The sequence below is a fragment of the Salipaludibacillus sp. HK11 genome (assembly GCF_047795645.1).
In the GTDB taxonomy this organism is placed as follows: Bacteria; Bacillota; Bacilli; order Bacillales; family Salisediminibacteriaceae; genus Salipaludibacillus.
Genome location: NZ_CP181045.1, coordinates 4,210,020 through 4,440,705, shown reverse-complemented (window position 1 = coordinate 4,440,705; position 230,686 = coordinate 4,210,020). Strand labels below are relative to the sequence as shown.

Below are 230,686 nucleotides of genomic sequence, written 5' to 3'. Positions count from 1 at the left end.
GCGCGGGGCAGCCATTCTCATGTCTACTCATGTTCTAGACACAGCAGAAAAAATATGTGATCGTTTTTTACTCGTCAATCATGGTCAACTCATTGCTCAAGGAACTTTAGCTGAAGTACAAGAACAGAGTGAGGTGGATGGCTCACTCATGGACTGCTTTTATGAGTTGATGGAGGATATGGAATGATGACTCCTACTCAGTTATTTTTTCGTCGATTAAAAACAGAATGGCAGTATAAATATAAAGTGTGGAAAACAGCGGTAGATTGGATCGTTTGGATGTACGTTCTTATTCCAATCTTAATCATTATCGGCTATCAATATTATTCGATTTGGTCAGAACAAGCGGAATGGATCGAATCATTCCCCGTCTCCGCAACATGGTTTGTGTTTTTCTTTCTTAGTTCGAAAGGTACGGTACGCCTGTTCATTGAAGAAGCTGACTTACTTTTTATAAGACAAAGTGACTCATGGATGAACAAGCTAATGAAATCAGGCATCATTTATTCTGCATTAGTTTCTGTTTTTATAGTTATCGTTGTCACGGTAATTTTTTTGCCAGTTTGGTATGTATACGAAAGTGTATCGTTCCTTGAGGTGATTATCTTCATGACCTTTGCGATTATTTTTCGATTAAACGTTCAGCTCATTAAACAAATGCTGTCTGTTCGATTCCAAAGTTGGAAGTTACTTTTCATTAATAATGCCTTCATGATATGTTCTTTCGCTATTTTTAGTATCTTTTTATTCAGTCAGCTATTTGTCCGTGGCTTTGTAGTTTTAATGTTTTTTATTTTGCTTAGTTTTCTTATTAAACGACGACTAAATATGAAATGGAGTTTCTTTGCCGATTGTTTGAGAGAACAACAGCAACAAATGAAATTAACCGCATTATTTATAGGAGCTTCAGGGTACAAGGTTGAGCGGAAATTTCGCAATCGGAAACAGCCACTTTTACTTTTTTCTGAGTCTGATAGATTATTTAAAGAGCGGTCGAACAGAAATATTATTAGTGAAATCTTCATCAAATTTGTCATACGTAACAAATCGAAACTATTGGTGATTATCCAACTGACAATCGTATTTATGTTCGCTCTTTCCATTGCACCTTTCTGGTTGAAGTGGCTCCTACTACCCATTTGCATATTTAGTGTCATTCATTACACTCGATTAAGTTGGCAAGAATTGAAAGATCATTCATTTTTTAAGTTATATCCGTTTGCCGATCAAGAGGAAACCGTAATCGGAGTGAAAAAAGCAATCGCGTGGCTTGCACTACCCAGCTGTTTTTTGTTCGGGTTAATGGTTGGCTGGGGCGCATATTCATTTTTAGTAGGCATCGGTGTTGCTTCTTGTTCTGTTCTCGTTGGCTATTATTACTTTATAAAAGATTTCTTTATTTAATTGGAATAGCAACAACTCTCTGTCACAATCAGAAAGGCGCAAATCAATAATTGATTTGCGCCTTTCTTCAAGTTCATCACTCTTCGATAAGCTTTCCTTCGAACACAATTCTTTGATAAGCGACCTCTACATCATTCTTCCCGCCGCCTTTTACTTCTTTTAAAACAGGCTCTTCCATTCTCCGTACCGGCATATACCCTTGTTTTTCCATCCGCAAAAGGCATTGCTCTACGGATTCATTTTCTTCTACGTCAAATCGCATTTTTTTCTTCTTAGCTGCCATAAAATTATCTTTTCACTCCTTTGAGCCAGAATCCACCAAAGAACGCTTTCGTTTCGTGAGAGATAATAAATGCGGAAGGATCCAAATCTTTCACCTGATGATAGAGTTTTCTTTCATATTTACGGGACGTTAAGATTTCCATCATTAATCGTTCCCCCTCTCGACCGTATGCAACCCAGTTCGTAACACCATAACCTAAATCACGAAGCCGATTTGGAATGTCTGGTTCGTACTCTTTCGTAATTACATTAACTGTAATATACCCTAATGCTAGTTTTTCTTCAATCTTCATTCCTACCATAACACCTATTCCATACCCGATAGCATAGGCAATTAAATTTTCCGTTCGATCTAGATTATCTAATACAATCCCTAACCCCACAATGTAAATGAGAATCTCTATCACACTTACACCAGCCGCTATATACCTTTGCCCCTTTAATGTTAAAATCATTCTCACAGTAAATAGGGTTACGTATGCTATATTTATTACTAAAATAATAATAATCATGCCTACAACTTGATCCATAATTGCCGAAAAAATAACAAATACCCCCATAAAACATTATTATTAATCAAAATATACATATTACCGAATATAACTCACCACAAAGACATATAAGTGCGATTTACTATATATAACATCTATTTTCAATAATAATAACCCAATTTATTTTAAAAAGATATAGTTATTTTTGCAAAATTCCCCCGAAATTATTTGGTGATTATTACATAAAATAATCTTGCAAAACAGACAATTTCCCATTAACATTACGTATATGGTTGAGTAGAGCAGAGTTTAGTTGAGAAAAGAAGAGGAGAGATGAGGAAATGAAGAAAACTGAGTTGTATTCGCAATTAGGAATTGCGATGACGTGTCGATCTTATCAAGAATATGAGAACATGTTTATGCTAGAGCGAGGTTTATTTAGTAGGGAAAAAACTCTTGATATTGCATCTGGAGCATCATCATTTTCCGCTGAATTAAACCATATGGGATACGAAGCGATTGCTATTGACCCTTTATACAGGCTCTCATGTGAAGAAATTGATCGCTTAGGAAGAGAGGAAATTAAAATAGCCTCGCAAAAATTAAGTAAAAATAAAGACCGTTTTGTATGGAACTATTACCATAATGTTGAGCATCACGATGAAATTAGAAATTTATCTTTAGATCAATTTCTAGATAGTTATCGAAGAGATACATTAAAGGAAAAGTATGTTGCAGCTAGTTTGCCATCATTACCTTTTGACAACGATACGTTTTCATTCGTTTTTTGTAATCACTTTTTATTTCTATATCAAGAGCAATTTGATTATGCCTTTCATTTAGAAGCCATTCTTGAAATGTTACGAGTTACAAAAAAGGGTGGTTCCATTTACATCTATCCATTAGTCGGTTTTAAAGATGAACTTTATCCTCAATTAAATCAACTCATAGAAAGTTTAATTGATAATGGATTCAACGCTACATTAACTGAGACAAATTTTCGATTTCTTCCATCAGCAACTCATTTTCTAAAAGTTAAAAAATAAACAAGCAAGCTACATTAGTAGCTTGCTTGTTTTTAAGCGACAACATTTATCATTTGTGTCGATGGTTTAAAGTAATTTCAATCTTTTTTCTCAGTCGTAACATTCATTTCGAAGCTTGAGCAGTTCGCACTTTCTTGACAATTTTTATTTAACTCGCATACTGCACATTTTCCTTGCTTGCTGCGAATAATAAATTTATATAAACTATATCCTGCATAGGCGAAAATTAGACTTGCAATGATCCAACTAATCATCTATCTTCCCTCCGTCCTTCTTAACCACCAAACCAAATTGTCCCTACTTGATATATCAGAAATGAAAGTCCATAAGCCAAGATAAATGCATATGCCATACTAAATAACGCCAGTTTCATAGAATCCGTTTCTTTTTTTACAACCGCAACCGTAGCTAAGCACGGAACGTAGATCAAGATAAACACCATAAAGCTGTATGCCGCTAAAGGACTGAATGCCTCCGATAAAGCCAAATGCATTGAGGCTTCTGGCACAACATATAATATCGCCATCGTAGCAACGACAATTTCCTTGGCTAAGAACCCAGTTATAAGCGCAGCTGAAGCTTGCCACGTCCCAAAACCTAATGGAGAAAATAGTGGACTAAACCACCCTCCTACCACAGCTAGAAAACTATCATTCATGTCAACACCGATACCACCGGGTCCTATATAAGTTAATAACCAAATAATGACTGACCCTGCAAAAATGTAAGTTCCAGCTTTTCGCAGAAAACCTTTGCCCTTTTCCCATGTACTCCTCCATAACGATAAAGGTTGAGGAACGCGATACGGGGGAAGTTCCATAAAGAAAAAAGATTCTTCTGACTTCAACATACTTTTTGATAATAGTTTAGCCATAAACAATGCTAGAACAACACCTAAAATATACAAAGATAAAACAACAACTGCTTGTTGTTGAGCAAAAAAAGCACCTGCAAACAATGCATAGACTGGAAGCCTTGCCGAACAAGACATAAGTGGGGACAACAAAATCGTAACGAGTCTTTCTCTCGGTTGCTCAATTGTCCTCGCTGCCATGACTCCTGGAACATTGCATCCAAATCCAATTATCAATGGTATAAATGCTTTACCATTCAATCCCATCACCTGCATCAGCCGGTCCATAACTGTTGCAACTCTAGCCATATACCCAGAATCTTCAAGCAGTGAAATAAAGAAGAATAATATAAATATTTGCGGAACAAATACAATTACCCCACCGACACCTGCAATAATACCGTCTAGAACCATTGATTCTAGAAAAGTAGTTGCACCAATAAAGGTTAAGCCCTTTCCAATCCCTGAAGCAATAGGTCCAGAAATTAACCCCTCTAGCAAATCTGATATCGGAAACCCTAGCCAATTAAATGTCAGCATAAACATTAAATACATGAGAGCAACAAAAATTGGTATTCCTAAAAAAGGGTGCGTGACAATATGATCTAGTTTCTCCGATAATGGCTTTTCCCCTGATTGCTCACCTGTTACAACCTCATCAATGATTTTCTTAATATAACGGTCTCGTCCGTTATGAATAAGCCTACGCATATGTTCTTCATTTATTTTTTCGTGAGCGACGTACTTGCTTATAATTGCCTCTATTTCACCTTCTTCAACAAATTGATCGAGTTCCATCTTCACTACTGAATTATCATCAATGTACTGAATTGCAGCCCACCGAGTATTTACCGCTAGATCATTTGGTAAAATTGCTTCAATTCTTTGAATGAGTTTTTCTAACTTTTTATCATACGAAATGATATTTCCATTTATTTTCTTGTATTTCTCCGCAACTAAGTCCTCTTCTAATTCTGCTATTCCTTGTTTTTTTCTTGCAACAATCGAACGAACGGGTACATGCAAAAGGTTCGCCAGTTCATCAACATCAATTGTTATACCCCGATTCTTAGCAACATCAGTCATGTTCAATCCAATTATAAATGGACACCCAAATTCAAGAAGTTGAACAGTCAAATGTAAACTTCGTTTTAACTGAGATGCATCAATGATGTTTATTAGTGATTCAAAATAACCTTCAAGTAGAAAGGATGAAACAACTGTTTCATCCTTTGACACTGGGTTTAAAGAATAAACACCTGGTAGATCTACTAGCTCTCCCCCATTCCTTAGTAAACCTACTTTTTTATCGACCGTGACACCACTCCAATTCCCTACATATTCATACGAATTTGTTAATGCATTAAATAGTGACGTTTTCCCTGTGTTTGGATTACCTAATAGCCCAATCATGTTGTTAGTTCCTGAAACACTTGAATGAACATGGCATCTTTTCTTCTAATACTTATACATTGATTTTGGCATTGTATGAAACATGGTCCTCCGAACGGTAATTTATTTTGAATACACACTTCGGAAAAATTGTCGATCCCCAATTGCATCAATCTCTTCTTGATCATAAGTGAACATCCTGACATATCAATAATTGTTGCTTTATCCCCTACCGATAGTTCAGTTAGCTTCATTATATTACCCCCTCAACATTCACATTAACTGATATTAATTCTCAATTAACTTCAGTATACAATGAGAAGCAATATCAATTAACAATTATGTGCAATTGTTCACAAAACCTCCATTTTTTAGGTCAAAATAACTAAATTAACGACTCAGCGCTCGCTCTTCTATCGGAATACGAACGAATAAAAGTAGCGCACCATTCAATATCGTAAAACAGATCGCAGTAATATACGCTTGAAAAATAAGTGGTAACAAAAGTATTTCTAAGCTGACAATCAAATAATTAGGGTGTCGTATCTTCCCTCCGTACACCCCAGTTGTGACAAGTACTTCTCCTGGAATCACCAATACTTTCGTATTCCAGAATCGCCCTAACGTCTGAAGTACCAAGATCCTCATACCTTGAACAATGATGAATCCGACTGTCATCGGGACCCAAAATGTATGGAGAGTTCGACTACCAACACTCCACTCCAATAAAAGCGAGACAAAAAAACCTATGTGCAACAAAACCATCCACTTGTAATGACTTTGTCCAAATTCGACTGCCCCTCTCTCTTTCATCCACCGCTCATTTCGTTTTGCATAAACCAATTCAACCAGTCTTTGAAGTATCGTTAAAAGCCACAACAGCCAGAACATCATCACCAACTTCTCCTCCATTCTAATAAGAGAAGCTCTGAGCAAAAGCCAGGTCCTAGTGCCGCCGCTAACCCAATATTTCCCTCATTCTGTTTGTTTATCATCATCTCTTTTAATACATAAAGTAGCGTTGGCGAAGACATGTTGCCGTGATTGAAGAGAATTTCTCTTGGAATTTGAGTCATTTTTTCAGAAAAACCTAATGCTTTTTCATAAGCATACAGTACTTTCTTTCCACCAGGATGCGCGACGAACGTCCGGATATCCGATAAATCTACCGTCATTTTTGTTAAAAATTTTTCAACATTCGGTTTCAACCACTTCTCAATGACAACAGGAATATCTCTTGAAAAGATGACGTGAAGCCCGTCTTCTTGTAGATCCCAGCCCATAATATCTTCTGATTCCGCCATAAACGTCGACTGTGTCCCTGTAATTTGTGGAAACGTCTGCTCATTCGCCGCTTTTATAGACACCTCATCTCCTAAGACTAAGGCACATGCGACACCATCCCCAAACAAGGAAGTGCCTACCAAATTACTTTTAGACATATCCCCTTTTGCAAACGTAAGACTGCAAAATTCTATACACAACACTAGTACTTTGGCTTTCGGATACGCCTTACAATAATCATAAGCTCTGCTTAAACCTGATGCTCCTCCAGCACAACCTAACCCCCAAAGAGGCATTCGTTTCAGATGTGATGAAAAAGGAAGTCTGTTCATAATTTTTGCATCAATTGTGGGTGTAGAGATACCCGAACTGGATACATAAATGAGTGCGTCAATATCTTCAGGTTCACACGTTACATGTTTATTGGCCAATTTTATACAAGAACGAATTGCATCAGCACCTAAATTCACAGCTGATTCAACATAGAGTTGGTTTTTTTCTGCAAATGTATGAGATTCAAGATACCAAGATTTCGGCGCCATAAACTGCCTTTGATGTATATCACTATGATCGAATACTTTAATCAATCGATCTATTTTTGGAAAGGAACTTGAAAACAAGGTATATATAAGGTCTTTAATTTCTGATTGAGTCATACGATATGGAGGCATTTCTGTACTTACTGAAATAATTGTTGGCAAAAGTTTGTCCTCCTTATGAAATATTGGCATATCCTTCCTATAGGATGTCTCGAAGCATCATTCTTTATGCTTATTTGACAAGTTTTTCAGTCCGCTAAAAAAATATAAGCCGAAACCTGAATTTAGGCTTCGGCTTATATTTTCGCTTTTTTCCTTTGACTTACGGCAAATCTTTTTTTCAAATTTACGCTTGCTTAACGTGAATCCATGGTCGCCCATTTTCCCAATGAAGGCTAAGTGGAACCTCGAATGTCCGCTCAAGATTCTCCTCCGTTAATACATGCTGTTTCGAGCCGGAATCAATTATTGCACCCGCACGAATAAACAAAAGGTCCGTGATCGAAGGGATAATTTCTTCAATGTGATGTGTTACAAAAATAATCGACGGTGCCCCTTCATCCCTATTCATTATTTCCAGTGTTTCAAGGAACTCTTCTCGCGAGTAAATATCGAGACCTGCGCATGGTTCATCTAAAATGAGAAGTTTCAACTCTGACATCCAAGCTCTTGCAAGCAAAACTTTTTTCCGCTCTCCTTGCGAAAAAATTTGCAAAGGTTCATCTATTAAATGCTGAATATTAAACTTTTCCAACAGCTCAATTGCTCTGTTTTTATCAGCTTCAGATACACTATCATACAAACCAATTGACGCATACTTTCCACTTAATACAATCTCTAGAGCGGTGATATTTGAATATGATTGTAACTGCTGATCTAACGAATTACTTACCCAGCCAATCGACTTTCTTACTTCATGTATATTTACTTCACCGTAACGATTTCCCAATACATCCGCAGTGCCGACTGTCGGCCATATGTAACAAGTAATAATTTTTAAAAGTGTTGTTTTCCCTGCACCATTTAGCCCGAGAATCGCCCAATTTTGTCCCTTATGTACGTCCCAAGTGATGTTCTTTAAAAGATGTTTTCCGCCTCTTCTTACGCTAACTTCATTTAACGAAATAACCTTATCTGCATTCACAACGTCACATCCTTCTATGTTAGTCATCTCTATAATGTCGGCCACTTACATGTTCCAATCTTGGATCCATTGTTTAGGTAAATCAATGCCCGCTTGTTTAAGAGCTACATAATATTGTCCTTGATGAATCCCTTCATGCTGTACTGCCGTATTCAGAAGCTCTATTATTGTTAAATATTGATTCCCCATTTTAATTTGATTAAACTTTGATTGTGTAAATGCACTAGCTAATTCATTCATACTTCGTTCCAATTCATCAACAAGACGATTATCTTTCGATGGTAAAAGACCAGGAAATTCTACTTCCCCAGTTATTAGTCCATCACGGTAAACATCTCTTAAACGTACAATATGAATAAAGAGTTTCCGCAAAGTACCTAACTCAGGTATTAACACCGTATCCCAACAATTCTTAGGGATTTCTAGTGCTAAAGCGTTGGTCATGGTGGCTGTATATTTAAAACCATTAGAATTTAACATCCAACCTTCCCCTTCGTTTAATCTATTAGCCGACTATATTTTACTGATGGTTGACATTCTGCTGAAGCATTGCCCCGCGGAAAGCGTTCGTCTAGAATGGATTCAGGTTCTATATATTTTAACATCATTACTCTACCATTTTAACGTATCAATCAAAAAACTGCCTCATTACCGGTTTCTACCGACTAATGAGACAGCTATCTATTTATGAGCTACCAATCTTCCGATATTAAATCAAAAGACTATTTCTTATAGATATATAAAATACAACACAAACACAACTAATAGTGCATACATAATTGGATTAACTTCTTTGTAGCGTCCTTTACAAACCATCGTGATCGGATACATGATAAACCCAAGTGCAATCCCTGTTGCAATACTGTAAGTTAAAGGCATTGCAAGGATTGTGAAAAACGCTGGAACAGCAATCTCGAATTTTTTCCAATCAATATTTGCTAAAGAACCAGCCATCAACACACCGACGACAATTAACGCTGGAGCTGTGACTGCTTCCGTCACAACAACTAGTAACGGTGATAGAAACAGAGCTAGTAAAAATAGCACACCGGTAACAATTGAAGCAAAACCTGTTCTTGCCCCTGCTGCAATTCCAGATGATGATTCAATATACGCAGTAGTTGTAGATGTCCCAAGAATTGCTCCTATCGACGTTGCTGAAGAATCAGCTAAAAGTGCACGTTGTGCGCGTGGTAATTTATTATCTTTGACGAAACCTGCTTGATTTGCAACAGCATATAATGTTCCCGCCGTATCAAAAAAGTCAACAAACAAAAAGGTTAAAATAACAATAAACAATTGTAAAGTAAATATTTCTCCAAGTCCCATTTCACCGAATGGACTAAATGCAGCACCAAATGTTGGAGCCAAACTCGGTATTGAACCAAATGGACTTCCATCGGGAGTCGGCACTACGCTGAAAATCATTCCGACAATCGCGGTAACAATCATCCCGTAGAAAATTCCACCGCGAAGACCAATACTCATAAACACAACAGTAATAATAATACCAAAAATAGCTAAGAGTGTTGGTCCTGCTCCCAAGTTTCCTATTTCAACGAGTGTTGCTTCTGAACCAATAACAATACCAGCATTTTGTAAACCAATAAAAGCAATAAAAAGTCCAATACCCGCTCCCGCAGCATACTTTAATTCTGCAGGAATCGCATTAATAATATATTCGCGAACCCCAACCAATGTAATAATAATAAATATAATACCTGATACAAAAACACCTAAAAGTGCTGTTTCCCAAGGAATTCCCATTCCCAATACTACAGAATACGTGAAGAATGCGTTCAATCCCATACCTGGTGCTAAAGCAATCGGATAACGTGCAATAATCCCCATGATGATCGTACCAATTGCAGCCGCTAGTCCCGTTGCCACGAAAACTGCATCAGAATCCATTCCTGCATCCGCAAGAATACTCGGATTTACAAATAGAATATACGCCATCGCAAGAAATGTCGTGATCCCACCCATAATTTCTCTTTTGTAATCTGTCTTAAGTTCATCAAATTGAAAGTAACGCTCCATTGTCCCATACTCCCTTTCATTTTCAAATCTACTGGTGTCTGTTTCCTTTCCTAACCAAAAAAACCCGATTCCTATTTTAGGAACCGGGGCACTCGTTTCAAAACTACCAATCATGAAAAAAGGTTAGTATATGAAAAAGAGACTACTCCTCTTTTCCACACTACACTAATCCAATCTTCATCATTCGTAGTCGAGCCTATTTTCGGTAGCTCGGTAGAAACTTTCGGGCCCTATCCCCGATATTATACGAACCTAAGATGTTTTACTTTTGTTAGTGTAGCAAGCAACATAATTATTGTCAATGAAAAACACGAATATTATTCATTAAAAACAATTTTTCATTCGTCTATTGTTAGGAAATCGTACAAAGAAACTTCCTATAAACGATTCGTTGCACAAAATTTTTAGTTCTGACTAAAAAAATTATTCCCACTCAATCGTGCTTGGCGGCTTAGATGTTATGTCATACACGACACGGTTAACATTCTTTACCTCGTTAACAATCCGAGTTGAAATTACTTCGAGAACGTCGTAAGGAATTCGTGCCCAATCGGACGTCATCCCATCAATCGACGTGACAGCACGGACTCCAACAGTGTAATCATACGTACGCTCATCACCCATTACGCCAACACTTCGCATATCAGGTAATGCCGTGAAATACTGCCAAATTTCTCGTTCAAGGCCTGCCTTTTTAATTTCATCACGTAAGATCGCATCAGATTCACGAACAATCTCCAATTTTTCATCTGTAATTTCACCGAGCACACGAATACCTAAACCAGGTCCTGGAAATGGTTGACGCCAATTAATTTCGTCCGGTAATCCAAGTTCCGATCCGACTTCACGAACCTCATCTTTAAACAATGTATTTAACGGTTCAATTAAATCTAACCTCATATTCGCAGGAAGTCCACCAACGTTATGATGTGACTTTATCGTTTTTGCTGTATCTGTTCCACTTTCAATGATATCTGTGTAAAGAGTTCCTTGCGCTAGGAAGTCCACATCCGTTAGTTTTCCCGCTTCCTCTTCAAAAACATAAATAAATTCGTTACCAATGATCTTACGCTTTTGCTCAGGGTCTTTCACGCCAGCAAGCTTAGATAAAAACCTTTCCTGCGCATCGATCTTCACTACGTTCATGTCAAACCGATCACCAAACGTATCCATTACACTTTTTGCTTCGTCTTTTCGCAGCAATCCATGATCGATAAACATACAGATTAGTTGGTCACCTATCGCTTTATGAAGCAATGCAGCGACTACAGAAGAATCTACGCCGCCACTTAACGCGCATAAAACTTTCTTGTCTCCTACACTCTCACGGATTTTTGCCACTTCGATATCAATAAAGTTCTCCATTGACCAGTTACCAACACATTGACAAACCGTATAGACAAAGTTGCTGAGCATTTCATTTCCATACTCAGAATTGCGAACTTCAGGGTGGAATTGAACACCATATAATTCACGGCTTTCATCACTCATTGCAGCAACTGGACAAGATACGTTCGTTGCATCGACTTGAAATCCTGTTGGAGGTGCTTTTACTAAATCACCATGACTCATCCAGACAGACTGCTCTTTTGGAAGATCACCAAATAATTTCGATTTATTTTCTATAGTAATATTAGCTTTCCCATATTCACGGTGGTTAGACGCTTCAACGCCACCTTCAAAATGGTGAGTCATCAATTGCATACCGTAGCAAATACCTAAAACAGGAACCCCTAAGTCAAATATTGCTTTATCGTATCCAGGAGCATCATCAGCATAAACACTTCCAGGACCTCCAGATAAAATAATGCCTTTTGGATTCATTTCTTTCAAAGCTTCAGCGGTAATTTTGTGAGTAACTAACTCACTAAACACGCCTAAATCACGAATCCGCCTAGTAATCAGTTGATTGTATTGACCACCGAAATCGAGCACAATTACTTTTTCATTGATTTCCTTCATTGTTTTTCCACCTCTTCATTTTGTCGCAAGCTAGTTACGTAAAATATATTTGATATTCATCGTTCTCCATTAATATTTTCTAGTCTAGATGTCATTTACTAGTGTTGCACAATTTTTATTATAACTCCTCGTATTCTTAACAAATAATTAGTTTAGATCCTATAAAAAAACTAGAAACTCCACACAGCGTATCAAAAAAAATACGAAGGCAGAATTTCCAGTTCATATAAATGGAGTTCCACCTTCATAGTCAGATTGTTTAGGGCAATCTGGTAGAGACTCTTGAGCCGTATTCTCAAGGATATATGAGGCAAAAAAATATATAATTGTAAGAGCTAGTAGCTATATGACCAGTTTATTTTATCAATTGAGTATGAGTTGGTCAAGAACTCAATAATTTTACGATTTCTTCCCAATCCTTTTGGTGCTCTTCCCAAACTTTTTCTGGTTGATATCCACCATAATATATTTTCTCGTATGTTTTGGTCAGATTCCCCATCGCTTTCGAATTTAGGACCATATCAATTCGTTTTCCATACTCCCGTAAAGTTTCACCATCATCACGTGGTAACCCATCATTCTTAAGCATCCACAGTAAACGGTGGTAAGCTTTCGTATAACGACTATCTTGACCAATCATACGATAGTGCCATAAGAAATAATATTTTTGAAATTTGCTCTGATTTAGATAAAAAACTATTACCATATACATCACAACGATAGATATGAAAAATACCTTTAGTGTAAAGTATTCCGTTAACTTTCCTGAACCATCTGCTCTTGCACTTGACTCAGCATCTACACCCTCATCTAAGCCATTATCACTATCAGGGGACATGTCATCATCTAAAGCCTCTTCCGCACTGTTGTTATCATCTTCATTTTCAGATTCCTCATCAATTTCACTATCTTCTTCTTGAAAATCGGCATAGTTTTCAAATCCCTGTGTCGGTTCAAATGGAACCCATCCTGCACCAGGGAAATACACCTCTACCCAAGAATGGGCATTTCCATTTGACACTTCATATTCCGAACGACCATCATCGGCTTCGCCTATTAATTCTCCTGCAGTAAAGCCTTTCACCCATCGCGTTGGGATATCCAATGCGCGGAGCATTACAGCCATTGACGTCGAATAATTATCACAATATCCAATTTGTGTTTCAAATAAAAACTGATCGACATAGTCTTCCCCTTCTTCAGGTACAGGAATATCTGTCGTTTGATATTGGAAGTCATTTTCAGAAAAATATTGCTCTACTGCTTTTGCTTTGTCGTAACGATTCTCCTCGTCCTCGACAATTTCCTCTGCCAAATCAATCACACGACTAGGTAAATCATCAGGTAACTGAAGATACAAATCTTTAATATCTTCAGAGTCATTTTCTTCATCGATATTCCGCAATGTTTCAATCGGAAAAGTTGGGTCATCATAAGTCAGCTCATAGCTCTTTAATGTTGGGTCAAACTCATCTGAACTCGCTTCAATACGTCCGCCTACCGTATCGGTATTGAATGTTAATTGATTGATTTCCCCGTCATCTCCATCCGCCAAAAATGACAGAGTATCAAGATTCACTTGTTTCAACTGACCAGGATAGAAGAAATGTGAGAAACCAATACCATCTTCCATTTCAATTGACACTTGACGCTCCACTAATTCAGCAAGCTCATCAAACATGTAATAATCTATTTCATCTTCAAAAATATATGTGGACTCAACAAATGACGGATCAGAAACCCATCCCTTACCTGTGTATTCGTGTTTTGACTCCCCACGCCAATAGGTCGATTCTTCCACTTCTGCTGTGAAAACAACGTCGTCATCTTGCCTGAAGCCTCCACCTAACTGTTCATCATTCTCTCCGTAACCAACTCGTCTTACTTGAGAACCAGTTCCTGAACCTTCTCCTAAAACAAAACTTCTTATTGTCGGAACCGGGTCACTCCACTTCGCTTCTGGCTTAGGTGCAACAACGCCAACAAACGTTGCAATGGCAATCATGATTATTAGCGTATACAACCAAGTAGGTGAAAAGAAGGTCGATGCCCGTTTTCCAATTGCCTGCTCATCTTCTTTAACTTTTAACATATGAAGTAGCGTTAACATGAAAAAACCAATAACCACAATTCTTATAATCGCCATTGATGCATCAATGGCAGTAAAAGTATCCAAGACAGTTATATAAATCACCGTTGATAATAAAAACATAAAAATACTTTTTGTCTGAAAAATCCAGAAATACAGTAAATAACAAATAAGTGCTAATAGTAAAAATAACAAAAATGTTCGAAATGGATCGGTCAAATTTGCAAATTCACCCGAAAATATAAGACTCGAGTTATACGTGAATTCATCCACGAAAAAGATGAAGGTTTGCCACCCGCCTTCGAAGCTAAGGAATCGTCCCTCATAATAGATTCTGTGCAACCCATACAAGCTTGCTACGAGAGTCGATGGGATTGTTCCCCAAAGCGGAACACGCAAATAAATAAGTACCGCACTAAAGAATGCAAACCAGACAAAAAGATGAATGTGTCCTGTATCTGTTACGACTGGGATTGGCCTTAACCATTCCCATAGTAATAATAATGTGAGCACATATATAAATAAATGTGTTAACGAATTGGTTGATTGACGTTTAAACTTTGCCATTTAATCACCTTCATAAGTTGTAACTTCCTCGTCCAAATTACCGCCTGATAAAAGGTACGCTTCTGCTCCAATTCGCCGAAGTTCTTCAAAACGTCTCTTTTCCCATGAATCGGTCTGACTCTTTTTATTCATCAAGCAAAAATATACTTTAATACGTCTAGAAATAAGAATCTTCATCCGGCTTAACAAGTCATCTGTCAATTCTATTGAAACAAAAATCATCGTTACCCCTGCTGGAATCTGTTCTTCCACTTCATAAAGATTCGTTGCAAAGTTCGTATTTAGATTTGGCCGAATTTTTGAAAAATGGGTAACCATCTTCTTTTGATGATCTCCTCCACTATCAAGATCAAACAAGTGCTTTTCTTTTCCCAACGTCCACAAACCAACTTGCAAGTCTTTTTTATACGCGTACATCACAATCGATGTCGCCAACTCGATACCCTTTTCGTAAGCATCCGTTGTAGAAAAACGATCATTTGGGATTTGATTGTTAAAAACAATTAAGAAGTTTTGTCCTATATATTCTTCAAATTCTTTCGTCATTAATTTATTTGTTCGGGCGGTAACTTTCCAATCTATACTCGTTAATTTATCTCCTGGAACATATTCCCTTGCTCCCGCAATAGACGTCATATCCTCGACAAATTCTTGTGATGATAGCACTGATTCAGATTCGTTTTTTTCATAAGCTGACCAACGCTCAATGTCATGATAATTCGGGTATACAAGAAGATCCGTTGTAATAGGAATAAATTTTCTTTTTCGAAAAAGTCCAAACATATCACTTGTAGACAGATGAACACCGAAAAGTGTATATTGACCTCGCTTCAATTCAGGAATCACATAGGTATACTGCAATTCCTTTTTCATTGTCGGATAAAATATCATTTTGGATGCGTGGGGAGGCATCTGCTTCCTTAATCCATCTTCCATATCATCTTCAACTGTTAAATATAAAAATGGAAACAGCCATTTTCTACGTATCGTCAACTCAACTTTAAGTTCTGTCCCTGCTGGCATCGCACCTTCCTGTGTATCTCTAGTGACAATAAAGCTACCTAAAGGAATGAGCGAATATAAAAGCATTAAAACGACCAGTGTGGTGATACTATAAAATAAAAACCAACTGACAAATTCACCTTGAAACATCGCATAACTAAAAACAGCAACGAATAACCCAATAACAAATAGTGATTTTAATAAAAATTTCACAGTTGACCAAATCGCATTCAGCCGTCTCCCTTTTAATTCAAACTTCATCGGGCTGTTTCTTTCCCAGTTGGAATATGAACTTGGTCTACGACATCGTAAATGACTTTTTCATTCGTTGCGTTTGATAGTTTTGCATCTGAATTTAAGATCATTCGATGTTGTAAAGCGTATGGCGCTAAATATTTTATGTCATCTGGTAAAACAAAATCGCGATCTTGCATATAAGCATAAGCTTGACCTGCTTTCATCAATGCAATCGACGCACGAGGACTAGCTCCAAGGAATACGGAATGATGCTGCCGTGTAGCTGTCACAATATTAATAATGTATTGCTTCACATTTTCATTAACAAAAACATTTTTCACTTCTTTTTTCATGTTTAATATATCTTCTAAAGATAAAACAGGCTGAAGTTCCTCAATTGGATGGCGTTTTTCCACCCGATTTAACACTTCTAACTCCTCTGATTTAGATGGATATCCAATTTTAAATTTAAAGAGAAAACGATCTAATTGCGCCTCTGGTAATGGATATGTCCCTCCATATTCAATCGGATTTTGCGTAGCCATAACAAGAAATGGGTCTTGAAGTTCTCTCGTTTCCCCATCCGTTGTCACACTTCCTTCTTCCAATGCCTCCAAAAGAGCAGCTTGCGTTTTTGGGGAAGTTCGATTAATTTCATCTGCTAAAACAATATTTGTCATAACTGGACCTTTTCGAAACTGAAATTCCATCGTCTTTTGATTAAAAACAGAAACACCGGTTACATCCGATGGCAACAAATCTGGTGTAAATTGAATTCTCTTAAAATCGGCGCCAACTGATTTAGCTATCGCTCGTACCATCATCGTTTTACCAACACCTGGAACATCTTCTAATAACACATGTCCCCCACTTAACAAGGCAATCAAACTAAGCTCAATCTCTCGTTTTTTTCCAACGACTACTTTTTCTACGTTCTCAATCAATCTATGAATATGTGGCTTTATCACCACAGTCGATTCTGTTCGATTATGCACTGATTGGTCCTCCTTGGTTTATGATCGGAATTGTAAATAATTCATAGTTTCTTTTGCATTTCTGCGCTAATAATATGAGTTAATGATATCATGAAAAACTAGAAAATTCGTTGTTTTTCTCCAGAAATCTACCAAATTGGTTACAATTTCCGATTTATATAATGCAAGAATCATTGTATATGATAAATATCAGCATCTGTTTGATTCCTTTTAGTGGAACGATTTCCTTTGAAGGGAAAGGAAATCCTCGGAACGTTCCCTTTATCTCTTTATACCCTCTTGAAAGGAACGCTACACCTCGTTTCGTTACCTTCAGCGTACCCACACCTCTTGAATGGCACGCACCCTCTCGTTTCGTTACCTGAAATGCTAAAAATCCCGTAAGCGCATTTTAGCTTACGGGATTAACATATTTAAAACGTATTTTTTACAACAACTTCATCAAGAGAAAAACGCTCAGACGGGTGAGCCGGCTTCGCTGCTTTGCCTACAGTTAAAAGCATAACAGGAACATAACGCTCCGGAACATGGAATTCTTCTTTAAATCGGGCACGTTCAAATCCACCCATTGGGCAAGTATCATAGCCTTTTGCTTTAGCTGCTAGCATGAGCTGCATCGCTGCTAAAGACGGATTTAACATCGCTTCATCACGTGGAAAAGGGGTAATCCCATCATAAGCGTCATTGATCTGTCCGACCAACGTATTTTTAATCTCCTCCGTCATAAATCCTTTATCGACAGCGCCCTGATAAACGGCGTCAGCATTTTTATTTGCTTCAAGATCACCTAGAACTGCAATGACAACAGAACTGTCTATAATTTGTTGCTGATTATATGCTATTGGCAAAAGTTGCTCTTTCTTACTAGGATCATCAATCACTAGAAATTTCCAAGGTTGCAAATTCCATGATGATGGTGCTTGTATCGCAGCTTCTAATATCTCTGTTAACTCCTCTTCTGGCATTTTAATACCAGGTTGATATTTTCTAACAGTATGACGTTCTTCGATCGTTTTATAGACTCCCATATCTTGAGAGTATGTTGTTGAACTCATTAAATAATCACTCCTAATCATTTTTCACATGTTCCATTATACCAATACACCTCGGTTCACTCAAAGAATCTGCTCTCGTCCATTTAAATTTGGTATTCAATTATCTCCTTTACAAATTTTACAAGTCATAATTAGTTCATAACAAATACACCCTATTTAACGAATGATTCTTCACACAAAAGTTTAGGAGGACTATTGATGACTGTAGGTGCAAAAATGAAACAAACTTTAGCTGGATTGAAAAGTGCACAAGCGAGTTTAGAAACGTTTGCACTCGAGACTGAAAATCAACAAGCGAAACAACTTTTTCAACAGATGGCTCAGCAAACACAAGGCGTTGTTTCAGGATTAGAGCCTCGAATGCAGGAAATTGAGCAAGAAGAACCTCAGTATAAACAACAATAATTTTTGTCACGGATCAGCGACTGATCCGTGTTTCTACATAGCAGACAGAAGTAAATATAAATGTGATGACACCACGTCTTTTGAGTTTAAAAATTGATAGTAAGTCTTGCTACATCAATCAGTACTACAACATTCAATTTGGAGAGGTGATTGTTCCATGCTAAAAGGACACCAAACGTGGGAATTTGAAAATCAGCCAGTAATCATATCTACGGGAATCGTTGGTGGTCCTTTTGAAGCAAAGGGACCATTAGCAAATGATTTTGACTTATTACATGAAGATTTATGGGTTGGACAAGATTCCTACGAAAAGGCACAAAAGGTTATGCTCGAAGAATCTATCACAAAAGCTGTTGAAAAAGCTGAATTACGAAATGAAGACATTCATTTTTTGCTTACGGGGGATTTAATTAATCAACTCACACCTTCTAGTTTTGCAAGTCGAACGCTAGCGATGCCCTTTTTAGGCTTATTCGGAGCCTGTTCTACATCCATGGAAGGTATGGCGCTCGCGGCTATGATTATCAATGCAAACGGAGCAGACCGAATCGTAACGGCAGCATCTAGTCACAATGCTGCGACCGAAAGACAATTTCGCTATCCCACAGAATACGGCTCACAAAAGCCACCAACTGCACAATGGACAGTGACCGCTTCAGGCGCAGTCGTGATGTCCAATATTGGCGTCGGGCCAGTCGTCACGTCAGCTACAATCGGTAAAGTTATCGACATGGGCTTGACGGATCCGTTTAATATGGGAGGGGCGATGGCTCCTGCTGCAGCCGATACATTAGTTGCTCATTTTAGAGATCTGGGGATTGATCATGATCATTACGACCTAATTGTAACGGGAGATCTTGGCAAAATTGGCTCACCTATTCTAAAGAAATTGCTTCAACAAAAAAAGCTGAACATTTCTGAAGATACCATCATCGATTGTGGTTTAATTATTTATCATGAAGATCAACCTGTTCAAGCAGGTGGAAGTGGAGCTGGTTGTTCCGCCGCTGTTACGTATGGCCATTTATTAAACAGAATGAAAAAAGGTGAAATTCAAAAAATGCTCATTGTTGCAACTGGAGCATTATTATCGCCATTATCATTCCAACAAAAAGAATCTATTCCTTGTATTGCCCATGCCGTATCAATAGAAGCTGCCCCAAGTCAGCCAAATTAAAATCATACGGAAAGGAGATTGACAATGACAGTAGGAAGCCTTGTCCACGGAACACTTGTGTCACTTCAATCCATTGAAGCAAACTTGTCCACTTTAGCAGCTAAAACAAACGATTTAGAGGCAAAAAAAGCGTTTCATCAAAGTGCACTGAATACTCAAGAAGTCATCCGAGAAATACAATCAAGAAAAGCGGAAATTGAAAACGAGGAACCACAATATCAACAACAATGATAAGGGGGATATATATGCCAAATTGGGTGGAAGTGGGCCTCAGAAGTTTAGCCGGATTTGTGATTTTATTTATTTTGGCTAGAGTTTTTGTTAGAAAGCCTCTTGGTGAATCATCACTGTTTGAATTCAGTATCATGGCGTCAATGGCTATCATTGTCGCCGTTGGATCTATTCAATTAACTACTCCCATTGTACTTCCAATAACTGCTCTAGCTGTTTTAGGTATTTTAATGTTTGGCGTATCATTACTAAGCCAAAAAAATAAAGCGTTCCGTTCCTTTTTCTCAGGCGACGGTGTTCCCATTATAAAAGATGGGAAAATTCTTGAAGACAATATGAAAAAGCAACGTATGACCACAGATGATTTATTATCAAGGCTACGTTCAAAAGATGTTTTTCAATATGCAGATGTTGAATTCGCAGTCTTGGAAGGAAGTGGAGAATTAAACATTCTCACCAAGCAAGACCAACAGCCAATTACACCTAAAATATTGAAACAAAAAGTGCCTCCAATAAAAGAACCTGAAACAGTAATTATGGACGGAAGAATCCTTCATGAACCTCTTACAACTAGAGGACTAAATCAGGAATGGCTTACAACAGAGTTACAAAAAATGAATGCAAATCTCGAAAATGTTTTTGTCGCACAAGTAGACGAATATGGTCAGCTCACATTTGATTTATATGACGATGCCATGCAGCTAACCACTCCAACTGAACTTCCATTACTCGAAGCTAACATAAAAAAAGTACAAGCTGACCTCGAATTGTTTGCGCTTGATACCGAAAACGAAGAAGCTAAAAAGAGCTACCAGAGATGCTCGAAACAAATGAAACAAATCTATCAAACCGTAACTCCTTATACAAAAGAATAATTAGAAAAATTTGGCTTGTTGCCAATTCCTCCATGGCGAAAGCCTTAGTTTACCTTATACTTTAATCCTTTAGCGAAGTTATTCTTAAAGCACAAAATAGATCTCCATAAATGAAAGTCATGGGGATCTTTTTTGTTGTAACTATCCATTTGATTTTTCAGGAAAAAGCGTATAAGACCAAACTATAACAGAATCCACGACAAATATAATAAACCATATTTGAAATACTTGATTGGCCATCGCTTCACTAAATGGCCCTTGTTCAGTATCGTTAAACCATCGTTCTAACCAGTCTAATGACATAAATAATTTTTGAATCTCACCTTCTCCTATGTAAAAAAATGAGATTATAAATGCACCAAGGAATAACGCAGCATGTAAATACCAACCTCTTCGCTCTTGCTTCGCTTTTTCTTCAGGCAACGAAGCCTTTTCAATGTCTCTTTTTTCCTGATCAGTGACGTATGTTTTTCCTGTGAAATGCTCGATTTTTGTTCGTAACCAACGATCAAGCCGTTTAAAATCACGATAACCGAATGTACAAGCATATAAAAGAAAAATTCCTACTATCATCTGGAACGCTTCAATTTCTCCAGTTAGTGTATACATATAGTATGCGACTACAGCATCAATCACATTCGAAATCAAAAATAGTCCGAGAAAAAATAAACTTCTGTTTTTTTGACCAAGGATATAGCGAAAAACGGTAAATAGTACTATACATAGGACTGCTATTACTTCTGTAAAGATAAATAATTCCCAATAATAGCTTTGAACAAAGTTTTCCAAACAATTCACCTAATTTCATTAAAGGATATTTGATATATAACGCGAACCTGTTTATTGAGTACAGTTTACCCCCTCACGTTACGTTAGGTGCAAGGAAAGGATGAAAAAAATGATTTATAAAATTGGTGAATTGGCAAAAAAGGCCGGTATATCCATTCGAACGCTACATCATTATGACCATATCGGATTGCTATCGCCAACTTTTAAAGATGAGCATGGTCACCGCCATTACGAAGATAATGATTTGTTCCTTCTCCACCAAATTACAACGTGGAAAGAATTAGGATTTAGCCTTAAAGAAATTCATCAGATACTAACTTCTCCATGTGAAAATGACATGCTAAAGTCTCAACTCGCATTCATTCAAGAAGAACAACAACGATTAACTCACATGAAAAATCAGCTAGTGTCGATTCAAAATATGAGAAAGATTGATGGGGAAATAAAATGGGAGCTATTACTTAAATCTAAATACATTTCTGAAAACGACTCAACAAAAAGAGAACTATTTATTTCTGAACAATTTTCAGAACAACAATTGCCTCTGTTGAATCACTTACCAAAGATGGAAAACAACGATTCAAAAACGCTGGAATGGTTCGACATAATCAATCAACTACAAGATCATATGAAAAACGAATCCCCTTCATCTGCAAATGTTCAACGTTTGATTAAGAGAATCGCCGAAAAGTCACAGGACATCTTCGCAGACGATGACGATGCTGCGGAACAATTCTGGAGCATTCGTAAATCAACGGAACAATCCAACCAAATGGGCCTTTACCCTTTGGATGAAAACTTGCTTTCGTTTACTGAGGAAGCGTGGGAATTCTTTATTGAAAAAGAGAAAAAAGTTAAAAGGTAACTAATAGGTTCAGTTTTCGGAGAGAAAAAGGAGTAGTTTTGTTCAATAAAGGGATACGATGGCTCAACAAACTTTCGCTACTCTTGTGTAACATACGGGAAGGTTGCTTCAATAAGTAGATACCATTTTCTTATTAAACTTACGAGTCAAGAGAAATTAGGTTAGGTGGGGGGCATGACATCGAAGCGTAATGTAGTACTTTTTTTCTGACCGGATAATGCTTCTTAACAATGGTCAGACTAACAAGGAAGACCACTGAAATATTAAGTGATATAAGGAGAGATTGATAATGCCTTCCGATAACCACTATAGAACTGAAAAAGACGCATTAGGTGATATCCTTGTACCTGCTTCAGCGTATTTTGGTTCTCAAACGCAACGAGCTGTTGGCAATTTCCAAATCAGTGGCAGGAAACTTCCTCGATCATTTATTCGCGCACAAGGAATTATTAAGGCTTCTGCCGCATCAATCAACATGCAATTAGGTCAATTACCTACCAATATTGGTCAAGCAATCATCGACGCTTCTGAAGAAATTATTTATGGAAAATGGGATGACCAGTTTGTTGTCGATATTTATCAAGCAGGAGCTGGAACGTCACAAAATATGAATGCAAATGAAGTCATCGGAAACAGGGCGACAGAATTTTTGCAACAATCATCTGAGCAGTCGATTGGTACATATCGCGTCCATCCAAATGACGATGTCAATAAATCACAGTCAACCAATGATACCTTCCCATCATCATTGCATATTGCAGCAGTCGAGAACATCGTGAACAGATTACTTCCTACTATTTTCGACTTACAGCAAGAGCTTGAAAAGAAAGCAAACGAGTTTATGCCGATTCTAAAAGCTAGCCGCACACATTTGCACGATGGTGTACCTATGAGATTGGGACAAGAATTTTCCGGATATGCAGGAACGATTGAATCTGCTTACTCTCATATTCAGGCAACATTGGATCCACTTTATGAATTGGGGATAGGTGGAAATGCAATCGGAACAATCATCAACACCCATCCCGATTATCCCGAAAAAGTTGTAGCTGAAATAAGTAGACGGACAAACCTTCCTTTCAAACAACCTGCTAACATGTTTAGTTTTATGCAAAACAGAAATGCTGCGATTCACGTAATGTCTGCTCTAAAAGAGTTAGCCGTACATTTAATTAAAATCACAAGCGATTTAAGGTTACTTAGCTCTGGCCCGCGAACAGGTTTAAATGAGATAAGCCTACCTCCTGTTCAACCTGGTTCAACGATCATGCCAGGAAAAGTCAATCCTGCGATCCTTGAGATGACGCATATGGTTTGTTTGCAAGTGATTGGTTATGAAGCGACAGTTTCCGCTGCTGGTACTTGGAGCGAATTAGAAATTAATATCTTAATGCCTCTGATCGCTCATACATTACTTGAATCGATAGAGATCATGTCAAACGCAGTCGAAACGCTTGTAGGCCAGTGTATTAGAGGCATTGAAGCCAATGAAGAGATATGCAATAACTGGATGCATGCCAGTCTATCATTGGTAACAGGGTTAAATCCTAAAATTGGTTATGATCTTGCTTCAGAAATCGGCTTGCAAGCGGATGATCAGAACAAAACTTTAAAGCAAGTTCTTCAAGAGCAAGGACTCCTCACTGATGAAGTTGAGAAGGCACTTGACCCTACTGAGTTTGTTTAGTAGGCGTCCATTTTGCATTCTCTTCTAGAGTATAATGGGAATCTGGCTCGTAAATTGCTAAAGACAACCCCTCTCAAGCAGTCCAAATCCAACTCTTTCTCGCTAACTGCTCAAATTACAGGGAGTAACCATGAAATTCCTTACTGTATTTTTGGGATAGCCTATTATTAAGTAACCCTCATCCCATGAATACATCAAAAGGTTTCTAACGCTTCAAATCTATAGCCCCAGTACTGATAATTTTGTTTCTTATACATATTTCTCGCTGTGTCCTCTCCATCAGCAATTAAAATAATCGTTTTATTAGGAAACGTGTCCATCACCTTTTTTTGCAGAGCGCTGCCTACGCCATTTTTTTGGAAGGATTCCTCCACGGTCAAATTGTCAATTTCAGCTGTTTCATCAGAAACAATTACATGGACCACACCTGCAGGTATTCCTTTATAATAAGCCAATAACTGTAAGTAACTAGGATCATTAAATTGCCGTTGAATAAGTTTTCTCTTTTGTTTAGCAAACTTTTTCCCGAAATCTAAACTCTGTTGATAATTTATCGTAAGAAATTCGTCAATGTTTTTTTCTGTAACGACCTCAACTTCAATATCTCGATGATGTTTTATTTCAGGAAATTCGCTCGCTTGTATACTATATAATTCCATAAAACCAATATCATAACCAGTTTTATTTAGATAGTTATCTAACTCTTCCGTAAGCTTTTCATTCTCCGGAAAATAAAACTTCACATGATTTTGCTCATATCTAGCATGAAAGTTCTGCAAATATGTTTCCGCTTCAATAAATTCTTTCAACGATGGAAGCCTCTTGAACTGAATATAATTACTATCATACATAACGAGCATTTCTGGGAAATGATGTTGTTTATACAAATCTGTTTCCGCAACAGTATCTCCAAGTATATGAATCTTTTCAAACGACATTGCTTTCACAACTAGTCCTCCTATAATCATCGGTGCTGATATCTATTATGCCTTATTTTATTACTAGATTGCTAGTGCATACTTCATCCATCTGTGAGGAGAAAATAGCAAACAAAAAACGCATAACTGTCACAATGAGAGTAACAGCATGCGATTCGTTTTTTAGAACTTGAACTCTATTAGCTACTTTTGGCTTCGACGAATTAAAAATGATACGCCTCCAATTAACAAGACCATCATCAAAATAAGAATGATAATAACCGGCCAGTTTACAGATGTTAACATACTATCACGCTCCTTTATTTATAAGATACTTTTGATAAAACTCAGTTTAATCAGTCTGTGACCAGTTCCAGTACGTGATATATCCTAACTGCTCGCCTCGGATGATTTTCTCTTCTTGCAACGTCAACAATTCTTTCGTTGGACCTGTCACAACAGCACCGTAGACTTTAAATCCATCTTCCTCCAAAAATTCAATCCGCTCCTCGAAATGAGGCATCTGAAACATTGCCTCCGCCAAAGTATCATCCTCTTCATAAAGAAGCTTCATATTTGCTATCATCTGTGATTCAACTTCGTCAATGTTTTCCAGAGAAAGAAAGCTCGTTGCATTATTACGCCATTTTTCATCAAAATATTGTCCACTCGATAGTCCCCACGGATCAACCGAAAGTGTATCTTCACTGCCACCCGAACCAGACTCAAAATTTTGCAACTCTCCCATAAATAACGGTAACCAGGATACCGTCAAATCATAATCATCGAGGAATTCCATTATTTCCTCCGGACGATAGTAGTCATCAAATGAAAAGGCCATTTCCGCTACAGTACCTTCATGAAGCGTCTCAAGTGTATCCCAAACGCCATCTTCCTTTGATGCAGAAAGACTGCGTTCATTTCGAGGATCATAAGGTAAGTAAAATTGATAATCTGCATATACATCTGGATCGGTAATATCATCATACAAATGAGTAAATGATTTAACTAGAGGCTTTACAATCTCTCTTGTTCCGATACGCTTATCGTCACTCCCGACTCTCTTTTTCAAATCGATCGACGTTCTTTCTGTAAAAAACGCAGAAATATCACCCAGTGTACCACCAAACCTGTCAACCCTGACTCCCGGCATTGTCCATTCAGCTGACAACTGAGCATACGTTTGTAGCTTTTCTTGATTGTCTGTTTCTGAATATGAAATTTGTAAAACCATTTGGTAGATCACGCCAGTAAATAAAATAATCAGTAGTATACGAATAATTTTCAGTGTTAATGTAAACCGATAACGTCTTAATGCCTTCATTCCCGTTTTATCTGTCCACTTCTCCGTCATCGTCACTCTCTCCCATCTTTATGTTCTCTGAAAAATACAATGGAACAAGCTCGTTAAATCGTTTTCTCGCCCTGTGTAATGTCACCTTCACCTGGTTATCTGAAAGCTCCAATGTCTCAGCTAGTTGTTTATAAGTAAATTCTTCTTCGTCTCTTAGAAACAAAATGGTTCGATAGTTTTCAGGCATTAAACCATATATTTTCTGTATATGTTCGCTACTTTCTTTTTCGATCACATATGATTCTGGTGTTTCGTATGGATGAAATACTTGCTCCTTGATATGAACTAATTCAACAAAAGGCACCCATTCCCAACGTTTCCGCTTTCGCCAGTAATCGAAATACGCGTGCCGCGCGACTTTAAATAACCAACTTTTTACTTCTTCATTTTTATAAAAATCCAATGATATCGTCGCTTTCACAAAGGTATCTTGTAGCAAATCTTCTGCTACTTCAGGAGATCCAGAGAGTTGCAACAAATAATAATATAAAGATTTCGCATGAGTTAAATAAATATCTTCTAGCTTTTTAGTCTGTTTCCCCACTCTCTGAACCTCCTCTCCTCTTTAGAACGAACCAATCTCAAAAATGTTACAGTCGATTCTAAAACTTTCTTAATTCTTCTATCGTAAGAGGTTTATTTGAAAAAGGATAGTTTTTAAGGGAATTGATGTAATTAGAGTCATAATTTCAACCGAGTGAATTTAATAATGATGGAAGCCAATATTCAAGTTCTGGAAGTTAATAATTGAGATAATAAGATTTAGAGAGGTTATAACTAGAAAGTGGAGGAGGGAAGCAGTTATTTAGCCATTGACTACGTTCATTATTTACAACGGCTAAATAAACAGTCATTCTATATATCTATCTGTTATATTAATAAAAACTTTCTATAGCAAGTACTTCTTCTCTGAGTTTCACAATAGCTTCTGTTTCTAATATCTCTACATCCGGCAAATAGGGTTGGGAAGAAGGAACATGGACCACTCGTGCTAGTTGTTTGTTGGAAAGTCGAACTGTGGAGTTTACAGGGAATATATGTAGCATTTCTAAAAACTTTTTCACACACTTCTGGTCAAATTGATTTTCAGACTCCAAGAGAAACGTCAATGCTTCGACACTACTTAATGCAGCTCGGTATGGCCTGTCTAACGTCATTGCTGAATAGACGTCAATAATCATTAATGCTTTAGCTTCCAACGTTAAATTTTCTTCTGTCACACCATGTGGATAGCCTGATCCATCTAACCTTTCATGATGATCACGAGCTAAAAAGGCGACTTCCATTGTATTAATAAATGTATTTAAGAGATCTTCTCCTGCCAATGTGTGCAGCTTAACTTCCTCAAATTGTTTCTTTTTTAGAGGCCCATTAAACTGAAGGAAGTCAGAAGGTATATTTAATTTTCCAATATCATGCATTAAACATCCTTTAACATACGCTAATTGATTTGGTAAATTAAGATGATTCGAAAACAACGTCCCTAATATGAACGTATCAACGACATGAATATACGTATAGTAATCTTTCTTTTTTAATTCATTTATTAACGTTTTAACTGGTTCCATATTGATTAATTCAAAGAAAGTTTCTGCAATTTTTTTAACTTCGTCCTCATTTTTAATCGCTAATCCGTAACGTTTATCAGACATAATATACAAGAAATCTTCTACTCTATTTTCAGCTTTAGTTAAATCAAATACCGTTTTAATATTTTTTGCTTTCATCATCTTTTTATCCCCTTCTTTAAAGTTAAATTTGAACTGCGATATTGTTGTAAATGAAAGATTTTGAATGTATCAAAAATGAATTGTATTACATTGAACAGTATATTAGTCTAAAAGACTATTTTTTATGTAAAAATTTCTTTTTATTTGCCATTATTTATATTATTTAGTAGAATTAAGCCGTAACTTTGTTCATAGTTTTTTCATTCATTGAAAAAAAACATAGTCAATTAGCGAATACATCAAAGTTCATTTATAATACATTAAGAATCCTATATAACTAGGATTTTTAATGTATTTTTGCTTCTTTTTCTCTTCTGTCATGTAATATATAAACCAAATATATTGTAATAAAAAGAAAGTAGGCGAATCACCATCATTTCCGTAGATCCCATTCGAGACCTAGAAACAATTAAAGCAATTAGAAAAGTATTAAAAAAACAGTCACTTAGAAATGAGTTTTTATTCATTTTTGGAATTAATGTTGGTTTACGGATAGGCGACATCTTAAAAATCCGTGTTCAGGATATTTGTTTAAACAATGAATCTATTAAAGAATATGTTAAGATAAAAGAACAAAAGACTGGGAAACATAAACGATTTTACTTAGGGGGAATCGTGAAAGAAACAGCTCAAATTTACATTAATCAAACAGCCCCAGCGATGGAAGATTTCTTGTTTAAAAGTCGAAAAGGAAAGAACCAACCTATTTCTAGAACCCAAGCCTATCGAATTTTAAATAATGCCGCTTTTAGCATTGGGTTAGTCCAGCGAAATGAAAATGGAAATATTATTTATGGAGAAATTGGTACGCACACACTGAGGAAAACCTTTGGATATCATGCTTATAAAAATGGGGTTGATATTGTTTTACTTCAAGATATTTTAAACCATTCATCTCCTTCCACAACTTTGAAATATATTGGTTTCACTGAAGAACAAAAACAGGCTGTGTATTTAAACTCAAATTTAGGTTAATCCATATAATTCTTTATTTAATTTGGAGCAGTTGTTAATGAAACTTATTACTACAATCATTTTCATTCACGGATGATTTTTGAGATCAGATACTGTTTTAGATCTAGCGGAGAAAATTCAATTAGATGATAAAAGGTTAAAAGCAACCATCGACACCTTTAATCGGTCGCTATTTCTCTTTTGTATGAAATAAATGAGGTAACAGCATCCGATTGTAAAATCGAATTAATAGACATATAACTAAAAAACAAACCTCCGATATGCTAAGAGGTTTGTTCATTATTTATTAGAGAATTTTATGCTTTTCACTGTTCCTTTGATGGATGTTTATTAAAAGGAATCTTCTTTATAGATAAAGTATTCAAAATCAGCTGCTTTTTTCATTCCGCTTAAGTCTTGTGTGCTCATACCAATGAAAGTTCCCGTGAACCGAATTTTCTCAGCAGAGTCATCGGACATGTGAGTTACATCAAGCGACGATCCAATTTGCTCCCACTGATCCTGTTCATCTTCCTTATAGAAAAGTGTCAATTTATCTTTATTGATTACACCTTTTAAATATATGCTGCCATCATTTCGAACCGAAATAGGCTCGGCAAGTATCTCATCATACTTACCATTCGTTGTTTCGATGATCTGAAGGCACTTTCCTTTATCTTCGTCGCGGGTCACATGAAGATAGACGTGATCTTCCGTATCGTAGTAAACGACTAGACCTGCCATGTGTTGGAAGTACTCTGGAGCATAATCTACTTTCGTTTCGAACTCGCAGTGAAATGACTGCTGCCTTCTAGCCACAAGACTTTGACTATGAACCGAAGAGAGAGATTCCATACCTCGCAACCGTAAAAATCCTCGACGCTCTTCCAAAGAACACCATGACGGATCCGCTGGAATTCTTAACGTGTTCCAATGATGGGAAAGTTCTTTACTGTCGAAACGATCTATTTCAGGCTCTGGTTCAAATGGATGCTCTGGCAAGTTCGGTCCTTCAACGATCAAGTCCGGAGAATTCCCACCATTCTTCAATCGTAACCAGTGATCGTCTGACCATTCACAAGGTTGAATCGCTGTTTCGCGTCCAAGAGTACAGTATTTTCCGTTTAACGGACGTCCCGTTAAGTATGCAATATACCATTCACCCTTCTGTGTTTCTACAAGGCTACCATGGCCAGCTTTTTGTAATTCTAGTTCCGGTTTACCTGCCGATGTAAGAAGTGGATAATCCGGATCCGTTTCATAAAGTCCATCAATTGTTTTAGATCGAGCCATCGTAGCGGCATGATCATATTGCGTTCCACCTTCTGCTACAAGAAGATAATAGTATCCATTTCTTTTATAAAGGTGAGGAGCTTCAGTAAGTTGAATATCACTACCTTTATAGATATTCTTCACAGGTCCGATAAGCTTCTTTTCCGCTTCCGAATATTCTTGCAGGACAACTCCTGCAAACGAATGGTTCTTTTTCCGATAATCCCAAATCATGTTTACAAACCATTTCCGCCCATCATCATCGTGAAATAGGGACGGATCAAATCCACTACTATTTAAATAAATTGGTTCTGACCAAGGTCCTTCAATATTTTCTGCAGTTACTAAATAGTTATGGGTATCTTTGTATGCTTCGTGCCACTGCTTCACATCAGTATAGATCAAGTAGAACGTTCCATTACTATAACTGAGACATGGAGCCCAAATGCCACCAGAATTCATATTTCCTTTCATATCAAGCTGTGATTTTCGAGTTAACGGACTAGAAATATTCCGCCAATTTTTCAAATCCCTTGAATGATGGATCCTCACGCCAGGAAACCACTCAAATGTAGATGTCGCAATATAATAATCTTCTCCGACTCTTAAGATGGAAGGGTCTGCATGAAACCCTGGTAAAATAGGATTTTGAATTTGTGTCATAATTATTGTCCTTTCTAAAATAATATTCTAGTTTCACTCACCTTTTAGTACTTCTTTTTGAACGCCAACACTTAATTCAGCCTCTTTGAATGCAGGCTCTAAAGACATCGCATTTTTAATAGATATACTCTTTATCCTTTTACAAACACTGTTTTTATTGATGTGAAGAACTCTTTCGCTGCTTCACCTTGTTCACGGGAATGCGAACTCGATTGTTTCATTCCTCCAAAAGGTGCTTGCAGTTCCACACCTGCTGTTTCAGCATTAATTCGTACGAGACCGGCATCGACGTCCTCAACAAACTTTAACATGCCACCGATTTTTTCCGTATAGATCGAAGCACTTAAACCATAATCCGTGTCATTGGCAAGTTCAAAAGCTTCCTCAATTTCACAAAATGTCATAATCGCAATTACAGGTCCAAAAATTTCTTCTTGAGCAATCTTCATGTTACTAGTTACTTCATCAAAAATCGTTGGTTCTACGAAATACCCTTGACCTAAGGCCCCGTCGGATAATCGATTACCACCATGAATCAGCTTTGCTCCTTCTTTTTTGCCTATGTCAATATAGTCTAAGACCGTATTCATCTGTCCTTCTGAAGCACATGGGCCCATCCAAATACCTTCTTGTAAGCCATCCCCGATTTTAATTTCCTCCATCGCAGATAGAAGCTTATCAACAAACTGATCTTTAATATCTTGATGAACAATAACGCGACTTGTCGCCGTACATTTTTGCCCAGTAGACTTGAATGCCCCACTTACGGTACCTGCCACGGCTTTATCAAGGTCCGCATCAGAAGCTACGATCGTTGGATTCTTTCCTCCCATTTCAAGCTGGTACTTCGCTCCTCTAGTCAATGCTGTTTGACCAATTCTTTTTCCAGTCTTATCAGAACCCGTAAAAGTAATCCCGGCAATGCTCGGATGCTCTACAATTCGTTCCCCAACAACGGATCCAGCTCCGGTAACCATGTTAATCACACCTTCTGGAATACCCGCTTCGTAAAAACATTCGACCACTTTTGTTCCTGTTATCGCCGTTTCAGTTGCTGGTTTGATAACAACGGTATTTCCGTAAATTAACGCAGGCGCCATTTTCCAAATTGGAATCGCAACTGGAAAATTCCACGGGGTGATAATACCCACAGTGCCTAATGGTGTGCGAGTCGTATACATAAGAGCTTCACTATCTGTCGCCGGAATCACATCCCCTGTTTTACGCATCCCTTCTCCTGCATAGTACCTTAGAATGGCTACGCCTCGAGCAGTTTCACCCTTGGCTTCTGGTAGAGTCTTTCCCATTTCCTCTGTCATTGTTTTTGCAATATCGTCGATTCGGCTTTCTAAAATATCAGCTGCCTTAAATAAATATTGTCCTCTTGCAGCTCCTGATAATTTGCGCCATGCACGTTTAGCTTCAGACGCTGCTGCTACCGCCTCATCCACATCTTCTTTTGATGATTGCTGAACTTTCCCTAGCACGGTGCCGTTCGTAGGGTTATAGATTTCCTTCACATCACCTGTTTGAGATTCTTTCCACTGTCCTTGAATATAATTTAAACACGTTGTCATAATTACTCCTCCTCAATTATCGTTTCATCGTTATTATTTGTTCTATTTGATCATTTCTGTTTTTGACACAATAGAAGCCGTGTTTTTCACATCGTTTATTAACACTCCGACACCGGATACCTCAATTTCGATTCGGTCACCCTCTTGCAATGTAAATTCATCCGGGGGAATAATACAAGTTCCAGTAAATAGCACTGTACCCGTAAAAATCGGGTTGTCTCTTCCTAAGAATTCAACAAGTTCTTCGTATTTTCTCTTTAATTGTGACGTATTTGCCTCCCCTTCAACCATTAACTCACCATTACGGAAAATGCGACATTGAATATCAAGGTTATAAGGATCCTGAACAGTGTCTGCTAAACGGATAGAAGGTCCAAATGAGCAGGAATTTCTCCATACTTTTGCTTGTGGTAAATATAACGGATTTTCTCCTTCGATATCACGGCTACTCATATCATTCCCTGCCGTATAACCTATGATCTCTCCCCTTTGACTTAACACTAACGCTACTTCTGGTTCAGGAATCTGCCAATTAGAATCGCTACGAATGCACACGGATTTATTCGGTGCCACGGTTCTAGCTGCTGTCGATTTAAAAAATATTTCCGGGCGGACCGCATCATAGACTTTGTCATAGAAGGAAATACTTCCTTCAGTTAACTCTTCCATCTCTGAATTCCTAGCCATACGACTATTTTCATAGGTTACTCCGCATGCCCAAACTTCAACAGCTTCAACGGGTGTTATTAGATTGATAGACTGATAGTCATAGACTTTCGAAGTTTCTTGATAAGGTAATTTAGAAATGAACGACGAAAGAGATTGCCCTTTTTCAGTTACCTTTTCATGAAGAACCATCACATCATTGGTTTTCTCTTTCAATATACTTGTTAAGTCATAGACTTTCTCATTTTCCCATATTCCTAGCGCGATGTTCTTGCTATCATTTATAAAACGGACAATATTCAACCTTCCCCCTCCTTCTACTTGATTAATTCTTTTTGCTCTTGGTCTATACCTTTTTTTAATAACTCGACAATTCGCTCTGAATCATAAATGCTCCCTTTCCATGTTCCACCGCTAGCAGCTTGAAGAGCTGCCCACAGTTTTGTATCATCTGGAAGGTCCGCATGGGGCGCTAGATCAGGGTGTGGCGACCTCTGCTTTAATAATTCTGCACCAGTTTCTCGGCCACACTCATGATCCTTTTCTCCAACGAAATTAACAGAAGCTTCGAGTTTGTGACAATCAATGATGACTTCAACAACGTCCCCATCACGTAGTTTTCCAACAGGTCCATCTGCAAGGGCTTCCGGTCCAACGTGACCAATACAAGCTCCCGTAGATACACCAGAAAATCTAGCATCTGTTATCAGCGTCACATATTTACCAAACGAAAGGTGTTTCAATGCAGATGTTAATTGATATGTTTCCTCCATCCCTGTACCAGAAGGGCCACAGCCAATCAATGCCATAATATCACCAGCAACGATGTCCCCTACTTTAATCGCTTTAATCGCCTGTTTTTCTGAAGTAAATATTTTCACCTTTCCCTTATGGCGATAGATACCATGTTCATCCAACATTGAAGCTTCGATCGATGTTGATTTTACAACAGCGCCTTCTGGGGCAATGTTCCCCGTTGGGAACGTGATCGTCGATGTCATTCCATATGACTTCGCTCTTTCTGGACCCATAATCACATCTTGAGGATCGACACCATCTTTTTCAACAAGCTGCTGCCTTACTAGTTGGCGACGTTCGGAATTCTCCCACCAGTCTAAAACATCTTTCAAACGTTCTCCGCTTATCGTCAGAACTTCTTCATCTAATAAGCCAAGATCACGTAAATGAAGCATCACTTCAGGAACCCCTCCAGCTAAAAATACACGAACGGTTGGATGATCCAACGGTCCATTAGGTAAAGCACTAACTAACCGAGGTACCTTCCGATTAATTTCAATCCAATCAGAAACGTCAGGTATACGAAGGCCTGCAGCATGAGCGATTGCTGGAATGTGTAGAAGTAAATTCGTCGATCCACCGAATGCCGCATGAACAACCATCGCGTTACGAATCGCCCCATCGGTTAAAATATCTTTCATGGTGATCCCATCAGCTGCCGCAGACATCACGGCACGCGCCGATTGTCTCGCCATTTCTTCCCATATCGGTTGCCCCGATGGAGATAAGGCAGCGTGAGGTAAAGACATCCCTAACGCTTCCGAAACGACTTGCGCACTTGCTGCCGTCCCCAGGAATTGACAACCGCCACCTGGCGTAGCACATGCTCGGCAACCAAGTTCGGCCGCTTCTTTTAAAGAGAGTTCTCCCGTTGAATATCTTGCACCAATCGTTTGAATTTTTCCTGCATCTTCTCCTACCGTTGGTGGCAAAGTCACGCCACCAGGAATAACCACACCAGGTAAGTCATGCATAGAAGCAACAGCCATCATCATTGCTGGTAGCCCTTTATCACACGTAGCAACACCAATCACCGCTTCACGCATTGGTAATGAACGAATTAATCGCCGATACACCATGGCCGCATCGTTACGATATGGCAACGAATCAAACATCCCTTTTGTCCCCTGCGTCCTACCATCACATGGATCACTGACGAAGCCAGCAAACGAAATATTTCCGAAATGATTGATCTCCTCCGCTGCCGCCTTCATTAAGTTACTAATCTCCCAATGTCCGGTATGGTAGCCTAGGGCAATCGGTTTTTCATTCTCATCTTTGATTCCACCTGATGTTCCAAGAATTAATATTTGCCTTCCTGTCAGTTTCGATGATTCCCAGCCCATCCCGACATTTTGCGATAGACCGAATAAATCCCCACTTGCCGAGTTCAGTAACATTTCTGATGTCAGTGGAAGTTCTCCTGAAGGACCAGCCGCTGTCGTCGCAATATTTCCCACGATTTTTTTCGTATCACCCATTATAGCGATTAATTTATCCATCATTTCCTCCCATTCTAAGTTTTACGTTCTTTTTACACTTTATCTGGATTGATGTACGCCAGGTCTTTAACAATATTTTGTCGTTTATCACCTGTGACAGCTTTGACTAAATTTTCAGCCGCAACTTTCACCATATCTTGCCTTGTTTTTGCTGTTGCTGAACCAATATGAGGAACTGTGACTACATTGGGTAGTCTTAAAATTGGATGATCTGGGTTAATCGGTTCTTGTTGATAAACATCAAGTCCTGCTCCAAGAATTTCTTTTGTCTGCAATGCCTCCAACAAAGCTCCTTCATCTACAGTCTGGCCACGTGATGTATTAATGAAAAATGCAGTCTTTTTCATGAGCTTAAATTCATTGGCTCCAATAAGGTTGGCCGTTTCTGAAGTGAGTGGCGTCATAAGTACAATAACATCTGATTTTTGTAATAATTCTTTGAAATGTGTATATGAAACGCCTAACTCTTTTTCCGCTTTCGGTTTAGGAGTGCGGTTATAATACAAGACATCCATGTCAAACCCGAATTTCCCACGTTTCGCAATGGCTTCTCCGATTCTCCCCATGCCGATTAAACCTAATGTACTGTGATGAATATCTGTACCATACAAATTTGTTTCATCACTTTTTTTCCACTTTCCTTGTTTTACATATTGATCTAATTCTGGAATTCTTCTTGCAGTACTTAAAATTAAGCCGAAAACGAGATCAGCCACCGTATCATCTAATACATAAGGTGTATGTGTGCCTATAACACCTCTGTCTCGCATCGCTTCAATATCAAAGTTATTGTAGCCAACTGATACATTACTGACAATCTTCAGATTTGGCGCATGATCAAGTAATTTTTTATCAATTTTTATTCCTTGTATTAAAAGCCCTTCAACATTTGAAACTTCCTTTAAAAGTTCATCTTGGGGAATCGTCCCTTCTCCCTCCCACTTTCGATAATCACAATGTTTCGCTATATATTTTTCAATTTCAGGTGGTACTGAAACTGCTATAAAGACTTTTGGTTTCAACGTTATCCACTCCTTTTTTTATCGAAAACTTCATCTTCTTGAATGGTGATAAATTAAACGAAACTACTCATATCTCACCTCCTTAGCATGACTTATCTCTACCCTACATTTTGTAAACGTTTACAAAAACATCCCAAGTTGAGTAGATGAAACTTTCAAAGTGAAGAGAATACTTTGAATCTATTTAGATTTGACATCGATTGGAAGATTTTTTTGATTGATAATATTAACCTTGTTTCGCTCCACAAGTTTTTCTAACGATCAACTTTGGTTGAAGTTTGATTTTCCAAGGCGTAGTATCTTCCTCTTCATTTTTTCTTGCTTCAATCTTTTGCATTAATCTGTCTACAGCTAATTGGGACATTTCTTCAACTCGTTGACTAACGGTAGTTAATCCTATTAACGAATGGCTTGATACATGAATATTATCAAATCCAACTAAAGCAATATCATCTGGTACCTTGAAACTTTTTTGTACTAAATTTTCCATGACCTCAAGAGCAATAAAATCAGCACTAGCTACTATTGCTGTCGGTTTAACTTTAGCTTCCAACAATTCATCAATCGCTTGCTTTACTTTTGGTTTAATTTTCCTAAATCCAACCTCCTGAACAAAATGGTCATAATTTTTTAATCCAGAAGCTTTCAAAGCGTCATAATATCCCTTTAAACGGTTTTCCACTACATCTGAGTGAATCGCAGCATGTAACATTGCAATTTTTGTATGTCCTAAGCTAATTAGATGACTAGTAGCGTCAAAACCACTTTTATGGTTATCTTGAATAATATAGTCTGTATTTTTATCTCTATTACGACGGTTGTAAAATACATAAGGAATTTTACTTTTATTCAAGAGATCCAACGTTGATTCCTTATACACAGATCCAATGATGACACCGTCTACCCTCTTTTGTACTAACAATTCAATATATCTATTCAATTTTTCTTCATCTTCTTCATTTGAATATAAAGTGACGTAACAATTATATTGCTCAGCTGCCTTAATAATAATTTCTGCACTTTCCGCAAAGAACGGGTTATCTAGTCCTCCTACAATGAGACCAATATTTGATGTGCTTTTCTTGATCATACTTCGTGCAATTAGATCAGGATAATAATTTAGCTCCTCAATCACATTGTTTACTTTCTGTTTCGTTGCTCCTTTAATAAATGGATAATTATTAATTACCCTTGATACTGTTGCGATTGAAACGCCAGCCTTTTTAGCAATATCTTTAATTGTTGGACTCATTAGGGAACCTCCATTTTAGAAAACGTTTACAAATATAAATATAATTTTCGTTCAAGATATGAGCTGAATGGTCAATATTTATGGTACTTTTTATGTATTGGGTTACGTTCTGTGAACTATATTTTAGAAAGCGTTTACAATTATGCGATTATTCTCATTATTCACTCCAATTTTATTATTAGATCAAAGTAATGTCAATGTTTTTCCTTTATCGTATTAGGATCATATAGAAAAGCATAGTTTTTAAGCAATGACTCTATTGAAGATTATGTTAAGATATAAGAACAAAAAACTTAGGATACATAAACGATTTTACTAAGGGAAGTCGTAATGGGAGAGTTGTTAATGAAACTTACTACTAGAATCATTTACTTCATTATTTTAAGCGCTATGATAGCCGGTGCAGGATATATCGGAGCGATTATCACTGCTTTCGCAGGGGGTTTGCAGTTTTATACACCTTTAGTTGGAGTGATCGCTGTTTTTTTAATCGTGCTCTTGTTTCTTATTTTATTCAGCAAACTTCGTAAAAAAACACTTAAAATCACGACGATTTCTTTTTTCAGTCTTGTTGTAGTCTCCGTAATTTCTTATTGGAGTTACAATGCATACATAGATAGCTTAAAGATGGTTACCGATCGTGGGATCGACTTGTATGACTATCAACCTTTTGAAGATGGCACTAATGTAGCTTCATTAGAAGAAGAAGCTAGTTATCATATAGCTGACAGCTTACCAACACTCGACGGAGCAACAGCTCTTTACCCTGTTTACTCCGCATTTGCACAAGCCGTATACCCTGAGAGGGAATATGATCCTCATACTATTCACAATAGTGAAGTCGTTTCAACACAAACCGACGTAGCATATAACCGTTTGATCGATGGTGAAGTAGATATCATTTTTGTTGCCGGACCTTCGACAGGACAAGAGGGGAAAGCCGATCGAGCCGGAGTGGAATTAGAGCTTACTCCAATCGGACGTGAGGCTTTTGTGTTTTTTGTGAATGCTCGTAATCCAGTAGACGAATTATCCATTGATGAGGTACGAGGGATATATTCAGGGGAGATCACTAATTGGACGGGAGTTGGTGGTGAGAATGAAGCGATTCGAGCTTTTCAACGACCAGCTGACAGTGGTAGTCAAACCGCCTTGGAAAACTTAATGGAGAATTATTCACTTACGGAACCTCCGACAGAAGACGTCGCCGGTGGCATGGGAGGAATCATTTCAGAGACGGCAGACTATCATAATCACCGTAATTCTTTAGGGTACTCTTTTCGTTATTTTTCAACAGAAATGGTCCAAAATGGGGACATTAAACATTTGGAAATAGAAGGTATTTACCCTGACAAAGAATCGATAGCTGATGATAGCTACCCAATATCTTCTGAGTTCTACATCGTGACAGCTGGGACCGAAAACTCTCATGTGGACGACTTCATCGAATGGATCCTTTCCGAGCAAGGTCAAAAGTTAGTCGAACGGTCTGGGTATGTACCTGTGAATTGATAATTAGTTGTATGTTAACGGATGAGCTTCCCATTGTGAAAGCTCATCCGTTTAGCATATGAATTTGCCTTTATTCTGCTTTTAATCCAAACCCGTATGGGAATAGTGGGTCATAGTCGCTGTCCCCATCGCGGATTGGAATTTGCTCCATCGAACGAGGCCACGTAAATGAAAGTTTTCCTGTGAATGGATGATCTCCAAACAAGACATCTGCTACTCCCTGCCCCTCTGTCCCCGGTAACCACGCAGCAACAAACGCATCCCAATCATCTATTTCATCGGTGATTATCATCGGCCGCCCCGAAAGCATGATCACAACCGTTGGAATGCCAGATCCTTGAACCGTTTCGAGTAACTCTAGATCCTCCTCACTTAACGTCAAGTCGTCTGTATCTCCTTCCATCTCAGCATATGGTTTTTCGCCAACGACAACAATAGCGACATCGTGCCCCTCTGCGCCTTCTCCATTTCTACTGTGCGTGACAGTGGTTGCATCTGAAACAATTGCTTCAATTCCTTCCATAATACTCGTACCTGGCGTGATGTCTCCTGGAGATCCTTGCCAATCTATTGTCCAACCTCCTGATTGGTAACCAATATCATCAGCTTTATTTCCTACCACAAAAATCTTATCTTCCTTAGATAAAGGGAGCAATTGATCATCATTCTTTAAAAGCACAAGACTTTTCCTTACAGCTTCCCTCGCTACTTCACGATGGGCTTCAGAACCAATACTATCCTCTTCTAATAAATTACGATCTGTGAATGGCGCTTCGAATATTCCAGCTTCAAACTTCACACGAAGAATCCGCGAAACTGCATCATCAACTCTCGACATTGGAATGTCTCCCGCTTCCACAAGCTCTGTTAATACAGGAATAAACTCCTCCCAACTGTCAGGAAGCATAAATAAATCAATACCAGCTAAAACACTTTGTTTTACAGCTTCGGTGTAGTCTTCGTGTACCTGTTCATGAGCATTCCAATCGGAAACTACAAGTCCGTCAAATGACAGTTGTTCCTTTAGCACTTCTGTTATTAAATAGTAATCTCCATGCGTCTTCAATCCGTTCCAGCTACTATATGAAACCATCACTGTTCTAGCTCCAGCTTCGATCGCTGCAATATAGGGTTCAATATGATACCTTAACTCTTCCTCAGAAAGCCGAATATCTCCTTGATCAATGCCATCCTGAGTTGCACCATCGCCTACCCAATGCTTTGCTGTTCCAATAACATTCGATCCTTGCATGAAATCGCTATCTGAAGGATTACCTTGAAACCCTTCAAGAGAAGCTATTGCAAGTTCTGTTACAATTTCCTTTGTTTCTGCAAAACCTTCATATGTGCGTCCCCACCGCTCGTTTTGTGGTATCGCAAGTACTGGTGCAAACGTCCAATTCATCCCAGTAGTTTTGACTTCTTTGGCGGTTACCTCGCCAATTCGTCGAACAAGCTCTGCATCATTTGCAGCTCCTAAACCAATATTATGCGGAAAAATCGTAGCACCGTAGAGATTATTGTGACCATGTACCGCATCAATTCCATAGAGAATTGGAATCTTCAATCTCGTTGATAAAGCCATATTTTGATACTCCTCAACCATGTAAGTCCATGCTTCCACAGTATTAGGTTCCGCGCTTGATGCACCTCCATTTAAGATTGATCCAAGAAAATACTGTTCCACATCCTCAGGAGTTGCTGTATTTATTTCTCCTTGAACCATTTGTCCAATTTTCTCTTCTAACGTCATTCGCCCGAGCAAGTCTTCCACCCGTTCTTCAACTAGCATTTCACTATTTTGGTATGACAGATTCTCTTGTTCATGTTCCTCTTCTGAAATTGTCTCTTCGTTTTCCCTTTGAAAAACTTCTTGCTCAGAGGGCAAATCCTCATCACTATTAGATTGAATAAGTATCGTAATTGACCTGCCTAATACTAAAACAACAATAAATCCAATAACAAAATAAATATATTTTTTCGACATGTTAACCCCCTCCTTAACCCATAAACGAAATCGGTTTCGTATTTAACGAAAATGTATCTTATCCATACTACTATCATAATCAATGTATTCCCTGTAGTCCACATATTCAAAAGAATTTCTTATTAAAAATAAACCACTACCAAAAGTGCTAGATCAACTCTAGCACTTTTCCTTAAGAGGTTTATAACCTCCGCCAAAACACTATATTAGCGATAAATAGAACTGCCCCGTAACCATATATAGCATATTCGAAAGTGGTCATCCAAAAATGCAAACCGAAGAAAATAGGGATCGGGATGAATAACAATAATACTTTCCCCGTTTCCTGTTGCGTCATCTCAAACGACTCGGAGAACGGTACCTTAACATCATTGATCAATTTAAAACAGATCAGTACAAACAAACTTGATACTAACCATACGACTATTAAATCAAACCAAATATTAATGGAAAAAATCATCGTCATAACTATACTAATCACTAAAAAAATCGGGAAATACAATTTCACCATGAATGCTTTCAGCGTCCCTTTGAAAAGGTTACTCATACTCGTAACCGGCAGTGCATGAAAGACCCATGATCCTTTGTAATTTTCTGAATACCTCAGCATTAGAATAATCGTCGGGATCATAAACGAAGTAAAGTACACAGATAAAAAATACCTACTATCAGCAAGTTCAGCAAATGAACTCATCCGTAATTCGTTGAAAATAAGGATAAACGGAATAATAAATGATAGTCCAAAAGAGGGGTACACTTTCAACTTAAATTGACGTTCGTTTTTCATCATCTTTTGTGCAAAGTTGTAAAACGTTCTTTCCTCTTTACTTGCACAAATCCACGAACCAATTCGATCCGACTTACTTTTCTTCGCTATGCCTCGATCCGACAATTTTTCTAAGTTTCGCTCAAACGATGGAATCGACTTGATATAGATATAAATTGAAATAATCGGAACAATCACGGCAAGCAATGAAAAAAGAATCAAATAGCCATCCCTAGCCTGTCCTAATAACACTTCAAACATTGCACCATACCAAATCGGCGGTAGAAACAGATGCCACCACTCGGCAGTAACCGAGAAATCCATATCGATAAATTCAAATGCTCGAATCACGAGTTGGTATCCTACAACAATCGTAAGGGATAGAGCAATTTGTACATAATTAATAATATCCTTTAATTTTTCTCCATCAAAAAATTTAAGAACTAGAATGTACATCAAAGCGGTCATAACTACGATTAATAGATCAATCAAAATAATTTGTGCGAGAAAGACGAGAAAAAACAGAATTCCACGCGTAAATAAACTAACAATCAATGGAATCGCGACGATCGTCCCAGTCAGGATAAACATATATATACTTACATGAACAACCTTTGCGGCATTAACTGTTCTTTTATCGACTGGTTTTGTATTTAAAATATTCTTATCCCTGATATCGAGCAACACTTGTGAGAAATCAGAAATCATCGACGTCATTAAGAGGAACATTAGGACGCCATAAACAAGACTCATTGGAAAAATATAGCTTTCCCTTATTAATACAAACGGAATCAATACCAAACCTAAAAAAGCATAAATCCATAATGATTTCAAAAACTGATTAGAGTCATCATCCTTATTTTTTCCACTGTTATTGGATATCGTCGGAATTCTTCGACGGTCCATTGTCAATTTAATTTGGAGGATTTTACGCATGACGGGATAATTCACACCCAAGAATTGGAATATCCCTTTAAATAAATCGATAAACTTCAAGGAAGGATAATTCTTCATCTCTGTCCTTCTTGAACAACGGAAACAAATTGCTCAGCAATCTGACTATGTTCATCAAATCCTGTTAGTTCGTTAAATATTTCCTCAAGCGTACCGTCTTTATTTTGTCCTTGTAATTCTTCGAAAGTCCCGTCAGCAATCAGCATCCCATCGGCCAGAAGCACAATTCGATGACTAATCTTCTCGACTACCTCCATAATGTGAGAAGAGTAAAAAATCGTTTTCCCCTCCGCTGCCAGTTTCGCGAGGATTTCTTTGACGACAATTACGCTATTTGCATCCAAACCACTTAACGGTTCATCAAGAAACAACAAATCAGGATTATGTAGCAAGCTAGAAATGATCAACACCTTTTGTTTCATCCCTTTGGAAAAAGATGAAATTCTCGTATGATACACTTCCTCAATTCCTAATAGGTTGACTAGTTGTTTCGCTTTTGTATCGACATCACTTGCTTCCATTCCATATAACTCACCGACAAATGTAAAATATTCAAAAGCGGTTAAATTTTCATATAAATCCGCCGTTTCAGGCACATAACCTATTTTTGCTTTATATGAGGAATCCCCTTTAGCAATATCCTCGCCAAAAATTCGAACCTCTCCATCATACTCATCAATAAGTCCAAGCATGATCTTCACTGTGGTACTTTTTCCGGCACCATTTGGTCCAATATACCCGACGATTTCTCCAGTTTCCACTGTTAAGTCAATCTCATTAAGTACTTTCTCATTAGCAAAACTTTTGGATAGTTGTTTTAGTTGTAAAATTGGTTGATCGATCACTCTCACCCACCATCTCTACTAGATTACCCACATTTTAACATGTTGAGAGTGGATTTTGTGCATAGAAACCTTAAATTTCAGCATAACTCTCACATCTTGTGCATAGAACGGCGGTGTTTCAGCATAAAACACAGAATTTGTGCATACCACCGCCATACCACGGCAAATCAAGCCAAAAAACCTGACCAGGCATACCGGTCAGGTCAAGCAATCTATAAATCTTCCTTCAAAACAGTGTAAACGACAAGTCGCTCGTCATGTGTTCCCGCTTCAGTATTAAATTCTCCAGTACATGTAATCAGGTTAAGCTGGCTGCGGTAGGAATAACCGAATATTTGCTGCAAAGGTGCATCATTTCGGTTATACGCTTCACTTTTTTGCACGACGAAGACTTTCTCTTCACCATCACCATCAGTGATAATAATTTCATCTCCCTGCTCGAGCTTATCTAAATCGAAAAAGATGGCTGGCCCTGTTCTGCTATCAACATGTCCTGCTAGAACAGAACTCCCTTGTTCACCAGGCATGTAACCACCTTCAAACCAGGCTACATCTTCCATTTCAGATGGTTCATCCATCTGTCCACTCGCAAGTAAACCGACATGTTCTATCGTCGCATCTACCTCAATTGCAGGAATCACAATTCGAAGAGGAACAATACCTGCTCGCTCATAACTCATGACGGAAGAGCGTTCTCTCTCTGCTAATTCGGACGGGCGTTTTAACGATGTAGTGGGGGAGGAAGCTGACACTTGACCAGCATCCTCACTCCCTTCGTCATCAACTGGAGTAGTTATATTATTTTCAGCCATGTTCGTAGAAATCTCCTCAACCACTTCTTCATCATTCTGAGTGGAACAAGCTGCTAACAGCAGGAACAAACCAAGCATCCATTGCTTCATTGTTATCACCTTTGCATTAAGCTAATTTTTTCTATCAAACTATTGTGTAACAACTTTTCTTCTTGCAATCATTACGATGAATGATGCTAGGAAAAGAGAAGCTACTGTATATAGAATCCAAGTTGAACTTTGGTTCGTTTCACTCATGCCACCAAGCCCTGTTTTAGGCATTTCAGTTGGCATGCCTGACTCAAAGTTTTCAGGGAACTGATCAACGATTGCTCCTGATAGTCCTTCACCTACGCCAAACATATGGGCATACGCTTCACGAATGTTCTCGTAAGCTACTTCATAGTCACCTTCCACATAACTATCAAAAGCGCCAACTAACTGATCAACGTGCATTTGCAATCCATCAGCTAACTCTGTTGCATCCAAACGCTCTTCCGTTGCTGTTTCAAGAAACTCTGCAAATGAGACACGGTATCCATCCAAGTTATCCAATGCTTCTTGTTGTCCCATTTCATCTTCTTCTGCAGTAGCTACGACATAGTTAACAAAGAAGTCAATATGTTCCGTCCACTGATCTTGGAACGCTTCTCCTGCATCATCACCGTAAACTGAAGCAATTGCTCCACTTAAGTCCTCAGTGTTTTGATTCAATGCACCAGCTGTTGCATTAAAGTCTTCTGCGCCATCAATTCCTTTTTGCATTGCAAGAGTTGCTAAAGCTGCATGCTCGGAAAGTAAATGGTTCAAGTCTGCACGTAAATCTGCTGCGGGTGTATCAGGATGAGACCCATCGAAATCATCAGAAAACTGATCGACGATTGCTGTTGATAATCCTTTACCTACACCGAACATATGGTGAATTCCTTCGCGAACATTATCGTACGCTGATTCGAATTCGCCATCATTATATTGGTCAAATGCCCAAACTAGTTGGTCTACGTGCATTTGAAGTCCTTCGGCTAATGCACCTGCTTCAAGTCTTTCGTCAGTTGCAGTTTCAAGAAATTCTGAAAAGTCTGTTCTGTAGTTATCTAATGCCTCTAAAGCTGCTTCACGACCTTCTTCATCATCTTCCGCTGTTGCCGTTACGTAATTAACGAAAAATCCGATGTGATCTTCCCACATTCCGCGGAACTGTTCACCAGCTTCATCACCATAAACACTTGCAATCGCTCCTGTTAGATCGTCAGTATTATTGGCCAAGGATGAAGCTGCTGCTTCAAAATCTTCTGATCCATCAATGCCCTTTTGCATCGCCACCACGGCTAGAAATGCATGCTCTGATAAGTACATATCCAATGTTGCTCTCAAATCTGATGCTGGCGTCGATACGTTCAGCTCATATTCATGACCATTATCCTCATTTCCTTCCTCTCCGTGATCTCCGTGATCTGCTCCGAGAACACCTGCTGGGAATAATAATGCTGCACTAAGCGGTACAATTGCTAATGATCTTTTCCAATTCATCTTAAAACACTCTCCTTGTTTGGTTTGTTTTTTGTTCTTACCCAAGATAACGAGAGGCAGACGAAAATGGATCACTTTTTGGATCAACTTTTTCTAAAAAAAAATTTAAATAGTGGACGAACGTTGTCATGAAAGGCTAAAACAGAAAAAATTTTTTAAAAATTTAGAGTCTGTCATGAACTTTCTTCTATCCAAAATAAAATACCGACGATAAAGTCAATTGACTTTATCGTCGGTATCGATTTTATTGAGAAGCTAAAACAACTTGCCCTTCTGGCTGTTCATTAGCGGGTTGTGGTTCTAACGTAATCGCAATTTGGTCAATTTGGAAATCTTCCATATCACTAATTCTAAATGTCACTGCACCATTGCCATTCTCGTCTATATTAAAGTTTCCTGCCGGATGAGGAGTTTCACCTTCTATGATCCAAGCTTGGAATACTTCCGTTCCAGTTACTCCTGGCATATCTTCTACTTGGATAACTAGATCTACATTTCCGTTTTCAGCAATGATCGTTGCTACCCCTTCGCCTTGAGCACCTTCGTCTTCTGTTGCAGAGAGATTAGAGGTCAACAATACATCTGATACCCCACCAGATTCCTCCTCCGCTTCTTCCAACAAAGCAAAGTAATCAGACTCAATCATATCTCGTTCCATCATTAACTCTTGCTTATTTTGACTCAAGTTTTGTTGCTCATTCCAAAGATATCCGTTACCAATTAGTGAAAGTAACAAAGCTGCTGCAATAGATCCAGAAACAAATGGTGAGATTCCTTTTCGTCGATTGACAACAATCTCATCATCTTTTTTGTTAGACGGTGTCATTCGTATCGTCTCTAATGTTTCGTTTTCTTTTTCATCTGCAAAAACGTTCGACAATACTCTTTCTTTCATACCATTGGGAGGTTCCACAGGCTCTGATATAAAAGGAAGGTCGTCAGTTAATTCTCGCAATTCATCTAACTCCTCCTGACAGGATTCACAACTTTGCACATGCTCTTCGAATGTTTTTGCTTCTTCATTAGATAACTGATCATTGAAGTAATCAATGATTTGATCGCATTTGCGCTTTGTCATTGTAAATCCCCCCTCTCCTCATATAATTCAGCCTTTAAATGTTTTAACGCTAAGCGAATACGCCCTTTTACCGTACCAAGAGGTATATCCACTTTTTCGGATATTTTCCTTTGTGAAAAGCCTTTAAAGTAAAATAACTCTATGATCACCTGTTGATCCTTTTTTAATGTTGTCATGGCTTCACGCAGTCGCTCACCTTGTTGTTTCCATTCTACCATTTGTTCTAATGGAGGTTGATTGTCGTGAAGTTCCACTTCCGTGTGCACTTCTTCTGTGCTGACTTTCTGTTGTTTCCGCAAATAATCAATTGAGGTATGCCTTGTGACCGTTAATAGCCACGATGAAAACTTCCCATATTTAGGTGAATAAGTTCCTGTTCCCTTCCATAGCTTGATCATCACTTCTTGAACAATCTCTTCTGCTACTTCAGGATCCTTCACCATTTTATACGAAAATGAATAAAGAAGACGCTCATATTTGTCGTAAAGAGCTTCCAGCGCGGACTTATCTTTTTCTTGAACGCGCTCATAAAGCTGAAGATCATCAAGTTTTCCCATCTTTATCTCCTCATTCTAGGTAGTCTCCTTACTAATCATAACGAAGGAGCGAACGTTTTGGATCATTTTATATAAAAAAAGATAACAGTACCTATTTCCCTGAAAGGAAAAGTTGAAACTATTTTGTTGCGTTGAAGGGGGGAAGGACATGATAATTATTCTAATCTCAGCATAGGTGGATGGAATTTGTGCATAGACACCTATAATTTCAGCATAACCCACAAATTTTGTGCATAGGACGACGATGTTTCAGCATAAAACACTGAATTTGTGCATACAGCGGCAATTTCATCATAACCCACTATTTTAGTGCATAGAACGACAACGTTTCAGCAAAACACAGTCCAACTATTTTACCATATTCGCTCATTTATGTTTTAGCGGATAAATAATGTGGAACAGTTATTATATAAGAACAATTAAAAACTCTAAAAGGAGAGATATATAATGAATCAAGATCAATTAAAAGGCAAATGGAAACAGCTAACAGGAGAAACGAAAAAGAAATGGGCAAAATTAACCGATGACGATTTAAAACACGTCGATGGAGACAAAGATAAGTTAGTAGGTAAGCTCCAAGAAAGATACGGCAAGTCCAAAGAAGAGGCTGAAAAAGAAGTGGATAGTTGGGAAGAGCAAGAGAAATAAGTATTACAGATAACGAAGAACCGTCATAAATATGACGGTTCTTCGTTTCATTTCCATTGTGCATTTTTATCATGGCCATCCGATGTAATACCAATACGTTTCTTTCACCAGTTCATTTTTCGCCTGGTTCAATATCTATTTCCTCAGAAGAAAAAAGTATTTCATACGCAAACACTCTCTCGTAATTTTCGGCCCATTGATAAAACTCATCTCGATCACCGGAAAAAGATTGCATTGCATTTGGTCCTTCAATCACACCAACACCATTCATAACTAATTCTCCATCGTTCACTGGGCCATCCTTCATCTCTACGTACCCTTTTAATTCTCCTTCATCTAACATATCCATTGTACTTCTTAAACTTCCTTCTTCTGCTTGGATGACATGCGTCCAATAATAACCTTCTTCATCTTCATCAGTATTCCTCATACCTCCCAGCGCAAAGTCAATAGCACCACTATAAAATGAAAACTCGTCATCATAATGCATACCACCGAGTCGGTATTCCGCGATATGTTCACCATACTCATATATATTAATAAAAGAAGTGATATTCTTAATTTTTTCAGGAGCAGTCACTTGCACTCGTATCTTGAAAGTGGTGTCAAATGCACGGTCAAACGGACTTGATCCCATTTCATCTTGATGAACTAAATACCCAATATCTCCTTCTTCTAATGATTGATAGGTTTGTTCACCTTTTCCTATTACAAAGGATAATCCTACTCCAATGACAATGCATACGATAAATCCAAATACTGTCATCTTTGTTAAACTACTCATTCAATCGCCTCCTTCTTTCTATTAGACTACCTGGGCATAGTTGAAATTTCAAGATTTCCCCCAATTTCTTTTTTCGCGACAAAAATCATGAATTCATGTTATGATTTTCAGAGGTTCGACCTGCATAGTGATGAGCAGGAAGGAGGAAATCCAATGTTGCCTTTTATTATTATCGTTGTCGTTGTGATCGCTTTACTTGCGATCTATTTTATAAATATCGGGCTTGTTCGTGTTCAATTAGAGGAGTTGGCACACCGCTATCAAAGAGGTGACAATCTCAGTGGTGACTTGGAAGAATGGGAGTACTATTTGAATAAACTATTCTTGAAACCTTTCGCGACAAAGAAACTTATCGACACGTACGGTGCTAAATTCGAACCATTCGTTCAAGATAATCATCCTACTTATGACTCTAAGGTTCTATCAAAATATAAAAAATACGTACAAAAACAGAATAAATAACTTGCTAGAGACCTTCACAGTGAAGGCCTCTTTTTTTATATTCATCGAAATTTCATTTGTATGAACTTTCACGGGATAGTCACAAGTTATCATTTAAATATATTTACATAGTGGTCAATCAAGGTTAATATACCCATATAGGTATTTATTCAATATTAAACGATTAAACAAATATTCATTAGGAGGTTATTTATTATGTCTAAAAAAATTATTATCGTTGGTGGAGTTGCCGGGGGCGCTACTGCTGCAGCCAGACTTCGACGAATCGATGAAAATTCTCATATCATTGTTTTTGAAAAAGGAGAGCATATTTCATTCGCCAATTGTGGGCTACCATATTATATCGGTGGAACGATCCAAGATAGAAATAAACTACTCGTACAAACGGCCGAAGGAATGTCGCATAAATTCAATCTCGATATTCGCAATTTAACGAAGGTTACTTCAATTAATCGAGAAGAAAAAACCGCCACAGTGCAAAAAGTTACTACAGGGGAAGAATACACAGAATCGTATGACGAGTTGGTTCTATCTCCCGGTGCAAGACCAATCGTTCCTCCTATTCCAGGATTGGATGATACGAGCAATGTGTTTACATTAAGAAACATTCCAGATACAGATAAAATCAAAACATGGGTAGACGACCAAATGCCAAAGAAAGCAGTTATTGTTGGTGGAGGATTCATTGGTTTAGAAATGGCCGAGAATCTTCATGAACGTGGAATTGACGTTACAATTGTGGAAATGGCTGATCAAGTCATGGCACCAATTGACTACGAAATGGCTTCCATCGTTCACGACCACCTTCGCAGCAAAGCGAGATTAATTTTGAATGATGGCGTAAAATCTTTTGCTGAAAACGGTAAAAAAATAGTTTTGAAAAGCGGTCAAGAATTAGAGAGTGACATGACGATTTTATCTATCGGTGTTCGCCCTCAAAATGAATTAGCTGTTTCTGCTAACTTGCCAGTCGGTGAACGTGGTGGCATAATCGTCGACGAGACATTGCGAACTTCGGACCCTAACATTTACGCGATTGGAGATGCGATTGAAGTCAAGGATTACAATCAGCAAACGCCAACGATGGTTCCGCTCGCATGGCCTGCAAATCGTCAAGGTAGAATTGTCGCCGATAATATTTATGGTAAAAATATTAAATACAAAGGCACATTAGGTACCGCCATCGCAAAAGTATTTGACTTAACTGTTGCGGCCACCGGTAATAACGAGAAAACGTTAAAAAAATTAGGCGTTCCATATCAAGCGATTCACGTCCATCCTGCATCAAATGCTGGTTATTACCCTGGAGGTTTCCCCGTGTCATTGAAACTCACTTTCAACCCTGAAAACGGTGCGATTTACGGAGCTCAAGGCGTAGGTATTAATGGAGTTGATAAGCGAATCGACGTGATTGCGACTGCCATCAAAGGCGGATTGACTGTATACGACTTGCCAGAGTTGGAATTAGCGTATGCACCACCGTATTCTTCGGCGAAAGATCCAGTTAATATGCTCGGATATGTCGCATCAAACGTAGCTGACGGAGAATTGGCAATCGTGCACTTCGATAAAATTGATGACATTATTTCCGATGGAGGTTGCCTTGTCGATGTACGAGATCCGATGGAAGTGGAGATGGGCTCTATACCTGGATCGGTCAATATTCCACTAGGCACATTACGTGATAGGTTGGGTGAACTACCATCGAAACAGCCTATTTATGTTACATGTCAAGTTGGTTTGCGAGGTTATTTGGCAACGCGAATTCTCGAACAAAACGGATTCAAGCCAATTAATTTAAGCGGAGGATACAAAACATATTCTTGTGTGAAAAACGTTTGTTCCGATTCCTATCAGGATGATTTAAAACGAGAGAAAAGTGAGAGTTTAAGTCATAATATAGACGTAACAATTGATGCAACTGGACTCTCTTGTCCTGGCCCGATTATGAACTTAAACAAAGCAATGAAAAATTTAGAGAATGGGCAAATCGTCAAGATATCAGTAACAGATCCTGGTTTTACTCGCGACATCGAAGCATGGTGTCAAAGTAACGGGAACACTTTAGTTGATCGAGTTGAAAGCAAAGATAAGATTGAAGCGATTATAGCTAAAGGAGTTTCTGCTGAAGTCAATTAACAACAAATCATGATAAAGCACGAATACCCGCCATGATTTTGGCGGGTATTTCCAGTCGTGTTAAAACGATAAAAATTCTCCTTCAAAAAATCGATCGAATAAAACTTATGATTAACCTCGGAAAAAATACTATTATATCCATTGTCAAATCTAACATAGTAATGAACTGGTCACCTTTGTCTCTACTCTTTTTACTTTTTCTCATAGAATTCTTCCTTCCACATATTTAGTAAGATTTATATATTACAACATTCCATTTATTAACATTTAATCCAGTCAATTCGATCGAATAATTAAAGTAATTATACCGTACCACAGTCATTGTTTGACCTAAACTCATTTCGTCTAAACTATCCACATCCTTATCGAATAAATGCCTTTTCAGATTCTGATAAAGCATCGTTCAACCAATATGGATGCATGTTTAATAGATCTGTCGGTAACTTCGTATGTTCAAAGAAGCTCACTTCTAATGATTCAGAAGAATGACATCTTAGTTTTCCACCGATCACTTCTGCAAGAAAACATGTCGTTATAAAGTGTACGACTTTGCCATTCGGATAAGAAAATACTTGTGATGAAGGTTCTGAATAAACACCAATCAGCTTTGTAATCTTCACATCTAAATTCGTTTCCTCCTTTACTTCTCTCACCGCCGCTTCCGTGACTGTTTCTCCTATTTCCACATGTCCCGATGGAATTCCCCACCTACTTACATCAGCTCTTTTTTGTAATAAAACACGATTGTCCTTATCCAAAATAACCATTGCCACACCTGCTCTTAATTCATCAATTTTCTTCATTTACTAACTCCCCCTTATAAAATTAAAAAGGCCCGAGAGAATAATAATCAGCGCATCACAAATACGCTGAACTTTTCCCCTCGGACCTTTTATGTCAATAGGTGCCTTCTACATTATTGTAAAAGATGTAGCCCTCGGTCACAGACCTATAAATAGCGGAACCCTAGCTACAGTTTTCCAGTTCATTAAATATATAAAATTATTGCTTTCTTCTACGGATTATAACCATAAAAGTTTCATGTCGCCCTATCTGCAATTAGATTCATTCCCGATTCTAACTATCCAATGGTGCTTACGCAAACCTATATTATCATCATGAATAAAACTATTACCACAACTATCAGAGGTAAGACAATCCCGATTAACAACATTCCAATGGAAACAATCCACATTAGTCTTGATGGATTTGTATCCATTAAATTACTTTTCCACAATTTATAAGAATAATGTAATATAATGATTGAAACCAAGGATGAAATAATAGATTTCAGAATAGAACGACCTGGGGTTAATACAGACATATAGTATGAAAACGTTAGTAGCAAAATATAAGTAACACAACCAAAAAATAAATGTCTTGTTTTTATTTTTCTTTTAATATTATCAAAGGTCCCTTGTATAATTGACATCTCACATATCTCCCAAAATTCATCATAAATAATTGGTTACCAAGGCGTTAACATGACTTTCCCTTTATTTTTGCTAGAGTCTTGCACAACACGAACCGCTTCTTTTACATCAACCAAGTTATAAAAAGAATCTGGTGTCGTTAAGTTTAATTTGCTCTCATGAATTAACTTCATCAATTTTATAAATGTTTCTTGCCAAGTTGCACAGAGATTTGTTGATTCCAATGCTTTAAGTGAAACATTTTAATCTTAACTTTCGTTTCACTAGAAATCTTAGACCATTTACAGGTATACCTTAAAGAAGTTCAATGGTTAGTAAAGTTCCTTCTGGACGAACACATAAAGCTAATGCTCTCCCATCTTTCTCGCCAATAGAATCGATTGTAAAAGTTGCACCGACACGCTCTGTTCGTTCAATTATTGATTTTTTTAATGAACTTTCAGTTGTATTAATGACTTCTGAAGCACCAAGTCGAAGTAATTCTTTCGTATGTCCATTGCTTCTAGTCACGGCAATTAGTTGGAAACCGAGAATAGTAGATAACTGAGAATAAATCCTTCCAATTGATGACCCACCTGCATTTACTATTATAGTATCATCAGGTCCTAACCGTAATACTTTGGTACAAGTTATCCAAGCTGTCATTGGATTAATATATAATTGTGTAGCAATATAATCATCCAATTTGGCACAGCAATCGCAAAATCAGCAGATGTTCTTACAAATTCTTGCCATGTTCCTTCCTCTCTTAACGGTAAAACTCGCCTACCTATTAGTTCTCTAGAAACTAAAGAACCGACATCTTCTATAATACCAACTCCTTCGTAACCCGGAACAGTCGGTAGAACAATGCGATGCGAATAAGAACCTCGCACAGGTATAAGATATGAAGGATTAATAGGACGCGCTATCATTCGAACTAGAATATCCCTATCCATCGGTGGTAGAATGTCTCTATATTCAACATTTATTACATCCTCTAGACTTCCACACTCATGAAAACGAATACATTTTGCTTCCAAAATGTAATTCTCCTTTTAGTAAAACTATACATTATTTCAAAAGTCACTTTCGAAATCCTACCTCCTGCCTTGTCCATAAAAATATATTAGCCCTCGCTTTAAACTATCAATCCATTGGATAAAATCATGCCCACCGTTGAACTCGTGATATTTCAGATTGTAACCTTTTGATTGTAATACGTTTCGAAGGTGTCGATTCGTTAGAAGATTACTCGTTCCACCATAATATCTCTGAAATTCATCATCATTCTCCATTTTTCCACACTCGATATAAATATTCGATTCTTGCTTTTCATGATTTGCTATAAACCATGAAAGATATTCTGATTCGTTAAAATCTACTGGACTCCAATATAGTGAACTCGATACCATTAACACATTTTTAAATACGCTAGAATGTAAGTAGGATGTATAAAAAGCACCAATACCAGCAAAGCTAAATCCACATATGCAATGATCGCCCTCTTCCAAAATATACCTTCTATTCTTCAAGTGAGACATAATCTCATAAGCTAAGAAATTAGAAAAACTGCTATTACACCCAAATTCAGCTTCTCTATTATCTCCGTCTCCAATTAATGCGATACTAATTGGCTTTATTTCTCCCATATCTATTAATTGATCGACCATTTTTATTACTGGTAATATACTGGGGTTTAATTCACCATCTAACATCACTAGTAGTGGCAAAGGTTCATTTTTATTTTTAACAACTGGTGTGTATAAGTTAATTTTCCTTTCATGTTCTAGTTCATCACTCCAAATAATAAACTCTTCTGTCTTACCCTTGAGATTCTGATCGAATATCTCTTTCATTTCACTACTCATTCCAACGGTCGAAACCATCGGATTTTCAAACGGATATGGATGTTTGTTCAATGGGTCTTTAATAAAATTCCCTTCTCTTTCTGCAAACTTTTTAAAATCCGGCAAAATATCTAATGGATAAATTAATGAATCGTTAGGTGAGAGAAGATATTGAAACTTTGCATCTTCACTAAGTAAGTATGAACGGTACCATACATTCGTATCAGCTAACTTCACCATTTTATTTCTTTTAAAATCAAGTCCAGCAGGCCCTAAAATAACAACGACATTTTCCAAGGAATCTTCTTCTTTGTATAAAAAGGTAACTAATTTCTTCTTCTCTTCATTCACTTCTTCAATCAATGGACTGCCTTTTTCATTAACTTCTTCCCAAAAATTAACTAACTTATTTTCAGTAATATCAGTTGATAATTCGATTAATCTTGGACTCAACATTTTCTAAACATCCCTTTTAAGATTTAATTTTTTATGAATTACTATTGTTTATAGGTACATGACGCTACTAGTTCATTTTTCAAATCATCAAGATCTTCGACAACTTCTATTTCCCCCATCGAATGCTAGTTAGTTCCTTTAATAGCTTTAAATTTATTTTAACATATTTAACCATTTATAATTTACTTCTTCCCAACTAACAAGGCCACTCGCAAAAACGAACGAACTCAAAAACAGACTTCCTATCTTAGAAAGTCTGCAAATTGATCGGTTATGCGGTAAAAACACTCTTTTCGATTTGTTTCAGTTCATAAAAGTAACCTTTTTGTTGCATCAATTCATTATATGTTCCTGTTTCCAAAATAGAACCTTGCTCCATAACTACGATACGGTCCATCCTCTCCAATCCTGTCAGTCGATGACTAACAAGTAGTAACGTATCATCTTCTGCCTGATCCAAAAGATGTTTATAAATCACTTTTTCGGTTAACACGTCTACAGATGATGTGGGCTCGTCCAATAACCACAGTCGACTCCCTTTTAATAACGACCTGGCTATCGATAAACGTTGCTTCTCACCACCTGAGAGGTTTTCACCTTTTTCTAGTACAGAATTATTTAACGAAAAACCTTCTAATTTCACTTTTGCAAGGGCATCGCCCATTTCCTCATCTGTTAATCCGTCTTTTGCGAGCTGTAAGTTCTCACGAATTGTACCATAGAAGAAATGGTGATCTTGCAGAAGCGTATTCGTGCCAGCCCAAATCGATTCTTCATCCAGTTTTACAACGTCTTTTCCGTTAATCTCTACTTTACCTTTATCAGCTTCATACACTTTCAGAATCAATTGTAGTAACGTTGATTTTCCTGATCCACTCGGGCCAACGATCGCTGTCTTTGAACCTGCTGGAATAGATAAATCGATGTTCTTCAAAGCGTCACGTTCTTCAAATGGATACGCAAATGTCACATTTTCCAGGCGAATTTCCCACGTATTCTGATTATCTATCGTATCTAGGTTACCCTTCTTAGCGCTGGATTCTTTAACCTCTTCGTTCTCAACAACCGAATGTAACCGTGTTGCAGCTAGCCGACTTTCTTCATAATAACTAGGAAAAGCAGCCATCGGAACGGCGTTTTCAAACACCGTCAGGGAAATCATCACGAGCATCGCCAGAAAGACGCCTTCCAATTCTCCAAGTGTGACTAAATACGCACCTATCGCAAGAACCAACCAAGAAATTATCATCGTAATACCACTATTCAAAGATTGACTAAACAATGCTCTCGTTCCATCTTTCTCTTGCTCGCCAATATAAGCATCAGATGCTTCAATTAATTGATTCTCTTGTTCCGTCAACTTTTGATGAATTTTTAAATCGCGGAAACCGTATAAAAACTCCGTTGCTGATATCGATAACTCACCACGTTGCTCTCTCACTTTTCTTTCTAAATTATTCTGCTTCATAGCAAACCACGCCGGAATAATGAACCCAGTTAATAGCACACCAACAATTAAGATCACACCTATTTGTAATGAGAAAAACATCGTAAACGCAATCGTCGCTAAGAACACCGTCACCATTACAATTGGTGGATAAAATACTCGTAAAAAGAAGTTTTGCAAACTTTCTACATCACCAACAATTCGAGACAATAAATCACCACTACGATATTTATGAAAAATCTGTGGTGCTAACGGAACTAATTTTTCGAAAAAATGGACGCGCAAGTTACTTAATATCGTGAACGTTGCTCTGTGTGAGTAATAGCGTTCGGCATAACGGCTTAATGCTCTCGTGAAACTAAAAAATTTCAGTGCTGCGATGCTGACGGTCAACACATAAAGCGGAGAGGTAATAGCCGCTCTTGATATTAAGTTACCACTTGTAGCAAATAAACTTACTGCTGCAACCCCGGTAAGGAAGCCGAATAATACAGAAAGAAGGATATCTTTTTTTTCTTTCAACATCAATGTGATGATCATTCCTATCTCTCTCATCTTACATCGCCCCCTTGTTGGATTTGTACCATTTCTCGGTATGGTGTTGAACTTTCCACCAACTGATTATGTGTTCCTTTTGCAACAAGTTTGCCATTTTCAATGAAAAGAATTTGGTCTGCTCTCATAATTGTATGAAGCCTGTGCGCAACCGTGATGACAGTTGATGTTTTTCCGAGTTGTTTCATTGACGTTTGCAAGATTTTTTCTGTTTTTAAATCCAATCCAACCGTTGGTTCATCAAACAAGATTACCGTTGGCTTTTTCAAAAATGCTCTTGCGATAGCAACTCGTTGTTTCTCCCCGCCAGACAGCCCGCGGCCGCCCTCACCAATTTTTGTCTTATATCCCTTTTCGAGAGATGCTATCATTTCAGCAATTCCTGCTTTTTCGGCAGCTTCGATGACATCTTCTCTAGCAACATCTGTAGACCTTCCAAGGGCGATATTTTCTTCGATCGTACCTGAAAAAAGGTAAGGGCTTTGCGAAATATAACTTAACTGATCAAACCACTCCGATTCCTTGTAATCAGACAACGGCCGACCTTGAACACAAATAGACCCTTCTGTTGGAGAAACTAACCCTGATAATAGATGTAACAGCGTCGATTTACCAGCACCGCTTCGCCCAACAATGGCTACCTCACTATTTGCAGGTAACGTCGCCTCAATTTGATGTAGGGCAAAACGATCTTCTCCATAAGAAAAGCTAATGCCACGAAGGTCAATCGAAGGCGGCTCATCACCCTTCACATCAAGAGATTGATTGCCCCATTCGACCGGCCTCTCCTCTTCTTTCAATTCCTCTGCTATTCGCGTAGCTGCCCCCATACTACCTCTCCCGGTATGAAACGCACTTCCCAGTTCTTTTAGTGACGCAAAAAATTCCGGTACAAGAATCAACACGAAAAACGCAGTAAAGAATGTCAATTGATCATAAATTACGAGCCTCAGTCCTACTTCTAACGCAACCAGGGCTGTTCCTAGCATTGAAATAAACTCAAGCATCAGTGATGATAAGAAAGCAATCTTCAGCACATCCATCGTTGCCTCACGATAATCGAGGCTACTTCTACGTATGTCTTCTTTTTTGTCTTTCGCGCGTCCGAAGAACTTTAAAGTTGATAATCCCTGCAATATATCCAAGAACCGACCTGAGAAAATCGCCATTTTCTCCATCTGTTCTTCAGATTTTTTCTGAGTATTCTTCCCGATAATAATCATCATGATTGGAATAAATGGTGCTGTTACGAGTAATATCAGCCCTGATACCCAATTGAAAGAAAACACGGCGACTAACATCATCACCGGTACAATCGTTGACTGAATCATTTGCGGATAATAATGATTGAAATAACTCTCAATTTCATCAACGGAGTCTAACATCACACTGACTTTTCCACCTGATTGCCCCTTTATTGATGCCTGAATAGGGTTGCGAGCATATTTTTGCAGAAGTTGTCTGCGCACATCTGACTTGACCTTGGATCCCATTCTTAAACCTGTTCGTCCATTCACAAAAGAAAAAGCAGCCCGTGTTGCTAAAGCTAGCAAAAGCCCACCTAGCCAAGGTAAAATGTCTTGGAATGACCCGTCATTCAAGAATATATGATCAACAATAGCGACAATGAAATACGCTTGTGCAATTATTGCAAATCCAATTACTATTGAAGCTACCAGCAATAGTGATCTATTTCTTTTTTGGGATTTTGCCATCTGTTTAAGCTCGTTCATAACGTTCAACGTCTCCCCGTTTTCACTTTGTCCACAGTGTTAATAACTTCTATTCTAAAGGATGTCGCATTGAATCGCACAACAAAACCCTCAATAATATTATGACACTTTCGTGACAATTCTAACTTATTTTTGGTAAATATATCTGAATCATAATATTAGGCACTTTGAGATTAAAACAACATTGCCTTTTCAGCTAAGAAAACACCCATTATTTTCATAACATATCAATTTCTTTTTTCACAAAAAATGAAGCTGAAAGGAGTTGTTTTTATGGGAAGTACAAGAAATCGTCGCCCCCGTGATAAAAATAAAAAATCGTTACCTCAGACACCAAAAAAAGATATCGCTACAGATAATTCTCCAGATTTGGAAATAGCAAAAGAGATGGACGATCTCTATGAACTACATGCAAGACCTGGGTACAGTCCAACAGAAGTTGAACGGAAAAAAACATAATCCACTAAGAACACTAGGATTGCACTTACCAACCCTAGTGTTTTCCCACGTAATCGCAAACCTTTAGAATAAATAAGTATTTCCCTCCATAGTTTACCTATATATAGGAAACCATAGAAGCTATTACGGCTGAAGGAGATTTCATGATGTCTATTGATGCCTTTATTATCGGGGGAGCATTCATCGCCATCCATTTACTAGCAAACGAATTTATACCTGATGACCGTATACAACGGTTACGATGGTTCTCTTTTTCAGGAGGACTTGCTGTTTCTTATGTCTTTGTTTATGTGCTCCCTACATTACATAAAGAACAGGATATTGCTAAAAGTTATACAAATACTTTAACGATGGAGTCGGAATTATATTTTGTTGGTTTGTTAGGCCTTCTCCTTTTCTACGGTATTCAAAAAATTGTGAGGAAAAAACAAAATCTGAACTACGAAAAAGCTAGGTCATTATTTTGGATGCAGATCAGTTTTTTTACGATTTATAATATGCTTGTTTCTTACACGGTCCTTTCTCATAAAGTTGCGGGGATACAAGCTGTTTTTTATGGACTTGCGGTTGGTCTTCATTTTATTGCAATTGCCCATGATTTATGGATCGAATACGGGGATCTTTATAATAAAATTGGGAGGTATGTTCTTGTTTGTGGAATTTTGGCTGGCTGGTACATTGGAATGAAGGTTACATTGCCTGCGTTGGTCCAAGCAATTATTTTTGCATTCATTTCAGGGGCAATGATCTTAAATGTTTTAAAATATGAGCTACCTCCTGACCAAGAAGCACACTATCCAACTTTTGCATTCGGCGTCGTCTCCTATACAGTAGTGACGATGTCATTGAAATACTTTTTTCAATGGTAATATAAAGTCACAGAAGCACTAGTGGATAATTTATATTTTTTTGTTCAACCTTAAAAGACATTCTCTCCTGTATTGAGGAGAAAATGCCTTTTAAATAAAAAGTGTCTCTTTATCAGCTAAATAAAGCTGTAAAAGTTTCTTGCCCAGCAATTCCATCGATCTTAATTCCTTGCGCTCGTTGAAATCTCCTTACCGCACTCTCGGTTTTCGGGCCGAATATTCCATCAATTGAACCTGGAGAGAATCCTTTACCTAAGAGTGTAGCCTGTAGAACCCAGGTAATATTTCCTCTTGCTCCTCTCCTTACATTAACAACTGCACCTCTCGTATTTGGGCCCCAAATTCCATCTACGACAAGCCTCCGATTAAATTGTTTGTTTAATTCCGTTTGTAACCCTTTTAACAAAGTTCCTTGTGTTTCAGGTCCGTAAATATTATCAACGGCAATCGAAAGGGCATATCTATCATTTAACGTTGATTGAATCTGACTGATTTCCCCTGATGGTGGAGAACCTTCTTCATCTGATCCGTTTGTCTCATCCGTCCCACTTTCAGTTCCATTCCCTTTTAGATTATAAATCGAAACAAGCCCATTGGTATGTCCTTTGGCTATCGCTTCCAAAAAATCGCTGTCTTTAAGCTTCGCAGCTTCAGCAGCATTATCAATAAATAGATTTTCTGTTAAAATTGCAGGCATGTTTGTACGACGGAGCACCGCAAAATTGGCGCTTTTTCTACCTCGATCTCTCACCCCTATTTGGGCAATAATCTCCGAATGCATAATTGATTGATTCGATCGCGTTTGTGACTTGACATTTCCATTCCAAATATACGATTCAAATCCAGTTCCACCAGCAGCATTCACATGAACAGAAATAAAATAATCTGCTCCCCAGGAATTCGCCAAAGTAGCTCGATTTGATAGTGAAATAAATCGATCATCTTCTCGACTCATCCTCACTTCCACATCGTTAAATCGATTTAACTGTCGTCTAATCCGTCTAGATATATCCAACACAAGATCTTTCTCTCTCAACCCATTCCCTATTGCTCCTGGATCATCTCCACCATGACCAGGATCTATAAAAATCTTAACCATAAACTTCTCCTCCTTTATTTGCAGAAAGCAATTGAGTAAGTTCGACTAGTCCCCTATTTACTTGTACTCCCTAGAAAAAACCTCCCCTTATCCACTATATAATGCGTTGTTAGCTCGAAACGTTTGGACAAGTGAAGGATATTTGTTAAAAATCATCATCTGCTTGCCAATTTTTGAGTTATTCAGCAACCTGCTTAAGATAAATCCTCAATAAATTAGTTTTTTTGGTTTTAATCCTTTAGCTAAGTTAAACATTCTTAAAGTAAAAAAAATACTGATCCATTTGGACCAGTAGCATACATGATTTACATTTATTTAATTGACGTTCATTCATGGAAAAAATGCAAACCTAAAAAAATACAGTACCAATAATAAATTATGACACATTCCCTTTTTGGTCATTCAAAACAATAAAACTTTTTTCACTTTTTCTGTGATTAAAAAATTGTAGAACATCCTCTGGAGTCATCCCTATCTCCCGAGCCTCTTCCATCAATTTTACCCATTCTTTGTCTAAGGTTGAGCCAAATGTATTTTCCATTGCTTCCCTAGACCTCCTTTCCCACAAGTACCTAATAGGCAGCCTGGCGATCATAGGCCTTTTTTTCAGACCGTTAGACCCATAGCTTTGCGCCACTGCTTTTAAGCAGGTTTGCCTTTTACTAGTAGGAAGATTTTAATCAAAGACAATGTGCTAATCGACGAAGTTACCATTGATATGTTTAAATTTTCTATCTTATTCAAGTGTACTCTTCCATCCCTAGAATTCCTTCACCTGTCAACCTGTCTAAATTTTAATATACAGGGCAAAGGTTAAATCTAAGTTAAATAAAGGGAAAAAAATGATTCTTTTTTTAAATTAGTATTAAAAATATACTAACCATAGAATAGCCACCTACAATGCTAGTTAACATCTTGAAACTTATAACCAAACCCACGCACCGTCTTAATATGAGACGGATGAGCTGGATCTTTCTCAATTTTCTTTCGCAAATTACGAATGTGGACGGAGACTGTTTTCAAATCTCCAAATTGGTCAATACCCCAAATTTGATTATAAATCTGTTCTGAACTAAACACTTGGTTAGGGTTCTTTAGAAATAGCAAGAGCAATTGGAGTTCCTTTGCATACAATGAAACGAGTTTATTATTAACAAACACTTCAAAGCTATTTAAATTTACAGATATTTCGCCCGATTGTAAGACTCGGGTACTCTTCACCTCACCGAAAGACTGTAACCCATTTCGACGTAAATTTGCCTTTATGCGGGCCTCTAATTCAGCAAGGTCAAACGGTTTCGTAATATAATCATCTCCGCCTGCATTGAGGCCTTTCACTTTATCAGTCGAAGATCTCTTACAACTCATGAAAATAATCGGAACATTTGTTATTAATCTAATTTTCTCACAAACTTCAAACCCTTCCATTCCAGGTAAAAGAATGTCCAATAATACTAATTCTGGTTGTTGTTCTGGGATTATATTTAAGGCATTTATCCCATTCTCAGCTGTAAAAACGAGATATCCTTTTTTTTGTAAATATAATGAAGTCAATTCACGAATGTCATCATCGTCTTCTACAATTAATATTTTCTCTGGATTCACTTACTCACACCCCTTCGTTTTTCACTGAATCTTTGAAAACAACTGGCAACGAGACAAAAAAAGAAGTCCCTGTTTCCGCTGAACTTTCAACCCATATTTCGCCTTTATGATATTCAATAATTTCTTTCGTTATCGCTAAACCTAACCCTGTCCCACTATCACCAGAATAATTGCTCCCTTTATAAAATCGTTCAAATATGTGGGGCAATGTCGATTGATCGATGCCAATTCCGTTATCCTTTACCTCAATAACTACCATACCATCAAACTCAAACGTTTTATTGTTTCGCTTATTTTTTGATACCTCCGCTGAAATCGTGATCACTCCACCAGAGGAAGTGTGTTTGATCGCATTAGAGATCAAATTAGAAAAAACCTGATCCATTCTCTCAATATCAATAAGGAGAATAGTTGTATCCACTCTATGTAGATAGTTTACATTCGTTTTTATAAGATTTATATTACTTTGATTCACTTCTAATTCAAATCTGTTATACACATCTAATAGCCATGGTTCAAGTTCAATATTTTCAATATTTAATCTCATTTTTCCAGATTCAAACTTTACAAGGTCAAACAAATCATTAATAAGACGATCTAATAATTTCACCTTATTTTCTACAATATTTAAGTATTTCAAGTTGCCAGCATCAATGTATCCTTCCTTAACCGTTTGCACGTAGCCTTGTAAAAACGTGATAGGCGTTCCTAATTCATGAGAAATATTCGATAGTAAATGAACTCTACCTTTTTCCATGTCAATTAATTCTTGATTTGATTCGATTAATTGCTCATTTCTCTCTGCTAATTCTTTCGTTCTCGCATCCACTTTATCTTCTAGATCATTATTTAAGTTTTTTAATTTGATATTTATATTTTTTAACTCCTCCGCTCTGTCTTTAATTTCTTTATCAGCCTGCTTTAATCGGATCAACGTCTTAGTTCGAGACAATAACTCTCTTTTATCTGAAGGCTTCGCTAAATAATCATTTGCTCCTACCTCAAACGCAGTAATACGATCTTCTACTTGATTTTTCGCTGTTAACATTAACACTGGTAACTCTGACAATGAATATTTTTCTCGTAACCTTTGACAAACTTTATATCCCGATATTTTAGGCATCATCACATCTAACATGACTAGATCATATGTACGACCTTCCTCGATCAATTCCAATGCCTCATCCCCATCACTCGTTGTATCAACCTGATACCCTTCTAAAGAAAGATAATTAATCAATACTTGTTGATTCACTGGGTCGTCGTCTGCCACTAAAATCGTTGCCTTTTTTTCTGACGAAGTATGTGGCTTTCTGCTAGAAAAAAATGATGTACTAATTGATTCATTTAGAAACAACTCTTCAGGATTTATTACTTCTGAAGTTGATACAGATTCATTGAAAAGTGGTAACGTAAACATAAATGTCGAACCTTTTCCCACTTCTGACTCCACGAGAACTTGTCCATTCTGTAATTCCACAAGACGCTTTGTAACATTTAAGCCAATTCCTGTTCCATCCTCTTGTTCTGATTTGTATCGCCCACGATAAAAAGGAAGAAAAATTGTCTCAATATATTTTTTAGGTATCCCTATGCCTGTATCTTGGACATATACTTTCAAATATTGATCTTTCTGAACAGCTCGAATTGTAATCTCTCCATTTTTTGTGTATTTAATGCCATTTCCAATAAGGTTATATAGAATTTGCTGTAACCTGTTTTCATCAGCTAAAACGGGCGGAAGGTGTTGATTCACCTTATTAATCACTTTAATATCTTTCCCTTTCACAAGCGTTTGGCAAATCGTCACAACAACATCTGTCACTTCTTTTACATGCACCTTCTTCAATTTAAGTTCCATATCATTATTATTTAATTTCGAAAAATCGAGAATATCATTAACCAAATGATTGAGCCTTTTACCACTAACGATAATCATTGACAAGTTATATTTAAGCAAGTCATCGAGCTTTCCTGAAGCGCCATCGTACATTGATTCCGCAATTCCAATGATCCCATTTAATGGTGTTTTCAATTCATGGGAAGTAACAGTGAGAAATTCATCCTTCAATTTGTCTGTTTTTTTCAAATTTTCGAGAATTTTTTGCTGACTTTCAATTAACTCCTGCTCTGCTTTTTCTTTTTCGTACCGCATCGTATTAATTTTATCAGCTAAAGCAAAGGAAAGTAGGACCAGTTCAACGGACGTTGTTATTTGCCAAGCATATTTTGTGATGAAAGTTAGCGGGATTGCCCCTGTGTCAGTCAAAATGGACACCACCACACCAATCACAAATATATGCCAAGCAGCGAAGAAATAACGGGCTGGACGAAAGCCTTGCTTTATACTCTTAAAAGCAACTGAAATAATAAATACAACAGAGGTAATTGAAGCAACTACAATAAGGTTCAAAGCAACTGAATAAGAAAAAAGTAATATAATTAATATTGCCACGTTTAACCCTATGATCAATTGTAGCCAATGAGCTGGACGTGAGAGTCTTTTTTTCATATCTAAGAAACTATTCGTAAACAATAAGGCTAAGATGTTTCCGCCGCACATAAAAAATATAATCGCACGATTGTTCCACCAAACAGCTTCTGGCCAAAAAAATTGATAGGCAACTCCCGTAAATGATAAATAAGTGAATAAATTAACAAGTATAAATAAAACGTAAAATAAATAACTGAAATGTCGCAATGAAAAATAGATAAATAAATTATAAATTGCCATCACTATAGCGAGTCCACATAATAATCCTATTATCACATAATCGATTTGAGTTTTTGCTATTAGCGCCTCTTGATTTCTTATCGTTAAAGGAAGTTGCATAGCCCCTTCTGTCTCAAAACGAAGGTAGTAGACTTGAACTTCATCTGTCAATTCACCTATTTGAAAAATAAAATTACGATTATCGATCTCACGTTGAGCAAACGGATAAAGATCTCCTGTTTCTCTTTCTTTTATTTCTTCATCGGAGGAGTAGGGATCATATAGTGTCACCACGTCCATTGTTGGATTGTCTAGTTCAAGAAACCAATTGTTATGATCAGAATGATTAATTACTTGGAAACGAACCCAATAAATAGTAGAGCTGTATCCGTAACTAGGAACGTCGCCGTCATTTTTTATAAACTCATTATCGAGATCTCCGGACATAATTTTTTCTATATCCCATTCGTTATTTTGATCTTCAAGTATTTCTATTTCACTATTTAATTCAATCGATTCGACTGAGTCTATTAATTCTATAGAGGAAGACGCTTCAGCAGTAGATCCTAAAATGAGAAAAAATAACATTATCGCCAAATAGCTGGTGACCATTTTCATTGCCACAACTGAACCTCCTCCACTCTCCACGTACCTTAGTAGTTCTATTATGCTAATATTCTGAATTAAATTCAAATATTTCTCACTATTTTAGTTAAATTTACAGTCAGATCATATTTCAATAGTTACTTAGTAGGAGCTGCGGAACATTCAGATTAAAACATTAAAGTTCAAAAAACTAAAAAAAGAATGTACATCATTTGTACATTCTTTCTGTTTAGTTATGACATCCACTTTGGTGGTGTATTTTTATCCCAGTAAATATCACCAATCGAGTGGTGTTCTTCGTAGTTGTCATCACGCAAGTGGTAATGAAAGTTAAACCAATAACCTTCTTTGGGGCGAAGGTCACGCCGGACATGGAACCTTGCCACATCCTGTTTCGACTGATTATCATATATATTAAAAATCTTTTCACCATTTACGGAAGTCTTTTGCTCATTTATTTTTAAATAAGGAAACTCTTCTTCATCTATATCATCCAAAATGCCTGTGATAACTTCTTCCATACCGGGAAATACTTCCGCCATGAAATCGTCTTCAACTTTATTTGCTATTCGGGGACCCAGTTTAGAAAATGTCTGTTCTCTTGCTTGCTCAGTAAATAAATGAATATAGTCTTCACTAGATTCAAAACCGGAAAAGTCTTCGTCCGAATCGGAAAGGGTAGAATCAGATTCTTCTACATCAGCAAAAGAAAGCTCTTTTTCCTGTACACCATCACTTCCTGGAAAGATATTATCGTTCTCATCTTCTGCGTTTGCATCCATATATGTGGGTGGAATATACATCCCTAATGTCATTATCGTAATTAATACAGCCGAGACTTTCTTAAACCAAAGTTTCATCTGGATCCCTCCTCTTCTTTTCCGACCTATTTATTCTTTATTCTATTTTATCATGTCAAGCAGAAAAGTCTATCATTCTATTGCATTGTAAATAAAGTGTAATATATTGAAATATCTTTTTGATCCCTACAGATAAAAGGCACCGACAATTTGTCCGATGCCATCCATAGTTATGTCTTTACTAAGGAAGTTTATTCACCCTTTTTTGTGAGATTTTCTCCCTCATGACTTATCAAGTTTCCTTCTTCGTCTACTTTATCAATTTTCCCATCAATTGTACCTTCAGTGAAAGTATCAGAAACCTGTTCATGTGTAACAGCCAACCCTTTAGATTGATCATCAGATTTTTCATAATCAGAAGGTTGATAATTTCTAACTTCTTTATTTCCATTTTCTTTCTTACCTCGTTTTCTCTCATCCATAGCAGCCTCTCCTTTGAATTTTTATGCCCATCGCACTTAAAAATTTTTTGATTGGTAAGCTTCTCAGCACAATCAAGCATTCATTATTGTTTGTAAAACAAGGACATTTATGTATTTCAAAGTTAAAGTAATTTCTATGCTCCTCCAAAAAAACACCGAATACTCTGCAGCCGAAAAATTACTTTTCAACTGCAGAGTATTCGGTGTTCCTATCCCCTTCGAAGCAATCATTTTAATGAATCTACACCTAATTTCCATACACATTCAGCCCTGAACAATCTCCGCTTTCATTTCCCTCTCTTGATATACATCCATAGCAGCCTGCACTCCGTGACCTTTATTTACATTTGCATCGTGTCTAATGAGGACCGCTTCGAGAGCTGATAAAGTCAACAAAATATTTCTCTTTTGGCAGCTGTATCCCATCGTTCCTATTCGCAATATTTTTCCATGTAATGGTCCGAATGAACTTGCTATTTCAATACCGAACTCTTGGAGCAACATCGACCTCACCGATTCACCGTCAACTTTTTCTGGAATCAGCACACACGTCACCGTCGGTAGTTTTACTGTAGGATCACCAAATAATGACAGACCCATTGCTTGTAAACCAGCAACAAGCGCCTGTTCATTCATTCGATGACGATCGAAACGGTTTTGTAACCCTTCATTTAAAATAATACGAAGGCCTTCATATAACCCGTATACCATAGAAGTTGCTTCTGTATGATGATTCAATCTTGCTGGCCCCCAATAATCCTGAAGCTGGCTTAAATCTAAATAATTACTTCTAATTCTTCTATCAATTTTCGAAGAATTGCCCTTATTTTCTGAAGGAGAAACGAGTCCTCTTTCAATTGACTTTCGCTCTTTTAGGATCTTTTCAATACGATGATTATAAGTTAGCGGCGCCATTCCTGAAGGGACAGACAAACATTTTTGTGTTCCCGTAATTAAACCATCAATTTTCCACTCATCTGTTTTCACTTCGGTACCCGCTACCGTTGCTACAGCGTCCACGATGAATAAAGCATCCATCTCCCGACATGCATGACCAATTTCCTTTAAAGGTTGCATACGACCAGTCGATGTATCACCATGAACCATTGTGACAACTTTTGGCTGTATCTTTTTAATTTCAGCTATAACTTCCTCTGGTTCAAATACTTTTCCCCATTCACATTCGATGAGGTGTACATCAGCTCCACATCTCTCAGCTATTTCTGTTAATAAATAACCAAAACGGCCAAAACACGGGATAAGAACACGATCTCCTTCCTCGATCACGCTACAAAGCATCGCTTCTATCCCAGCTCTTGAAGTGCCGTCAACTGGAAATGCCCAGTGGTTGTCGGTTTGCAGCACTTTACGTAACGAAACCATCGTTTCATTCATAATATGTGTAAAACTTGGATCAAACTGGCCTAAAATAGATGATGACATTGCCCTTAATACACTTGGTTCTGCTTCAACAGGTCCTGGTGTCATAATTGTTCTGGCTGGAATTGTTAGTGCTTGAGTCTGTTGCATTAGGCCACACTCCTTTGCTGTTATTTCGCTAGCTTTATTAGTGATTGAAACAATAATGCTGTACCATCAGCACAATCCTCTCTACTTGACCATTCCTTTGGATTATGGCTCATACCGTCTTTCGATCGAACAAAAATCATTCCCATTTCCGTGATCTCCGACATGATCAAGGAATCATGCCCCGCTCCACACTGCAATTTTTTGACTGGGAAATTTAGGTGGATACACGCTTCTTCCAAAGACTTCACAATATCTGGTGAACAAGACGTGGGATCTACCTCTTTCTTCACATCAATGTGCCATTCTATCATTCGCTTTTCACAACTTTTACTAACAGATTGATATATTTCTTTCACCATTTTACTGCGTTCCATTTTATTGACATGTCTAAGATCAATTGTAAATGAAGCTTTCCCCGGAATAATATTTACTCCACCAGGTTCAACCTTTACATAACCCACAGTCCCAACTCCACCATGACATTGCGCGATTTTTTCGACTTCAATCATCACTTCTGCCATCGCAATAGAAGCATCTTTCCTCATCGTCATTGGTGTCGCACCTGCATGATCAGCATCACCCACTAACGTAACATCAAGCCAGACTGGACCTTGAATATCTGTGACAATCCCAACAGATAAATCACTCTCTTCCAAAACTTTCGCTTGCTCAATATGCATTTCAATGTATGCTTTTATTTCTTCAGGTTTACGAATCGCTTCCTTATATTTCGTTGGATCTAGTTTAGCATGTAAAAATGCTTCCCTATAAGAAACCCCACTTTTATCTTTTAATTCAAACGTCTCTTCCTTCAATACACCCGCCATCGCTTTACTACCAATATATCCTGTACCAAATCTCGAACCCTCTTCATCCGTGAACGAAACAACTTCAATTGAATGTTTCAATTTCATATTTGCTTCTTTAATAGTACGAACAGCTTCTATCGCTCCAAGTACCCCCAAAGAACCATCAAATCTTCCGCCATGAAAAACAGTATCTGTATGTGAGCCGACCATCACCGAGGAGGCCAATGGATCCGTTCCAAGTAATTTCCCGATCACGTTGCCCACTGCATCCATTCGCACCTCCAATCCGATATCTTTCATTAGTTGAATGATATATTGCTTCGCCTCTAACTCTTCTTTTGTTAAGGATAGTCTTGTTACGCCTTCTTCTTTATTCGGACTAGCTCCTATCTCAGCTAATTCCATTAATGTTTTCCACAACCGGTGTTCATTAATTTTAGAAGTTACGATCAATGCACTCACTCCTTTCTATCTACTTGTATTGTAAGAAAAAAAACGAGGAAATACATCATATAAAGTATCTAAAAAAGACGGTTATTATTATATATAATCACTAAAATAGAGCTTCCTTTTACAATGTTGACAACGAGGCAGACACCGCATTAGCATTGAAGGAAGCTCTATATTATTTTATTAGCAGTTTTATATTTTTTACTTTTTTTCAGATTACTTAATCTTCTAACAACTGTTCAATTTCAAATTCTGCCATTTCTTTCAATGCTATTGCCATTTCTTCAGCAGACCGGATAAACACTATTTCCCCTTTTTTAGGTGTTGCTTTTGTTGCATTTCCTGCTATTCCACTTTTTGATAGATCATTTATCTTCCACGCAATTCTAACTTTCCCCTTTAAACTTAAATAGTCGAACTCTTTTAATGGAGGAAATTCTGCCGTTAAATATTCTTCACGAACCCATGACGGCTTTACCGCCATTATCATTGATGTTTCAACATCACCGCCGTGAATACCCCACTTCAATTCTTCTTCCGTGAAAATATCACTTTTATCTGCCGAACCTGATGATGTAATAAATACCATCATTTCTGTTTCAATATGAATTTCACGCGCTACCATATTCAGCAAATCAATATTTCCTCCATGAGAATTAAATAAGACTAGTCTTCTAAATCCACTCCTTGACAAACTCCTTGCAATGTCGATGATGACTCCTTGTAAATTTGCAGATGATAAGGAGATCGTTCCAGGAAAATCTAAATGTTCATTACTTTTCCCATATGATAGCGGTGGAATTAACCAAATGTTACTGTCTGGAGTAAGATATTCCATCGTTTTTGTTATGGAAGCCTCTCCTATTAATGAATCGGTCATTAATGGCAAGTGAGAGCCATGCTGTTCAACAGCACCAATCGGTAAAACAATAAGTGCATTTTCTTTATCCATTTCTTGAACTTCTTTAAAACTTAATCTAGGTAAAAAATATTCTTCCCATGCATTTCCTTCATAGCGAGTAAACAATACTTCCACTCCTTCTCTAGTAATTTAATGTAAAGCAAGATTAAATAATCTTTCATTCTACTTTTGATTAAAAAGCAACGGGGGAACTTCCTCCCTCGCTGCCTTTCGTTCAATCTCTTAGTTCCCTGGTAAAAATTCTGTCGTAAACGCTTCTGTCACATCTTGCTGCTCACTAATTAATTCAAGGTTATATAAAATTTCCATTATATTCTGCCAGCGTTCTTCCGTCATGTAACCTACACCGTACTCTTCGGCATCATATCCGTATACAAGTGGTTGCATTGCCACAGCACTATATTCCAGTTGTTCCGTGGACATTTCAGGGTTGTATTCTTGGATAAACGGAATCACTTCTTCATGATGTTCTTCATAGTATTCCCATCCTTTAATGGAAGCTTCTACATACGCGCGGACAACTTCAGGTTGCTCCTCTATCATCTCTTCGGTTGTGAATAATAAATTCCCATATACTTCATATCCTGAATCGCCATTTAATAACCAATCAACTTCTATGCCTTCCTTTTCAAGGTTAAAAGGTTCTGAAGTCATATACGATTGTGAAACTGCTTCTTCATTTTGCATAAATGTTGTACTATCACCCGTATATGCAAACTCATTTACATCAAGATCAAATTCTGCTTTCATAAATTCAAAATATGAAGCCCCAGCACCAACATAGACATCACGACCATTTAAATCCTCGAAATCTTCAATATCTTGCCCTTTATGAAACATCAATGCCTGTGGACTTTGCTGAAATATTCCTGCAATTGCCACCAAAGGAATTCCTTCTTCTCTCGATAAAATGATTTCATCTGTGGACCCCATTCCAAAATCAACTTGACCCGAGGCAACTAGCTGCACGTTTGAAATACCGCCCCCACCTGCTTGAATTGTCATGTCTAGACCCGCATCTTCGTAGAAACCTTCCATATGCGCCGCAAATTGTCCACCTTGTTCCGCTTGGGCATACCAGTTTGTTAACTGCTCAACTTCAATGAGTTCTTCTGATCCATCATTTTCTTCATTTTGATTATCATTCATTTCATCATTCGTCTCTCCATTTTCACTTGATTCTGCGACTGCTTCTTCATTTGAATTACCACAAGCAACTACCACTATAGATATCAGAATAGTCAGAATTAAAATAATAAACTTGTCCCATTTCACATTCTGTTTTATCTTATTCATTATATTTTCCCCTCTCATATTTAGTTCTTTTCAATTTTTGAATAAATAATATTCTTAATACCAAATTTGTTGTTGTTTCGTAATACAAACCCAATGATCTTTATTAAAGACCGATCTACCTACAGGAGTCCATGAAAATAAGTCGTTTACACTTGTAGCATCATATACTGTAAATGAAACTGATTTTTCTCTTTCTATCCCATAGTAATCTTCCAATCCTAACAGCTCAGCCGGGACCTCGGTGATCATCCTAACTGTATTTAATTTATCTTTTTCACTATTCATATGTGATGCATACGTGGATAACTTTCCTATTTCAATTAGATCGCCTTTCCCAAAGGGATGAAAAGGATCTTGAATATTATCACTTGCTACTGCTATCTTCACACCTGCTTCCCTTAATTCCTTCACTCGAGTAACCCCACGTCGAATGAGTCCATTATCCTGTCTTCCTTGCAAGTACATATTCGCACCAGGCAAGGTAATCACATTTAATTTCGCATCTGCTATGTTTCGAATTGTCGTTTCTGCTTTTTCCTGATCCATTGCAGAAAGAGAACATAAATGACCTACATTTACATTTCCCTCAAATCCAAACTGAATCGTTTGTCTAGCGATTTCATTAACTGTTTCGACTGTAGGATCATCACTTTCATCTGAGTGCAAGTCAATCGGTTTCCCATGTTTTTCAGCGAGTTCAAACATTTGTTTAATATTTTGTTTAGGATTATCAGATAAGTGTGGAGCACCTCCAATTCCGTCCAAACCAAGCCTAAGTCCTTCTTCAAGTATTTCTAAGCATTTTTTGGATAACTGCGTGAAGTCACACATTGGAAAAAATTGCAGTTGAGCAAGATCTTTCATTTCTTCCTTTATTTCTAACGCGGCGTCAAATGTTCTTTTTGCAATCTCACCGTCGTCGATCACCGGAAAATCTAGGTGAGACCTGAGAGCCATAGTTCCAAATGAGAGCGCATGTTTCACGGTCTTTTCCATTCTCTTCTTAATCATTTCTTTTGAGAAAGTAGGAGCAGAACTTCTGAAATTCTTAATCGCTTCTAACAATGTACCTGATTCGTTACCTATCTGATCAATCGTAAAAGCTTTATCAAGATGTACATGTGCATCGATTAATCCAGGAAGAATAATTTTCCTATTCACATCCCATTTTTGAACCGATTTGTAACTTAGTGTAGAATTTGGCGCATCGACTTCATCCAGATTAACAAACGAAGGATCGCGAATATAGTGATCTTGAATTTCTACCATTGTCCACTTACCTTTTGAAGCCTTTAATGATAGCAATTTTTCACTATTTACGATTGGTATATATGCATTGATCATGTGCAGCTCCAATGCTACTCCCCCTCTCGTTTCAAGTTAATCTTGCATTTCTGATTCATGCCAAGAACTTAATAGTAGCTTTGATATAAAATTGATAATTAAGAAAAAACCAATACCTAACACAGATGCAGCCAATCCACACGCAAACAGATAAGCTGTTTGAATATTACTAGAAGCTACCGTTATTGCGTAACCTAGTCCACCTGCACCGCCACCTATTCCTGCGATATACTCTCCTGCTATAACGCCGATCGTTGCTAATGTACATGAAATTTTCAGACCTGCAACAATATAAGGTAAAGCCGCCGGAAGTCTTAATCTCCACATCGTTTGAAACTTCGAAGCATTGTATAGCGAAAACAAATCTCTAAGGTTGCTATCTGTCGAGTTCAATCCTACGAGTGTATTCGACAGCATCGGAAAGAATCCAATTAGAAACGCTATGATCACAATCGCATTGGTACCTGCCCCAAACCAGATAACTATTATTGGAGCTACGGCAATGATTGGAATCGTCTGTAACAATACAACATAAGGATAAAATGCTCTTTCAACAATTTTTGATGATGAGAGTAAAATTGCTCCTGAGATACCTAGAACAACACTCATCACAAAACCCATTAAAGCCGAAGTAATCGTAGTGTAAACAGCATTCATTAAATTTTCAAAGTTATTTACTGTTGCCTCATAGATATCTGTTGGCGCTGGTAAGATGTAATGTGCAATTCCTGATACTATCGTGAAAAGTTCCCATCCTCCAAGAAAAACAACTAACACTAGCAAGGGTAATGCTATCTTTTTCATTAGTGAAAAAGATATTTTCTGAATATCAAAAGTTATTTTCTTCTCATTTACAGGATCTGCACCTTCCGATATCGTCGGATTTTTCATAGACATGCCATTCACTCCTTTCAATTTAGATCAGCTTATTGACACATTTTCTTTATTTCCTTGCTCCAATTCACACCACAATAGTTTAAATCACTTCAATACAACACTTATTTTACCTGGATTCAATAAATTCAATGGATCATTGATTTTCTTTTGTTCAATAATTTTTTCAAAATATCCATTTCTATCACGCGGCAATAAAAATGTGTGTGGATCGTTCACACTTACTCCGATTGATTCTAAATAGTGGATAATTTCATATAGTCTTTCTTTGCTTTTGTATTGAATAATCGGCAAAGATCCTAACCTAAATTCTCCTGCTCCTAGCATCCATTCCACGTGAATAAATACTTCACCTGGAAATTTATTCTTAATATTCTGAATTTGATCTTGGTAATGTGTCATTGAAAATCCACACTGTAAATAAGTTATTGTTGGATCGTATTTTAATCCCCATAGCGTCGTATGATTCCATGTGAAATCAGATAAACCTAACTGTTTATGATAAGCCTCTGCTGCAATAACATGAGCGACACTACCATCAATTTCTTCTGCCATTTCTTTCAACTTCGTGATGTTCCCTTCTTCTATTTCCAATAAAGCAATGGACTTATCTTCATCAAAATATGTGGACAATGGAACAAAATATTTTGTAATAGGAGGTTCAGATCCACTAACCAATCTTTTACGAATCGAAGGATCTTTTGATAATCTTTCTGTAAAAAGCAACATATTTTCTAAATTGTCAAATTGAACAATCGCTTGCTCCCATTCCACTTTTGGAGCTATTTTCATTTTTAATTGAACCATAATTCCACTGGTTCCGTAATTATGAATATAGCCTGTTAAATCTTCACCTTTAACAACTAATCGTCTAGGTTTTTCTTCCATCGTATAGATGACTGCTTCGATAAGATTTCCGTCCCAGACACTCCCCCAAGTAATCGAACCTATTCCACCACTTCCACCAGAAAAGAATCCCCCAGCAGTCGCTTTTACATAGGTACTCGGATAAATACATAATTCTTGTCCTTCGTTTCTAAGTTTTTTCTCCAATGTCCCTAACTTTACCCCACATTGAACATCCACAAATCCATCTCTAATATCAATGATTTTATTTAGTCCACTTAAATCTAACAAGATTCCTCCGTCTAACGGAACGGCCTGTCCATAATTACCTGTGCCTGCCCCACGAGTGGTTACTGGTATTTCATGCTTGTACGCAAAACGAAGTATTTGTTCGACTTCCTCTTCCGTAGTTGGTTTAGCCACGCCGTCTGCAACCTTATCCTTTAATTCCTCATCTAACACTGGCGAATACCAAAAATAATCTTTCGATAGTTTCGATCTCGTTTTTGCATCAACGACAAAAACTTTGTCCCCAACCAAATTTTCCATTTCTTTTTCCCAATTAATTAGCATGTTCTCAGCTCCTCTGTTAGTGATCTAGCACTTTCGATACTTCTCCGATTAAATCTCCGAACTCTGGAGTCGTTCGAAAACCGTCTTCTCTTGGATATGAAAAAGGAACATCAATATTGGCAGAGATCTTACCAGGTCCTGGGGTCATGACAACGACTTTAGATGATAGATAGACAGCTTCAAACACATTGTGTGTAATAAATAAAACGGTCATACTACTATCTTTTTGCCATATATTCAGCAACTCTTTTTGAAGAGATTGTCGTGTTATTTCATCTAACGCACCGAATGGTTCATCCATTAAGAGTAATCTTGGTCTAGTTACCAATGCTCTCGCAATCGATACTCGCATCTTCATACCACCTGACAATTGTCGTGGTAACATTTCTTTAGATTGCGGTAAACCAACCAATTCTAATACCCTTTCCGCTTCTTTATAGCGTTCTTGTTTTGAGACTCCTCTTAGTTGAAGGGGTAAAGCAACGTTATCAATGACGGTTAACCAAGGTAATAAGGTATGGTCTTGGAATACAAAAGCTACTTCGTTTTGCTTTCTAGCCTCGTTAGCAGATTTACCAAAAATCTCAATTTCACCATCTGTGTAATTTTCTAACCCTGTAATCATTTTAAAAATCGTTGATTTCCCACAGCCGGAAGGTCCAACAAAGCAAAAGAATTCACCTTCTGTAATCTCTAAATTAACATCCTTAACCGCAATTGTTCCGTTAGGAAAAACTTTACTCAAATTACTCATATTCACCAATAAATTTTTCGTTTTTACAGCCATAGGATTCACCTCGTTAAATAATAGTTGATATTGCTCGTTTTAATTTGCCGTATTATAGTTCCGATGTGGTTTGAGAAAACATGATAGTTTTTTCCGGGATTGTTTCTGATACAATCTCCCCTCCACGAATCACATATCTAGGAGTAGGTACTCTTCGGATTATGTCGTGTTCATCCGTTCCTTTTATAAGTAAGAAACTCGCAGGATGACATACATTAATTCCATAATTTGAAAGACCTAATACCTTTGCTGCATTATAAGTAATCATGTTTAAGCCGTCTTTAAAGTCTTGCTGCCCTGTCATATGAGCAAGATGTAACAACATATTAACTGCCGTCAACATCGAACCTGTTCCGAAAGGATAAAAAGGGCTCATAAAGTCATCATGTGCACAAGCTACATTCACTCCACAAGCATTTAACTCTTTCACTCTTGTAATTCCTCTTCCTTTTGGATAAGAATCTAATCGACCCTGCATTACTGTATTAATTAACGGACAAGTAACCACATTCACTTTAGATGCAACTAGTAAATTCAAAAGCTTCTGAACATAGGCATCGTTATAATAATTCATCGCATTCACATGACTCACTGACACTCTTTCATATAATCTCGTTTCAATTGCTAACGCAGCTACTGTCTCAATAAATTTTGAGTCAGGATCATCTGTCTCATCGCAAAAAATGTGAACAAAAACATTCTTCTCTATTGCCATAGCAAAGCAAATGGCTAGCGACTCTTGTCCTTTTTCATTCGTATCTTCTAAATGCGGTACAGCGCTAATACCATCAACACCAAGTTCCAATGCTTTTTCAAGTTGTTGAACACCTATTTCCGATGAAACAATCCCATTCTGCGGAAATGCGATAAGCTGAATATCAATCGTGCTAGCTACTTCTTTCTTAACTTTCAATAACGCCCGTAAACCTAGTAAACTAGGAGAAGAGACGTCGATCATCACTCTAATGGAAAGAACTCCCTTTGCAATCATTTGATAAATCACATTTCTCGCCCGATCAATCACATCTTCTTCTGTCATCGATTGTCGATAATCATTCCATAATTGAATCCCCTCATACAAGGTTCCTGATTCATTTGCGATATCTTGATACGTGAGTGCTGTATCTAGATGAATGTGTGTCTCTATGAATGGAGGAACAATGACGTGTCCGCTTCCATCAATCATCGTTTCAGCTGTATCATTTATCTTTCCTATTTTCTTAATCTCACCATGAAGGCAACCGACATCGAACGTTCCTTCTCCATGCAGGTATCTTACATTTTTCACTAGAAGATCGTACATGGTACCACCCCATTCCTCATTCACAGCAGCCTATTCATTCAATTATTTATCAGCTTCCTCGATACGTGCTATATCCTCCAGGAGCAATCAATAACGGCACATGATAATGCTCTAACTTATTTGCTATCCCGAAACTGATAGGTACGACATTCAAAAAAGGAGGATTGTCCTGAATAATTCCCATCTCATCGAAGTATGCAGCAACATGAAATAGTAATTCGTAACGACCACTTTCCAGTGCTTCTCCTTCAAGTAGTGGTTGATTTAACCTTCCTTGTCCATTGGTTTTTTCTTCACATATTTTTACAAATTCTTCGGTAGGTGAATGGTATTTCCACAATTCAACAAGTAATCCTATTGCTGGTTTACCAATGCTAGTATCCAATACATGAGTGGTCAGTTTTCCAGTCATATTAGTACACTCCTTCAAGCGATTTGGTAGATGATCATCTATAAATAAGTCTTTCATTCCAAGATACAATGCGTTATTGAGTCAAACAATACCTCGCTTAATCGCGACTTCATTCTCTCACTCCTTATCATTTTATTTTAAGAATTAACTACCCATTTTCCCTGTCTTTTTATTAATGATCATATCTGTTAATCTAAATTTTGCGATTTTACTCACTTCATATAAAGCCGTTTCCATCTCGCTTTCGTAACTGTTAAATTGCCTTTTCTTCATTTGAACTAAAATTTTATCTTTACTCTGTCCCTTCACAGCCATAATAAATGGAAAACCAAAGTTAGTTACATACTTTTTATTTAATGTTGAAAATTCTAGATATTCATCTTTCGATAACGCTGCTAATCCCACCCCTTGTTGCTCTTGTCTAGATGCTTCTGAAACCGCAAGTTTCGTTCCAAGATCAGGATGTGCACGAAGCAATGATAATTGTAAAGAGGTATTTGCTTCAATCATCTCATGTGTCATATTAAAGTGTAATTGTTCTAAACTATCAAAAGGGTGATGTTTCCAAGACAATTCTGCCACCCATGGGGAATCTTCAAATACTGTGCCAATTGTTCTCACGAATTCCGATTGATGCATTTCGTTAATTTCGTTCATGGTATACATCATCTGCACCTCTCTTTTCTTTAACTATTCATTAATACTAATGATTTTATCTTTACGGTAAACCTATCTTTTGTTGAAGTTATTTTGTCTTTTCGATAATCTCATTTTATATAGTCTGATACCTAAACGTCATTGTACATAATAACTGAATTTTTCGAATATTATTAGTGGCGCGGACTAAGCTTATTGAACCTCAAATAAATCTTTCGCGTAATAATTACCGTTAATTCCCTGGTATATATTTGGGAAATGACATGTTCCCAAAGAAGAAAGCGATGTCACCCAAAAAAACAAACGAGAGATAATCTAACACATATACAGTTAGATTTCCTCTCGCTATATTCGACATCTTTGTAAAGAAGTACGTGCGATGTTAATAATAAAATAAAATTCTGGTTGCTCTTAAACTATTCAGTCTTTTTAGTACCACTTCTCCCCCTCTCATCTATCATCTTATTTCTGGGATCCTATTAATGAGACGCCGAATAGATTTATTCGATTCTTTTAAAACAATCTCTTTGTTTAATGTTTTGATAATTCTATTTTCCATGACGACTTTTCCATTAATTACTGTAGTCTCTACATCTGCTCGTGTACTAGAGTAAACAATACGAGAAATCGTATCTACGTCATAGGATGGATACATGTGAAAATCATTCAAATTCATAATCACTAAATCTGCTTTTTTCCCAATTTCTAAACTCCCAATATCATTTTCCATCCCCATCGCCTTAGCTCCACCAATCGTTGCCATTCTGAACACCGTTTTGGCATCCATTGCGGTCGGTCCATGAACAGGTTTGTGAATCAGTGCAGCTAATCTCATCTCGTTAAGCATGTCTAAATTATTATTGCAAGGTGCCCCATCTGCACCTAAACTTACACAAACATGCGCATCCAGCAAACTGGGTATCTCTGCCAAACCAGAAGCAAGCTTTAAATTAGAACCTGGGCAATGTGTGACATTTACGCGTTTCTTCTGGATAATTTGTTTTTCTGCTTCATTTAACCAAACGCAGTGAGCTAGAATCAATCGTTCATTAGCTAAACCAAGATGATCGAGATATTCAATATTTTTCATTCCCGTTTCTGTTTCAACAATCTCAATTTCTCCTCTGTTTTCAGAAGCATGTGTGTGGACATAAGTTTGATGTTTTTCTGATAGTCTACTAACTTCCTTTAATAATTCCTCTGTACAAGAAACGACAAATCGTGGCGAAAAGGCATAATTTATTCTACCTCCATCTTTCTTATCCCACTTCTCAAGTAAATCAACGCTTTGCTGAAGCGAGTCTTGCGTTTTCTCCTGCAACTTCTTTGGAACTTCATTTCCTTTATCCATCATCACCTTGCCAGACAAGGCACGCATTCCTGTCTGTTCAATTGCTTGAAACGCAAAATCAGTATGATGGACCGTTTCCATATCGACGATCGAAGTCGTTCCGCTCTGAATCAGTTCCCCCATTCCTAGGAGGGCTGAATAATAAATTGACTCTTCATCATGTGCTGCTTCTAACGGCCAAATTCGCTTCTTCAGCCAATCCATCAGTTCCAAATCATCCCCTTTTCCGCGAAAAATCGTTTGACATAGATGAATATGTGTTTGAATAAACCCTGGGATAACGACTCGATTTGTTGCATCAATTACTTTGTCAGCATGAGGATAATTTAAATTCTTACCGATATTTTTAATTATGTCATTCTCTATATAAATATCACCGATAAACTGTTCATCATTTTCGTTCATCGTAATAATCTCTGCATTTTTTATGAATAAAGTTGTCATGAACGTCGCTCCAATCTCGCTTGAAATTTTACTTTCCGAAAACTTTTATTCAGCTTACCTACAACAAAAAACTACGAAGAAGGCACATGCTAAAGAAGCACCTTTTTCGTAGTTAGGAATTTTATGGCCCCTAATAGAAACCCTCAAACCATATTATTGAGGTTATACGAATCATTCATTCACGTGTTTAATTACTATTATTTTAATCTAAAATATTTTCTCGTGCGACAACTATGTCAGAAAATGAGACATCCTTTTTGCATCTGCTAAATCTGACGGTGTATCCACATCTACAAAAACAAAAGGGTCATCCACTTGATACGAATGTTGCTTAGCATATTTCATAAGTTGAACCCCTCCCCGATCTCCGGATAAATCCGACATTGGAAGACAATGAATATTCCCCCAATAGACAGGGTGACCAGGCGTCCCTTTGTAAAAAGGTCTAATTACAAATGAATCATTTACTTGCTTCAATTGATTTTTTCCAATACTAATAATCGACGAGATGGTTGCTTCATCAATAAATGGTTGGTCACCGAGGAAAACAGTTGCAGCTGATATCGATTCAGGTACTGCAGATAATCCTGCTAACAAAGAAGTACTTTGACCTTTAAGAAAGTTAGGGTTATATATCCATTCAACACGGTCAGAATGAATCGATATCGCCCCTTTAATTTCTTCCGCACAATACCCGAGTATGATAATCACTCTTTTAAACGGGTGTCTCATCACTTGGTTTATAACCCTTTCAAGAATATATTGTCCTTCTAATTGGATTAATTGTTTTGCCTCCCCCATTCTGGATGATGTTCCTGCTGCAAGAATGAGCGCATATCCAGCTGTTTTACTCATAGAAAAACCTCTCATTTCATCGATTACATGACGACTAATTTTTCCTTCCTATGAAGGTTTCTAGTGTTCCTAGTTTTAATAAGCTCAGCAATGACACTGATACTAATTTCTTCTGGTCCCTCTGCCTCAATATCGATTCCAATCGGAGAATGAAGCCAACTTGGAATATCCTTTCCATTAAGCAGTTTCTTCGTACGTCTCGTTGGACCAAGAATACCTAGATATGCCAATTGCTCTTTCATAGATAGGAGTGATGTTAACAAGAAGCGATCTTTCGAAAAACTATGAGTCATAATCAGAATATAGCTATTTCGCTTTAAAACATAATTCTCCATAAACGTTTCTGGATGTTCGCAAACACAAGCACTGGCGTCAGGAAATATTTCTTTTCGATTCCTGCTCACTCTAGGGTCAACAATAATCGTTGAAAAGTTAAATTCTGCCGCTCTCTTTACGAGTGGTTCTACATCACGGCCTGCACCAAACAAATAAAGAGTATTTTTCGGTTCATACACTTCAAATAACAAAGAGTTATCCACTTTTTCCTGATCGAGATATGCAAACTTCTCGCCAGATCTGATAAACTGCCGATGAGCTACTTCCATATCGTTTGATCTTGATAAGGACGAAATCCCTTGAATACATTCCCCATCCTCTTTGAAAAAGAACGAATCTCCACTCTGTGTATTGTCGCCTACAAACCTTATCGACACAATTTCTTTCCCTTTTTCTAATTCTTCAAGAACGAAAGACCACCCTTTTTCAACAGAGTCCTTCTTCCAATTTAACGGTTCTAGATATATCGTAACTTTTCCGTTACATCCCGCTCCTTGGCCCCAGCCAAGATCATCTTCAGCACGTAAATCATACGAAATGATTTGCGTTTGCTTTGATTCCATCACCTCTTGCGCTTTAAGCGATAAATCTTCTTCCAAACAGCCGCCGCTTATTAATCCAAACTCTTCACCGGTTTCAGAAATCAACATTTTAGCTCCTTCATGTCGGTAAGCAGAGCCGTCAACTCGAATCACTGTAGCTAGGACAAACATTTGATTGGGACGTTCTTTTACAATATGAAGGAATTTATGCTGATCTTTCAATAGAACACCCTCCTTATGATACCTTTTCAATGGACTACCCTTATCCTTCATTCACGCTCAGTCGCCGTAAGACGCGTTGAATCCCACCATATCCCGTGCATCGACATATATTTCCGGATAGACTTTCTTTCATTTCCTCGTAATTTGGGGCTTCGTTTTCCTTTAACAAACCTTTTAATGACATCACCATACCAGGTGTGCAATAGCCACATTGTAACGCCCCTTCTTCAAGAAACGCCTGCTGTACAGGATCCATCACATCGTCTTGAAAGCCTTCAATTGTCTCGACTTTTTTTCCGTCACATTGGTACGCCATCGTAAGGCAAGAATTATGTGGGGCCCCATCAATCAAAACGATACACGCACCACATCGACCAACTTCACAAGAAACCTTCGTCCCCGTCATATCAAGGTCAATCCGTAAAACATCTACCAATCGTCGCGATGGATCTACATCAAGCTGCATCTTCTTCCCATTTAATTCAAAGGTCAACGAGGAATCAACCGCTTTTTCTACAACCGTTGTTTTCTCTTCATTTACATTCATACCGTTTGCCCCCTCTTGTTACCTGGCTCTGAATTTAAAAAAGGTGGTATTAACTCCTCACTGTCGGCTAGTAGCTCTTCAGGTTTTACCGGAAGTTTTGTCACCCATTTTCCTGTCGCTTGTTTAATTGCTGAAACGATTGCTGGTGCCAAGGCAACTGAGCCAACTTCTCCCACCCCTCGAGGTCCAAATTGATCTCCTTCTGTAAGTTCTTCAATGGCATCTACATGTTGAATTTCCGGGACGTCATAAATGGTCGGCGCTAAGTACGTATCAAGATTTTTCGTCAAATATCTTCCAGAAGCCATGATTGCATCTTCTGTTATCGTAAACCCAAGCGCCATGATACTTCCGCCTTCGATTTGCCCTAAATAGCCAAGTGGATTCATCACTTGACCTGCGGCAACAACATGATCAATTCCAGTCACTTGAATCATTCCTGTCAGCATATTCACTTCCACTTCAGCTAAAACAGCAGTCGAACTGTACAGATAATGACCACCAACAATAGGATCTGGTGTCACAGGATAATGAAATTCAGTTGAGAATTCGATTGGTTCAGAAGATCGATCAACTAGCTCCTTAAAACTGATAAGAAACTCCTGATCCTTCCCATCCTTTGAAACTTTCCAAACCCCACCGCTTCCCGTCACCATCTGATCCTCTTTCACTCCTGTCAAGTCATTCACTTTCGCAAACAACGCAGCAAGAAAGGATGGTTTCATATTTTTCAACGCTTTCCAAACCATATTTGTCGTCCGAGAAGCCGTCGATGAACCTGTAGCAGGTACTCGACCTGTATCACCAATAATTACTTCTATATCTTCTTTATCACATTGAAAATGATCTAACAGCATAATTTCCAATGTTGCTAACAACCCTTGACCACATTCCTCATGACCAAAAGCAACTTCGATTTTACCAACTTCATTTAATCGTAATTCGCCACCTGCTGGATCTGGAATCCCATAACCCAAACCAGAACCATGCATTGCTAAAGCCAATCCTTTGCCACAAACGATCCATGGTTTTTCTGAGATTAAATCCTGACTCGTTTCAACTTGATAAAGTGGTGACTTTTTAATCGCTTCCCATACTTGTCTCGGACCATCGTTGGGAACTACTCGTTGTCCCAACGGACCTAAATCCTTTGTTTTACGAAGGTTTCTTCTTCTAAATTCCCAAGGGTCCAACGCTATTTTTTCTGCTAATCGATCCATTTGACCTTCTAAAGCAAAAATAACCTGATTCCCACCAAAACCACGAAATTCTCCAGATACACCATTGTTTGTGTAAACGGCTTTACCTTTCACATCGACATGTGGAATCGTATAGCAACCAATCGCATGTTCAGTTGCGAAATTTAAAATCGGTCCACCCAATGTCGCATAAGCGCCAGTGTCAGAAACAATCTCTACTTTATGTGCGATCAAATTTCCTTCTTGGTCGATTCCCGTCTTCATTTTCACCTTCATCGGGTGACGCTTCAATCCTGCTTTGACCGATTCCTCTCGAGAATAATGCATTTTAACTGGCCGACCACAATGGAGAGCGAGCAATGAACCAAAAGGTTGTACATTTAACTCATCCTTCCCACCAAACGATCCGCCAATTGGGCTCGAAATCACACGAATAGCTTCAGCAGGCATTGCTAAAATTCGAGATAATTGCATCTGATCCTTATATCCATGCTGCGTTGGTGCATATACCGTTAGAGTTCCGTTTTCTTCCGGAACAAAAGTGCCACCTTCTGTCTCCATAAAGACGTGCATTTGTCTAGGAGTTTCATATGTCTCTTCAACAATTGCAACACACTCATCGAACCCTTTTTCCACATCCCCACGAACATAATCAGTTTTATGCAAGATGTTTCCACTCTCGTGTAAATAGGGAGCATCAGACCGCAGTGCTTTTTCTGGTGTGTCCAGTACAGGTAACTCCTCATACTCTACTTTGATAAGTTTCAATGCTTCTTCCGCAATTTCACTCGTTTCCGCTGCAACAGCGGCAATCGCATCTCCTTCGTAACGAATCAAATTTTCACAAAATACAGGTTGATTTGGATCAGCAATTCCGAATCCATTTAGCCCGGGAACATCTTTGTGTGTTAACACCGCATTCACACCATCAAGCGCTTCAGCACGAGAACTATCAATCGAAAGCAATTTTGCATGTGGCACGTCACTTCTTAATACTTTTCCATAAAGTTTATTCGGAAAATTCAAATCAGTTAAATAACGTAATTCACCGGTTACCTTTGCTTGACCATCCGGCCGTATTTTCCAAGGATGGCTTTTCGTTTGCTCATTTAGACGCATGTCTAGCCACCTCCAGTCGGTATAATTCGCTTACGATAAGATTAGCCGCAACTTTATTTTTATATAACGCCGAAGAAAAAGCATCGCCGATCGGTTTATATTCTTCTCGAACGTGAGTGTACACATCTTGCAAGGTGTCTTTTGAGAACAATTGATTTTCCAACACCACTTCTGCCCGCTTTAATCGAGTTGGAACGATACTTCCACCACCAACGACAAGACTTACTTTCTGAAAGGTGTCGGCACATGAATCGTAAATCCCCTTCCCTGCAACAGTAACAACAGAAGGAATAAAAGTTTCTCTTCTTCCTATTTTGAGATAAAATGAAAACTCATTCTGCATGTCACTTGGAACAACAGGATGCTCCCGAATTGTAATCGATACAAGTATTCTTTTTGAGACACCTTCAGATATCAACCAGTCTTCGAGAGGTTCTGTTACGATTTCTTCACCATCAAACCAATTTAATTTCGCATCCAAAACAAGAAGTGCTGGAATCGCGTCCCCCACTCGGGATAAGAGATTTCCTCCCAATGTTGCTTGATTTCGAATCGAAGGGGCAGCAATGTTTTGACACGCCTTTACGATTAGAGGAGCTTTCTTTTTCATTAAAGTACTTTTTATTACGCTAGCTAAGCTTGCGAAAGCCCCAATAACAATCTCACCGTCACTAAGATATATACCTCCGTTTAATTCAACTACGTTGTCTAGGCTGATTAACTGTGGTGCCACTTTTTTGTTTCCCGCCTCCCATTGAGTCCGAAGCCAAGTGCCTCCCGAAACAAAACAATACTGATCTGAAAATCTATTCGAAAGAGCCCATGCATCGTTTAAATTATCCGGTCTCCAAACTTTCTCATCGGTTACCATGCTTGTTCTCCTCTCCATACCATTTTCGTCAGTTTAAAGTGTCGGGCGGTTCATGTCATTGTTCAATTAAACTAAAAATAATCAATTTACTTGTGTAAGAGAACCATTTCTCTTGCTGTCGAATGCGATATCACTTTTATATAATCGATCTTATAAGAAGCGCTGTTCGTAACTTGTGAATATCCTCCGCCTTTTTTAAATCGACATTTAATCGTTCCTCACATTTTTTTATTCGATAAATTACCGTATTTCGATGTACAAAAAGTTCTTTCGCAGTGTCCGCTATTTGGCCATTTTTCTCGATATACATTTCTAAAGTTTCGATGAGATCTTGTTCGTCTTTCCTCCCTGATTCCGCTAAAGATTTCAAAGAAGACGTGTAGAAATCCTTTAATTTTTGCGGTGCTACTGTCCGAAGTAATTCCGTGACGCCTTTTGTATTGCACGTCTGAATAAATTGTTTCTTTTGCGATCGATACCCGGAACGGAGCGCATCTAAGGATTCTTGATACGAATTTGGCACATGTAAGAGTTGTTCAGCAATATTTCCAATCCCAAATGATATAGAAATCATAAGATTTTCATAGACTTCCGCCTGTATTTCTTTGAGCTTTACCATCACTTGACTTTCAGCATCACCAATAAAACTTTCTGTCTCAACTAAAATAAGGTAGAGGTCGCCTTTTGTAAAAATTATGAATTCATCAAAGTAATAACGAAGCCATACTCTCAATTGTTCATAAATGGAATCTTTGTAAATTTGCATATTCGTTTCCGATGTATCCAATATACTTCCGTATAACTCTTCATCCTCATCCAATTTACTTGCGATACAAATGTAATGATGTTTGCTATTTAAATTGTAGAACTTCCCCCGTTTTTCAATATCTTTTTCCGATGTATAATTCCCCTCAACAAAGTCAGTAAAAAATTCATTTTTTAGCATTCGAGCGTTTTGCTCAACAGCATGTAATTTCATTAGTTCAAACGACGTGACATTTGCCGCCTGCTGAATAGCAAGTAAGGTAGCCGAAGTTTTTTCAGGAATATGTTTAAATATTATTAAAAATCCTTTTTGGTAGACATTTGTTTGTACAGGAAATAACGTTGCTTCCCGTTTCCCTTTCATATATGGGAATTGAATTTGCAAGATAAGCTTTTCTTGAGATGTAATGTCTCTTTTTTTCATTTCTTCATTAATTTGAAAAGCAATTTCATAATAAAAATCATCTCCGTATTTTCTTGAGGCTGCAATTGTTTCCAACCTATGGTTCATCAGAACAACCGGAGATTCAATTAATTTGGCTAATCGATCGATCACTTCATAAAGTCCTTTTCCTGATATAATAATCTCCGAGAATTTGCGATGGATATCTAAGGCATAATGGAGTTCTTCTGTTCGCTCCTCCAAAATGAGCTTGAGAGATTCATTTACGATATCACCAAGAGACGGCTCGACAGGAAGCTCAATAATTGTAAACCCTGATTGATTTGCCACCTCGATGACATCGTCCGGGATCACTTTTAAAAATCGTTGTGTTTTAAGGGCAAGTCCTGCACATCCTTGTTTCGCCATCTGAGCAACTAACTCGAACAAGGCTTCCGGATGATTTTTGATCGAATACCCAGTTGTAAGCAACAACTCTTCTTTTTTTAAAAAGTTAATGATATCTGGAGCATCCATCATATTAACTGATTTCACATCTTTATTTAATCCGTTATGGCCGGCTACTACAGCCCCGCCATTAAAAATTGGTTTCTCAAGGAGGTCCCCTAATTTCATGTCTCTCACCTCTATCTAAGTCTCAAACTTCTTAATACATAGAATATACTGTATTTATCAGAATAAAAAGAAATCTGTAATGAAACCTAACAAAGAAACCACATGATTTGGTGTTTACCTCCAAAATAAGAACATAAGGGGGTTAGACATAAATTCTAGCTACCTAGTATAAAAACTTATTATGATAATCTTGGAGGTAACGATATGAAAAGCATCATCATAAATGGTCAAGTTTTTGACGGCTCTCATTTTACCCATAAAACAATTATCGTCGAAAATGGCTTTATTGAAGCAATTGTTCCACCTAATACAGATCGGCTAAGTGACTTTCCTGTTTTGTACGATGCCAAAGGAACGCAAATTTTACCTGGATTTATTGATGTTCATGTCCATTTCAACGAACCTGGTAGAGCCGAGTGGGAGGGGATTCATACTGGAAGCGCTGGTGCAGCTGCTGGTGGTATCACTACCGTATTTGACATGCCCTTAAATAGTCACCCTTCAGCGAATAACGCTACAACACTTAAAGAAAAGAAGAAGGCATTGCAGGGTCGTTCGTACATAAACTTCGGTCTTTGGGGAGGAATGACGGCAGACGTTGCCAATAACAATGCTGAATTAGACGAAATGTTAGCTACAGGTATTGTTGGTTTTAAGGGATTTTTATCTGAAAGTGGGATTGATGATTTTAAACGATTAGACAAAAAATCTCTCTCAAGTGCGATGGAATATTGCTCACAATCAGACACTCTTCTCGCACTCCATGCTGAATGGGAGGACACTTTGAACCGCTTCAGTACAGCATCATTTAAAAGGAATGACTACCGATCATTTTTAAGAAGTAGGCCCGTCGATGCTGAATTAGATGCTGTTTCACGAGCTTTGGACGACGCAGCCAAATTCGGAACAAAGCTGCACATTGTCCATGTTAGCCACCCAGACGTTGTCGATCTCATTCAAGTAGCCAAAAAATCAGGCATCAATGTATCGCTGGAAACATGCCCACACTATTTATTGTTTAACGAGGGTGATTTTCTTCGTGAAGGTGCGCAGTTAAAATGTGCCCCTCCTCTTCGCGACAAGGAAAGTGTTGATGGTCTTTGGACTCAGATAAAAAATGGAGCAATTGACTTTATCAGCTCAGATCACTCCCCTTGTCCAATTTCTATGAAACCAAATGACGAAGATCAAATTTGGAATGCATGGGGAGGCATACAAGGTGTCCAATTCGGGACAACTGCTTTTATAAGCGAAGCAAAAAACCGAGGAATTCCTCTCACAAATGTACTTCCGTTACTAACATCCAATGTCGCAAATCGATTTCCGTCATTAGAAAAACAAGGCAAGATCCTACCTGGCAATCAAGCTAATCTCTCTATCTACAATCCAAATTCCCAGATTAAAGTTGAAAAAGACGACATTCTTTTTCGCCACAAATACTCTCCGTACGTCGGAAGAATGATCGAAGGACAGATTAGCGCAACAATTGTTAACGGCCATCTCGTTTACGAAAGAAAAACTGGGATAACTCAAGTAACCTTAGGGAAAGATGTCTATTCTATCTAACTAGAACACTTCGATACTATTTTTAAAGGAAAGATTCTTTGAGAATCAGCAAGGATTAATACAACAACTACTTAAAAACAGGAGGAAAAACATGAAAGATCCTTTTAACGCTTTTGTAGATGAAACCATTGTTAAAGAACCTTTATCAGACGGACGTTTATCTAGTCTTACTTTTTCAGTAAAGGACGTCTTCCACTTAAAAGGAGTGAAAAACTCTGCAGGTAACCCTGATTGGCTTAGAACACACGGGCCATCCGAAGAAACTGCACCTTCCGTGACTCAATTACTTCACCAAGGAGCTAAGCTTATAGGAACAACATTAACGGATGAATTAATGTATAGTTTGCAAGGTGAAAATGTCCACTATGGAACACCAATCAACCCCCGCGATAAGAGTAGAATTCCTGGAGGGTCTTCAAGTGGATCTGCCGTTGTTGTTGCAGCTGGCCTGAGAGATTTTGCTCTCGGAACTGATACAGGGGGATCAGTGAGGATTCCTGCTGCTTATTGTGGTTTATTTGGATTTCGTCCTACGCACGGCTCTGTTTCGATCGATCACGTTATCCCATTAGCCTCTTCTTTTGATACAGTTGGATGGATGACACGAGATGCCAAGCTACTGGAATCTGTTGGAGAAACACTTCTTAACAACGTCAATCCAGTAACAACTTTCACAAGAAAATTGATTAGTTATGATGCTTGGAAGTTGGCAGATTCAGATACACAAGCTATTCTCTCCCCTTATGTTCAATGGTTGAAAAGTCAATCCGATGAAGTAATTTGGCAAGATATATCTGTAAATGGATTGTCCGCTTGGTCCAACACTTTTCGCATCATTCAAGCTAGCGAAATTTGGCAAGCCCATGGGAAGTGGATAGAACTTGAGGAGCCAGAGTTCGGCTCAGGAATTAAAGAGAGATTTGAAACGGCAAGTAAGATCACTGCGGATGAATTAGTACCTGAACTAGAGGCACGCAAACTCGTACGAAAGCATTTAACAGACCTCTTAGAAGAAGATGGGTTACTAATTATTCCTACCGTTCCTGGGATTGCTCCACTCCGTGATTTACCTGATGAGGAAGTGGAAGAAAGACGAAAACGGACCCTTCAATTATCTTGTATAGCTGGTTTAGCAGGACTGCCTCAAGTAACAATTCCAGTAACTTCAAAATCCGGAGCCCCTGTCGGATTATCAATTATTGCAGGTCCAAATCAAGATCTTTCCTTACTAAAATGGGTAAATGACTTTGTTGCTTCCTATAATAGGGGCGACTGATAAACTCGACGCCACTTCACCCATCTCACACATACTTAAAAACAAAGCTAATATTAAGATTGGAGAGACAATATGAAACTTGCAATGGTAAAAATCAACCAAATCGACGAATTAGCGATTGTTGGTAAAGATGGACTCATCTTAATGAAAACAGTTAATAACAAAGAAGATAAAAGTTGGTCTCGCAGCCTTCTTACTGTTATTGAAAAAAATCAATTGCCAGAAATCGCGTCATGGTTTTCTACTGGTGGAGAGGAAAATATAGAACAAATGGAGACGATTGCTTTCAACGAATGCGAATACGCGCCTCCGATTAGATATCCTCGTACTATTTGGGGAATAGGTCTAAACTACGTTACAGATATAACAGAGATTACTAGCTTACCTCCTGTAAATCCTGTCACGTTTCTGAAACCTGTCACAACTGTGATTGGTGCGAATGAAAAAATTGAAATCCCTACTCACTCGACTCGAACCACTGGAGAAGCCGAACTAGTTATTGTTATTGGAACCAAATGCAAAAATATTTCAGTTGAGGAAGTTCCCAACGTCGTTGCCGGACTGACAACAGGTTTAGATATGACAGAAGCAGACATTCATGCGGCTAATCCCCGCTTTCTAGCTAGATCGAAAAGTTTTGATACCTTCTTTAGCTTTGGACCACATATACTGACCATCGATGAAGTCGATGATATTCTTGCCATCAAAATTAAAACAGTGAAAAACAAGCAAGTAATGCATGAAAATAGCACAGCAAATACCATTTACCACCCATGGGATATTGTTGCTTATCTTTCGCAATCGACTACTTTACTCCCAGGGGATGTCATCCTAACAGGCACACCAGGGCCAACTGTTATTAGAGACGGCGATGTTCTAGAATGTCATATCAAAGGTTTTGCAGAGCTAGCTAATCCAGTTGTCCAATTTTGAACCACCCGCCACTTAACAGCTTGCGAGCTGTTTGAAGTGGGGGATTCCTAAGAACACCTTCGTAACCGAAAGTTTTGATTAGGCTATCCCCGTCGCACCGATGGTTAGAAGCCTTATAGCTTCATGTTTGAGATTTAATCCTGCGTTCATATCGCGGTCGTGATGCATGCCACAAATACATGTCCATTCACGCGCATTCAGATCTTTAACGTCTTTGTTTTTATAGCCGCAACTTGAACAACGTTGGGAGCTAGGGAAGGTTTCACTCACTTCCAACACCGCCTTCCCGTATCATTTTGCTTTATATATTAACAAGCTCTTAAATTGAAACCAAGATGCATCAGCGATGGATGCATCTATTTTCTTATTTTTCATCATGTTCGATACTTGCAGACTCTCCATTCCGATAATATCGTGGTTCTTGATAATATCGGTCGAGGTCTTATGCAAGAAATCTATCCGCTTGTTTTCAATCTTTTCGTGAATGCGTGCGACGTTGATTCGTTGCTTGTTCCAGTTGCTAGAACCAATCACTAGCTTTGATAGAACCTGTTGAGCCTTTGCTACCTTTTGTTCTAACGACTTAAAATAACGATGGTTTCTATATCTTGTTCCATCTGCAAGGATAGCGAAGTCTTTTAGTCCTAGATCAACGCCTGTACTGGTGTTTGTCTTCGGCATCTCAACGACGTCTGTTTCAGCTAAGATTGACACAAAGTACTTACCACTTGGATTGCGTCGTATGGTCACATTTATGATTCGCCCATCCACGTCACGACTTTTAGAAAACCGAACAAGACCAAGCTTCGGCAACGTGATGTGTTTACCTAAAATAGCGATATTTCCATTGGTGTGCTTCGTGACATAGGACTGTATCTTGTTCTTTTTACTTTTAAACTTAGGAGCTTTGTTTTGTTTTTTATAATACCTTTGGTAAGAATCAGCGAGGTTTTCAACGGACTTTTGCAAGGAAATACTATCCACTTCTTTTAAAAAAGGATAATGCTCTTTTAATTGGCGAACCGCCTTAACTGACGCGTATTTGTTGAAAAACTCTCCTTTCCAGTTATTTGAAGGGAGATGACCGTTTTGCACCATTTCTTCGACGATGTACCAGTAAGCGTCTTTTTGCTTCTGCTTACTGAGGAAGAAATTGAACACGAATCTTGAACAACCGAGCGTTTTATGAATGAGCTCGACTTGTTTCGGATTAGGAAAAATACGAAATTTGAACGCTTTTTTTACTAACATGACATCACTTCATTTGCAAACGTATGTTCTAATCATATCATGAGGTGAGTCTGTTGGCTATCGCCAACCGCCATGGCTAAAAGCCCTTCTCGCGATGGAAGAGGGAGTCTTCTGGCGGAAAACGATAAATTTTTTACTAGAAAGTCAATCGAGCATACGAATTACGCCGCAACAAACCTGTTGCGGCTAACCTTCATTTTATCGTTATCCCGAATATTTCCCCGCCTCTAGATGCAACGATGATTGTATTCTCATATACAATAGGCGAAGCTTCTATATTTGAACCCATGTTAATTTCATCTACTATAACACCTGATTCTCCTTCTAATAAGTAGATATTTCCGACGGAATCGGCTTGTATGATATAACTCGTTCCATCCTCATCATAAATAGCGACAGGTGAACTCCATGCATAATTAGGCATTTCCCAGTTCCATACTTCTTCCCCGGTATCTTTGTCTAACGCAACCATTATTCCTGCGTACCGTTGTTTATGTCTTGCGATTGTGTAGATGACTACATCATCTATTTCCTGTTCACCAACTATCGGAGTCGCTAACACACCACCGACAACCCCCGGATAATAGAACGCTGAATACTCTTTTTTCCAGACAACCTCTCCAGTTAATCCATTAATTTTCCTTAAGTAAGAGTCTCCATCTTTTCCAATGTTATCAACTTCTGAGCCCGTAAAAAGAAATGGATTATCTTCCTCTTCTTCGATAACGATTGTGGAGTCGGTATCATCTAAAGCTGGCAATGCCCATATTGGTTGTAAGTCCCGTAAATCTATTGCTTGCAAACTACCAGCATTATCAGCAAAGTAGGCAATATTTTTGTACACCGCTACTGAGTTTTCAATCCCTTGAAAGTCATTGCCTTCAATTTGATATCTATATTTAATAATTTCCGGATCAATTTCTATGTCTTTTTCTCCTAATCTAAATTGCGTATTCAACCTCATTTGATAAAACATACCATTCTCTCCGCCTAAAACTAACGTATCCGTCTCCCTGTTCACAATCGCCGAACCATCAAATGCTCCCCATGATCGATACGCATGTGAATCTAATCCCTTCTGAAAATACAGCATATTTTGATCAATCAAGTCATAAATTCGCCAACCTATCTCAGCCTTTTCGGGTACACCATCGCCTACATACAACAATGGGTATCCCCTAGGATCAACCGATATACTTCCTTTAATCGGATTTCCTACTTGAATAGGCTCTCTTGATTTTTCTCCTGATTCAAAATCTAAAAAATAAACATTTCCATCTAACGAACCAAAAATAACTTCTTTGAAATTATCTAGCTCTCTAAACTTCTCTTTGATATTCATTATTTCTCTCACTTCAGGGTCCCATTCAATAATGACGGGTTGACCAGTCCAGCCTGAACCACCACCCCAATTTGGACTTCGATCCGTCATCATGCTCCACTTTTCTTCTAGCTTCTTTTCGGCGATTTTCACATTTCCAAACGAAGGAGAATCTCTTAAATGACTACCTCGAAAAGTTAAAATCCCCTTCATTTCTGTGTATTCTTCGGGAAAACTTTCAATTTGATCACTTTCGTATTCTACATCGATATCATTTTTATCGATGAGTGAATAAGCTATCTTTGCTATCGTCTGCTTTTGCAACGAAATATCTTCACTTACTTTTTCTTCTATTTCTTTTTCTTCCTGCTTAGGTTTGCTCTCAGAACTATCTATTTTTTCCTCAGTATTCACCTTAACTTCAATCTGATCTGCATCCTCCCCTTTGTTATTTTGATCCACCTCTTCTGACTGATTACATCCCAGTAATATAACAAAAACCAAAGCGAAACAAAGCATTTTCATTTATTTATGATGTCCCCCTTTCCTCCTGTACTTTATATTTAAAGGAAAGGGGATTAATGCCTACTTTTCGCTAATTTTCCAGGACAATCTACAGTTATTTTTTCTTATTTATCAGTTCATGCTCGGCCATTTTCACCATTTCTCGAACCATATTTCCCCCAATACTGCCACCGACTTTACCTGCATCTCTAGCTTTTATATTTCCGTTATCGCCTTTATTAAATTGAATCCCTTGTTCTTTTGCTACTTCATATTTTGCCGTCGTCGAGTTTGGGACATTTATCAACCTCGCTTTTAATTGGTCTAATACCTCACGAGCCCCAGGAACGAGAATTTTATTCCTCCTAGCCACCTTTACACCTTCTTTCTCAAAATCCATTTACACTTTTTTAAGTTGTGTTTTTTCAGCAAAATTATCAGATTATTTCAGCCCTTTTCAGGAAAATATCGGATATCTAAGTGCCAATTCTCCTTCGGTAAAGCGATATTATTACTAAAAATATATACAGGGTATTACATAATATTTCGCTATCTCCATAGTCTAAGAAGCAGTATGAAATCCACTTAGACAGGTGAGATGCCGTGATGACAGGGAATTGGATATCAATTGTACCGTTTTTGTTAGTTATACCGATCGCGATTTTTACACGACAAGTCCTTGCTGCATTAATCATTGGGCTTTTAGTTGGATCGTATCTTGAATCTCCTACGGTATTAGGTGGAATTCAGACGATGCTCACCTACATCGTCGAAGCTCTTATTGATGAAAATAATATAAAGATTCTCGTCTTTTTATATGCATTTTCTGGCCTAGTCGGGATGATAAAATATAGTGGTGGAATCAAAGGATTTGTTGAAACCGCCGCCGAAAAAATCACGACCAAAAAACAAGCACTATTATTGACATACGTCTCTACAATCGGCACATTCAGTGCGCCTACCTTTCGCTTTGTCACCATTGCACCAATTATGAAAGCTTTATTAAAAAAAGTGAAAATGTCGACAAAAGAGCTAGGTTTTGTAATTGAAACAACCGCGACTCCAGTGATCGTTTTAATACCAATTGCAACAGCTTTTGTCGGGTACATGGTATCTGTCATTCAAATATCTGTTGAAAATGAAGGAGGGACATTCGCCCCTTATTCATTGTTCATCCAAAGTATCCCGTTTAACTTCTTTGCTATTGTTATCATTTTACTTGGGATTTACTTAAGTTTTTTTCATCATTCTCATACTGATGCAGCTACAAAAATCGATGAAAACGATGTGGAGGAGGAAGAGGATGATTGGCACAATTGTCACCCAGCCGTTTCAAGAGACTTACCTACAAAACCGTGGAATTTACTGATTCCGATAATCTTGGTCATCAGTCTCACCTTATTTTTAACATGGTGGGATGGGAAGGAAATTGGCGTAGGGTTTTTCCAGGCATTTATTCAAGCTGACGTTCTTCAAGCGATGGTTGTTGCCCTCATTATTACTGTTTTCGCTTTAATTGCGTCATTGTTATTCCAGAAATTTAAATTATCTGATCTCATCAACAGTTTTATTACCGGCGGGAATGAACTCATGTCGGTCATTGTCTTACTATCGGTCGTTTGGGGATTATCGTCTGTCACAGATGACTTAGGTTTCTCCAGTTTTATTACAGCGCATACTGGTTGGATTCCTCATGCATTTATCACGCCTCTACTTTTTTTGTTCGGATCAACAATTTCATATTTTATCGGTTCTGCTTGGGGAACATGGGGAATTTTAATGCCTCTGGGGGTTTCGCTGTCATTTGCTGCAGACGTATCGTTACCTTTGGTTATCGGCGCTGTTTTTGCTAGTGGCTCATTTGGAGCTTTTGCATCGCCTTTAAGCGATGATACTGTTACTATTTCAAAAATATTAGGCTTATCCGTGATCGAATATGCTCAATTTAAATTTAAGCCAGCCTTGATAGCGGCTATGATCACAACCGTTTTATACGCAATCGTGCCGTTTGTGCTTGATTGGTTCTTGAGTTAAACTTCTTCTATTTCCGATTAAAAAATAGGTTATGATTATGACATAAAGACGATTTAAGTTATAATAAGAGTACTAATGTTTTTCTATTGTTTCGGACGAATGTCTCAATAGATTGTTACATGATAGAAAAAGAAGTTTGAGGAGGTAGATAACGTTGAGTAACGAAAAAACACTACAAAAAGATGCGATGCGTATGTTGAAACTCACAAGCAGAACCTTCTACATACCTATCTCTCTTCTGGAACCTACTTTGAAAAAGACCGTTGCCTCAGCATACTTATGCATGCGTGCGATAGATGAAATTGAGGATAATTCGATGCTAGATTCACCGTCGAAACAGTATTTGCTTAAAGAAACAGGAGCATTATTAGACGAAACATTTGATAATGAAGCATATCTTCAATTAATTGATCCTTATAAACACCTTCTCCCTGAAGTGACATTAAGGCTCGGAGACTGGATCGCCACTTGTCCACCAGGCATTGTTGAAAAAGTACAAGAATCTACAAGTATCATGGCTTACGGAATGGCTAAATGGGCATATAAAAATTGGCATATAAAAACAAAAGAAGACTTGAATGACTACACCTATTACGTAGCTGGTTTAGTTGGTGTGATGCTATCCGATATTTGGGAATGGCGGGACGGGACGAAAACGGACCGTGACCTAGCCATAGCATATGGACGGGGTCTACAAACGGTCAACATCTTACGTAATCAACTTGAAGATAAAGAACGCGGTGTCTCTTTTATCCCTACTGTATGGGATATAGACGAAACATTTGAATATGCGGAAAAGAATTTAGCTTTAGGTGATGAATACATGAAAGACATCAACAGCCGAAGCATTCTACTTTTCTGTAAAATCCCATTAGCATTGGCTAATAAAACATTAAAAGCGCTAAAAGATGGTAGAGAAAAAATAACTCGATCAGAAGTAGAAGAAACAGTTCAAGAAATCACAAATAGAACGTAGTGGATCATTTTAGCACATTAAAAATTATATAAGTTCTCAGCGACAAGACCCAGCTTAAGGATAAATCAAGCTGGGTCTTTATTTCTGATTAATTAGTTTTAAAGGATTCAATAAAAGGTATAATAAAATTAAGTAGATTGAACCGTGTATTTAGGCTCATTTAAGGAGGAAAACGTTTTGCGAAAGGACCATGCTATCGAAGCATTACAGACACACCTCTCCACCGATGATTTTTTGAAAGTAATTGAGAAGATGGGTATTGGTGCAATTATTACTAACCCCCATTTACCCGATCATCCAATTATTTATGTCAACAAGCAATTCGAAACTATAACAGGTTATAAGAAAGAAGAGGTATTGTTTACAAACTGTAGGTTTCTTCAAGGTGAAGAAACCAATCAAGAAGATATAGATCAAATACGGAAAGCAATCAAAAATTCGACATCTACTTCTGTTACACTAAAAAACTACAAAAAAGATGGATCAATATTTTGGAATCATTTTATCATCAGCCCTATTTTTGAAGAAAAATCTAGTAAGCCAACTTACTTTATTAGTCTTCAGTTTGATGTAACACATATGTTTGATGCAAAGGAATCCTTCGAACAACAAATCAAGCAATTAACTTGGTTCGACTCTTTAACTGGGCTGATGAATATAAAACATTTTCGCTCGTATATAGCAAAAGATCTTCAGTCCTTTGATAGAATTCGAGAAACTCGTGCAGTCATAGCGATAGATATTAATCGATTTCGCTTTATTAATGAATCTTATGGTGAAAAACCTAGTAATACTTTACTCCTAGATTTCGCTGAGAGATTACGAAAGTTTCTGCCACCTGATGCTGCAATTACGCGCCACTTTGCTGATTTATTTATCGTATATTTAAAAGGAGATAACAGCAAAAAAAGAACTTTAAACGAATTCATAGCGCAACTTAACGATACTATGATACGACCTTTTTCGATTAAAGGTGAGACTATTCGTCTTTCAATGCGATATGGCTCGAGTGTCGCGCCTGAAGACGGAAAGAGTGCACAAATCTTGATCAAAAATGCAGAAATGGCAATGAACGAGGTGAAAAACCACCCACACAATACTCATCGCGCTTTTTCTGATGAGATATTAGATCGAATACAACAACGTTGCCAAATCGAAAATGGCTTAATTTCAGCATTAGTGCAAAATGAATTTGAACTCTATTATCAACCAAAAGTCTCTAGTAAAAATCTAGCAATCGATGGTATCGAGGCCTTAATCCGTTGGAACGATCCTGATAAGGGACTGATAAGTCCAGATGACTTTATCCCTATCGCCGAAGAGAATGGTTTTATTAACGAATTAGGAAAGTGGGTACTTCTAGAAGCTTGTCATCAAAATGTACAGTGGAAACGAGCAGGATTAGGAGACATTCCTGTATCCGTTAATATTTCTGCGATTCAATTTCAACATCCTCATTTTATCGATGACGTGAAACAAGTAATGAGTGAAACTGGTATTGAACCTTTTAATTTAGAGTTCGAAATTACGGAAACGCTTTTGAACGATACGAAACATATTGAATCCAAACTTCATGAATTGAAAGAACTCGGAATCTCTATTAGTATTGACGATTTTGGAACCGGGTACTCTTCGATTTACTATTTAAAGAGCTTACCTGTCGATATATTGAAGATTGACCGCACATTCGTTCAAGACATTTGCGAAACATCTAACAACAAGTCTCTTCTCCGCTCAATGATATTGTTAGGAAAAGCAATGGACTTAAAAATTATAGCTGAAGGAGTGGAAACAAAAGAGCAACTAGACTTCTTATTTTCAAATCAAGCTGACGCCGTACAAGGATATTACTATAGCCGTCCTTTACCAGCAAATGAATTTATCGAATGGCTTAAATTATACAAGTCCAATAGTCTTTAAGACTTGCAGAGAGTTATTAAAAACATTAATTACTAGAAAAAGCACCTGAACTTTTAGGTGCTTTTTTTGCGGTTTAATAGATTCACGGATTTTCCTTAGTTATCTTTTTATAATTAGGTGGCCACTTCTACAAAAAACACTAAAGAAAGGAGCCCTATCAAGAAAAGTATCAAAGTCACTTTCGAAGTTCCGACCTTTTTTAAACTTACATTCCTCTATCTGTCCGAACACCTCTCTCATAAGGACCGTTTCTTAAAGACTAAAGCATTGGCCGCGGAAAGTTCCTATAGTGGATCCAGTATCCAGAGTAAAGGAAATGTGAGATTCTTTCAAACCTTATGTATAGCACTTCTTAGTCCTTTATAAATAGTTTAGAATATTTCATAACATCAAAACGGTAAGTCTTCATCGAAAATATCATTTGAGTTTAAGTTACGACGCTCACTTTTATCCTCGTGCTTTGTTTCTAATTTATTTGACGGTTTTGATTTATCGCTCTTAATTACTTTGCCGAACTTTTTCTCGTACAAATCACGAACCCAGTACTTCACTGGCGCTTTCCATTTTTGCGTAGGCGAGGGAATATTTTTTAGCAAGCTTTTCGGCGTCATTCCAAGTTCTTTAGCCATCTGTATCTCAGCTTGATTTAAACGACATTTTTTCTTCGCTTCTGCCCAAGCAGCATTTTTCTTATTCTTTTTCATGGTAAACCACTCCTTACAAGAAACAAATAGTACTCTCATTCATAACTTTATCAAATCTCCAATAACCGTAACAGGTGCTTGAACAAGATCAATGATTTCTTGAATATTTTCTTGATCGGTAGCCAAAAGAACACACGTTGATGGCCCTGCTGATTGCTCAAAATCAATAGTAGTATTTGTATGTCTATGAAAACTGTGTCCAGAACTCGATGCAAGCTGATTCGCTTCATAGAGTAAACCTTTCGATCCTACTGGAACGATATCACGAATATATGAAATTTCTCTCAATCTTTTTAAATCGCGCAAGGCTACGATTTCTGGATCATCGGGATGAATCTCATAGCGAGGTCCACTCTTTGGAATTCCAACACAAACGACTTTATCTTCCAAAAGAGACGATCCAACAGGAAACCTTTGCTGATCGACGAGACCTAAAACCGTCACGCCCACTCCCGTTTGAATCGTAGGTACATTTTCTTCGGAACTACCAGTAAATTGAACGTCTTCATAAATTCCAACTTCACGGACATACCTTTTCATTTCATAGACCATCTTCTCCCCAATAGGATCCATCTCAACAGATAAACAATCAATCACCATAAATGGTTTGGCACCAGATGCGATTATTTCAAACAGAGGCACACGTACAGCAAATTGAGCAATGATTTCTTCGGGAACCTTGACCACGTCATGAGATTTATTGCCTATTCCACCGTCTGAATCACAAGCAATAACTAAATATTGCTCATTATTTATCGCCATCAGCGTCAGATCACGCACTTTTTTCAATCGTTTTACAGGGTCGTCGATATACATCCTAGTAATTATCCCCTCTCAAAAAGTTTATTAGAATTTCAACAGAAATAAAGTTTGCACGAGTATTCATTTAAACACTATTCTAGGTCATCCTTGTCCTTTTTGCACCAAACTGTTTACGATTTCTGTATTTTTAGTTGGTTAAATTAATGCACCACATAAAATATTGTCAAAATTAATTGACATACTAATAAGTGGGACGTATGCTTAAAGATATTTTTCCTATTAACAAAGCTGTTCAAACTGAATAGAATAGTAGTCATGAAACGATTAATTTAGCGTTTTTGTACGATAAGATTTTTGGAAGGTTGAAGTTACACCGTAGCCATGATGAAACTGAAAAGGAGGTCTTTATGTGAACGCAATGTTGTGGGATACGCCAGATGCATTAAGAGAACTATTATGCGAATTAGTCAGTTGGGAAAGTCGAACATTCTCAGCAGGTGAGTGTGGATTTCCACTCAAACTTGAATCGAAGCTGAAAAAACTTCCGTATTTCAAACAAAATCCAAACCATATAGCCCTTCACGACGCGGATTTCGGTCGAAAAGTTTTGACGGCTGTCTATAAGCATCCAGACGCTAAGGATACTGTGGTATTATTGAGCCATTTCGATACGGTTCAAACCGAGGAATACGGTGATTTAGAACCTCTTGCTTTTTATCCAGAAGAACTTACAAATAAATTTCACGAACGAAAAGACACCTTGCCAAAAGCAGCTCGCGAAGACCTTGAATCAGGAAAATATTTGTTTGGTCGAGGAACGGCAGATATGAAAATGGGCCTAGCTCTTCACATGAAGCTTATTGAACAAGCTAGCGTGGAAGAATGGCCGATTAATCTCGTTTTGCTTACAGTTCCTGATGAAGAAGTGAATTCAAAGGGGATGAGAGTGGCCGTTCCAGAACTGCTGAAATTACGTGAAGAACACGATCTTTCATACTCATTATTTTTAAATAGCGAACCGTCGTTTACACAGAAGCCAGGCGACGAAACACACTATATATACACTGGTACAATGGGGAAAATCATGCCAGCAGCTTTATTTTTCGGGAAGGAAACACATGTCGGTGAACCGTTAAATGGAATCACAGCGAATTACATTGCATCTTACTTAACTCAGCAGATGGAATGGAATATGTCCTTTCGTGAACAAGACTTAGGCGAACAAACACCACTTCCTGTGTCCCTACAACAAAGAGATATGCAACATGAATATTCAACTCAAACCCCTTACCGAGCTTCAGCGCTTTACAATGTATTTTTAATGAAACGAACAGCAGCGGAGATCATGGATTTATTTGAGGAAGTTGCTAAACAAGCCGCTGAGAAATGCAATGAGTCGTATCGAAAACTTTGTGAACAAGAACAAATTGCTGGCGTCCGTGAAACAAGAGTAATCCGGTATAAAGACTTATTGGCTCATGCGGTTGATAAATTTGGAGAGGAAACAGTAGATAAGCTAACGTTACCTATTCACGATAACATTGAAATGGATGATCGCGAGAAATCGTTGGAAATTGCGGGTGAGCTAATGATTCAGTGCCCAGAATTAGCTCCTGCAATTGTCATTTTATTTGCACCACCTTATTATCCAGCAGTGAACAGCTCAGAAGATACTATGGTAATGGATGCTGTTGAATTAAGTAAACACGTCGCAAAATATAGCGATATCAAGTTAGAACATATCCATTACTTTAATGGTATCTGTGACTTAAGTTACGTGAAATACATGGATGATGGCCAAGAACTCGATGTTTACAAAAAAAATACGCCTGTTTGGGGAACGTCGTATTCGATTCCATTCGAAGAAATGTCACAGCTTCAAGCCCCTGTGCTTAATATCGGACCGTTTGGAAAAGATATGCATCAACGAACAGAACGACTCCACCGCAGCAATGCATTTATCCACACACCTGCAATATTAACACAAGTCCTGAAGAGCATGATTGTCACTGATAATAAATCAAAATCTCAATAAGAAAAAAGTCGCTTAATCTTTGTAAAAGCTTTAGAGAAATTTCTCTAAAGCTTTTTTATACTAAGTTTTTCTAATTTGCAATCTCATAGTCTGTAAAAACCAATAAATCCGTTTCCATGAAATTTTTTTGCACCAAATTCAAAGAATAAGTCAAAATTATTATATTTCTCTCAGAATATAAAGGTATACAATGATACTATGATGACATCTGAAAGGGTGAGACGATGAGCGATAATAGAGAATGGGTAGATGAAGCTTGGCAAGATGTGATTCAAAAGGTCAGTAGGAAAAGTTCGAAAATTGGCGCTAACTTCCCACATGCAAGTATTAACGGAACATATGGACTGGCGGACCCCCATTGGTGGACTGCAGGATTCTGGCCAGGTCAACTTTGGTTACTCTATCGAGATACGAAAAATGAATCGTTTAAAGAAATTGCCGAAGAGTGTGAAGTACGACTCGATAAGGTCATCACCGATTATTACAAATTGGATCATGATATGGGCTTTATGTGGACTTTAACAAGTCGCGCTAGATATACCTTACTTGGTGAAGAGGAATCACGGCGGCGTGCGCTTTTGGTCGCAAACTTGCTGATGGGCAGGTTTAATGTACAAGGAAATTTTATTCGAGCTTGGAACCCTTGGTACGAAGGCAACCAAAATGAAGGGTGGGCAATTATAGATTGCGCGATGAACCTACCACTGTTATTTTGGGCTTCTGAAGAAACCTCAGATCCGCGCTATAAAAATACTGCTATGAAACATGCTGATACGATTCTAAATCACTTTATCGAAGCTGATGGTTCTGTTCACCATATTGTCCGCTTTGACCCTGATACAGGAGAAAGAGTCGAATTCATCGGTGGACAAGGATATGCACCAGAATCTGCTTGGTCAAGAGGCACCGGGTGGGCAATTTATGGACTAGCATTATGTTACCGCTACACAGGGAAAGAAGACTATTTAGATGCCGCCAAAAAAGTTGCTCATTTCTTTCTCACAAATCTACCAGATGACTACGTTCCGTACTGGGATTTTCGTTTGCCAGAAGAAGTTCCTAGCTACCGAGATTCATCAGCTGGAGCGATAGCAGCATGTGGGTTATTAGAGTTAGCTGATAACGTTCCCAGCACTGAAGCAGCTATTTATAAACGTGGAGGTGAAAACATCCTCCGCTCATTATATGATAATTATGGAGCTTGGGAGAACGATCAAGAAGACGGCTTAATTTTGAGCGGTACCGGACATTTCCCTGAGAATAGCAATATCGAAGTCCCCCTGATTTATGGTGATTACTTCTTTGTTGAGGGCTTATCTATATTAAAAGGAAACAAAGGACTTTTTTAGGGACATAAAGCCCATTTATTTTATATTTAAAAAAGTAACTAAAAAACGGACTGCAGGCACATTTTCCTGTGCTTACCGTCCGTTTTATTAGTTGTTAATTATAAACTTACTCTCGTTACTTTAACGCCTCTTTCATTTATTTTATTATAACTCTCTTTATCTATTTGATCATCCGTAATGACTTGATTTAAATCTTCAATTGATGCGAATTTAATTAAAGCATCCTTTTGGAATTTAGAGGAGTCTGCTAAAAGTGTGACATGGTTCGAACAAGTTAATGCTTTTCTTTTCCAATCTGCATGAATCCCATTCAACACTGTTAGTCCGTTCTCTATAGATATTCCAGTCGTTCCAAAGAAGATTTTGTTTACTCTTATTCTATCTAATAGGTCTGATGCTTCTGCACCAAAAAGTGATCCAGAAGTACCTATTCTTGTGCCGCCGACCATCATTAGTTGTACTTTTTCTTTATTTAATAATTCATAAGCTAGTTTTATATCATTCGTTATCACACTGATAGGGAAGTCACCTAATAAATGCGCGAGTGCTAATGTACTACTCCCACCATCAATAAGTAATGTGTCATTTTCTTTAATTGTTAATAGTGCTTCTCTAGCAATAGCATCTTTCACATCGCTATGCTGTAATTGCCGTTTCTTGATGGGCAATATAGAATTTTCCTCTTCTAGAATTGTTGCCCCACCATGAATCCTTTTCAATAACCCTCTATTTTCTAACGTTTCTAAATCAATTCGTATCGTTTTATCTGTCACTTGCAGTAAATGACTCAAATACGAAACTTTTACAATTGTCTGCTTGTCTAATTCATTTAGTATTTTTTCATGCCTCTCTACTGAAAGCATTTTACTCCCCCATTTTGTTTAGCTTTTTTATAAATATAGAATAATTTGCAATTCATCAATTTAAGTTTTTTAAGCAGGTTACGTTTTCTATTTATGTACAAAATTAAACATTTATAAACATCATTGATGACTTCTGTAAAACGTAGTTATTATAACATAAAATAAAGCTCATTTAATATCTACTTATTTATTTTATCTTACTATTGAAACGTAAAATATCATAGACTGTTGTGATCTGTTAATATTTTTGCTATAATCAAACTATATTGAACGATTATGAACTTTTACGAACAAAAGTTAATTTAATCTTGAAGGGAGCACGAATAAATGGAAATTAGACATGCAACAAATCCAGAAGATATGAAGCAATATACGACAGATAAGCTACGAAAAGAATTTTTGATTGAGTCACTTTTTGTAAAAGGTGAACTCAAGATGGTTTATTCTCACTATGACCGTGTCGTCGTAGGAGGAGTTATACCTACTGATAAACCTGTAAAGCTAGATGCAGGCGATGCACTTCGAACAGAATTTTTTCTTGAGCGCCGTGAAATTGGAATTGTTAATATCGGACCTAAAGGAAAAGTTACAGTTGACGGGGAAGTATTCGAACTAAATAAACGCGATTGTCTCTATATAGGGCTTGGTAAGGAAAACGTTACGTTCGAAAGTGCCGATCCTGCTAATCCAGCAAAGCTTTATTTTGTATCTGCAAATGCTCACAAGGAATATCCAACAAAAGTTCTTCCAATTAAAGATGCTGCACCGACAAAACTTGGTTCCGATGCTGAGTCTAATAATCGGACCATTTATAAATATATTCATGGTGAAGGCATTCAAAGTTGCCAATTAATGATGGGTATGACATTGCTAGAACCTAATAACATGTGGAATACGATGCCTGCTCATGTCCATGATCGCAGAGCAGAAGTCTATTTATATTTTGATATGGAAGAATCGTCACGAGTATTCCACTTCATGGGAAGACCTGATGAAACACGTCACATGTTAATCAAGAATGAACAAGCAATACTATCACCTCCATGGTCCATTCACTCAGGTGTCGGTACAAATAACTATACATTTATCTGGGCGATGGCTGGCGAGAATTATACTTTCAAAGACATGGACTTTATTCCAATGGAAGATTTGAAATAACTTTTGCCCCCTTATGTCGTACTTGGATTGCAATTGATATCCAAGTACGATTTATTTCATTTACTTTATATATATAATGGTATAAAAAGTATATTAAGAAAAAGATACATGAATCACTTTCAATATTACTCAAACTATTCATCTATGATACGAAACTCAGGAGGTATTTTTTATGAAAATTAATTTTTCTTTAGAAGGAAAAGTAGCTGTAGTAACTGGATCAACTTCAGGCCTAGGCCAAGGAATGGCTGTTGGATTAGCCGAAGCAGGCGCTGACATTATTGGAATAGGATCTAGTAGTGAACAACCCGAAACGAAACAGAAAGTTGAAGACTTAGGTCGTAAATTTTACACGATTTCAGCTGATTTATCTGAGCAAGACAAAATTGCATCTGTAGTAAAAGATTCCATCAGTAAGGCTGGAAAAGTCGATATTTTAGTTAACAATGCTGGAATTATCAGACGAAACCAAGCTGAGAACTTTACGGACCAAGACTGGGACGATGTGATCGACGTGAATTTAAACGCTGTTTTTCGATTAACTCGTGAATTTGGAAAGCACATGATCGAGAATGGCTCAGGTAAGATTATTAATATCGCGTCAATGTTATCATTTCAAGGCGGGTTAAAAGTACCAGCTTATTCAGCAACTAAGCACGCTGTCGCTGGCTTAACCAAATCGTTTGCCAATGAATGGTCGAGCAAAGGTGTTAATGTTAACGCGATAGCTCCAGGATATATGGAGACAGCCAACACCGCACCAATTAGAGAAGATAAAGATCGTAAGGCATATATTACTTCTCGAATTCCTCAAGGTGAATGGGGAACTCCAGAAGATTTAAAAGGACCTGTCGTATTTTTGGCTTCCGAGGCATCAAGTTATGTTAGTGGCCACATCTTATGTGTTGACGGTGGTTGGATGGGATCTTAATAAGAGTTATATTCTAAATAACGGACCTGAAGGTAATAATACCTTCAGGTCCGCTTCGCTTTTCGTTTAATAATTGAATTTCTTTTAAAAATCATACTCTGCTTCTTTATCCGCGCGTATCTTAGCAAAAGTTTCTGTTAATACTACGGTATCTTCCGCGAGACGATCGATCCGGAACAGTACATCATTATTAATAATTTCTTTTTGGCGAAAATCTTTTTCTTCAATAAAAACATAAGTTTGTACAATTTGCGCTTTCATGTATGCAAGTATCGGTTTTATCTGATGATCAGCCACTAAATAATGCTTGGGAGATCCTGCAGTAACAAGCATGCTAACTACTTTGTCACGAAATGCATTAACCGGAAGCAAATCAAAAATATTTTTCAAAGTGCCTGGGATGGAGGCCTGGAAAATAGGAGTTCCGATAACAATAGCATCTGCTTCCATTAACGTTTTCGTAACGTAACCCGTATCTCCTTCATAATCAAGATAATTGCGGCCGTCACTAAATTCTAGCTTATAATCCGCTAAATCAATCAGGATTGTTTCCGTTTCAGGATATTTTTCCTTAATCGCTTTGAGCGTTACTTCCATTGCTGTCCTCGTTTTCGAGCCAACTTGAGAGCCAGATAATCCAATAATCTTCATATTAACCTCTCCTTATTTTTTAGCTGTGTATTTTTTAATTGCCGGCAGTATTTCGTTTCCAATGATATCTAAGTTTTTCTTGAGCTTATCCATTGGCATCCCACCGAAGTCTATTTGAGCAATGTAACGCTGATGACCGAAGACTTCGTGCTGATGGAGTATTTTTTCAATGATTTGTTGCGGGCTACCAATGTTCATTATATTGTGTGGGTCGACTCCCTGTGCGAAGTGTTGCTTCGGAAAACCTCCCCCGTTCGTTCGCTTCATTCCTTCATTTATATGAGGATATAAATCTTTTAAAGCTTGTTGGGAAGTTTCTGCCGCATAGAAAAAACCTGCCGTAGAAACGGGAAGTTGCTCTGGATCATGTCCGCCTGCCCGCGCTGCTTCACGGTATGCATCAATCGTGTTTTTAAATACCGAAGATGGGCCTCCTAAATGTGCCATAAACATCGGCACGCCTGCATATCCTGCTTTCATTGCACTAGCGGGAGTTCCTCCCACTGCCCGCCATATAGGTAAGGAGCCATTTACTGGACGAGGAAGGACTTCAGCATTCCGTAATGGAGCACGAAATTCACCGCTCCAATTCACCCTTTCTTCTTCATTAATTTGACGGAGGAGGTCGAATTTCTCTTCAAAAAGTTCTTCATAGTTACGGGAATCATAGCCAAGTAACTCAAACAGTCCTATCCGGGAAGCTCGTCCAGCTACAATCTCCGCTCTTCCTTTAGAAATCAAGTCAAGCGTCGCAAAGTTTTCGTAAACACGAACTGGATCTGAGGTACTGATAATAGTTGATGAGCTTGCAATTTTAATTTTTTCTGTCGCCTGGGCGATAGCTGAAAGTACAACTGCATGTGCCTGCGTAGCAAAATATTCCTGGTGACTTTCTCCAACACTAAAGAAATCAAGGCCTGCTTGTTCCGCAAGCACTGCGTAGTCAATAATTTCATGAATTCGTTCTTGTGCAGATATTCTTTCACCTGTAGTCGGATTTGGCAGGTGATCTCCAAGAGTATAAATTCCAAATTCCAATCCTTTATCTGTGTCAATCCGATATTTTTTCATAGATGAGTCCACCTTTCTTTTCTCTTATTATAATGCTATTATAAACAGTAATATAAAGATTGAGAAGTACGCACTTAAAAGTGCTATAGTATACAAAAGGATACTATGGAGGGGATTTACATGGAAAAAAAACCAGAAAATTGTCAAGTAGAAGATGCCTTAGGGATTCTCGTAGGAAAGTGGAAGCCAATTATTCTTCTCCATCTCCTTCAAGAGGGGACAAAACGATTTAGTGAATTAAAACGTAATATGCCCGGTATTACTCAAAAAATGCTAACAAAACAATTACGTGAGCTAGAAGAAGAAGATATTATTGCGCGCGTTGTCTATCCTCAGGTACCTCCAAAGGTAGAATATTCGATGACGGAGTACGGTCGAAGTCTAGAACCAATTTTGGAAGCGATGCATGAGTGGGGTACCAAGCATACCTTGCATAAGATGGAGATACAGAAGCAAAATCAGATCAAAAGTTCGTCATGAAGAATAGCCTGTAAAGAGTGATACTTTACAGGCTATTCTTCATGACTTTCATTTATCTCGGCAATTCCGCTGAATAACGTTTACGTAACTGACTGAGCTGATCAAGCTTATCAAGATTTTTGTCTTTATTCCTCATCCCTATTGCTATGATTAGATTTTCAATAATAAAAGTGGGTGCAATCATCGAATGGAATTCTTGTAACTCCCCTCGACTTGCAAAGAGAACAACATCTGCTTGCGTAGAAAACTCTGAAACGAGTTGATCGGTTATAATAATTGTTTTGTATCCAACATGTTCCGCATGCTTTAAGATAACATTCGCTTCAGGAAGTAGGCGAATAAATCCAAATATCACAACTACGTCCTCTTTTGTAAAGTGCATAAGGTCCTCGAACAACTCACTTCCAACTTTATCTATCAAATGTACGTCCATCCCATACCTAGAGATACGATAGTCTAACAATTCCGCTAAACCTAATGAAGGACCTGGAGAATATATGTGGATTTTTTGCGCATGTATGAACAAATCTACTGCCTCTTGAAACGACACATGAGAGAACTGTTCCATCGTTTTATATAAATGATCAACAGAGTTTTTAAGAGTGTGGTACTGCAATTCCTGTCCATCTACTTTACTCATGACATTATTCATTTTCCCAGATGGAGAAACTTTAAGTTCAGAACCAACCTCCCGCTTAAAATCTTTCAAGTTTTTATATCCTACGGAACGCCAAAATCTTGATACAGAAGCGTTACTAACCTTTACAGCATCAGAAATTTCTTGTTCTGTTGATAATAATACCTGCTGTGTATTTTTTTGAATGTAATCTGCAATTTTATGTTGGTTAGGTGACATCATCTCTGTGTTCCAATTGAAGTTTAGCAATGAAATACCTCCTTTGTTTTCGTTTCGATTAATCACAGAGTAGCAGATTAATCTACTAATATATAGTTCGATGTATGATTTTTTACATTATGTTATAAAATGATAAAATTTTCACAAGTAATTTACGTTCCTTTAACACTCTCTTAATAGCGATGTTTTAGGCTTAAGGTAACAAATAAAAGGAGGTTAGGAAATGCGGAAAATAAAAGAACGGTATGTTTTGACCCAGTCACAGAAAATGATGGTGTTTATTTTATCCATGTCATTATACGGACTTTCCAACATGATTACTGAGTTAGTGCCTTCCATTCAATTAGGACCTATTGAATTATCAATTGAATATTTTGCATTCATTCCATTAACACTGTGTATCTTGTTTCATCCTTTATATGCAGCTATAGGAGCATCACTTGGAGAAGTCATCTTTGGTGAAATCATGCTCGGTCAATTTGGTGGATTTGGTGAGCTCGAGAAATTTATTGCCTTCTCCTTAGCTATGTTTATCGCAGGTTCGCTAGTTAGTGATCCGACAAACAGAAGGCAAGTTGGCATTGCAGCTATGACTGGTGTTATTATTCATCAAGCAATTAGCAGCGTCGTCGATATTGGAAAGGTATGGATTGGTGTAGAGGAATTAGAAGCTGTACCAGGATTAGCTGAAAGTGTCGTTGTAATAGAAGGCGTTGCCTTTCTAAATGATGTTTTATTCTCTGGTATCTTGTTTGCATTACTACCTACATTATATTTAGTTCCTCGTTTATACGGTAAAATTGAGCCATTACTAGGAATGAAGCCAAGAAACAATACAATTAAATTTTCTATGAAAGAAGTCATTGCCCCTAGGTTGATTGTTGTTGGTATTTTGTTAGCTTGTGCAGCCTTTTTCTTCGAATTTCTATCCGAAGCAGGTTTCAACTACGAATGGGAAGCAGACTTTCTCGATATGTTCGGGGGGTGGTTTATCTGGGTAAGTATTGGCATAGCTTTCATTATCGTTGTAGCCACAGTAATAGTCATGATAAAAAAGAAAAATAACGCATCAGATAATAAAGAAAAAGAGAGGCTTTCTTGATGACACAACAAATCGTGCTAGATCACGTTAACTTTCAATATCCCGGTGGAAAAAACAGCGTTTTAAAAGATATTTGTTTAGAAATAAACAAAGGGGAATTTGTTGCGATTATAGGAGGTAATGGAAGCGGAAAGTCAACAATGTGTAAATTGTTAAATGGGCTCATCCCTCATTACTATGTAGGTGACTTCACGGGAAAGGTCACCGTGAATGGTTTAGTAACAACGGATCATAAGGTTGCAGAACTGTCCCATCATGTGGGATATGTCTACCAAGACTTTGAAAACCAGCTTGTTAGCCCACGAGTATTGGAAGATGCTAGTTTTGCACCACTTAACTTCGGTTATGCCGATTATAAAGAAAGAGGAAAACGAGCACTAAATTTAGTAGGACTGCATGGCCATGATGATGAATTTGTTTGGCAGCTAAGCGGCGGTCAAAAACATCAACTTGCTCTCGCTGGAGCTATATCTCTTAATCCTGATATTTTAATTATTGATGAACCCGTTGCCCAACTTGATCCGTTTCACGCAGATGAAGTATATAAAATCTTAGAAATGCTCAATAAAAAGTATGGAAAAACCATTATTGTCATCGAACATCATACCGAGTTTATAGCTGATTATTGCAATCAGGTTGTTTTAATGGATGCAGGAGAAGTTGTTTGGAAAAAATCAACGAAGGCAGCTTTAAAGGAAGTTGATGCTCTCTTGAAAAGCAAGATCTATCCACCACAAGTAACACAAGCAGCTTACAAGTGGGGACAGTTTAATAACAATGACTTACCTGTAACTATAGATGAAGCTGTATCCATGTTTCCAACACATGTAATTAATCAACACGAGGAGTTTTCATCGAGAACCATACCTCACTATCTTTCCGAAAAAAAGAAACTTATTGAAATGAATCACGTTAATTTTTCATACAAAATGATAAACCGCTCACGGAAAAAGATTTTAAAGGATATCGACTTGGATATTCACGAAGGCGATCTAGTAGCTCTAGTAGGAAACAATGGTGCGGGGAAATCATCTTTAATGCGACTGGTCACAGGTCTTGTTAAACCAGAGACAGGGGATGTTTATGTAGACGGATTGAACACACGAAACGCTTCACCCGAAAAACTTGCAGATACCGTAACTTACGTCTATCAAAATCCAGAAGAGATGTTTATTGAGGACTGTGTTAGAAAGGATGTAGCGTTTTATTTGAAATCCCGGAAAATCCCTGGATACGAAAAGATCGTCGATGATGTGCTGAATCAATTTGATCTGACAGATTTACAAGATAAGGACAGTCGTTTAATGAGTGGCGGTCAACAAAGACGAGCTTCACTAGCTATAGGGGTTGCAATGAAACCATCTATTATTTTACTAGACGAACCTACAGCGAATCTTGATATTGCTACTCGTAAACACATAACCAAATTGATTGATTCATTGAAAGAGCAAGTTGGTTCCGTGATTATTGCCACTCATGACATGCAACTTGTTGCAGAATGGGCAAATAGGATTATCGTTTTACATGAAGGGGAAATAATTCACGACGGTGATCAAGAATCAGTTTTTAGTAATGATTCTTTACTGAAATTAGCAGGATTAAAATCACCACAGATTTTGGAGTTGAGCAGAAAGTTACATATGTCTCCTCTTGCCTACACTGTTGATGATTTTGTTCATGCGTTAAAAAAGGAGGCGGGTACTAGTGGAATTTACACAGAAATTATCTGAAAAGCTTTCTGTCGAACAAGTAAAGATCGAATTACTAAATACAGCATATGGGAATAGTGAAACCTTTTTGGCGAAGCTGGATCCTCGCACGTTATTTTTATGGTATTTATTTTTCGGACTAGTACCATGGTTTATTCATAATCAGCAGATTTTAGTTGGCCTGTTCGTATTTATGATTATCACGACCATCGTAGCAAAAGTTTCTCCTTTAATTATTATGATTCTATGTTTAGGCTTATTAGGACAAGGGGGCTACCTATTGATCGCCTCTTGGTTTTTCGGAGGAGATTGGAGTGTGATTCTACCACTCATTCTTTTAACAATGAAAGTTTCTATTATTTCATTAGCTAGTATTACTGTTTTTTGTTCTATGGATCCAGAAAAGTTGAGTAATGGTCTCCTTAAAATTGGCGTACCTGGTCAAGTCTCTTTCAGTATTGCCTATGGTTATCGGATGCTCCCTAGTTTATTAGATGAATATCATCATGTATTTCTATCTTTTCGATTACGCGGTAAAGCACCTATAAAACATGGCTTTCTTTACTGGCGATCGATTGCCTATTTTTCAAAGATCGCAGTACTTTCCTTTTACCCTTTGCTATTAAGCACAGCAAAAAGAGCACGAACAACCGTAGAGGCATTAGAAGTAAAGGGAAGTTTTTATGCATTTAACCATCCGAAGATAAAAAAGATTAAACTCGCACATTTATCATTTCATTCTCGTGATTACATGTTCTTAGTATTTTCAGCTTTATATGTCGTCACGTTGTTTGTTTTTAATAAAAATTCAGGAGGCGTATTATGAGAATAGATTTTCACAGTCACGTAAAGATTTCTAAAAAGTCGACGTTTATGCCCGACTATTTTCGAGAAATGATGGAAGAGGCAAAAGCAACTGGGTTAACAGCATTGGCAATGACGGAACATTTTAATACTAGTCGATTTACAGATGTCTACAATTTCATTGACAGCCATTACACATATGAGCATGGATACTATTTAATTGACGGTCTTAAACTTTTTCCTGGAATCGAAGTGGACATCAAAGAAACTGGACACATTCTCTTGATTGGAAGCAGGGAAGATATTCTAGCTATCCGCGAATCATTAGATAATCACACAACAGAAGATACGTTTATTCCTTTTAATGAGTTACTAGACATTGCTGAGAAATATCACCTATTAAAAATAGGGGCCCACCCGTTTCGAGAAAGTACTCCGCTTCATCACTTAGAAGTATCGCAACTTCAACGTCTAGATGCCTTGGACCTAAACGGAAAGGATCTTTATGCATATGGAAATGAGCCGTATCAAAAAAAACTCGCAGATTTCGCTAATAAAATTAACCTTCCTATCGTAGGAGGAAGTGATACACATCAATATTTACAGTACGGAAGTGTTTATAATGACTTCAATGAGGAGTGCAACACAGTAGATGAATTAAAGTCTGCCATTTTGACTGGAAACTACGTCGTAAATACTTCGGAATGTCTTCATGTAAAAGTAAAAGGAGCAACACTCGCAAAAAAAATTTTAAAGAAAATGATTTCTGATAAAGAGCATATTTCTCTTTAGAATTTACTATATTGATTTCGACAAAAGAATAGCCTGTAAAAGTATCATATACTTTACAGGCTATTTCATTACCCTATCGTTATCATTTCACAGCTTGTTTAAATCAGTCCGTGCAGAATATAATGAATTATTAATCCGCTAATAAAACAGAGTGAAAACTTTTTAAAACTTACAGAAGTCAAGCCATAGAAAAATCCTAATAAAGCAAACGGAACAACCCATAATATTACAAGAGGGACCAGGACCCACGGCAAAATAAGTATTAACAAACGTGAGACATCTGTTCCCATACTAATGACAAAGTGTAAATCAATAAACCTTCTAATTATACGCCCAAGCCAAAACCAACCACCCACACCAATCATAAAGCCAACAATTGAAATTAATGGTCCTCCTAATAGCGGGAATAAAGTAACATTCGCATCGGCAACAGACATTTCAGCTAAAGGAAAGACTAATGTCTGTATCGCTGTTACGCCAATAGACAAAAACCAGTCCCACGTTTGAAATGAAACGATCAACATTCGGATCCCTTTGATATCCTCAAAATATAGCAGAGAAATTATTTGATGAATAGTTCCTTCTATAGAGGGAATCAGAAAATAACATATGAGGGTAATCAGTATCACACTTGCCAGTATAGATAGATGATGACGGAGACTTATCGTCATATTATTCATTCGGCATCATTCCCTCGTTTAAAGAAACTCCTACCAGTAAAGGTTAGGAGTTTCAGCTTCTTATTTCAAACCTGACTTATCTACTCAAGTGGAAGGTCTTCATTTCCTGCCCATTCATAGATAGACGCATCATAATTCATTACATTCTCATACCCTGCCATTTTTAGTAGCATCGTCATATGAGCAGAACGAATACCAGCTGTACAATACGTCACGATTGTATCGTCTTTAGCTATTCCTAGTTCATCCATGATTTCTACCATTTCTTCCTCACTTTTTAAGGTAGAGTCATCGTTAAAGAATTCTTTGAAATACAAATGGCTCGCTCCAGGAATATGACCACCTCTACGTTCACCAAAATCCGTCGCACCTTCATACTCAGTAAGAGACCTCGTATCAATAATTTTCAAATCATCCATATTTTCAGCTAAATATTCCGTCGTTGCAAATGATGAGTGGTCCATCGATGTGACTTCAAAATCACTCGGAGTTGATTTAGTAGGGACATCGCTAACTTCTCCATCTGCTGTTTCCCATGCTGTCCATCCGCCATCAAGCATTTTTACATCAGTTAATCCGATCATATCTAGCATCCACATGATCCGGCCATCTTCTCCCCAGCCATTAGGGTCAGTGTAAATGACTATTTGCCGATCATCCGAAATGCCAATTTCACTTAAACGTTCAGATAGTTCTTCCTCTGTTAAAAGAACTCCCCAATTCTCTGTTCCTGGTTCGTCACCCATATGGGCAAATTGTTGCCATGGGGTATTAATCGCACTCGGGATATGTCCTGCCTCATAATCATCCGCACCACGAGCATCTAAGATAAGTAAATTCTCATCTTCCATTTCATTTTCTAACCAATCGACATCCACCACTTGCTCATGTTCCATACTTGAATTACTTGTCTCAGATGAATCCTCCGCACAAGCTGCTAAAGCACTAAGACCAACAACTGACACCAGTCCTGTTAAAAAAATACGTGTATATCGCTGCAACAATCCAATTCCCCCTAAAACTAATTTTCTGTAAGTTCACTTTTGATAACATTTAATTATCTTTATTATAAAATTTTATTATCAATTAACCATTTTACATGAATAATAGATTAAAATATATAGGAATATGTTTCTCACTGGGAACTAAACGATTAATTTTAACAAAAACTTTGGAGTATCTATTCTCCAGCGTATTATGAAAGCTAGCGTACGTAAATAAAGGCGATAACATGTCAAAAAAGCCTGACCTTGACCAGCAAGTACAGACTTTCATTCGAATACAAGCTAAAAGCACTTCGACTACCTAGTATTTTTAACTGGTAGTACCCAATTCCAATTGCACAACTTCATTGCGGTGGCATGTCATTATTCCATTTTCTAATGAAAGTTCTCCAACTTGAATAGAGGAACGCCTAGAGGCATAACTCTGTTCGTCCATATCGCCGTGAACATCAGGATGAGTGAAGTAGAAGATATACGCCTTCTCGTCATCAGTAACGAGAACATCTGCATGACGACCATAATCTCCGTCATCTTCTCTCATTCCAAATTCTTGGAGGATTACCGTTTGCTCTTGCCAATCGTCACAATTTTTAGATTGATAAACGACTTGTCCTTTCCAGCAATCAACGATTAGCCAATAATATGATTTCCAAAAGAATACATTTGCTCCCTCATGTGGGTACTCATCGAGAACTTGACCAATGACTTCCCATTTATATAGGTCCTCACTTTTGGCTACCCACGTTGAAGAATTCTTTGCTTCATCTTTATACCACATTCTCCATGTTCCATCAGGGTGAGGATGAATCGCTGCATCAATAACATAACTTGAACTAAGTTGAAGTTTTGATTGAAATGACCAATCCCACATATTATCACTCGTATAATGCAAAATATTTCTTTCGTGCCCAGCCCAATCAGTTGGTATTCCTTGAATATATGTCACATACATATGGTATTTACCTTGATATTCAATTACCTCTGGAGCCCAAAAAGTATTGTGGCCTGGTTCAATATCAAGATTTGGAATTGTCCCACGATATGTCCATTCATATCCATCCGAAGAACTTGCTACTCCTAAGGCAGACCCATGCACCCAAGAGTGTCCGATAGGTTGAGATGATGCTCTTCGACTAGTATAAATTAGCCACCACTTATCCTCAATATTGTTATAAATAATCGTTGGATCCGTAGCACCATCATAAATTGGATCACGATAAAGAGGCGTTGGTAACATATTTTTAGACATACTTATCATCCTTTCAAAGTCTCATTTACGATTATAGTAATCGTTTACAATATAACTGAAAATTTGTCCTTTTCACCCAAATATAGCATATACCTTTCCTATTTTAACAAAGAGCTGATTCCTATGCAGATGGATTGAAGCTATTTGTTGAAAATAAATTACAATTATTATTAATTGAAATTAGTAGTTTATTAAAATCAGTGAGAACGAGTGTCATATTCTTTAAATCGGTAATAAAACATTCACTTGAGTTTTTTATCACCAGTAACCTTACTACGCACCTAAAATTAGTTGATAATATGTAATAACCACACATATACTCGATTTTCGATATGTATAATTTTTTTATTTTTACGTTCGTCCCCTAAGAACTTTCTCATGGCTTTCTTCATATACATATATTAGGATTTGATAAAAGCTAACAGAGTTGATTGATTTAAATCATTCACAAATCCTGTATAAAAACAGGGGAGAGCGCTTGATGCTCCCCCTAAAAAATGTTAAAAACTAACAGAGTTGATTGATCGCGGTGAAACTCTTGTTTTTCCCGGCAAATTAACCGATGGCCCTGGCGCTACTCCAAGTCGAGCATGAGTGAAATTCGCGTTACAGTCTCTATCAAATCCTTGAAATTTCCCTACTAATAAACCTTGTTTACCTCCTCCATTGTATTGGATAACCACACGTGTTCCGGGATTGACATTTAGTAAAGCTGATGCAGCTCCAGAAATAGGATGACAAAACATGCTAGATCCTCCTTTCTTAAGGTGTACTTCATTGTATGTCAAAAAAAATATAATGCCTGTACTTACATACTAGAAAATAAGTTTAAATATCTTATTCCTTATATTTTTTTCTGTTTCTTGTTTGCAATGAACTGAACACCAATCAAGCTTACACCGCACTAACTAAATTCCACTAATTCATATTTTATCGATTCATAGCAATTAAGCTCCCTAGTAATTATACTTGAGAGCTTAACTTTTTACTTATTTAGGATTCTTCTGCGTGATATTATGACCGAATGTTCAGGCGCCAATTAATAAAAAGATCATACTAATCATTAAATGCGAAAGGGGGCACCTCTAAACCTTCACAAATGAACTTCTTTAATATCTATTCAAGTGTAAAAGAGGCCAAGGCAGCTCTACCATTCCCAGTGTAAGTTAAATACAAAGCCTGAACTCCATCTGGGATAAGAACGTCAGAAGAATATTCAGTCCACACATTTGTAAACTTAACTGGAATCTTTGCTAGTGCTGGACCATCCCATGAAGTTTTTACTTCAAAAGCACCACTACAATACCCTCTAACCTTAATCTTGATATTTCTAATCCCCTTACAATCAAAATACTTAAAACCAGCTGTTGCAGATTCAGTCATATTGATAATATATCCTATTTCCTCATCTCCATCTTTTCCATCCTGAGTAATTTTTGGGAATTGAGTATTCATCCAGAGATCACCTGTATACATTTCTTCATCTCGGCAGAACAGATTACATGCAATAAAAGCTGGATACTCGCCACGTCCAATAAGTGGTCCGCCATTAGTACCGCACGAAGTCATTTCAACTTGTGGTATCGCACCGTCTTCAAGAAATTCGATCGGTTCAACACATCCCTGACGACTGAAATTCGATCCATTAGTATGGCGATGATAAAAAACATACCATTTTCCACTAATCTCAACGATACTGCCATGATTATTCCCCCCATAGAACATAGGCTTGTTAACAGGTTTATAAGAATCTATATGCAAGTCATTATTGCTAACTATAACTCCACGACAAACAAAATTCTCTGTAGGATGGTTGCTCGTAGCGTAACACAACTCATGCATGACTATGGAAGAATAAACGAAATAGTAAGTGTCACCTTTCTTACGCATCGAAGGAGCTTCAAAAAACTCATGCCCTTCAAAACTACTCCCTTTACTATATGGTTCACTTGGTGCTATGATCTTCGGTTCTTCTAATATAGTAATCATATCTGGCCCTAGCACCGTCGCCATAGACCCGCTTCTGGATTTGTCACCCTTTGCACAAAAACCAGTATACAGGTATGTTTTCGTTCCTTCGGTCAGTACGCCAGGGTCAAATTGAGGTTCATCTCCATCTCTTTCCCCTAAAAGAAAGCCATCTGCGTCACGTACATATCCATAAAATTCGTATTTTCCAGCTGGCGAATCACAAACAGCCACTGACACAACAGGGACTTTATCTAGTACATAATACAAGTAATATCGTCCGTCCGGTCCAACAGTGGCATCTGGAGCATAAAGACACATTTCTGCGGTTTGATTCAATGGATCGTCTGTTTTTTTGTAAATTACACCTTCATACTGCCAATTTGCTAAATTATCAATGGGCGCAGACCAGCATACATAATCATTTAAACAGTACGCATGCCCGTTAAAACAATCATGAGATCCGTAAACATAAACTCTGTCATTAAAAACATGCGGTTCTGCATCTGGGATATATTCCCACGATGGAAGATAAGGGTTCAGACCTTGCTTTTTCATTATTAGCACCTCAATTTTTATATTAGTAGATATTTAACAAATTCTTTTGCGTAGCACTTATTGACCTTACTTATCATCAAATACTAGCTGATAAGTCTGTCCTTCCGTTGTCTTCAAATCTATACTTTCATTATTATATAGAATTACACAGTTTTCACCTTTAAGTGAATAAATCGTAGCACATGTTAATTTCCCCTCATCCCATGACAAGTCAACTTCAAAACCGCCTCTAGCTTTTAGACCACTGACATTTCCTTTTCTCCATTCCTTAGGTAGTGCTGGAAACAAGTGTATTTTTTTGTTATGACTTTGAAGTAATAGCTCAGCAATACCTGCTGTCCCTCCAAAGTTTCCATCAATCTGAAATGGTGGGTGGTTATCGAGTAAGTTTGGTAGAGTAGAAGACTTAAGCAATTCTACAATATGTTGATAAGCTAACTCTCCTTCTTCTAAACGAGCCCACATATTGATAATCCAAGCACGGCTCCAACCAGTATGACCACCACCAGAAAGCAATCTTCTTTCAAGTGTTACTTTCGCTGCCTTAACTAAGTTAGGTGTAGAGCTTGGTGATATTTGATTTCCAGGGTAAAGGGCAAATAAGTGTGAAATATGACGATGTCCGGGTTCTTCTTCATCATAATCTTCCAGCCATTCTTGTATTTGTCCGTGTTTCCCTATTTTTGGCTTCGGTATTTTTTCTATTAGCCCTATTAATTGAAGTCGAAAATTTTCATCTGTACCTAAAATTTCACTTGCTCTAATGCAATTTGAAAACAGAGAAAATATGATTTGGCTATCCATTGATGGTCCTTCACACAAGGTTCCTTTTTCTCCATTTGGTAAAATATATGTGTTTTCTGGTGATACTGAAGGGGTTGTTATTAACAATCCATCTCCATTTTCGATTAAAAAATCAACGAAAAATAAAGATGCTTCCTTTAAAGTGTCATATGAGGATCCCAGGAATTCTACATCACGTGTAAATTCAAAATGCTCCCACAGGTGTAAACATAGCCATGCTGCACCCATTGGCCAGATAGTTGCTGGCATATAAATGTCTTGTGGGGCTGTATCTCCCCAAATATCGGTGTTATGATGGGCCGTGAAACCTCTACATCCGTACATGCTCTCTGCAGTTTTTTTACCATTTTCTTTTATTTTTTCAATATGTTCAAACAATGGTTGATGACATTCTGATAAATTACATATTTCTGCAGGCCAATAATTCATTTGAGCATTGATATTAATAGTATATTTACTGTCCCAAGGAGGCAACATGTTCTCATTCCAAATCCCCTGCAAAGTCGCTGGCAAAGAATTAGGGCGACTGGAAGAAATTAATAAATATCGTCCAAAATGAAAATATGTACTGATTAATGTTAGATCCTCTTTACCCTGTTTCATTAAGTCTAAGCGTTGGTCTGTAGGTAACTCTGTTAATTGCTCATTAGAATCACCTATTTGAAAATTTACTTTATGAAATAATTCTTGATAATCTTGAATATGATTTCGTCTTAACTTCTGATATTCCTTTTTAGAAACTCGCTCTATGATGGTCAAGCATTGTTTCTCTGGATCATCATATCGATAAGAAGTTGCCGCTGCGAGAATTAATGTTACCGAATCTGCTTTTTCAATAAATAATTGATTTCCGAGTGTTTTAACTGAGCCATTTTCATGTATTATTTTTATTCCACATCGAAATACAATACCCCCTTTTCCACCTGTTTCACCTCGCATGATTAAAGTGTTTTCCGATACAGATTCTAGTTCATCAAAATTTCTTCCGTTTCCGCGATCTAGCGAAGTTCGAAACGATATCGAGTTTCCTTCAGAGGCTGTTAAACGAATCACCATTACTTGATCTGGATAACTATTAAATATTTCTCGGTTAAATGTGACATCACCTAAAGTATATTGTACTTTCGTAATAGCATTATCCAAGTCTAACTGTCTAGTATAATTAGATGCTCTTGTTTCTCGGTGGTTCATATCTAGTAATAAATCACCTAGTGGTTCATAATGACGCTGTGTTTCTGGCGTACCTGTAAAAGCAATCGCTGCCAAATTTTCAGCCTCTTTTAATCTTCCATCTGATAATAACTTTCTAATTTGAGATAAGTGTTTTAATGCATCTGGATTATTTCGATCTCTTGGTCCACCGTACCAAACGGAATCTTCATTTAATTGGATTCTTTCCTTATGGATTAGACCAAAAACCATCCCTCCTAATCTACCATTACCTATTGGTAAAGCTTCATTCCAATCATTAGCTGGTTGTTTATACCAAAGTAGCTTATTCGTATTTTTCATAGATGGTTCCTTTCTGATCTAAGCTTAAGTAAAGATGAGAACGCTCTCTTATAAGTGTTTAACTGGTTCAGATAATATAGTATCGAGGTTACCACCTCTTATATCGAAGTTACGTAGACCGGAATCATCGTAAAAAGGTCCAAAAACCTTGCACGTTATCAAGTGCTTCCTAATAAATTGCGGCTCTTCTTCATCTAAGGTAAACTCTGTTGGTTTTTCTCAATGATTTTTGTTTTTAGAATTTTTAACTTCGTCCCCTTTTGCTTCTGTGAATTGCCAATAATCAAAATTAAATAAATTCCCTTCAGCTTCGCCAGTAAACATAAAGTACACATCGTGGACTCCTGAGACGCTAATTACATCCGTTTCCATTAAAATCCACTCTTGATTTCCACCTGTCGGATTAACTTCAAGTGTTCCAATAACGTCACCATCTTTACTGTCTAATCGAATTTCTATTGCACCACCAACAGTTGAGGCGATATTAGCTCTAAATGTCTTAGGTCCATCCTCTCCGAAATCCGCTTGTGATACAGCTATCCAGTTTCCGTCATTAATATCTGTAACATTCAGATTAACACTTGCTAATGGGCTTCCTGGTGCCGCAGATACCTCAGTTGAGATCCCAGCATTCCACCCAATTGTTTCAGCCTCAGTTCTCTGATATGGATTTAAGTTTGCAACTTGAGATACACCTTTCATATCTGCTTGAATGTCTAATATTTTACCATTCTCATCATATTCAACCTTATTTATATGCGGCGAACGGTAACCTTGAACAGTACCTAAAGCATCGCCTAATGTTTGAGCATGGTAAGCAACATAGCCCTGACCTTTAAACTCGAAGAAGTCTTGGTGGTTGTTTCCACCGACTCCAAAAAACTGAGACCCATTTCTTAAGGCGACACCTTTATAAGTAAATGGCCCCATAGGTTTATCACTTACCATGTAACCAATATCAGCATATCCTGGGTCATCTCCCTGACGATCCCCAGAAAAATTCGTGCTATATGAGTAGTAATACTTTCCATCATGTTTGTGAATACCGCTTGATTCAAAATGGAATGGTGAATCTATTAATTTTGCTTCACCTACTACACTCGTCATATCGTCACCTAATTTAATGACTCGAGCTGTTCGTGGGTGTAACGCTTGTTCTTGAGTAGGGTTCTCTCCACCCGGAACTCCCCCACCGTAATATAGATACCCTTCCCCATCATCGTCAACTAGTACAGCCGGATCAAAAATCCAGACAACGCCTTCAGTACCGGGTGTATTTCCATCAATTAAAGGCTTTCCAATAGGATCTTCCCACGGTCCAAGTGGAGAATCAGCGGTTAGTACACCAACTCCTGAGCCATTATTTGAAAAATACATGAAGAATTTTTCCACACCATCGATTTTTTTATTTTCTAATGCTACTGCCCACGAATTAGTCGCCCAAGTTGCTTCACCTTCTGGTCCCGCCACTGGAACCGCACCATGATCGGTCCAGTTGACCATATCGTCAGACGAAATAACAGTTATTGTATTAATACTTCCATAGTGGTTATTAACTACTTCCCCAGCCTCATCATATTCGTATACGTCATTTGTTAAATATACATATACTCTGTCATCATAAACGATTGCATTTGGATCCGCTCCAAATTTATGACTTATAAGAGGGTTATTGTTCCCTGGAACCTTAGCAACTGCTTCTGCAACTTTTACAAACATCATTTATCACTCCATATATTAGTCTTAACTACTATTATAACGGTGTTTCCATCCTTTTAATGCTAATGGGTTGAACTTCGGTTAAATATTAATATGAATAGTCGAATTACCGTAATTTCTCACAAAATCAACCGCTTTATCACGGTAGTCATCTAAAATATACTGCAACGAAGGGTAAACAGGAGATTAAAGCCTTCGCTTGGTTTCAATTAGTTATCGCGATTTCCTCGTACTTCTGAAAACTCAATTTTCACTTAGTGTTCCTCTAGCCATTGAATCCATTAAACTCTCCCATGCACGCTATATTATAATACCTGCCTCCTTTATGAATTTAATACCCTCTTCAATCATTTCAACACATTTGTTTATACCCTTAAGTGAATGCGCTTTCTTTTACAGTGCAAACGTCATTCTTGCTATTTTTTAACTTGAAGAGAGTAATAGAGTTGCTACTCCTGACTTAAAACGTTTAATTCTTTCGAGATCTTCAGATTAACAACACCATATTTTTTATAAAATTCTTCTAATTCAAAATTTTATCATATACAGAAGATTGCGTCTAATTAGGGGCTACTGACTAACTTAAGTCTCTGCAAAGACGATCCTGTTTTTATCAAAGTAGTATGCTTCTTTCATGGCTTCACTTTAGGTAGAAAAGTCGTCAATCCGCTTCAGCCAATGCCTTGCTTCATCTTATTCCCAATCGAACTCTGCTAATTCTTATTTTAACGTTTTATAGCAATTAAGCTCCCAAGTAATTTACTTGGGAGCTTAATTTTACTTATTTAGTATTCTTCTTCTACGTGATATTATTACTAATGTTGAGCCTCCAGCTAACAATAAGATCATACCTATTATCAAATAGTTAAACTGGTTCGTAGCTGTACTCGGTAACTTATCTCCTCCGCCAACATTGCCCTGATCATTATGACTAGTTTTACCGTGATACCCATTTTGATCAACATCTTTGCCTTGACCAGCTTGTCCATCTTGGCCGTCTTCTCCATCTTGTCCATCCTGGCCGTCATTTCCGTCATTTCCATCTTGGCCATCTTGTCCATCCTGACCGTCTTCTCCGTCTTCTCCGTCTTGTCCATCCTGGCCGTCTTCTCCATCTTGTCCATCCTGGCCATCTTCTCCGTCTTGTCCATCCTGGCCGTCTTCTCCATCTTGTCCATCCTGGCCGTCTTCTCCGTCTTGTCCATCCTGGCCGTCTTCTCCGTCTTGTCCATCACCTGGTGATTCTTGATCTTCTACAAATACCCCGTATGTGGAGAAGTGTGAAACAGATATTGTAATTACATGATTCTCTTCATCAATTTCACCACCACGATGTTCCCACTCATCTGTTTCTTCATTGTAATAATAGATTCCTAGACGATCTAAATCTGCATCTGCATCATTACCTAGTACTAATATGAATTCATTCGTAGGCATTGTTGATCCATCTGGATATTCAAACATAAAGGTCAGCCGATCGCCAGCTGATGTTAATCCTTCATAGTTTGTTTCTTCAAAATCTTTGCTCGCAACTTTTACTTTTGTTCCTACCGGTAGATCCGATGGCATCGTTATTTTACTCTTTGTGCCGCTAATCGTATATGTTTCTTCTGCCTTTACTTCTTGTGCATCTTCTCCATCTAAAACTAACTCTGTTGTTCCTTCTCCTGGAGTTTCATCCCCAGGATCTTCACCTTCGTCCCCTTCTCCCCCTGTAAATTGCCAATAATCAAAATTAAATAAATTCCCTTCACCTTCGCCAGTAAACATAAAGTACACATCGTGGACTCCTGAGACGCTAGTTACATCCGTTTCTATTAAACTCCATTCTTGATCTCCACCCGTCGGATTAACTTCAAGTGTTCCAATAACGTCACCTTCTTTACTGCCTAATCGAATTTCAATTGCACCACCAACAGTTGAGGCGACATTAGCTTCAAATGTCTCAGCTCCATTCTCTCCGAAATCCGCTTGTGATACAGCTACCCAGTTTCCGTCATTAATATCTGTAACATTCAGATTAACACTTGCTAATGGGCTTCCTGGTGCCTCAGATACCTCAGTTGAGATACCAGCATTCCACCCAATTGTTTCAGCCTCGGTTCTCTGATATGGATTCAAGTTTGCTACTTGAGATACACCTTTCATATCTGCTATAATATCTAAAATATTACCATTCTCATCATATTCAACCTTATTTATATGAGGCGAACGGTAACCTTGAACAGTACCTAAAGCATCGCCTAATGTTTGAGCATGATAAGCAACATAGCTCTGCCCTTTAAACTCAAAGAAATCTTGGTGGTTGTTTCCACCGACTCCAAAAAACTGAGACCCATTTCTTAAGGCGACACCTTCATAAGTAAATGGACCCATAGGATTATCGCTTACCATGTAACCAATATCTGCATAACCTGGGTCATCTCCCTGGCGATTCCCAGAAAAATTCGTACTATATGAGTAGTAATACTTTCCATCATATTTGTGAATACCACTTGATTCAAAATGGAATGGTGAATCTATTAATTGTGCTTCACCTACTACGCTCGTCATATCGTCACCTAATTTAATGACTCGAGCTGTTTGTGGGTGTTCCGCTTGTTCTTGAGTAGGGTTATTTCCACCAGGAACTCCACCTCCGTAATATAGATACCCTTCCCCATCATCGTCAACTAGTACAGCTGGATCAAAAATCCAAACAACACCCTGAGTACCAGGTGTACTCCCATCAATTAAAGGTTGTCCAATAGGATCTTCCCACGGTCCAAGAGGAGAATCAGCGGTTAGTACACCAATTCCTGAGCCATTATTTGAAAAATACATGAAGAATTTTTCTTCACCATCGATTTCCTTATTTTCTACTGCTACTGCCCACGAATTAATTGCCCAAGTTGATTCACCATTTGGCCCAGCTACTGGAACTGCACCATGATCAGTCCAGTTGACCATATCATCAGAAGAAATAACAGTTATCGTATTAATACCTCCATAGGAGTTATTCACTACATTTCCATTTCCATCATATTCGTATTCATCATTTGTTAAATACATATATACTCTGCCATCATAAACGATTGCATTTGGGTCCGCTCCAAATTTATGGCTTATAAGCGGGTTATTACTCCCCGGAACCTTAGCAATTGCTTCTGTACCATCATATTGATCACCTGGAATTACTACTGGTGGAGTACTCAATTCTAGTCCAAATGATACATCATCCACATAGAAATCCATTAAATCATTTACAGGATCAGGTGGAACTGCATAGGATGTCTCAATAAAGATATACGTCTCCGACAAATCCGCATCTTCGGGAATTGTGTAAGTACCTTCAATCGTCCCCCATTCACCTTTATTGATAGTTCCTGATTCCATCACATCTATCCCTTGCCAACTAGGACCATGTTGGATGTTGAAATTAAATCCTTTTTGGTCTGGCCCTTCAGTGTATTTCACCTTTGTTGAAAATTCATATGTTTCACCTGCTTGTACTTTTCCAGTTATCTCTTGTAGTGGTCCATCATCAAATGCTTCTCTATTAGTAACCAGCAAACTATATGATCCACTACTATATTCTTGGTCAGTGACCTCAACCACAGCCACACCTTTGTTAGCCCATGGCTCTAACCCTTCTTCAAAACCACCATTTTCAATAATATTTGAATCTAAATCAACAAATGACACATCATCCACGTAAAAATCCATTAAATCGTTTACTTGATCAGCTGTAGCTGCGTAGGTTGTCTCAATAAAAATAAACGTTTCCGATAAATCTGCATCTTCTGGGATTGTATAGGTACCTTCAACCGTACTCCACTCGCCTTTATTAATCGTTGTTGATCCCATCACGTCAATATTTTCCCAGCTTGGACCATGTTGGATATTGAAATTAAATCCTTTCCGGTCAGGTCCTTCGGTATATTTCACCTTTGCTGAAAATTTATATGTTCCTCCAACTTTTACTTTTCCAGTTATATATTGTTGCGGTCCATCAACTGTTGATTGTCGATCAAAGACTAATAGACTATGTGACCCACTGTTATATTCTTGATCGGTAACCTCAACAGATGCATCACGATAATTCATCCATGGCTCTAACCCTTCCTCAAAGCCTCCATTTTCTAGTAATTCTGTTCCTCCAAATGAATCTTGTAAATCTTCAGCTAATATTAAATTACTTGGAATAAGGCTGAATATTAGAATGAAAATTAATGAAACTAGAAATGACCTCTTGCCTATTTTTCTGGAATTCCTTCGCAAAAAATAATCTGAATTTTGTTTTAAATTCAAAACAATGATACCTCCTCTTTTTTGTAAGCGCTTAAATTTCACTCCTAAAAATGATGTCATTACTTCAGATATTACTACTCAGTCAGCAACACCTCCTTAAAGAATTAATTCTGACCTCATTAGACATTGACTGAATTATGTTTCATATTTCCTTATATTATTTTATCTTAAAACTCATCACTGTATTAAACAATGTAATTTCTTTTGGAAAAATTACAATATTTATTTAATTCAGTCAATTTAAATAATTTTCTATAAAATTCCTACAAATAAACAGAATACATACCCTCAAAATCTTAATGATTTGACTGCTTTACTTTGTATTAAAATAGAATAAGAAAATAAGAACAATATGATAAGGACCATAAAAAAAAGATGTTTCCAATATAAGTTGGGTAACTTAATTGGAAACACCTCTAGTGTACTTATTTCGACTAATAGCTCTCTAACTGCACTGTTTCATCTCTAGTACATACCAGAAATATGTGTTACTTCAACACCATAGTTTCTCCTTAGATTGATAGCTTAGAACCAGTTGATCGCTTCAGGTTTAAGGTTTTGGAAGATATGTTTTGTTTCTGTATATTCTTCAATTCCTAGTTTTCCTAGTTCGCGTCCAATACCAGACTGCTTAAATCCGCCCCATGGTGCATGTGGGAAGTAAAGGTTGAATTCATTAATCCAAACAGTGCCCATGCGCATCTTTGTTGCACAACGTTCAGCTTTTATAATATCGTTTGTCCAAACGCCACCAGCAAGTCCGTAGATAGAGTCATTAGAAAGCTTTACCGCTTCCTCTTCTGTACAGAATTTCTCAACCGTGATAACTGGACCGAATGCTTCATCTTGAACAATGCTCATGTCTGTTGTACAGTCCGCGAAAATAGTGGGTAAGTAGAAAAATCCACTTTGTAGTTCTGGATTTTCTGGACGGGTACCACCAACTGCTAATGTAGCACCTTCTTTAATACCTGCTTCTACATACTTTTCTACTTTCGCTCGGTGCTCTGCAGAAATAAGTGGGCCCATTTGTGTGTCTTCGTCAAATCCGCTTCCAAGCTTAAATTTTTTCACTCGCTCAACAAGAGCGTTAACGAACTCATCATGAATGCTTTCTTCTACAATTAGTCTTGTACCAGCGGAACAGATCTGTCCTGCGTGGAAGAACACTGCATTTAATGCTTGATCTACAGCAATATCAAAATCAGCATCAGCAAAGATGATGTTTGGGTTTTTTCCTCCTAGTTCAAGTGCAAGCTTCTTTACATTAATGCTTGCCGCTTGCATGATTTTCTTCCCAGTAACAATGCCACCTGTAAAGGAAATAAGGTCGACATCAATGCTGCTAGCTAGCTCCGCTCCAACTGTATGACCAGCACCAAGTACTAGGTTAGCAACACCAGCAGGTACTCCTACTTCTTCCATAAGTTCAAATACTTTAATAGTAGTAAGTGGTGTAATTTCACTTGGCTTCATTATTAAAGTATTTCCAGTCGCAAGTGCCGGAGCTAGTTTCCAAGATGCTTGAAGTAACGGATAATTCCACGGTGTAATTTGACCACAAACTCCAACTGGTTCATGAACTACTTTACTAATAGAGTTTGCCACTGGAGAATCAATCAGTTCTCCGCCATTTTTATCCGCAAGCTCTGCATAATATCGAAATACTCCTGCGATATCATCCATGTCTCCACGGCTTTCTTCTACCGTTTTACCAGTATCTAATGATTCTAATATAGCAAGTTCTTCTCTATCTCTTTCTATTAATTCTGCAATTTTTCTTACGATAGTTCCTCGCTCGGTTGCTGGAGTGGAAGACCATTCTCCATTATCAAATGCTGCTCTTGCTGCAGCGATTGCTTGTTTTGCATCTGATTCATTACCTTCTGGAACAGTAGCAATAATTTCCTGGTTAAATGGATTAATAATATCACGCGTATTACCTGAGTTCGCGTCTACCCATTTACCATTAATGTATTGTTGTTGTTTTAGACTCAAATCCATCAACTCCAATTTCCGACTAAGTTAAGTTTGTTAAAAATATATTTAATACTTTAAAATGCTAACACGTATATTTGAGGGTGTCAAAGATACTTTCACAACATAAAAGTTTAGAAAGATTTAAAATGAACTAGAATGCTTGTAATACTGCGTTAGTAGACAGATTCAATTGGCTTAAATCAGGTTTTTCCATTTGACATTTAATCTGAGGACGGTATCATAAACCTTGTGAAGAAGATTCAGAAATAATTTAATTTCCTTAACTTTATTTAGAAGGAGGGACTATGTGAGTGATTCTACTGAAAGACCGAAAATAGAAGAAGCGAAAGATAAAGTCATTGGCGCCATTGCAGAGACAATGGATTTATATGGTGTGACACCATCTGCTGCAAATTTATATGCAACGATGTACTTTAAAGATCAGATGACTCTTGATGAAATGCGTAGGGAGCTCGAAATGAGTAAACCGAGTATGAGCACTAGTGTCCGTAAGCTCCAAGAAATAGAAATGGTTAAAAAAACATTTACTCGTGGCTCTCGCAAGCATACCTATGTAGCTGAGAAAAATTTCTTTCGTTCCTTTATGGTGTTTTATTGTCATATGTGGGAACGAGAAGTAAAAACGAATATGGAAGCAATTGAGGAAGCGCAAGAGGATTTAATAGATGCCATTAAAGATCCTGCTAGTACTCCAGAAACTGTTACAGAAGCAAAAAAACACTATGATCAATTAGAAGATTCTAAGACATACTATCACTGGTTGACAGACTTAGTTACAAGTATAAGAAGTGGTGAAATATTTGAGTTTCTACCTAAAGACAAGCAAGATTAATTTGTAAAGAAATGATCAGGTAGTCTATATAGAAAGATTGCTATAGACTACCTCCAGCATTTGAATGTTTCACTTCTATCTTCTAAATAGAAGATAGGTTTAGTTTTGTATTAATGTTAAAATATTTCTTAACGTATTTAATCTTCGAAATATTTTAATTTAATAAATATATACACAACAAAGAGGAGTTTTTCTAGATGAACAGATGGAAAAAAGAATTTAGTTTTATCTTAGCGTTACTAATTGTTGCTCTACTGACAGCATGCGGAAGCAATGGTGAGGAAACAAACAATGAACAAGCTAGTGCAGAAACAGAGGCGAGTGAAGAATTAACAATTGCTCAGATCAACTGGGCCGAAAATATTGCCGTAACAAATATGTGGAAAGTAATTTTAGAAGATAAAGGTTACGACGTGACTTTAAGCTTATTAGACATGGGTGTTACGATGGAGGCTTTAGAAACTAGCGAGCTAGATGTTAGTTTAGAAATATGGTTACCAGTTCAAGATGCAAATTATTTGGAAACATATGAAGATACTATTAACTTTTCAGAATCTACTTGGTTTGATAATGCAAAAGTAGGGCTTGTTGTTCCAACCTATTTAGAAGATGTTAATAGTGTAGAAGACCTAAATGAACATGCAGAACTGTTTGATGGAAATATTGTCGGTTTTGATTCTGGCGCAGGTACGATGGAAGTGACGGAACAATTAATTGAAGATTATAATCTTGACTTCGAACTACAGCCAAGCTCTGAACCTGCGATGTTAACTGCGATTGGACAAGCAATAGAAAATGAAGAACCGATCGTGTCCCCACTTTGGAGCCCACACTCGGTATTTTCTAACTATGACTTGAAATTCCTAGATGATCCGCAAAATACATTCGGCGGTGTAGAAAAAATCCACCATGCTACAAGACTTGATTTTGCAGATGATTATCCACAAATCAGCGAGTGGTTTAACAATTGGAAGATGGATGACGAAGAAATTGGCGAACTTATCGACTATGTTGAAAGTGCCGAAGACCCTCTTGATGGAGCTGAGAAATGGATTGATGAGAATGAAGAATTGATTGGTGAATGGGTTAAATAAAGGCATGACTAAATAGATAATGGAAATATAGAAGCTAGTCTCTCAAAAATGAGGGACTAGCTTCTTTTGCAATTATATAATCAATTTACATGTTTCCCTTTTCATTACAGGTAAATAAAGTTCCGATTCTGTCATGTTTTTATCAGCGATGCTACAGGATTTTTCTACATATACCAACGCGTTTATACCATGGAGTAACTTCTAGAAATTAAGGATTTACAATGTTAAGATAAGAAAATGGATTCATTAAAAAGGTAGCAAAACCTAAACAAGACCTTAAATATAAAGTGGTCCGTATCTATCCAGATGATGCAAAACTATTAAAACGATCGCATTTAAGCACGGCAAATCCTACGATCCTGAGTAGAATGGTTTAGCTACTAAGGAGGGGCTGTTTTTATGGAAACCGTAAGGACAACACAGCAACGAACTTATTAGACTTTAGCGATCCTTTGTGTCGTCATCCTTGGCGGCTTGCTGTTGCTTTTCCATCCAAATATTTTAATATCACTCGTAGCATGAGCAGGAATATTAGCCGTGACGGTAGTTGTCCTCTACGCTGCATTCTTTTTGTTATTTATAAGAAACATAGGTAGGTTAATTAATTTACGCCAAATGATCTCAAAAGGACCCGTAGAAAACTTTTTTAACCAAACGTGTGCAAAGAGTATTAATGTACATGAAATAAGTAACCAAACTACAATGATTCCAATAGCGTTTAACTGTCCACCTAATGCGAATCCCCACCCGTAAAAGAGGATTGAAGCAATCATGTTTTGTAACATATAACAGCTAAGAGCGGTTCTCCCAACTTCTGTTAACCTTCGAAACAAAAAGGAGAATACTTTCTTCTCTAAAAGCAAATGGAACAGCATAAAATATCCTAGTGCCATTAATGGAGCAAATAGATACCTTACAATGACCGCCATAGAATAAGTAGGTAAAAAGACAAGAGCATTTAAAGGAATCCCTATTCCAAGTCCAATAATTAGTAACTTCTTCCTTCTCCTCCTCCCATCTTCACTGTTTTCAAAAATACTCGTTCTTATTAAATATACGCCTAGCAGAAAAAGTAAAATATTCATTGGGATGATCCCGATAGCCTCTCCTCTGAGTCCCCAAAAATCAGTGAACCGATACACAACTTGGTCCCAATATGAATTAGATAAGTATATAGATGACATTTGCTGAATTTCTCGTAAAAATTCTTCACGAGCACTATCTATCCGGAAGATCACTTCTATGAGAATACCCAATAACATAACGCCTATCACATGTATTATTCCTAAAACAATAGCTATTCTCTTAATAATTTTATTTTTAAACTTTAGTATAAATGCCACAATCATACCGGTTATGGCATAGCTCATTAGAACATCAAATTCAAAAACAAACAAATAATGAAGAAATCCATCAACGAGTAACAGCATCATTCCCCATACATATAGCCAAGGCCATAATTTTTTTTGATTATGCCTAATATATGACCTCCGCTTAATTTCCAACCCCATCCCAAATAAAATAGTGAGAAGTCCGAGAAATTTTCCATTCATGAAGAAGAGAAATATGGCCTCGACTACTGTTTCCCAATTCCCGTACCAATAATTATCATCATCAATCAAAAAATCAATGCTCCCAAGGGTGGCAAAAATCCAAATGTTTGTTCCGAGGGTTCCGATTATTGCAGCACCTCTAGCAATATCCAAAACTGGGATCCTATTTTTCATTATCTAACCTACCTACCTCTCTAGTATTTAATAATGCATCGTTAATTTAAGTACAATTATTCACGCTGTTAAGTTAGACTCTCTATAAAATCCTCTGTTTTTTCAATTGCATCTTCTCTCGAAAATGTATCTCCTTGATAACTGAATAAATAGTGACCTTCATCAACTTCGAAAACTAAATAATGGCCAAATTCATTTTCATCAATTCGAAGTTTTTCTCCATGAATATTGATTTCTTCTCCGTAATTTCCAGCCTCACCTTTACTGTAATTTAACATGAACTTTTCTGCACCTTCATACTGACCATAAAGCAGTTCAGCGTCCATCTTTCTTCATAGTTCGCTACTTGCTCCTCTGTTTGGAAATTTTCCGCCAAATCCCCTTTTTCTGAAACATAGTGGACATTGACCATATCAGGTTCACCACCTCGATATGAAACAAAAGATGTACTAATTTCTAAATCGTCGATTTCAGGAACAAATACATCAGTTTGCATTTTTTATTAATTTCAGAGTTCAAATCGCTTAAATCATTCATTTCCTCGCTTCTTTCCTCTGATGCACATCCTATTTATGCAAGAAATAACCAAAGACTTAATATGATTGTTATGTATTTCATTATTTCCCTCCTTCGTATAATCTCACTTATATATGAAAACTCTTCTTCAACTAAACCCCATTAGTTTAAAGGAAATATTTCACATACTCTTATATTTTTTAACTTCATGTTAACATAAATTTTCCAATTACAGCTTTTATTTGTAATGATTTTCCGATAAAAATCACACTAATGTTCAACAATCAGGCCCGATTGTTGAACAGCTAACTCCTATAAATAAAATCTCTTTAATAAAATTTTTTTCGTAAATAGTGAAAGGAAATATTAACTTATTAAACTATCTCCCTTAATATAAATCCTTTTTCAAGTAGTAATGTTTATTGATACTATGTCAAGAAAATGGACAGAGCGAATAGGGAGATTCTAATCAAACCCTACCGCGCTTTGCTTGCTGTCCTTTTACAGCTAGGTAAGGATTTGAATTTATCACCTCTTTGCTTCTGTTTCTTTAGTTATTTGGTATAACGTCTTGTTTAGGGAGGTTACCTCTCTTAAAATACCGATGGTTCCAATGATTTTTTATTATTATCCAATAAATTACCAAATTTACAAGGTATCTTATTTTTTATGCGATGTTATTGATTAGAAAAACTTGGCTTGTCGCCAAGTCCTTCTTGACGACAAGCCTTAGTTTAATCCTCTAGCGAAGTTAAAGATTGTAAAAGTATAAAAAAACTATAAGATACTATAAGTTTAAATTTATAGTCACAAATAATTCACAAATAGTCAATATAATACATTGAATTTTTTTACATTTATAATTATTATTGTAATTATTAAGCGCTATTAATCTTATTATCTATTTATTTGCTTTAATAACTCTTATTAAGGAGGAGAAGTTATGAAATACTTAAGATTACTATTAGTAGTTACTCTTTTACTCATCTTGACCATTCCCACACAAACGTTTGCAAATGTAGACAATACTGATAACGATAAACAAATTTCAGATAATTATATTCCTGAATATGTACAAGAACTTGTCAAGAAACAAGAAGCTGAAAGTCAATTTCAATTACCAGAGGTAAAAGCTTGGGAAGAAGATTTAGATGGAACTATTAAGGAAGTAATTCCACTAAGTGAGCGACCATTATCTTCTATGATTGGAGAGGTAAGTATTATGGCCCCTCCAAAGGATGGTTTTGTTTATAAATTTGATCGTTATATAGCGGATAGTGTTAAAAGAAACTGGACTTATAAATCTGCAGGAACTATTAGGATACGAAATACTTTATCGACCTCTACTCAGGCTCACTACACACAACAGAATACCACAACTACCAAATGGAGCGTGGCTGGGGAAATTAGTGGAAGTGCGACTATAGGAAACTCATTTTTAGGAGCAGTTGAAAGTAAATTGTCTATCAGTGCAGGTAGAGATAAGAGTTGGACCTCTGGAAGGACTTACGGAGTAAAACAAAAGATTCCTGCGAGAACTACTGCATATGTTACGGCTTATGCAGTTGGTGCAAATACTGGCGGTAGAATTGCATATAAAAAGTACTCTCCATCCGGTACCTCCTTGGTTGGAATGTATTATGAAACTAAAGGCGGTACAGCCATTAGTAAGAACGATGCAAGTATTGAAATTACGGCAAAAGAACCAATTAAATAATCTCTTTGAGAATAGACGTGCTAAGACTCTTAATAGAGTCTTAGTTTTTCATCTCAAAATAAAATACATTCCCGTTGAAACTATTGTTCCACAGTAATGACAATAGATTTCGTTGAATATGAATTTAAAGGAGGTTTAATAGGCTTGAAACAGGTAAAAAAAGTTATGTTTATTATAATTGTAATAGTTTTATTTGGTTGCACAGAAAAGGAAAATATTAATGATGATATAAGTAAAGAATCTATTCCTATTGAGGAAAGAACTAATAACGATAGTGAAATTCAGGAACATAAAAATGATGATCAAATACTAAATTATCCTGCATTCCAAGTATTAACGAAGAATTTATCTGACTCAGTTAAAATTGATGGTTATACATTTAAAGATAGTTCAATGGGAATAGATGCTATTAGAATTGACGAAAGATTAAGTTTTGGTGAACGGCAGTGGATAACTGAGAATGGGAAACTAGAGTCTCCTTTGAAATCGACTCAAGAAACTTTCTTCTATGAAAATAGTGATCAAAGTCGATTAATAATTATAACTGCTGCATATTCTCCAAATTATATAGGAGATAATATTTTGTATTACAATGTTAACTCTGGTTACGATATTAATGAGAATTTAGCAAAGTTAAATGATGTTATTACAATTAGTTTTCGTAATTTAACCTTTACAGTTATGCAAACGTCTGAAGATATTGATATGGATGTAACTCAAGAGTTCACCCTAGGTATTATCCATTTTCTTGAAGACATTTAAGCGACCGTAATAATTCACACCCCCTATTATAAGTGAACAGTGCAAAAAAGAACCTACCCTTTATCAACGAAATGTACTAGGGTAGGTTATCTATTTAATTAATATCTTAATGAAAACCTAAAGGTCTTCGTTTACCATTAGTTTTCTATATGAAAACTCGTTTGACTTGTCTTCGGTTCACACCATTAAAATTGAAACATTTTCTGAACCCTTCATATTTTTCCGCTAATTTTTTTAACCGTTACCATCTCTTAAACTAATAAAAAGCTGCCATAAGACAGCTTTTTAACTGAAATAGATTTGACCATATTTTACTTTTTAGCTACTATGAGAAACCTTTTAGAGTTTGTTCGAATTCCTTTTTCCGTTCGATTATTTTCAATAAAATCATCGAGTATTTCAAAGTCCGTCTTTTCCTGACCAAAGTTTGCAATAGTGGGTGTGTGTTTAAGTAAAAATATAAGGTCTTCCGGCCGTTGAAAATAATCTGTAGAATTATATTCGAAGGATTGAACGTCGGAAAAACCTACTTCTTTTAATTCTTGAACATATCTTTCATATAATGCCCCATCTTCTTCTATTACATTGCCTCGATCAAATGCTTTTTTTATATTTAATTTGTCACCCTCACCAACTTGTTGGGTTATAAAATATCCGCCTTTTTTGATCACTCTATCGACTTCCATTGGACTAAATGGTGCATGACGACATGAGACTAAATCATAAAAGTTGGTTGGAAATGCCAAGTTTTCAGAAGACATATGAGAAAATCGCACATTTAATATTCCAGATTTTTTCAAATTAGATTGAGCTGTTTTCATCATTCCAATAGATCTATCAATTCCAACTAAGAGCAACAATGAAGGTGCAAGGTTTAATAGATTTTCCCCTCCGCCTGTACCAATATCAAGTAGGATATCAGAAGTTTTAGACCTTTTCATTATTTCATCGTTAAAGTCCCACTTTGCGCCTTCAGATACAATCTTCAGATTACTAAAATCCCATCCATTTGCTTTTCCGACCGTATCATAAAAATTTTCATAATCTAATTTTTTCACTTTTTTCCACCTTTCAAAAGTAAAAAGCCAAGGCACTTCAATAACAGCGCCTTGGTTCCCGCAGTTTATATAAATGACCCTAGATACTTCGAACAAACCGATAATACATTCCATTCACCCCATTTGAAAGATTAGATTAAGTATAATTAATAAATGAAAAATTGTAAAAAATCAACTGTTTCTTATTTCGCTAAACTGCCCGTTAAAAAGTTCATTCTTTAATCAATTACTAACCCTCTTGCCATAGACTCTCTTTCTTTAAACTTAAATTTTTTATAAAAATCATGGGCATCTTCAGTAGCAAGAGCAAAACGAGTATACTTTATTTCTGGATGCTGTAAAATACATTCCATCAACCAGTAACCTAATCCGTTTCTCCTATAATTTTCATTAATTACAACATCTAAAAGCCATGAAAACACAGCTTTATCAGTAACAACCCTTGCAAAACCGATTTGTTTTTGATTATCATAAAGACCAAAAGAAATAGAATTTTTCATGCTCTTTTCGATTATTTCTTTCTTTCTATCTGCAGCCCAATATGTATTCGACAACAAGTAAAAAACTGTATCTAAATCTATCAATGAAATATCATCACTTACCATAAAATTCCCCTTATTCCAATTCAACTTTATCCCCTCCAATAAAATACAAAACCTCTCAGCCTAATAACGCCTTTTAATTTTAAACCATTGCAAACACAACTATTCAATAGTGAAAAAAATTAGATATTAAACTTTCCAATAAACAATGTATATATCGTGAATCTAAATAACTTAATTATACCATAATATCCCATATTACGTACTCAATCCTCTTTAATAATCAGGTTAGTCACAGAGTCCAGCACAAAAAAGAAGGCACTCTTTCTTAAAATGTATGCCTTGAACTGGCAAAAACACTTTGAAAGAGTCCTTCTTACGAAAGAATTATTTAACTTAACCTTTTATTGTCCCTGCGTCGGTTGGATGTACTCCATGACGATAGTAGTCAGCATTAATAGGCTCTAGTGGTTTAAGTCCAAGGATTAAGTCCGCAGCCTTTTCCGCCAACATCAACACCGGTGCATGAATATTACCGTTAGTGACATAAGGCATGGCTGACGCATCGACCACTCGTACATTGTCTAGTCCATGGACCTTCATGGTTAGCGGGTCTACTACAGCCATAGGATCTGAAGCTGGTCCCATTTTTGCCGTACACGACGGATGAAGTGCAGTCTCCGCGTCTTTCGCCACCCAATCCAAAATCTCCTCATCTGTTTGAACGGAAGTACCAGGTGAAATTTCGCCTGAATTGTAAGGTGCGATAGCTTTCTGAGACATAATTTCCCTTGAAATTCGTATCGCTTCAATCCATTCACGTCGGTCCTGATCCGTTGAAAGATAGTTGTAGACCATGCTCGGATATTCTTTAGGATCTTTCGAACGAATCTTTAATGACCCTCGAGAATCAGAGTACATAGGTCCGACATGTACCTGGAATCCGTGAGCAGTGTCTGCTTTTTTCCCATCGTACCGTACCGCTACCGGAAGAAAGTGAAACATCAAATTTGGATAGTCGACGTCTTCGTTAGAACGAACAAAACCTCCGCCCTCGAAATGATTGGTTGCTGCTGGACCTTTTCGTCCGAGCAACCACTGCAAACCGATCCAAGGCATACGCGCTTTATTTAAACTAGGCTGCTGTGAAACAGGCTCTGGACAAGAGTATTGGATATAGGCTTCAAGATGATCCTGAAGGTTTTCACCTACACCAGGAAGATCAACTACCGGTTTGATACCAAGTGAGCGCAAGTGCTCCGCATCACCGACACCTGACAATTGAAGTAGCTGCGGTGTATTGATTGCACCGCCCGATAGTATGACTTCACCTGCATTAACTTGATGAATCTTACCATTTCGTTGATATGTCACACCTTTAGCTCGGGTACCTTCGAAATCGATACTCGCAACAAAAGCACGAGTTTTCACAGTGAGATTCTTACGTTTCATAGCCGGATGTAGATATGCTCGTGAAGCTGACAAACGTCTGCCTTTGTACACATGCTTATCAAACGGACCAAATCCCTCCTGACGAAAACCGTTTACATCAGGCGTTCGCGAGTAACCAGCCTCGACACCAGCGTTAAAGAAGGCTTGGAATAAAGGGTTAGTAGCTGGCCCACGTTCCAATTTAAGAGGACCATCGTGACCACGAAGCTCATCATCTGGCTCCGAAGCTAAAGCATTTTCCAAACGTTTGAAATACGGGAGACAGTTAGCAAATCCCCACGTTTCCATACCAGGATCCGCGCCCCAACGTTCATAGTCCATCGGATTACCACGTTGGAAAATCATACCGTTGATTGAGCTCGAACCTCCAAGTACTTTTCCTCGGGCATGCTTGATACGTCGTCCATCCATATAAGGTTCTGGATCAGATACGTATTTCCAGTCGTATAAAGATTTCCCTGCGGGGAACGGCAAAGCTGCTGGCATTTGAATTAACAGATCCCATGCAAAATCTTTTCGCCCTGCCTCTAACACAAGAACATTGCGTGTCCCATCTGCACTTAAACGGTCGCCGAGAACAGAACCCGCACTACCGCCACCTATAATAACTATATCGTATGTTTCTTCCATGTTTAATTACCTCCTTGAATGTTAAAAAAAATGATTCGGTGATTAAAACTATATTAAAAGCATTCATCAATAACTCACCTTCAGTTATTGAAACTAGCTAGTAGTTTGATAGTTTTTTAAGAGATTTACTAAACCAATTTAATGCCTTAGGTTCAATTACGTTAACTTTGTTAAATATTTATTTAATATATTTAACATATTAAATTTATCATATTATATTTTCTTTGTAAACCGGCGCCTACATTGTATTTGAACTATCAACGTCTTGCGTACTAATAAAACTTCAATAATTCATGGGCCTAAGCTATTTAGATGAATTTATAAGCAAGAAAAAGTATGATAAAAGAAAAGGTCAATTAACCTTTCATTCTGCAACTACTACTTATAATATTTAAAAAGGATCGGTTTTAATCCTAAACGGTTTTCACACGACTTTTTTAAAGAATTTAAGTAAAATACAAAATACTGGAGGTTTTAAAATGAATAAAGGAATAGAAAAATTAGTAGCGATAAGAGAAGTAACGAGAGAAGAGTTTGTTGACTTAGCTCAAAGTGGCATTCGTGAATTGTTTGAAATTGAACAATATAAAGTTATTGATGCCTCGAAAGGCGAAGAGTTAAATCATTTTGTTTACGATACTGGAAATCACAATTGTTATTTAATAAATATAGATACATGCTATGAATTAGTTACAGCTTTCTATTGTGGCGGAAGCAAACCTTCTATCATCGATAATCTAAACACAATCGCTTCATCAATTAAATAAGTATATTTATATATACGAAAAAGGGAACTTCTCTAAGTCCCCTTTTTCGTATTAAGATATTCAATTTCAACAAAAATTAGAGGCAAATAGTCATTCATTTCAAATTTCATACTCTTTTCCGCACTCATATTTATGGTTGCTAAATTACTTTTATTTCTTCCTTATTTGCGGAAAAAATATACAATTCGTGGCAAGATGCCGAACCTCTAACCATTTCGTTAACGATAGACCCATAATTATTAATAACCACTATCACCACCAATAAATTATTAACACAAACCATATCTCTTCAAGTCAGAAATCGTATTCGTCAAACAAATGAGTTTTATTTGTACCCGATTACTAAGGCATTCATGAATGGATAACACCTTGCAATTATTGATATTGGACACACTTTAAAGGATAGGCAGAAAACCAAGAGGACGATTCTTTTTCGACCACAACAACCGGGTCACCCTTGGTCAAAATGTAACAATTTGGTTTCGACCCAGTTCCTTTGCTTTATATAATGCCTGATCTGCTCTCTCTGAAATTTCCTCCTTTTGCAAAATATCCGTAGGCTTCATTGTCGCGATTCCACCACTAATCGTGACATAATTACTAGCAGAGGATTTCCCATGTACAATTTGTAAACCTTGAATATTATCCTTCATCTGATTTGCAATCATTTCCGCATCCTGTTGAGACGTGTTTGGTAAAATGACCACGAATTCTTCTCCACCGTATCTAGCTACAAGATCTCTTGGTCTTTGAACAGTATTAGCTAATTTTGTTCCGACTTTTTTCAAGCACTCATCACCCTTAGCGTGACCATAAATATCATTATATTCTTTAAAAAAATCTATATCAATTAAAATCAAGGATACTTGTGAAGCCTCTCGAATTGCATTTCCCCACTCTTTTTCAAGATTGTCATCATAATTCCGCCTATTCGGAATCTGTGTTAATCCATCTATATAAGATAAAGTTCTTAGCTTGGCATTCGCCTCTTCTAGTTCCATTGCCTGTTGCTTGATTTTCTGTTTTTGTCTGTGTAATTCCATAAATACTTTTACTTTACTAATTAAAAACTCTGGTACAATTGGCTTTAGTAAATAATCGACTGCACCTGAATCATAAGCCTTACTTACATATTTATCTTCTTTACTAATCGCCGTCACAAAAATAATAGGTATATACTTTGTACGATCACTGGATTTCATTATTTCTGCTACTTCAAATCCATCCATCTCTGGCATTTGTACGTCCAAAAGTACTAGAGCGATTTCTTCTTCGATCATTAAACTTAATGCATCATTGCCTGAATTTGCTTTTAATAACTTTACGTCCAAGCCTTCCAAAATGGCTTCTAAGGCTAAAAGATTCTCTGCTCGGTCATCTACCATTAACACCTTACAATTATTCGCTTCTGTCATAAAAACAAATTCCTCCAGACAGTTATATAAATTTTTTCTGATAGATTTTATATCTATCATTTACTACATCAAATAAATGATAGTGTTTTGAAAATCGGATATCCTCTTTTGCACCTATTCCTAAAAATCCTCCAGTACAAAGGCTTTCTAGGAATAGTTTTACCGTTCGATCCTGTAGTTCTTGATCAAAATAGATGAAAACATTCCGACAAATAATCAGATTCATTTCTCCAAAAACATGATCTGTCACTAGATTGTGTCCGGCAAATACAATATGTTTCTTTAACTCTTCCTTTACAAGAATAGAATTATATTTTAAGGTAAAATAATCCTTTAACTCCCCTTTACCACCCGCATCTTCATAATTGTTTGCATAATTCTCAAGAACTTTTGCTGAATAAATTCCTTCTCTTGCTTTCATCAACACATCCTCGTTTAAATCCGTACCATAGATTAGCGAGCGATCCAAAAGCCCTTCCTCTTTTAATAAAATGGCTAATGAATAGACCTCCTCACCAGTTGAGCAGCCTGCTGACCATACCTTTATAAAGGGATACGTTTTTAAGACGGGTACAACCTCTTCTCTAATCGACTTGTAAAAAGAAGGGTCTCGAAACATTTCTGTGACATTAATAGATAGGGTCTTCAACAATTCGTAAAATGTTTTAACATCATACAAAACCTTATGTTGAAGCTCTGATATATTTTGACTATTTGTCTTATTTAGAATATAGGTAATTCTTCTAGTCAGGTGATTAGTTGAATAATTTCTAAAATCATACCCATACTTTTGAAAAATAGCCTCTAACAATAATTGAATCTCAATATTCGCATTTTCCTCATTATCCCATTCATTTTTTTTCATCTTTGTAACCACACTTTAGTCAAGGATAGAAGCTGTTCAATATCTACTGGCTTAGACATATAATCATTAGCTCCCGCTTCCAAACACTTTTGTTTATCTCCTTTCATCGCTTTCGCTGTAAGGGCAATAATCGGGAGATTCTTATATTTTGCTATTTTTCTAACTTCTCGCATCGTTTCATATCCATCCATTTCAGGCATCATGATATCCATTAATATAAGATCAATATCGTCGTTTTCATTTAACCTTTTCATTCCTTCTTTTCCATTCTTCGCAACGACAACTTTCATATCCTGATCCTCTAACACACTGGATAAAGCGAAAATGTTGCGCATATCATCATCCACAATTAGCACCTTTTTATTTGATAGTAATTTCCCTTTTGATGAATACTTTTCTTGTGCTTGATTTTCTTTGAATGATTGGTCTTCAATGTGATGTAAAAACAGTGCGAGTTCATTTATTAATCTTTTTTCTGAACGGTCACTTTCTATAATAATGCTGTTCACATATTTATTTACGATCACTTCATCATCTTCAGTGATCATTTCATCGCTGTACAAAATAATTGGAATAGAAGCAGTATCTGGGTTGCCTCTTACCTTACGCAAGAAATCCAGCGTTTCCTTATCCTTTAACGAAAAGTTTATCACTATACTACTTACACTTTGGTGATCTAGTATGTTGTTTGCTTCTACAAAGTTAACTGCCTTTATATAAGGGAAATCAACTTTTTTGATTTGATTAATGAAGTCTATACCTTTTCCATCATCATGAATAACGAGCAATTGAGTCTCTTCACCTGCAACAACATTCCCTTTTAAGCTTCCATTTATACCTGCGAAAAGCTTCTCAAACTTTTGTCCAGTGATCGGTTTCGTTGTAAAACCAAGTGCACCCATATCCCTCGCTTTTTGCATCTCATCTAAAGAAGAAACAAAATGAACAGGGATATTACTTGTCTTTTCATCATCGTTAAGGCGCTTCATCACTTCAAAACCGTCAATTCCAGGTAGTTTAATATCAAGAATAATTGCGTCTGGTTTAAAGTTTTTCGCCATCTCTAAGCCTTGCTCTCCCTCAAGAGAGCTCAAACATTTAAATCCTCTATCCCCAGCAAAATCCTTTATTACTTTCACAGAATTCGGATCATCATCAATAATTAAGAGCAGTTTATCCTTTTCAACCTCTTGAGAGGAAGCTTTCTTTTCTTCTACTATAATAGGCTTTGGAACTTCTTTCTCTTCTAATTCATTTTTATCAGGAATCAGCAAGGTGAATGTACTACCTTCTTTTTCTTTACTTGCCAACTGAATTTCTCCACCTAAGAACTTAGCAAATTTCTCGGATATGGATAAACCAAGGCCAGTTCCACCATATTTTCGATTCGTGTTTCCATCCGCTTGACTAAATTCCTTGAATATTAATTGCTGTTTATCTTTTGGAATACCGATCCCAGAATCCGAAACAGAAAATGCTATACAACCACTACTAGTGGCCCTATAAATTTTAATAATTACAGAACCTTCATTGGTAAACTTAAAAGCATTAGATAATAGATTTTTAATAATTTGCTTAAGTTTTTGTGGATCAGTCTGAATCTGTTCAGGTAATTCTGTATCTATTTCTACAGAAAAATCTAATCCTTTCGTTATTGCTAATTCCTTAAACGCCATCTTTATATCATCTGTAAAATGACGAAGATGAATATACTCTAAATTTACTTCCATCATCCCTGCTTCTACTTTTGATAGATCCAATATCTCATTAATTAGCTCTAATAAATCATGTGCAGCTGCATAAATTGTTTCAGAGTACTCCACTTCTTTTTCTGTTAAGACGCTTTTCTCATTATCATACATAACCTTAGAAAGAATAATAATGCTATTTAAAGGCGTTCTAAGTTCATGTGACATATTTGCTAAAAACTCCGATTTATATTGGTTTGCCTTTTCTAGGTTTTCAGCTTTTTCTTCTAACTGCTTCCGAGTTTTACGAAGCTTTTCATTTTTCTGATTTAACTCGTCTCGCTGTTTTTCCACATCCAAAGATCGTTCCTTAAGTTCCTCATTTACATTCCTAAGTTCTTGCTGTTGGGATTCCAGCCTGGCTTCTGATTTTTTTAATTCTTCCGTTTGTTGCTCTAGTTCCTCGTTCATTTGTTCCATTTCTGTGTTAGTTTCCATTAACTCTTCCTGTTGCTCTCTTAATTCCTCGGTTAGTTTTTGACTTTGATCTAGTAATGCTTCCTTCATTTCATTCGCTTGATGTGAAGTAATAGCAAGCGCAACGGATTCGCTTGCGCTTTCCAAAAACTCAATATGGTTTTCTTCAAAAGTTCCCATCGTTCCAAGAACAACTACTGCTTTTGTCTCATCATTATATACACACGGAATAATCGTCATTTGATTTGGCTTTAACTGAACGATGCCTGTATCTACAATTATATTGTTTTCCGGAATTTCTTCTATTATTTTCATCTGTCGGTCTAATGCCACTTGACCAATTAAACCTTCTCCGGCCATAATATTCCTATCTGAATAATGATGTCCGTAACTTCCTACCTGTCTTAATATATTATCCTCTTCTAACACGTATAAGACTCCAACAATAGCATCAACGTGACTAGCTAGATTTTTTATCATTTCATCAGTCGAATGTGATAAATTTTGTGCATTTTGAATGGCACTACTTAATTGAACTCTTCCACCTCGAATATAATTTTGTCTTGTGTTAACATTCATCATTTCGTTTAATACTTTAGTCATTTGGTGAAGTGCGTCCGTTACTTCAAAAAGGTTATTAAAGTTATCATCCTTTAATTGTTGGATCAGACTTTCACTAAATTCATTTTGATTCTGAAAGCTTAATGATTCAGAGTGATCATGGATATTTTTTGTTTCATAAAAAATGACTCCAGCAATCTTTCTTAGTGATCGTTTTAATTTATTTAAATCGGTACACACTCTACCTAATTCATCAATGGAGGTCATACTAAGGTTTGTAGTCAATTCTCCCTCTGAAATATTCGTAATCGATTCTTTAATTTTTATAAGACTTTTCTTATTCGAATAGTTGAACATCTTAATGGTTAACAATAAAAGGGCAACTAGTCCAACTGTAATAATAATAAAGTGTAATTGCACTTGGTTAGTTGGAATCGTTTCATTAATTACCGCAAATATTAAATAACTAATAACTGAATAAACAGCCAAGAAAATACCTACAACCGTTATAACCGTTTTATTGATTAAACTAAATTCTTTATATTGATTAGGCTCAATGATCGTTTCAACAAGCATTGGTTCTTCTAAAGTATCAGATAAGAGCCTTTCAGCTATAAAATAATTATTAATAAAATTTACTAATACAGACTGGAATAGTGCTGCAATTGCGGCTATATAAGTAGTGATTCCAAGAGGTACGTATATATTTGTAATTAAGATAACAATACCTACACCATAAGCCCATCTAAAAGAAGCACCATACGCTTCCTTTAATGGATATTTAAGTAGTTTTAATTTAATTTCTGATAATTGTGGATCATCTAAACTATCATCTGAATAAAAAGATTTCACCGGCTTATACAATTCAAAATACCGAATATAGAGACCATGACTAAATGTGACTATTAATGCAACAACTAAACCTATAGCCGAATATTGCAATCGGTCCCCAAGTAAATCTCCATGATAAAAGACAACATATACCGCCAAAGGAATTAACACTAAATATGTTATTCCTTCCATCATAATGGTTGATCTTACAAATAAATCTCTCGCTTTATCCATCGTTAGCCCCCGTACCCAGTAATTTATACCTAATAATTTATTATATCGTTTATATGGATGATTTGTAATGCCTATAAAGGAATTAGATCTGTAATGCCTATAAATGAATTACTTGTTACAAAGTGAAACTTCCATTAGCTTCATTAAAATGAAAAAAAAGCAATAGACTATTGATTGTATATTTTTTCATTTTAATCAAGATACTTACCCAATTACAGTTGGGAACAGGCTCAAAAATACAAAAAAGAGGCTTCTCATGCTTTATAAAAGCACTGAGAAGCCTCTTTATATTTGCTAGTGTATCAGGGGTAAAGAGCGGTATTACATCATGCCGCCCATACCGCCCATTCCACCCATGCCGCCCATGTCAGGCATTCCGCCGCCTGCACCGCCGCCATCTTCTTCTGGGTGATCAGCGATTACTGCTTCTGTAGTCAAGAACATAGCTGATACAGATGCTGCATTTTGAAGTGCTGAACGAGTAACCTTCGTTGGGTCAACGATGCCAGCTTCAACCATATCTACGTACTCTCCAGTAGCTGCATTGAAACCAATGCCGACTTTTTCACCTTTGAGACGCTCAACAATGATTGATCCTTCAAGACCAGCATTTTGTGCAATTTGACGAACTGGCTCTTCGAGTGCACGAAGAACGATGTTTACACCAGTTGCTTCGTCGCCATCAACTTCAATAGCTCGAACTGCATTTAATACATTGATTAACGCAGTACCACCACCAGCAACAATACCTTCTTCCACTGCTGCACGTGTAGAGTTCAATGCGTCTTCAATACGTAGTTTACGCTCTTTCATTTCTGTTTCAGTTGCCGCTCCAACCTTCACTACTGCGACACCACCAGCTAATTTAGCAAGGCGCTCTTGTAGCTTTTCCTTATCGAAATCAGAAGTAGTTTCTTCTAATTGTGCTTTAATTTGACTTACGCGACTAGCAATTTCAGCTGAATCTCCGCTTCCATCAACAATTGTCGTGTTGTCTTTTGTTACAACAACTTTAGACGCACGTCCAAGCTGTGTGATTTCTGTAGATTTAAGGTCAAGACCTAAGTCTTCTGTAATCACTTCTCCGCCTGTAAGTGTTGCTAAATCTTCAAGCATTGCTTTACGACGATCCCCGAATCCAGGTGCTTTTACTGCAACAGCGTTGAATGTTCCGCGAAGCTTGTTAACAACGAGTGTTGCAAGTGCTTCCCCTTCAACGTCTTCCGCAACAATCAAGATTGGGCGGCTCTGTTGAACCACTTGCTCAAGAACTGGGAGAACCTCTTGGATGTTTCCGATTTTCTTGTCTGTGATTAAGATGTATGGATCTTCAAGAACAGCTTCCATTTTATCAGAATCAGTAACCATATATGGAGAAGCATATCCACGGTCGAATTGCATACCTTCAACAACTTCTAGATCCGTTTCAAAACCCTTTGATTCTTCTACAGTGATAACACCGTCGTTTCCAACGCGCTCCATCGCTTCAGCAATCAATAGACCAACTTCATCGTCAGCAGCAGAAATAGCTGCAACTTGTGAGATTGATTCTTTGCTCTCAATAGGGTTTGAAATTTTCTTTAACTCAGCAACAGCTGCTTTCGTTGCTTTTTCAATCCCCTTCTTGATGATCATTGGGTTAGCACCTGATGTTACGTTCTTTAATCCTTCAGCAATCATTGCTTGTGCAAGAACCGTTGCAGTTGTTGTACCGTCACCTGCAATATCATTTGTTTTGCTAGCAACTTCAGCTACAAGTTGTGCACCCATGTTCTCAAAGTTATCTTCTAATTCAATTTCCTTTGCAATGGTAACACCATCATTTGTAATTAAAGGTGAACCGAATTTCTTTTCAAGAACGACGTTACGTCCTTTTGGTCCAAGTGTTACTTTCACTGTATTAGCTAAGCGATCAACACCACGCATCATTGAGCGACGTGCATCTTCACTAAATTTAATATCTTTTGCCATGTTAACATCAACCTCCTGTATTTATATGTAGTACTTTTATTTTTTCAAAAAGACTCACTGAACTACCTGTCAATCTTTAAAAGTCATTCCATTTCTACTAATTAGCCAAGAATCGCAAGAACATCACTTTCGCGAAGTACTAAATATTCGTTTCCTTCATACTTTACCTCAGTACCTGAATACTTAGAGAAAATGATTGAGTCGCCTTCTTTCACTTCCAAAGCTACGCGTTCACCACTATCTGTAACACGTCCAGAACCTACTGCAATAATCTTACCTTCTTGCGGCTTTTCTTGTGCTGAGTCTGGAAGTACAATTCCACTCTTCGTCTTTTCTTCTTGTTCAACTAATTCAATTACAATACGATCACCTAATGGTTTTAACAAAGAAAACAGCCTCCTTTAATATTTTTGCACAATTCCTCATGCATATTTGAATTTTCATTTATTAGCACTCGTCATCTTCGAGTGCTAACACAACTCTTATAATAATCAACATTGAGAAAATTTGCAAGTATTTAACCTGAAATTTTTATCGCAAGATTCGACGTTTCCTCTTCCACCTATATTTATCCCCATTTCCCGCTTACTTAAAACTATGAAAGATTCGACGTTTCCTCTTCCACCTATATTTATCCCCATTTCCCGCTTACTTAAAACTATGATTTGATTCATAAAAAAACAACTTTATTAGCATCGGTTTCTAATAGCAAGAATATACGTTTCTTATAAGGCTTGTTAGTTCAATATTTTTAGATGGTTATGATACAATATGAAGATTGATTCCATTACAAAATAAAAATTAACCGAACGAAGGGGAATTCACGTTGATAAAAAAAATATGGCTTAATTTTATAGGAATGTTACCAAAAAAATATTGGTTTATTTTAATAGCATTCATTCTGACACAACTCTCGCCTTCCGTCGTTATGTTAATTCTATTTGAAAATGATTTTTCCGGAAGCGAAGCAGAACTTATCGGTATGTCCGTGTTTATTGGTTTTACACTTGGATTTATTGTGATCTCGTTAATAGCCCTTCGGATTAAACCTGATCCTGATTTTATTCATAATCAAGCAGATATAGGAAAAACAATTCGATGGTCGATAAGTGGTATTTTCCTGGCCTTTGCTGCCCAGTATATAGCAGGTATTATTGAGATGAACCTGTTGGGTATTGAACCGGGATCTGAAAATACGGATATGATTGTCGATATGGCTACAGCCGTTCCCTTCATGATTCCTGTAGTTGCCGTATTTGTACCGATCATAGAGGAACTCGTGTTTCGAATGGTTATCTTCGGAAGTTTATTCAAACGCTTCGGTTTCTGGATTGCCGCTATATCGAGTGGGTTAATCTTTGCCGTTGTCCATTGGGACTTTGAACACCTCCTTGTCTATCTAGCAATGGGAATTGTGTTTGCTTACCTCTATGTGAAAACCAAACGAATTATTGTTCCGATAATGGCTCACGTTGGAATTAACTCCTTTGTGATGCTCATACAAGTCGTATACGGGGAACAATTGCAAGATTTAATGGAACAATTAGAAGAACTTGAACAAACGATCCAAGCAATAGGAGGGTTGTTCATATGAAGAAACATTCTCGCTTTCAAGGGTATATGTTCTTTTTTCTAGGAACGTTATTTCTATATTTAGCGATCCAATCAGCAGATCAAACTACTGGATGGGGAATCTACACAATTCTGTTCATGGCATTTGCAGCTTTTGACTATTTCTTAGCTTTTCGCCATTTCGGCGGCGTCGCCAAACAAAATCAGGAGAATAACAAAAAATAATTATTAATGAAGCCCTTCGACAAATCTGATCGAAGGGCTTTCTGTTATCAATTAATTTCTTCCTGTTGTTTTCGATGTTCCTTACCTAATAATAATCCCGCTGGAATAGATAGAAACGCCAATACCGCAATAACGAGAAAACCTTCTGTTACAGCCGTTAGACTAGCTTCTTCTAATGTAACGCTACTCGTTGCCATCACTTGTCCACGACGAACCTCAAAATATATCGAAACGAAGACGATCCCTAATGCGGAACTCATTTGTCGCAGGACATTATTCATCGCAGATCCTCGGGAGATAAACTTCTCTGGTATGGCATTCATCCCAGCAGTTGTCGCTGGCATCGTACTTAACCCCATTCCAATTCCCCTTACCGCATTCAGAACAAAGATAACCCATATTGCTGTATCCATTCCAATCAGTCCAAGCAATAAAGTCCCAACAGCACCAATCGTTAATCCTGTCGTGACAATCACCGACGGCCCTTGGCGATCCAATAACCTCCCGCCAATTGTCATGAATATACCCGCTAGTAAAGCCGACGGCAGAAACGTCAACCCGGTCATGATCGCACCCAACCCGTAAACTTGCTGAATTAATAGCGGCAGAAGAAAGATTCCTCCAAACAATGATATCGAACTGATCATTGCTACCCATACACTGTATGTGTAAGCTGGAATTTTAAAGATAGACAAATCTAGTAACGGTTGGTCTGTACGGTTCTCAATACGGACGAATAGATACAACGATAAAAGACCTAATAGCAAAAGGCTGATATTCGTCACGTCTCGTAAATCGTTAAGTTCGGACACTCTACCTAACGCAAACAACATCGAACCTACACCTAGCGTTACCGTTAGAAACCCCCAACGATCAAAGCGAATATTAGCGACTTTTTTCGTCTGCTTTAAATAGTAGATTGAAAAGATTAATCCGAGAACCCCTGATGGGATATTGAAAAGAAATAGCCATTCCCATGAGCCCATTTCTATGATTATTCCTCCAAGAGTAGGGCCGATTGTCGGCGCCATCATCGCAGCTATTCCCCAAACCCCCGTAGCAAGTCCGCGTTCTTTTTTTGGAAATGCTTCAAATATTAATGCTAAAGACAAAGGCATCATCACACCACCACCAACGCCTTGTACCCCTCTAAAAAAAATCAAAGAAGACAAATCCCACGAGAGTGACCCTAATATAGAGCCTAGAATAAACAAAGATAATCCAGCTATATATAGCTGTTTCTTGCCAAACTTATCACCTAAATAACCAGTTAAAGGCATGATCATCCCCATCGTAACCATGAAAATTGTAATCACCCAGCCTGTCGCTACTGCATCCGCTTCAAATATGTTCATTAAATGAGGCACCGCTGGATTCAACATGCTATTATTTAAAATAATTGTAAACGTCCCTAATAAAACCGTTATAACTACCAACCATTTCTGCGGAACCTTCGCCATGATTTCATCACTCTTTCCTTCGTCTCACGAAATATATCTGTTAATCTACTATACCACGAGTTTTATCTACGTGATCATAAAATCCATGCAAAACAAAAACAGGCCTCCACAAATAGAAGACCTGCTACGTTCCTTTATAATGGATAATGTTTTAAGAAATAAATGAGTGATTGCAACTCTACTGAAAGATCAATATGATGAACCCTCACATCATCAGGTACTGACAACCTTGCAGGCGTAAAATTCAGAATCCCTTTGATCCCTGAAGCTACTAGCTGATCAGCGATAGGTTGTGCAACGTGTGATGGAACAGTTAATATCACGACTTCCACATTATTATTTGCAATGCGATCAGCAAATTCATTCAAATGGTAAATCGGCACTTCACCTATTTCTTTCCCTACTTTATCTTCATCCACATCAAAAGCCATTTCAATTCTCGTATTATTTGTTTTGCTAAAGTTATAATTTAAAAATGCCGTTCCCAAGTTTCCAACACCAACGAGTGTTACTTTTGTTAACTCATCTTGATCTAACGTCTTCCTGAAAAATGATAGCAAATAATTCACATTATACCCATAGCCTTTTTTCCCTAACGCACCAAAATAAGAAAAATCTCTACGAATTGTAGCAGAGTCGACTTTTACCGCTTCACTCAATTCAGACGAAGATACACGATGTTTTCCAGAAGCCTGTAAGCCTTCCAAAAAACGATAATATAGTGGCAAACGCTTAGCCGTTGCTTGCGGTATTTTTGCTTGATCCATATCCATGAAACATTGCCCCCCATTCTCATATTCTTACTTCTACTCTAGTCACGCTATTTATGATTACTTTATCATTAATATCAGAATTAACTTCGTTTGAAATCGCCGCTTTTCCCACCCGTTTTTTCACATAAGTAGGTTTCACCAATTACCATGCCTTTATCAATAGCCTTACACATATCATAAATGGTTAACGCTGTCGCAGACGCCGATGTTAACGCTTCCATTTCCACTCCCGTACTGCCTTTTGTCTTCACAGCAACTTCAATCGCCAATTGATATGTATCTTCCTTCACATTCCAATCAAACTGAATGTCGACACCCGACAATGATAATGGGTGACACATTGGAATCCATTGGGACGTGTTTTTAGCTGCCATTATCCCAGCAACTTGAGCAACTGCTAACACATCGCCTTTCTTCATTTTACCTTGTTGAATTGCTTCATAAATTTCTTTGTTCACATAAACACTTGATGTTGCGACAGCAGTTCTGACCGTCTCGTCTTTATGTGAAATATCTACCATTTTAGCACGGCCTTGCTCGTTAAAGTGTGTGAAAGAGTCCATGAACATCCCCCTTTATTTCTTCTTTCATTGTACACCATTCTTTCACAAACTGCATAACTTTGTGATTATGAAGTAAACAACTACTATATTTCCTCGTTCAAATTTCTACTTTCTCCTTAGCACTAGCTAATTATCGCCACAATTCAGTTGCCATTGTTGTTCGTTCTCATGTACACTTAGCTTGTGAAATGAATGGAATTTGATTGTGAGGATGACCAAAATATGATTTTATTACAATGTGCACAAATATCAAAATCATTCGGTACAGACGAAATTCTGTCCAATGTAAAATTAGAAATAAAAAGTCATGAACGGATTGCGCTCGTAGGTAGAAACGGTGCTGGTAAATCAACATTGCTAAAAATTATTACCGGCGAACTTCCTTATGATTCGGGAAACTTAATGATCCCAAAGGACGTTAATATCGGTTATCTCGCTCAGGATAGCGGTCTTGAATCATCACGTTCCATATGGGAAGAGATGTTAACTGTTTTCACCGCTCTAAAAAAAATGGAACAAAACTTGCGAAAACTAGAAGAAAAAATGAGTGATCCTGATCAACCTGATTACGAAAAGATTCTGGAAGAGTACGATCAATTACAACAAGATTTTAAAGACCGTGGTGGCTTTCAATATGAAGCAGATATCCGCAGTATTTTATCTGGCCTTAATTTTAAAAATTTTGACTACAGCACGTCAATTAATTCCTTAAGTGGCGGACAAAAAACCCGATTAGCTCTAGGGAAACTCTTACTGTCGAAGCCTAGCCTATTAGTTTTAGACGAGCCGACAAACCACCTCGACATTCAAACGTTAACTTGGCTTGAGAATTATTTAGCAGGTTATGATGGAGCTATCCTCATCGTCTCCCACGACCGTTTTTTCCTTGACCGTGTTGTCGACTATGTATACGAACTTTCCTTTCATCAAACGCTGAAATTTACAGGGAACTACTCAAAATACTTAGAAGAAAAGGCACGAATGTATGAACAAGAGATGAAGCAATTTGAGAAACAGCAAGGAGAAATTAAGAAATTAGAAACATTTGTGCAAAAAAACTTAGCTCGCGCTTCTACAAGTAACCGAGCAAAAAGCCGTCGAAAACAGTTAGAAAAAATAACGGTAAAAGATAGACCTTCCTCTGAAGATCAGTCAGCAAATTTTCGATTTAATATCGATCGACAAAGTGGCAATGACGTATTAATGATCAACGATTTGACTGTTGGATATGATAGCAAACCTTTATTTGAAAATGTGTCGTTGAAAATGGACCGTGGTGAAAGTGTTGCATTGATCGGACCAAATGGTATTGGTAAATCGACGCTCATTAAAGCCATTGCTGGACAAATGAAGTTAATCAAAGGTGACATCCGTTACGGAAGTAATGTATCTATCGGATACTATGATCAAGAACAAACGAACCTTACATCAAGTAAGTCTGCTCTCCAAGAACTTTGGGACGAATATCCACAGACAAATGAGAAAGACATTCGCACTGTATTAGGAAATTTCCTTTTTACTGGGGAAGATGTATTAAAAACTGTTTATGACCTTAGCGGTGGCGAAAAAGCTCGTTTATCGCTCGCTAAATTGATGATGCAAAAAGCCAACCTTCTCATTTTGGATGAGCCGACAAACCATTTGGATTTAGACAGTAAAGAAGTATTGGAAAATGCGCTTATCGAATATCCTGGTACGCTATTATTCGTATCCCATGACCGCTATTTTGTTAATCGAATGGCTACAAGAGTCGTAGAACTAGCTCCTCATTCCATGACAAGTTTTCTTGGTGACTATGATTACTATGTTGCTAAAAAAGAAGAACAAGCGGAGTTTAAACGATTAGAAGCTGAAAAACTTGCCGAGAAAAAGTCTGGGTCTGTGCAATCAGCACCTGATAAACAATCGAAATCAGATTATGAACGAAATAAAGATCAACAAAAACTACAACGTCAACAACAACGTCGCATCGAAGATCTAGAGAAACAAGTAGAAAAAGAAGAAGCTGTGATCTCAGACATCGAAGAACAACTTTGCGACCCTGACGTCTTTCAAGATCACGAAAAGTCTCTAGAATTAAATGAAAAATTAGAACTAACTAAACAGAAAGTTGAAGAACTCATGGAAAAGTGGGAAGAACAACAATTAGAAGCAGAGTAACGTTATCCACAATTCCCATTAATCCTTGTGCATATTCACTGCCTATGGAAGAAATAAATTGATTAAACCGCTGAAGAAATCACTTAGCGGTTTTTTTATTCAAATTTATCAACAATCTACAAAAAAAACGGTGCATAAATGCAAATACTTCTTGACTTTTCCACAAGCTACCCACTCAAATTTCCTGAAACAGCTTAGTTTCTAAAGTAATCTAAATGGTGAATATATTCTGACATATCCACATAATCCACAGGTATATCCACAGGAATAATCGTATTTTATCAATGTTTTCAATGGTTATACACATTATCCACCACTTATCCACATTTAAATTGTTAACAACTCTTATCTAGTTTTATCAACGTTTTCTCTACTTATCCACATTATTAACAGTTTGTGGATAAGATGTTATTAACACGATCATACCTTCGTATTTACGTCGATAACGGAGCAGTTTTATTTAATTTTGTTTTCTAAATAATTAAAAAACATCGACCTTTTGAAAAGATCGATGTTTTTTATCTATTTAGGAGGTTGTTGAAAACAATCTCGTTCATCTGATACCAAAAATCTGAGTGATTCCAAACCTTTTTTACTTCAATTCCAGTCCAGCTTGCCCATTCAAACGATCATTCGCGTAGATTCCGCTCCAATAAAGAAATGTTCCTGCTGAACCTATCATCGCTGCGTTGTCTGTACATAATTTCATTGGCGGAATCGTTAATTTTATTCCTGCTTCTTGACACGCTTCTGTAAGAGATTTGCGTAATCCACTATTCGCCGCAACTCCTCCCGCTAGTAGAAGGCGGTCGACACCTTTTTCTTTTGCCGCTCGCATCGCTTTTGTAACGAGCACTTCTACAACACTTGCTTGAAAACTTGCTGCAATATCTTCATTGGACCAGACTTCGCCGCGTTGCTTTGCATTATGCAACGTATTAATCACAGACGATTTTAATCCACTGAAACTAAAGTCGTAAGAACCATTTTCCAGCCAAGCTCGTGGAAAGTCAATCACTGCTTCCCCTTCACTAGCTAGTTTGTCCATTCGAGGTCCTCCTGGGTATGGTAATCCGAGTGTTCTTGCTACTTTATCATACGCTTCCCCAACAGCATCATCACGAGTCTCTCCAAATACTTCATACGTTCCATGATCACTCATATAAATTAATTCTGTATGACCACCTGAGACGACAAGTGTTAATAACGGAAACGTCAATTCTTCGACAATGTGATTCGCATAAATATGCCCAGCAATGTGGTGTACACCGATCAACGGCTTATCCCACGCAAAAGCTAGTGCCTTTGCAGCATTCACTCCTACCAAAAGTGCACCGACTAAACCTGGTCCCTCTGTCACAGCAACGGCATCAATCTCTTCTTTTGTCACCTGTGCTTCGTTCATTGCCTCTTCTATAATGAAAGTAATTTGCTCGACATGATGACGGGAAGCAATTTCTGGCACGACTCCGCCAAATCTTTTATGACTTTCAATTTGTGAAGACACGATATTACTTAATATTTCACGTCCATTTTGCACGATAGCAACGGATGTTTCATCACAACTTGTTTCAATCGCTAAAATGATTGTCTCTTCTTGTTCTTTCATGATAATCCCACCCACATCACTAGGGCATCCTCTTGGTTATCCGTATAATAGTTCTTACGGATTCCTCCATCCTCAAGCCCATATTTACGATACAATGCTTGTGCAGATTTATTTGATACCCGCACTTCCAAACTTAATTTTACTGCTCCCAACGTTTTAGCCATTTCCAACGCTCCTCGAAAAAGATAGTCACCTATTCCTTGGCGACGTAACGAGCTATGAATAGCGATATTTGTTATATGTGCCTCATCTACGATCACCCACAACCCGCAGTATCCAATAACTTTCCCTTTGATTTCAACAACAAGATAATAAGCGAATTGATTTTTAGTGATTTCATTAAAAAAGACAGAATGAGTCCATGGAGTGGCAAAACAATCTCTTTCCACTTCCATCACTTCGTCTAAATCTTCCACATCCATAAGTCGAATTTGTACTTCTTCTTCCATAATTACTCTCCTATTAAGCATATGACATGATAAGTTCACGTTTCATGCATATCATTTATCACATTTTTTCTGATTGGCCTCAAGCCATTTAGCTTCTGCTTCCGCTAAACGAAGGTAATTCGGTGAAAATGAATGAGTTCTCGTATCTACTTCTTTATCCATTCCAACAAGAGCAAGTTCTGTAGGGCTTGGTAAACAATCTATCGACGAGCCGAACACTGCTCGGTCTCCCATTTTACTTCGAATTAATTCTTCATGTTTCTCCATATCAGGACTTAAAAAAAGAACTGGTTGTTTGATTTCGACTAACGAATCTAGCCAATGCTCATGAATCACCATTTGATCCGCTTTCGTCGATGTCACTGCTTCCCGACTATCGAAATAAAGCCCCGTAAACACTTGGCCTCTTCTTGCATCATAAAAAGGGGAGATCATTCCTTGAAAATGACGGCCATTTTGCGCCAACATTTCCATGCTAGACACTCCCACTATAGGGATCTTGAGACTCCAAGCTAGTGTTTTCGCTGTAGTCACACCGATTCGAACACCTGTGTATGAGCCCGGTCCTTCAGATACAACAATTCGATCTAATTGATCCGGCTTCATATCGACTTCACGAAACAATCCACGAATCGCCGACATTAGCCTAACGGAATGATTCTTCTTCTCATGGGTTACTATCTCCCCGACAGGAACGCCACCCCGAATGAGTGCAACTCCCATCACATAGGTAGATGTATCAATCGCTAAAATATTCATTATCTAAATAGCTCCTTAATTAACGTAACGTAATATTCTCCGTAAGCATGAAATCGAAACAGTCGCTTTTCTCCACCTTCATATTGGATAACAATATCTAGTCGATCTATCGGGAGTTGTTCTTCTATCATTTTTGGCCACTCTACCACCGTGACCCCACCACCTTCAAAATATTCGTCCAACCCTAGATCTTCTAATTCATCCTCAACGCGATATGCATCCATATGATAAAACGGCAAATATCCTTCATATTCTTTCATAATCGTAAATGTTGGGCTTGTTACTGTACGATTAACGCCTAAAGCTTTCGCCAGCGCTTTTGTAAACGTCGTTTTTCCTGCGCCCAAATCACCTGAAAGTGTAATAACGTCGTTTTGTTTAACTAATCTTGCTATTTTATTAGCAAGCTGTGCCGTATCTTCTGGCGAATCTGATATCATTGTCCATTCTTCATTCATAGAAAGCAACTCCTGATTTTTTTCAAAAATGTTGATAGCCTGATTTCTCTATTAAAGATCTTTTTCCCTGCCTTTGCAAAAATACAGCTCCATTTCCTTGCTCCACTGCTCCAATAACATAGATAGGAAGCTGATTATCTTGAAATTGTTGTTCAAGGTCACTCCATTTATCACTTGAAACTGTTCCTACTAACTTGAAGTCTTCCCCGCCATATAGCATCCAATCTTCTTGTTTTTCCAACGAGTATTTCGTAAATTCATGACAAATGGGAAGCTTCTCCCAATCGATCACAACATTCACTCCACTAGCTTCTGCAATTTCTTTTGCCTCATGTGCTACGCCATCACTAACGTCATTTAATGAAACTCGCTGTCCACATTGCGCAAGTAATTGTCCAGCAGCTAAATCTGGCTCGGGTTCTTGATGCGCTTTTAAAAAAGGACGCATGGACAAATCATCTGCTACAGAAAGTCCTTCGACTAATAGTTTTTCTAAGCCAAATGCAGACAACCCCAGCTTTCCCGTGATAAACAAGACATCGCCCTCTTTTGCGTTTGAGCGTAATAAATGGCGACCTGCTTCCACATGCCCTACCACTGTGACAGTAATAACCAAGCCCTCTTTCGTCGACACGGTATCTCCACCGATTAGGTCGACATGCCAACGATCCGCTAACTGATTCATCCCATGATAAATCTCTGATAGTTCTTCTTGCGACCACCCTTGTTTTGGGAAAGCCACCGAGACAAGAAAATAGAGTGGGGTAGCACCCATCGCTGCTAAATCGCTTAAATTAACGGCAAGAGCTTTATATCCAATGGATTTTATTGGCATCGTTTCTTTTTTGAAGTGAATGCCTTCCACCATCGTATCGACAGCGATCACTTGTTCATACCCTTGTTCCACAGCATATATCGCTGCATCATCACCAATTCCTGTCTTGACGGAAGTATGATAATGTTTTGTTGGAGCAATAGATTTAATCCAATCAAATTCATTGTTCATAAAGAATCTCTTACCTCACTTCCTTGACTCTTCCATTCATTTTAACCGTTTTCCATTATATCAAACAACAATGAAAAAAGGAGAGAAATCTCTCCTTTTAGGATAAAGCTTTTTTAAATACATCAATAATGTCTTCTGCATCTTCAATTCCAACAGAAATTCTGATCATTGAATCAGTCACTCCTAATTTCTCACGCGTCTTTTTCGGGACAGGACGATGTGAGGTACCAACTGGATACGTAATCGACGTCTCAACTCCGGCTAATGTCGGAACAACTTTAATCCATTGCATCCTTTTCGAAAACTCAAAAACATCGATGCCTTCTGCTAGATCAATCGTCACGATGGCACCATTTCCTTCACGAGAGACTCCCGTTGGATAAAAAACTTTTTTTATCAGGGCATTTCCAGATAACGAATCTACTAACTTCTCTGCATTGGCACACTGTCGTTCCATTCGTAAACTTAATGTTTTCAGCCCTCGACATGCAAGCCATCCATCAAAGGGACCGAGATTACTACCTAGAATTGAAACCTTTGCTTTCGCCTTCATCATTAGTTCTCGACTTCCAGTCACAACACCTGCAGTCACATCACTATGACCACCGATATACTTCGTTGCACTATGAGCAACGATATCGGCCCCTACCTCATGAGGACGAATCAAATATGGTGTTGCAAACGTATTATCGACCATTGTTTTTAAGCCATGACTAGCCGCAATTTTAATAATCCCTTCCAAGTCCTCTACACGTAATAACGGATTTGTAATCGATTCTGTATAAAGCAACACAGTATTTTCGCGAATGGCATCTTCAATTTCCTCGCGACTCGAACAGTCTACGAAAGTAACAGAAATACCAAAATCGGCTAGTTCGCGAGCAAACAGTTGATACGTCCCTCCGTATAAATCTTCCGTTGCAATAATGTGATCTCCTGATTTAGCTACTGCTAACACTCCAGCAAGAATCGCCGATAATCCTGAAGCAGAGGCGACCCCCATTTCGGCACCCTCTAAATCAGCGACACCTTTCCCTAAATCATCTGTATTTGGATTCCCCATCCGCGTATACATATATGATTTTTCACCTTCGAAATACCCTTCCATTTCATCAAAATCACTAAACGTAAAAGCTGAAGTTTGATAGATTGGTTTCGTTTTACTTACTTCACTTGTCTCTATTTTTTGCGGAAAATGTACATTTTTTGTTTGAAAGCGCAAAACACGTCAACACCCTTCGAAATTTGTCATTTCTCTATCATACCTCATAGAATATTTTCTTCACAAGTTTAATCACTTTTTTTAACTCAACACACTTGTTGTTTGTAAAACTAGATCAAGAAACTTTTTATAATAATAAATCCCACCATGGTTTTTAACGAATGTAAAATTGGCAATAGTTATAAAAAGTTTTGTGAAGTATTAATATTCTTAAATTTTATCACATATAAATAGTTCACGTCATAAGTTCGATAAACCAAGTATTTTCGAATAAAAACCTGCTAATTAAGCACATGTAAAGTTAGAAGAATGAAACGAATTATAACGTATAGTCCGTTTTTCCCACCTTATATTAGCATATAATGTTAAGATATTACGTAGATTTGCTTATCAAAAATATGGTAATTGTGAAACTTTATAAGTACCTTTTTCGTCTAATAATGTGGCTGAGAAAAAAATTATTAATTATCTTCATGACATCTCTATGTTATTCTAATAGAATACAAATATTATCCAAATAGTCACAATTCCATTCCTCTATCATTCTTGTACTACCATCTAACTTTTAGAAATTTGACGAATTAAGGTGAAATATATGGAGAAACGACAAACAGCATTTGATCAACTTGATTTCACACTTTTATTTCTACTATTTGTTTTATTATGTATTAGTTTACTAGCTATTTATAGTGGTAGCGGCGCCTTAACTGAATCTAAGGATTTTTATGATAGATTTCACTTTGTTTACAGACATATTGTTTGGATTTTGATTGGTACAATGTTAATGCTTGGCGTTATGAGTGTAGATTATGACCTATTTAAAAATCTTTCTATTCCTCTTTATTTGGTTGGAATGGTCTTACTTGTACTCGTACACCTCTATGGGAAATCTATTAACAATGCTCAAAGATGGCTTGAGATTGGCCCAATACAATTTCAACCATCAGAATTTGTGAAAATCTTTGTGTTAATTTCATTAGCTCATCTTCTGTTTAAGATAACTAATAACCCAAGAGAAAAATCATTTAAAGGTGATGTTTTGGTTGTAAGTAAAATTATTGCTATTGGGATACCTCCATTTGCTTTGATTTTAATTCAGCCAGATCTAGGAACAGCGCTTGTAATCGGTGCGATAATGTTTAGTATGATCGTAATGTCAGGTGTTACATACCGCATGATTGGGTTATTAATATCGCTAGCTTTAATGTTCATTAGTCTTTTAGTTTTCCTTCATAATAACTTTTTTGAATTATTTTCTAAAATAGTTAAATCACATCAACTAAACAGAATATATTCTTGGTTAGATCCCGCAGCAAGTATTGGGGATGAAGGATACCAATATGATCAATCAATCCAAGGAATTGGCGCAGGACAGTTATATGGAAGTGGGCTTACTCAGGGTGTTCAATCACAAGGTGGAACAATTCCAGAACTCCATACAGATTTTATTTTTTCAGTTATTGGAGAAGAGTTTGGTTTTGTAGGTGCAACCGTGCTTATAGTTGTCTACTTCCTTTTGTTATATCGAATGATATTAATTGCATTTAACTGTAAAAATGCCTTTGGGAGTTACTTAGTAGCAGGGTGTATCGGCTTATTTATGTTTCAAATCTTTCAAAATATAGGGATGACTATCGGTTTAATGCCAATTACTGGGCTAGCATTACCATTTGTCAGTTACGGTGGAAGTGCCCTAATGACATGTATGATAGCCATTGGAATTGTTCTTAATGTCAATATTAGAACCAAACATTATATGTTCGGTGATGAAAATTAGTGTTCAATCCTTACTATATTTATAATGAAAAAAGGGGGGATTCGAAGGTATTGGCACGAGAAGGAGCGTATTTTCCAATCTAGAATGGAAGGGGCACAAGTGCAGGAAGCTTGTGCCCCTTGGTGTGTCATTTTGAAATGGATTGGTAACAAGCAGTTGCGTGTTGTAACCATTAGTGAGTTATTTTGCAATGGACTGGTCACATGCAGTGACCTCTTATTATCCTTAGTCAGTCATTCTGAAATGGATAGGTCTCAAGCAGTTGCATCTTGTTACCTTTAGCAAGTATTTCTACAATAGATGGGTCACTTGCTGTGACTTCTTGTTACCCTTACCAAACCAATTCCGCAATAGATTGGTCACATGCTGTGCTAGCTTGTCACCCTTAGCTAGCCATTCTACAATAGATGGGTCTCAAGCTGTGGCGTCTTGTTACCCTTACCAAACCATTCCGCAATAGATTGGTCACATGCTGTGCTAGCTTGTTACCCTTAGCAAGCCATTCTACAATAGATGGGTCTCAAGCTGTGGCGTCTTGTTACCCTTACCAAACCATTCCGCAATAGATTGGTCACATGCTGTGCTAGCTTGTTACCCTTAGCAAGCCATTCTACAATAGATGGGTCTCAAGCAGCTGTTGCGTCTTGTTACCCTTACCAAGGCATTCCTCAATAGATGGTCACATGCTGTGTGCCAGCTTGTGCCCCGTACCACTACTACATCTGGAATAGAAAGTAGGTCTTCTCCAACTATCATCAGCTCAATGCGGTGCTTGTTAAACGGTGACCTTTACGTTTACCCATCATTTTAAACACAAAAAAAAGATACTCTCATAGAGAATACCTTTTCTTTGCCCAGCGACGTCCTACTTTCACAGGGGGAGATCCCCCAACTATCATCGGCGCTGGAGAGCTTAACTTCCGTGTTCGGCATGGGAACGGGTGTGACCTCTCCGCGATCGTCACTAGACATATGAAATTGATCGGTCATATTGACCTCTCAAAACTGGATAACGATGGTATATGAATGAATCGTCTTCGAAATAAAAACATTGGTTAAGCCCTCGATCGATTAGTATCTCTCAGCTGCGCATGTCGCCATGCTTCCACACGAGACCTATCAACCTCATCTTCTCTGAGGGATCTTACTCACTTGCGTGATGGGAAATCTCATCTCGAGGGGGGCTTCATGCTTAGATGCTTTCAGCATTTATCCCTTCCACACGTAGCTACCCAGCGATGCTCCTGGCGGAACAACTGGTACACCAGCGGTGTGTCCATCCCGGTCCTCTCGTACTAAGGACAGCTCCTCTCAAATTTCCTGCGCCCGCGACGGATAGGGACCGAACTGTCTCACGACGTTCTGAACCCAGCTCGCGTGCCGCTTTAATGGGCGAACAGCCCAACCCTTGGGACCTACTTCAGCCCCAGGATGCGACGAGCCGACATCGAGGTGCCAAACCTCCCCGTCGATGTGGACTCTTGGGAGAGATTAGCCTGTTATCCCCAGGGTAGCTTTTATCCGTTGAGCGACGGCCCTTCCATACGGTGCCGCCGGATCACTAAGCCCGACTTTCGTCCCTGCTCGACCTGTATGTCTCGCAGTCAAGCTCCCTTATGCCTTTGCACTCTACGAATGATTTCCAACCATTCTGAGGGAACCTTTGGGCGCCTCCGTTACTCTTTAGGAGGCGACCGCCCCAGTCAAACTGCCCACCAGACACTGTCCCTGAACCGGATCACGGTTCGAGGTTAGAATTCCAGTACAGCCAGGGTAGTATCCCACCAATGCCTCCACCGAAGCTAGCGCTCCGGTTTCCAAGGCTCCTACCTATCCTGTACAAGCTGTACCGAAATCCAATATCAAGCTACAGTAAAGCTCCATGGGGTCTTTCCGTCCTGTCGCGGGTAACCAGCATCTTCACTGGTAATATAATTTCACCGGGTCTCTCGTTGAGACAGTGCCCAAATCGTTGCACCTTTCGTGCGGGTCGGAACTTACCCGACAAGGAATTTCGCTACCTTAGGACCGTTATAGTTACGGCCGCCGTTTACTGGGGCTTCAATTGAGAGCTTCTCCCGAAGGATAACCCCTCCTCTTAACCTTCCAGCACCGGGCAGGTGTCAGCCCCTATACTTCGCCTTGCGGCTTCGCAGAGACCTGTGTTTTTGATAAACAGTCGTTTGGGCCTATTCACTGCGGCTCTCTCGGGCTTGCACCCTAATAGAGCACTCCTTCTCCCGAAGTTACGGAGTCATTTTGCCGAGTTCCTTAACGAGAGTTCTCCCGCGCGTCTTAGAATTCTCTTCCCGCCTACCTGTGTCGGTTTGCGGTACGGGCACCAGTTTCCTCGCTAGAGGCTTTTCTTGGCAGTGTAGGATCAGGAACTTCGGTACTAAAATTTCCCTCGCGATCACAGCTCAACCTTAAGACAAGCGGATTTTCCTACTTGTCAGCCTCACTGCTTCGACGCACATATCCATCAGTGCGCTTACCCTACCTTCCTGCGTCCCCCCTTCACTCAAACGGAAACGTGGTGGTACAGGAATTTCAACCTGTTTGCCATCGCCTACGCCTTTCGGCCTCGGCTTAGGTCCCGACTTACCCTGAGCGGACGAGCCTTCCTCAGGAACCCTTAGGCTTTCGACGGAGGGGATTCTCACCCCTCTTTTCGCTACTCATACCGGCATTCTCACTTCCAAGCGCTCCACATGTCCTTCCGGTCATGCTTCAGCGCCCTTGGAACGCTCCCCTACCACAGACACCCGAAGGTGTCTATCCATAGCTTCGGTGATACGTTTAGCCCCGGTACATTTTCGGCGCAGAGTCACTCGACCAGTGAGCTATTACGCACTCTTTCAATGATGGCTGCTTCTAAGCCAACATCCTGGTTGTCTAAGCAACTCCACATCCTTTTCCACTTAACGTATACTTTGGGACCTTAGCTGATGGTCTGGGCTGTTTCCCTCTTGACTACGGATCTTAGCACTCGCAGTCTGACTCCCGAGGAGTAAGTCATTGGCATTCGGAGTTTGACTGAATTCGGTAATCCTGTAGGGACCCCTAGTCCAATCAGTGCTCTACCTCCAAGACTCTACCCTCGAGGCTAGCCCTAAAGCTATTTCGGGGAGAACCAGCTATTTCCGAGTTCGATTGGCATTTCACCCCTACCCACACCTCATCCCCGCACTTTTCAACGTGCGTGGGTTCGGGCCTCCATCCAGTGTTACCTGGACTTCACCCTGGACATGGGTAGATCACCCGGTTTCGGGTCTACAACCACGTACTCATTCGCCCTATTCAGACTCGCTTTCGCTGCGGCTCCGTCTCTTCAACTTAACCTTGCACGTAATCGTAACTCGCCGGTTCATTCTACAAAAGGCACGCTGTCACCCGTTACTTTCCCGAAGGAAAATCATAGGGCTCCAACTACTTGTAGGCACACGGTTTCAAGATCTCTTTCACTCCCCTTCCGGGGTACTTTTCACCTTTCCCTCACGGTACTGGTTCACTATCGGTCACTAGGGAGTATTTAGCCTTGGGAGATGGTCCTCCCAGATTCCGACGGGGTTTCACGTGTCCCGCCGTACTCAGGATACACTCCGGAGGAGTGAACGTTTCGACTACAGGGCTTTTACCTTGTCTCGCGGACCTTTCCAGATCGCTTCGCCTACGCTCACTCTTTGTAACTCCGTATGGAATGTCCTACAACCCCAAGAGGCAAGCCTCTTGGTTTGGGCTGTTTCCGTTTCGCTCGCCGCTACTCAGGAAATCGCATTTGCTTTCTCTTCCTCTGGGTACTAAGATGTTTCAGTTCCCCAGGTCTGCCTTCTCACATCCTATTGATTCAGATGTGGATCTTATCCCATTACGGATAAGGGGTTCCCCCATTCGGATATCTCCGGATCAAAGCTTACTTACAGCTCCCCGAAGCATTTCGGTGTTCGTCCCGTCCTTCATCGGCTCCTAGTGCCAAGGTATTCACCGTGCGCCCTTTCTAGCTTAACCATTTAAATCAATGGACGTGTTGCTCGGTCTTTCTTGGCTTTACATTCTAAGACACTCGGTTCACTCTTCCACGAATCCGAAGATTCATTTCTGTGTCAAACCGGTGATTCATTCATTTATCGTTATCCAGTTTTCAAAGGTCAAAGCACGGCAATTATGTGCTGGTCATTCTCTTCTTTCTTCCATTAGAAGAAAAGAAGTCTTGAGAGTATAACCTCTCAAAACTAAACAAAAAGGCCAAAGCGAAGTTCGATTCAATAAGTTGAGCTTAGAGCTCCTTAGAAAGGAGGTGATCCATCCGCACCTTCCGGTACGGATACCTTGTTACGACTTCACCCCAATCATCTGTCCCACCTTCGGCGGCTGGCTCCAAAAGGTTACCTCACCGACTTCGGGTGTTACAAACTCTCGTGGTGTGACGGGCGGTGTGTACAAGGCCCGGGAACGTATTCACCGCGGCATGCTGATCCGCGATTACTAGCAATTCCGGCTTCATGCAGGCGAGTTGCAGCCTGCAATCCGAACTGAGAATGGCTTTATGGGATTGGCTTGACCTCGCGGTCTTGCAACCCTTTGTACCATCCATTGTAGCACGTGTGTAGCCCAGGTCATAAGGGGCATGATGATTTGACGTCATCCCCACCTTCCTCCGGTTTATCACCGGCAGTCACCTTAGAGTGCCCAACTGAATGCTGGCAACTAAGATCAAGGGTTGCGCTCGTTGCGGGACTTAACCCAACATCTCACGACACGAGCTGACGACAACCATGCACCACCTGTCACTCTGTCCCTCGAAGGGGAAAGGCTAGTCTCCTAGCTGTTCAGAGGATGTCAAGACCTGGTAAGGTTCTTCGCGTTGCGTCGAATTAAACCACATGCTCCACTGCTTGTGCGGGCCCCCGTCAATTCCTTTGAGTTTCAGCCTTGCGGCCGTACTCCCCAGGCGGAGTGCTTAATGTGTTAACTTCGGCACTAAGGGCATCGAAACCCCTAACACCTAGCACTCATCGTTTACAGCGTGGACTACCAGGGTATCTAATCCTGTTTGCTCCCCACGCTTTCGCGCCTCAGCGTCAGTTGTAGGCCAGAAAGTCGCCTTCGCCACTGGTGTTCCTCCACATATCTACGCATTTCACCGCTACACGTGGAATTCCACTTTCCTCTCCTACACTCAAGTCTCCCAGTTTCCAATGACCCTCCACGGTTGAGCCGTGGGCTTTCACATCAGACTTAAGAGACCGCCTGCGCGCGCTTTACGCCCAATAATTCCGGACAACGCTTGCCCCCTACGTATTACCGCGGCTGCTGGCACGTAGTTAGCCGGGGCTTTCTCGTGAGGTACCGTCAAGGTGCCGCCCTATTCGAACGGCACTTGTTCTTCCCTCATAACAGAACTTTACGATCCGAAAACCTTCATCGTTCACGCGGCGTTGCACCGTCAGGCTTTCGCCCATTGCGGATGATTCCCTACTGCTGCCTCCCGTAGGAGTCTGGACCGTGTCTCAGTTCCAGTGTGGCCGATCACCCTCTCAGGTCGGCTACGCATCGTTGCCTTGGTAAGCCATTACCTTACCAACTAGCTAATGCGCCGCGGGCCCATCTCGTAGTATGAGGATTGCTCCCCACTTTTACATTCAAATCATGCGATTCAAATGGTCATCCGGTATTAGCTCCGGTTTCCCGGAGTTATCCCAGTCTACAAGGCAGGTTGCCCACGTGTTACTCACCCGTCCGCCGCTCATTCCACAAGCGTCACCCCGAAGGGATCTGCTTGCTTCCTGCGCTCGACTTGCATGTATTAGGCACGCCGCCAGCGTTCGTCCTGAGCCAGGATCAAACTCTCCGATAAAGTATGATGACTTTTCATCAAGTTTGATGTCCATGACATCAAAACCAAACTTTCGTCTGGCGTTTCTTGCTTGGTGTTACTTTGACGGGATATTTAAAATATCCCACTTCGCTTGGCTTTTTGTTTAGTTTTCAAAGGTCAGAATGATGCATTGTTATGGTGGGCCTGAGTGGACTCGAACCACCGACCTCACGCTTATCAGGCGTGCGCTCTAACCAGCTGAGCTACAGGCCCTAAAGCAACATTAATTACTATAACATGTAATAAAATAATAATGCAATAGTTTTTTGAAATAATTTATTGGAGCGGGTGATGGGAATCGAACCCACATCATCAGCTTGGAAGGCTGAGGTTTTACCACTAAACTACACCCGCAGATAAAATTGCACTTACTTTTCTAGTAAAGTAATTATGGTCGGGAAGACAGGATTCGAACCTGCGACCCCTTGGTCCCAAACCAAGTGCTCTACCAAGCTGAGCTACTTCCCGACAGTTATTTAAAATAAACGGCGAATCAATTCAATGTAGATTGAATTTAAATGGTGCGCCCTGAGAGATTCGAACTCCCGACCTTTTGATTCGTAGTCAAACACTCTATCCAGCTGAGCTAAGGGCGCAAAAAAATGTTTTGGTGCGGTCGAGAAGAGTCGAACTTCCACGGGATTTCTCCCACTAGGCCCTCAACCTAGCGCGTCTGCCATTCCGCCACGACCGCTCAAACATAGCAACTCTTAGTTTCAAATTGAATTTGGTACGGGTGAAGGGACTTGAACCCCCACGTCCGAAGACACTAGATCCTAAATCTAGCGCGTCTGCCAATTCCGCCACACCCGCATATTTATGGCGGTCCCGACGGGATTCGAACCCGCGATCTCCTGCGTGACAGGCAGGCATGTTAACCGCTACACCACGGGACCATAAATATAATATATTCTATTAAAATGGTGGAGGATGACGGGCTCGAACCGCCGACCCCCTGCTTGTAAGGCAGATGCTCTCCCAACTGAGCTAATCCTCCACGTTTTCATTTATATAAATTCACTTCATTATCGAGTAATGATATATAGTAAGTTTTAAAAACAATACAATATCTATTAAACAAGAATTTGGTGACCCGTACGGGATTCGAACCCGTGATACCGCCGTGAAAGGGCGGTGTCTTAACCACTTGACCAACGGGCCATAAAAAAGTCACTGGCGGAGAAGGAGGGATTTGAACCCTCGCGCCGCTCACGCGACCTACACCCTTAGCAGGGGCGCCCCTTCAGCCACTTGGGTACTTCTCCTTAATGGCTCCACAGGTAGGATTCGAACCTACGACCGATCGGTTAACAGCCGATAGCTCTACCACTGAGCTACTGTGGAATAATGGTTTATTAACAAAAGCTAAGAATCTCTTCGTCACCCTTGTTCTTTCAATCCTTCACTTACGTCTGTGTAAGCTGCAGCCTTTCTTTTTCTTGCTTCCTCGGCCTTTTTATTTCTTATTAATAAATGGTCTTGAACTCAAAAAGAAATCAGCCAATTCTCTATGCTAAAACTGTCACCGTATCAAACAAAATACTAACTATTTTGTTGTTAACGACGTACTAAATTTTAGCCTATTGAGTAAATAATGTCAACAGCTTTTAACGTCATCCTTTTGTAAGCGACTTTTATACTTTAACATATTGAAAAACCACCGTCAATCTTTTTCTAGTGTCATACTTTTTATTTTTTCTATCCTACCTTTACACTTCCCACAGACATATCTTTTCGTATTAAACCTACGCCTTCTGTGAAATTCCACTCCACATTTTTTACAGCGATAGAGATGCATCGTCTTTATTTGATTATGACTATTAGGGATTGTTTGGCAATGACGACTTCCCCCTACTTTTGCTAACAAATATTTAAAGTCATTATCTTTGTGTTGATATCCTTTTCCTTCTATATGTAAATGATAATGGCACAGTTCATGTTTAATAATCTTAACTAACTCATCTTCACCATGATGTTCTAATTGTTTTGGATTAATTTCAATATGGTGACTATGCAATGAATATCGCCCACCTGTTGTTCGCAATCTTTTGTTAAAAAAAGCAGTATGCTTGAATGGCTTATGAAAAAACTCTTCTGATAATCTTTCAGTTAGTAATTGTAACTGCTCGTCAATCATTAATTACACTTCCTTCATAAACAAAATCATCTCATCTTTTTCATTCGATAAAAGTTTTACTAACTTAGACAACTATATCAACATACACTGTTAATATTACAGCGGTTCAGTCTTTTAGAACAACAATAAAAACAGAAGGGAGGAATAACCTTGCCGTCTTGGTTAAAATCACAACTGCAAGAGGCATATGATAGAAGGGACTTAAGAAGAATTCTCGTACTAAACCAATGTTGGTTTTATTATAAAAACTCAAATATAAGTTCTGATTAATTTAATAGTTTTAGATATACCTAATAATTAGAAATTTTTCCATTCATATAGTATCTAGTATACATTATAAAAATCGTATTTTCGCCTTCAAGCCCTATGCTTTTTAGTCAATTCATTACCGTTACAAAATATTCAAAAAGAAGTCACGCCCAACATTCCGTTTGGATGGTGACTTCTTTTGTCTTTACTGCTCTTTAGGCTGAAGCATCGTTAAAGCGACTCGACCTTTTTTTAAATCTACATCTTCGACCCAAACCGTTACAACGTCTCCAACAGAGACAACTTCCATCGGGTGTTTGACGAATCGATTAGCAAGTTTTGAAATATGAACCATCCCATCTTGCTTCACACCAATATCGACAAAGGCGCCAAAATCAACGACGTTCCGAACCGTCCCTTCCAATTCTATGCCTTTTGACAAGTCTTCCATTGATAACACGTCTGTTTTTAGCAGCGGTTTTTGTACATCGTCACGAGGATCTCTTCCTGGACTTGATAGCGAATCAAAAATATCTCGTAACGTTGGTAATCCAATGTCATATTTTTCGGACATTTCATTGACATTCACTTCCGCTAGTTTATTTTTCACTTCTGTCGTTCCGATTTGCTCTAAAGAAATATCTAACTCTTTCATGATCTTTTTCGTTACTGGATAACTCTCAGGATGGATCGACGTTTGATCGAGCGGCTGCTCCCCACCAAGTATTCGAATAAAGCCTACACTTTGTTCATAAGTCTTCAACCCTAGTCTAGGTACCTTTTTCAATTGTATACGACTCGTAAATTTCCCTTCTTCTTCTCTTCGTTTGACGATGTTATTCGCCACACTTTTCGATAGGCCCGAGACATATTGAAGGAGTGAAGACGAAGCAGTATTCACATTAACACCAACTCGATTAACTACCGTTTCTACAACGAAAGTCAAGCTATCATTTAATTTCGCTTGTGCAACATCATGCTGATACTGCCCTACACCGACTGACTTCGGATCAATTTTAACGAGTTCGGCCAGTGGATCTTGAATCCTTCGAGCAATAGAGACAGCACTCCGTTCTTCCACCTGTAAATCTGGAAATTCTTCCTTCGCTAGTTTAGAAGCTGAATAAACACTAGCGCCCGCTTCATTTACAATAAGATATCCAACAGTTTTTTCATCTACTTCTTTTAACACGTCAGCAATAAACTGTTCCGTTTCCCTAGAAGCTGTTCCATTTCCAATTGCTATCAACTCAATATCGTATGCTGAGATCAATTTTTTTACCTGTTTCTTCGCTTCATCCACTTTGTTCCATGGTGCAGTTGGATAGATCACACCTACCTCAAGCATTTTTCCTGTGTCGTCTACAACCGAGAGCTTACATCCCGTTCGAAATGCCGGGTCAACACCTAGAACGATACGTCCTTTCAAAGGCGGTTGTAGCAACAAATTCCTTAAGTTTTCCGCAAAAATATGAATCGCCTGTTCTTCTGCTATTTCACTAGCTTCTTTACGAATCTCCCTTTCAATCGAAGGTTGAATTAATCTCTTGTATCCATCTTCTATCGCCTCGATGAGTGCAGATTTTGACACAGTCTGTTTCCCATTAATAATGTGACGTTCCATCCATGTTAGGATTCGATCAATCGGTGCTTCAATAGATACCTTAAGTACATTTTCTTTTTCACCGCGATTCAGAGCCAACACTCGGTGCGGAACAATTTTATGGACTAACTCTGAATATTCGTAATACATTTCAAAAATGCCTTTCTCATCTTCCGCTTTCGCTTTCTTTTCAGACAGCATTCTGCCTTGTTTAAAAGTCATTTGACGAATTTGGTTACGAATCACCGCATCATCGGAAAAATATTCACTCATTATATCTTTAGCACCTTGAATCGCTTCTTCTTCATTATGTATTTCTTGTTCTTCGTTGAGATATTTCCTTGCCTCTTGTTCAATGCTACCTTCTTTTGGAAGAGACATCATCCATTGCGCTAAAGGTTCCAACCCTTTTTCCTTTGCTACTGTAGCCTTTGTTCTTCGTTTTTGTTTATAAGGTCGATATAAATCCTCTAATTCCTGAAGCTTCGTTGCTTTAGTGATATCCGCTTTCAATTCAGGGGTTAACTTTTCCTGCTCATCAATTAACCTAATCACTTCTTCTTTTCTTTTCGCTAAATGTGTACCATATTCCCATCCTTCTAATATCGCACGGATTTGTTCCTCATCCATTCCACCTGTCATTTCTTTCCGATAGCGGGCTATAAAAGGAACCGTATTACCTTCTTCCGACATTTCAATAACACTTTTTACACGATTTTCTTGTAAATTAATTTGTTTTGTTACAAGTGCTAAAATTTCTTTTTGTTTCTCATCCCAATCCATAACATCGCCTCCATTTGAATTCCTATCCGATATGGTTATTATCACACTACTAAATAATTATACTGGAACTGAATCCACATTACTAATTCACTTTAGATCATAACAAAAAGCCGAGCCATCGATATTGGAGCACTCGATAGTTCGGCTTTTTCTAGCAATGTATAAGTCCATGATTATCGATTTACTTTCCCTACTAAAATTGTTGTATCATCGTTAGAATCCACCATAAGATCGACTAACCTATCAATCATTTTCCTAGGCGTCTCGAATTTATGGAATATCGAATGATATAACGGATCAAAAATTAACCCGTCAGAATATACAAGGAAAATCGTATCTTTTTCGTAAGGTATTTGCTGCGTTCTATATTTATTCTTTTTCCCTGATAAATATCCTCTCGTTGGAACTGGACGATACATTTCACCCGAAGGTTTATAAAATGTACACGAAATATTACCAACATTAGTATATTCAATAATTCCTGAACGAAAATCAAATTTTAGGATTGTGATTACAACTCCACGCGTACCACCTAAAACACGATTACACCGATCCATTAAAGTTTCCGTATCTAAATCATGAGCTGATTTAATAACAGACATAGCCGCTTCCGAAGCATCCATCGCCCCTTCACCACTACCTAATCCATCCGCTACAGCACATAATACATAACTGTCGGTTCTTACAGTATAGAAAGCATCACCAGAACACCAATTCCCCTGTTTTGCTGTGTGATAAATACTAATATCTACTTCTTTTAAATCTTGGTGTTCCATCATTATAAACACTCCGATGGTTCAATACGTATAGATTCACGCAATTTTTGCAGAGCTCTTCGCTGCAATCTTGAAACATGCATTTGCGAGATCTCTAATTTCTCTCCAGTTTCTTTTTGACTCAAGTTTTCAAAATATGTCAGTTGTAATATTTGCTTTTCACGTGTTGTGAGAACTGTAAATGCCTTTTCAAGCAGAAGTTGTTGATCGGTCTGTTCGTATCCATCTTCTTTCGAACCGACTAAATCAAGCAAGGTAACTGCACTACCCTCATCGTCCGCTTCAATCGATCGATCAACCGAAAGCGCCTGATAACTTTTCCCCATCTCCATCGTTTCGAGAACTTCTTCCTCTGACACTCCGAGATGGTCTGCAATTTCTTCAACTTGGGGTGAACGTTGTAATATCGTTGTTAATTCCTCAACCGCTGCTTTGATTTTTGGTCCTAATTCTTTAATTCTTCGAGGAACATGAACACTCCAAGTTTTATCACGAATAAATCGTTTAATTTCACCAACAATTGTCGGTACGGCGAACGATTCGAAACTACGTCCAAAATCAGGGTCAAACCTGCGAAAAGCTGCTAATAACCCAATCATGCCTACTTGAACAAGGTCCTCATCATGACGCTGACCTCTTGAAAACTTCCTAGCTAATGCGTGAACGAGATTTTCGTATTCAAGGACAAGCTCCGTTTGAAGTTCGTCATCATTTGTTCGTTGAAATTCAGCAATCAATTTTAATACTTCTTCTTTATGTTTTGCTTTATTGTTGGTCAGGGATTTCTTCTGAGATTCCTTGGGCATTCGGTTCCACCTCATCTCCTTGTAGGAACTTTGTCATGATAATCATCACACCTGTTTCTCCACGGATCTCAACTTTATCCATCAATGTGTCAATTAAAAAAAGTCCAAGGCCACCTTCCTTTAACTCCTCAATAGACTGATCTCCTCTTACAGGTCCACGTTCATTCGATAATTTATCAACATTAATTGTTCCGCCCTTATCTGCCACAGTAAGTTCTAATCTGTCTTCAAAGACAGCAAAACGCAAATGCATGTTATTATCTGTTTGGTTAACCTCATATGCATGGTTCACCACATTAGTACATGCTTCAGCGACTGCAATTTTTATGTCTTCAATATCATCATAGGTATACCCTAGGCGGTTTGCCACACCTGATACAGTCAGCCGAACAACACCTACATACTCAGGTTTAGCTGGAACTTTCATCTCAATTACATCTGAGGTATGGGTCATCACTATGCTTCCTCCCTTTCCTCAATATCAATCACTTCGTTTAGACCAGTAATTTCAAATAAACGCTTCACTCTGTCATTTAAACCTGTTAATTTCAACGTGCTTTCAGATTTCTCGGTAGACTTTAATACGCCAATGAAGATACCTAACCCCGTGCTATCTATATAATTAATTTCAGTTAAATTAACCACTAATTCAGTATTCGTTTTTTCCGCTAAAGGAGTTAACGTATCCTTTAATTTCGAAGCAGTATATACATCAACTTCTCCTGAAAGATAAGCAATGTTTCCAGTTTCAGTTTCTGTTACATTAATCTCTAAATTCATCTTTTCCCCTCCTAATTATACGTTCGTCTACAGTTTTTACATATACCTCTTATTCCATTCTTCTAAACCTTACGACGTAAAATAAGTAGAGTGAAATCATCTCGTAATTGGAATTCTTGAGCCTTTTCTAATTCATGAAAAATTTCATCAACAATTTTTTGAGCTGGTAAATGCTTGTATTTTCTAATCATCTCTACAATTTGTTCACGTTCGATAAATTCTCCGTCAACACGACATTCTGTTACACCATCTGTTAATAACACAATAAAATCGCCTACATTTAATTGTAATTGATCTTCACGATACGTCACTTTTCGCGAGACCCCAAGAACAAGCCCCTTTGCTTCTAAGCTTCTAAAACTGTCTTCCTCTGCATCATAAACAAAGCCAGGCTCATGCCCTGCACTGGCATAGTAAAACTGAAAATTCTCCGGATTATAAAAACCATACATCATTGTTATAAACATGTCCGAATCAATGTTTCTTTCTACCACTCTGTTTAAACTCTCTAATAATGAGCCAGGTCGACTTCGTTTCTCCGGTAACGTATCCATCGCATATTTGATCATCGACATCGACATCGCTGCCGGAACTCCTTTCCCTATCACATCCGCTACAGCTACTCCTACATTTCCATGTTCATCAAGAGCATAATCATAATAGTCTCCGCTCATTTTTCCAGCAGGCACACTGATAAAACCTAAATCCACCGAATCGAGATTGATTTTCCCACTTGGCAGAAGTGACTTTTGCATCTCAGCAGCAACTGTCAACTCCGATTCAAGCTGTTGCTGACGGTCTCGTAGACTTTGATGCTCCCTGTAAGCGAGGCCATAACCAATCATAACCTCTAGTAGAATATCAAACGAATCCACCACTTCCTCTGGAAGATCCTTTGCCAATTCTTGAAATACAGTCAGATGAAGACTGACCGTTTCCTCTGGAGACATATCTTTTTCCATCATTTCCTTGCTAAATTGCTGAGCATGATACAAGGCATGTTCACTTTTACTCGCCAAATAACTAGTTAACATGTCTTTATATAACTGATACATTGATATCTTCGTCTCTTCCAAGCATTAGCACCTCCCTAGCGACTAGCGAAGCCACTTAATTGCCGTAATCGATGTTCCGGCATCCATCTCAGAATCAATATCGAACTCATCCATCAATCGCCTTACTCCGGGAAGTCCTGCCCCAAGTCCTCCTGAAGTTGTGAAACCATCCTCCATTACTCGACGCAAGTCTTTGATCCCAGGCCCTTCATCTACAGCGATGATTTTGATTCCACGTTTCCCTGAAGATGTGACTTCTTCTATTTGAATTTGTCCTTTATTTGCATATAAATATATATTTCTAGCTAGTTCAGAAATCGCAGTTGTGATTCTCGCTTGATCAACGGAACCAAACCCGATTTCTCGTGCAAGCTTTCGTCCCGCTTGTCTTGCAGCGACAATTCCCCACTCACTGTGGATATCTACATGGGTTTGGACTTGCATATATCAACCCTCCAATTCGAGTTGGAGTCTATCCAACCCTTGCTCAAGGTCCAATGCTGTTGGAACATCATCTAAAACAATGCCCATATCGATCAACGTAATTGCGACGGCCGGTTGGATCCCTGTTAGAACAACTTTCGCTCCCATTAAATTGGACATATCCACGACATCACCAAGGACTTTTGCAATAAATGAGTCGATCATTTCAACAGAGGTTAAATCGATGACAACACCTTTAGAACCTTCTTGATGAATTTTTTCCAGCACATCCTCTTGGAACTGGAGGGCTGTTTGGTCGTCCAAGTCCACTTGAACAGATATTAATAAATAATCATGCAATTTTAAAATTGGGATTCGCAAAACCAGTTCCTCCTTTATTGTTCTATTTCAACGATTTGTCGCTGCGTTAATTCCAGCGCTGATTCAATTCCTTTTTTCATCGTACTTTTTGTCGGAAACTTTCCAAGATCAATCCCGAGATTAACAATTGTTTGAGCAATTTCAGGTCGAATCCCAACAAGGATACATTTCGCTCCAACTAACCGCACGGCTTCCGATGCTTGAATGATATGATGCGCAACCATTGTATCAACAACTGGAACACCTGTAATGTCTATCAACACAACTTGAGAGCGATGTTCGATGACTCCATCTAGAAGGTTTTCCATAATCAATCTAGCTCGTTCTGTGTCAATCGTACCGATTAAAGGCATGACGCTAATATTATCAAAAACTGGGATAAGCGGAGCTGACAGTTCTTTAAGCGCCATTTTTTGTAAAAATACAGTGTTTTCCCACGAACCAGAATATTGATTTACTAATAGGTTGACAATATCATCAATCCAGTCTTCAATTTCTTGAAAAAACTCGATGCTTTTACAGTAATTTTCTCCTGTAGTCGACAATGATTCGACTGTCGTCTTGCGAAACTCTTGCAACCCTCGAGTAATATAATTTAACGGCCATCCTAATTGAATCAATCGTTCCGCAAACTGAATGAGGTCATCCTTAAACTCATGTTTTTCTTTCTCAATTGTAAGAGTTAATTTGTCAACAAATTCACGATTTGTTTTCTCATACATTGAATCTGAAATGTTTTGCAGCAAATCATCTGATCTAAATTTTTTTATTTCCACTAACCACGATTCCATAATTTCTTCTTTATGTTCCAATATAATATCTCGTATAAAAGGATTCATCCAGTCTTCCCCCACTTTAGGCAATAGTTATGCTATTATTATTTCACTGTTTTAAATAGATTGCAATCTATCAAAATTTTTTCTCAATCTTTTCATGCCTTCCCATTAATGTCCATTCCTCTAGTAAAACAATAAATAAAAGCTACTTTAATGAATAAAGTAGCTCTGTTTCGATGATGATCAAAAGTCAATTAAGCCTAGACTAATATTCAACGCGTCATTCACTTTTAACATCATGTCATCATCCAGATGGGTAATTTTATCAGTCAACCTCTGTTTATCAATCGTACGCACTTGTTCTAGTAAAATGACTGAATCACGATCAAAACCATACCGCTTTGCATTAATTTCAACATGCGTCGGCAATTTGGCTTTTTGAATTTGTGCTGTTATCGCAGCTACAATGACTGTTGGACTGAATCGGTTTCCAATATCATTTTGGATAACCAAAACTGGCCTCACCCCACCTTGTTCTGAACCAACTACGGGTGAAAGGTCTGCAAAATAAACGTCACCACGTTTTACTATCAATCCTTTACACCCCACTTACTAGGCGATCCACCGTGTTTTCAGCCTCCTCTTCCGCTAAGAAAGACTCGGTTGCAATATTTAAATTGATTTTCGCCATTTCCATGTAACCTTGCTGCATCGTTTCACGAATTTGCTCTTTCTTTTGTTCTTGTAAATAAATTTTCGTAGCTTTTTGAATGACGTCATTGCGATTGACAGCATCCCCGTCAGTTAACGCATCCAGTTCATTCACCAGATGTTGTGGTAAATTAACCATAATTTTTTTTGTGTTGTCCATTGACACAAAAACACCTCCGCACAGCTATCGATCAATTTTTAATCCATTATTATCATATCACTTGCAAAGTAGCATTGCAAAGTGACTTTTGATTCTTTTTAATACCTTTCGACAAAATAAATGAAAAACCTTTATTTTTTTGTAAAAAGCTTTAGTTTAACGTTTACTTATTAGCAAATACGCTCCATTTCAACAGTATGCCGTAACCCTTCACTCTCCGTTGACATCTATTACTTTATTATGAACTTGCATAGGTTGACCATCCTTCATCACGACTCGCGGAACCCGTGAACTAATCACACATGGAATTTCATAATTAATTGTGTTTAATCTAGTTGCGACTTCATCAATAGTTATAAAATCATCGCCATTTTTTCCTATTATTGTGACAATTTCCCCTTCCGAAAAAGGTTCATCAAGATGAATCATCATTTGATCCATACATATTTTCCCAACAATTTTAGCACGTTTCCCTCGAACGAGTACATCGCCTGATTGGTTTGCTCGAATCCAACCATCCGCATATCCAATCGGAACCGTCGCAATCCATTCTTCCGATTGCGTTTTATAACTAGCACCATAGCTAATCCCTTCGCCTTGAGGTAGTCTTTTAATGTGCGTGATTTGACTGTGTAATGAGAAAGCTTCTTTGAGCGGAACATTCACATGATCCTTTATCTCTGATGAAGGCGACAATCCGTACATAGCAATTCCTAAACGTACTAAATTGTAACAGCGATCCCCATACCTTAATGCCGCTGCACTATTCCCACAATGTTTTACCGCAATTTCTGTGCCGTATTCCGCTTCGAAGTCACGAATCATTCGCGAGAATCGAGCTTGTTGTATTTCAAAATAACTCATTTCTAACTCATCAGCCGTTGCCAAATGTGTATATAACCCTTCAACTTCAAACTGGTCTGTCGTCAATAGTGCATGAATAAGCGCTTGTCTTTCCTCGATCGTCCGAATTCCGATTCGTCCCATACCAGAATCTATTTTTACATGACATTTGACTTTTTCTATAGAACCTATCGGCAAGTAATGCTTTGCTTTCTCCACCCACTCCCCTTGAAAAATAGTTAAAGTTAAGTTTAATTCCAAAGCAATTTGAACATCTTCCGGACGACTATAACCAAGCACTAGAATCGGTGCTTCTATTCCCGCCTCTCTTAATGCAATTGCTTCATCAAGAATGGCAACGCCTAAATAGGTTGCTCCAGACATAAGTGCCTCTTTTGCTATATCTACCGCTCCATGACCATAGCCATCCGCTTTCACAACAGCCATTACCGCAACGGTTTTAGGTAATCCACTTTTTATATTTTTTACATTTTCAGAAATGGCATCTAAATCAACTTCGACCCATGTGTCTCGATAAAAAGGATGTAATTCTCTCACACGACGTTCCCCCAAATATAGTTTGTTTCATTACTATTAAGTTCCTTTCATTATTAAACTTCTTTATCCTCTATGTCAAACCAAAAAAATCGCGCACGACGTTCGTTATGAACGTCGTGCGCAATTCCTTTTTTATTTTTCCTGTGTACCGTATACACTCCTTGCCACCGCTGCTAAATTTTCTGTATCCATTGTATCTGACACAAGGAAGAAATCTGTTCCTTCGTAAGACCATGAAACAGATTGGTGATCGCCTTCCTTAGAAAGGACACCAAAGGTAAACCCTAGGTCAATCGGCTCTCCCGTTGTTAGTTCAATCGGGGTACTCGCTTCAATCACTCTACTCTGTTGTTGAATCAACGTAAAAGGTTGGTCCCCTTCGTAAGACAAAATTACCTTTATCCCACTGTCTGTCACAACATCTTCTGAGTGAGAAAAAGTTGTCCCTTGTGGTTCATACATCGGATATAATACGGAGAAATTATTATCTTCATCCGTTGTATTTTCATCAATTGCATCACCTTCATCAACTTCTTCATTATTTTCAACATTATTCTCATCATTATTTTCATCATTGTTTTCAACTTCATTTTCACCTGTCATCGTCGGAACATCCATTTGCAGCTGTGCCCCCTCCATGTTTCGATCCATATCGAAATCATCTTCCACAAACGAAGCATTTAACTCAAAGTTTTCGAAGGTCACTTCCACGAGAACGGAAAGTTCAGCATCCATCACTTGAACAGAAGCAGGTGTTAAGTCTTTCTTATGAAGCATCACTTCTTGCTGATTTAGATTTTTATTTGTATAGTTCGTATTTGTCTGAAATCGATAATGATCCTCAGAAGCTGTAAACACTCTTTCTGGATCTGTTAAAATATCATTGATCAAAGACTCATAAAGATAAACTTGACTATTGTTTTCAGGCCAGTCACTTTGAAATCTAAAACTCTTGTTTAATGCTGGCGTTAAAACAAAGACGCCTTCTTCGTTTCGTAAAATAATTTGACTCTGGTCTTTTTCAACGTGACTGAGAACAACTCTGTAAGCCATTGGGCTTTGGTGCCACACTTCCACTTCGTAAACTTGGGGCTCTTCCCCTGTCTGCAACGTCATCGTCGCATTCGCCTTATAGCCTGTCAGTTCATTTGACCTTTCTTCTAAATCGTTTATAACATCCTCCTGGCTCTTTTCACCACAAGCTGTCAAGATCGCAGTAAAAGCCACAACTAAGATTAACAAGGACATGATTTTTTTCAATTTGCTCAACCCCTCTGTGTCTTTTCGACGACAAAGGAGGGGGATAGCATGTATTAGTAACGGTAAGATCTGAGCACCCTCGGCAAAGAGTGAATTAAATCTGACGCTTTCACACTAAAAATATCGTGCGTTTCAATCATTTTATCCGCCAACTTCCCGTGGATATGCACAGCATTGCAAATGGCGTCAATAACAGAATGCTGTTGAAGTACAAGGGCTAAGATCATTCCTGTTAACACATCTCCAGAACCACCTTTTGCTAATGAGGCGTTGCCTGTTGTATTCACCCACTGCTCGCCCACCGGCGTCGTCACTATCGTGAAAGGGCCCTTCAAAACAACATACATCTGATACTTTTTGGCAAAATCTAGTGTGTATTCAAATCTGTGTTCCTCTACTTCCTTAATTGTCCGTCCAGTCAATAAGGCCATCTCACCAGGATGTGGCGTAATAATCGTTGGCCCTGACCTCGGTTCCTCGCACCATCTATGAAGCTCGTTAGACATATGATACAAACCATCTGCATCAATTACAACTGGTCCATTAAACGATCGCAATGCTTCATAGATTGGTTTAGAGATATTTCTACCCATGCCTGGCCCAATAGCAATTCCATCATACTGAATATAAGAGATTTCCTCTTTCAAGACATCAGACCTGATTTCACCTTCAGCATCCGGCAACTTCATAAATGTACTTTCCGTTAGTTTTTGCGTAACAATAGGGTGAATACAAGCTGGGATTGCCATTGTCGCTAAACCAGCCCCAGCCCTTAAGCAAGCATCAGTCGTCAAAACCGGGGCTCCAGTCATTTCCTGAGTCCCGCCGATAATTAGTGCACGTCCTGCTTTTCCTTTATGAGCATCAGCAGGTCTTTTAGCTAGTGTCGTTCGAACTCGTTTCTCCGTAATCAATTGCCTTTGTGGAGCAACTTCTGTGAAGGCGATCTTTGGTATCCCAATTTCTAGGGTATGGACTTCCCCAAAATGTAGTGCAGACGGATATACGAACGCGCTAAGTTTAGGAGCCTGAAACGTGAAAGTTTCATTCGCAATAACTCCATAAACTTCTGCTTCCCCTTCAGATGATGGGACTCCACTCGGAATATCAACTGAAATGATTCTCTTTTCTGACTCATTGACAGCTTTAATTACGTATGCATAGGGTTTTCTCAAATTTCCCTTCACACCTGTCCCCAACAAGGCATCAATGATGACGGAACAAGTATTTAACGACTCTCGGAAACCGATACTATTAGCTTCATATTCGATAAATGAGTATCCGCACCGCTTAAAGATATCCATATGGAACCTAGCAGTGCCTTTAACCCTTTCCACCGGAGGAACAACCCAAATCTCAAATTGAAATCCTTTTTCAGCTAAAAGTCGGGAAATAACAAATCCATCTCCCCCGTTGTTTCCTGCGCCAATCAACACGATCACTTTCTCATCAATTGAAACTGATGTAAGAAGGTGACGGACAAATGCCTGACCTGCATTTTCCATTAATATTTCTTCACTCAAGCCGAGTTGATCCATGGTATAACGATCGATTTGGTGCATTTCACCACCCGTTACCACGTACATGTTTCTGTCCCTCCCATCCGCATTAACACTATATGAGGTCGTCCACAACAATATGCAGACTTGTCTTACTTGCCCTCAATAATCACTTGTGCAGCAGCATATTCCCGCGTATGTGTAATCGACAGATGATTAACATTTAAATCATTATTACATTTCAAATTTTCTATTCGTGGTTTACCTGTTGCGTCTGTTCGCACTTCCATATCTTGAAACGAAAGGTCTTTGCCAATTCCACAGCCCAGTGCTTTAGAATAGGCTTCTTTAGACGCAAATCTCCCTGCTAAAAATTCAATTTTACGCTTATCCGAAAGCGTTAAAAATGTTTGTCTCTCACTATCAGTCAATATTCTCATTGCAAATGCTTCGCGCCTTATGTAGGCCGACTCTATTCTTTTTAAATCTACAATATCTAAACCTATTCCTTTAATCATGTATTCACCTCATTTAACGTTAGTATTATCTTACCATTATTTATTTCATTGAAACCTGAATAAAGTCAATTATTTCAAGTGATATCGATAGTCTTCAAATTAGATCATATGCTAAAATGAAAGGACTTATTGAAGAAGAGGTGTTCAACCATGTTCATTCGAAACGAAAGCTTTGAAAGTTTTATCAAGTCATATAAAGTCGTCACAACACTAGTACTCATTCACATCTTTTTTTATATATGGTTAGACTGGTTCCCCTTTTTGGGAGGAGAAGAAATTCGTTTTTTAGGTGTAGGGCAAAATATCATGATTGCGATGGGGGAGTATTGGCGAATAATTACTCCAATATTTCTACATGGTGGACTTATGCACATGTTATTTAATTCATTTTCACTCGTATTGTTCGGCCCTGCATTGGAATCGATGCTCGGCAGAACGAGATTTATTATCGCCTATTTATCTACAGGTATATTAGCTAATATCGCCTATTTTTTCTTAGGAGATGATCTTCGCAGTCACCTAGGTGCTTCTGGAGCAATTTTTGGTTTGTTCGGCATCTATGTCTATATGGTGCTTGTCCGAAAAGATTTAATCGACCAGGCAAACTCTCAATTAGTGATGACGATCGTCGTGCTCGGTGTTATTATGACTTTCATAAACCCTGGAATTAATATTCTTGCTCACATCTTTGGATTGATTTCTGGTATGGTAATAGCACCACTCGTTCTAACAGGCGTTCGACAATTTCAGCAGCAAAGACCTATTCATGATCCAGACAATATCGGTTTCGACCCAAACCGTTGGAAGAGAAGGGCTAAACTTAAAAAATACTTGGTCTTCTATATTGTCGGCGCTTTAGCAATAATGATTGCGTTTTTCTGGTTCGTATCAACCTTTTTACTACCACAATTGTATTAATAATGAATTAATAGGTAGCAGACGACATGTCGTTTGCTACTTTTTTGTTGTGTCACCCTTTTAGGGGAACAACAAGACGAAATCACTTGTGACCCTTTCTTTCCAGAAATATCTCACATGCGGGCACAACAAGCTGCTCCTTCTTGTTACCCTTCCTTTCCAGAAATAGCTCGCATGGGTTACAAGCTGCCTCTTCTTGTGACCCTTCCTTTCCAGGAATAGCTCGCATGGGGCACAAGACGCTCCTTCTTGTTACCCTTCTTTTCCAGAAATAGCTCTCATTGGGCACAAGACGCTCCTTCTTGTTACCCTTCCTTTCCAGAAATAGCTCTCATGGGACACAAGACGCTCCTTCTTGTTACCCTTCTTTTCCAGAAATAGCTCTCATTGGGCACAAGACGCTCCTTCTTGTTACCCTTCCTTTCTAGGAATAGCTCGCAATGGTCACAAGCTGCCTCTTCTTGTGACCCTTTCTTTCCAGAAATATCTCACATGGGGCACAAGACGCTCCTTCTTGTTACCCTTCCTTTCCAGGAATAGCTCGCAAGGGTCACAAGCTGCTCCTTCTTGTTACCCTTCCTTTCCAGGAATAGCTCTCATTGGTCACAAGACGCTCCTTCTTGTTACCCTTCCCTTCCAGAAATAGCTCGCAAGGGTCACAAGCTGCCTCTCCTTGTGACCCTTTCTTTCTAGGAATAGCTCGCAAGGGTCACAAGCTGCTCCTTCTTGTAACCCTTCCTTTCCAGAAATAGCTCGCATGGGGCACAAGACGCTCCTTCTTGTGACCCTTCCTTTCCAGAAATAGCTCTCATGGGTTACAAGCTGCTTCTTCTTGTGACCCTTCCTTTCCAGAAATAGCTCTCATGGGACACAAGACGCTCCTTCTTGTTACCCTTCCTTTCCATATCCTCTCGCCTTGGGGCGCAACTCGCCTCCTCTTGTCTTGCGATCCTTCCTTCCCAAATTGACTCACCAAAGGGATCAAACACCCTCCACTCGTAACCCTTCCCTTTCCAAAATGTGCTCCACCCATCTCATATCATCCATTTTTTAAAATAATTCCTCAAAACAAATAGACGCCTCTTCTCAAGAAGAGACGCCGCTTTTTATTAATATTTTCTTAATAAGTAATGTAACGGAATAATCGATACGAGTACAATGAGCAAAGCCCCTGGTGCTGCCTGATGATAAATCGCTTCAGAAGCTTCATAATAGACTCTAACAGCAAGCGTATCAAATCCAGGTGGCCTGAGCATTAATGTTGCTGGCAACTCTTTAATTGAGCTCACGAATACGAGCGCTCCACCAGCTAAAATACCAGGCATTATTGTTGGAATAATAACCTTAATCAGGACTTTCCAAGCTGGATAACCCAAACTTCTAGCCGCTTCATCCATTCTAGGGGAAACTAGGCTCAATGAAGCTTCTCCTGCCTGCATGGCCTGAGGCAGGAATCTCACTACAAAAGCAATCGCAATCATATAAAAGGTATTATAGAGTGCTGGTATATGATTATTAAAAATAAATACCATGCCTAAAGCGACAATCACACCCGGCAAAGCGTATCCCGCGTAACTTAACTTATCAATCGTTTGTGAAATAACGGAAGGATGCCGAGATTTCAAATATATCACTGGCGTTGCTAAGGCCATACAAAATAGCGCAGCTAACCCAGAGACTTTAATACTGTTCCATGCGAAACCGAAGAAACGTTCATCAATCGTCCCCATACTTGCTCCGATTACCGTCCAATAGACGAGAACTGCAATAGGTAATACGACAGCAATAGTAAATACAGAGAATACAAACATAAGCGCCCAAGGCTTCCATTTCCCTAAAGAAAGTGTATCTGGTTCCTTGAAAGTATTCGACGTTTGATAGAATTTATTTTTCTTTCTTGTGTAAGACTCGATCCATAAAATCATGATTGTTAATAAAATCAATACTAAACTAAGCACCGAAGCCGAAGGAATGTCAAATCCCGCCCTCTGATAATAAATCGCTGCTGTAAACGTGACATACCGCAACATCGCAATTGCACCAAAATCTGACAATACATAGAGCGAAATCAGAATAGCTCCTGCCCCAATAGAAGGTCTTAATAATGGTAAATTAACCTTGAAAAATATTTGAGCTGTAGACATCCCTTGAGATCTGGCCACTTCCTCATAATTACGATTCATTTTTTTCAAAGAGGCACTTGCGATTAAAAATACGTATGGATACGTGAACATCGTTAAGACAAAAAACACGCCCCAAAACGAATAGATATTAATTGGAAAATCCCCGAAATTATTTGTTAACCAGGTAGAGTCTCTCCAGAAGCGAGACACCCATCCGCTCGGTCCAAAAACAATAATATATGTAACAGCCCCTACGTAAGGAGGGATTACTAAAGGTAACGCCATTAGCCATTGCCATAGTTTTTTTCCAGGTAAGTCAGTTCGAACGACAATCCACGCAAGGGAGACTCCGATTACAACAGCCAAGAACGTTACAGCAGCTGTCAGCGATAAAGTATCCCAAAGGAGTCGTGGAATTCGATCTCCCATGAGGCGCATCCAACTATCAGCACCTGCAAAAATTGATCGCCAAATAACATACCCAATAGGTAAAGACATAATAAGTGCAACAAATAGGCCAATAAGAAGTAATACCGAACCCGGGGGATTCCCCTTCCAGATATCTAACCATTTCCGGTTAATATAACGGAGAATGGTTGGGGATTTTTTATCCCCAACCTCGGCATTTTGTTGAATATTTAATTTGTTTTCTTTCTCATTGTCCTGCTTCATATGTCCGCTCCTAAAAAACTTCGGTTACTGCCAAAAATATAAGTTAATCCGCGATTAAGTCTTACGATAACCCCGAAAGTATATAATTCAAACTACCTTAATTCTAAGTCTAATCCAGAATCTTCAATAAGAGTTTTAGTGTCCTCAAAGTAATTACCAAGTTCTTTAAGCGGCATATCTTGAACATGCAACTCACTAAAAGGAACTGCTTCTTCGAATGGAGGATCGAGTTCCGTGTTGATCGGAACTTCTAATGATTCACCCACAAATGCTAATTGATTTTCTTCTTGCAATACCCACTCAATAAACGCCTCTGCGTTTTCTTGGTTTGGAGCACCAGCTACCATTCCTAGTCCCGCTGCATTAGCGATAGCACCCATCTCTCCATCACCTTGATCCGTGTAAATAAAGCCAACATTATTATCTGTTGGTTCTTCTAGTTGTTGATGGTAATAGTAGTTATTAACCAAACCAAAAGCATGCTCTCCAGCACCTACTGCTCGGCGTATATCTCCGTGTCCTTGGAAAATTCCAGCTGCTCCTGTCTCTTCGTCTTGGATAGCTGTGATCCACTCAGAAGTTCGGTCGTCACCCCACTCATAACGTAATGCAGAGATATTTCCGATCATCCCGCCGTTTCCTCCACGAGTAATCGCATAGCCATTGTCCACTTCTGACCATTCCGGATCAAATAAATCTTCCATTTTCGTTGGCATTTCATCTTCGGAAATCATGTCTTTATTATAAATAAATCCACGTGCTCTTGCAGAGATTGCAACCCACTCATTGTTGTCTGCACGGTATTGTTCATCAATGCTATCAACATTTTCAGGTTCAAACCCTTCAAGTAAGTCCTGTTGATTTAAATATTCTAATGCACCTAAATCATTGGAAATGAATACATCCGCTTGAACATTCCCAGCTTCCTCTTGAATTTGCAGAGGATCTGCTTCATGTAGAGCTAATACTTCTATGCCTGTCTCATCGGTAAACTTATCTAATAGCGCCTGTACAAAAGTTTCATTACGTGCTGAGTATACTACAAGTTCGCCATCTAATTCCACTTCTTCTTGATTATTATTAGCCGCTTCTTCGGTATTTTCTTCCTCGTTGTTGTTTTCTACCTCATTGTTATTATCGTTTACTTCATTATCTGTCTCAGGATTATTCTCTGTTTCAGAATTGTTGTTATTTCCCCCGCAAGCAGCAAGGACTCCTAAAGATAAAATTAATAAAGCCATGAACATAAGTAATTTCTTCATAAAATATTCCTCCATCTATAATATGTTTAGTTGAAAACGATTATCATTATCAACTTAACCAACTTTACCGTCCTTTAATAATTTTGTCAACAAAAAGTATTAAAATGTTTTGACATTTCAATTGTTATTTGTAATAATTATTAATAAGTACAGATTATCGTCTGGACTTTAAAATTGAACAATAAAAAAGCAACTCACCCGAAACAATCGAGATAGTTGCTTACTCACCTACTCTACTAAGGCGACTAGTTCCGGTTTAATATCAAATGAAACAATAGCCCCTAGCTCGACATCCTGTTCAACAGGTGCATAAAGCAGCATTGGTTCTTGCGAAAGTTCTGGTTCATTATGAAGTCGCACATGAAGCTCTTGGTATTCTCCGCTATAAGTAACACGTTCTACTTGTCCGCAATAGGCACCTTCATCAGACAGACGACAACCTTCAGGACGAATCGAGAGTTTCACTGTGTCTAAGTGTTCTTGCCATTTCGTTGGCAAAGAAACTTTCCCTATATGTGTGTGAATATTCTTTAGATCCATGTCCATCGTCCCTGTTAACAAGTTTGTCTTTCCAACAAACTGCGCGACAAAACAATTTTTTGGACAACGATACATTTCCTTTGGCGCCGCAATTTGTTGAATGAGTCCATTATTCATGACAACGACTCTATCCGACACAGCAAATGCATCTTTTTGATCGTGAGTAACCATAATCGCCGTTGTATTAGCTTTTCTTAAAATATTTGTCACATCATATCGCATTTTCTCTCGCAATCCTGCATCTAAATTACTAAAAGGTTCATCCATTAACACAACATGTGGCCTCGGCGCTAATGCCCTTGCTAATGCGATACGCTGCTGTTGTCCACCAGAAAGCTCTGTAGGATAACGATTTCCGTAATCCTCCAAACCTACAAGTTCCAACACCTCTTTTGCACGCTTTTTCTTCTCTCTTGCATTCCATTTATTTAACCCAAACATGACATTTTTCAAAATAGACATATGCGGAAACAAAGCATAGTCCTGAAAGACCATACCAATGCCTCGTTTTTCTGGAGGGAGGGAATGACTATCACTATATACTTCTTTCCCGTCAATCTGAATTGTTCCACCTGACGGATTTTCAAAACCGGCAATCATGCGTAACGTCGTTGTTTTCCCACAACCACTTGGTCCGAGTAAAGTGATTATTTCACCTTTATTAATTTCTAAATATAACGAGCTAACCGCTGGATTTTCTCCGCCCGTAAAAAATTTAGAAATATTCTCTAATTGAATAAAACTCATCATTCCTACCTCCCAGAAAGTCTTTGAATAGTCAAGCCTTCTTCATATATGTTTCACTCTATTTTTTAGTTAGAAATCGTCAATAGTTGAGAATGATTTTCATTATAGATTAATTATAGCACATCCGTTTTTTTTACGTCAACGATGTTCATAACCTTGTCAAAATAATTTTGAAACAAATATGTCTAATAAGTTTGTTATTTTCCTTTACTAAAATTACAGATGAATTATTTATGTAAACACAGTGTAAATAGTGTAAATTCCACTTTTTAGAACATTTCACTAAACCTTCACAATTTGCGTTTCATCACACCTCATTCTTCTTATAGTATAGAAATTACAAACGAATATTATTATCATTCAGGAAAAATATTGGGGGGGTTCACATGAGTCAAACGGAACTAAAAAAACATCATAAACCATCAACAAAAGAGGAAGAAGCTTCTTCTTTAAAAGGAACGCTAGTTTTCGTTTTGTTCCTTGGGGGATTTATCTTAGTATCATGGTTTGCCATTTTTTATATATTTTTAGCAAGAGCGTAACAAAAGGGGGACTTATTCGATGCATTTACACAAATACGAAAAAATTTGGCTACTATTTGGCATTGGTTCATTAGTGTTGTTCTTAGCCGTTTTGGGGATAGCGGCTTTTGCATTCGGTCAACAACCACCAAGCCATATGCATACGCTTGACTCTCAAAACTTAGAAGGTTCGGTTTTTTCTGAACCAGGTTTAGAACAACTTGACGAAGATACGTACCGGGCAAGAATTGTAGCAATGGCGTTTGGATATGATCCAGGCACAATTGAGGTTCCTGTTGGCTCAACAGTCATCTTTGAAGTGACAAGCCAAGATGTCGTTCATAGCTTCACAATTCCTGGGACTAACGTCAATATGATGATAACTCCAGGCCATGTCAATATGATAGAACATACTTTTACTGAACCAGGCGAGTACTTAGTTCTATGCAATGAGTACTGCGGTACAGGACATCATTACATGCAAATGAAAATTGAGGTGACACCATAAATGACACAATCTAATTTAGCAGTAAAAGATGATTTTTCGAATCCAGAGATTCACGTTTCTCCGAAAGATGGAAAGTTAGCTTTTTATCACATCGTCATTGCTTTCTTTGCATTTCTTCTCGGTATTTTAGGCGGGCTGCTTCAAGGTCTTGCAAGAGGTGGGCTGATCGAGCTGCCAAGTTGGCTTACGTATTATCAAATCCTTACAGCTCATGGCGTTTTATTAGCACTAGTATTTACAACTTATATTATTTTTGGGTTCTTTTTTGCTGGTATGAGTAAAACTCACGGTCCTTTTTCGGATGGGTTAAGAAAACTTGGATGGGCAGGATTCTGGCTTACCACAGTTGGTACGGTGATGGCAGCAACGATGATCCTAGCGAATGAAGCATCGGTACTTTATACCTTTTATGCTCCTTTACAAGCTCATTATATTTTTTACATCGGATTAGTCTTGTTTATTGTAGGAACTTGGTTAGCCGGGGCCTCGATCATGGCTCACTATTTTAAGTGGAAGAAACAAAACCCTGGAACCCCTACACCACTTTTTGGATTTATGGCAACTGCAACAATTATTCTATGGATCGTTGCCGGCTTAGGGGTTGCTGCTACCGTCTTAGGACAATTGCTTCCTTGGTCGCTCGGAATGACAGATGAAATTAACGTTGTATTGAGTAGAACACTTTTCTGGTATTTTGGACACCCACTCGTCTACTTTTGGATTATGCCAGCTTACATGGTTTGGTATCTTGTCATTCCTAAGGTCATCGGTGGACGACTTTTCAGTGGATCTCTAGCTCGTCTTGCGTTCGTGTTATTCTTATTATTTTCTATTCCTGTCGGTTTTCATCATCAATTAATGGAAGCAGGAATAACGGAGTTTTGGAAATACATTCAAACGATACTGACCTTTGTGGTCGTTGTTCCATCTTTATTAACTGCGTTCTCGATTTTTGCTACATTTGAGCAAACAGGACGGGAGAAAGGTGGGAAAGGTATATTCGGATGGTTGAAGAAACTCCCATGGGGCGATGTTAGATTTTTTGCTCCTTTTATGGGAATGCTTATTTTCATTCCCGCTGGTACTGGTGGTTTAATTAACGCTAGTTTCCAATTAAATGCGGTCATTCATAATACTATGTGGGTTGTTGGACACTTTCACATTACCGTTGGAACTACAGTTGTCTTAACATTCTTCGGAATGGCTTTCTGGCTGATCCCCGTGATCACGGGACGAAGATTAACAAAGTTTATGAATCGATCTGGTATTGTAACAACCTGGCTATGGACAATCGGCATGATGTTTATGTCTGGTGCCATGCATATTATGGGATTATACGGCGCTCCAAGAAGAACAGCATATACAACCTATCAGGACCATCCCCAAGCCTTAGCTTGGTTTGAAGGGATTTTCGCCAGTCACATTACTGTGGCACTTGGAGGTGTCATTTTGACAGCGGCTGGATTTCTAATGTTTTATAACTTTGTCTACTTAGCGTGGTTTGCACCTAAAGGCGTCACAGAATTTCCAATGACACCTGATCCAGATGATACGCATAACACTCCAGCTTTTCTTGAAAATTGGAAACTATGGATCGGCATCGCCATCGCACTCATTTTATTTGCTTATACTATTCCAATATACGATATGATTAACAATGCACCGCCTGGTTCACCAACATTTAACAATTTAATCCGTTAAAAATAAAAAAGGCTGCCACCATGGGCAGCCTTTATATATAATTATCCCCCATATATTCATAGCTACGATTTATTTGCCCCTCCTCAAGTTTCTATTTTATATCTAAAACATTCCACATGTTCTTGTTATAATAGGGTATACATTAAGAGTAAGTACAATAAGTGCAGAGTCAACAATTCATGAGTATTCGAAAAATCCTAATGTATGAGAAGATAATATTATATCGGAAGGTGGTCTTGAATGGATACAGATAAATTAACGGTATTGACAATAAAACTTATGAAAGAACAGAAAAAAAGTGCCCTTCAAGAGATGACCGAAGAGCTTCATCCATACGATTTGGCAGAACTTTATCGTGCGCTTCCAGAAAAGCATCACTTTAAATTTCTTACTTTTATAACTTCTAAAGACATCGCTGACTTAATGATGGAACTAGAGTCTGATATGCAAAAAGAGGTCCTTGAAAAACTCGGGATTGAACGCTCTTCAAAAATCATGGATATTATGGATAACGATGACTTAGCTGACTTACTAAATGAAATTTCAGAAGCAAAGTTAGCTGAATACCTCTCCGCTATGGAGACAGTCGAGTCCACAACTGTTCAACATTTAATGAGCTATCCTCCTGAAACCGCCGGCGGTATTATGACCAACGAATTTGTTTGGATTCGTGATTATTATACTGTGCGTGATGCGATTGATAAGTTCAAAAGTTTTGCCGAGTTAACGCGAAATATTTATTATTTATATGTCATTGATGAGAACAAAAAGTTAGTTGGAGTTGTCTCATATCGTGATTTGTTGCTTGCAGATATGAATGAAAAAATTAATGATATTATGTTTAACCGCGTCATTTCAGTTCACACTCATATGGACCAAGAAGAGGTTGCCCAGCTTATACAACGGTACGATTTTCTCGCCGCTCCAGTTGTGGATGAACATAATGTGTTAAAAGGAATTGTCACTGTTGATGACGTTATTGATGTATTTCTCGATGAAGCACAAGAAGATATTGAGAAATTATCCGCTTCAGGTAAGGACATTGATTTTCAAACAAAAGCTGTCGTTGCTTCATACCGAAGATTACCGTGGTTAATTTTACTGTTATTCATCGGACTCATCTCAGGCACGATCTTAGATAGCTTTGAGGATACATTAGATCAAGTCGTTGCTTTGATCTTTTTCATGCCAATGATCGCTGGAATGACAGGTAATACAGGGACTCAATCACTAGCTGTCGTCGTTCGTGGACTCGTTACCAACGAAACGGATCGAGGAACAATTTTAAAATTAGTCTGGCGTGAGTTCAAAGTTGGAATTATTATTGGAATTGTCTGTGGACTGCTCGTCTTCATGATTGCTATGATTTGGCAGCAATCTCTCGTTTTTGGGTTAGTCGTAGGTCTCAGCTTACTTGCGACATTAATTATTGGAACGATGGCCGGAACTGTCATCCCTCTCTTATTATTTCGAGTAGGAATAGATCCCGCAATCGCTTCAGGACCTTTAATCACAACACTTAATGATATCTTTTCGTTATTAATTTATTTTGGAATCGCAACGAGTTTAATGCACTATTTAATTTGAATGTAAGTACGACAACAAAAGCCATTCATAGGAGGAACTCCTGAATGGCTTTTGTTTTTTCGAGTATTTAAATACATACAACTATTTTTTAAAGCAGTTTCTCTCCAAATAATGAACCGATTAATCCAACCGCTACTTCTCCCGTTTTGTTCTCTGTATCGAGAATAGGGTTCACTTCTACAAATTCAGCAGATGTAACAATTCCCTTTTCTGCTAACATTTCCATCGCTAAGTGGGTTTCTCGGTAACTTGGCCCTCCCATAACTGGAGTCCCAACACCTGGGGCATCAATTGGATCAAGCGCATCCAAATCTAGACTTAAATGAACGCCGTCTGTATTTTTTGAGACATGTTCAATCGCCTTTTCCATCACTTTGCTCATTCCCAACCGGTCAATTTCATGCATCGTAAAAACTTTTATGCCCTTTTCTTTAATAAGCTCACGCTCTCCCTCATCTAAAGATCGAGCACCAATAATAACAATATTTTCTGGTTTGATTTTAGGCGCATAGCCACCAATTTCCGTCAAACTCGGATGTCCAATTCCAAGGCTTACTGATAAAGGCATTCCGTGTATGTTACCTGAAGGTGATGTTTCTCCTGTATTCAAATCACCGTGAGCGTCGTACCAAATCACTCCTAGGTTTTCTTTTTTATCAGCTACCCCAGCTAAAGTTCCAATTGCGATACTATGGTCTCCCCCTAGTACAAGAGGGAAATTGCCTGCTTTTATGACATCCGTAACCGAATCTGCCAATGTTTGATTTACTTTCACAACAACATCTAAATCTTTTAAATTCTCTTCATTTTTTACGTCCAATTCATATGGGCGACCAATAGAAATATCCCCTTGATCTTCCACTTCATATCCTATATTTTTAAGTCTTGCAACAACTCCAGCATAACGGATTACACTAGGTCCCATATCAACTCCACGTCGAGTTTGACCAAGGTCCATAGGGACTCCAATAATTGATACCTTCTTTTTCAACTTCTTCACCTCTACTTTTCTTAACCGTATGTTATTATTCTAGCTGGTTCACGAAATCTCTCGAAAATATTATTGTACAATATATTTAACGCTCTCAGGGGTTTTATTTAAATGACGCTGTTAAGGATAGGATTGATATTTAAAAAATACGGTCATTTTCAAATTAACCCTCTTAACGCGAAGGAAATATTTTGCGGGCGCTCGGCAAGCCGTCTCATATAGAAGGCAAACCAGTCATTTCCAAAGGGGATATAGATCCTCATTTTATATCCTTCTTTGGCGATTTTCACTTGGAGTTCACGTCTGAAGCCATATAACATTTGAAATTCAAACTTGTCGTTGCTAATACCATGTTCGATGACAAATGCTTTGACGTCATCAATGATTCGATGATCATGTGTTGCAACTGCTGTATAACTACCACTTAACAAGTGTGCCTTTATAATATTCAAGTAGTTTCGATTTACTTCTTCTTGGTTTTGATATGCAACATCAGGAGACTCCTTATAGGCACCTTTAATCAACCGTAAGTTTACTCCTTTTAAATCACGCGTATCCTTTTCTGCCCGATATAAATATCCTTGGATAGCCGTCCCTACACCTTCAAAACTTTCTCTTAATTCATGCAATATTTCTAACGTAGCATCTAAATGAGCGTAATCCTCCATATCAATCCGCACAAATATCTTGTGTTTATCGGCTGTCTCCAAAATTCTCATCATGTTGTCGCGACAGAGATTCCTATCAACATCCAAGCCAAGTTGAGTAAGTTTCAAAGATAAATGACAATCAACTTTTGATTCTGCAATAGCTTCGAGTGTACGTATACAGAAATTCGCAGATTCTAGTGCTTCTTCACGACTTGTTACAAACTCGCCTAAATGATCGACAGTCCCACTCATCCCCTGTTCATTTAGGTTTCGTACAGTATTGATAGCTTCATCAATTGTCTCTCCAGCAATGATTGATCTCGCACCGAATTTTGGCCCCCATTTGGTAGCTTTTGATTTCACAAACTTGTTATTCGATAAATATAAGAAGAAATTCCTTGTAATCATCTTCCCCACCCCTCTCTGTTTCATGCCACGGGAATGTAAGTCTGCTAAATCGCTTGTCATTTCTCCTTCGAGTTTGGTAATAACTTATGATATCCATTAAGAAAGTCAAATTTATTTTTGCTAAACTCTATGAAACTTTGAATATGTCTAAAACTTTTTTCGAACAGGCCGCAACGAGCTTCTTTATGGAAAAAGAGAAAGCCCCCGACGAAACTAGGTCTCCCCCTTCTCTCGACCTTTTACGATAATACAGTTTTTATTTGTTCAATTGCCCAATCGAGATCCTCTTGAGAAATAACGAGTGGTGGCGCAAATCGAATCACCTTTTCCTGAGTCTCTTTGCATAATAATCCTTTTTCTTTAAGTTTTTCACAAAAAGGTCTAGCGGGTTCAGTCAATTCCACGCCAATGAACAATCCTTTCCCTCTTATTTCTTTGATGATTGGGTTGTCAATTGTCCTTAATTGGTCCGCAAAATGCGCCCCCATCTTTAAAGAACGGTCTACAAGGCCTTCTTCTTCAATCACCGTTAACGCCGCCATGGAAACTGCACAAGCTAGCGGATTCCCTCCGAATGTGGACCCATGAGAACCTGGTTCAAATACACCGAGAATTTCTTCGTTTGCGCAAACGACGGAGATTGGCATGACACCACCACCAAGTGCCTTCCCAAGAATATACATATCAGGTTCAACATCTTCCCAATCACAAGCAAACATTTTCCCCGATCGCGCGAGACCACATTGGATCTCATCAGCTACATACAAGACATTTTGTTGTTTACAAACATCGTAAGCTTCTTTTAAAAAGCCTTCCGGTGGAATATTGATACCTGCTTCTCCTTGAATAGGCTCGAATAAAAAAGCAGCTGTGTTAGGAGTGATTGCAGATTTCAATGCGTCTATATCACCAAATGGAATGACTTTAATACCAGGGAGCATAGGGCCAAAATCCTTCTTATTAGCTGCGTTTGACGATAATGAAACAGCCGTCATCGTTCGGCCATGAAAATTATTTTCACAAACAATAATTTCGGCTTTGTTCTCTTCTACCCCTTTCACGCGATACGCCCAACGACGGACAGCTTTTACAGCTGTCTCTACCGCTTCTGCCCCCGTATTCATTGGAAGAACCATCTGTTTATTTGTTAATTTAGACACTTTTTCATAAAAGGGTCCTAATTGGTCATTATGAAATGCCCGAGACGTTAGAGTTATTCGATCAGCTTGATTTTTCAAAGCGGCAATAATCTTAGGATGACGATGCCCTTGGTTCACTGCCGAATAGGCACTAAGCATGTCTATATACTTATTTCCTTCTGGGTCTTTTACCCACACGCCTTCTGCTTTTGCAATAACTATAGGAAGAGGGGTATAATTTCTCGCCCCGTATTTTTCTGTTACTTTGATGATTTCTGTAGTTTTAGTCATTTAAAGTCTCCCTTCATTTTACAAATTAAAACATATCTGATACTGTTTTCGGCTGAAGGAAGTGGAGCAAATAGTCCGGTCCTCCAGCTTTTGAGTCGGTACCTGACATGTTGAATCCACCGAAGGGATGATAACCAACAATTGCTGCCGTACAACCTCGGTTAAAGTAAAGATTCCCAACATGATAATCATCACGTGCTTGCTCTAAATGGTCCCTATTATTAGAAATAACCGCACCCGTTAATCCATATTCTGTGTTGTTCGCAATATCAATCAGTTCATCGAAGTCTTTCGCTTTAATAAATGCTACGACAGGACCAAATATTTCTTCTTGAGTGATACGAGCCTTAGGATCAACATCTGCAAAGACTGTCGGTTGAACGAAGTAACCTTCAGAATCATCTCCTGTACCACCTGTCATTAATTTCCCTTCACCCTTACCAATTTCTACATAGTCCATAACTTTATCAAAAGCTGCTTTGTCATTTACTGGTCCCATGAATTTAGAGTTATCTTTGTAAGTTGGTCCAACGGTCAGTTCCTTTGTTTTAGCCACAACGTTAGCAAGCACCTCATCGTAAACATCTTGATGAATCACCGCACGAGAACAAGCTGAACACTTTTGTCCTGAAAAACCAAAAGCAGAATATACAATCGACTCTGCGGCTAATTCTAGATCTGCTTCGTTGTCGACGATAATCGTATTTTTTCCACCCATCTCTGAAACCATCCGCTTCATCCAAATCTGTCCCTCTTGAACTTTGGCGGCTTTTTCAGCGATATGAAGCCCTACTTCTTTAGAACCGGTAAAATTTATAAACCTTGTTGTCGGATGATCAACGACATAGTCACCCATCTCAGAACTACTTCCAGGAATGTAGTTCACTACTCCTTTTGGAAGACCTGCTTCTAATAAAACTTCCATAAACTTATATGAGACAACTGGGGTTGTGCTAGCCGGCTTTAATAAAACTGTGTTACCAGCAACTATTGGTGCAACGGTTGTCCCAGCCATGATTGCAAATGCAAAGTTCCAAGGCGAAATTGTTACACCTACGCCTAAAGGAATATAGCTAAAGCGATTATTTTCGCCGTCTCTTGAATTGATTTCAATACCGTCTTTCAACCGAAGCATCTGTCTGGCGTAATATTCTAAGAAATCGATCGCTTCTGCCGTATCTGCATCCGCTTCTTTCCAAGGTTTTCCTGCTTCATAAGAGAGCCATGCGGAGAATTCATGCTTCCTACGACGAATTATCGCTGAAGCCCGTAACAAAATATTTGCCCGTGCTGCTGGATCCCATTTTTTCCATGTTTTAAAAGATTCAAAAGCAGCCTGCATCGCCTTTTCAGCTAGCTCCTCGCTACACTTCGATACGTACCCGATAACTTCGTTTCTACTAGATGGATTTTCTGATACCGTTTTATCTTTTGTGAATATTTTTTCGCCATTAATAATAAGAGGGTATTCTTTTCCTAATTGGCCCTTCACATAATTCAAAGCCTTTTGATACGCTATCTGATTCTCCTCAACCGAAAAGTCCGTAAATGGTTCATGTCTGTAAGGTACTACCATGGATAGATCCACTCCTTTAAAATAGTTTGTATTTCTTAAAAATATTCCTACACTTAATATATAATGCAAGATTCATGCCAATTTTAAAACCACCACTGATAACGCTCTCATTATTTTAAAAATTAAAATTTATTCGGCACTGCAAATATATATTGCGGAAAATAGCAAAATAAATTTGCACCCTTATACTTATCATTAGTAAACTAAAAGTATCTTGAGAGGAGTGAACGAATGTGGCTGAATCGACAACGATTCCTTATTTACCTGACGTGTACCGGCAACTTCTTGATGCAATCGATGTAGGAATACATGTAATTAACAGTCAAGGTAAATCAATCATTTATAATCGGAAAATGTCCGAAATAGAAGATATGGGTCGAAATGATGTTTTACACAAAAACATAATGGAAATATTTTTGTTCCAATCAGAAGAAGAAAGCCGATTATTACAAGCTCTCAGTAAAGGATTCATTCATAGACATGCTAAACAAACTTATTTCAACTTTAAAGGGCAGGAAATAACTACCATTAATGATACATTCCCCCTTACTCACGAAGGCAAACGGATTGGAGCCGTTGAAATTGCCAAGGACATAACTAAAATTGAACGCCTCACAAGAGAAAGCGTTCGCGATAGGCAAGATGCTACATTTACATTTGACCAAATCATTGGCTCTACTTATACTATCCAAGAAGTGATCAATAATGCGAAACAAGCAACTCGCACCTCTTCATCAGTTCTAATTTATGGTGAAACAGGGACAGGAAAAGAGTTATTTGCGCAAAGTATTCACAATGGAAGTGATCGGACGTCAAAACCATTTATTAGTCAAAACTGTGCAGCTCTTCCTGAGTCACTGATCGAAGGGATTTTATTCGGTTCTGTTAAAGGAGCTTTCACTGGTGCGACAGATCACCCTGGATTATTTGAACAAGCAGATGGCGGGACATTAATGTTAGACGAAATTAATTCACTTAGTACTTCTCTTCAAGCAAAATTATTACGTGCCCTCCAAGAAAAATCCATTCGCAGGATTGGAGACATTAAGAATCGGTCGATCGATGTTCGCATTATTGCGACTGTAAACGAAGACCCCATTGTATCTTTAGAAAAAAATCATTTGCGCGAAGATTTATACTATCGGCTCAGTGTTGTTTCTATTCTAGTACCACCATTAAGGCATCGAAAAGCAGACATTAGTATGTTAGTTGATCACTTTATCGCTAAATATAATCAAAGATTTCAATTAAATGTTCCTGGGATAACTGAAGAAGTTGAACAGCTCTTCCAAAAACACGAATGGCCAGGTAATGTTCGCGAGCTCGAACATATGGTAGAAGGCGCCATGAACCTCATCTATTTTGACGAAAAAATCGATATGACTCATTTACCTATGCATGTAAGAACAAAACTCTCGACATTAAATGCTACGCCAAAGAAAACAGAATTAACCTATCGCCCTCCTCACCAACCAATGAAGCCACTTCAAACTTATTTGGGAGAAATGGAACGAGATTATATTCAAGAAATTCTCCAACATCACAAAGGAAATGTCACTAGAACCGCAAAAGACCTCGGACTCAGTAGACAGAGTTTGCAATATCGAATTAAAAAATATCAATTGGAATAAAAATTAGGATAGATTCTAGCGTATAGAGTGTAAATTGCTTCTACATTATTCTACAAATTATTTCCAAGGAAATGATAATTTGTTTCGCTTAATTCCAAACAAATCTAAATCAGTTAATGAAAGAAGTCCCCTCAAAATTTTGAGGGGACTTCTTATTTTCCATTCAATATTATTCGGCAGCTCGTGTTGAAACCTCAATTGCTCTATTTGTTCCATCTACTGCTTGTTGTAGTGCCTCTTCTGGCGATGTCCCCTGATACATTGCTTCTAGTGACGTTACTACTTCCTCCCTCGATTCTGGGAACACTGTAATTAAGGCACCTTGTGTAGCTGATGAGGCCACCGTTTCTTGTAATTGGTCAATAGGTACCGTCAATTGCGGATATGATTCATGTTCTTCTCCAACGATTGCTTCGTCGTAAGCAGATGGGTTTGTCGCAAAATACCCTGTATTCACATGCCATTCCGCTTGAATTTCAGGTTGATTGAACCACTTCATAAAGTCCCAAGAAGCCTGTTGTTCTTCCTCACTAATTCCATTTGCCATCCATACTGATGCGCCACCAATGACAACTCCATTCGGATCAATTTCATCCGCATGAGGAATAAACGATACACCAACTTCGAACCCAGCATTGTCAACGGCACTTTTCGTTCCAGCTGAAGAATCCATGTACATCGCTACATCTTCACCTTGAAAAGCTGCCCTCAAGTCATCCCAGTCTCTTCCATAATAATTAAACGTTTCTGCTTCATTCATCTCATTTAACCATTCATAAACACGTAACCCTTCTTCTCCACCAAACAACGCTTCCGTTGCATCAGCGCTTCTACCATTGTCTTGGTCAACGTAATCCGCACCTTGCGTAGAAATCATCTGTTCAAAAAACCATCCATGTCCTAACATCGAAAACCCATAAGTATCGTCTGTCGTTAAAGCTTCAGCCGCTTCTTTAATTTCAGTGAATGTACGCGGTGGATTTTCCGGATCTAACCCAGCGTCTTCAAACATATCTTTATTATAAAATAAAGCAGGTGTCGATGAATTAAACGGCATGGAATATAACTCACCATCTACTTGATAGTAGCTAAGAATATTCTCCTCTAGCTGACTAACATCATATCCATCACGATCAATCCATTCCTGAACCGGGGTAATATGCTCACTCTCAATCATATATTTTGTACCTACCTCAAACATTTGCACTAGTCCCGGAGCTGTTTCTGTGCCTCCGACAGTTCTGAACTGAGTTAATAATTCTTCATATGAACCTTGGTATTCCGCAGTAATTTCGTAGTTCTCTTGCGATTGATTGTAATCATCAACAAGTTGTTCCAATGTATCACCTAGACCTCCACCCATCGCATGCCAAAATTCAATTTCCACCACATCTTCTGTTCCATTTTCAGTGTTATTTTCTTCATTCGGTTCATTATTATTTGAATTATTTTCTTCATTTATTTCTTCATTCGTTTCTTCATTTACACCTTCGTTTGCCTGTGCAACCGCTTCTTTATTCTCATTCGCATCATTATTACTACATCCAACAAACAATAAAAATGATAATGATAAAGTATAAAATATATTTCTGTTTGTTTTACCCATCCTTAACAACCTCCTGAAATTTATGTTATTTTAAAGCCCCTTTGGTTAATCCTTTTTGAAGCTGCTTTTGCCCTAGTGTTAATAGAATCAAAGTCGGGATTATAACAATAACAACACCCGCCATGACTACACCCCAATTCGTAGCAACCTCATCTGCTTGCAACCGTCGCAAACCGATTTGAACCGTTCGGACTGTATCGTTTGTTGTGACTAACAACGGCCAAAGATACATGTTCCACGTCGTTAAAAATCCGAAAATCCCTAGCGTAACAAAGCTTGTTTTTGCGTATGGAACCACCACCTTATAAAAGAATTGAAATTTGGATAACCCCTCAACTTGAGCAGCTTCATACAGCTCAAGAGGTACCGTTTTAAAATGTTGCCTTAACAAAAATGTACCAAAAGCCAAAGCGAAAAATGGAACAGTCAAAGCTAAATAATTGTTCATCCAGCCAAAAGATTGGATTGTTAAAAAGTTAGGAATCATCGTTGCTTCCCATGGAATTAATAATGTCGAAATAAATAATAAAAATACCATTTGTCGCCCTCGAAATGGAACAAAGGCAAATATAAATGCTGAAAGTGCACTAACCAATAGCATCCCAATAGTCGCAGTAGATGCAACGATAAAACTGTTCATTAAATAATGTAGGATCGGCACTGATGAAAACACATCAAAATAATTCTGTAATGTTGGAGCAGTTGGAATAACCGATCTTTTCAAAATATCTTCACTACTCATAAAACTTACTGAAAATGCGTAAAAAATCGGAAAAAACATCATAAGAGCAGCAAAAATTAACAAAGAATATGTCACTATTTTTTTCATCATTGGTAATGCACCTTCTTTTCTCCAAATTTAAATTGGAGCAATGTTAAACCTAGCACTGCAACGAACAAAATCACTACTTGGGCACTCGCTGGTCCAAATTGATAATAAATGAACGCTTCTCGGTAAATAGAATATATTATCAGATTCGTTGCTTCAGCTGGTCCACCACCCGTTAATATATCGATTTGTCCGAATGATTGAAAAGAATTGATGAAAGTAATTGTTATAATAAAAAACAAAGTTGGTGAGAGCATAGGGACAGTGATTCGCCGTAATTGATACATATACCCTGCCCCGTCTATTTTCGCACTTTCATAAAGGTGTTGATCGATATTTTGTAATCCTCCAAGCAAAATTAAAAACGAAAAACCCGTATTCATCCATACAGTCGTCATGGAAACGGAAATAAGCGCCGTTGTTGAGTCCTGAAGCCATGAAACAGCAGGCAAATTTATTGACGTCAATCCTGCATTAATAATTCCTGCGGTAGGATGAAACATAAATAACCAAATGACTGCAGATGCGGCTACACTCATTCCTAATGTCGAAGCAAATATTGTTCGAAAAAATCCAATCCCTCGTAATTTCTCATTCGCTAATAAAGCTAAAACTAAAGCTAAACCCACTCCTACTGGCACCGTATATAAAACAAATAGCAACGTTGAAACGACACTACCTCTAAAAGAGGCTGACTGGAACAAATATGTATAATTCTCCCACCCAACAAAGGTGCTCGCTTGCCCTTGAGAGTCAGTAAAGAAAAAACTCAAATAGACAGAATTCAACATTGGATAAAACACGAACAATGAAAATAAAAGGAAAGAAGGTAACAAGTATATGAATGCCGTCCGATAATTCTCTGAACGTTTCCAAAGCGATTTTTTCGTTTTCACTCTATGTTTCTGAATCGCCTCTGACACAGTTGCCGATTGATAATTTCGCTCTATTTTTTGAGAGTATTCAGTCATCTACTAACCACCTCGGTAGCCATACTCGACCTCTTTGTCAGGTGGGAACCTACTTTGGCATCTAATATTTCACCAGTTTCTCCATCAAACAAATGGATGTTGTTGTAGTCGATATGAAACGCAATTTTTTCCCCTTTTTTATATTGCCATTGACCAGCTGATTTGGCCTTCCATACCTTTTCACCAACATTAAATGCAATGACAGTTTCATTGCCTAACACTTCGACATGATTGATTGTCACGTTAATAGTCACGAATGGAGGTGACATTTTTACCATCTCTGGTTCTAGTATTAAATGTTCAGGTCTTACCCCCATATGGATTCGACGTCCATTGACTATTTTTCTACTAAATGGTTCTATTTTTACAAATAAGTCATTCCCAATTACTAAGTTTTCATCCTCCTCACTTGCAGTAGCGATATTCATCGGAGGTGCTCCGATAAAACTAGCGACGAACTCGTTTGCAGGTTGATTATATATATCTAGTGGACGGCCCACTTGTTGAATCACGCCATCTTTCAATACCATGATTCTATCTCCCATCGTCATTGCCTCTATTTGGTCATGAGTAACATAAATCATTGTTATCCCTAAATTTTGTTGAAGTTCTCTAATCTCAGTCCGCATCTGCCCGCGAAGCTTTGCGTCCAAATTAGAGAGCGGTTCGTCCATCAAGCAAATTGGCATCTGACTAACAACAGCTCTTGCCAGTGCAATCCTTTGTCTCTGTCCCCCAGATAATTCTCTCGGTTTTCTTTTTAAATATTCAGTCATCCCAAGCATATTCGTCGCCTCTAAACATCGTCGCTTTTGCTCCTGTTTCGGAACTTTTCTTACCTTAAGGCCAAAGAGAATGTTTTCTTCAACTGTTAAATGAGGATAAAGTGCATAATTCTGAAAAACCATCGAAATATTCCGCTTGCTAGGAGGTATGTCATTTGCAAACACTCCCCCCATGCGAATTTCTCCTGCAGTAATAGCTTCCAACCCTGCAATCATACGAAGCATTGTACTTTTCCCACAACCAGATGGGCCTACTAAAACAAAAAATTCACCTGGCTCAATACTGACATTTGCTTCTTTTACAGCGAAAGTCTCCTCATCATAACTTTTAGAAAGGTTCGTCAACTCTACACTTGCTTTAACCATGTTCAATCCCCCTCATTAGGTACCCCATTAATTTCAACCAATTATTAATTAAAATTGGTACTAATTTAGAGTAAAGGATTAATATTAATTGCCTATTAACTCTATGTATTTTCTTTATGAAAAAATTGAATATTATGAACAACCTGGTTATTATTTCTAACAATTAACCTTTTATAAACGTTTAGCATTTCAAATAACACATCAACCTAAACTATTCCAAGAATAGATAACTATTTTTTGCAGATTATAAAAGGGAAGTGTCTATAGAATCGAGGGAGTCAGATATGAACAACTTTAAACCTACAAATCAGGAGAGGCGATTCAAAGCTTACGTCAGCATTTTTGGCATTTCACAATTCCATCTTCAAAACCCATATATTATCGCTTGGTGGTCTGCTGCATTCCCTGGTTTTGGACATATTTTATTATCAAAATACCTTCGAGCTTTTGCACTAATTATCTGGGAGGTTCTCCTTAATAATATGGCAAATATCAATCATGCTATTATTTATTCCTTTACAGGCAATTTCGACATGGCAAAGGCAGTCCTAGAACCTAAGTGGATGCTTTTATATCTACCTGTCTATATATTTACGATTTGGGATAGTTATCGTACAACGGTTGATATGAATAAAATAACTATTTTAGCTGAACGTGAGGATGCTAATTTTAATAGTTTTGCAATTGGTTCATTAGAAATAAACTACTTGGATAAAAGAAGTCCGCTCATGGCAGTGGTATGGTCTCTGTTCACTCCCGGATTAGGTCAACTTTATACTCACCGAATCATCTCAGCTATCATAACCCTGTCTTTCATGATAATTTTTGTTTACTTTTCAAACGTTCTTCTTGCGATTCACTTCCTCTTTTCAGGAAATATTGAGCAAGCAACAGAAGTTATAGACCCGCAATGGTTCCTTTTTATACCTTCGCAAATCGGTTTTGCCGTTTACGCTTCGTATGTAAATACTGTTGAAGACAATAAGTTATATGAAAAAGAACAACGAAAATTTTTGAAAGAAAACTATCAACAGTATCGTGTGAAAATTTGAATTAGACAAGAGGTGAAGGCAATTGCAAGTTTTTTCATCCTTTGAACATTCCATTAACCTAGAATTAACCGTTACGTCATTGGAAGAGGCAGGCATAGAAAAAGATCATATTCTTGCTGTATCTCTAAACAATCGAGCTGAAGAACAAAAGTTGTTTGACACGCTTCATCGTGCCGATGGTGTAAGTTTATTTGATAAGGGGGCGGCAATTGGAACAGCATTTTCCGTGATTGGAGCAAGTATTGGTTTTGCCTTAGAGTGGGGACCGATTATATGGGGCATTATTGGTGGCGGGATTGGGTTTATGATCGGATTTATTATAGATTATTTTTTATATAAAGTGGTTGCTAAACGAAAGAGACGATTAAGAGGAAAAAAAACAGAAGTAATCTTGGTAGTGGAGTGTCCAAATGATTTAGTTGAAAAAGTCGAAAATATTCTATGGGAACACTTGGCATTAGGAGTTGCTAAAGTATAGCAAAAACGGACACTTGATCCAATATAGGTGAATCCTTTCCGTGCCCAATGCTTCAGTCTTCTCGAACGCTCCGAACCAGCGAGAGATTCGGACCGTTCGAGGTATCTAGACAGGAAAACGCTCCGAATCAGCGAGGATTTCGGACCGTTCGAGGCATCGAGACAGAAAAACGGTCCGAATCAGCGAGGGATTCGGACCGTTCGAGGCATCTAGACAGGAAAACGCTCCGAATCAGCGAGGGATTCGGATCGTTCGAGGCATCTAGACAGGAAAACGCTCCGAATCAGTGAGGAATTCAGACCGTTCGAGGCATCTAGACAGGAAAACGCTCCGATTCAGCGAGGGATTCGGATCGTTCGAGGCATCTAGACAGGAAAACGCTCCGAATCAGCGAGAGATTCGGACCGTTCGAGGCATCTAGACAGGAAAACGCTCCGAATCAGCGAGGAATTCAGAGCGTTTGAGGCATCGAGACAGGAAAACGCTCCGAATCAGTGAGGAATTCGGATCGTTCGAGGCATCTAGACAGGAAAACGCTCCGAACCAGTGAGGAATTCAGAGCGTTTGAGGAATAAAGAATGGAAAACGGTCCGAACCAGTGAGGAATTCAGAGCGTTTGAGGAATAAAGAATGGAAAACGCTCCGAATCAGCGAGAGATTCGGACCGTTCGAGGCATCTAGACAGAAAAACGGTCCGAATCAGCGAGGAATTCGGACCGTTCGTAGAATCGAAATTGAGAAACGGTCCACACTGCGAAAGTAGTTTTAATACTTTTATTGAATTTCAATTTTTTCTCTGAACTTTTCATGATGATGGGGATACTTTTTCTATGATTTTTCACTTATAGGCTCAAAACGTTAAATGCCAGTACGACCATATAAAACAACAGACAGAGCAATTTTAAATTGTTATATGAATAATCTAGGCTGGTTTCATTGGCCACATTTTATTTGAAAGAAGGAGGGGAGGATACTCCATGAGAAAAAAGACGTTACAAAATAATACTTTAAGATTTTGGCTTGTTTTATCTTTAATTATTCTGTCCTTCTCATTGAAAAAACGCAATAAAAAAGAATGGTTGTTGATATATTTATTAAATGCAGTTAGCAATGGCTTTATTGATATGATCATTGTAAAAAATCATATTGTCAAATTTCCAATTCGGTTGTTACCAAAGATTTTTAATATCAACATCTTATTTGATTTTTTTGTTTATCCTACTATTACTGTTGTTTATAACCAAATGTCTTATTATGATAAACCTTTAACCTCTCTCTACAAATTATTATTTGTCTCCATACCTATGCTTCTAATAGAATATTGGCTTGAGGCCAAAACGGACTTGATTGAATGGAGGAGAGGGTGGAAATGGTACCATACCTATACTAGTATTGTTATTAAATCTTTATTGGAAAGATTGTTAGTTGGAAAAATAAGAGAAGTACGGTCAAACGATACTTTAAGATCAGAACACGCATACCAAGGTGTTACGAAAGATTATTAAATATCTAGTCTTGGATGGGTCCCGCGTATCTCATCTTACCTCCCCTATAAATGCAAAAGGCTGTCACCAATAGTACTTCAGGGACAGCCTCAGGCACTCTCATTATTTTGCTAAATCTACCTCAACTACGTCACCATTTTCTTCATTTATAATGTGCAATGAGTCTAAAGTGAATGCATTAGCAGTCAACTTAAGTGCGTGGAAAAACACTTGCATTCTTTCTTCATCTACAAGTTCCCCATTAGACATTGTATAATAAATCTCTGCCGCATTTCCAGGTATTCGGACCTCTGAAATAGAAATAGATCTTGGAATAGCAGATTCATACCACTCAACATTATCGTTTGGCGAAGTCATTTTGTCTACCGTTTCAGCGAAGTTAAGTGGTTCCCCACTGTCACTATTGGCCATCTCTTCGCCAGTCATTCTAGCACTGATTAGATAGGGAGCGCCTTCTTCATTTACCAAATAATATCCTCTATTGAAAGAATCCAAAGGCAACGATTCTACATTATCACCCATCTGGCCGTAGGCTATGCCAGCCTCTCCCTCTCCCTCTCCCTCAAAGCCTAATTCAGTAAACCCATACAATGAAAGGAGCTCTTCAAATACCGAACGCAGGGCATCATGCTCCGCACCAGTTAATGATTGCAAACTATTTTTACTTGCAAAGTGAAGCACGACTACCTCTCCTGCTATTGTTACTTGTTCGAGATCGCTCAAATATTGTCCTGAGGTAGGGTCGCTTTCTTGTAGCGAAGTCAACAGAGCCTCTTCTTTTGAGACATCCTCTGATATTTCTTTTGTTTCAATAATGGTATAATCGGTGCTATCTTCATCATGCTCAACGGTGTGTATTTCCGCTGTATACATCACATTATTTAACTGTCTAGTAGTAGTAGTTCGACTTTCATCAACTTCCCCATCTTCTTGCGCTTCTTCAACCGCTGCATTCTCATTATCTTCTGCTTCGTTAAAACTGTCGTTCTCAATTATCTCGTTATTATCATTGTTCGCTTCCGTTGTACTTTCCTGATTATTTTCACTATCAAACATCGCAATATTCATTTCACTTTGATCAGCCGAATCATTATCCGAGGATAATTGAGTATCTCCATTAAAGAACGAGGGTATAACCAATATAATTAGAAAAATTGCAGCTGCCGAAGCCAATGCCGGAACAAGCCAAGTGCGTTTTCTTTTTGGTGTAAAACGGGCAGGTGTTTCCTCTTTTGACCTCGATTCAATTAATCGAAAAAGCTCATCTTTTGATTGCTGATCTTTAATAGGAGGAAGTTTCGTTAACGTTTTTTCAATTTCTTTATCGTTCCATTTCTGATCACTCATTTGCTAACCTCCCCTTGTACAAAGGGGGCTGACCCCTCTTGTAAATGTTTCTTCAAAGCTTTTAGCGCTCTGTGTTGTGTCGTTTTAACTTTACTTTCTGTCCACCCTAGAATATCAGCTGTCTCAGAAATAGAGAGCGATTGTACATAGCGAAGTAAGACCACTTGTTGTTGATCTTCACTACATTTTTCAAGCATTTTATACACTTGCTGAACCTCATCTTTTTGAATGACGATTTCTTCTGGTAGTGGACTCTTATCTCGGATTTCAAATTCCTTCTCGCTCCATTCAAACTCTTTTCCTTCTGCTTTCCTTTTTTTACGTGTTTGTTTTCGAATCCAATCGATAGCTACGTGTTTTGCTACAGAGTAAAGCCATGTTTTTTCACTACTTTTACCTTCGAATGTATTGAAGGAGTCTAGAACTTTAATATATACTTCCTGCACTAATTCTTCTGCCACTTCACGGCTTCGAACTAAATAGAACAGATATTGGAATAATTGATGATGATAGGTATGATACAAACGTTCAAACTCCTCTCTCACTTGATTCCCTCCCTAGCTACCTTATTTGTCGTTTTTTCTATGTTTACGTTACAAAATTAATCGATTTAACTCCCTTGAAACGTTCAATTTATGTCTTTACTTTATAAAGGCCCATACCCAATATCCGATAGCACCTATAAAACCTATCAGAAGTAAAATGATTGCTAATTGCCAGTTTTTTAATTTCATTTTTCCATCATTCCTATCTAATATAGTAAGAAAAAAAGCACTATGAGCTCCAGTTCACTTGTTTTCCCTTCTAAAACATTCTCCGTCAAAAGCTTTCTTGACTCTCATAAAGTATACCAAAAAAAGCCACTCACCTGCTGATGAATGGCAAAAATCATATGTATCTTTCTAGTTGGTATCTACTTGCTTCCCTGATTTTTTTGGAATAATATCATAAATTTCACCGGTGTCAAATAGAGCAACCACTTCATTTAACCATTGATAATACGCCTCTGCTTCTCTAAGTTTTTCTAAATCATGATTTACCTTGTTCTGGATATCTTTACTATCAGTTTCTTCGTACAAATTCATCATCATTTGTTTTGTTTCTTTAATTGCGCCCATATTAAGTTCCGCAGCATTTCTCCATCTCGAGATAAAAACATTTGAAAAAGATTTATACCAATCATCTTCTGTTTTGTATAAATCTTTACGTACTCCCTTCTCCCAGACACGCTCAACCATATCTGCCTCCGAGAGTGCGCGAATACCTGTACTCATACTAGTCTTGCTCATCCCAAGTGATTCACTCATCTCATCTAGCGTCATAGGATTATCGGAAAAAAATACCGTACCATATAATCGGCCTACTGATGAAGTAATATTGTATAGATGGATGTTTTTTGCAATTTCTGATATAAACCTGTCACGAGCTTTTTCTAATTTTACCATATCTTCTTTTTTATTCTTATGGGTACACATAGGTGCCTCCTTCAACTATCGACTACTATAAAAATTTTATCAAATAAACGTTAAAAAGTGAAAGGAACATGTTCTCTATCATTTCAAAGTATTCAAGAGTAATTCGATGATAGAACGTTGTAATTTCTGTACAGTTTTTACTGTATGGACTTTACATACTATTTAGTGTATATATACTGTTTGAAAAATACTAGGTAAACAGTTATAGTTATTAAGGTCGAATAATCAATTAACTATTCGTAAAGAATATAGGGGTACTAACAAGCAATTATTTTAAAGTACATAACAAAGCCTATTAGAAAATCGAGGTGGCTATTTATGGCTAATATTAAAGTTGAAGGATTAACAAAAATTTTCGGGAAAAGAGCCAAACAAGGTGTGAAACTCTTAAACGAAGGTCAAACGAAAGATGAAATTCTTAATAAAACCGGCTTAACTGTCGGAGTAAATCAAGCTTCTTTTGAGGTTAAAGACTCTGAAATTTTTGTCATAATGGGGTTATCTGGAAGTGGTAAATCCACTCTTGTCCGCTTATTAAATCGCTTGATTGAACCTACGAGCGGTAAAGTTTGGATTGACGGAGAAGACTTAGCCCAAATGAACGCTGAGAATTTACGAGAAGTAAGACGAAAAAAGATGAGCATGGTATTCCAAAAATTTGGTTTATTTCCGTTCAGAACTATTATCGAAAATGTCGAATATGGTTTAGAAATTCAGGGGATTGAGCAAGAAGAAAGAAGAAAAAAAGCGTTTGAATCGTTGAAACTTGTCGGGTTGGACGGATATGAAAATCAATATCCAGATCAACTATCCGGTGGCATGCAACAGCGTGTCGGACTTGCCCGAGCATTAGCAAACGACCCAAGTGTCCTCCTTATGGATGAAGCCTTTTCCGCACTTGACCCACTTATTCGTAAGGACATGCAGGATGAACTTCTTGATTTGCAAGTGAAAATGCAAAAAACAATCATCTTTATCACACATGATTTAGATGAAGCGTTACGAATTGGAGATCGAATCACGATCATGAAGGATGGTGCTATCGTGCAAGTAGGCACACCGGAAGATATCTTAGTAAATCCTGCGAACGATTATGTGGAACGATTTGTTGAAGATGTCGATCGATCGAAAATTTTAACTGCAAGCCATATTATGAAACGTCCTGAGACAGTCAATATAGAAAAACACGGTCCTCGTGTTGCTTTAGAGCGTATGAGAGAAGAAGGGCTATCGAGCATTCTTGTTATTGACAGTAAACGGAACTTACAGGGTTATGTGACTGCCGATGATGCTTCCGACGCGCAAAAGAAAGAGATTAAAACGCTTGAAGGTATCTTGCAAAGCGATATACCAAAAGTGGATAAAGAAACGCCAATGCAAGATATCTTTAATGTCATTCATGATTCTCCAACACCCGTTGCCGTCATAGAAAACGACAGACTAGTTGGAATTATTGTACGAGGTGCGGTCATTGCCGCACTTGCTCGAGATAGTGAGGTGGAAACAGAAGATGCTCAATAATATAACAGGATTCATACCACAAATTCCAATCGCTGAAGGGACAGCATTCGTTGTTAATTGGCTGACAAGTTGGTTCGCATTTTTATTTAATCCGATTAAAGAACATTTTGGAGATTTCATGGGGTGGACAGCAAGCCTCTTATATAGTATTCCACCAATTATCGTTATTCTTGTCGTCGCATTAGGCGCCTTTCTCATTACCGGGAAAAAATATGGTCTTGCTGCGTTTTCTGTCGTAGGCCTTTGGCTCATATACAACCAAGGCTTATGGGAAGAATTAATGTTTACATTTACTTTAGTCTTTCTTGCAAGTATCTTATCCATTATCATTGGTGTTCCATTTGGAATTTTAATGTCTAAAAGCAGAACAGCCGATGCGCTCATAAGACCAATTCTTGATTTTATGCAAACAATGCCTGCCTTTGTATATTTAATTCCTGCCGTTGCTTTTTTCGGTATTGGTATGGTACCTGGTGTTTTTGCATCATTAATATTCGCAACACCACCAACAGTTCGTTTTACGAATTTAGGTATTCGACAAGTTCCAACTGAACTAGTTGAAGCTTCCGATGCATTTGGTAGTACGGGTGCACAAAAATTATTTAAAGTTGAACTCCCGATGGCTAAAGCAACGATTATGGCAGGAATAAATCAAACAGTGATGCTTGCCCTATCGATGGTTGTTATTGCATCGATGATTGGTGCGCCTGGTCTTGGAAGAGAAGTTCTATCGGCGCTACAGCGTGCACAAGTTGGACCTGGTTTTGTTGCAGGTTTAGGAATAGTTATTTTGGCTATTATCATTGATCGATTCACACAAAATGTGAATACAAAAAAATAATCTTGTGATCGTTAAACGAACACAAGTCCTAATGACGTTGGTACACTTTTCATTTGAAAAGTTTCCATATATATAAAATAGAAAGAAAGAAGGGGATTTAAATTATGATTAAACTTAACTGGAAACGTCTTGGTTTAGCAGCAGGACTTTCATTGTCATTACTAGCAGCAGGATGTGGAGATAATGAAAATGCAAATGAGAATAACGCTAATCTAAATGACGGTAACAATGAAAATGGCAACGAAGAAAATACAGGAAATGCAGATACTGGTGCAAATGTAGGAGAAGGTAAGGAAATTGAATTAGTTTACGTAGAGTGGGATTCTGAAATCGCATCTACCCATGTTATTGGTAAAGTATTTGAAGATCAAGGTTATGATGTTACATTAACTCCGATCGACAACGCAATTATGTGGCAATCCGTTGCTAATGGTGAAACTGACGGAATGGTTGCAGCTTGGTTACCAGCTACACACGGCGACTTATATGACGAATATAGTGATCAATTGGTAGATCTTGGTGAAAACTTAGAAGGTGCTAAAATAGGTTTAGTTGTTCCTGAATATATGGATGCAACTACTATTGATGATCTAGCTGATTTTGCAGATGAGATGGGCAGTTCAATTACCGGAATTGAGCCAGGAGCTGGTGTTGTTCAAGCAGCTGAAAATGCTACTGAAGAATACGAAGGTCTAGCTGGTTGGGATGTTCAAACATCTTCTAGTGGCGCTATGGCTACAGCATTAGGTGAAGCTATTAGCAACGAAGAACCAATTGCGGTGACAGGTTGGACACCTCATTGGAAGTTCGCTTCTTATGATTTGAAATATTTAGAAGATCCTGAAGGTACATTTGGTGATGCTGAAGTTATTAAAACAATGGTTCGTGAAGGACTAGAAGATGATATGCCAAACGCATATACAATCTTGGATCAGTTCAACTGGACTGCTGACGATATGGAAGAAGTTATGCTCGACATGGAAGATGGTACGTCTCCAGAAGATGCAGCAGCTGCATGGGTTGAAGCTAACGAAGATGCAGTAGCAGAATGGATTGAAGGTTTAGAATAATTTAACAACATGAATCTTGAAGCCGAGGATGGATATCCTCGGCTTTTTTGTACGATAAATTATGAGTAAGGAATTTAGATACAAAAACTAGGATTATCGTGCCCTTCAGATGAGAGTGGAAATTTGAAGGGATATGTCACAAAATGCCGCTCCAAATGGGGAAGGCTCTTTGCAGGGAAAACCATCCCCCTTCCGCTTCCCTTTCCATTTCCCATTAAATCATTTACAATACTAACTAGTACAGATGTTAACTAAATTAATAGTTCCATGACTAGGGGTGTTTATCACAACAAACTGAGAAAAAGGTCATTCTGATCCTTTTACCCTTGAACCTGATCTGGCCCATACCAGCGTAGGAAAGTCGATGCAACATATACAGCGATTGCAGCCGTATTCCGTTCACTTATGGGATACGGCTTTTATATCTTTTTGCAACAAGAGAGGAGAGCACTTATGAATCAGTTATATTTATACACAAACCTAGTAGAGGAGAGAATCGTATGAATCTTATTATTAACGGACAAGCGCATGACCTTCAATCCCATACCGTTACAGACGTAATCTCTCATTTCAAACTAAAACCAAATCTTATCATTGTAGAAATGGACGGAGAAATTATTGACCGTGATAATTGGTCCGAAACCGTTTTAAAAGAAGGATCAAAAATAGAGCTAGTTGAATTTATCGCAGGAGGTTGATCACATGAAACGACAAAAGTTAACTATTGCTGGCAAAGAACTTTCATCTCGCTTTTTATTAGGAACCGGACGTTATCCAAATCCTTATGTACAAAATGAAGCGATTCGTGCTTCAGGTACAGATGTGCTTACATTCGCTATTCGCCGAGCAAATTTGGAGTCGCCTGGAGAAGATGCTATTCTTCAACATTTGGAGGAAGACCACTCGTTTACATACCTTCCAAATACTTCTGGTGCGAAAACGGCTGAAGAGGCTGTACGGATTGCCCGCTTAGCCAAAGCATCAGGATTAAGCGATTGGATTAAAATCGAAATTAGTGCAAACGAAAAAACACTACTTCCTGATCCTTTAGAAACATTAAAGGCAACGGAAATCCTTGTTGCTGAAGGATTTACCGTTCTTCCTTATACATCAGATGACCCTGTTTTATGTAAGCGATTAGAAGAAGCAGGGGCAGCGGCAGTGATGCCTGGGGGATCTCCTATTGGTACTGGACTAGGAATATTAAATCCGTATAATTTATCGTTAATTATAGAAGATGCAGAAGTACCGATTATCGTTGATGCTGGATTAGGTTCTGCGATGGATGTCACCCAAGCAATGGAACTTGGTGCAGACGGCGTCCTAATGAATACACCTGTTGCCAAAGCAAAGGATCCTGTGAAGATGGCCCTTGCAATGAAATACGCCATCGAGGCTGGACGTTTATCATATGAAGCGGGAAGAATTCCGAAGAAAAAATACGCCACCGCTTCCAGTGGATTACAGTCATTTATTTCAAAATAGGGTCTACTAAATAACTATTATTGATATGCAAGGAGGAACAACACTTATGAAAGAAGAAATTTTGGTTCTCGGGGGCGGGGTCATTGGATTAGCAACAGCTTTTTCACTAAGTCGCCGTGGCTTTGAAGTAACCGTTCTCGAGAAAAAAGCATGCGGTGGGCAAGCTTCTGGAGCTGCAGCTGGCATGCTCGCTCCATTCTCTGAAATTAGTGAAGATCCAGACCCTTTTTTCGCCTTTTGCTTAGAAAGTTTACGTATGTTCAAGCGGTGGCAACAGGATATCAAAGACGCGTCCGGGATTGATTTTGAATATACAGAGAGCGGTAGTATTCACGCCGTTTATCACGAATCCGACATCCTTTCACTTGAATCACGAATCGACTGGCAAAAGGAGTTTGGATCAGAGGCTGAAATTATTGACGGGGCGCGCTTAGAATCCTTGGAACCAAACCTTTCAGACGAAGTAGTAGCAGCGATCCATTCAAATGAAGAAAGCCATGTCTTCGCTCCTGATTATGTAAAAGCATTAAAGATTGCCTGTGAGAATAATGGCGTCACGATCATCGAAAACACCGGAACGGTGTTGATTGAAAGTTGGCGGTCTGCCCCTGTTCTCAAAACATCCAACGGTCAAACCTACACTGGCGACCGCTTGGTGATTTGCTCAGGAGCTTGGGCACAAGAGCTTGAAGACGTATTTGAGATTCGTCTCCCTGTGTTTCCAATCCGCGGACAAATTTGTGCTTATGAACTTGGGCAAGAAAACGTCAATCATATTGTCACAACGAGCCAAGGGTATCTTGTCCCAAAATCAAATGGAACCTTGGTAAATGGTGCATCTGAGGATATTGCAGGATTTGCAACAGATGTCACTAAAAAAGGTATCGAAAGGCTAGTTAACTGGAATAAACGAATTCTTCCTTTTTTAAAAACAAAGACACCTTTTCATACTTGGGCAGGGCTTCGACCTGCAACACAGGACGGCTTCCCACTGCTAGGACCACTTGACGATTCTCCACACATTATCTTCGCCACTGGTCATTACCGCAATGGTATTTTACTGAGCGCACGCACAGGCGAAGCGGTAGCAGATATCATTTCAGATAATCCGTTAGATTCACCTACACAAGCTGCCTTCCATCCTGAAAGATTTATGTGATACATTTATAAGCAGGTGTCCTTATTCTATAAAGAATTAGGACACCTGCTTATATTTCTTTTCTTCGAGTATATCGCAACTATGAGCTCCCTCGACTTCATTCTCTACTCCAGAAGTGAAACACTGATTGATCCATTTGTACCTTTTGTACTTATTTGATAAGTTCCTTGATTATGAATAGCTGATCCTTCGTTACTCTTCCCAAAGAAATTAGTATCTTTTTCACGGATCCAGTCTAAATCCCCACTAACACTTCCGTTCGTTGTTTTTCCTTCAACAGAAACATCGCTGTCCTGAGGAATTCGCAAAGTCACATTTCCGTTCGTCGTCGCTACGTCCCAGTTCCCATTTACTTCGATGCTTTCGAGATCTATTGTACCATTCGTCGTTTTTATTGTTGCATTACTATAAATATTATTTACCGACACTCTTCCATTTGTTGTCACTGCCTCCACTTCTCCACTGATATTTCGAAGAGAAATCGTTCCATTTGTATTGGAAACGAGTGCATCCCCAGAAATTTCATCCGCACTAACGCGACCATTAGTTGTTTTAATTATAATGTTCTCATCTATATTGACGATATCAACTGATCCATTTGTGACATCAACATCTACCATTCTGTCACGAGGAATCGAGACAACAAAATCAACATGAAGGTGGTCATTAAATGAAAACCATGATGACTTAGGTCGTTCTACGTGGTAGAGAAATGAATCCCCCTTACTTTCAGTAATTCTCGCTTTTTCAAAAACCTTCATTACATTCGATTCATTATTTTCGTTAGCTCTAACTGTCCCGTTTATTACTAACTGGTCTTCGTCTGTCCCTACAATTCTCAATTTTGCATTAGGTATATCAAAATGAATCTCAGATACATGTTGATTAATATCGATGCTCTCTTCATAAGATACACTTATTCCTTCGTCCCACCAATTAAAAATCGACGAACCTTGAAACGTTCCAAATCCACTAGATTGTGTATTTTGCACCCCTCCACTTATTAGTAAAGCAAGTACCAATACCACAATTGCCCCCTTATCAAAACGTAAAGGTTCTTCAGGTTCTTTCAAGCGATAGTGATAAAAAACTTCTATAATAATTGCAACAAATAAAATCGGCCAAATATATCCAAACATATCGCTAAACCCAATACTACTCCATTGCTGAACTAAAAAAATTCCACCAACAAGCAAGAATAATAGACCTAATGTTTTTCGCCCTATCTTGTTCATTAATCTTCTCCTCCTCTTTGCTTTTAGTTTACTCTGGACGATAAAAAAACAAAATGGTCTTCAGATATATTTATTCTAAGCCTTCTGGCGTAGTGGCACTCCGCACCTCTCTATTTATCTAGCTTTCTCCTGAATTATTCATAAGTCATGAATGGAACCAAAATCAAATCTTTTTATGTTTTATTGAGAAATGTGATGATGATTTTTTTGATTGAGCTGTGATTTTAAAATGAACACCTAAGAGTAGTATGTTTAATTTGACGATTGAAATCAAGCTTCAATTGCTATAAAATAACCATTATAAGAAACCTTTCTGTTGGTTATTACTTCGCAGTTTAACATTATCAGAAACAGGTTCTTTTTTCTTTTATTAAGTAAATCGCTAGTTGTCAGTTTCGACTAAAATTTAGACTGTGAATTTAGTAGATAAAGCGAATTATTTGAAGGAGCCAGACACTTCTTGGATTTCCCAAAAAATATGGTTGAATTTGTTTCCCAGGACCATATTTAGAAATTACAAAGAGTACCACGATAAATACGTTTAGAAATTTCTTAAAAGGATTAAAAATACATATATTAGCGTATGAAAACTACAGGTGATTAAATGAGACATACCTACTCAGGTGAAGCAATGCAATTTGAGATTAATTACAAAAAAAGTGGATCCATAGGTATTCATATAGACACCTATGGAAATGTTGAAGTCCAGGCTCCTAAAGGGACATCCGTTGAAATGGTGAACCAAATAATTGAGCGAAATTGGGATCAGATTCAGCAAAAGTCAAAAGAAATGAAGGAAAGAATGCTTGGACCAAAGAAGAGGATCTATCATCATGGTGAGAGCTTTCTTTATTTAGGAAAGACATATCCTATTCAAATTTCACAAGATAGTACGATTAAGAAAGACCATGTCGTTTTTGAAGAGGGTATATTACATATATTTGTGAAACAACTTGAAGATGAAAAAATTAAACAAGCCTTAAAACGATTTTATTATCAGCGGTGTAAAGCTATTGTCGAGAAGAGTATTAGAAACCATCAAAGTGATTTTAAAGTAAAGCCGCGTTCTATTCGTATAACCGATAGTAAAAAAACATGGGGGACTTGTGATTCACAACTGCAGTTAACGTTTAATTGGAGACTGGCAATGGCGCCACATGAGGTGATTCACTATGTGGTCGTTCATGAAATGTGCCATATGGTCCATCTTAATCACGATCGGTCCTTCTGGCGTCTTGTTGGGAAGATGAGCCCCAATTTCAAGGAACAGGAAAATTGGTTGGCACGATCAAGTTGGAAAATGACTGTTTAAAAATGATTTCATGGGTTAGAAAATACTTTCTGAAGGATACCAAAATTTCCAAGGTTGTGATGGAGAAATCATATTGCTTTTGTAGTATCCAAAATCGGAGGAGGGTAAATATGAAGCAACTGTATATAAAGCAGAAGGTGTTTAGTTTAAGTGAAAAATTTACGATTAAAGATCAGCAGGAGAATGATGTTTATTACGTTGAAGGGAGTTTTTTGAAAATTCCAAAGACGTTCTCCATCATGAATACAACAAGAGATGAAGTCGCGCTTGTTACGAAAAAGGTCTTTAGCTTTTTGCCGAAGTTTTTTGTTGAGGTAAATGGTCGAGAGCTGTTAACCATCAAAAAGGAGTTTTCTTTCTTTAAAGCACGCTATACGATTGAAGCTGCAGACATTGAGGTACATGGTAACTGGTGGGATATGGATTTCCAGGTCTTAAAACAAGGCGAAGTTATAGGTAAAGTGACCAAGGAGTGGTTCACTTGGGGCGATAGCTACAAAGTTGATATATTAAATGAGGAGATGGAGTACGTCATTATTGCGTTCGTTGTGGCAATTGATTGTGTGAAGGCTGACGAAGCCTCTTCTTCATCAACAGCAACATCTTAGACTAAGGATGTATAAGATAGAATGCTAACGGGTTTCCTTTAGAAATTAATACCAGCTCAAAAAAGCAGAGTAATTACTAATTCACTGCTTTTTATTATGAAGATTTAATATTAGCTGAAACCAGCAGAAGTTAATATTAAACCTTCGTTATAGATACGCCCCTAAGACAGAAACGAACAAGAATGCTCAAATTTTCATAATTAATTGTTTTCCAAGTATCTTTATTTAGCGATAATTCAGGTTTCTTTATTTACTTTGCTTTCTCCAGCCATTTTTGAACAACATTTAAAGATCCAATGATATTAAAAAGGTAATTCAGTATCACACCATGCATTATCACACCAAAGATCGTCAGCATTGTAATAATAACTGTTCCTACCGTCGTTTGTGGATTAATTGTCGAATATCCAAAGAATACAAGTGAAGCCACACCTCCTATGAACGCATCAAAATACGTATCAATACGCGGCTCGAAAAAATATAATGGAATAATACTCACAAATACAAGAAAAAATACTCCAGGAACTACATAAGAAAATCGTTGCTTGCGAATTTTTTCAATCACTGGTTTGGTATAGTATTTTGTAATAACTTTCAATCTCATAAAATGTAAGATCCTTGCAATTCTGGCCATTTGAAAGATCGCATCTAAAGGAATCACAGCAATAACAATAAACGGATTACTTTTAATGAAGTCCCATTTATTCTCTGCATGATAGATTCTAAATATGAAATCAACGAAGAAGATCGACCATGTCCCCCATATAATCACCGAATCATACCGGGTTTGATACCAAATCGTCGCTACTGAAACAAAAGCTAGTACGACCATCAGCCCTTCATATATAATTTCAATAATACTCTTATTTTCTAAGGCTTTTGTCATACGTCTCTCCCCTAAATATCAAATCTATTTGTCACCCTACTTTATCATATTCTTTCATCATCAGCTTAGTGAAATAATGACTAGTACAACCTATTACCCGATGAGGCTTATGTACATTTTACATCATTGTCTCAATTGATAGCTTGTTTAAATTATAAATTGGCGTTTATACTAGAAAAGTGCTAGATATTTATTATAAGTGTTTGGTGTAGAAAAACTGTAGACTTTGTAGTTAATATTAATTGGAAGTTATTTAACCCTTGAGTTTATAAGAACATGAAATCAATTTGTAACTTTCTTAAATAATTAACGACTATCACAGTAGAACAAGATTGATAATTTAAAGAAGGAAGGGATTTACGAATGAAAAAAATTACAGGAATCTTTCTTGCCCTTGGATTAACTCTCACTTTAGCGGCGTGTGGTCAATCAGACACAAATAATGATGAGGCAGAAAACAATGCAGGCGGAGCAAATTCAAATGAAGAAGAAACATCGAACGAAAATAACGTTGATAATGAAAACAATGAGGTAAATAACAATAACTCTGAAGGAAACGAACAAGACGAATCTTTAAATAACGACCTAAATGAAAATGCTAACGAAAATACTAATGAGAATGAGACGGAGGAGGCTGCTAACGAAGAAATGAATACAACTGATGACGTCGACATGATTGATTCCGTAACGCTTTATTTTCCAGACGATCAAGGTTTGGAAATGTACCGTGTAGCAAGTGATGTTTCTGTTTCCTCCGATGAAGCTGGTGCGATGGAAGCAATGAACTTGTTAATAGCCGGTCCAACTCATGATGAACTCCATGCGCTCATACCTGAAAATGCACGTGTAGATTCAATAGAGTTTCAAGACAACGTAGCATACGTTTCTTTTTCAGATGAACTCTTAGAAGCCAATCTTGGTTCTAGTGGAGAATTAATGCTCACGGAACAAGTAGCATTGATGATGGAACAATTCGGGTATGATCAAACAAAAATTCTCATTGGTGATGAAGAAGTACCAAACTTCCTAGGCCACATGGATATTTCTGAGCCAATTCAAGCAGAAAACCCTGAAGATTATCAGTGGTTCGAATAGTTCTCTTTATTGAACAGAGGTGCTTTATTGCATCTCTGTTTTTTTGCTGTTTGCTATCGAATTATCGCATAATTGTGAACCTTCCACTCTATCTTTCCGTTTCTTGCTCACAAAGTGCTCAAGTTCTTCCTCCTGTATTAAATAATAGATGCACCTCTCCGTTTTGTTCATTATAATTAAAGTTGGCAAGAATAACCGAGGGGGAATTTACTTATGTTAAAAAGCACATCAAAAACAATTCTTCATTGCTATCCAAGTTTAGTAGCGCTTGTAACAGTGAAAAACGGTGACCAGCAAAATATTATGGCCGCTGGATGGCACTCTTATATGTCTTATGATCCGCCTATCTATGGAGTAGCCGTTGCAAAAGAACGATTTACTCACCATTTGATTCAACAAAGCAAACGGTTCGCTATTAATTTTGTTCCTGCTGAGTATGCTCATTTTATCGAATTATCAGGAAAAAAGACCGGAAAAGATGGAGACAAACTTGAGCGTATGTTCGCTAAATGGAAAGATGGAGAAACAACGGGGGCACCTATACTTGAAAACGCCTATGTAGCATACGAATGCGAAATGATTGATAGCAAAACTTACGGCGATCACGATTGGTTAGTAGGAAAAATCACACGTTTTCACCAAGACAAAGAAAAATTTGGTGAGGATGGTTTACCAAACTTCGATAAGCTACAATTACCTCTTTTTCTAGGACAATCAAAATATTTAATTGCTGATCACGCAACAACAATGAAAGAAATAAATTTGGACAAGTAAAGGATAGCTCCTTATTCATTAATTGGATGAGGAGCTTTCTTTTGCTTTGATAAAGAATTTGCACCGCTACTCTAAATCCTGTCACCTCTTAATTCTCCACCCAATTATCGAAAAAACACGTCACATTACCTTCCAAAATTTATGACAAGTTTGTGAATTGTATGTGAAAATAACTACATCCTAAACATGTATTTGAAAGAAGGGTTTAAGGTGATCGATCAAATTATCCTTAGACTAAAAACAATGAGGAGGAGTTTACTATGAAAGTAACAGAAATATTTAAGTTCAAGAATGAGCGTATCAAGGTATTACACTTCACATGGTTTGCTTTCTTTGTATCTTTCTTCGCATGGTTCAGTATGGCCCCGTTAGCAACAACGATGATGGAAGACATGGGATGGCTAACTCCTCAACATATCGCCGCACTTGGTATTTGTAATGTTGTACTAACGATACCTGCACGAATAATTATTGGCTCATTGCTAGATAAGTATGGTCCGAGAGTCGTTTATTCAGGTTTGTTGATTATCATGTCTATTCCTGCAATCACATTTGCTTTTGGTGATACGTGGGCACAATTGATGATTTCACGAGTGATTCTGGGTAGTATTGGTGCTGGTTTTGTTATTGGAATTCGAATGGTAGCTGAATGGTTCCCTCCAAAGGATGTTGGTTTTGCCGAAGGAATTTATGGTGGATGGGGTAACTTCGGTTCCGCTGCAGGCGCGATGTTGCTACCTTGGTTTGCATTAGCGATGTTCGGTGGAGACAATGGTTACCGCTATGCTCTTGCTCTCACTGGTGTGATATGTTTCCTATATGGGATTATTTATTATATTTGTGTGAGAGATACTCCCGAAGGCAAAGCATTAGTGAAGCCGAAGAAGGCATCTGCTCTTGAAGTAAGTAGTTGGGGAGATATGATAAAACTAATTATTTGGACCTTTCCACTTGGCGGTGCGGTTGCACTTAGTTCATGGAGACTAAACGGAATGGGGTTTATTTCAGATACCATACTATACTCTATTTATGCGGTGGTAGTCGTAGTCCTCATTTTTCAAGTATTAAATATTTTCAAAGTTAACGTACCTCGCCTTAAAGAAGGGGTTCCAGAGGTGGACAAATATAACTTCAACAATGTGGCTGCCTTGAACAGTACCTATTTTGCCAATTTTGGCGCGGAGCTCGCAATCGTTTCAATGTTACCTATGTTTTTTCAATTAACATTCTCGCTTTCTGCTTCTCAGGCTGGACTTATTGCAGCATCCTTCGCCTTTATTAATCTTGTCGCGCGACCTCTAGGTGGAGTGCTATCAGATAGAATGGGAAGTCGTCGGAATGTCATGCTTATATACATGTTCGGGATATGTCTTGGCCTCATTGGGATGGGATTCATAAATTCAGGTTGGCCGTTAATCCTAGGTGTCGCTATTACCGTATTAACATCTGTTTTTGTTCAAGGTGCTGAGGGTGCTACTTATTCGATTATACCAATGATAAAAAAACGAGTAACCGGACAGATCGCAGGAATGGCTGGAGCATACGGAAACGTGGGTGCGACAGTCTACCTAACATTGTACACATTTGTATCAGCGCAGCAATTCTTCTTTATTCTTGCTGCTGGAGCATTCGCAAGTTTTATCTATTGCTACTTTAAATTAGAAGAGCCAAAAAATTCTTTTTCAGAGGAATATTATTTAACAAATGAAGAGTTAAAGCAACAAGAAGAGGCTGATGCTAACGCTACCGCAGCTTTAGCACAAACAAAGAAGGCCCTTTAACTCACTTAATGTGGTGGTAATATAAAAAACACCTAGCTGAAAAATGAGCTAGGTGTTTTTTACTCCGGACAATTACATATCTTATCCCTATTTAAAAAGCTTTTTAAAACGGATAGTGTATCCTCATAGGTCATCCATCTATCATCAATTCTAATAATTGCTCAAAAACTTCATTATCATTAATCCCCGCTTCATTTTCCACATGTAAGTCATAATAAATTCCATTTAGATACCAATTAGCTTGCCATTCAGCATCTTGCCTCAATACCATTACAGGCTCATCAGAAATTTCCCATTTCTCTACTTCCTCGAATTCAGTTAATATATTGAGAAATCCGTTAGAGCTTAATTTAAAATCTGCGTAATGATCATAAGAGGTATGATAAAAGAGTTGACGTTGCGTTTCTTTATTCGCCGCCTGGTTAGCATTAAATTCTTCTATTACTTCCTCTGAAACTTCGTTCGTCTCTGCTTTCCTCCCAAATTTAAAATGATATCGATATGGCGTGCTCGCGTATTGATGGTTGTTCGGATTTTCTTCATCACGATAAGTCATTTCTACATTTGAAGAAACTGAAGTTACATCCCACTCTTCAGGATAATCAAACCTATCGTAAGTAAACGTTTCACTTATGAAATGATACGGAAACTCTCCATGAACCTCTGCTTCATTTTCTTGGTCATTCAGGTCACAACCTATTAGCAGGGTGAAAACGAACATGATAGTTAGAAAAACATATATTTTATTCATTTGTCCCACCCCTGTCCTGTGAAGAAAAATATAGTTTCGTTCTCTTTCTTTATCACTGTCTATTATTAATGATAAACTATACGTACGAAGAAACAAAGGAGCTAATTTGCTATGAGTCATTTTAATTCTGACAAACAAAAAGTTCATCTATCAAGTCAAAACCCATCTGTCTTCAGCATTGTCGAAAAAAACATTGGCTACTACAGTGAAAAATGGGAAAAACACCGTTCCCCATTAACCTACAGTGGATGGAACTGGGCTGCTTTTTTATTCACGCCTGCATGGCTTGCCTATCGACATATGTATACTTGGACGTTCGTATTTTTTTCACTCTATTTTTTAAGTTCCGTCTTCGTTGCATTTATACCATACCTAATTCACATAGGCTGGCTATCTGAACCATCTTGGGTAATGTGGACATTAGTCTTTCCGCTATTAATAAATATTTTTTTTGGATTAAAAGGCAATGCATTATATACGAATCGGATCATCCAACTTATTCAAATGAAAGAAAACCAGGTTTCCAAACCCAGTGCTCCTTTGTTTAATAAAACGGGCACTTCTTGGGTCAGTGCATTCATCGTTCCCATACTCATCTCGTTCTTATTGATTGTTCCTACCTATGCTGTTGACGAATGGACTTTTAATCCCGACCTTCCTTACGGTGCCTATATCTTTTCTGATAATGAACCGACACCAGCTGGCATCTTAGATGTAGAACAAAATCCTACTTTTTTAAAATATGACGCAAGAATTAATTTTCTTTATTATGGTGAAAAACCTGTTGATAACCAGACGTTCGAGATGATACTATTTTACAAAGATTTTAACGAAGAAAACAACTGGACAATCGAACGAGAGCGATCCTATAATCGTTTTTCGTCAAATCGTATTACGCTTAATTTAATTGATGCTGAAAACCCCGTCACTAAAACAGGCGACTATCGCCTAGAAATATATATTGACGAAAATTTAGAAGAGGAAGCAGAGTTCTCTATTCTTCCTCCAAATTAAACATAAGCGAATTTAATGTAGGACATCGAGTCAGGAAACTTAGAAAAGACAACTAAGTTTGAAAGTAGACAAGCAATTGTCTATTAACAGAGGCAGAATTATGCTCAACTGCCTTTTATCAATTTTAAATTAACTAATTTTTGTTCCATTCGGAATTATTTCGTCTACATTTAGCAACACGACATCACCTTTTTCCGGAATTCCGCCCAATACTAACACCTCTGAAGAAAACCCTGCGATCCTCATTGGTGGAAAATTGACTACTGCAGTCACTTGGCGTCCAACAAGATCTCTCGGTTCATAACGTTTCGTAATTTGTGCACTTGATTGCTTAACGCCGATTTTTTCTCCAAAATCGACTCTCAATTTGATCGCTGGAACTCTTGCTTCTGGAAATGCTTCTGCATCAATAACTGTCCCAATCCTCATGTCAATTTGCTGAAAATCTTCATAAGTTGCCACTACCTCACCTCTTTTTTATTAGTATATCCTATTTCATTTATTCCTTAGGAACATTCATACTACTTCTCTTTATTAAGACAATTTCCTTTTTTCTCATAATCCCTCTTTAAATATAGTGTTAAAGTAACAGGAATTGTCTAGATTATTACTTTTTCAAATGAATTGTTTCATTCTATAGACAAATGGGAAAATTAAATTTATGATTGCAAGTAGACTTTTTCAAGAAGGTTATGATTAGTAAGCTAGATGGTGGGTTTAAGTAAGCTTACTATAAATGACTAATGATAAAGTTATCGAAATATCCTAATAATATATGATGAGGTTGATTTTCAATTAATTGGGAGGCATTCAATACAGAGAGGGGGACATCCGTTTTTATTCGGATGGCACTATAATGGAAAAATATGAATACGAAACAAAAAAACCAAATATTGTTTTTTATATCTCTGCACCCTTAGTCTTA

General features: G+C 38.1%; 197 protein-coding genes, 11 tRNA genes, 3 rRNA genes, 2 pseudogenes and 5 riboswitches (2 of these 218 only partly in view). Of the genes and pseudogenes, 64 read left to right on the top strand and 149 right to left on the bottom strand.

Annotated elements, in window-relative coordinates:
* Positions 1-187, top strand: partial view of an ABC transporter ATP-binding protein gene (locus ACM26V_RS21065; RefSeq protein WP_416148732.1) — the 3' end only. It extends 518 nt beyond the left edge of the window; 187 of the gene's 705 nt are visible here — the last part of the coding sequence; the start codon falls outside the window, past its left edge; the stop codon is at positions 185-187.
* Complete coding sequence (locus ACM26V_RS21060) at positions 184-1,404, top strand: ABC transporter permease (protein WP_416148731.1); 1,221 nt, start codon at positions 184-186, stop codon at positions 1,402-1,404. Before ACM26V_RS21065 ends, ACM26V_RS21060 begins: the two co-directional genes overlap by 4 nt.
* A 76-nt stretch (positions 1,405-1,480) precedes the next feature.
* On the opposite strand, the gene ACM26V_RS21055 is transcribed toward ACM26V_RS21060, so the two are convergent.
* Together ACM26V_RS21055 and ACM26V_RS21050 are read right to left on the bottom strand one after the other, a co-directional pair.
* A complete protein-coding gene (locus ACM26V_RS21055) occupies positions 1,481-1,687 on the bottom strand; it encodes an NETI motif-containing protein (RefSeq protein WP_416148730.1) in 207 nt (68 codons plus the stop codon).
* Positions 1,688-1,691: 4 nt separating this feature from the next.
* The gene (locus ACM26V_RS21050) at positions 1,692-2,216 is read right to left on the bottom strand and encodes a DUF2179 domain-containing protein (RefSeq protein WP_416148729.1); all 525 of its coding nucleotides are present in this window, start codon (positions 2,214-2,216) and stop codon (positions 1,692-1,694) included.
* Between the two features lie 302 nt (positions 2,217-2,518).
* Between ACM26V_RS21050 and ACM26V_RS21045 the strand changes: the two genes are divergently transcribed.
* On the top strand, positions 2,519-3,223 hold the full coding sequence (locus ACM26V_RS21045; RefSeq protein ID WP_416148728.1) for a methyltransferase domain-containing protein: 705 nt from the start codon (positions 2,519-2,521) through the stop codon (positions 3,221-3,223).
* 77 nt (positions 3,224-3,300) lie between these two features.
* Here ACM26V_RS21045 and ACM26V_RS21040 read toward each other — a convergent pair whose 3' ends face one another.
* The 13 genes from ACM26V_RS21040 to ACM26V_RS20980 all read right to left on the bottom strand — a co-directional run bounded on the left by ACM26V_RS21040 (position 3,301) and on the right by ACM26V_RS20980 (position 18,382).
* Positions 3,301-3,477: a FeoB-associated Cys-rich membrane protein gene (locus ACM26V_RS21040; RefSeq protein ID WP_416148727.1), complete on the bottom strand. Its 177-nt coding sequence runs from the start codon at positions 3,475-3,477 to the stop codon at positions 3,301-3,303.
* 20 nt (positions 3,478-3,497) lie between these two features.
* Positions 3,498-5,489: a ferrous iron transport protein B gene (gene feoB / locus ACM26V_RS21035; RefSeq protein ID WP_416148726.1), complete on the bottom strand. Its 1,992-nt coding sequence runs from the start codon at positions 5,487-5,489 to the stop codon at positions 3,498-3,500.
* Positions 5,486-5,722 (bottom strand): FeoA family protein, encoded by a 237-nt coding sequence (locus ACM26V_RS21030; RefSeq protein ID WP_416148725.1) that lies wholly within the window; start codon positions 5,720-5,722, stop codon positions 5,486-5,488. Before ACM26V_RS21030 ends, feoB begins: the two co-directional genes overlap by 4 nt.
* A gap of 136 nt (positions 5,723-5,858) precedes the next feature.
* A complete protein-coding gene (locus tag ACM26V_RS21025; protein WP_416148724.1) occupies positions 5,859-6,362 on the bottom strand; it encodes an isoprenylcysteine carboxyl methyltransferase family protein in 504 nt (167 codons plus the stop codon).
* Positions 6,362-7,453 (bottom strand): type III polyketide synthase, encoded by a 1,092-nt coding sequence (locus ACM26V_RS21020; RefSeq protein ID WP_416148723.1) that lies wholly within the window; start codon positions 7,451-7,453, stop codon positions 6,362-6,364. The genes ACM26V_RS21025 and ACM26V_RS21020 overlap by 1 nt, the downstream gene beginning before the upstream one ends.
* Before the next feature lie 184 nt (positions 7,454-7,637).
* Positions 7,638-8,435, bottom strand: a complete 798-nt coding sequence (locus tag ACM26V_RS21015) for an ABC transporter ATP-binding protein (RefSeq protein WP_416148722.1) — start codon at positions 8,433-8,435, stop codon at positions 7,638-7,640.
* 45 nt (positions 8,436-8,480) lie between these two features.
* Positions 8,481-8,915, bottom strand: coding sequence for a DinB family protein (locus ACM26V_RS21010; RefSeq protein WP_416148721.1), 435 nt, complete (start codon positions 8,913-8,915; stop codon positions 8,481-8,483).
* A gap of 249 nt (positions 8,916-9,164) precedes the next feature.
* Positions 9,165-10,475 carry an NCS2 family permease gene (locus tag ACM26V_RS21005; RefSeq protein ID WP_416151935.1) on the bottom strand — a complete coding sequence of 437 codons (1,311 nt, stop codon included), beginning with the start codon at positions 10,473-10,475 and terminating at the stop codon, positions 9,165-9,167.
* Positions 10,476-10,642: 167 nt separating this feature from the next.
* Positions 10,643-10,745: riboswitch (purine riboswitch) on the bottom strand.
* Between the two features lie 153 nt (positions 10,746-10,898).
* Complete coding sequence (gene guaA, locus ACM26V_RS21000) at positions 10,899-12,437, bottom strand: glutamine-hydrolyzing GMP synthase (protein WP_416148720.1); 1,539 nt, start codon at positions 12,435-12,437, stop codon at positions 10,899-10,901.
* 227 nt (positions 12,438-12,664) lie between these two features.
* Positions 12,665-12,766: riboswitch (purine riboswitch) on the bottom strand.
* Positions 12,767-12,819: 53 nt separating this feature from the next.
* Entirely contained in the window at positions 12,820-15,093 is a 2,274-nt protein-coding gene (locus tag ACM26V_RS20995) for a transglutaminase TgpA family protein (RefSeq protein WP_416148719.1), read from the bottom strand.
* Positions 15,094-16,356 carry a DUF58 domain-containing protein gene (locus ACM26V_RS20990; RefSeq protein WP_416148718.1) on the bottom strand — a complete coding sequence of 421 codons (1,263 nt, stop codon included), beginning with the start codon at positions 16,354-16,356 and terminating at the stop codon, positions 15,094-15,096. It abuts the gene before it with no gap.
* Positions 16,353-17,327: an AAA family ATPase gene (locus ACM26V_RS20985; RefSeq protein WP_416148717.1), complete on the bottom strand. Its 975-nt coding sequence runs from the start codon at positions 17,325-17,327 to the stop codon at positions 16,353-16,355. The genes ACM26V_RS20990 and ACM26V_RS20985 overlap by 4 nt, the downstream gene beginning before the upstream one ends.
* 413 nt (positions 17,328-17,740) lie before the next feature.
* Positions 17,741-18,382: a nitroreductase family protein gene (locus ACM26V_RS20980; protein WP_416148716.1), complete on the bottom strand. Its 642-nt coding sequence runs from the start codon at positions 18,380-18,382 to the stop codon at positions 17,741-17,743.
* A 198-nt stretch (positions 18,383-18,580) separates the two neighbouring features.
* Between ACM26V_RS20980 and ACM26V_RS20975 the strand changes: the two genes are divergently transcribed.
* The 4 genes from ACM26V_RS20975 to ACM26V_RS20960 all read left to right on the top strand — a co-directional run bounded on the left by ACM26V_RS20975 (position 18,581) and on the right by ACM26V_RS20960 (position 21,070).
* On the top strand, positions 18,581-18,787 hold the full coding sequence (locus tag ACM26V_RS20975; protein ID WP_416148715.1) for a DUF1657 domain-containing protein: 207 nt from the start codon (positions 18,581-18,583) through the stop codon (positions 18,785-18,787).
* 157 nt (positions 18,788-18,944) lie between these two features.
* Positions 18,945-19,964, top strand: a complete 1,020-nt coding sequence (spoVAD, locus tag ACM26V_RS20970; protein WP_416148714.1) for a stage V sporulation protein AD — start codon at positions 18,945-18,947, stop codon at positions 19,962-19,964.
* A gap of 24 nt (positions 19,965-19,988) precedes the next feature.
* Entirely contained in the window at positions 19,989-20,195 is a 207-nt protein-coding gene (locus tag ACM26V_RS20965) for a DUF1657 domain-containing protein (RefSeq protein WP_416148713.1), read from the top strand.
* A 14-nt stretch (positions 20,196-20,209) separates the two neighbouring features.
* Positions 20,210-21,070: a DUF421 domain-containing protein gene (locus ACM26V_RS20960; RefSeq protein ID WP_416148712.1), complete on the top strand. Its 861-nt coding sequence runs from the start codon at positions 20,210-20,212 to the stop codon at positions 21,068-21,070.
* A gap of 141 nt (positions 21,071-21,211) precedes the next feature.
* Here the strand turns inward: ACM26V_RS20960 and ACM26V_RS20955 are convergent, their stop codons facing one another.
* Positions 21,212-21,859: a hypothetical protein gene (locus tag ACM26V_RS20955; RefSeq protein WP_416148711.1), complete on the bottom strand. Its 648-nt coding sequence runs from the start codon at positions 21,857-21,859 to the stop codon at positions 21,212-21,214.
* 100 nt (positions 21,860-21,959) lie between these two features.
* On the opposite strand from ACM26V_RS20955, the gene ACM26V_RS20950 reads away from it, so the two are divergent.
* Both ACM26V_RS20950 and ACM26V_RS20945 read left to right on the top strand, forming a co-directional pair.
* Entirely contained in the window at positions 21,960-22,724 is a 765-nt protein-coding gene (locus ACM26V_RS20950) for a MerR family transcriptional regulator (RefSeq protein ID WP_416148710.1), read from the top strand.
* Between the two features lie 289 nt (positions 22,725-23,013).
* Entirely contained in the window at positions 23,014-24,411 is a 1,398-nt protein-coding gene (locus ACM26V_RS20945; protein WP_416148709.1) for a class II fumarate hydratase, read from the top strand.
* Positions 24,412-24,605: 194 nt separating this feature from the next.
* Here the strand turns inward: ACM26V_RS20945 and ACM26V_RS20940 are convergent, their stop codons facing one another.
* The 4 genes from ACM26V_RS20940 to ACM26V_RS20925 all read right to left on the bottom strand — a co-directional run bounded on the left by ACM26V_RS20940 (position 24,606) and on the right by ACM26V_RS20925 (position 28,412).
* Complete coding sequence (locus ACM26V_RS20940) at positions 24,606-25,349, bottom strand: GNAT family N-acetyltransferase (RefSeq protein ID WP_416151934.1); 744 nt, start codon at positions 25,347-25,349, stop codon at positions 24,606-24,608.
* Positions 25,350-25,680: 331 nt separating this feature from the next.
* Entirely contained in the window at positions 25,681-26,682 is a 1,002-nt protein-coding gene (locus ACM26V_RS20935) for an anti sigma factor C-terminal domain-containing protein (protein WP_416148708.1), read from the bottom strand.
* Complete coding sequence (locus ACM26V_RS20930; RefSeq protein WP_416148707.1) at positions 26,660-27,226, bottom strand: sigma-70 family RNA polymerase sigma factor; 567 nt, start codon at positions 27,224-27,226, stop codon at positions 26,660-26,662. The genes ACM26V_RS20935 and ACM26V_RS20930 overlap by 23 nt, the downstream gene beginning before the upstream one ends.
* Before the next feature lie 331 nt (positions 27,227-27,557).
* Positions 27,558-28,412: an HD-GYP domain-containing protein gene (locus ACM26V_RS20925; protein ID WP_416148706.1), complete on the bottom strand. Its 855-nt coding sequence runs from the start codon at positions 28,410-28,412 to the stop codon at positions 27,558-27,560.
* A gap of 366 nt (positions 28,413-28,778) precedes the next feature.
* Here ACM26V_RS20925 and ACM26V_RS20920 point away from each other — a divergent pair, with 366 nt between their 5' ends.
* The gene (locus tag ACM26V_RS20920; RefSeq protein WP_416151933.1) at positions 28,779-29,387 is read left to right on the top strand and encodes a site-specific integrase; all 609 of its coding nucleotides are present in this window, start codon (positions 28,779-28,781) and stop codon (positions 29,385-29,387) included.
* 330 nt (positions 29,388-29,717) lie between these two features.
* Here ACM26V_RS20920 and ACM26V_RS20915 read toward each other — a convergent pair whose 3' ends face one another.
* The 6 genes from ACM26V_RS20915 to ACM26V_RS20890 all read right to left on the bottom strand — a co-directional run bounded on the left by ACM26V_RS20915 (position 29,718) and on the right by ACM26V_RS20890 (position 38,118).
* Positions 29,718-31,301 carry a glycoside hydrolase family 43 protein gene (locus ACM26V_RS20915; RefSeq protein WP_416148705.1) on the bottom strand — a complete coding sequence of 528 codons (1,584 nt, stop codon included), beginning with the start codon at positions 31,299-31,301 and terminating at the stop codon, positions 29,718-29,720.
* Between the two features lie 131 nt (positions 31,302-31,432).
* Positions 31,433-32,878, bottom strand: a complete 1,446-nt coding sequence (gucD, locus tag ACM26V_RS20910) for an alpha-ketoglutaric semialdehyde dehydrogenase GucD (protein ID WP_416148704.1) — start codon at positions 32,876-32,878, stop codon at positions 31,433-31,435.
* Between the two features lie 42 nt (positions 32,879-32,920).
* Positions 32,921-33,847: a fumarylacetoacetate hydrolase family protein gene (locus tag ACM26V_RS20905; protein ID WP_416148703.1), complete on the bottom strand. Its 927-nt coding sequence runs from the start codon at positions 33,845-33,847 to the stop codon at positions 32,921-32,923.
* A 14-nt stretch (positions 33,848-33,861) separates the two neighbouring features.
* Positions 33,862-35,847: a YjhG/YagF family D-xylonate dehydratase gene (locus ACM26V_RS20900; RefSeq protein WP_416148702.1), complete on the bottom strand. Its 1,986-nt coding sequence runs from the start codon at positions 35,845-35,847 to the stop codon at positions 33,862-33,864.
* A gap of 29 nt (positions 35,848-35,876) precedes the next feature.
* On the bottom strand, positions 35,877-36,866 hold the full coding sequence (locus ACM26V_RS20895) for a 2-hydroxyacid dehydrogenase (protein WP_416148701.1): 990 nt from the start codon (positions 36,864-36,866) through the stop codon (positions 35,877-35,879).
* A 226-nt stretch (positions 36,867-37,092) separates the two neighbouring features.
* Positions 37,093-38,118 carry a LacI family DNA-binding transcriptional regulator gene (locus ACM26V_RS20890; protein ID WP_416148700.1) on the bottom strand — a complete coding sequence of 342 codons (1,026 nt, stop codon included), beginning with the start codon at positions 38,116-38,118 and terminating at the stop codon, positions 37,093-37,095.
* Positions 38,119-38,463: 345 nt separating this feature from the next.
* Here ACM26V_RS20890 and ACM26V_RS20885 point away from each other — a divergent pair, with 345 nt between their 5' ends.
* Positions 38,464-39,630, top strand: a complete 1,167-nt coding sequence (locus ACM26V_RS20885; RefSeq protein ID WP_416148699.1) for a PstS family phosphate ABC transporter substrate-binding protein — start codon at positions 38,464-38,466, stop codon at positions 39,628-39,630.
* 70 nt (positions 39,631-39,700) lie between these two features.
* On the opposite strand, the gene ACM26V_RS20880 is transcribed toward ACM26V_RS20885, so the two are convergent.
* The 7 genes from ACM26V_RS20880 to ACM26V_RS20850 form a co-directional block, all read right to left on the bottom strand.
* Complete coding sequence (locus ACM26V_RS20880; RefSeq protein ID WP_416148698.1) at positions 39,701-41,617, bottom strand: glycoside hydrolase family 3 protein; 1,917 nt, start codon at positions 41,615-41,617, stop codon at positions 39,701-39,703.
* Between the two features lie 181 nt (positions 41,618-41,798).
* A complete protein-coding gene (locus ACM26V_RS20875) occupies positions 41,799-43,397 on the bottom strand; it encodes a hypothetical protein (protein WP_416148697.1) in 1,599 nt (532 codons plus the stop codon).
* Entirely contained in the window at positions 43,394-44,179 is a 786-nt protein-coding gene (locus tag ACM26V_RS20870; RefSeq protein WP_416151932.1) for an ABC transporter ATP-binding protein, read from the bottom strand. The genes ACM26V_RS20875 and ACM26V_RS20870 overlap by 4 nt, the downstream gene beginning before the upstream one ends.
* Before the next feature lie 215 nt (positions 44,180-44,394).
* Entirely contained in the window at positions 44,395-45,084 is a 690-nt protein-coding gene (locus tag ACM26V_RS20865) for a class F sortase (RefSeq protein ID WP_416148696.1), read from the bottom strand.
* A gap of 39 nt (positions 45,085-45,123) precedes the next feature.
* Complete coding sequence (locus tag ACM26V_RS20860; RefSeq protein WP_416148695.1) at positions 45,124-46,503, bottom strand: copper amine oxidase; 1,380 nt, start codon at positions 46,501-46,503, stop codon at positions 45,124-45,126.
* Positions 46,504-46,747: 244 nt separating this feature from the next.
* Positions 46,748-47,581, bottom strand: coding sequence for an anti-sigma factor domain-containing protein (locus ACM26V_RS20855; protein ID WP_416148694.1), 834 nt, complete (start codon positions 47,579-47,581; stop codon positions 46,748-46,750).
* Entirely contained in the window at positions 47,578-48,138 is a 561-nt protein-coding gene (locus ACM26V_RS20850; RefSeq protein ID WP_416148693.1) for an RNA polymerase sigma factor, read from the bottom strand. Before ACM26V_RS20850 ends, ACM26V_RS20855 begins: the two co-directional genes overlap by 4 nt.
* 447 nt (positions 48,139-48,585) lie before the next feature.
* Between ACM26V_RS20850 and ACM26V_RS20845 the strand changes: the two genes are divergently transcribed.
* The gene (locus tag ACM26V_RS20845) at positions 48,586-48,786 is read left to right on the top strand and encodes a CsbD family protein (protein WP_416148692.1); all 201 of its coding nucleotides are present in this window, start codon (positions 48,586-48,588) and stop codon (positions 48,784-48,786) included.
* A gap of 112 nt (positions 48,787-48,898) precedes the next feature.
* Here the strand turns inward: ACM26V_RS20845 and ACM26V_RS20840 are convergent, their stop codons facing one another.
* On the bottom strand, positions 48,899-49,570 hold the full coding sequence (locus ACM26V_RS20840) for a hypothetical protein (RefSeq protein ID WP_416148691.1): 672 nt from the start codon (positions 49,568-49,570) through the stop codon (positions 48,899-48,901).
* 153 nt (positions 49,571-49,723) lie between these two features.
* On the opposite strand from ACM26V_RS20840, the gene ACM26V_RS20835 reads away from it, so the two are divergent.
* Together ACM26V_RS20835 and ACM26V_RS20830 are read left to right on the top strand one after the other, a co-directional pair.
* The gene (locus ACM26V_RS20835; RefSeq protein ID WP_416148690.1) at positions 49,724-50,032 is read left to right on the top strand and encodes a hypothetical protein; all 309 of its coding nucleotides are present in this window, start codon (positions 49,724-49,726) and stop codon (positions 50,030-50,032) included.
* Between the two features lie 195 nt (positions 50,033-50,227).
* Positions 50,228-52,171 carry a CoA-disulfide reductase gene (locus ACM26V_RS20830; RefSeq protein WP_416148689.1) on the top strand — a complete coding sequence of 648 codons (1,944 nt, stop codon included), beginning with the start codon at positions 50,228-50,230 and terminating at the stop codon, positions 52,169-52,171.
* Between the two features lie 362 nt (positions 52,172-52,533).
* Here the strand turns inward: ACM26V_RS20830 and ACM26V_RS20825 are convergent, their stop codons facing one another.
* From ACM26V_RS20825 to cydD, 5 genes and pseudogenes are all read right to left on the bottom strand, one after another.
* Entirely contained in the window at positions 52,534-52,974 is a 441-nt protein-coding gene (locus ACM26V_RS20825) for an NUDIX domain-containing protein (RefSeq protein ID WP_416148688.1), read from the bottom strand.
* A gap of 665 nt (positions 52,975-53,639) precedes the next feature.
* Positions 53,640-54,626: pseudogene (locus ACM26V_RS20820) on the bottom strand (zinc-dependent alcohol dehydrogenase family protein).
* Between the two features lie 57 nt (positions 54,627-54,683).
* Positions 54,684-55,889: an alpha/beta hydrolase gene (locus ACM26V_RS20815; RefSeq protein WP_416148687.1), complete on the bottom strand. Its 1,206-nt coding sequence runs from the start codon at positions 55,887-55,889 to the stop codon at positions 54,684-54,686.
* 271 nt (positions 55,890-56,160) lie between these two features.
* Positions 56,161-57,891, bottom strand: coding sequence for a thiol reductant ABC exporter subunit CydC (cydC, locus tag ACM26V_RS20810; RefSeq protein ID WP_416148686.1), 1,731 nt, complete (start codon positions 57,889-57,891; stop codon positions 56,161-56,163).
* Positions 57,888-59,624 (bottom strand): thiol reductant ABC exporter subunit CydD, encoded by a 1,737-nt coding sequence (gene cydD / locus ACM26V_RS20805; RefSeq protein ID WP_416148685.1) that lies wholly within the window; start codon positions 59,622-59,624, stop codon positions 57,888-57,890. The genes cydC and cydD overlap by 4 nt, the downstream gene beginning before the upstream one ends.
* Before the next feature lie 273 nt (positions 59,625-59,897).
* On the opposite strand from cydD, the gene ACM26V_RS20800 reads away from it, so the two are divergent.
* Together ACM26V_RS20800 and ACM26V_RS20795 are read left to right on the top strand one after the other, a co-directional pair.
* Positions 59,898-60,083 (top strand): YfhD family protein, encoded by a 186-nt coding sequence (locus tag ACM26V_RS20800; RefSeq protein WP_416148684.1) that lies wholly within the window; start codon positions 59,898-59,900, stop codon positions 60,081-60,083.
* Positions 60,084-60,226: 143 nt separating this feature from the next.
* Positions 60,227-60,952 carry a hypothetical protein gene (locus ACM26V_RS20795; protein WP_416148683.1) on the top strand — a complete coding sequence of 242 codons (726 nt, stop codon included), beginning with the start codon at positions 60,227-60,229 and terminating at the stop codon, positions 60,950-60,952.
* Positions 60,953-61,064: 112 nt separating this feature from the next.
* On the opposite strand, the gene ACM26V_RS20790 is transcribed toward ACM26V_RS20795, so the two are convergent.
* The 24 genes from ACM26V_RS20790 to ACM26V_RS20675 form a co-directional block, all read right to left on the bottom strand.
* Complete coding sequence (locus ACM26V_RS20790; protein ID WP_416148682.1) at positions 61,065-62,051, bottom strand: N-acetylmuramoyl-L-alanine amidase; 987 nt, start codon at positions 62,049-62,051, stop codon at positions 61,065-61,067.
* A gap of 376 nt (positions 62,052-62,427) precedes the next feature.
* The gene (locus ACM26V_RS20785) at positions 62,428-62,592 is read right to left on the bottom strand and encodes an anti-repressor SinI family protein (RefSeq protein WP_416148681.1); all 165 of its coding nucleotides are present in this window, start codon (positions 62,590-62,592) and stop codon (positions 62,428-62,430) included.
* 34 nt (positions 62,593-62,626) lie between these two features.
* Positions 62,627-62,718: riboswitch (cyclic di-GMP riboswitch) on the bottom strand.
* A 236-nt stretch (positions 62,719-62,954) separates the two neighbouring features.
* Positions 62,955-63,656 carry a response regulator transcription factor gene (locus ACM26V_RS20780; RefSeq protein WP_416148680.1) on the bottom strand — a complete coding sequence of 234 codons (702 nt, stop codon included), beginning with the start codon at positions 63,654-63,656 and terminating at the stop codon, positions 62,955-62,957.
* 4 nt (positions 63,657-63,660) lie between these two features.
* Positions 63,661-66,987 carry an ATP-binding protein gene (locus ACM26V_RS20775; RefSeq protein WP_416151931.1) on the bottom strand — a complete coding sequence of 1,109 codons (3,327 nt, stop codon included), beginning with the start codon at positions 66,985-66,987 and terminating at the stop codon, positions 63,661-63,663.
* Positions 66,988-67,208: 221 nt separating this feature from the next.
* Positions 67,209-67,835, bottom strand: a complete 627-nt coding sequence (locus ACM26V_RS20770) for a YpjP family protein (RefSeq protein ID WP_416148679.1) — start codon at positions 67,833-67,835, stop codon at positions 67,209-67,211.
* Between the two features lie 191 nt (positions 67,836-68,026).
* Positions 68,027-68,257, bottom strand: a complete 231-nt coding sequence (locus tag ACM26V_RS20765; RefSeq protein WP_416148678.1) for a YozQ family protein — start codon at positions 68,255-68,257, stop codon at positions 68,027-68,029.
* Positions 68,258-68,521: 264 nt separating this feature from the next.
* The gene (locus ACM26V_RS20760) at positions 68,522-69,787 is read right to left on the bottom strand and encodes a pyridoxal-phosphate-dependent aminotransferase family protein (RefSeq protein WP_416148677.1); all 1,266 of its coding nucleotides are present in this window, start codon (positions 69,785-69,787) and stop codon (positions 68,522-68,524) included.
* A gap of 20 nt (positions 69,788-69,807) precedes the next feature.
* On the bottom strand, positions 69,808-71,058 hold the full coding sequence (locus tag ACM26V_RS20755; RefSeq protein WP_416148676.1) for a M20 family metallo-hydrolase: 1,251 nt from the start codon (positions 71,056-71,058) through the stop codon (positions 69,808-69,810).
* 208 nt (positions 71,059-71,266) lie between these two features.
* Positions 71,267-72,082, bottom strand: a complete 816-nt coding sequence (locus ACM26V_RS20750; protein ID WP_416148675.1) for a creatininase family protein — start codon at positions 72,080-72,082, stop codon at positions 71,267-71,269.
* A 108-nt stretch (positions 72,083-72,190) separates the two neighbouring features.
* Positions 72,191-73,264 (bottom strand): ABC transporter substrate-binding protein, encoded by a 1,074-nt coding sequence (locus ACM26V_RS20745; RefSeq protein ID WP_416148674.1) that lies wholly within the window; start codon positions 73,262-73,264, stop codon positions 72,191-72,193.
* 54 nt (positions 73,265-73,318) lie between these two features.
* Positions 73,319-74,620 (bottom strand): amidohydrolase family protein, encoded by a 1,302-nt coding sequence (locus ACM26V_RS20740; RefSeq protein ID WP_416148673.1) that lies wholly within the window; start codon positions 74,618-74,620, stop codon positions 73,319-73,321.
* Positions 74,621-74,644: 24 nt separating this feature from the next.
* Entirely contained in the window at positions 74,645-75,505 is an 861-nt protein-coding gene (locus ACM26V_RS20735) for an ABC transporter permease (RefSeq protein ID WP_416148672.1), read from the bottom strand.
* A gap of 84 nt (positions 75,506-75,589) precedes the next feature.
* Positions 75,590-76,921: an FAD-binding oxidoreductase gene (locus tag ACM26V_RS20730; protein ID WP_416148671.1), complete on the bottom strand. Its 1,332-nt coding sequence runs from the start codon at positions 76,919-76,921 to the stop codon at positions 75,590-75,592.
* Between the two features lie 16 nt (positions 76,922-76,937).
* Positions 76,938-77,708 (bottom strand): ABC transporter ATP-binding protein, encoded by a 771-nt coding sequence (locus ACM26V_RS20725; protein ID WP_416148670.1) that lies wholly within the window; start codon positions 77,706-77,708, stop codon positions 76,938-76,940.
* A 52-nt stretch (positions 77,709-77,760) separates the two neighbouring features.
* The gene (locus tag ACM26V_RS20720; RefSeq protein ID WP_416148669.1) at positions 77,761-79,035 is read right to left on the bottom strand and encodes an amidohydrolase family protein; all 1,275 of its coding nucleotides are present in this window, start codon (positions 79,033-79,035) and stop codon (positions 77,761-77,763) included.
* Positions 79,036-79,060: 25 nt separating this feature from the next.
* Positions 79,061-79,480 carry a hydroxyisourate hydrolase gene (uraH, locus tag ACM26V_RS20715; protein WP_416148668.1) on the bottom strand — a complete coding sequence of 140 codons (420 nt, stop codon included), beginning with the start codon at positions 79,478-79,480 and terminating at the stop codon, positions 79,061-79,063.
* Positions 79,481-79,567: 87 nt separating this feature from the next.
* Positions 79,568-80,092 (bottom strand): 2-oxo-4-hydroxy-4-carboxy-5-ureidoimidazoline decarboxylase, encoded by a 525-nt coding sequence (gene uraD / locus ACM26V_RS20710; RefSeq protein WP_416148667.1) that lies wholly within the window; start codon positions 80,090-80,092, stop codon positions 79,568-79,570.
* Between the two features lie 445 nt (positions 80,093-80,537).
* Positions 80,538-81,875, bottom strand: coding sequence for a 5'-deoxyadenosine deaminase (locus tag ACM26V_RS20705; RefSeq protein WP_416148666.1), 1,338 nt, complete (start codon positions 81,873-81,875; stop codon positions 80,538-80,540).
* An 89-nt stretch (positions 81,876-81,964) separates the two neighbouring features.
* Positions 81,965-82,065, bottom strand: a riboswitch (purine riboswitch).
* A 41-nt stretch (positions 82,066-82,106) separates the two neighbouring features.
* Entirely contained in the window at positions 82,107-82,730 is a 624-nt protein-coding gene (locus ACM26V_RS20700; RefSeq protein WP_416148665.1) for a nucleotidyltransferase family protein, read from the bottom strand.
* A gap of 23 nt (positions 82,731-82,753) precedes the next feature.
* A complete protein-coding gene (locus ACM26V_RS20695) occupies positions 82,754-83,830 on the bottom strand; it encodes an XdhC family protein (RefSeq protein ID WP_416148664.1) in 1,077 nt (358 codons plus the stop codon).
* Positions 83,831-83,870: 40 nt separating this feature from the next.
* Complete coding sequence (locus ACM26V_RS20690; RefSeq protein ID WP_416148663.1) at positions 83,871-84,377, bottom strand: (2Fe-2S)-binding protein; 507 nt, start codon at positions 84,375-84,377, stop codon at positions 83,871-83,873.
* Positions 84,374-86,695: a xanthine dehydrogenase subunit D gene (gene pucD / locus ACM26V_RS20685; RefSeq protein ID WP_416148662.1), complete on the bottom strand. Its 2,322-nt coding sequence runs from the start codon at positions 86,693-86,695 to the stop codon at positions 84,374-84,376. Before pucD ends, ACM26V_RS20690 begins: the two co-directional genes overlap by 4 nt.
* On the bottom strand, positions 86,682-87,566 hold the full coding sequence (locus tag ACM26V_RS20680; RefSeq protein WP_416148661.1) for an FAD binding domain-containing protein: 885 nt from the start codon (positions 87,564-87,566) through the stop codon (positions 86,682-86,684). The genes pucD and ACM26V_RS20680 overlap by 14 nt, the downstream gene beginning before the upstream one ends.
* Before the next feature lie 136 nt (positions 87,567-87,702).
* Positions 87,703-89,349, bottom strand: coding sequence for a PucR family transcriptional regulator (locus ACM26V_RS20675; RefSeq protein WP_416148660.1), 1,647 nt, complete (start codon positions 89,347-89,349; stop codon positions 87,703-87,705).
* 204 nt (positions 89,350-89,553) lie between these two features.
* Between ACM26V_RS20675 and allB the strand changes: the two genes are divergently transcribed.
* From allB to ACM26V_RS20660, 3 genes are all read left to right on the top strand, one after another.
* Positions 89,554-90,915 carry an allantoinase AllB gene (allB, locus tag ACM26V_RS20670; RefSeq protein WP_416148659.1) on the top strand — a complete coding sequence of 454 codons (1,362 nt, stop codon included), beginning with the start codon at positions 89,554-89,556 and terminating at the stop codon, positions 90,913-90,915.
* Between the two features lie 91 nt (positions 90,916-91,006).
* Positions 91,007-92,191, top strand: coding sequence for an amidase (locus ACM26V_RS20665; protein WP_416148658.1), 1,185 nt, complete (start codon positions 91,007-91,009; stop codon positions 92,189-92,191).
* Between the two features lie 72 nt (positions 92,192-92,263).
* Entirely contained in the window at positions 92,264-93,124 is an 861-nt protein-coding gene (locus ACM26V_RS20660) for a fumarylacetoacetate hydrolase family protein (protein ID WP_416148657.1), read from the top strand.
* A gap of 78 nt (positions 93,125-93,202) precedes the next feature.
* Here ACM26V_RS20660 and tnpB read toward each other — a convergent pair.
* The 3 genes and pseudogenes from tnpB to ACM26V_RS20645 form a co-directional block, all read right to left on the bottom strand.
* Positions 93,203-94,375, bottom strand: a pseudogene (gene tnpB / locus ACM26V_RS20655) (IS200/IS605 family element RNA-guided endonuclease TnpB).
* A 193-nt stretch (positions 94,376-94,568) separates the two neighbouring features.
* A complete protein-coding gene (locus ACM26V_RS20650) occupies positions 94,569-96,221 on the bottom strand; it encodes a PQQ-binding-like beta-propeller repeat protein (RefSeq protein ID WP_416148656.1) in 1,653 nt (550 codons plus the stop codon).
* Positions 96,222-96,315: 94 nt separating this feature from the next.
* Complete coding sequence (locus ACM26V_RS20645; protein ID WP_416148655.1) at positions 96,316-96,600, bottom strand: small, acid-soluble spore protein, alpha/beta type; 285 nt, start codon at positions 96,598-96,600, stop codon at positions 96,316-96,318.
* 206 nt (positions 96,601-96,806) lie between these two features.
* Here ACM26V_RS20645 and ACM26V_RS20640 point away from each other — a divergent pair, with 206 nt between their 5' ends.
* The 3 genes from ACM26V_RS20640 to ACM26V_RS20630 all read left to right on the top strand — a co-directional run bounded on the left by ACM26V_RS20640 (position 96,807) and on the right by ACM26V_RS20630 (position 101,130).
* A complete protein-coding gene (locus ACM26V_RS20640) occupies positions 96,807-98,234 on the top strand; it encodes a Na+/H+ antiporter NhaC family protein (RefSeq protein ID WP_416148654.1) in 1,428 nt (475 codons plus the stop codon).
* A 154-nt stretch (positions 98,235-98,388) separates the two neighbouring features.
* A complete protein-coding gene (locus tag ACM26V_RS20635) occupies positions 98,389-99,210 on the top strand; it encodes a squalene/phytoene synthase family protein (RefSeq protein ID WP_416148653.1) in 822 nt (273 codons plus the stop codon).
* A 177-nt stretch (positions 99,211-99,387) separates the two neighbouring features.
* Positions 99,388-101,130, top strand: coding sequence for an EAL domain-containing protein (locus ACM26V_RS20630; protein WP_416148652.1), 1,743 nt, complete (start codon positions 99,388-99,390; stop codon positions 101,128-101,130).
* Between the two features lie 389 nt (positions 101,131-101,519).
* On the opposite strand, the gene ACM26V_RS20625 is transcribed toward ACM26V_RS20630, so the two are convergent.
* Together ACM26V_RS20625 and ACM26V_RS20620 are read right to left on the bottom strand one after the other, a co-directional pair.
* Complete coding sequence (locus ACM26V_RS20625) at positions 101,520-101,834, bottom strand: hypothetical protein (RefSeq protein WP_416148651.1); 315 nt, start codon at positions 101,832-101,834, stop codon at positions 101,520-101,522.
* Between the two features lie 39 nt (positions 101,835-101,873).
* Positions 101,874-102,650, bottom strand: a complete 777-nt coding sequence (locus tag ACM26V_RS20620) for an AIR synthase related protein (RefSeq protein ID WP_416148650.1) — start codon at positions 102,648-102,650, stop codon at positions 101,874-101,876.
* A gap of 355 nt (positions 102,651-103,005) precedes the next feature.
* Here ACM26V_RS20620 and ACM26V_RS20615 point away from each other — a divergent pair, with 355 nt between their 5' ends.
* Positions 103,006-104,631, top strand: a complete 1,626-nt coding sequence (locus ACM26V_RS20615) for a M20/M25/M40 family metallo-hydrolase (protein WP_416148649.1) — start codon at positions 103,006-103,008, stop codon at positions 104,629-104,631.
* 224 nt (positions 104,632-104,855) lie between these two features.
* Positions 104,856-105,980, top strand: coding sequence for a glycoside hydrolase family 88 protein (locus ACM26V_RS20610; RefSeq protein WP_416148648.1), 1,125 nt, complete (start codon positions 104,856-104,858; stop codon positions 105,978-105,980).
* Positions 105,981-106,078: 98 nt separating this feature from the next.
* Here the strand turns inward: ACM26V_RS20610 and ACM26V_RS20605 are convergent, their stop codons facing one another.
* Complete coding sequence (locus tag ACM26V_RS20605) at positions 106,079-106,843, bottom strand: DeoR/GlpR family DNA-binding transcription regulator (RefSeq protein ID WP_416148647.1); 765 nt, start codon at positions 106,841-106,843, stop codon at positions 106,079-106,081.
* A 327-nt stretch (positions 106,844-107,170) separates the two neighbouring features.
* Here ACM26V_RS20605 and kduI point away from each other — a divergent pair, with 327 nt between their 5' ends.
* Together kduI and kduD are read left to right on the top strand one after the other, a co-directional pair.
* Complete coding sequence (gene kduI, locus ACM26V_RS20600) at positions 107,171-108,001, top strand: 5-dehydro-4-deoxy-D-glucuronate isomerase (protein ID WP_416148646.1); 831 nt, start codon at positions 107,171-107,173, stop codon at positions 107,999-108,001.
* 172 nt (positions 108,002-108,173) lie between these two features.
* On the top strand, positions 108,174-108,932 hold the full coding sequence (kduD, locus tag ACM26V_RS20595) for a 2-dehydro-3-deoxy-D-gluconate 5-dehydrogenase KduD (protein ID WP_416148645.1): 759 nt from the start codon (positions 108,174-108,176) through the stop codon (positions 108,930-108,932).
* An 84-nt stretch (positions 108,933-109,016) separates the two neighbouring features.
* On the opposite strand, the gene ACM26V_RS20590 is transcribed toward kduD, so the two are convergent.
* The gene (locus ACM26V_RS20590) at positions 109,017-109,583 is read right to left on the bottom strand and encodes an NADPH-dependent FMN reductase (protein ID WP_416148644.1); all 567 of its coding nucleotides are present in this window, start codon (positions 109,581-109,583) and stop codon (positions 109,017-109,019) included.
* A gap of 12 nt (positions 109,584-109,595) precedes the next feature.
* On the bottom strand, positions 109,596-110,654 hold the full coding sequence (locus ACM26V_RS20585) for an LLM class flavin-dependent oxidoreductase (RefSeq protein WP_416148643.1): 1,059 nt from the start codon (positions 110,652-110,654) through the stop codon (positions 109,596-109,598).
* Positions 110,655-110,774: 120 nt separating this feature from the next.
* On the opposite strand from ACM26V_RS20585, the gene ACM26V_RS20580 reads away from it, so the two are divergent.
* Positions 110,775-111,134, top strand: a complete 360-nt coding sequence (locus ACM26V_RS20580; protein WP_416148642.1) for a winged helix-turn-helix transcriptional regulator — start codon at positions 110,775-110,777, stop codon at positions 111,132-111,134.
* A 52-nt stretch (positions 111,135-111,186) separates the two neighbouring features.
* Here the strand turns inward: ACM26V_RS20580 and ACM26V_RS20575 are convergent, their stop codons facing one another.
* Positions 111,187-112,020, bottom strand: coding sequence for a MurR/RpiR family transcriptional regulator (locus ACM26V_RS20575; protein ID WP_416148641.1), 834 nt, complete (start codon positions 112,018-112,020; stop codon positions 111,187-111,189).
* A gap of 193 nt (positions 112,021-112,213) precedes the next feature.
* Between ACM26V_RS20575 and ACM26V_RS20570 the strand changes: the two genes are divergently transcribed.
* Genes ACM26V_RS20570 through ACM26V_RS20555 form a run of 4 tightly spaced genes read left to right on the top strand, consistent with a single transcriptional unit; the run spans position 112,214 to position 116,397 of the window.
* Positions 112,214-113,092 carry a cell division protein FtsQ gene (locus ACM26V_RS20570; RefSeq protein ID WP_416148640.1) on the top strand — a complete coding sequence of 293 codons (879 nt, stop codon included), beginning with the start codon at positions 112,214-112,216 and terminating at the stop codon, positions 113,090-113,092.
* Positions 113,092-114,822, top strand: coding sequence for an ABC transporter ATP-binding protein (locus ACM26V_RS20565; protein ID WP_416148639.1), 1,731 nt, complete (start codon positions 113,092-113,094; stop codon positions 114,820-114,822). Before ACM26V_RS20570 ends, ACM26V_RS20565 begins: the two co-directional genes overlap by 1 nt.
* Positions 114,797-115,627: an energy-coupling factor transporter transmembrane component T family protein gene (locus ACM26V_RS20560; RefSeq protein ID WP_416148638.1), complete on the top strand. Its 831-nt coding sequence runs from the start codon at positions 114,797-114,799 to the stop codon at positions 115,625-115,627. Before ACM26V_RS20565 ends, ACM26V_RS20560 begins: the two co-directional genes overlap by 26 nt.
* Positions 115,624-116,397, top strand: coding sequence for a PHP-associated domain-containing protein (locus tag ACM26V_RS20555; protein ID WP_416148637.1), 774 nt, complete (start codon positions 115,624-115,626; stop codon positions 116,395-116,397). Before ACM26V_RS20560 ends, ACM26V_RS20555 begins: the two co-directional genes overlap by 4 nt.
* A 98-nt stretch (positions 116,398-116,495) precedes the next feature.
* On the opposite strand, the gene ACM26V_RS20550 is transcribed toward ACM26V_RS20555, so the two are convergent.
* From ACM26V_RS20550 to betB, 9 genes are all read right to left on the bottom strand, one after another.
* Positions 116,496-117,077 carry a hypothetical protein gene (locus ACM26V_RS20550; RefSeq protein WP_416148636.1) on the bottom strand — a complete coding sequence of 194 codons (582 nt, stop codon included), beginning with the start codon at positions 117,075-117,077 and terminating at the stop codon, positions 116,496-116,498.
* Between the two features lie 80 nt (positions 117,078-117,157).
* Positions 117,158-118,081: a sulfurtransferase gene (locus ACM26V_RS20545; protein ID WP_416148635.1), complete on the bottom strand. Its 924-nt coding sequence runs from the start codon at positions 118,079-118,081 to the stop codon at positions 117,158-117,160.
* Positions 118,082-118,391: 310 nt separating this feature from the next.
* Positions 118,392-119,330, bottom strand: coding sequence for a glycosyl hydrolase (locus ACM26V_RS20540; RefSeq protein WP_416148634.1), 939 nt, complete (start codon positions 119,328-119,330; stop codon positions 118,392-118,394).
* 500 nt (positions 119,331-119,830) lie between these two features.
* Positions 119,831-120,076: a hypothetical protein gene (locus ACM26V_RS20535; RefSeq protein WP_416148633.1), complete on the bottom strand. Its 246-nt coding sequence runs from the start codon at positions 120,074-120,076 to the stop codon at positions 119,831-119,833.
* Between the two features lie 370 nt (positions 120,077-120,446).
* Positions 120,447-121,856, bottom strand: a complete 1,410-nt coding sequence (locus tag ACM26V_RS20530) for a family 43 glycosylhydrolase (protein WP_416148632.1) — start codon at positions 121,854-121,856, stop codon at positions 120,447-120,449.
* Positions 121,857-121,922: 66 nt separating this feature from the next.
* Positions 121,923-124,172, bottom strand: a complete 2,250-nt coding sequence (locus ACM26V_RS20525; protein WP_416148631.1) for a glycosyl hydrolase family 95 catalytic domain-containing protein — start codon at positions 124,170-124,172, stop codon at positions 121,923-121,925.
* 219 nt (positions 124,173-124,391) lie between these two features.
* Positions 124,392-125,894, bottom strand: a complete 1,503-nt coding sequence (locus tag ACM26V_RS20520) for a glycoside hydrolase family 43 protein (RefSeq protein ID WP_416148630.1) — start codon at positions 125,892-125,894, stop codon at positions 124,392-124,394.
* 774 nt (positions 125,895-126,668) lie between these two features.
* Complete coding sequence (locus ACM26V_RS20515; protein WP_416148629.1) at positions 126,669-130,181, bottom strand: carbohydrate binding domain-containing protein; 3,513 nt, start codon at positions 130,179-130,181, stop codon at positions 126,669-126,671.
* Between the two features lie 525 nt (positions 130,182-130,706).
* The gene (gene betB / locus ACM26V_RS20510; protein ID WP_416148628.1) at positions 130,707-132,185 is read right to left on the bottom strand and encodes a betaine-aldehyde dehydrogenase; all 1,479 of its coding nucleotides are present in this window, start codon (positions 132,183-132,185) and stop codon (positions 130,707-130,709) included.
* 283 nt (positions 132,186-132,468) lie between these two features.
* Here betB and cudC point away from each other — a divergent pair, with 283 nt between their 5' ends.
* Entirely contained in the window at positions 132,469-133,014 is a 546-nt protein-coding gene (gene cudC / locus ACM26V_RS20505) for a choline uptake/conversion transcriptional regulator CudC (RefSeq protein WP_416148627.1), read from the top strand.
* Positions 133,015-133,211: 197 nt separating this feature from the next.
* Positions 133,212-134,108, top strand: a complete 897-nt coding sequence (locus ACM26V_RS20500) for a glycine betaine ABC transporter substrate-binding protein (RefSeq protein ID WP_416148626.1) — start codon at positions 133,212-133,214, stop codon at positions 134,106-134,108.
* A gap of 554 nt (positions 134,109-134,662) precedes the next feature.
* On the opposite strand, the gene ACM26V_RS20495 is transcribed toward ACM26V_RS20500, so the two are convergent.
* From ACM26V_RS20495 to ACM26V_RS20485, 3 genes are all read right to left on the bottom strand, one after another.
* Positions 134,663-135,835 carry a DUF418 domain-containing protein gene (locus ACM26V_RS20495; protein ID WP_416148625.1) on the bottom strand — a complete coding sequence of 391 codons (1,173 nt, stop codon included), beginning with the start codon at positions 135,833-135,835 and terminating at the stop codon, positions 134,663-134,665.
* Positions 135,836-135,903: 68 nt separating this feature from the next.
* Positions 135,904-136,161 (bottom strand): hypothetical protein, encoded by a 258-nt coding sequence (locus ACM26V_RS20490; RefSeq protein WP_416148624.1) that lies wholly within the window; start codon positions 136,159-136,161, stop codon positions 135,904-135,906.
* Entirely contained in the window at positions 136,107-136,331 is a 225-nt protein-coding gene (locus ACM26V_RS20485) for a hypothetical protein (protein WP_416148623.1), read from the bottom strand. The genes ACM26V_RS20490 and ACM26V_RS20485 overlap by 55 nt, the downstream gene beginning before the upstream one ends.
* A gap of 963 nt (positions 136,332-137,294) precedes the next feature.
* Between ACM26V_RS20485 and ACM26V_RS20480 the strand changes: the two genes are divergently transcribed.
* Together ACM26V_RS20480 and ACM26V_RS20475 are read left to right on the top strand one after the other, a co-directional pair.
* Positions 137,295-138,068, top strand: coding sequence for a hypothetical protein (locus ACM26V_RS20480; RefSeq protein ID WP_416148622.1), 774 nt, complete (start codon positions 137,295-137,297; stop codon positions 138,066-138,068).
* Positions 138,069-138,212: 144 nt separating this feature from the next.
* Positions 138,213-138,830 carry a hypothetical protein gene (locus tag ACM26V_RS20475; protein ID WP_416148621.1) on the top strand — a complete coding sequence of 206 codons (618 nt, stop codon included), beginning with the start codon at positions 138,213-138,215 and terminating at the stop codon, positions 138,828-138,830.
* Between the two features lie 311 nt (positions 138,831-139,141).
* On the opposite strand, the gene ACM26V_RS20470 is transcribed toward ACM26V_RS20475, so the two are convergent.
* The 3 genes from ACM26V_RS20470 to betA all read right to left on the bottom strand — a co-directional run bounded on the left by ACM26V_RS20470 (position 139,142) and on the right by betA (position 142,512).
* Positions 139,142-139,888, bottom strand: a complete 747-nt coding sequence (locus ACM26V_RS20470) for a class I SAM-dependent methyltransferase (RefSeq protein WP_416148620.1) — start codon at positions 139,886-139,888, stop codon at positions 139,142-139,144.
* Between the two features lie 218 nt (positions 139,889-140,106).
* Entirely contained in the window at positions 140,107-140,517 is a 411-nt protein-coding gene (locus tag ACM26V_RS20465) for a GNAT family N-acetyltransferase (protein WP_416148619.1), read from the bottom strand.
* Between the two features lie 309 nt (positions 140,518-140,826).
* Positions 140,827-142,512 carry a choline dehydrogenase gene (gene betA / locus ACM26V_RS20460; RefSeq protein WP_416148618.1) on the bottom strand — a complete coding sequence of 562 codons (1,686 nt, stop codon included), beginning with the start codon at positions 142,510-142,512 and terminating at the stop codon, positions 140,827-140,829.
* A gap of 479 nt (positions 142,513-142,991) precedes the next feature.
* On the opposite strand from betA, the gene ACM26V_RS20455 reads away from it, so the two are divergent.
* Complete coding sequence (locus ACM26V_RS20455; RefSeq protein WP_416148617.1) at positions 142,992-143,279, top strand: hypothetical protein; 288 nt, start codon at positions 142,992-142,994, stop codon at positions 143,277-143,279.
* A gap of 461 nt (positions 143,280-143,740) precedes the next feature.
* Here the strand turns inward: ACM26V_RS20455 and ACM26V_RS20450 are convergent, their stop codons facing one another.
* The 5 genes from ACM26V_RS20450 to groES form a co-directional block, all read right to left on the bottom strand.
* A complete protein-coding gene (locus tag ACM26V_RS20450; protein ID WP_416148616.1) occupies positions 143,741-144,694 on the bottom strand; it encodes a diguanylate cyclase domain-containing protein in 954 nt (317 codons plus the stop codon).
* A 22-nt stretch (positions 144,695-144,716) separates the two neighbouring features.
* Positions 144,717-145,559: a CheR family methyltransferase gene (locus ACM26V_RS20445; protein ID WP_416148615.1), complete on the bottom strand. Its 843-nt coding sequence runs from the start codon at positions 145,557-145,559 to the stop codon at positions 144,717-144,719.
* Positions 145,556-149,350, bottom strand: a complete 3,795-nt coding sequence (locus tag ACM26V_RS20440; RefSeq protein ID WP_416148614.1) for a response regulator — start codon at positions 149,348-149,350, stop codon at positions 145,556-145,558. Before ACM26V_RS20440 ends, ACM26V_RS20445 begins: the two co-directional genes overlap by 4 nt.
* 321 nt (positions 149,351-149,671) lie before the next feature.
* Positions 149,672-151,321: a chaperonin GroEL gene (groL, locus tag ACM26V_RS20435; RefSeq protein WP_416148613.1), complete on the bottom strand. Its 1,650-nt coding sequence runs from the start codon at positions 151,319-151,321 to the stop codon at positions 149,672-149,674.
* A gap of 101 nt (positions 151,322-151,422) precedes the next feature.
* On the bottom strand, positions 151,423-151,707 hold the full coding sequence (gene groES / locus ACM26V_RS20430; protein ID WP_416148612.1) for a co-chaperone GroES: 285 nt from the start codon (positions 151,705-151,707) through the stop codon (positions 151,423-151,425).
* A 440-nt stretch (positions 151,708-152,147) separates the two neighbouring features.
* On the opposite strand from groES, the gene ACM26V_RS20425 reads away from it, so the two are divergent.
* Positions 152,148-152,915 carry a lysostaphin resistance A-like protein gene (locus tag ACM26V_RS20425; RefSeq protein ID WP_416148611.1) on the top strand — a complete coding sequence of 256 codons (768 nt, stop codon included), beginning with the start codon at positions 152,148-152,150 and terminating at the stop codon, positions 152,913-152,915.
* On the top strand, positions 152,912-153,118 hold the full coding sequence (locus tag ACM26V_RS20420) for a YdiK family protein (protein WP_416148610.1): 207 nt from the start codon (positions 152,912-152,914) through the stop codon (positions 153,116-153,118). Before ACM26V_RS20425 ends, ACM26V_RS20420 begins: the two co-directional genes overlap by 4 nt.
* A gap of 47 nt (positions 153,119-153,165) precedes the next feature.
* Here the strand turns inward: ACM26V_RS20420 and ACM26V_RS20415 are convergent, their stop codons facing one another.
* From ACM26V_RS20415 to moaC, 3 genes are all read right to left on the bottom strand, one after another.
* On the bottom strand, positions 153,166-154,578 hold the full coding sequence (locus ACM26V_RS20415) for an MDR family MFS transporter (RefSeq protein ID WP_416148609.1): 1,413 nt from the start codon (positions 154,576-154,578) through the stop codon (positions 153,166-153,168).
* 134 nt (positions 154,579-154,712) lie between these two features.
* Complete coding sequence (locus ACM26V_RS20410) at positions 154,713-155,351, bottom strand: redox-sensing transcriptional repressor Rex (RefSeq protein WP_416148608.1); 639 nt, start codon at positions 155,349-155,351, stop codon at positions 154,713-154,715.
* A gap of 80 nt (positions 155,352-155,431) precedes the next feature.
* Positions 155,432-155,914 carry a cyclic pyranopterin monophosphate synthase MoaC gene (gene moaC, locus ACM26V_RS20405; RefSeq protein ID WP_416148607.1) on the bottom strand — a complete coding sequence of 161 codons (483 nt, stop codon included), beginning with the start codon at positions 155,912-155,914 and terminating at the stop codon, positions 155,432-155,434.
* A 222-nt stretch (positions 155,915-156,136) separates the two neighbouring features.
* On the opposite strand from moaC, the gene ACM26V_RS20400 reads away from it, so the two are divergent.
* Entirely contained in the window at positions 156,137-158,074 is a 1,938-nt protein-coding gene (locus tag ACM26V_RS20400) for an ABC-F family ATP-binding cassette domain-containing protein (RefSeq protein ID WP_416148606.1), read from the top strand.
* Positions 158,075-158,666: 592 nt separating this feature from the next.
* On the opposite strand, the gene tsaD is transcribed toward ACM26V_RS20400, so the two are convergent.
* The 6 genes from tsaD to ACM26V_RS20370 all read right to left on the bottom strand — a co-directional run bounded on the left by tsaD (position 158,667) and on the right by ACM26V_RS20370 (position 163,577).
* Positions 158,667-159,683 (bottom strand): tRNA (adenosine(37)-N6)-threonylcarbamoyltransferase complex transferase subunit TsaD, encoded by a 1,017-nt coding sequence (tsaD, locus tag ACM26V_RS20395; protein WP_416148605.1) that lies wholly within the window; start codon positions 159,681-159,683, stop codon positions 158,667-158,669.
* Entirely contained in the window at positions 159,680-160,132 is a 453-nt protein-coding gene (gene rimI / locus ACM26V_RS20390; RefSeq protein WP_416148604.1) for a ribosomal protein S18-alanine N-acetyltransferase, read from the bottom strand. Before rimI ends, tsaD begins: the two co-directional genes overlap by 4 nt.
* 51 nt (positions 160,133-160,183) lie before the next feature.
* Positions 160,184-160,891, bottom strand: a complete 708-nt coding sequence (gene tsaB / locus ACM26V_RS20385; RefSeq protein WP_416148603.1) for a tRNA (adenosine(37)-N6)-threonylcarbamoyltransferase complex dimerization subunit type 1 TsaB — start codon at positions 160,889-160,891, stop codon at positions 160,184-160,186.
* Positions 160,891-161,349, bottom strand: coding sequence for a tRNA (adenosine(37)-N6)-threonylcarbamoyltransferase complex ATPase subunit type 1 TsaE (gene tsaE, locus ACM26V_RS20380; RefSeq protein ID WP_416148602.1), 459 nt, complete (start codon positions 161,347-161,349; stop codon positions 160,891-160,893). The genes tsaB and tsaE overlap by 1 nt, the downstream gene beginning before the upstream one ends.
* Before the next feature lie 22 nt (positions 161,350-161,371).
* Positions 161,372-162,355, bottom strand: coding sequence for a thiamine-phosphate kinase (gene thiL, locus ACM26V_RS20375; RefSeq protein WP_416148601.1), 984 nt, complete (start codon positions 162,353-162,355; stop codon positions 161,372-161,374).
* A 97-nt stretch (positions 162,356-162,452) separates the two neighbouring features.
* Positions 162,453-163,577, bottom strand: coding sequence for a trans-sulfuration enzyme family protein (locus ACM26V_RS20370; protein WP_416148600.1), 1,125 nt, complete (start codon positions 163,575-163,577; stop codon positions 162,453-162,455).
* A 595-nt stretch (positions 163,578-164,172) separates the two neighbouring features.
* Between ACM26V_RS20370 and rodA the strand changes: the two genes are divergently transcribed.
* A complete protein-coding gene (gene rodA, locus ACM26V_RS20365) occupies positions 164,173-165,354 on the top strand; it encodes a rod shape-determining protein RodA (protein ID WP_416148599.1) in 1,182 nt (393 codons plus the stop codon).
* A 24-nt stretch (positions 165,355-165,378) separates the two neighbouring features.
* On the top strand, positions 165,379-165,636 hold the full coding sequence (locus tag ACM26V_RS20360) for a hypothetical protein (protein WP_416148598.1): 258 nt from the start codon (positions 165,379-165,381) through the stop codon (positions 165,634-165,636).
* 570 nt (positions 165,637-166,206) lie between these two features.
* Here ACM26V_RS20360 and rrf read toward each other — a convergent pair.
* The 15 genes from rrf to ACM26V_RS20285 all read right to left on the bottom strand — a co-directional run bounded on the left by rrf (position 166,207) and on the right by ACM26V_RS20285 (position 173,369).
* Positions 166,207-166,323: ribosomal RNA gene (rrf, locus tag ACM26V_RS20355) — 5S ribosomal RNA — on the bottom strand.
* Positions 166,324-166,405: 82 nt separating this feature from the next.
* Positions 166,406-169,362: ribosomal RNA gene (locus tag ACM26V_RS20350) — 23S ribosomal RNA — on the bottom strand.
* 282 nt (positions 169,363-169,644) lie between these two features.
* A 16S ribosomal RNA gene (locus ACM26V_RS20345) occupies positions 169,645-171,211 on the bottom strand.
* The 16S, 23S and 5S rRNA genes sit together here with 11 tRNA genes alongside, the layout of an rRNA operon.
* A gap of 157 nt (positions 171,212-171,368) precedes the next feature.
* Positions 171,369-171,445: transfer RNA gene (locus tag ACM26V_RS20340), tRNA-Ile, on the bottom strand.
* A gap of 67 nt (positions 171,446-171,512) precedes the next feature.
* Positions 171,513-171,586 (bottom strand) — tRNA-Gly (locus ACM26V_RS20335).
* Positions 171,587-171,623: 37 nt separating this feature from the next.
* A tRNA-Pro gene (locus tag ACM26V_RS20330) sits at positions 171,624-171,700 on the bottom strand.
* Between the two features lie 51 nt (positions 171,701-171,751).
* Positions 171,752-171,828: transfer RNA gene (locus ACM26V_RS20325), tRNA-Arg, on the bottom strand.
* Between the two features lie 12 nt (positions 171,829-171,840).
* Positions 171,841-171,926: transfer RNA gene (locus ACM26V_RS20320), tRNA-Leu, on the bottom strand.
* Between the two features lie 34 nt (positions 171,927-171,960).
* Positions 171,961-172,045: transfer RNA gene (locus tag ACM26V_RS20315), tRNA-Leu, on the bottom strand.
* A gap of 7 nt (positions 172,046-172,052) precedes the next feature.
* Positions 172,053-172,128 (bottom strand) — tRNA-Asp (locus ACM26V_RS20310).
* A 25-nt stretch (positions 172,129-172,153) separates the two neighbouring features.
* Positions 172,154-172,229 (bottom strand) — tRNA-Val (locus tag ACM26V_RS20305).
* 89 nt (positions 172,230-172,318) lie between these two features.
* Positions 172,319-172,393 (bottom strand) — tRNA-Glu (locus ACM26V_RS20300).
* 13 nt (positions 172,394-172,406) lie between these two features.
* Positions 172,407-172,497, bottom strand: a tRNA-Ser gene (locus ACM26V_RS20295).
* A 4-nt stretch (positions 172,498-172,501) separates the two neighbouring features.
* Positions 172,502-172,576, bottom strand: a tRNA-Asn gene (locus tag ACM26V_RS20290).
* Positions 172,577-172,895: 319 nt separating this feature from the next.
* Positions 172,896-173,369, bottom strand: coding sequence for a SprT family protein (locus tag ACM26V_RS20285; RefSeq protein WP_416148597.1), 474 nt, complete (start codon positions 173,367-173,369; stop codon positions 172,896-172,898).
* Between the two features lie 150 nt (positions 173,370-173,519).
* Here ACM26V_RS20285 and cmpA point away from each other — a divergent pair, with 150 nt between their 5' ends.
* The gene (cmpA, locus tag ACM26V_RS20280; RefSeq protein ID WP_416148596.1) at positions 173,520-173,639 is read left to right on the top strand and encodes a cortex morphogenetic protein CmpA; all 120 of its coding nucleotides are present in this window, start codon (positions 173,520-173,522) and stop codon (positions 173,637-173,639) included.
* A 184-nt stretch (positions 173,640-173,823) separates the two neighbouring features.
* On the opposite strand, the gene ACM26V_RS20275 is transcribed toward cmpA, so the two are convergent.
* The 15 genes from ACM26V_RS20275 to acpS form a co-directional block, all read right to left on the bottom strand.
* The gene (locus ACM26V_RS20275; protein ID WP_416148595.1) at positions 173,824-176,004 is read right to left on the bottom strand and encodes a Tex family protein; all 2,181 of its coding nucleotides are present in this window, start codon (positions 176,002-176,004) and stop codon (positions 173,824-173,826) included.
* A 173-nt stretch (positions 176,005-176,177) separates the two neighbouring features.
* Positions 176,178-176,783 carry a PP2C family serine/threonine-protein phosphatase gene (locus ACM26V_RS20270; protein WP_416148594.1) on the bottom strand — a complete coding sequence of 202 codons (606 nt, stop codon included), beginning with the start codon at positions 176,781-176,783 and terminating at the stop codon, positions 176,178-176,180.
* Positions 176,783-177,586, bottom strand: a complete 804-nt coding sequence (gene sigB / locus ACM26V_RS20265) for an RNA polymerase sigma factor SigB (RefSeq protein WP_416148593.1) — start codon at positions 177,584-177,586, stop codon at positions 176,783-176,785. Before sigB ends, ACM26V_RS20270 begins: the two co-directional genes overlap by 1 nt.
* The gene (gene rsbW / locus ACM26V_RS20260) at positions 177,546-178,040 is read right to left on the bottom strand and encodes an anti-sigma B factor RsbW (protein ID WP_416151930.1); all 495 of its coding nucleotides are present in this window, start codon (positions 178,038-178,040) and stop codon (positions 177,546-177,548) included. The genes sigB and rsbW overlap by 41 nt, the downstream gene beginning before the upstream one ends.
* 2 nt (positions 178,041-178,042) lie before the next feature.
* Complete coding sequence (locus tag ACM26V_RS20255) at positions 178,043-178,366, bottom strand: STAS domain-containing protein (RefSeq protein ID WP_416148592.1); 324 nt, start codon at positions 178,364-178,366, stop codon at positions 178,043-178,045.
* 62 nt (positions 178,367-178,428) lie between these two features.
* On the bottom strand, positions 178,429-179,442 hold the full coding sequence (locus ACM26V_RS20250; RefSeq protein ID WP_416148591.1) for a PP2C family protein-serine/threonine phosphatase: 1,014 nt from the start codon (positions 179,440-179,442) through the stop codon (positions 178,429-178,431).
* A 21-nt stretch (positions 179,443-179,463) separates the two neighbouring features.
* Complete coding sequence (locus ACM26V_RS20245; RefSeq protein WP_416148590.1) at positions 179,464-179,865, bottom strand: anti-sigma regulatory factor; 402 nt, start codon at positions 179,863-179,865, stop codon at positions 179,464-179,466.
* A gap of 3 nt (positions 179,866-179,868) precedes the next feature.
* Entirely contained in the window at positions 179,869-180,225 is a 357-nt protein-coding gene (locus ACM26V_RS20240) for an STAS domain-containing protein (protein WP_416148589.1), read from the bottom strand.
* A 14-nt stretch (positions 180,226-180,239) separates the two neighbouring features.
* Complete coding sequence (locus tag ACM26V_RS20235; RefSeq protein WP_416148588.1) at positions 180,240-181,064, bottom strand: RsbT co-antagonist protein RsbRA; 825 nt, start codon at positions 181,062-181,064, stop codon at positions 180,240-180,242.
* Positions 181,065-181,244: 180 nt separating this feature from the next.
* Entirely contained in the window at positions 181,245-181,595 is a 351-nt protein-coding gene (locus tag ACM26V_RS20230) for a type II toxin-antitoxin system PemK/MazF family toxin (protein ID WP_416148587.1), read from the bottom strand.
* A 4-nt stretch (positions 181,596-181,599) separates the two neighbouring features.
* Entirely contained in the window at positions 181,600-181,872 is a 273-nt protein-coding gene (locus ACM26V_RS20225) for a CopG family ribbon-helix-helix protein (RefSeq protein WP_416151929.1), read from the bottom strand.
* A gap of 210 nt (positions 181,873-182,082) precedes the next feature.
* Positions 182,083-183,273, bottom strand: coding sequence for an alanine racemase (gene alr, locus ACM26V_RS20220; protein WP_416148586.1), 1,191 nt, complete (start codon positions 183,271-183,273; stop codon positions 182,083-182,085).
* A gap of 132 nt (positions 183,274-183,405) precedes the next feature.
* A complete protein-coding gene (locus tag ACM26V_RS20215; protein WP_416148585.1) occupies positions 183,406-184,533 on the bottom strand; it encodes a LolA family protein in 1,128 nt (375 codons plus the stop codon).
* Between the two features lie 53 nt (positions 184,534-184,586).
* Positions 184,587-186,119 (bottom strand): NAD(P)H-hydrate dehydratase, encoded by a 1,533-nt coding sequence (locus ACM26V_RS20210; protein WP_416148584.1) that lies wholly within the window; start codon positions 186,117-186,119, stop codon positions 184,587-184,589.
* A gap of 65 nt (positions 186,120-186,184) precedes the next feature.
* Positions 186,185-186,550: a holo-ACP synthase gene (gene acpS, locus ACM26V_RS20205; protein WP_416148583.1), complete on the bottom strand. Its 366-nt coding sequence runs from the start codon at positions 186,548-186,550 to the stop codon at positions 186,185-186,187.
* 150 nt (positions 186,551-186,700) lie between these two features.
* Here acpS and ACM26V_RS20200 point away from each other — a divergent pair, with 150 nt between their 5' ends.
* Positions 186,701-187,468, top strand: a complete 768-nt coding sequence (locus tag ACM26V_RS20200) for a rhomboid family intramembrane serine protease (RefSeq protein ID WP_416148582.1) — start codon at positions 186,701-186,703, stop codon at positions 187,466-187,468.
* 1,109 nt (positions 187,469-188,577) lie between these two features.
* Here ACM26V_RS20200 and ACM26V_RS20195 read toward each other — a convergent pair.
* The 3 genes from ACM26V_RS20195 to ACM26V_RS20185 form a co-directional block, all read right to left on the bottom strand.
* Positions 188,578-190,263, bottom strand: a complete 1,686-nt coding sequence (locus tag ACM26V_RS20195; RefSeq protein WP_416148581.1) for an ABC transporter permease — start codon at positions 190,261-190,263, stop codon at positions 188,578-188,580.
* 92 nt (positions 190,264-190,355) lie between these two features.
* Positions 190,356-191,525 carry an extracellular solute-binding protein gene (locus ACM26V_RS20190; protein WP_416148580.1) on the bottom strand — a complete coding sequence of 390 codons (1,170 nt, stop codon included), beginning with the start codon at positions 191,523-191,525 and terminating at the stop codon, positions 190,356-190,358.
* Positions 191,526-191,753: 228 nt separating this feature from the next.
* Positions 191,754-192,812 (bottom strand): ABC transporter ATP-binding protein, encoded by a 1,059-nt coding sequence (locus ACM26V_RS20185; RefSeq protein WP_416151928.1) that lies wholly within the window; start codon positions 192,810-192,812, stop codon positions 191,754-191,756.
* 386 nt (positions 192,813-193,198) lie between these two features.
* Between ACM26V_RS20185 and ACM26V_RS20180 the strand changes: the two genes are divergently transcribed.
* From ACM26V_RS20180 to mgtE, 4 genes are all read left to right on the top strand, one after another.
* Positions 193,199-193,354, top strand: coding sequence for a cytochrome c oxidase subunit 2A (locus ACM26V_RS20180; protein ID WP_416148579.1), 156 nt, complete (start codon positions 193,199-193,201; stop codon positions 193,352-193,354).
* Positions 193,355-193,373: 19 nt separating this feature from the next.
* Positions 193,374-193,841 (top strand): cytochrome c oxidase subunit II, encoded by a 468-nt coding sequence (locus ACM26V_RS20175; RefSeq protein WP_416148578.1) that lies wholly within the window; start codon positions 193,374-193,376, stop codon positions 193,839-193,841.
* Entirely contained in the window at positions 193,842-195,542 is a 1,701-nt protein-coding gene (locus ACM26V_RS20170; RefSeq protein ID WP_416148577.1) for a b(o/a)3-type cytochrome-c oxidase subunit 1, read from the top strand.
* A gap of 240 nt (positions 195,543-195,782) precedes the next feature.
* Positions 195,783-197,129, top strand: a complete 1,347-nt coding sequence (mgtE, locus tag ACM26V_RS20165) for a magnesium transporter (RefSeq protein WP_416148576.1) — start codon at positions 195,783-195,785, stop codon at positions 197,127-197,129.
* Positions 197,130-197,217: 88 nt separating this feature from the next.
* Here the strand turns inward: mgtE and rocF are convergent, their stop codons facing one another.
* The 4 genes from rocF to pruA all read right to left on the bottom strand — a co-directional run bounded on the left by rocF (position 197,218) and on the right by pruA (position 202,184).
* Positions 197,218-198,087 carry an arginase gene (gene rocF / locus ACM26V_RS20160; protein WP_416151927.1) on the bottom strand — a complete coding sequence of 290 codons (870 nt, stop codon included), beginning with the start codon at positions 198,085-198,087 and terminating at the stop codon, positions 197,218-197,220.
* Positions 198,088-198,278: 191 nt separating this feature from the next.
* Positions 198,279-199,178, bottom strand: coding sequence for a proline dehydrogenase family protein (locus ACM26V_RS20155; protein ID WP_416148575.1), 900 nt, complete (start codon positions 199,176-199,178; stop codon positions 198,279-198,281).
* Between the two features lie 239 nt (positions 199,179-199,417).
* Positions 199,418-200,608: an ornithine--oxo-acid transaminase gene (locus ACM26V_RS20150; RefSeq protein ID WP_416148574.1), complete on the bottom strand. Its 1,191-nt coding sequence runs from the start codon at positions 200,606-200,608 to the stop codon at positions 199,418-199,420.
* Between the two features lie 25 nt (positions 200,609-200,633).
* Complete coding sequence (pruA, locus tag ACM26V_RS20145) at positions 200,634-202,184, bottom strand: L-glutamate gamma-semialdehyde dehydrogenase (protein WP_416148573.1); 1,551 nt, start codon at positions 202,182-202,184, stop codon at positions 200,634-200,636.
* A 233-nt stretch (positions 202,185-202,417) separates the two neighbouring features.
* Here pruA and ACM26V_RS20140 point away from each other — a divergent pair, with 233 nt between their 5' ends.
* Complete coding sequence (locus tag ACM26V_RS20140; RefSeq protein ID WP_416148572.1) at positions 202,418-203,815, top strand: sigma-54 interaction domain-containing protein; 1,398 nt, start codon at positions 202,418-202,420, stop codon at positions 203,813-203,815.
* A gap of 169 nt (positions 203,816-203,984) precedes the next feature.
* On the opposite strand, the gene ACM26V_RS20135 is transcribed toward ACM26V_RS20140, so the two are convergent.
* Genes ACM26V_RS20135 through ACM26V_RS20120 form a run of 4 tightly spaced genes read right to left on the bottom strand, consistent with a single transcriptional unit; the run spans position 203,985 to position 208,372 of the window.
* Positions 203,985-205,421: an ABC transporter substrate-binding protein gene (locus tag ACM26V_RS20135; RefSeq protein WP_416148571.1), complete on the bottom strand. Its 1,437-nt coding sequence runs from the start codon at positions 205,419-205,421 to the stop codon at positions 203,985-203,987.
* 25 nt (positions 205,422-205,446) lie between these two features.
* Complete coding sequence (locus tag ACM26V_RS20130; RefSeq protein WP_416148570.1) at positions 205,447-206,253, bottom strand: carbohydrate ABC transporter permease; 807 nt, start codon at positions 206,251-206,253, stop codon at positions 205,447-205,449.
* Positions 206,250-207,221 carry a carbohydrate ABC transporter permease gene (locus ACM26V_RS20125; protein ID WP_416148569.1) on the bottom strand — a complete coding sequence of 324 codons (972 nt, stop codon included), beginning with the start codon at positions 207,219-207,221 and terminating at the stop codon, positions 206,250-206,252. The genes ACM26V_RS20130 and ACM26V_RS20125 overlap by 4 nt, the downstream gene beginning before the upstream one ends.
* Entirely contained in the window at positions 207,218-208,372 is a 1,155-nt protein-coding gene (locus ACM26V_RS20120; protein ID WP_416148567.1) for an ABC transporter ATP-binding protein, read from the bottom strand. Before ACM26V_RS20120 ends, ACM26V_RS20125 begins: the two co-directional genes overlap by 4 nt.
* A 284-nt stretch (positions 208,373-208,656) precedes the next feature.
* On the opposite strand from ACM26V_RS20120, the gene ACM26V_RS20115 reads away from it, so the two are divergent.
* From ACM26V_RS20115 to ACM26V_RS20105, 3 genes are all read left to right on the top strand, one after another.
* The gene (locus tag ACM26V_RS20115; RefSeq protein WP_416148566.1) at positions 208,657-209,424 is read left to right on the top strand and encodes a hypothetical protein; all 768 of its coding nucleotides are present in this window, start codon (positions 208,657-208,659) and stop codon (positions 209,422-209,424) included.
* A gap of 22 nt (positions 209,425-209,446) precedes the next feature.
* On the top strand, positions 209,447-209,902 hold the full coding sequence (locus tag ACM26V_RS20110) for a hypothetical protein (protein WP_416148564.1): 456 nt from the start codon (positions 209,447-209,449) through the stop codon (positions 209,900-209,902).
* A gap of 977 nt (positions 209,903-210,879) precedes the next feature.
* Positions 210,880-211,407 carry a CBO0543 family protein gene (locus ACM26V_RS20105; protein WP_416148562.1) on the top strand — a complete coding sequence of 176 codons (528 nt, stop codon included), beginning with the start codon at positions 210,880-210,882 and terminating at the stop codon, positions 211,405-211,407.
* A 102-nt stretch (positions 211,408-211,509) separates the two neighbouring features.
* On the opposite strand, the gene ACM26V_RS20100 is transcribed toward ACM26V_RS20105, so the two are convergent.
* The 3 genes from ACM26V_RS20100 to ACM26V_RS20090 form a co-directional block, all read right to left on the bottom strand.
* Positions 211,510-212,754, bottom strand: a complete 1,245-nt coding sequence (locus tag ACM26V_RS20100; RefSeq protein WP_416148561.1) for a hypothetical protein — start codon at positions 212,752-212,754, stop codon at positions 211,510-211,512.
* Positions 212,751-213,299 carry an RNA polymerase sigma factor SigX gene (sigX, locus tag ACM26V_RS20095; RefSeq protein ID WP_416148560.1) on the bottom strand — a complete coding sequence of 183 codons (549 nt, stop codon included), beginning with the start codon at positions 213,297-213,299 and terminating at the stop codon, positions 212,751-212,753. The genes ACM26V_RS20100 and sigX overlap by 4 nt, the downstream gene beginning before the upstream one ends.
* 357 nt (positions 213,300-213,656) lie before the next feature.
* Positions 213,657-214,229, bottom strand: a complete 573-nt coding sequence (locus ACM26V_RS20090; RefSeq protein ID WP_416148558.1) for a GbsR/MarR family transcriptional regulator — start codon at positions 214,227-214,229, stop codon at positions 213,657-213,659.
* A gap of 318 nt (positions 214,230-214,547) precedes the next feature.
* Here ACM26V_RS20090 and ACM26V_RS20085 point away from each other — a divergent pair, with 318 nt between their 5' ends.
* The 6 genes from ACM26V_RS20085 to thiO all read left to right on the top strand — a co-directional run bounded on the left by ACM26V_RS20085 (position 214,548) and on the right by thiO (position 220,305).
* Positions 214,548-215,750: a quaternary amine ABC transporter ATP-binding protein gene (locus ACM26V_RS20085; RefSeq protein WP_416148556.1), complete on the top strand. Its 1,203-nt coding sequence runs from the start codon at positions 214,548-214,550 to the stop codon at positions 215,748-215,750.
* Positions 215,740-216,591, top strand: a complete 852-nt coding sequence (locus ACM26V_RS20080) for an ABC transporter permease (protein ID WP_416148554.1) — start codon at positions 215,740-215,742, stop codon at positions 216,589-216,591. Before ACM26V_RS20085 ends, ACM26V_RS20080 begins: the two co-directional genes overlap by 11 nt.
* Positions 216,592-216,695: 104 nt before the next feature.
* Positions 216,696-217,661, top strand: a complete 966-nt coding sequence (locus ACM26V_RS20075) for a glycine betaine ABC transporter substrate-binding protein (RefSeq protein WP_416148552.1) — start codon at positions 216,696-216,698, stop codon at positions 217,659-217,661.
* 263 nt (positions 217,662-217,924) lie between these two features.
* Positions 217,925-218,037: riboswitch (TPP riboswitch) on the top strand.
* Between the two features lie 124 nt (positions 218,038-218,161).
* A complete protein-coding gene (thiS, locus tag ACM26V_RS20070; RefSeq protein ID WP_416148551.1) occupies positions 218,162-218,359 on the top strand; it encodes a sulfur carrier protein ThiS in 198 nt (65 codons plus the stop codon).
* Between the two features lie 4 nt (positions 218,360-218,363).
* A complete protein-coding gene (locus ACM26V_RS20065) occupies positions 218,364-219,146 on the top strand; it encodes a thiazole synthase (RefSeq protein ID WP_416148550.1) in 783 nt (260 codons plus the stop codon).
* Positions 219,147-219,192: 46 nt separating this feature from the next.
* Complete coding sequence (gene thiO, locus ACM26V_RS20060; RefSeq protein ID WP_416148548.1) at positions 219,193-220,305, top strand: glycine oxidase ThiO; 1,113 nt, start codon at positions 219,193-219,195, stop codon at positions 220,303-220,305.
* 104 nt (positions 220,306-220,409) lie between these two features.
* On the opposite strand, the gene ACM26V_RS20055 is transcribed toward thiO, so the two are convergent.
* On the bottom strand, positions 220,410-221,540 hold the full coding sequence (locus ACM26V_RS20055) for a DUF4097 family beta strand repeat-containing protein (RefSeq protein WP_416148546.1): 1,131 nt from the start codon (positions 221,538-221,540) through the stop codon (positions 220,410-220,412).
* Positions 221,541-222,144: 604 nt separating this feature from the next.
* Between ACM26V_RS20055 and ACM26V_RS20050 the strand changes: the two genes are divergently transcribed.
* Positions 222,145-222,852, top strand: a complete 708-nt coding sequence (locus tag ACM26V_RS20050) for a M48 family metallopeptidase (protein WP_416148544.1) — start codon at positions 222,145-222,147, stop codon at positions 222,850-222,852.
* A 110-nt stretch (positions 222,853-222,962) separates the two neighbouring features.
* On the top strand, positions 222,963-223,460 hold the full coding sequence (locus tag ACM26V_RS20045) for an LURP-one-related/scramblase family protein (protein ID WP_416148542.1): 498 nt from the start codon (positions 222,963-222,965) through the stop codon (positions 223,458-223,460).
* Positions 223,461-223,710: 250 nt separating this feature from the next.
* Here the strand turns inward: ACM26V_RS20045 and ACM26V_RS20040 are convergent, their stop codons facing one another.
* Complete coding sequence (locus ACM26V_RS20040) at positions 223,711-224,346, bottom strand: hypothetical protein (protein ID WP_416148541.1); 636 nt, start codon at positions 224,344-224,346, stop codon at positions 223,711-223,713.
* 363 nt (positions 224,347-224,709) lie between these two features.
* Between ACM26V_RS20040 and ACM26V_RS20035 the strand changes: the two genes are divergently transcribed.
* From ACM26V_RS20035 to ACM26V_RS20025, 3 genes are all read left to right on the top strand, one after another.
* A complete protein-coding gene (locus ACM26V_RS20035) occupies positions 224,710-225,441 on the top strand; it encodes a GerMN domain-containing protein (protein ID WP_416148540.1) in 732 nt (243 codons plus the stop codon).
* 213 nt (positions 225,442-225,654) lie between these two features.
* A complete protein-coding gene (locus ACM26V_RS20030) occupies positions 225,655-226,215 on the top strand; it encodes a flavin reductase family protein (RefSeq protein ID WP_416148538.1) in 561 nt (186 codons plus the stop codon).
* A 260-nt stretch (positions 226,216-226,475) separates the two neighbouring features.
* Positions 226,476-227,996, top strand: a complete 1,521-nt coding sequence (locus ACM26V_RS20025; protein WP_416148536.1) for an MFS transporter — start codon at positions 226,476-226,478, stop codon at positions 227,994-227,996.
* 130 nt (positions 227,997-228,126) lie between these two features.
* On the opposite strand, the gene ACM26V_RS20020 is transcribed toward ACM26V_RS20025, so the two are convergent.
* On the bottom strand, positions 228,127-228,747 hold the full coding sequence (locus ACM26V_RS20020; RefSeq protein ID WP_416148535.1) for a hypothetical protein: 621 nt from the start codon (positions 228,745-228,747) through the stop codon (positions 228,127-228,129).
* Between the two features lie 111 nt (positions 228,748-228,858).
* Here ACM26V_RS20020 and ACM26V_RS20015 point away from each other — a divergent pair, with 111 nt between their 5' ends.
* Entirely contained in the window at positions 228,859-229,761 is a 903-nt protein-coding gene (locus ACM26V_RS20015) for a DUF2628 domain-containing protein (RefSeq protein ID WP_416148534.1), read from the top strand.
* 129 nt (positions 229,762-229,890) lie between these two features.
* Here ACM26V_RS20015 and csaA read toward each other — a convergent pair whose 3' ends face one another.
* The gene (gene csaA / locus ACM26V_RS20010; protein ID WP_416148533.1) at positions 229,891-230,223 is read right to left on the bottom strand and encodes a chaperone CsaA; all 333 of its coding nucleotides are present in this window, start codon (positions 230,221-230,223) and stop codon (positions 229,891-229,893) included.
* Positions 230,224-230,617: 394 nt separating this feature from the next.
* On the opposite strand from csaA, the gene ACM26V_RS20005 reads away from it, so the two are divergent.
* On the top strand, positions 230,618-230,686 hold the beginning of the coding sequence (locus ACM26V_RS20005) for a BCCT family transporter (RefSeq protein ID WP_416148531.1). It continues 1,806 nt past the right edge of the window; only the first 69 of its 1,875 coding nucleotides appear in the window; the start codon lies at positions 230,618-230,620; its stop codon lies beyond the right edge, outside the window.

Excerpts from the sequence above, each read along its gene's own strand:
- ACM26V_RS20605 (WP_416148647.1), bottom strand. The coding sequence starts at position 106,843 with ATGCTTTCAGTAGAGAGGCATGAAAAAATACTAAATGAATTAGACAAG.
- ACM26V_RS20865 (WP_416148696.1), bottom strand. The coding sequence starts at position 45,084 with ATGAAGCAATGGATGCTTGGTTTGTTCCTGCTGTTAGCAGCTTGTTCC.
- ACM26V_RS20085 (WP_416148556.1), top strand. The coding sequence starts at position 214,548 with ATGGCTAATATTAAAGTTGAAGGATTAACAAAAATTTTCGGGAAAAGA.
- ACM26V_RS20775 (WP_416151931.1), bottom strand. The coding sequence starts at position 66,987 with ATGAAAATGGTCACCAGCTATTTGGCGATAATGTTATTTTTTCTCATT.
- uraH (WP_416148668.1), bottom strand. The coding sequence starts at position 79,480 with ATGAAAGACTTATTTATAGATGATCATCTACCAAATCGCTTGAAGGAG.
- ACM26V_RS20665 (WP_416148658.1), top strand. The coding sequence starts at position 91,007 with ATGAAAGATCCTTTTAACGCTTTTGTAGATGAAACCATTGTTAAAGAA.
- ACM26V_RS20940 (WP_416151934.1), bottom strand. The coding sequence starts at position 25,349 with ATGTCGTTTGAAAAGATTCATATACTTGGAGATACTGTTGCGGAAACA.
- ACM26V_RS20550 (WP_416148636.1), bottom strand. The coding sequence starts at position 117,077 with ATGAATAATATGACGATAAGTCTCCGTCATCATCTATCTATACTGGCA.
- ACM26V_RS20945 (WP_416148709.1), top strand. The coding sequence starts at position 23,014 with ATGCCTTCCGATAACCACTATAGAACTGAAAAAGACGCATTAGGTGAT.
- ACM26V_RS20035 (WP_416148540.1), top strand. The coding sequence starts at position 224,710 with ATGAAAAAAATTACAGGAATCTTTCTTGCCCTTGGATTAACTCTCACT.
- ACM26V_RS20535 (WP_416148633.1), bottom strand. The coding sequence starts at position 120,076 with ATGTTTTGTCATCCTATTTCTGGAGCTGCATCAGCTTTACTAAATGTC.
- kduI (WP_416148646.1), top strand. The coding sequence starts at position 107,171 with ATGGAAATTAGACATGCAACAAATCCAGAAGATATGAAGCAATATACG.
- ACM26V_RS20965 (WP_416148713.1), top strand. The coding sequence starts at position 19,989 with ATGACAGTAGGAAGCCTTGTCCACGGAACACTTGTGTCACTTCAATCC.
- thiO (WP_416148548.1), top strand. The coding sequence starts at position 219,193 with ATGAAAGAAGAAATTTTGGTTCTCGGGGGCGGGGTCATTGGATTAGCA.
- ACM26V_RS20915 (WP_416148705.1), bottom strand. The coding sequence starts at position 31,301 with ATGACACAAATTCAAAATCCTATTTTACCAGGGTTTCATGCAGACCCT.
- ACM26V_RS20105 (WP_416148562.1), top strand. The coding sequence starts at position 210,880 with ATGAGAAAAAAGACGTTACAAAATAATACTTTAAGATTTTGGCTTGTT.
- ACM26V_RS20650 (WP_416148656.1), bottom strand. The coding sequence starts at position 96,221 with ATGAAAATGCTTTGTTTCGCTTTGGTTTTTGTTATATTACTGGGATGT.
- betA (WP_416148618.1), bottom strand. The coding sequence starts at position 142,512 with ATGGAAGAAACATACGATATAGTTATTATAGGTGGCGGTAGTGCGGGT.
- ACM26V_RS20825 (WP_416148688.1), bottom strand. The coding sequence starts at position 52,974 with ATGAAGAAAATTGATGAATTAAGAGCAGGTGTGGCAATGGTTATTTTG.
- ACM26V_RS20565 (WP_416148639.1), top strand. The coding sequence starts at position 113,092 with ATGACACAACAAATCGTGCTAGATCACGTTAACTTTCAATATCCCGGT.
- ACM26V_RS20080 (WP_416148554.1), top strand. The coding sequence starts at position 215,740 with ATGCTCAATAATATAACAGGATTCATACCACAAATTCCAATCGCTGAA.
- ACM26V_RS20255 (WP_416148592.1), bottom strand. The coding sequence starts at position 178,366 with ATGAATTTAGAGATTAATGTAACAGAAACTGAAACTGGAAACATTGCT.
- ACM26V_RS20760 (WP_416148677.1), bottom strand. The coding sequence starts at position 69,787 with ATGCAACAGACTCAAGCACTAACAATTCCAGCCAGAACAATTATGACA.
- ACM26V_RS20815 (WP_416148687.1), bottom strand. The coding sequence starts at position 55,889 with ATGTTGAGTCCAAGATTAATCGAATTATCAACTGATATTACTGAAAAT.
- spoVAD (WP_416148714.1), top strand. The coding sequence starts at position 18,945 with ATGCTAAAAGGACACCAAACGTGGGAATTTGAAAATCAGCCAGTAATC.
- ACM26V_RS20455 (WP_416148617.1), top strand. The coding sequence starts at position 142,992 with ATGAATAAAGGAATAGAAAAATTAGTAGCGATAAGAGAAGTAACGAGA.
- ACM26V_RS20245 (WP_416148590.1), bottom strand. The coding sequence starts at position 179,865 with ATGCAAGTCCAAACCCATGTAGATATCCACAGTGAGTGGGGAATTGTC.
- ACM26V_RS20175 (WP_416148578.1), top strand. The coding sequence starts at position 193,374 with ATGCATTTACACAAATACGAAAAAATTTGGCTACTATTTGGCATTGGT.
- ACM26V_RS20075 (WP_416148552.1), top strand. The coding sequence starts at position 216,696 with ATGATTAAACTTAACTGGAAACGTCTTGGTTTAGCAGCAGGACTTTCA.
- ACM26V_RS20450 (WP_416148616.1), bottom strand. The coding sequence starts at position 144,694 with ATGACAGAAGCGAATAATTGTAAGGTGTTAATGGTAGATGACCGAGCA.
- feoB (WP_416148726.1), bottom strand. The coding sequence starts at position 5,489 with ATGATTGGGCTATTAGGTAATCCAAACACAGGGAAAACGTCACTATTT.
- ACM26V_RS20855 (WP_416148694.1), bottom strand. The coding sequence starts at position 47,581 with ATGACAAAGCGCAAATGCGATCAAATCATTGATTACTTCAATGATCAG.
- ACM26V_RS20445 (WP_416148615.1), bottom strand. The coding sequence starts at position 145,559 with ATGAAAAAAAATGAATGGGATAATGAGGAAAATGCGAATATTGAGATT.
- ACM26V_RS20590 (WP_416148644.1), bottom strand. The coding sequence starts at position 109,583 with ATGAAGATTATTGGATTATCTGGCTCTCAAGTTGGCTCGAAAACGAGG.
- allB (WP_416148659.1), top strand. The coding sequence starts at position 89,554 with ATGAAAAGCATCATCATAAATGGTCAAGTTTTTGACGGCTCTCATTTT.
- betB (WP_416148628.1), bottom strand. The coding sequence starts at position 132,185 with ATGGATTTGAGTCTAAAACAACAACAATACATTAATGGTAAATGGGTA.
- cydC (WP_416148686.1), bottom strand. The coding sequence starts at position 57,891 with ATGAGAGAGATAGGAATGATCATCACATTGATGTTGAAAGAAAAAAAA.
- ACM26V_RS20765 (WP_416148678.1), bottom strand. The coding sequence starts at position 68,257 with ATGGATGAGAGAAAACGAGGTAAGAAAGAAAATGGAAATAAAGAAGTT.
- ACM26V_RS20925 (WP_416148706.1), bottom strand. The coding sequence starts at position 28,412 with ATGATGAAAGCAAAAAATATTAAAACGGTATTTGATTTAACTAAAGCT.
- ACM26V_RS20610 (WP_416148648.1), top strand. The coding sequence starts at position 104,856 with ATGAGCGATAATAGAGAATGGGTAGATGAAGCTTGGCAAGATGTGATT.
- ACM26V_RS20065 (WP_416148550.1), top strand. The coding sequence starts at position 218,364 with ATGAAACGACAAAAGTTAACTATTGCTGGCAAAGAACTTTCATCTCGC.
- ACM26V_RS20170 (WP_416148577.1), top strand. The coding sequence starts at position 193,842 with ATGACACAATCTAATTTAGCAGTAAAAGATGATTTTTCGAATCCAGAG.
- ACM26V_RS21040 (WP_416148727.1), bottom strand. The coding sequence starts at position 3,477 with ATGATTAGTTGGATCATTGCAAGTCTAATTTTCGCCTATGCAGGATAT.
- tsaD (WP_416148605.1), bottom strand. The coding sequence starts at position 159,683 with ATGAAAGAACAAGAAGAGACAATCATTTTAGCGATTGAAACAAGTTGT.
- ACM26V_RS20960 (WP_416148712.1), top strand. The coding sequence starts at position 20,210 with ATGCCAAATTGGGTGGAAGTGGGCCTCAGAAGTTTAGCCGGATTTGTG.
- gucD (WP_416148704.1), bottom strand. The coding sequence starts at position 32,878 with ATGACAACGTGTTTAAATTATATTCAAGGACAGTGGAAAGAATCTCAA.
- ACM26V_RS20415 (WP_416148609.1), bottom strand. The coding sequence starts at position 154,578 with ATGGCGAAGGTTCCGCAGAAATGGTTGGTAGTTATAACGGTTTTATTA.
- ACM26V_RS20285 (WP_416148597.1), bottom strand. The coding sequence starts at position 173,369 with ATGATTGACGAGCAGTTACAATTACTAACTGAAAGATTATCAGAAGAG.
- rsbW (WP_416151930.1), bottom strand. The coding sequence starts at position 178,040 with ATGACCCATACCTCAGATGTAATTGAGATGAAAGTTCCAGCTAAACCT.
- ACM26V_RS20570 (WP_416148640.1), top strand. The coding sequence starts at position 112,214 with ATGCGGAAAATAAAAGAACGGTATGTTTTGACCCAGTCACAGAAAATG.
- ACM26V_RS21025 (WP_416148724.1), bottom strand. The coding sequence starts at position 6,362 with ATGATGTTCTGGCTGTTGTGGCTTTTAACGATACTTCAAAGACTGGTT.
- ACM26V_RS20490 (WP_416148624.1), bottom strand. The coding sequence starts at position 136,161 with ATGGACGCTGAACTGCTTTATGGTCAGTATGAAGGTGCAGAAAAGTTC.
- ACM26V_RS20020 (WP_416148535.1), bottom strand. The coding sequence starts at position 228,747 with ATGAATAAAATATATGTTTTTCTAACTATCATGTTCGTTTTCACCCTG.
- ACM26V_RS20785 (WP_416148681.1), bottom strand. The coding sequence starts at position 62,592 with ATGGAAAATACATTTGGCTCAACCTTAGACAAAGAATGGGTAAAATTG.
- ACM26V_RS21045 (WP_416148728.1), top strand. The coding sequence starts at position 2,519 with ATGAAGAAAACTGAGTTGTATTCGCAATTAGGAATTGCGATGACGTGT.
- ACM26V_RS20730 (WP_416148671.1), bottom strand. The coding sequence starts at position 76,921 with ATGCTAATTAATTGGGAAAAAGAAATGGAAAATTTGGTTGGGGACAAA.
- ACM26V_RS20090 (WP_416148558.1), bottom strand. The coding sequence starts at position 214,229 with ATGTGTACCCATAAGAATAAAAAAGAAGATATGGTAAAATTAGAAAAA.
- ACM26V_RS20210 (WP_416148584.1), bottom strand. The coding sequence starts at position 186,119 with ATGTACGTGGTAACGGGTGGTGAAATGCACCAAATCGATCGTTATACC.
- ACM26V_RS20500 (WP_416148626.1), top strand. The coding sequence starts at position 133,212 with ATGAACAGATGGAAAAAAGAATTTAGTTTTATCTTAGCGTTACTAATT.
- ACM26V_RS20480 (WP_416148622.1), top strand. The coding sequence starts at position 137,295 with ATGAAATACTTAAGATTACTATTAGTAGTTACTCTTTTACTCATCTTG.
- thiL (WP_416148601.1), bottom strand. The coding sequence starts at position 162,355 with ATGAACAATGAATTTGATTGGATTAAATCTATTGCTCCAACAAAACAT.
- ACM26V_RS20125 (WP_416148569.1), bottom strand. The coding sequence starts at position 207,221 with ATGACTGAATACTCTCAAAAAATAGAGCGAAATTATCAATCGGCAACT.
- pruA (WP_416148573.1), bottom strand. The coding sequence starts at position 202,184 with ATGGTAGTACCTTACAGACATGAACCATTTACGGACTTTTCGGTTGAG.
- tsaE (WP_416148602.1), bottom strand. The coding sequence starts at position 161,349 with ATGAATGAAGAATGGACAATGATATCAGATTCGCCAGAAGATACGGCA.
- ACM26V_RS21050 (WP_416148729.1), bottom strand. The coding sequence starts at position 2,216 with ATGGATCAAGTTGTAGGCATGATTATTATTATTTTAGTAATAAATATA.
- ACM26V_RS20935 (WP_416148708.1), bottom strand. The coding sequence starts at position 26,682 with ATGACGGAGAAGTGGACAGATAAAACGGGAATGAAGGCATTAAGACGT.
- ACM26V_RS20645 (WP_416148655.1), bottom strand. The coding sequence starts at position 96,600 with ATGGATTTTGAGAAAGAAGGTGTAAAGGTGGCTAGGAGGAATAAAATT.
- ACM26V_RS20050 (WP_416148544.1), top strand. The coding sequence starts at position 222,145 with ATGAGACATACCTACTCAGGTGAAGCAATGCAATTTGAGATTAATTAC.
- ACM26V_RS20950 (WP_416148710.1), top strand. The coding sequence starts at position 21,960 with ATGAAAAAAATGATTTATAAAATTGGTGAATTGGCAAAAAAGGCCGGT.
- rocF (WP_416151927.1), bottom strand. The coding sequence starts at position 198,087 with ATGGACCTTGGTCAAACTCGACGTGGAGTTGATATGGGACCTAGTGTA.
- ACM26V_RS20990 (WP_416148718.1), bottom strand. The coding sequence starts at position 16,356 with ATGAAGTTTGAATTAAAAGGGAGACGGCTGAATGCGATTTGGTCAACT.
- ACM26V_RS20100 (WP_416148561.1), bottom strand. The coding sequence starts at position 212,754 with ATGAGTGATCAGAAATGGAACGATAAAGAAATTGAAAAAACGTTAACG.
- ACM26V_RS21030 (WP_416148725.1), bottom strand. The coding sequence starts at position 5,722 with ATGAAGCTAACTGAACTATCGGTAGGGGATAAAGCAACAATTATTGAT.
- ACM26V_RS20360 (WP_416148598.1), top strand. The coding sequence starts at position 165,379 with ATGAAAAAAGGGGGGATTCGAAGGTATTGGCACGAGAAGGAGCGTATT.
- ACM26V_RS20420 (WP_416148610.1), top strand. The coding sequence starts at position 152,912 with ATGAAGAAACATTCTCGCTTTCAAGGGTATATGTTCTTTTTTCTAGGA.
- ACM26V_RS20835 (WP_416148690.1), top strand. The coding sequence starts at position 49,724 with ATGTTGCCTTTTATTATTATCGTTGTCGTTGTGATCGCTTTACTTGCG.
- ACM26V_RS20890 (WP_416148700.1), bottom strand. The coding sequence starts at position 38,118 with ATGAGTCCAACAATTAAAGATATTGCTAAAAAGGCTGGCGTTTCAATC.
- ACM26V_RS21055 (WP_416148730.1), bottom strand. The coding sequence starts at position 1,687 with ATGGCAGCTAAGAAGAAAAAAATGCGATTTGACGTAGAAGAAAATGAA.
- ACM26V_RS20860 (WP_416148695.1), bottom strand. The coding sequence starts at position 46,503 with ATGAATTGGAAAAGATCATTAGCAATTGTACCGCTTAGTGCAGCATTA.
- ACM26V_RS20690 (WP_416148663.1), bottom strand. The coding sequence starts at position 84,377 with ATGAATGTAAATGAAGAGAAAACAACGGTTGTAGAAAAAGCGGTTGAT.
- ACM26V_RS20745 (WP_416148674.1), bottom strand. The coding sequence starts at position 73,264 with ATGAATAAGATAAAACAGAATGTGAAATGGGACAAGTTTATTATTTTA.
- ACM26V_RS20790 (WP_416148682.1), bottom strand. The coding sequence starts at position 62,051 with ATGGTTAAGATTTTTATAGATCCTGGTCATGGTGGAGATGATCCAGGA.
- ACM26V_RS20155 (WP_416148575.1), bottom strand. The coding sequence starts at position 199,178 with ATGATTACAAGGAATTTCTTCTTATATTTATCGAATAACAAGTTTGTG.
- ACM26V_RS20400 (WP_416148606.1), top strand. The coding sequence starts at position 156,137 with ATGATTTTATTACAATGTGCACAAATATCAAAATCATTCGGTACAGAC.
- groL (WP_416148613.1), bottom strand. The coding sequence starts at position 151,321 with ATGGCAAAAGATATTAAATTTAGTGAAGATGCACGTCGCTCAATGATG.
- ACM26V_RS20530 (WP_416148632.1), bottom strand. The coding sequence starts at position 121,856 with ATGAAAAAGCAAGGTCTGAACCCTTATCTTCCATCGTGGGAATATATC.
- cydD (WP_416148685.1), bottom strand. The coding sequence starts at position 59,624 with ATGAACGAGCTTAAACAGATGGCAAAATCCCAAAAAAGAAATAGATCA.
- uraD (WP_416148667.1), bottom strand. The coding sequence starts at position 80,092 with ATGATGTATACCATGAACGAAATTAACGAAATGCATCAATCGGAATTC.
- ACM26V_RS20800 (WP_416148684.1), top strand. The coding sequence starts at position 59,898 with ATGGGAAGTACAAGAAATCGTCGCCCCCGTGATAAAAATAAAAAATCG.
- ACM26V_RS20200 (WP_416148582.1), top strand. The coding sequence starts at position 186,701 with ATGTTCATTCGAAACGAAAGCTTTGAAAGTTTTATCAAGTCATATAAA.
- ACM26V_RS20625 (WP_416148651.1), bottom strand. The coding sequence starts at position 101,834 with ATGAAAAAGAATAAGAAAAATGCTGCTTGGGCAGAAGCGAAGAAAAAA.
- ACM26V_RS20190 (WP_416148580.1), bottom strand. The coding sequence starts at position 191,525 with ATGAAGAAATTACTTATGTTCATGGCTTTATTAATTTTATCTTTAGGA.
- ACM26V_RS20025 (WP_416148536.1), top strand. The coding sequence starts at position 226,476 with ATGAAAGTAACAGAAATATTTAAGTTCAAGAATGAGCGTATCAAGGTA.
- kduD (WP_416148645.1), top strand. The coding sequence starts at position 108,174 with ATGAAAATTAATTTTTCTTTAGAAGGAAAAGTAGCTGTAGTAACTGGA.
- rimI (WP_416148604.1), bottom strand. The coding sequence starts at position 160,132 with ATGGAAGAAGAAGTACAAATTCGACTTATGGATGTGGAAGATTTAGAC.
- ACM26V_RS20840 (WP_416148691.1), bottom strand. The coding sequence starts at position 49,570 with ATGAGTAGTTTAACAAAGATGACAGTATTTGGATTTATCGTATGCATT.
- ACM26V_RS20015 (WP_416148534.1), top strand. The coding sequence starts at position 228,859 with ATGAGTCATTTTAATTCTGACAAACAAAAAGTTCATCTATCAAGTCAA.
- ACM26V_RS20845 (WP_416148692.1), top strand. The coding sequence starts at position 48,586 with ATGAATCAAGATCAATTAAAAGGCAAATGGAAACAGCTAACAGGAGAA.
- moaC (WP_416148607.1), bottom strand. The coding sequence starts at position 155,914 with ATGGACTCTTTCACACACTTTAACGAGCAAGGCCGTGCTAAAATGGTA.
- ACM26V_RS20585 (WP_416148643.1), bottom strand. The coding sequence starts at position 110,654 with ATGAAAAAATATCGGATTGACACAGATAAAGGATTGGAATTTGGAATT.
- rodA (WP_416148599.1), top strand. The coding sequence starts at position 164,173 with ATGGAGAAACGACAAACAGCATTTGATCAACTTGATTTCACACTTTTA.
- ACM26V_RS20640 (WP_416148654.1), top strand. The coding sequence starts at position 96,807 with ATGACAGGGAATTGGATATCAATTGTACCGTTTTTGTTAGTTATACCG.
- ACM26V_RS20580 (WP_416148642.1), top strand. The coding sequence starts at position 110,775 with ATGGAAAAAAAACCAGAAAATTGTCAAGTAGAAGATGCCTTAGGGATT.
- ACM26V_RS20130 (WP_416148570.1), bottom strand. The coding sequence starts at position 206,253 with ATGATGAAAAAAATAGTGACATATTCTTTGTTAATTTTTGCTGCTCTT.
- ACM26V_RS20555 (WP_416148637.1), top strand. The coding sequence starts at position 115,624 with ATGAGAATAGATTTTCACAGTCACGTAAAGATTTCTAAAAAGTCGACG.
- ACM26V_RS20185 (WP_416151928.1), bottom strand. The coding sequence starts at position 192,812 with ATGAGTTTTATTCAATTAGAGAATATTTCTAAATTTTTTACGGGCGGA.
- ACM26V_RS20495 (WP_416148625.1), bottom strand. The coding sequence starts at position 135,835 with ATGAAAAATAGGATCCCAGTTTTGGATATTGCTAGAGGTGCTGCAATA.
- tsaB (WP_416148603.1), bottom strand. The coding sequence starts at position 160,891 with ATGAATATTTTAGCGATTGATACATCTACCTATGTGATGGGAGTTGCA.
- thiS (WP_416148551.1), top strand. The coding sequence starts at position 218,162 with ATGAATCTTATTATTAACGGACAAGCGCATGACCTTCAATCCCATACC.
- ACM26V_RS20525 (WP_416148631.1), bottom strand. The coding sequence starts at position 124,172 with ATGAAAAATACGAATAAGCTACTTTGGTATAAACAACCAGCTAATGAT.
- ACM26V_RS20880 (WP_416148698.1), bottom strand. The coding sequence starts at position 41,617 with ATGTCGAAAAAATATATTTATTTTGTTATTGGATTTATTGTTGTTTTA.
- ACM26V_RS20975 (WP_416148715.1), top strand. The coding sequence starts at position 18,581 with ATGACTGTAGGTGCAAAAATGAAACAAACTTTAGCTGGATTGAAAAGT.
- ACM26V_RS20180 (WP_416148579.1), top strand. The coding sequence starts at position 193,199 with ATGAGTCAAACGGAACTAAAAAAACATCATAAACCATCAACAAAAGAG.
- acpS (WP_416148583.1), bottom strand. The coding sequence starts at position 186,550 with ATGATTAAAGGAATAGGTTTAGATATTGTAGATTTAAAAAGAATAGAG.
- ACM26V_RS21060 (WP_416148731.1), top strand. The coding sequence starts at position 184 with ATGATGACTCCTACTCAGTTATTTTTTCGTCGATTAAAAACAGAATGG.
- ACM26V_RS20850 (WP_416148693.1), bottom strand. The coding sequence starts at position 48,138 with ATGGGAAAACTTGATGATCTTCAGCTTTATGAGCGCGTTCAAGAAAAA.
- pucD (WP_416148662.1), bottom strand. The coding sequence starts at position 86,695 with ATGCGTCTAAATGAGCAAACGAAAAGCCATCCTTGGAAAATACGGCCG.
- ACM26V_RS20770 (WP_416148679.1), bottom strand. The coding sequence starts at position 67,835 with ATGAAACTTTGGTTTAAGAAAGTCTCGGCTGTATTAATTACGATAATG.
- ACM26V_RS20275 (WP_416148595.1), bottom strand. The coding sequence starts at position 176,004 with ATGGATTGGGATGAGAAACAAAAAGAAATTTTAGCACTTGTAACAAAA.
- ACM26V_RS20680 (WP_416148661.1), bottom strand. The coding sequence starts at position 87,566 with ATGGTAACCGATGAGAAAGTTTGGAGACCGGATAATTTAAACGATGCA.
- ACM26V_RS20150 (WP_416148574.1), bottom strand. The coding sequence starts at position 200,608 with ATGACTAAAACTACAGAAATCATCAAAGTAACAGAAAAATACGGGGCG.
- ACM26V_RS20900 (WP_416148702.1), bottom strand. The coding sequence starts at position 35,847 with ATGATGGATAAATTAATCGCTATAATGGGTGATACGAAAAAAATCGTG.
- ACM26V_RS20045 (WP_416148542.1), top strand. The coding sequence starts at position 222,963 with ATGAAGCAACTGTATATAAAGCAGAAGGTGTTTAGTTTAAGTGAAAAA.
- ACM26V_RS20540 (WP_416148634.1), bottom strand. The coding sequence starts at position 119,330 with ATGTCTAAAAATATGTTACCAACGCCTCTTTATCGTGATCCAATTTAT.
- mgtE (WP_416148576.1), top strand. The coding sequence starts at position 195,783 with ATGGATACAGATAAATTAACGGTATTGACAATAAAACTTATGAAAGAA.
- ACM26V_RS20700 (WP_416148665.1), bottom strand. The coding sequence starts at position 82,730 with ATGAGTAAAACAGCTGGATATGCGCTCATTCTTGCAGCAGGAACATCA.
- ACM26V_RS20115 (WP_416148566.1), top strand. The coding sequence starts at position 208,657 with ATGAACAACTTTAAACCTACAAATCAGGAGAGGCGATTCAAAGCTTAC.
- ACM26V_RS20235 (WP_416148588.1), bottom strand. The coding sequence starts at position 181,064 with ATGAATCCTTTTATACGAGATATTATATTGGAACATAAAGAAGAAATT.
- ACM26V_RS20620 (WP_416148650.1), bottom strand. The coding sequence starts at position 102,650 with ATGTATATCGACGACCCTGTAAAACGATTGAAAAAAGTGCGTGATCTG.
- ACM26V_RS21005 (WP_416151935.1), bottom strand. The coding sequence starts at position 10,475 with ATGGAGCGTTACTTTCAATTTGATGAACTTAAGACAGATTACAAAAGA.
- ACM26V_RS21010 (WP_416148721.1), bottom strand. The coding sequence starts at position 8,915 with ATGTTAAATTCTAATGGTTTTAAATATACAGCCACCATGACCAACGCT.
- ACM26V_RS20030 (WP_416148538.1), top strand. The coding sequence starts at position 225,655 with ATGTTAAAAAGCACATCAAAAACAATTCTTCATTGCTATCCAAGTTTA.
- ACM26V_RS20660 (WP_416148657.1), top strand. The coding sequence starts at position 92,264 with ATGAAACTTGCAATGGTAAAAATCAACCAAATCGACGAATTAGCGATT.
- ACM26V_RS20225 (WP_416151929.1), bottom strand. The coding sequence starts at position 181,872 with ATGGACAACACAAAAAAAATTATGGTTAATTTACCACAACATCTGGTG.
- ACM26V_RS20795 (WP_416148683.1), top strand. The coding sequence starts at position 60,227 with ATGATGTCTATTGATGCCTTTATTATCGGGGGAGCATTCATCGCCATC.
- guaA (WP_416148720.1), bottom strand. The coding sequence starts at position 12,437 with ATGAAGGAAATCAATGAAAAAGTAATTGTGCTCGATTTCGGTGGTCAA.
- ACM26V_RS20980 (WP_416148716.1), bottom strand. The coding sequence starts at position 18,382 with ATGAGTTCAACAACATACTCTCAAGATATGGGAGTCTATAAAACGATC.
- ACM26V_RS20875 (WP_416148697.1), bottom strand. The coding sequence starts at position 43,397 with ATGAAGAATTATCCTTCCTTGAAGTTTATCGATTTATTTAAAGGGATA.
- ACM26V_RS20135 (WP_416148571.1), bottom strand. The coding sequence starts at position 205,421 with ATGGGTAAAACAAACAGAAATATATTTTATACTTTATCATTATCATTT.
- sigB (WP_416148593.1), bottom strand. The coding sequence starts at position 177,586 with ATGCCCAAGGAATCTCAGAAGAAATCCCTGACCAACAATAAAGCAAAA.
- ACM26V_RS20705 (WP_416148666.1), bottom strand. The coding sequence starts at position 81,875 with ATGACAACTTTATTCATAAAAAATGCAGAGATTATTACGATGAACGAA.
- ACM26V_RS20270 (WP_416148594.1), bottom strand. The coding sequence starts at position 176,783 with ATGATGGAACACCAAGATTTAAAAGAAGTAGATATTAGTATTTATCAC.
- ACM26V_RS20830 (WP_416148689.1), top strand. The coding sequence starts at position 50,228 with ATGTCTAAAAAAATTATTATCGTTGGTGGAGTTGCCGGGGGCGCTACT.
- ACM26V_RS20520 (WP_416148630.1), bottom strand. The coding sequence starts at position 125,894 with ATGATGTTTGTAAAAGTTGCAGAAGCAGTTGCTAAGGTTCCAGGGAAC.
- ACM26V_RS20885 (WP_416148699.1), top strand. The coding sequence starts at position 38,464 with ATGAAACTTACTACTAGAATCATTTACTTCATTATTTTAAGCGCTATG.
- ACM26V_RS20410 (WP_416148608.1), bottom strand. The coding sequence starts at position 155,351 with ATGGATATGGATCAAGCAAAAATACCGCAAGCAACGGCTAAGCGTTTG.
- ACM26V_RS20995 (WP_416148719.1), bottom strand. The coding sequence starts at position 15,093 with ATGGCAAAGTTTAAACGTCAATCAACCAATTCGTTAACACATTTATTT.
- ACM26V_RS20055 (WP_416148546.1), bottom strand. The coding sequence starts at position 221,540 with ATGAACAAGATAGGGCGAAAAACATTAGGTCTATTATTCTTGCTTGTT.
- ACM26V_RS20440 (WP_416148614.1), bottom strand. The coding sequence starts at position 149,350 with ATGGATAAAGCGAGAGATTTATTTGTAAGATCAACCATTATGATGGAA.
- ACM26V_RS20040 (WP_416148541.1), bottom strand. The coding sequence starts at position 224,346 with ATGACAAAAGCCTTAGAAAATAAGAGTATTATTGAAATTATATATGAA.
- ACM26V_RS20485 (WP_416148623.1), bottom strand. The coding sequence starts at position 136,331 with ATGCAAACTGATGTATTTGTTCCTGAAATCGACGATTTAGAAATTAGT.
- ACM26V_RS20735 (WP_416148672.1), bottom strand. The coding sequence starts at position 75,505 with ATGTCTATGAAAAATCCGACGATATCGGAAGGTGCAGATCCTGTAAAT.
- ACM26V_RS20120 (WP_416148567.1), bottom strand. The coding sequence starts at position 208,372 with ATGGTTAAAGCAAGTGTAGAGTTGACGAACCTTTCTAAAAGTTATGAT.
- ACM26V_RS20675 (WP_416148660.1), bottom strand. The coding sequence starts at position 89,349 with ATGAAATTAGGGGACCTCCTTGAGAAACCAATTTTTAATGGCGGGGCT.
- ACM26V_RS20725 (WP_416148670.1), bottom strand. The coding sequence starts at position 77,708 with ATGGCTGTAAAAACGAAAAATTTATTGGTGAATATGAGTAATTTGAGT.
- ACM26V_RS20195 (WP_416148581.1), bottom strand. The coding sequence starts at position 190,263 with ATGAAGCAGGACAATGAGAAAGAAAACAAATTAAATATTCAACAAAAT.